General features: G+C 63.6%; 213 protein-coding genes, 1 tRNA gene and 13 pseudogenes (2 of these 227 running past the window's edge). 100 read left to right on the top strand and 127 right to left on the bottom strand.

All coding sequences use genetic code 11. The features are described from left to right. The 16 genes from ACIP1U_RS16115 to ACIP1U_RS16040 all read right to left on the bottom strand — a co-directional run. Positions 1-32, bottom strand: the 5' portion of a protein-coding gene (locus ACIP1U_RS16115) for a hypothetical protein (protein ID WP_400316575.1). Its footprint begins 691 nt before the window's first position; 32 of the gene's 723 nt are visible here — the first part of the coding sequence; its start codon is at positions 30-32; the stop codon falls past the left edge of the window. Positions 33-234: 202 nt separating this feature from the next. Beyond that, positions 235-1,038 carry a PRTRC system ThiF family protein gene (locus ACIP1U_RS16110; RefSeq protein WP_400316573.1) on the bottom strand — a complete coding sequence of 268 codons (804 nt, stop codon included), beginning with the start codon at positions 1,036-1,038 and terminating at the stop codon, positions 235-237. After that, positions 1,035-1,676 carry a PRTRC system protein A gene (locus ACIP1U_RS16105; RefSeq protein ID WP_400316571.1) on the bottom strand — a complete coding sequence of 214 codons (642 nt, stop codon included), beginning with the start codon at positions 1,674-1,676 and terminating at the stop codon, positions 1,035-1,037. Before ACIP1U_RS16105 ends, ACIP1U_RS16110 begins: the two co-directional genes overlap by 4 nt. Positions 1,677-1,678: 2 nt before the next feature. Continuing rightward, positions 1,679-2,401: a PRTRC system protein B gene (locus tag ACIP1U_RS16100; protein ID WP_400316569.1), complete on the bottom strand. Its 723-nt coding sequence runs from the start codon at positions 2,399-2,401 to the stop codon at positions 1,679-1,681. Between the two features lie 9 nt (positions 2,402-2,410). Continuing rightward, complete coding sequence (locus tag ACIP1U_RS16095) at positions 2,411-3,553, bottom strand: PRTRC system protein F (RefSeq protein WP_400316567.1); 1,143 nt, start codon at positions 3,551-3,553, stop codon at positions 2,411-2,413. 99 nt (positions 3,554-3,652) lie between these two features. Further along, positions 3,653-3,871: a PRTRC system protein C gene (locus ACIP1U_RS16090; RefSeq protein ID WP_018004047.1), complete on the bottom strand. Its 219-nt coding sequence runs from the start codon at positions 3,869-3,871 to the stop codon at positions 3,653-3,655. An 11-nt stretch (positions 3,872-3,882) separates the two neighbouring features. Continuing rightward, positions 3,883-4,329 carry a PRTRC system protein E gene (locus tag ACIP1U_RS16085; RefSeq protein ID WP_400316564.1) on the bottom strand — a complete coding sequence of 149 codons (447 nt, stop codon included), beginning with the start codon at positions 4,327-4,329 and terminating at the stop codon, positions 3,883-3,885. A 73-nt stretch (positions 4,330-4,402) separates the two neighbouring features. Continuing rightward, entirely contained in the window at positions 4,403-6,076 is a 1,674-nt protein-coding gene (locus ACIP1U_RS16080; RefSeq protein ID WP_400316562.1) for a PRTRC system ParB family protein, read from the bottom strand. Between the two features lie 368 nt (positions 6,077-6,444). Further along, on the bottom strand, positions 6,445-6,699 hold the full coding sequence (locus tag ACIP1U_RS16075) for a hypothetical protein (RefSeq protein ID WP_400316560.1): 255 nt from the start codon (positions 6,697-6,699) through the stop codon (positions 6,445-6,447). Continuing rightward, positions 6,696-9,797 (bottom strand): SNF2-related protein, encoded by a 3,102-nt coding sequence (locus ACIP1U_RS16070; protein ID WP_400316558.1) that lies wholly within the window; start codon positions 9,795-9,797, stop codon positions 6,696-6,698. Before ACIP1U_RS16070 ends, ACIP1U_RS16075 begins: the two co-directional genes overlap by 4 nt. 63 nt (positions 9,798-9,860) lie before the next feature. Further along, positions 9,861-10,616: a hypothetical protein gene (locus tag ACIP1U_RS16065; protein ID WP_400316556.1), complete on the bottom strand. Its 756-nt coding sequence runs from the start codon at positions 10,614-10,616 to the stop codon at positions 9,861-9,863. A 1-nt stretch (position 10,617) separates the two neighbouring features. After that, positions 10,618-11,409: a hypothetical protein gene (locus tag ACIP1U_RS16060; protein WP_400316553.1), complete on the bottom strand. Its 792-nt coding sequence runs from the start codon at positions 11,407-11,409 to the stop codon at positions 10,618-10,620. Positions 11,410-11,496: 87 nt separating this feature from the next. Then, positions 11,497-11,730 (bottom strand): hypothetical protein, encoded by a 234-nt coding sequence (locus ACIP1U_RS16055; protein ID WP_400316551.1) that lies wholly within the window; start codon positions 11,728-11,730, stop codon positions 11,497-11,499. A gap of 11 nt (positions 11,731-11,741) precedes the next feature. Beyond that, entirely contained in the window at positions 11,742-12,227 is a 486-nt protein-coding gene (locus tag ACIP1U_RS16050) for a hypothetical protein (protein ID WP_400316549.1), read from the bottom strand. 98 nt (positions 12,228-12,325) lie between these two features. Beyond that, positions 12,326-12,607, bottom strand: coding sequence for a hypothetical protein (locus ACIP1U_RS16045; protein ID WP_400316547.1), 282 nt, complete (start codon positions 12,605-12,607; stop codon positions 12,326-12,328). Between the two features lie 81 nt (positions 12,608-12,688). Continuing rightward, a complete protein-coding gene (locus ACIP1U_RS16040; RefSeq protein WP_400316545.1) occupies positions 12,689-13,378 on the bottom strand; it encodes a hypothetical protein in 690 nt (229 codons plus the stop codon). On the opposite strand from ACIP1U_RS16040, the gene ACIP1U_RS16035 reads away from it, so the two are divergent. The 11 genes from ACIP1U_RS16035 (at position 13,377) to ACIP1U_RS15985 (ending at position 21,576) form a co-directional block, all read left to right on the top strand. Further along, on the top strand, positions 13,377-13,826 hold the full coding sequence (locus tag ACIP1U_RS16035; RefSeq protein WP_400316543.1) for a hypothetical protein: 450 nt from the start codon (positions 13,377-13,379) through the stop codon (positions 13,824-13,826). The two genes, ACIP1U_RS16040 and ACIP1U_RS16035, sit on opposite strands and share 2 nt — an antisense overlap. Then, the gene (locus ACIP1U_RS16030) at positions 13,823-15,283 is read left to right on the top strand and encodes a 3'-5' exonuclease (protein WP_400316541.1); all 1,461 of its coding nucleotides are present in this window, start codon (positions 13,823-13,825) and stop codon (positions 15,281-15,283) included. The genes ACIP1U_RS16035 and ACIP1U_RS16030 overlap by 4 nt, the downstream gene beginning before the upstream one ends. A gap of 18 nt (positions 15,284-15,301) precedes the next feature. Beyond that, a complete protein-coding gene (locus ACIP1U_RS16025) occupies positions 15,302-16,516 on the top strand; it encodes a DUF1173 family protein (protein ID WP_400316539.1) in 1,215 nt (404 codons plus the stop codon). Between the two features lie 14 nt (positions 16,517-16,530). Next, positions 16,531-16,704, top strand: a complete 174-nt coding sequence (locus tag ACIP1U_RS16020; protein WP_400316538.1) for a hypothetical protein — start codon at positions 16,531-16,533, stop codon at positions 16,702-16,704. 2 nt (positions 16,705-16,706) lie between these two features. Further along, entirely contained in the window at positions 16,707-17,021 is a 315-nt protein-coding gene (locus ACIP1U_RS16015; protein ID WP_400316536.1) for a hypothetical protein, read from the top strand. A gap of 327 nt (positions 17,022-17,348) precedes the next feature. Then, entirely contained in the window at positions 17,349-18,287 is a 939-nt protein-coding gene (locus ACIP1U_RS16010) for a phage Gp37/Gp68 family protein (protein ID WP_400316534.1), read from the top strand. 7 nt (positions 18,288-18,294) lie between these two features. Beyond that, the gene (locus tag ACIP1U_RS16005; RefSeq protein ID WP_400316532.1) at positions 18,295-18,459 is read left to right on the top strand and encodes a hypothetical protein; all 165 of its coding nucleotides are present in this window, start codon (positions 18,295-18,297) and stop codon (positions 18,457-18,459) included. Beyond that, positions 18,456-19,700 carry a DNA-methyltransferase gene (locus ACIP1U_RS16000; protein ID WP_400316530.1) on the top strand — a complete coding sequence of 415 codons (1,245 nt, stop codon included), beginning with the start codon at positions 18,456-18,458 and terminating at the stop codon, positions 19,698-19,700. Before ACIP1U_RS16005 ends, ACIP1U_RS16000 begins: the two co-directional genes overlap by 4 nt. A 2-nt stretch (positions 19,701-19,702) precedes the next feature. Further along, positions 19,703-19,975, top strand: coding sequence for a hypothetical protein (locus tag ACIP1U_RS15995; RefSeq protein WP_400316528.1), 273 nt, complete (start codon positions 19,703-19,705; stop codon positions 19,973-19,975). Between the two features lie 57 nt (positions 19,976-20,032). After that, positions 20,033-20,623: a hypothetical protein gene (locus tag ACIP1U_RS15990; protein WP_400316526.1), complete on the top strand. Its 591-nt coding sequence runs from the start codon at positions 20,033-20,035 to the stop codon at positions 20,621-20,623. A 56-nt stretch (positions 20,624-20,679) separates the two neighbouring features. After that, entirely contained in the window at positions 20,680-21,576 is an 897-nt protein-coding gene (locus tag ACIP1U_RS15985; RefSeq protein WP_400316524.1) for a DNA/RNA non-specific endonuclease, read from the top strand. 103 nt (positions 21,577-21,679) lie between these two features. Here ACIP1U_RS15985 and ACIP1U_RS15980 read toward each other — a convergent pair. Together ACIP1U_RS15980 and ACIP1U_RS15975 are read right to left on the bottom strand one after the other, a co-directional pair. Further along, positions 21,680-21,957 (bottom strand): annotated as a pseudogene (locus ACIP1U_RS15980) (HU family DNA-binding protein). Positions 21,958-22,077: 120 nt separating this feature from the next. After that, positions 22,078-23,217: an integrase domain-containing protein gene (locus ACIP1U_RS15975; protein WP_400316522.1), complete on the bottom strand. Its 1,140-nt coding sequence runs from the start codon at positions 23,215-23,217 to the stop codon at positions 22,078-22,080. 1,032 nt (positions 23,218-24,249) lie between these two features. Between ACIP1U_RS15975 and ACIP1U_RS15970 the strand changes: the two genes are divergently transcribed. From ACIP1U_RS15970 to ACIP1U_RS15960, 3 genes are all read left to right on the top strand, one after another. Beyond that, entirely contained in the window at positions 24,250-25,251 is a 1,002-nt protein-coding gene (locus ACIP1U_RS15970) for a PRTRC system protein D (protein WP_400316520.1), read from the top strand. 6 nt (positions 25,252-25,257) lie between these two features. Then, positions 25,258-25,656, top strand: a complete 399-nt coding sequence (locus ACIP1U_RS15965) for a hypothetical protein (RefSeq protein WP_400316519.1) — start codon at positions 25,258-25,260, stop codon at positions 25,654-25,656. Between the two features lie 73 nt (positions 25,657-25,729). Then, the gene (locus ACIP1U_RS15960; protein ID WP_400316517.1) at positions 25,730-25,864 is read left to right on the top strand and encodes a hypothetical protein; all 135 of its coding nucleotides are present in this window, start codon (positions 25,730-25,732) and stop codon (positions 25,862-25,864) included. Between the two features lie 71 nt (positions 25,865-25,935). On the opposite strand, the gene ACIP1U_RS15955 is transcribed toward ACIP1U_RS15960, so the two are convergent. From ACIP1U_RS15955 to ACIP1U_RS15930, 6 genes are all read right to left on the bottom strand, one after another. Beyond that, positions 25,936-26,148 (bottom strand): hypothetical protein, encoded by a 213-nt coding sequence (locus ACIP1U_RS15955; RefSeq protein WP_400316515.1) that lies wholly within the window; start codon positions 26,146-26,148, stop codon positions 25,936-25,938. Positions 26,149-26,246: 98 nt separating this feature from the next. After that, the gene (locus tag ACIP1U_RS15950) at positions 26,247-27,329 is read right to left on the bottom strand and encodes a primase-helicase zinc-binding domain-containing protein (RefSeq protein ID WP_400316513.1); all 1,083 of its coding nucleotides are present in this window, start codon (positions 27,327-27,329) and stop codon (positions 26,247-26,249) included. 213 nt (positions 27,330-27,542) lie between these two features. Then, entirely contained in the window at positions 27,543-28,052 is a 510-nt protein-coding gene (locus ACIP1U_RS15945) for a single-stranded DNA-binding protein (protein ID WP_400316511.1), read from the bottom strand. Between the two features lie 12 nt (positions 28,053-28,064). Beyond that, complete coding sequence (locus tag ACIP1U_RS15940) at positions 28,065-28,859, bottom strand: hypothetical protein (RefSeq protein ID WP_400316509.1); 795 nt, start codon at positions 28,857-28,859, stop codon at positions 28,065-28,067. An 8-nt stretch (positions 28,860-28,867) separates the two neighbouring features. Further along, positions 28,868-29,296 carry a hypothetical protein gene (locus tag ACIP1U_RS15935; protein WP_400316508.1) on the bottom strand — a complete coding sequence of 143 codons (429 nt, stop codon included), beginning with the start codon at positions 29,294-29,296 and terminating at the stop codon, positions 28,868-28,870. 96 nt (positions 29,297-29,392) lie between these two features. Continuing rightward, positions 29,393-29,701 (bottom strand): hypothetical protein, encoded by a 309-nt coding sequence (locus ACIP1U_RS15930; protein WP_400316506.1) that lies wholly within the window; start codon positions 29,699-29,701, stop codon positions 29,393-29,395. Positions 29,702-30,382: 681 nt separating this feature from the next. On the opposite strand from ACIP1U_RS15930, the gene ACIP1U_RS15925 reads away from it, so the two are divergent. The 4 genes from ACIP1U_RS15925 (at position 30,383) to ACIP1U_RS15910 (ending at position 35,950) form a co-directional block, all read left to right on the top strand. Beyond that, on the top strand, positions 30,383-31,546 hold the full coding sequence (locus ACIP1U_RS15925) for a hypothetical protein (protein WP_400316504.1): 1,164 nt from the start codon (positions 30,383-30,385) through the stop codon (positions 31,544-31,546). Between the two features lies 1 nt (position 31,547). Then, positions 31,548-32,720, top strand: a complete 1,173-nt coding sequence (locus ACIP1U_RS15920; protein ID WP_400316502.1) for a hypothetical protein — start codon at positions 31,548-31,550, stop codon at positions 32,718-32,720. 452 nt (positions 32,721-33,172) lie between these two features. Next, entirely contained in the window at positions 33,173-34,225 is a 1,053-nt protein-coding gene (locus tag ACIP1U_RS15915) for a CAP domain-containing protein (RefSeq protein WP_400316500.1), read from the top strand. A gap of 696 nt (positions 34,226-34,921) precedes the next feature. Then, positions 34,922-35,950 (top strand): CAP domain-containing protein, encoded by a 1,029-nt coding sequence (locus ACIP1U_RS15910; protein ID WP_400316498.1) that lies wholly within the window; start codon positions 34,922-34,924, stop codon positions 35,948-35,950. 65 nt (positions 35,951-36,015) lie between these two features. On the opposite strand, the gene ACIP1U_RS15905 is transcribed toward ACIP1U_RS15910, so the two are convergent. From ACIP1U_RS15905 to ACIP1U_RS15825, 17 genes are all read right to left on the bottom strand, one after another. Further along, positions 36,016-36,384: a hypothetical protein gene (locus ACIP1U_RS15905; RefSeq protein ID WP_400316496.1), complete on the bottom strand. Its 369-nt coding sequence runs from the start codon at positions 36,382-36,384 to the stop codon at positions 36,016-36,018. Positions 36,385-36,648: 264 nt separating this feature from the next. Further along, positions 36,649-37,896: a shufflon system plasmid conjugative transfer pilus tip adhesin PilV gene (gene pilV / locus ACIP1U_RS15900; protein ID WP_400316494.1), complete on the bottom strand. Its 1,248-nt coding sequence runs from the start codon at positions 37,894-37,896 to the stop codon at positions 36,649-36,651. Between the two features lie 7 nt (positions 37,897-37,903). Next, positions 37,904-38,383, bottom strand: a complete 480-nt coding sequence (locus ACIP1U_RS15895; RefSeq protein WP_400316492.1) for a hypothetical protein — start codon at positions 38,381-38,383, stop codon at positions 37,904-37,906. A gap of 33 nt (positions 38,384-38,416) precedes the next feature. Beyond that, on the bottom strand, positions 38,417-38,917 hold the full coding sequence (locus ACIP1U_RS15890; RefSeq protein ID WP_400316490.1) for a prepilin type IV pili: 501 nt from the start codon (positions 38,915-38,917) through the stop codon (positions 38,417-38,419). Between the two features lie 91 nt (positions 38,918-39,008). Then, positions 39,009-39,509, bottom strand: coding sequence for a prepilin type IV pili (locus ACIP1U_RS15885; protein WP_400316488.1), 501 nt, complete (start codon positions 39,507-39,509; stop codon positions 39,009-39,011). Positions 39,510-39,542: 33 nt separating this feature from the next. Continuing rightward, a complete protein-coding gene (locus ACIP1U_RS15880) occupies positions 39,543-40,583 on the bottom strand; it encodes a type II secretion system F family protein (RefSeq protein WP_400316486.1) in 1,041 nt (346 codons plus the stop codon). Next, positions 40,580-42,382, bottom strand: coding sequence for a GspE/PulE family protein (locus ACIP1U_RS15875; RefSeq protein ID WP_400316484.1), 1,803 nt, complete (start codon positions 42,380-42,382; stop codon positions 40,580-40,582). The genes ACIP1U_RS15880 and ACIP1U_RS15875 overlap by 4 nt, the downstream gene beginning before the upstream one ends. Further along, positions 42,382-43,623 carry a type 4b pilus protein PilO2 gene (gene pilO2, locus ACIP1U_RS15870; protein ID WP_400316483.1) on the bottom strand — a complete coding sequence of 414 codons (1,242 nt, stop codon included), beginning with the start codon at positions 43,621-43,623 and terminating at the stop codon, positions 42,382-42,384. The genes ACIP1U_RS15875 and pilO2 overlap by 1 nt, the downstream gene beginning before the upstream one ends. A 3-nt stretch (positions 43,624-43,626) precedes the next feature. Beyond that, positions 43,627-44,064: a type IV pilus biogenesis protein PilP gene (gene pilP, locus ACIP1U_RS15865; protein ID WP_400316481.1), complete on the bottom strand. Its 438-nt coding sequence runs from the start codon at positions 44,062-44,064 to the stop codon at positions 43,627-43,629. Positions 44,065-44,317: 253 nt separating this feature from the next. Further along, entirely contained in the window at positions 44,318-45,988 is a 1,671-nt protein-coding gene (locus ACIP1U_RS15860) for a type II secretion system protein GspD (RefSeq protein ID WP_400316646.1), read from the bottom strand. Further along, on the bottom strand, positions 45,988-46,461 hold the full coding sequence (locus ACIP1U_RS15855) for a TcpQ domain-containing protein (protein ID WP_400316479.1): 474 nt from the start codon (positions 46,459-46,461) through the stop codon (positions 45,988-45,990). Before ACIP1U_RS15855 ends, ACIP1U_RS15860 begins: the two co-directional genes overlap by 1 nt. Before the next feature lie 79 nt (positions 46,462-46,540). Then, positions 46,541-46,963: a lytic transglycosylase domain-containing protein gene (locus ACIP1U_RS15850; RefSeq protein ID WP_400316644.1), complete on the bottom strand. Its 423-nt coding sequence runs from the start codon at positions 46,961-46,963 to the stop codon at positions 46,541-46,543. Positions 46,964-46,974: 11 nt separating this feature from the next. Next, complete coding sequence (locus ACIP1U_RS15845) at positions 46,975-48,252, bottom strand: TrbG/VirB9 family P-type conjugative transfer protein (RefSeq protein WP_400316477.1); 1,278 nt, start codon at positions 48,250-48,252, stop codon at positions 46,975-46,977. Next, positions 48,249-49,052, bottom strand: coding sequence for a lytic transglycosylase (locus ACIP1U_RS15840; RefSeq protein ID WP_400316475.1), 804 nt, complete (start codon positions 49,050-49,052; stop codon positions 48,249-48,251). Before ACIP1U_RS15840 ends, ACIP1U_RS15845 begins: the two co-directional genes overlap by 4 nt. Then, complete coding sequence (locus tag ACIP1U_RS15835) at positions 49,045-50,280, bottom strand: TrbI/VirB10 family protein (protein WP_400316473.1); 1,236 nt, start codon at positions 50,278-50,280, stop codon at positions 49,045-49,047. Before ACIP1U_RS15835 ends, ACIP1U_RS15840 begins: the two co-directional genes overlap by 8 nt. Further along, positions 50,280-51,188 carry a TrbG/VirB9 family P-type conjugative transfer protein gene (locus tag ACIP1U_RS15830; protein ID WP_400316471.1) on the bottom strand — a complete coding sequence of 303 codons (909 nt, stop codon included), beginning with the start codon at positions 51,186-51,188 and terminating at the stop codon, positions 50,280-50,282. Before ACIP1U_RS15830 ends, ACIP1U_RS15835 begins: the two co-directional genes overlap by 1 nt. A 15-nt stretch (positions 51,189-51,203) precedes the next feature. After that, complete coding sequence (locus ACIP1U_RS15825) at positions 51,204-51,911, bottom strand: VirB8/TrbF family protein (RefSeq protein WP_400316469.1); 708 nt, start codon at positions 51,909-51,911, stop codon at positions 51,204-51,206. Positions 51,912-52,265: 354 nt separating this feature from the next. Between ACIP1U_RS15825 and ACIP1U_RS15820 the strand changes: the two genes are divergently transcribed. From ACIP1U_RS15820 to ACIP1U_RS15755, 14 genes are all read left to right on the top strand, one after another. After that, on the top strand, positions 52,266-53,315 hold the full coding sequence (locus tag ACIP1U_RS15820) for a CpaF family protein (RefSeq protein ID WP_400316467.1): 1,050 nt from the start codon (positions 52,266-52,268) through the stop codon (positions 53,313-53,315). Between the two features lie 18 nt (positions 53,316-53,333). Further along, positions 53,334-53,681, top strand: a complete 348-nt coding sequence (locus ACIP1U_RS15815) for a TrbC/VirB2 family protein (protein ID WP_400316465.1) — start codon at positions 53,334-53,336, stop codon at positions 53,679-53,681. 1 nt (position 53,682) lies between these two features. Continuing rightward, the gene (locus ACIP1U_RS15810; RefSeq protein WP_400316463.1) at positions 53,683-54,012 is read left to right on the top strand and encodes a conjugal transfer protein; all 330 of its coding nucleotides are present in this window, start codon (positions 53,683-53,685) and stop codon (positions 54,010-54,012) included. After that, positions 54,006-56,462 carry a VirB4 family type IV secretion system protein gene (locus ACIP1U_RS15805; protein ID WP_400316461.1) on the top strand — a complete coding sequence of 819 codons (2,457 nt, stop codon included), beginning with the start codon at positions 54,006-54,008 and terminating at the stop codon, positions 56,460-56,462. Before ACIP1U_RS15810 ends, ACIP1U_RS15805 begins: the two co-directional genes overlap by 7 nt. Positions 56,463-56,479: 17 nt before the next feature. Then, positions 56,480-57,238, top strand: a complete 759-nt coding sequence (locus ACIP1U_RS15800) for a conjugal transfer protein TrbJ (RefSeq protein WP_400316459.1) — start codon at positions 56,480-56,482, stop codon at positions 57,236-57,238. 20 nt (positions 57,239-57,258) lie between these two features. Beyond that, the gene (locus tag ACIP1U_RS15795; RefSeq protein ID WP_400316457.1) at positions 57,259-58,305 is read left to right on the top strand and encodes a type IV secretion system protein; all 1,047 of its coding nucleotides are present in this window, start codon (positions 57,259-57,261) and stop codon (positions 58,303-58,305) included. Then, positions 58,302-59,540, top strand: coding sequence for a TraI domain-containing protein (locus ACIP1U_RS15790; RefSeq protein ID WP_400316455.1), 1,239 nt, complete (start codon positions 58,302-58,304; stop codon positions 59,538-59,540). Before ACIP1U_RS15795 ends, ACIP1U_RS15790 begins: the two co-directional genes overlap by 4 nt. Then, positions 59,537-61,402, top strand: coding sequence for a conjugative transfer system coupling protein TraD (gene traD / locus ACIP1U_RS15785; protein WP_400316454.1), 1,866 nt, complete (start codon positions 59,537-59,539; stop codon positions 61,400-61,402). Before ACIP1U_RS15790 ends, traD begins: the two co-directional genes overlap by 4 nt. 5 nt (positions 61,403-61,407) lie before the next feature. After that, positions 61,408-61,914, top strand: coding sequence for a hypothetical protein (locus ACIP1U_RS15780; RefSeq protein WP_400316452.1), 507 nt, complete (start codon positions 61,408-61,410; stop codon positions 61,912-61,914). Beyond that, entirely contained in the window at positions 61,889-62,185 is a 297-nt protein-coding gene (locus tag ACIP1U_RS15775; RefSeq protein WP_400316450.1) for a hypothetical protein, read from the top strand. Before ACIP1U_RS15780 ends, ACIP1U_RS15775 begins: the two co-directional genes overlap by 26 nt. Before the next feature lies 1 nt (position 62,186). Beyond that, entirely contained in the window at positions 62,187-62,804 is a 618-nt protein-coding gene (locus ACIP1U_RS15770) for a DUF4400 domain-containing protein (RefSeq protein WP_400316448.1), read from the top strand. Between the two features lie 57 nt (positions 62,805-62,861). Then, complete coding sequence (locus ACIP1U_RS15765) at positions 62,862-63,713, top strand: ATPase (protein WP_400316446.1); 852 nt, start codon at positions 62,862-62,864, stop codon at positions 63,711-63,713. 178 nt (positions 63,714-63,891) lie between these two features. Further along, the gene (locus ACIP1U_RS15760) at positions 63,892-65,631 is read left to right on the top strand and encodes an ATP-dependent helicase (protein WP_400316444.1); all 1,740 of its coding nucleotides are present in this window, start codon (positions 63,892-63,894) and stop codon (positions 65,629-65,631) included. 363 nt (positions 65,632-65,994) lie between these two features. Then, the gene (locus ACIP1U_RS15755; protein WP_400316443.1) at positions 65,995-67,188 is read left to right on the top strand and encodes a helix-turn-helix domain-containing protein; all 1,194 of its coding nucleotides are present in this window, start codon (positions 65,995-65,997) and stop codon (positions 67,186-67,188) included. A gap of 356 nt (positions 67,189-67,544) precedes the next feature. On the opposite strand, the gene ACIP1U_RS15750 is transcribed toward ACIP1U_RS15755, so the two are convergent. After that, complete coding sequence (locus ACIP1U_RS15750) at positions 67,545-68,942, bottom strand: replication initiation protein (protein ID WP_400316441.1); 1,398 nt, start codon at positions 68,940-68,942, stop codon at positions 67,545-67,547. Positions 68,943-70,150: 1,208 nt separating this feature from the next. Between ACIP1U_RS15750 and ACIP1U_RS15745 the strand changes: the two genes are divergently transcribed. After that, the gene (locus ACIP1U_RS15745; RefSeq protein ID WP_400316642.1) at positions 70,151-71,362 is read left to right on the top strand and encodes a ParA family protein; all 1,212 of its coding nucleotides are present in this window, start codon (positions 70,151-70,153) and stop codon (positions 71,360-71,362) included. After that, entirely contained in the window at positions 71,359-72,330 is a 972-nt protein-coding gene (locus ACIP1U_RS15740) for a ParB/RepB/Spo0J family partition protein (RefSeq protein WP_400316439.1), read from the top strand. Before ACIP1U_RS15745 ends, ACIP1U_RS15740 begins: the two co-directional genes overlap by 4 nt. Positions 72,331-74,984: 2,654 nt before the next feature. On the opposite strand, the gene ACIP1U_RS15735 is transcribed toward ACIP1U_RS15740, so the two are convergent. The 6 genes and pseudogenes from ACIP1U_RS15735 to ACIP1U_RS15710 all read right to left on the bottom strand — a co-directional run. Then, complete coding sequence (locus ACIP1U_RS15735) at positions 74,985-76,835, bottom strand: phage integrase family protein (RefSeq protein ID WP_400316437.1); 1,851 nt, start codon at positions 76,833-76,835, stop codon at positions 74,985-74,987. Positions 76,836-77,346: 511 nt separating this feature from the next. Then, positions 77,347-79,074: a hypothetical protein gene (locus tag ACIP1U_RS15730; protein WP_400316435.1), complete on the bottom strand. Its 1,728-nt coding sequence runs from the start codon at positions 79,072-79,074 to the stop codon at positions 77,347-77,349. A 131-nt stretch (positions 79,075-79,205) separates the two neighbouring features. After that, the gene (locus ACIP1U_RS15725) at positions 79,206-80,210 is read right to left on the bottom strand and encodes an ATP-binding protein (protein WP_400316433.1); all 1,005 of its coding nucleotides are present in this window, start codon (positions 80,208-80,210) and stop codon (positions 79,206-79,208) included. 29 nt (positions 80,211-80,239) lie between these two features. Beyond that, a complete protein-coding gene (locus ACIP1U_RS15720; RefSeq protein WP_400316431.1) occupies positions 80,240-82,189 on the bottom strand; it encodes a hypothetical protein in 1,950 nt (649 codons plus the stop codon). A 912-nt stretch (positions 82,190-83,101) separates the two neighbouring features. After that, on the bottom strand, positions 83,102-83,467 hold the full coding sequence (locus ACIP1U_RS15715; RefSeq protein ID WP_400316429.1) for a LysR substrate-binding domain-containing protein: 366 nt from the start codon (positions 83,465-83,467) through the stop codon (positions 83,102-83,104). Between the two features lie 3 nt (positions 83,468-83,470). After that, positions 83,471-83,555: pseudogene (locus ACIP1U_RS15710) on the bottom strand (integrase); the annotation flags it as partial. A 119-nt stretch (positions 83,556-83,674) separates the two neighbouring features. Here ACIP1U_RS15710 and ACIP1U_RS15705 point away from each other — a divergent pair. Both ACIP1U_RS15705 and ACIP1U_RS15700 read left to right on the top strand, forming a co-directional pair. Beyond that, on the top strand, positions 83,675-84,031 hold the full coding sequence (locus ACIP1U_RS15705) for a VOC family protein (RefSeq protein ID WP_209774653.1): 357 nt from the start codon (positions 83,675-83,677) through the stop codon (positions 84,029-84,031). A 104-nt stretch (positions 84,032-84,135) separates the two neighbouring features. Continuing rightward, positions 84,136-84,661 (top strand): annotated as a pseudogene (locus ACIP1U_RS15700) (integrase); the annotation flags it as partial. 69 nt (positions 84,662-84,730) lie between these two features. Here ACIP1U_RS15700 and ACIP1U_RS15695 read toward each other — a convergent pair. Continuing rightward, positions 84,731-84,919 carry a hypothetical protein gene (locus tag ACIP1U_RS15695; RefSeq protein WP_018315330.1) on the bottom strand — a complete coding sequence of 63 codons (189 nt, stop codon included), beginning with the start codon at positions 84,917-84,919 and terminating at the stop codon, positions 84,731-84,733. A gap of 1,001 nt (positions 84,920-85,920) precedes the next feature. Between ACIP1U_RS15695 and ACIP1U_RS15690 the strand changes: the two genes are divergently transcribed. Beyond that, positions 85,921-86,304 carry a hypothetical protein gene (locus ACIP1U_RS15690; RefSeq protein WP_400316427.1) on the top strand — a complete coding sequence of 128 codons (384 nt, stop codon included), beginning with the start codon at positions 85,921-85,923 and terminating at the stop codon, positions 86,302-86,304. Positions 86,305-86,316: 12 nt separating this feature from the next. Beyond that, positions 86,317-86,520 carry a transposase gene (locus ACIP1U_RS15685; protein WP_400316640.1) on the top strand — a complete coding sequence of 68 codons (204 nt, stop codon included), beginning with the start codon at positions 86,317-86,319 and terminating at the stop codon, positions 86,518-86,520. 353 nt (positions 86,521-86,873) lie between these two features. On the opposite strand, the pseudogene ACIP1U_RS15680 reads toward ACIP1U_RS15685, so the two are convergent. The 7 genes and pseudogenes from ACIP1U_RS15680 to tnpA form a co-directional block, all read right to left on the bottom strand. Then, positions 86,874-87,113: pseudogene (locus ACIP1U_RS15680) on the bottom strand (transposase domain-containing protein); the annotation flags it as partial. Positions 87,114-87,201: 88 nt separating this feature from the next. After that, entirely contained in the window at positions 87,202-88,197 is a 996-nt protein-coding gene (locus tag ACIP1U_RS15675; RefSeq protein ID WP_400316425.1) for a tyrosine-type recombinase/integrase, read from the bottom strand. Further along, complete coding sequence (locus ACIP1U_RS15670) at positions 88,194-89,141, bottom strand: tyrosine-type recombinase/integrase (protein WP_400316423.1); 948 nt, start codon at positions 89,139-89,141, stop codon at positions 88,194-88,196. Before ACIP1U_RS15670 ends, ACIP1U_RS15675 begins: the two co-directional genes overlap by 4 nt. Then, on the bottom strand, positions 89,138-90,370 hold the full coding sequence (locus ACIP1U_RS15665) for a tyrosine-type recombinase/integrase (RefSeq protein ID WP_400316421.1): 1,233 nt from the start codon (positions 90,368-90,370) through the stop codon (positions 89,138-89,140). Before ACIP1U_RS15665 ends, ACIP1U_RS15670 begins: the two co-directional genes overlap by 4 nt. 154 nt (positions 90,371-90,524) lie before the next feature. Continuing rightward, positions 90,525-91,829: pseudogene (tnpC, locus tag ACIP1U_RS15660) on the bottom strand (IS66 family transposase); the annotation flags it as partial. 67 nt (positions 91,830-91,896) lie between these two features. Next, positions 91,897-92,232: an IS66 family insertion sequence element accessory protein TnpB gene (gene tnpB, locus ACIP1U_RS15655; RefSeq protein WP_026200865.1), complete on the bottom strand. Its 336-nt coding sequence runs from the start codon at positions 92,230-92,232 to the stop codon at positions 91,897-91,899. Continuing rightward, positions 92,229-92,615 carry an IS66-like element accessory protein TnpA gene (tnpA, locus tag ACIP1U_RS15650; RefSeq protein WP_400316419.1) on the bottom strand — a complete coding sequence of 129 codons (387 nt, stop codon included), beginning with the start codon at positions 92,613-92,615 and terminating at the stop codon, positions 92,229-92,231. The genes tnpB and tnpA overlap by 4 nt, the downstream gene beginning before the upstream one ends. Before the next feature lie 1,046 nt (positions 92,616-93,661). On the opposite strand from tnpA, the gene ACIP1U_RS15645 reads away from it, so the two are divergent. Further along, positions 93,662-93,856 (top strand): hypothetical protein, encoded by a 195-nt coding sequence (locus ACIP1U_RS15645; RefSeq protein ID WP_400316417.1) that lies wholly within the window; start codon positions 93,662-93,664, stop codon positions 93,854-93,856. Between the two features lie 144 nt (positions 93,857-94,000). Here the strand turns inward: ACIP1U_RS15645 and ACIP1U_RS15640 are convergent. The 3 genes and pseudogenes from ACIP1U_RS15640 to ACIP1U_RS15630 form a co-directional block, all read right to left on the bottom strand. Next, a pseudogene (locus ACIP1U_RS15640) lies at positions 94,001-94,170 on the bottom strand (transposase); the annotation flags it as partial. Between the two features lie 266 nt (positions 94,171-94,436). Beyond that, positions 94,437-95,501, bottom strand: coding sequence for a bile acid:sodium symporter family protein (locus tag ACIP1U_RS15635; RefSeq protein WP_400316415.1), 1,065 nt, complete (start codon positions 95,499-95,501; stop codon positions 94,437-94,439). Positions 95,502-95,648: 147 nt separating this feature from the next. Beyond that, positions 95,649-96,167, bottom strand: coding sequence for a hypothetical protein (locus tag ACIP1U_RS15630; protein WP_400316413.1), 519 nt, complete (start codon positions 96,165-96,167; stop codon positions 95,649-95,651). Between the two features lie 193 nt (positions 96,168-96,360). Between ACIP1U_RS15630 and ACIP1U_RS15625 the strand changes: the two genes are divergently transcribed. Beyond that, positions 96,361-96,537 carry a DUF1840 family protein gene (locus ACIP1U_RS15625; protein ID WP_400316412.1) on the top strand — a complete coding sequence of 59 codons (177 nt, stop codon included), beginning with the start codon at positions 96,361-96,363 and terminating at the stop codon, positions 96,535-96,537. Between the two features lie 519 nt (positions 96,538-97,056). Here ACIP1U_RS15625 and ACIP1U_RS15620 read toward each other — a convergent pair. The 4 genes from ACIP1U_RS15620 to ACIP1U_RS15605 all read right to left on the bottom strand — a co-directional run bounded on the left by ACIP1U_RS15620 (position 97,057) and on the right by ACIP1U_RS15605 (position 100,302). Then, positions 97,057-97,782 carry a ferredoxin--NADP reductase gene (locus ACIP1U_RS15620; RefSeq protein WP_400316410.1) on the bottom strand — a complete coding sequence of 242 codons (726 nt, stop codon included), beginning with the start codon at positions 97,780-97,782 and terminating at the stop codon, positions 97,057-97,059. A gap of 36 nt (positions 97,783-97,818) precedes the next feature. Then, positions 97,819-98,634, bottom strand: a complete 816-nt coding sequence (gene folE2, locus ACIP1U_RS15615) for a GTP cyclohydrolase FolE2 (RefSeq protein ID WP_400316408.1) — start codon at positions 98,632-98,634, stop codon at positions 97,819-97,821. 89 nt (positions 98,635-98,723) lie between these two features. Next, positions 98,724-99,440 (bottom strand): RNA polymerase sigma factor, encoded by a 717-nt coding sequence (locus ACIP1U_RS15610; protein WP_400316406.1) that lies wholly within the window; start codon positions 99,438-99,440, stop codon positions 98,724-98,726. A 97-nt stretch (positions 99,441-99,537) separates the two neighbouring features. Next, positions 99,538-100,302, bottom strand: a complete 765-nt coding sequence (locus ACIP1U_RS15605; protein WP_400316404.1) for a metallophosphoesterase — start codon at positions 100,300-100,302, stop codon at positions 99,538-99,540. A gap of 241 nt (positions 100,303-100,543) precedes the next feature. On the opposite strand from ACIP1U_RS15605, the gene ACIP1U_RS15600 reads away from it, so the two are divergent. Continuing rightward, a complete protein-coding gene (locus ACIP1U_RS15600) occupies positions 100,544-101,830 on the top strand; it encodes a hypothetical protein (protein ID WP_400316402.1) in 1,287 nt (428 codons plus the stop codon). Positions 101,831-102,187: 357 nt separating this feature from the next. Here the strand turns inward: ACIP1U_RS15600 and ACIP1U_RS15595 are convergent, their stop codons facing one another. From ACIP1U_RS15595 to ACIP1U_RS15560, 8 genes are all read right to left on the bottom strand, one after another. Beyond that, positions 102,188-103,156 carry a Bug family tripartite tricarboxylate transporter substrate binding protein gene (locus ACIP1U_RS15595; RefSeq protein ID WP_400316400.1) on the bottom strand — a complete coding sequence of 323 codons (969 nt, stop codon included), beginning with the start codon at positions 103,154-103,156 and terminating at the stop codon, positions 102,188-102,190. Positions 103,157-103,237: 81 nt separating this feature from the next. After that, positions 103,238-104,446: an aminotransferase class I/II-fold pyridoxal phosphate-dependent enzyme gene (locus tag ACIP1U_RS15590; protein ID WP_400316398.1), complete on the bottom strand. Its 1,209-nt coding sequence runs from the start codon at positions 104,444-104,446 to the stop codon at positions 103,238-103,240. Between the two features lie 37 nt (positions 104,447-104,483). Beyond that, positions 104,484-105,128, bottom strand: a complete 645-nt coding sequence (locus tag ACIP1U_RS15585; RefSeq protein WP_400316396.1) for a 4-carboxy-4-hydroxy-2-oxoadipate aldolase/oxaloacetate decarboxylase — start codon at positions 105,126-105,128, stop codon at positions 104,484-104,486. 72 nt (positions 105,129-105,200) lie between these two features. After that, on the bottom strand, positions 105,201-106,457 hold the full coding sequence (locus tag ACIP1U_RS15580; RefSeq protein WP_400316394.1) for an NAD(P)/FAD-dependent oxidoreductase: 1,257 nt from the start codon (positions 106,455-106,457) through the stop codon (positions 105,201-105,203). A 14-nt stretch (positions 106,458-106,471) separates the two neighbouring features. Further along, positions 106,472-107,200: an amino acid ABC transporter ATP-binding protein gene (locus tag ACIP1U_RS15575; RefSeq protein WP_400316392.1), complete on the bottom strand. Its 729-nt coding sequence runs from the start codon at positions 107,198-107,200 to the stop codon at positions 106,472-106,474. Further along, positions 107,175-107,912: an amino acid ABC transporter permease gene (locus tag ACIP1U_RS15570; RefSeq protein WP_400316390.1), complete on the bottom strand. Its 738-nt coding sequence runs from the start codon at positions 107,910-107,912 to the stop codon at positions 107,175-107,177. Before ACIP1U_RS15570 ends, ACIP1U_RS15575 begins: the two co-directional genes overlap by 26 nt. A gap of 3 nt (positions 107,913-107,915) precedes the next feature. Next, positions 107,916-108,614 carry an amino acid ABC transporter permease gene (locus ACIP1U_RS15565; protein WP_400316389.1) on the bottom strand — a complete coding sequence of 233 codons (699 nt, stop codon included), beginning with the start codon at positions 108,612-108,614 and terminating at the stop codon, positions 107,916-107,918. 54 nt (positions 108,615-108,668) lie between these two features. Beyond that, positions 108,669-109,490, bottom strand: coding sequence for an ABC transporter substrate-binding protein (locus ACIP1U_RS15560; protein ID WP_400316387.1), 822 nt, complete (start codon positions 109,488-109,490; stop codon positions 108,669-108,671). Positions 109,491-109,682: 192 nt separating this feature from the next. On the opposite strand from ACIP1U_RS15560, the gene ACIP1U_RS15555 reads away from it, so the two are divergent. The 4 genes from ACIP1U_RS15555 to ACIP1U_RS15540 all read left to right on the top strand — a co-directional run bounded on the left by ACIP1U_RS15555 (position 109,683) and on the right by ACIP1U_RS15540 (position 114,114). Beyond that, positions 109,683-110,603 carry a LysR family transcriptional regulator gene (locus ACIP1U_RS15555; RefSeq protein WP_400316385.1) on the top strand — a complete coding sequence of 307 codons (921 nt, stop codon included), beginning with the start codon at positions 109,683-109,685 and terminating at the stop codon, positions 110,601-110,603. A gap of 13 nt (positions 110,604-110,616) precedes the next feature. After that, entirely contained in the window at positions 110,617-111,537 is a 921-nt protein-coding gene (locus tag ACIP1U_RS15550) for a LysR family transcriptional regulator (RefSeq protein WP_400316383.1), read from the top strand. Between the two features lie 329 nt (positions 111,538-111,866). Continuing rightward, complete coding sequence (locus ACIP1U_RS15545; protein ID WP_400316381.1) at positions 111,867-112,871, top strand: tripartite tricarboxylate transporter substrate-binding protein; 1,005 nt, start codon at positions 111,867-111,869, stop codon at positions 112,869-112,871. Positions 112,872-113,148: 277 nt separating this feature from the next. Further along, positions 113,149-114,114, top strand: coding sequence for a Bug family tripartite tricarboxylate transporter substrate binding protein (locus ACIP1U_RS15540; RefSeq protein WP_400316379.1), 966 nt, complete (start codon positions 113,149-113,151; stop codon positions 114,112-114,114). A 21-nt stretch (positions 114,115-114,135) separates the two neighbouring features. On the opposite strand, the gene ACIP1U_RS15535 is transcribed toward ACIP1U_RS15540, so the two are convergent. Continuing rightward, a complete protein-coding gene (locus tag ACIP1U_RS15535) occupies positions 114,136-115,065 on the bottom strand; it encodes a LysR family transcriptional regulator (protein WP_400316377.1) in 930 nt (309 codons plus the stop codon). Positions 115,066-115,201: 136 nt separating this feature from the next. On the opposite strand from ACIP1U_RS15535, the gene ACIP1U_RS15530 reads away from it, so the two are divergent. The 7 genes from ACIP1U_RS15530 to ACIP1U_RS15500 all read left to right on the top strand — a co-directional run bounded on the left by ACIP1U_RS15530 (position 115,202) and on the right by ACIP1U_RS15500 (position 121,035). Then, complete coding sequence (locus tag ACIP1U_RS15530) at positions 115,202-115,735, top strand: phosphonopyruvate decarboxylase (protein ID WP_400316375.1); 534 nt, start codon at positions 115,202-115,204, stop codon at positions 115,733-115,735. Positions 115,736-115,739: 4 nt separating this feature from the next. Then, positions 115,740-116,345 (top strand): thiamine pyrophosphate-dependent enzyme, encoded by a 606-nt coding sequence (locus ACIP1U_RS15525; protein WP_400316373.1) that lies wholly within the window; start codon positions 115,740-115,742, stop codon positions 116,343-116,345. 31 nt (positions 116,346-116,376) lie between these two features. Further along, positions 116,377-117,846 (top strand): aldehyde dehydrogenase, encoded by a 1,470-nt coding sequence (locus ACIP1U_RS15520; protein ID WP_400316371.1) that lies wholly within the window; start codon positions 116,377-116,379, stop codon positions 117,844-117,846. Positions 117,847-117,934: 88 nt separating this feature from the next. Further along, positions 117,935-118,753, top strand: coding sequence for an ABC transporter substrate-binding protein (locus ACIP1U_RS15515; RefSeq protein WP_400316369.1), 819 nt, complete (start codon positions 117,935-117,937; stop codon positions 118,751-118,753). A 56-nt stretch (positions 118,754-118,809) separates the two neighbouring features. Further along, positions 118,810-119,502 (top strand): amino acid ABC transporter permease, encoded by a 693-nt coding sequence (locus ACIP1U_RS15510; protein WP_400316368.1) that lies wholly within the window; start codon positions 118,810-118,812, stop codon positions 119,500-119,502. 2 nt (positions 119,503-119,504) lie between these two features. Then, the gene (locus tag ACIP1U_RS15505; RefSeq protein WP_400316366.1) at positions 119,505-120,254 is read left to right on the top strand and encodes an amino acid ABC transporter permease; all 750 of its coding nucleotides are present in this window, start codon (positions 119,505-119,507) and stop codon (positions 120,252-120,254) included. Positions 120,255-120,306: 52 nt separating this feature from the next. Then, positions 120,307-121,035: an amino acid ABC transporter ATP-binding protein gene (locus ACIP1U_RS15500; RefSeq protein WP_400316638.1), complete on the top strand. Its 729-nt coding sequence runs from the start codon at positions 120,307-120,309 to the stop codon at positions 121,033-121,035. A 351-nt stretch (positions 121,036-121,386) separates the two neighbouring features. Here the strand turns inward: ACIP1U_RS15500 and ACIP1U_RS15495 are convergent, their stop codons facing one another. Then, on the bottom strand, positions 121,387-122,310 hold the full coding sequence (locus ACIP1U_RS15495; protein ID WP_400316365.1) for a LysR family transcriptional regulator: 924 nt from the start codon (positions 122,308-122,310) through the stop codon (positions 121,387-121,389). 236 nt (positions 122,311-122,546) lie between these two features. Between ACIP1U_RS15495 and ACIP1U_RS15490 the strand changes: the two genes are divergently transcribed. From ACIP1U_RS15490 to ACIP1U_RS15480, 3 genes are all read left to right on the top strand, one after another. Further along, on the top strand, positions 122,547-123,725 hold the full coding sequence (locus ACIP1U_RS15490) for a CaiB/BaiF CoA transferase family protein (protein WP_400316363.1): 1,179 nt from the start codon (positions 122,547-122,549) through the stop codon (positions 123,723-123,725). Between the two features lie 94 nt (positions 123,726-123,819). Next, on the top strand, positions 123,820-124,638 hold the full coding sequence (locus ACIP1U_RS15485; RefSeq protein WP_400316361.1) for an HpcH/HpaI aldolase/citrate lyase family protein: 819 nt from the start codon (positions 123,820-123,822) through the stop codon (positions 124,636-124,638). Between the two features lie 44 nt (positions 124,639-124,682). Then, on the top strand, positions 124,683-128,129 hold the full coding sequence (locus tag ACIP1U_RS15480; RefSeq protein ID WP_400316359.1) for a pyruvate carboxylase: 3,447 nt from the start codon (positions 124,683-124,685) through the stop codon (positions 128,127-128,129). 12 nt (positions 128,130-128,141) lie between these two features. On the opposite strand, the gene ACIP1U_RS15475 is transcribed toward ACIP1U_RS15480, so the two are convergent. Further along, a complete protein-coding gene (locus ACIP1U_RS15475; RefSeq protein ID WP_400316357.1) occupies positions 128,142-128,747 on the bottom strand; it encodes a hypothetical protein in 606 nt (201 codons plus the stop codon). A gap of 206 nt (positions 128,748-128,953) precedes the next feature. Between ACIP1U_RS15475 and ACIP1U_RS15470 the strand changes: the two genes are divergently transcribed. Both ACIP1U_RS15470 and ACIP1U_RS15465 read left to right on the top strand, forming a co-directional pair. Then, positions 128,954-129,802 (top strand): MaoC family dehydratase N-terminal domain-containing protein, encoded by an 849-nt coding sequence (locus tag ACIP1U_RS15470; RefSeq protein ID WP_400316355.1) that lies wholly within the window; start codon positions 128,954-128,956, stop codon positions 129,800-129,802. A gap of 28 nt (positions 129,803-129,830) precedes the next feature. Next, complete coding sequence (locus ACIP1U_RS15465) at positions 129,831-130,991, top strand: acyl-CoA dehydrogenase family protein (RefSeq protein ID WP_022538853.1); 1,161 nt, start codon at positions 129,831-129,833, stop codon at positions 130,989-130,991. A 149-nt stretch (positions 130,992-131,140) separates the two neighbouring features. On the opposite strand, the gene ACIP1U_RS15460 is transcribed toward ACIP1U_RS15465, so the two are convergent. The 4 genes from ACIP1U_RS15460 to ACIP1U_RS15445 all read right to left on the bottom strand — a co-directional run bounded on the left by ACIP1U_RS15460 (position 131,141) and on the right by ACIP1U_RS15445 (position 135,281). Continuing rightward, positions 131,141-132,145, bottom strand: a complete 1,005-nt coding sequence (locus ACIP1U_RS15460; RefSeq protein WP_400316353.1) for a tripartite tricarboxylate transporter substrate binding protein — start codon at positions 132,143-132,145, stop codon at positions 131,141-131,143. A gap of 69 nt (positions 132,146-132,214) precedes the next feature. Beyond that, positions 132,215-133,294 carry an NAD(P)-dependent oxidoreductase gene (locus tag ACIP1U_RS15455; protein ID WP_400316351.1) on the bottom strand — a complete coding sequence of 360 codons (1,080 nt, stop codon included), beginning with the start codon at positions 133,292-133,294 and terminating at the stop codon, positions 132,215-132,217. After that, entirely contained in the window at positions 133,291-133,968 is a 678-nt protein-coding gene (locus tag ACIP1U_RS15450; RefSeq protein WP_400316349.1) for an RraA family protein, read from the bottom strand. Before ACIP1U_RS15450 ends, ACIP1U_RS15455 begins: the two co-directional genes overlap by 4 nt. Before the next feature lie 50 nt (positions 133,969-134,018). Further along, on the bottom strand, positions 134,019-135,281 hold the full coding sequence (locus ACIP1U_RS15445; RefSeq protein WP_400316347.1) for an alpha-hydroxy acid oxidase: 1,263 nt from the start codon (positions 135,279-135,281) through the stop codon (positions 134,019-134,021). A 130-nt stretch (positions 135,282-135,411) separates the two neighbouring features. On the opposite strand from ACIP1U_RS15445, the gene ACIP1U_RS15440 reads away from it, so the two are divergent. Next, positions 135,412-136,314, top strand: a complete 903-nt coding sequence (locus ACIP1U_RS15440) for a LysR family transcriptional regulator (protein ID WP_400316346.1) — start codon at positions 135,412-135,414, stop codon at positions 136,312-136,314. Positions 136,315-136,428: 114 nt separating this feature from the next. Here ACIP1U_RS15440 and ACIP1U_RS15435 read toward each other — a convergent pair whose 3' ends face one another. The 9 genes from ACIP1U_RS15435 to ACIP1U_RS15395 all read right to left on the bottom strand — a co-directional run bounded on the left by ACIP1U_RS15435 (position 136,429) and on the right by ACIP1U_RS15395 (position 144,729). After that, positions 136,429-136,854, bottom strand: coding sequence for a hypothetical protein (locus ACIP1U_RS15435; protein WP_400316344.1), 426 nt, complete (start codon positions 136,852-136,854; stop codon positions 136,429-136,431). A gap of 1 nt (position 136,855) precedes the next feature. Then, positions 136,856-138,214 (bottom strand): acetyl-CoA carboxylase biotin carboxylase subunit, encoded by a 1,359-nt coding sequence (gene accC / locus ACIP1U_RS15430; RefSeq protein WP_400316342.1) that lies wholly within the window; start codon positions 138,212-138,214, stop codon positions 136,856-136,858. Further along, positions 138,207-138,674: an acetyl-CoA carboxylase biotin carboxyl carrier protein gene (locus ACIP1U_RS15425; RefSeq protein ID WP_400316340.1), complete on the bottom strand. Its 468-nt coding sequence runs from the start codon at positions 138,672-138,674 to the stop codon at positions 138,207-138,209. Before ACIP1U_RS15425 ends, accC begins: the two co-directional genes overlap by 8 nt. A gap of 7 nt (positions 138,675-138,681) precedes the next feature. Further along, positions 138,682-139,461 carry a LamB/YcsF family protein gene (locus ACIP1U_RS15420; RefSeq protein ID WP_400316338.1) on the bottom strand — a complete coding sequence of 260 codons (780 nt, stop codon included), beginning with the start codon at positions 139,459-139,461 and terminating at the stop codon, positions 138,682-138,684. A 45-nt stretch (positions 139,462-139,506) separates the two neighbouring features. After that, complete coding sequence (locus ACIP1U_RS15415) at positions 139,507-140,484, bottom strand: biotin-dependent carboxyltransferase family protein (RefSeq protein ID WP_400316337.1); 978 nt, start codon at positions 140,482-140,484, stop codon at positions 139,507-139,509. Then, positions 140,481-141,188, bottom strand: coding sequence for a 5-oxoprolinase subunit PxpB (gene pxpB, locus ACIP1U_RS15410; RefSeq protein WP_400316335.1), 708 nt, complete (start codon positions 141,186-141,188; stop codon positions 140,481-140,483). Before pxpB (ACIP1U_RS15410) ends, ACIP1U_RS15415 begins: the two co-directional genes overlap by 4 nt. Before the next feature lie 44 nt (positions 141,189-141,232). Further along, entirely contained in the window at positions 141,233-142,204 is a 972-nt protein-coding gene (locus ACIP1U_RS15405; RefSeq protein WP_400316333.1) for a Bug family tripartite tricarboxylate transporter substrate binding protein, read from the bottom strand. A 612-nt stretch (positions 142,205-142,816) separates the two neighbouring features. After that, positions 142,817-144,064, bottom strand: coding sequence for a pyridoxal phosphate-dependent aminotransferase (locus ACIP1U_RS15400; protein ID WP_400316331.1), 1,248 nt, complete (start codon positions 144,062-144,064; stop codon positions 142,817-142,819). Next, complete coding sequence (locus tag ACIP1U_RS15395; protein ID WP_400316329.1) at positions 144,061-144,729, bottom strand: RraA family protein; 669 nt, start codon at positions 144,727-144,729, stop codon at positions 144,061-144,063. The genes ACIP1U_RS15400 and ACIP1U_RS15395 overlap by 4 nt, the downstream gene beginning before the upstream one ends. Before the next feature lie 103 nt (positions 144,730-144,832). On the opposite strand from ACIP1U_RS15395, the gene ACIP1U_RS15390 reads away from it, so the two are divergent. Further along, positions 144,833-145,774 (top strand): LysR substrate-binding domain-containing protein, encoded by a 942-nt coding sequence (locus tag ACIP1U_RS15390; RefSeq protein WP_400316327.1) that lies wholly within the window; start codon positions 144,833-144,835, stop codon positions 145,772-145,774. Positions 145,775-145,830: 56 nt separating this feature from the next. Here the strand turns inward: ACIP1U_RS15390 and ACIP1U_RS15385 are convergent, their stop codons facing one another. Continuing rightward, positions 145,831-146,724, bottom strand: coding sequence for a LysR family transcriptional regulator (locus tag ACIP1U_RS15385; protein ID WP_400316325.1), 894 nt, complete (start codon positions 146,722-146,724; stop codon positions 145,831-145,833). Between the two features lie 87 nt (positions 146,725-146,811). Here ACIP1U_RS15385 and ACIP1U_RS15380 point away from each other — a divergent pair, with 87 nt between their 5' ends. The 3 genes from ACIP1U_RS15380 to ACIP1U_RS15370 all read left to right on the top strand — a co-directional run bounded on the left by ACIP1U_RS15380 (position 146,812) and on the right by ACIP1U_RS15370 (position 149,272). Beyond that, positions 146,812-147,480 (top strand): RraA family protein, encoded by a 669-nt coding sequence (locus ACIP1U_RS15380; RefSeq protein ID WP_400316323.1) that lies wholly within the window; start codon positions 146,812-146,814, stop codon positions 147,478-147,480. A gap of 74 nt (positions 147,481-147,554) precedes the next feature. Beyond that, positions 147,555-148,571, top strand: a complete 1,017-nt coding sequence (locus ACIP1U_RS15375) for a Bug family tripartite tricarboxylate transporter substrate binding protein (RefSeq protein ID WP_400316321.1) — start codon at positions 147,555-147,557, stop codon at positions 148,569-148,571. A 53-nt stretch (positions 148,572-148,624) separates the two neighbouring features. Further along, complete coding sequence (locus tag ACIP1U_RS15370) at positions 148,625-149,272, top strand: 4-carboxy-4-hydroxy-2-oxoadipate aldolase/oxaloacetate decarboxylase (RefSeq protein ID WP_400316636.1); 648 nt, start codon at positions 148,625-148,627, stop codon at positions 149,270-149,272. Positions 149,273-149,385: 113 nt separating this feature from the next. On the opposite strand, the pseudogene ACIP1U_RS15365 reads toward ACIP1U_RS15370, so the two are convergent. Next, positions 149,386-149,673, bottom strand: a pseudogene (locus ACIP1U_RS15365) (integrase); the annotation flags it as partial. A 326-nt stretch (positions 149,674-149,999) separates the two neighbouring features. On the opposite strand from ACIP1U_RS15365, the gene ACIP1U_RS15360 reads away from it, so the two are divergent. The 4 genes from ACIP1U_RS15360 (at position 150,000) to ACIP1U_RS15345 (ending at position 153,497) form a co-directional block, all read left to right on the top strand. Then, entirely contained in the window at positions 150,000-150,833 is an 834-nt protein-coding gene (locus ACIP1U_RS15360; RefSeq protein ID WP_400316319.1) for an ABC transporter ATP-binding protein, read from the top strand. A 15-nt stretch (positions 150,834-150,848) separates the two neighbouring features. Beyond that, positions 150,849-151,574, top strand: coding sequence for an ABC transporter ATP-binding protein (locus tag ACIP1U_RS15355; RefSeq protein WP_400316317.1), 726 nt, complete (start codon positions 150,849-150,851; stop codon positions 151,572-151,574). Between the two features lie 10 nt (positions 151,575-151,584). After that, complete coding sequence (locus ACIP1U_RS15350) at positions 151,585-152,469, top strand: branched-chain amino acid ABC transporter permease (RefSeq protein WP_400316315.1); 885 nt, start codon at positions 151,585-151,587, stop codon at positions 152,467-152,469. Positions 152,470-152,576: 107 nt separating this feature from the next. Continuing rightward, a complete protein-coding gene (locus tag ACIP1U_RS15345; RefSeq protein WP_400316634.1) occupies positions 152,577-153,497 on the top strand; it encodes a branched-chain amino acid ABC transporter permease in 921 nt (306 codons plus the stop codon). Between the two features lie 13 nt (positions 153,498-153,510). Here ACIP1U_RS15345 and ACIP1U_RS15340 read toward each other — a convergent pair whose 3' ends face one another. Further along, positions 153,511-154,443, bottom strand: a complete 933-nt coding sequence (locus tag ACIP1U_RS15340; protein WP_400316313.1) for a LysR family transcriptional regulator — start codon at positions 154,441-154,443, stop codon at positions 153,511-153,513. A 166-nt stretch (positions 154,444-154,609) separates the two neighbouring features. Between ACIP1U_RS15340 and ACIP1U_RS15335 the strand changes: the two genes are divergently transcribed. From ACIP1U_RS15335 to ACIP1U_RS15315, 5 genes are all read left to right on the top strand, one after another. Continuing rightward, the gene (locus ACIP1U_RS15335) at positions 154,610-156,037 is read left to right on the top strand and encodes an aldehyde dehydrogenase family protein (RefSeq protein ID WP_400316311.1); all 1,428 of its coding nucleotides are present in this window, start codon (positions 154,610-154,612) and stop codon (positions 156,035-156,037) included. Positions 156,038-156,073: 36 nt separating this feature from the next. Further along, complete coding sequence (locus ACIP1U_RS15330) at positions 156,074-156,994, top strand: NAD(P)-dependent oxidoreductase (protein WP_400316309.1); 921 nt, start codon at positions 156,074-156,076, stop codon at positions 156,992-156,994. Positions 156,995-157,079: 85 nt separating this feature from the next. After that, positions 157,080-158,288 (top strand): ABC transporter substrate-binding protein, encoded by a 1,209-nt coding sequence (locus tag ACIP1U_RS15325; RefSeq protein WP_400316307.1) that lies wholly within the window; start codon positions 157,080-157,082, stop codon positions 158,286-158,288. 52 nt (positions 158,289-158,340) lie between these two features. Then, entirely contained in the window at positions 158,341-159,537 is a 1,197-nt protein-coding gene (locus ACIP1U_RS15320; protein WP_400316305.1) for a pyridoxal phosphate-dependent aminotransferase, read from the top strand. Positions 159,538-159,745: 208 nt separating this feature from the next. Continuing rightward, the gene (locus tag ACIP1U_RS15315) at positions 159,746-160,639 is read left to right on the top strand and encodes an HpcH/HpaI aldolase/citrate lyase family protein (RefSeq protein ID WP_400316303.1); all 894 of its coding nucleotides are present in this window, start codon (positions 159,746-159,748) and stop codon (positions 160,637-160,639) included. 31 nt (positions 160,640-160,670) lie between these two features. On the opposite strand, the gene ACIP1U_RS15310 is transcribed toward ACIP1U_RS15315, so the two are convergent. Further along, positions 160,671-161,414 carry a helix-turn-helix domain-containing protein gene (locus ACIP1U_RS15310; RefSeq protein WP_400316301.1) on the bottom strand — a complete coding sequence of 248 codons (744 nt, stop codon included), beginning with the start codon at positions 161,412-161,414 and terminating at the stop codon, positions 160,671-160,673. 292 nt (positions 161,415-161,706) lie between these two features. Between ACIP1U_RS15310 and pruA the strand changes: the two genes are divergently transcribed. From pruA to ACIP1U_RS15275, 7 genes are all read left to right on the top strand, one after another. Continuing rightward, positions 161,707-163,257 (top strand): L-glutamate gamma-semialdehyde dehydrogenase, encoded by a 1,551-nt coding sequence (gene pruA / locus ACIP1U_RS15305; protein ID WP_400316299.1) that lies wholly within the window; start codon positions 161,707-161,709, stop codon positions 163,255-163,257. Between the two features lie 406 nt (positions 163,258-163,663). Next, positions 163,664-164,767, top strand: coding sequence for a branched-chain amino acid ABC transporter substrate-binding protein (locus tag ACIP1U_RS15300; RefSeq protein WP_400316297.1), 1,104 nt, complete (start codon positions 163,664-163,666; stop codon positions 164,765-164,767). Between the two features lie 107 nt (positions 164,768-164,874). Next, positions 164,875-165,789 (top strand): branched-chain amino acid ABC transporter permease, encoded by a 915-nt coding sequence (locus ACIP1U_RS15295; protein ID WP_400316295.1) that lies wholly within the window; start codon positions 164,875-164,877, stop codon positions 165,787-165,789. A 32-nt stretch (positions 165,790-165,821) separates the two neighbouring features. Further along, a complete protein-coding gene (gene livM / locus ACIP1U_RS15290; RefSeq protein ID WP_400316293.1) occupies positions 165,822-167,132 on the top strand; it encodes a high-affinity branched-chain amino acid ABC transporter permease LivM in 1,311 nt (436 codons plus the stop codon). Next, positions 167,129-167,965 carry an ABC transporter ATP-binding protein gene (locus tag ACIP1U_RS15285; protein ID WP_400316291.1) on the top strand — a complete coding sequence of 279 codons (837 nt, stop codon included), beginning with the start codon at positions 167,129-167,131 and terminating at the stop codon, positions 167,963-167,965. Before livM ends, ACIP1U_RS15285 begins: the two co-directional genes overlap by 4 nt. Next, the gene (locus ACIP1U_RS15280) at positions 167,965-168,708 is read left to right on the top strand and encodes an ABC transporter ATP-binding protein (RefSeq protein WP_400316632.1); all 744 of its coding nucleotides are present in this window, start codon (positions 167,965-167,967) and stop codon (positions 168,706-168,708) included. Before ACIP1U_RS15285 ends, ACIP1U_RS15280 begins: the two co-directional genes overlap by 1 nt. A 30-nt stretch (positions 168,709-168,738) precedes the next feature. After that, positions 168,739-169,911 (top strand): NAD(P)/FAD-dependent oxidoreductase, encoded by a 1,173-nt coding sequence (locus tag ACIP1U_RS15275; protein WP_400316290.1) that lies wholly within the window; start codon positions 168,739-168,741, stop codon positions 169,909-169,911. A gap of 154 nt (positions 169,912-170,065) precedes the next feature. Here ACIP1U_RS15275 and ACIP1U_RS15270 read toward each other — a convergent pair whose 3' ends face one another. Together ACIP1U_RS15270 and ACIP1U_RS15265 are read right to left on the bottom strand one after the other, a co-directional pair. Next, a complete protein-coding gene (locus ACIP1U_RS15270; RefSeq protein WP_400316288.1) occupies positions 170,066-170,521 on the bottom strand; it encodes a VOC family protein in 456 nt (151 codons plus the stop codon). A 27-nt stretch (positions 170,522-170,548) separates the two neighbouring features. Then, complete coding sequence (locus ACIP1U_RS15265) at positions 170,549-171,346, bottom strand: NAD(P)H-dependent oxidoreductase (protein WP_400316286.1); 798 nt, start codon at positions 171,344-171,346, stop codon at positions 170,549-170,551. Positions 171,347-171,615: 269 nt separating this feature from the next. On the opposite strand from ACIP1U_RS15265, the gene ACIP1U_RS15260 reads away from it, so the two are divergent. From ACIP1U_RS15260 to ACIP1U_RS15235, 6 genes are all read left to right on the top strand, one after another. After that, positions 171,616-172,131: a thiamine pyrophosphate-binding protein gene (locus ACIP1U_RS15260; protein ID WP_400316284.1), complete on the top strand. Its 516-nt coding sequence runs from the start codon at positions 171,616-171,618 to the stop codon at positions 172,129-172,131. Positions 172,132-172,138: 7 nt separating this feature from the next. After that, on the top strand, positions 172,139-172,738 hold the full coding sequence (locus ACIP1U_RS15255) for a thiamine pyrophosphate-dependent enzyme (protein WP_400316282.1): 600 nt from the start codon (positions 172,139-172,141) through the stop codon (positions 172,736-172,738). Between the two features lie 46 nt (positions 172,739-172,784). Further along, positions 172,785-174,263, top strand: a complete 1,479-nt coding sequence (locus ACIP1U_RS15250; RefSeq protein WP_400316280.1) for an aldehyde dehydrogenase — start codon at positions 172,785-172,787, stop codon at positions 174,261-174,263. Positions 174,264-174,392: 129 nt separating this feature from the next. After that, positions 174,393-175,388: a Bug family tripartite tricarboxylate transporter substrate binding protein gene (locus tag ACIP1U_RS15245; RefSeq protein ID WP_400316278.1), complete on the top strand. Its 996-nt coding sequence runs from the start codon at positions 174,393-174,395 to the stop codon at positions 175,386-175,388. Positions 175,389-175,402: 14 nt separating this feature from the next. Continuing rightward, entirely contained in the window at positions 175,403-176,827 is a 1,425-nt protein-coding gene (locus tag ACIP1U_RS15240; RefSeq protein ID WP_400316276.1) for an FAD-binding oxidoreductase, read from the top strand. Beyond that, entirely contained in the window at positions 176,817-177,980 is a 1,164-nt protein-coding gene (locus ACIP1U_RS15235) for an acyl-CoA dehydrogenase family protein (RefSeq protein ID WP_400316275.1), read from the top strand. Before ACIP1U_RS15240 ends, ACIP1U_RS15235 begins: the two co-directional genes overlap by 11 nt. Positions 177,981-178,064: 84 nt before the next feature. Here the strand turns inward: ACIP1U_RS15235 and ACIP1U_RS15230 are convergent, their stop codons facing one another. The 5 genes from ACIP1U_RS15230 to ACIP1U_RS15210 form a co-directional block, all read right to left on the bottom strand. Further along, positions 178,065-179,432 carry an MmgE/PrpD family protein gene (locus ACIP1U_RS15230; protein ID WP_400316273.1) on the bottom strand — a complete coding sequence of 456 codons (1,368 nt, stop codon included), beginning with the start codon at positions 179,430-179,432 and terminating at the stop codon, positions 178,065-178,067. A gap of 44 nt (positions 179,433-179,476) precedes the next feature. Continuing rightward, positions 179,477-180,790, bottom strand: coding sequence for an aminotransferase class I/II-fold pyridoxal phosphate-dependent enzyme (locus tag ACIP1U_RS15225; protein ID WP_400316271.1), 1,314 nt, complete (start codon positions 180,788-180,790; stop codon positions 179,477-179,479). Positions 180,791-180,994: 204 nt separating this feature from the next. Next, complete coding sequence (locus ACIP1U_RS15220) at positions 180,995-181,900, bottom strand: LysR family transcriptional regulator (protein ID WP_400316270.1); 906 nt, start codon at positions 181,898-181,900, stop codon at positions 180,995-180,997. Continuing rightward, positions 181,894-182,832: a LysR family transcriptional regulator gene (locus ACIP1U_RS15215; RefSeq protein WP_400316268.1), complete on the bottom strand. Its 939-nt coding sequence runs from the start codon at positions 182,830-182,832 to the stop codon at positions 181,894-181,896. The genes ACIP1U_RS15220 and ACIP1U_RS15215 overlap by 7 nt, the downstream gene beginning before the upstream one ends. A 126-nt stretch (positions 182,833-182,958) precedes the next feature. Then, a complete protein-coding gene (locus ACIP1U_RS15210; protein ID WP_400316266.1) occupies positions 182,959-184,398 on the bottom strand; it encodes an ISKra4 family transposase in 1,440 nt (479 codons plus the stop codon). A gap of 537 nt (positions 184,399-184,935) precedes the next feature. On the opposite strand from ACIP1U_RS15210, the gene ACIP1U_RS15205 reads away from it, so the two are divergent. Both ACIP1U_RS15205 and ACIP1U_RS15200 read left to right on the top strand, forming a co-directional pair. Beyond that, positions 184,936-188,373, top strand: a complete 3,438-nt coding sequence (locus tag ACIP1U_RS15205) for an adenylate/guanylate cyclase domain-containing protein (protein WP_400316264.1) — start codon at positions 184,936-184,938, stop codon at positions 188,371-188,373. A 172-nt stretch (positions 188,374-188,545) separates the two neighbouring features. After that, entirely contained in the window at positions 188,546-189,328 is a 783-nt protein-coding gene (locus tag ACIP1U_RS15200; RefSeq protein ID WP_400316262.1) for an SAM-dependent methyltransferase, read from the top strand. A 562-nt stretch (positions 189,329-189,890) separates the two neighbouring features. Here the strand turns inward: ACIP1U_RS15200 and ACIP1U_RS15195 are convergent. The 8 genes from ACIP1U_RS15195 to ACIP1U_RS15160 form a co-directional block, all read right to left on the bottom strand. Then, the gene (locus ACIP1U_RS15195; RefSeq protein WP_400316260.1) at positions 189,891-190,523 is read right to left on the bottom strand and encodes a 2-dehydro-3-deoxy-6-phosphogalactonate aldolase; all 633 of its coding nucleotides are present in this window, start codon (positions 190,521-190,523) and stop codon (positions 189,891-189,893) included. A gap of 30 nt (positions 190,524-190,553) precedes the next feature. After that, a complete protein-coding gene (locus tag ACIP1U_RS15190; protein WP_400316258.1) occupies positions 190,554-191,486 on the bottom strand; it encodes a 2-dehydro-3-deoxygalactonokinase in 933 nt (310 codons plus the stop codon). Positions 191,487-191,555: 69 nt separating this feature from the next. Beyond that, complete coding sequence (locus ACIP1U_RS15185; protein ID WP_400316256.1) at positions 191,556-192,233, bottom strand: RraA family protein; 678 nt, start codon at positions 192,231-192,233, stop codon at positions 191,556-191,558. A gap of 84 nt (positions 192,234-192,317) precedes the next feature. Then, positions 192,318-193,295: a Bug family tripartite tricarboxylate transporter substrate binding protein gene (locus ACIP1U_RS15180; RefSeq protein ID WP_400316254.1), complete on the bottom strand. Its 978-nt coding sequence runs from the start codon at positions 193,293-193,295 to the stop codon at positions 192,318-192,320. A 537-nt stretch (positions 193,296-193,832) separates the two neighbouring features. Continuing rightward, entirely contained in the window at positions 193,833-194,687 is an 855-nt protein-coding gene (locus ACIP1U_RS15175) for an IclR family transcriptional regulator (RefSeq protein WP_400316253.1), read from the bottom strand. A gap of 93 nt (positions 194,688-194,780) precedes the next feature. Next, complete coding sequence (locus ACIP1U_RS15170) at positions 194,781-195,506, bottom strand: SDR family NAD(P)-dependent oxidoreductase (protein ID WP_400316251.1); 726 nt, start codon at positions 195,504-195,506, stop codon at positions 194,781-194,783. Between the two features lie 372 nt (positions 195,507-195,878). Continuing rightward, positions 195,879-196,628, bottom strand: a complete 750-nt coding sequence (locus ACIP1U_RS15165) for an SDR family oxidoreductase (protein ID WP_400316249.1) — start codon at positions 196,626-196,628, stop codon at positions 195,879-195,881. A 2-nt stretch (positions 196,629-196,630) separates the two neighbouring features. Continuing rightward, positions 196,631-197,173, bottom strand: coding sequence for a 2,4'-dihydroxyacetophenone dioxygenase family protein (locus ACIP1U_RS15160; RefSeq protein ID WP_400316247.1), 543 nt, complete (start codon positions 197,171-197,173; stop codon positions 196,631-196,633). A gap of 236 nt (positions 197,174-197,409) precedes the next feature. On the opposite strand from ACIP1U_RS15160, the pseudogene ACIP1U_RS15155 reads away from it, so the two are divergent. From ACIP1U_RS15155 to ACIP1U_RS15135, 5 genes and pseudogenes are all read left to right on the top strand, one after another. Further along, positions 197,410-197,594 (top strand): annotated as a pseudogene (locus ACIP1U_RS15155) (IS110 family transposase); the annotation flags it as partial. A gap of 33 nt (positions 197,595-197,627) precedes the next feature. Beyond that, positions 197,628-197,900: pseudogene (locus tag ACIP1U_RS15150) on the top strand (MFS transporter); the annotation flags it as partial. A 42-nt stretch (positions 197,901-197,942) separates the two neighbouring features. Further along, on the top strand, positions 197,943-198,239 hold the full coding sequence (locus ACIP1U_RS15145) for a hypothetical protein (protein ID WP_400316246.1): 297 nt from the start codon (positions 197,943-197,945) through the stop codon (positions 198,237-198,239). Beyond that, on the top strand, positions 198,236-198,460 hold the full coding sequence (locus ACIP1U_RS15140; protein ID WP_400316244.1) for a hypothetical protein: 225 nt from the start codon (positions 198,236-198,238) through the stop codon (positions 198,458-198,460). The genes ACIP1U_RS15145 and ACIP1U_RS15140 overlap by 4 nt, the downstream gene beginning before the upstream one ends. Further along, positions 198,445-199,011, top strand: a pseudogene (locus ACIP1U_RS15135) (peptidase dimerization domain-containing protein); the annotation flags it as partial. The gene ACIP1U_RS15140 and the pseudogene ACIP1U_RS15135, both read left to right, overlap by 16 nt. On the opposite strand, the gene ACIP1U_RS15130 reads toward ACIP1U_RS15135, so the two are convergent. The 15 genes from ACIP1U_RS15130 to ACIP1U_RS15060 all read right to left on the bottom strand — a co-directional run bounded on the left by ACIP1U_RS15130 (position 198,926) and on the right by ACIP1U_RS15060 (position 211,961). Further along, complete coding sequence (locus tag ACIP1U_RS15130) at positions 198,926-200,053, bottom strand: pyruvate kinase (RefSeq protein WP_400316630.1); 1,128 nt, start codon at positions 200,051-200,053, stop codon at positions 198,926-198,928. The pseudogene ACIP1U_RS15135 and the gene ACIP1U_RS15130 sit on opposite strands and share 86 nt — an antisense overlap. 101 nt (positions 200,054-200,154) lie before the next feature. After that, positions 200,155-200,970, bottom strand: a complete 816-nt coding sequence (locus ACIP1U_RS15125) for a shikimate dehydrogenase family protein (RefSeq protein ID WP_400316243.1) — start codon at positions 200,968-200,970, stop codon at positions 200,155-200,157. Positions 200,971-200,994: 24 nt separating this feature from the next. Continuing rightward, on the bottom strand, positions 200,995-201,984 hold the full coding sequence (locus tag ACIP1U_RS15120) for a 2-hydroxyacid dehydrogenase (RefSeq protein WP_400316241.1): 990 nt from the start codon (positions 201,982-201,984) through the stop codon (positions 200,995-200,997). A 20-nt stretch (positions 201,985-202,004) separates the two neighbouring features. Continuing rightward, positions 202,005-202,949 carry a sugar kinase gene (locus tag ACIP1U_RS15115; RefSeq protein WP_400316239.1) on the bottom strand — a complete coding sequence of 315 codons (945 nt, stop codon included), beginning with the start codon at positions 202,947-202,949 and terminating at the stop codon, positions 202,005-202,007. Continuing rightward, positions 202,946-203,743 (bottom strand): sugar phosphate isomerase/epimerase family protein, encoded by a 798-nt coding sequence (locus tag ACIP1U_RS15110; RefSeq protein WP_400316238.1) that lies wholly within the window; start codon positions 203,741-203,743, stop codon positions 202,946-202,948. Before ACIP1U_RS15110 ends, ACIP1U_RS15115 begins: the two co-directional genes overlap by 4 nt. Beyond that, positions 203,740-204,474 (bottom strand): amino acid ABC transporter ATP-binding protein, encoded by a 735-nt coding sequence (locus ACIP1U_RS15105; RefSeq protein ID WP_400316236.1) that lies wholly within the window; start codon positions 204,472-204,474, stop codon positions 203,740-203,742. The genes ACIP1U_RS15110 and ACIP1U_RS15105 overlap by 4 nt, the downstream gene beginning before the upstream one ends. After that, complete coding sequence (locus ACIP1U_RS15100; protein ID WP_400316234.1) at positions 204,461-205,111, bottom strand: amino acid ABC transporter permease; 651 nt, start codon at positions 205,109-205,111, stop codon at positions 204,461-204,463. The genes ACIP1U_RS15105 and ACIP1U_RS15100 overlap by 14 nt, the downstream gene beginning before the upstream one ends. Further along, the gene (locus tag ACIP1U_RS15095) at positions 205,108-205,866 is read right to left on the bottom strand and encodes an amino acid ABC transporter permease (RefSeq protein ID WP_400316232.1); all 759 of its coding nucleotides are present in this window, start codon (positions 205,864-205,866) and stop codon (positions 205,108-205,110) included. Before ACIP1U_RS15095 ends, ACIP1U_RS15100 begins: the two co-directional genes overlap by 4 nt. Positions 205,867-205,920: 54 nt before the next feature. Then, on the bottom strand, positions 205,921-206,724 hold the full coding sequence (locus ACIP1U_RS15090; RefSeq protein ID WP_400316230.1) for a transporter substrate-binding domain-containing protein: 804 nt from the start codon (positions 206,722-206,724) through the stop codon (positions 205,921-205,923). 225 nt (positions 206,725-206,949) lie between these two features. After that, positions 206,950-208,008 carry a LacI family DNA-binding transcriptional regulator gene (locus tag ACIP1U_RS15085; RefSeq protein WP_400316228.1) on the bottom strand — a complete coding sequence of 353 codons (1,059 nt, stop codon included), beginning with the start codon at positions 208,006-208,008 and terminating at the stop codon, positions 206,950-206,952. Between the two features lie 84 nt (positions 208,009-208,092). Then, positions 208,093-208,230 (bottom strand): hypothetical protein, encoded by a 138-nt coding sequence (locus ACIP1U_RS15080; RefSeq protein ID WP_400316226.1) that lies wholly within the window; start codon positions 208,228-208,230, stop codon positions 208,093-208,095. A 173-nt stretch (positions 208,231-208,403) separates the two neighbouring features. Further along, positions 208,404-209,378 carry a Bug family tripartite tricarboxylate transporter substrate binding protein gene (locus tag ACIP1U_RS15075; RefSeq protein ID WP_400316224.1) on the bottom strand — a complete coding sequence of 325 codons (975 nt, stop codon included), beginning with the start codon at positions 209,376-209,378 and terminating at the stop codon, positions 208,404-208,406. 98 nt (positions 209,379-209,476) lie between these two features. Continuing rightward, positions 209,477-210,235 (bottom strand): SDR family oxidoreductase, encoded by a 759-nt coding sequence (locus tag ACIP1U_RS15070; RefSeq protein WP_400316222.1) that lies wholly within the window; start codon positions 210,233-210,235, stop codon positions 209,477-209,479. 58 nt (positions 210,236-210,293) lie between these two features. Beyond that, on the bottom strand, positions 210,294-210,980 hold the full coding sequence (locus ACIP1U_RS15065; RefSeq protein WP_400316221.1) for a fumarylacetoacetate hydrolase family protein: 687 nt from the start codon (positions 210,978-210,980) through the stop codon (positions 210,294-210,296). Positions 210,981-211,007: 27 nt separating this feature from the next. After that, positions 211,008-211,961 (bottom strand): 2-hydroxyacid dehydrogenase, encoded by a 954-nt coding sequence (locus ACIP1U_RS15060; RefSeq protein WP_400316219.1) that lies wholly within the window; start codon positions 211,959-211,961, stop codon positions 211,008-211,010. A gap of 111 nt (positions 211,962-212,072) precedes the next feature. Between ACIP1U_RS15060 and ACIP1U_RS15055 the strand changes: the two genes are divergently transcribed. Further along, complete coding sequence (locus ACIP1U_RS15055) at positions 212,073-213,224, top strand: citrate/2-methylcitrate synthase (protein ID WP_400316217.1); 1,152 nt, start codon at positions 212,073-212,075, stop codon at positions 213,222-213,224. Between the two features lie 81 nt (positions 213,225-213,305). On the opposite strand, the gene ACIP1U_RS15050 is transcribed toward ACIP1U_RS15055, so the two are convergent. From ACIP1U_RS15050 to ACIP1U_RS15040, 3 genes are all read right to left on the bottom strand, one after another. After that, positions 213,306-214,037: an MBL fold metallo-hydrolase gene (locus ACIP1U_RS15050; RefSeq protein WP_400316215.1), complete on the bottom strand. Its 732-nt coding sequence runs from the start codon at positions 214,035-214,037 to the stop codon at positions 213,306-213,308. Positions 214,038-214,139: 102 nt separating this feature from the next. Beyond that, entirely contained in the window at positions 214,140-214,643 is a 504-nt protein-coding gene (locus ACIP1U_RS15045) for a hemerythrin domain-containing protein (protein WP_400316214.1), read from the bottom strand. A 271-nt stretch (positions 214,644-214,914) separates the two neighbouring features. Continuing rightward, complete coding sequence (locus ACIP1U_RS15040) at positions 214,915-215,934, bottom strand: IS30 family transposase (RefSeq protein WP_400316212.1); 1,020 nt, start codon at positions 215,932-215,934, stop codon at positions 214,915-214,917. Between the two features lie 54 nt (positions 215,935-215,988). Between ACIP1U_RS15040 and ACIP1U_RS15035 the strand changes: the two genes are divergently transcribed. Beyond that, positions 215,989-216,063: transfer RNA gene (locus ACIP1U_RS15035), tRNA-OTHER, on the top strand. Positions 216,064-216,407: 344 nt separating this feature from the next. Beyond that, a pseudogene (locus tag ACIP1U_RS15030) lies at positions 216,408-218,611 on the top strand (transglycosylase domain-containing protein). Between the two features lie 72 nt (positions 218,612-218,683). Here ACIP1U_RS15030 and ACIP1U_RS15025 read toward each other — a convergent pair. Next, positions 218,684-219,106 (bottom strand): annotated as a pseudogene (locus ACIP1U_RS15025) (ParA family protein); the annotation flags it as partial. Between the two features lie 53 nt (positions 219,107-219,159). Between ACIP1U_RS15025 and ACIP1U_RS15020 the strand changes: the two are divergent. From ACIP1U_RS15020 to ACIP1U_RS15010, 3 genes and pseudogenes are all read left to right on the top strand, one after another. After that, positions 219,160-219,790 (top strand): annotated as a pseudogene (locus tag ACIP1U_RS15020) (ISKra4 family transposase); the annotation flags it as partial. Between the two features lie 165 nt (positions 219,791-219,955). After that, complete coding sequence (locus tag ACIP1U_RS15015; protein ID WP_400316210.1) at positions 219,956-220,186, top strand: AbrB/MazE/SpoVT family DNA-binding domain-containing protein; 231 nt, start codon at positions 219,956-219,958, stop codon at positions 220,184-220,186. Next, positions 220,176-220,604 carry a PIN domain-containing protein gene (locus tag ACIP1U_RS15010; protein ID WP_400316208.1) on the top strand — a complete coding sequence of 143 codons (429 nt, stop codon included), beginning with the start codon at positions 220,176-220,178 and terminating at the stop codon, positions 220,602-220,604. Before ACIP1U_RS15015 ends, ACIP1U_RS15010 begins: the two co-directional genes overlap by 11 nt. A gap of 371 nt (positions 220,605-220,975) precedes the next feature. On the opposite strand, the gene ACIP1U_RS15005 is transcribed toward ACIP1U_RS15010, so the two are convergent. After that, the gene (locus ACIP1U_RS15005) at positions 220,976-221,239 is read right to left on the bottom strand and encodes a hypothetical protein (RefSeq protein WP_400316206.1); all 264 of its coding nucleotides are present in this window, start codon (positions 221,237-221,239) and stop codon (positions 220,976-220,978) included. 626 nt (positions 221,240-221,865) lie between these two features. Then, positions 221,866-222,543: a GntR family transcriptional regulator gene (locus ACIP1U_RS15000; protein ID WP_400316204.1), complete on the bottom strand. Its 678-nt coding sequence runs from the start codon at positions 222,541-222,543 to the stop codon at positions 221,866-221,868. A 171-nt stretch (positions 222,544-222,714) separates the two neighbouring features. Here ACIP1U_RS15000 and ACIP1U_RS14995 point away from each other — a divergent pair, with 171 nt between their 5' ends. The 3 genes in view from ACIP1U_RS14995 to ACIP1U_RS14985 are tightly spaced (each overlapping or abutting the next) and all read left to right on the top strand, a layout consistent with a single transcriptional unit that may run on beyond the window. Then, positions 222,715-223,896: a pyridoxal phosphate-dependent aminotransferase gene (locus ACIP1U_RS14995; protein ID WP_400316202.1), complete on the top strand. Its 1,182-nt coding sequence runs from the start codon at positions 222,715-222,717 to the stop codon at positions 223,894-223,896. Then, entirely contained in the window at positions 223,896-224,639 is a 744-nt protein-coding gene (pxpB, locus tag ACIP1U_RS14990) for a 5-oxoprolinase subunit PxpB (protein ID WP_400316200.1), read from the top strand. The genes ACIP1U_RS14995 and pxpB (ACIP1U_RS14990) overlap by 1 nt, the downstream gene beginning before the upstream one ends. Further along, positions 224,636-225,398: the 5' portion of a biotin-dependent carboxyltransferase family protein gene (locus tag ACIP1U_RS14985; protein WP_400316198.1), read on the top strand. 251 nt of this gene lie beyond the right edge of the window; the window shows 763 of its 1,014 coding nt (coding positions 1-763); it begins with the start codon at positions 224,636-224,638; its stop codon lies off the right edge, out of view. The genes pxpB (ACIP1U_RS14990) and ACIP1U_RS14985 overlap by 4 nt, the downstream gene beginning before the upstream one ends.

Raw genomic sequence — 225,398 nt, 5'->3', positions numbered from 1 at the left:
CGTGCGGTCTGGTTTTGGATTTTTTCATTCATAGGTGCTCCGAGAGAAATGATGGAGCACGCCGTCAGGGCAGCTGCCCCAACGGGTTGAATATGGATTGTGGCGGAGTGCCACGAGGTCGATGCGTCCTGGACGCGAAGTGTGACGCGATCTTAGCAGCGCACTGCGCAGCTCGACAACCAAGGCCGCCCAAAAATAAAAAAGCCACTCCCGACAATGTCGGGGGTGGCGGGCTTAATCGGTCTGGCGGGTCGCGCGAGTTGCACGTCCCTTCGGCTCAGGCAAGTGAAACCCGAATCGCGCCCAGGCCTGGGGATCCACTGGCAGCGGGTTCGTGCGACCCACGGCCAGATTCACGAACGCGCCGCAGTACTGCAAGGTGCCCGTGCGGAACAGCGTCCAGAGCAAATTGTACGCCTGCACCGCCATCGCCTGGTTAATCACCAGCGACTGCCGGCTCAGCGCATCAGCCATTGAGCACGACGGCGCCGTGTCCTTCTTGTCTCCTTTCGGGTCCAGAAGCTCGGGGAACAGGTCGCCCACATGGGGCAGCCGTTCTGCCGCCTTGCCGCGGACCTGCCCCAAGATCACCTGACCACTGTCCGACTCGTTGCCGCAGTCGAGATAGTAGCCGCCGGAGCCGCGCTGCATCGCACCCAGTATGGCCTTGCGAGCCTTTCGGGTGTCAACACAGCCGATCACCATGTCGCATTGAAAGCGGTCGCGGCTGCCAACGCGACAAACGCGCGCTTCCCAGCGTGTGCCCATCAAGTTGTTCAGCCGATTGACCAGCAAGGTAGCCTTCGGCAGGCCAACATCCACCGGGTAGAACCCCTGTCGGCCGACATTGGTCTCGCTGACGGTATCGTCGTCGTAGACCGTGCAGTCGATGCCGCCTGGGTGGCCCAATTCGAGCATGGCGTGGTGCAGCCGAGCCAGATTGGGCAGCAGCGCGCTGCCGGTGCCACCGGCACCGACCACGACCACTTTCCACGCCCGGGTCGCCATGCTCGCAGGGATGCGGTGCTCGAAGTTCATGCCAACACCTCCTCGCGCGCCGCCGAATACCAGTCACTTGGCACTCGCTCCACCGTCTCGAAAATACCCTTGGCGCAAAGGCGTAGCGCCATCGAAGGCGCGAGGGCGGCACAGTTCCCGATCACGAACGCAAACTTCACGTCATGGCGGTCATCCTGGTCATCCGTCACCGAGAAGAAGGCCGGATGGCCGCCGTGAGAATGGCAGTCCACCACGAGCACGTCGTCATCTGCCAGCACGGGGCGCTCATAATTCAAGTGCTCGCCGCTGTGCTCGAGGATACCGACCGGGATCAGCCGGAACGTCGCGCTTGCGGCATTCCAGACAATCCATGCGCCAGTTTCCTTCGGATACGCGGCCCGGGCCATCGCGGCGAACTCGCCGATCAGCTGGGCTGGCACCCGGCCGCAGTGCAGTTCGGTCGCCTCCGCCGCCTCGCCATACGGAATGGCGGTGCGGTGCTCAAAGGCGCCAAGCCGGCGCACCATGCGCAGCCACGGACGGGCGATCTCAAGAAACACACCGTTGGCCGCGATGAGCAACCGCTCACCGGGCCGCTCCATCGCGGCAAGCTGCCCGAAGCGCGGCACCATGACGGTCGGAAAGGACTGCTGCAGGGCAGTGTCTGCAGGATGCATGATTACTTCTCCAGTTTGCCGGCGATCAGATCGGCCAGCGTGCGTTTCATGGGGATGAGGACTTGCTTGGGGTAGTCCGGGAACTTCCCATCGAGCATCTCCTTCCAGAAGGCATAGGGTCCGCGCTGGTACTTCACGCGCTGCGCCCCGTGGTTCGGATGGGTGAACGCGGAATTGAAGAATCCCGCTTCCCAGCCTGCGATGGATGCCACGTCGATCTGCTTGGGCACGTGAGCGCTGCCAATGCAGATCTTCCCGTTGTCCCAGGTGTTGAAGTAGGGTGGCTCGTGGAGCACCGTCTCCGGTACCGGCCGATCGTCCCCATGCAGCGCAAAGACTCGGAAGCCGTGGTGCGACGCCTGGAAGACCAGGGCCGGATGCGGCACCACCGCGTTGCGTTCGCCGAACTCCTTGCAGTGAAAAAAGACTCGCCGTTCTTCGGCCGGGCACCACCACGTGACCGCGGTGGGACTAATCGACAGCACATTGGGCGTGAGGAACTCGCCCTTGGGCAGCGAGGTTTCGGCGACTTGCCGCACCGCCTGGATCAACGCAAGGCGATTAAGCGGCGTGCCGGCACCGATGGTCAGGCGAGCGCTTGTCGCGTCGGGTTCGACTCGGTGCGCGGTGGCATACGAAAAGTCCCCGACAGAGCGGCCGTAAAGCAAAATGGCCCCTTGCAGGGCCACGTCGTGCGACCGCGAAGCGGTCAGGATCTCGGCCATGGGGCCCTCCTATGAAGAAATGAGTGTGAGCACCCGGTCAAGCGCGCCGATGATTTTCAGCATGCCTGCGAGGTCTTGGAACTGCTGGCGGATCGCCGTGGCGTCCTCAGCAAGTGGGATGAAGCACTGGAACATCGTGGCGTCGCCAGCGTTGTTCAGGCATTCATAGTGGTCATCCAGGATTTCCGACACATAGTCGCTGGGCCGGTAGGCAATGGTCGCCGCTGAATACGCCGGCTCGGCCCATTGGGCGCCGTCGATGGCTGACCTCTCCCCTACCCTGGCCAACAACAGCCGGAGGTCGGCAAGCGCGGTACAAAGCTCGCTCAGCCAGCCATCGTGCAAACACGCCAGCTTGCGCAAGACGCGCGGGCGCAGCTCACTCAAACGGACCGAAGCCGGGTCGACATGTGCGTGCTTCGGCAGGGTGTCGTCCGGTGCCAGCTCGGCACGAACCACCGACGGCAGATAGCGCTCGATATCGGGGTCATCACCGCCGAAGTTCTCCTTGAGGAACTCGCGGGCGTTCTCGTCGTCGGCCAGGGTCGAGTCGTACTCCCAGTGCCAACGGGCGAACTGGTCCAGCAGCATGTCCGGCGTTCGGAGGAACAGCGACTTACCGCATGCGGCATTGATCAGACTCATGGCGGTAAAGAGAAGCGACGGATGAGCGGATCGCATCGCTTGCGCGCGAACCTCTCCGATCGCGTACACCTCTTCCCCGGGCAATTCGATGGCCAGGTAGAGCGGCGCTTCCAGGCCGTCCTCCCAGCCGAACTGCATGACCTGGTCCATGGCAGCACCACGATCTATCAATGTCAGGCCGAACTGCAAGCGCTGACACGCAGGGGTACGGCTTTCCAACCATGCGAACATGGCTTGGGTAAAGGCGTCACCGGCGCTGGTCGGATTGGACACATCGCTGGCTCGCAGTACGCCGGCGGCGAACTGCGCGGTCACCAGGTCTTTCACCTCCACCTCGTCGCCATAGGTCAGGCGCGCCGTGGCGGGGATGGAGGCGGGCAACTGCGGCAGCGTCAGAAAATCATGGGCAGGTCGACGTCCGGCAGCGGAATGCTGTCGGTGTGACGTCCATGCGGGTCGTTGTCCCGGATCGAGTCCAAGAACAAACGACCGAGGATCGAACAGCATTGTTGAGTCTCCTCGGAATGTAAAAAAGCCGCCCTTTCGGGCGGCTCCTTGGTGATGTCGGCGAACTGCCCACTGGACAGCGCTTTCATGAGGTCAGATTTACGCATCCGCGCCCTTCGCGCCGGCAGCGCGCACGAACGTGTAGCGAGCAACATCGCCCTTGTGCTCCGGGCCGTCCACCGCGGCGGTGGTCAGCTCGGGGTATTGGGCGGAATAGACATCGCGCACCTGCTGGGGCGTGAACTGTGGACCGGGGTCCATCAGCGTCATGCCGTTATAGGAGAACTCGCGCGTTAGCTTCTTGACTTCGAGTGCCATGGCAGTCCCCTTTACAGCAGCGATGCGAGATCGGTACCGGTCGGCACGGACGGACCGCCGACCGCTGGCGTCGTAGCCTGTGCGCCCGAATCGCCTTGCGGCTGGTCGTCGTCATCGCTCTCCCGGGTGGTTTCCGATGCTGTCGATGCCGCCGCCTTGGCCAGGGCCTTGGTGGCTTTGGTCGACTGCGAGGTCTTGGCCGCCTCCAGGATGGATTTGGTGGCCTCGACCTGCTCTGCAAGCGACTGACGAGCAGCGCTGACACCAGCAACCGCGGCGGCGAAACCCTCATCGAGTTCCGCCGGCGTTGCCGCCAGCGCCAACGGGGTGCTGAGGGCAGCATCCGCGGCGTCCTTGATGACGGGCACGACGACAACAGACATGGTGTCGCCCTGCATCGTGAGCGTGACGACGACTTTCTCGCTCGCGCGAACGAGCGCAGCCAGTTCAGTGAACATAGAGTGAATCCTTGAAAGAAAAGTGTGAGACGGGGCGGCGCCAAAGCGGCGCCACCCCACTTGAAGCGCAGAATTAGTAGCCGAGGACCTTGGGGACCTTGCTGGCGTAGTCGAAACCGTCGACGGCCAGCAGGCCGGCGACCACCTCGCCTTTCGATTTACCGAAAAGCCTGGCGAAACTGTCGCCCAGCACCTTGCGGATGCCGAGTTCGTCGGCCAGGACCTTCATCTCGGACTTGGTCAGCATCTCCAGGAATTCCTGCGATTTCTGCAGATTCCAGTGATTGCACAGGTCGAGCTTGTGGTACCGGCACAGTTCCCGGAGGTTGTTCACCTCCATACCGTCAATCGCCGCCACCGTCATGCCGATCGTCAGCTGCTGCCGACGGCCACCATCCATTCCGTGTACTGATGTGAGGCAACCTTGCAGGGTCGAAGACGACTTCTGCTCGGTGAGCTTTTCGAAGAATTTGCCCATCACGTCGCCGCCGATGTTGCGCGACAAACCGTTCAGGGCCATGGCCAGCAGATAAGCATTCGCTTGCTCGGCGTTCTGCGCGACTTCCTTGCGCAGCGCCTTGCGCCAGAGCTCGGTGCGATACTGCTTCACCTTCTCCGACTCGCTGATCGACGTGACTGGCTTGTCCGCAGCGGCGGAGGGCTTGTTGTTACCCTTCGTTGCCGCGGCCGGCTTGCCGGCGGTCTGCTTTGCAGCAGGCGCCTTGGCTGCATCACGCTCGGCCTTGATCCGATCGGCCACCTTCTTCTGGTTGCACGCCGTATCGAAGCACTGACCGTTGTAGACGTTGCCCATGGAATCCGGCAGCCCGCTGACCGCGGCACCGAAGTTCTGGCAGGCGTGGCAGGCCTTGGCCTGTTCCTCGCCGACGCCGGTCGGTCCGTCCACCTTCAGCTGGATGCGAGTATGGTTGTCGCCGGCGCGGATGATGCGCACGATCGGATACTCTTCCTTGAGTCCATAGGCAATGCCCTCGAGCTTGCTATCGGTCTTCTCGGTGTAGCAGGCCCGGTTGGTGCAGTTCCCCGTGGCAATCGCTTCGCCGAACAATTCCGTCTGCAACGAAGAATTGTGCGGGCAGGCGGCACAGTCGGTCTTGTCGAAGATCGCCGCTTCCAGGCTGCACGCGGCCGCCTCGATGGTTTTCTTCAACTCCGACACCGACTTCTTCTCGCCGATGATGACCGGCAGGAGCTTGTCCTGCTTGTCCTTGGCGAGCGTGGCCAGCAACTCGGCGTGACCGAGCTGGAGCTTGCGCTCATTAAGGGCGGTCTGGACAGGCTGGCTGCAATTCATCAGAGCAAGCCGTTTATCCAGCGTCGAGCGGGACCATCCAAGCAGCTTTGCGGCTTCCTCGCGATCTCCTTTGCAGTGACCAACGATCTTGGAGGCAGCAACGGCCTCCTCGGACGGCGACATGTTGGCGCGCTGGGCGTTCTCGATGAGCGCTGCTCGGTCAGCCTCCTCGTCGGACATTTTCTTGATGAGGACGGGAACTTCGCCGTCGGGGCCAAAGGCCTCCAAGGCTGCGCGAATGCGCCGTTCGCCCGCGACGAGCTCGAAATCGAACTCATCGTCTTCGATGGGTCGCAGCAGAAGCGACTGATAGATTCCGTTCTCACGGATGGACTTCGTCAACTCCGCATGCTCGACCGGATCGAAGTACGTGCGCGGGTTATAGCGGCCAGTACGGATCTGGCGGATGCGGACAGCAGATGGGAATTGCATTGTGGGTTCTCCGAAACGGAATGGGAACCCGTAGCCGCACCGGGAACGTGGTTCCCGATGGGATTGGAATGGATGGACTGGCCCGGCTAAGCGGGAAGCCACCGTACTGCAGAAGCTGGCACCAGAAGGTGCAGGGTCGATGCGTCAGGGACGCGGAAAGTTGGGAGAGGATATCCGAACTCGGTCCTATGGATCAAGAGGTTCGCGCCAGCGTGCCCATCCAGAAGCCCTTAGCGACGGGGTTGGGCAAAAAAAAAACCCTCCACGAAGGGAGGGTTGGGAGAACGGGTCCATCTGAGAGAGTTTCCGTAGCGGGGCGCTACGGAAACTATCTTATGGCGGTTGGGGCGTCACATTGCCCTGAAAGCTCAGCTATTTTGGGTGCCTTTCTCCGGCAATGGGCCGATCGGTCTGGCCAGCAGGGTGGTGACCGCCCCGCTGACCTGCCAACCGCCCATCTCGCTCTCAAAAATGCCATGGACGAGACGGTCGAGGCAGATGACTTCCACCCCATTGGCTTCCACCGTGCCGAGGACGTTGGCAACAGTCGTGCCGCGCGTTCCGCGCCGCTTGATCGTCGCCACGCCTTCACCCAGGGTGACAGTGCACTCGTTCGCTTTCATGCTGCCTCCTTGAGCAGTTCGCGCTGGTCGCGATTCTTGCGGCCGTGTAGCGCAGCCAGATCCTCGACAAATGCATCGAGAAGCGTATCCATATGCAGGAACGCTTCATCCTCCAGTTCCGGCGTCGCCCAGTCCAACCCGGCTTCCATGGCGTCGCGCTTGTGCGCCACCATCTGGTCCTGGTAGACATCGATGCTTCCCGGCAGATGGAAGTACATAACCTTCAACTGGCCCTTCCGGTTCCACCGCAGCGCACGTCGCATCGCCTGATACTCGATACGCCAGGTCCACGAACGGTCGTAGAAGAGCACGTAGTCAGCGTTGGGCAGGTTGTACCCTGCTCTGCCCGAACCCTTTGTGCACAGCAGTCCGGTGGCCGTGCCGTTCACAAACCGCTTGTCCTTGTCGGCCACGCGTTTCGTGATTGGGATGCCGCCGTGGAACGGCACCGCCTCGACGCCACGGTCCTTGAGCTGGCCGGCTATCAAGTCGATCACTCCGGGGTTCTCAGCAAACAGGATGGCTTGCTTTCCTTCCTCGGCAATCGCATTCAGCCGGTCGATCACGGCCCGTTGCTTGCTGGTGACCTGCCCCAGTGCCCCCACCCCGTCCACCCCATGCTGCGGGTAGTTGGCGGCGAAGTGCACTGCGCGGATGCGCGCCAGGATCGCGATCAGGTTGTTCGAGCGTCCGTCGGTGCGACGGATCTCCCGATACCAATCCGCGAACTCGTCGGCCGTGCGCAGATACAAGGACAGATGCGCCGGGTCCCAATCCGTCTCGACCACTTCGACTGCCGGTGGATCGATCTGGATGTACCTGGCCACGTCAGGCTCGCAAACCAGCCGGCGCTTGACGTGAGGCGCCAGCATCTGGCGGTACAACGGCAAGTTGCCAATCTTCGGCACCTCCCGCTTTGCGCCATCCTGCAGGCTCTCTGCAAACTGCCATGTCACCCATTCCAGCACGACGAAATCATCCCGGAACCGATCTACACCGCGCTGGGCATGCTGCACGGTGGCCAGCCAGTGGCTATCCAGATAGCCACGGCGGTAGCCGTAGGGCTGAGCGGCGGTACCATCACCCCCCGTGAAGGCGATGAGGCCAAACACGTCCCGCGGGTAGTTCGCGATAGGGCTACCAGTGAGGATGTAGCGGCGCCTCGCCGACAGCTGCCAGAGCGCGCGGCACTGGTCGCTGTTCGGGTTCGACAACCGTTCCCCTTCGTCGGCCACCAGCAGGCCAATCCGGCGTCGGAGCCGATGGGCGTACGTGACGCGCCGGGAAGATTCCCGGGACACCGGCATGCGCAGCCGCTCGTAGGCAATGAGATTGATCTGCCCGAGCTCGCCAAGGCTGTCCGGCGAGTCGATGATGTGTACCGCCGGCGGCGGCAGGATCTGCGCGAGCTCGGCACGCATTTCCGGTACAAGCCGTGCCTCGACGACGATCAGGCCATGCTTGACGCCCGCCAGCAGGATCAGCGCCGCGGCGAGCCGTGACTTGCCGCACCCCTGTTCCCAGGCAGCCACCGCACCAGACGGCTTCTGCAGCAGCTCCACCAGGTCATCCTGTTGAAAGCCCCAGTTCAGCCATCTCTCGATGCCGAGCGCATGCATGCGCCGGCGCAGCGCTAGTGCCTGTCCCGGGTACTTCACCGAGAGGCCTTCGTGCACGGTCTCCCATGTCTGGGCCGACCGGCTGACGGCAAAGCGGCTCATCAGCTCATCCAGCGTCAGCACAAACTGAGCACCGCCCGCCTGGTAAGCATAGCGGCCGTCCGGCTGCCGGGTGAACGCTACGGCCTCGCCGGCCTTAATCACCGGGCTGCCCCACTTCAGCGGATCCGCGACATGGCTTTTGAGCGCCACGCCGTTGATGGCTTCCGCCGCATTGACGCCGGTGGTCCAGACGGTGTGCCGCAGAGGCGTCGCCTGGCGCGCGCTTCGCCGCAGCCGCTTCCCGAAATGCTCCAAGAAGCCCGGTGCCAGGTCAGGCACCCCGCCGGCCTCTCGGATCAGCCGCAGAAGGCCATCCAGCGCTGCCATTGGGTCGTCCTGCACCAGGTAGGCTTCGAGATCGAGGCGCCCGCTGCCGGCATAGCGCATGCCGTGCGGCAGGCGCTGACCGTCCAACGGGAGGATGCGCCGATCGAACACCCGGTTGAGCACCATGGCCTCCACGAGTCCACACTCGAAGCCCAGGACGATTCGACGGCTATCATGGGCAATGCGTACCCGTTTCTGCGAGGTCACCGGCCGCGTGATGGTAGGACCGGAATCGTCCAGAACCTGATGGTTCAGGCGTGGCTCTTGGAAATGGCGGTCGTCCACGTTCAGGTCCAGGCCGGGCAGCGGGACGGTGAAATCGCCGTGCGCCTGGCGCACGACGCGCCCCATCCGGTAGCGGCCAAACACCGCAATGGAGGTGTGCACCGTGGCGCCTTCCTCGCGGAAGGCCGAGGCCGGCAAATCGAAGATACCGACCACGCGGCGCGCCGCGGTGCTGTGCGTATCCCGGTGGTCCAGGACGTTCACGAAGCGATCGACAAAGCTCGTCGGCAGCAACGCCACCACCACCTGTGCGGCTTCGAGCGCCTGGGCTAGCGCATACTCATGGCTGAGCGCGCTGCTGTTGGCCCCAAACCGGCCCCACGTGGTGCAGCCGAAGGGCTGCAGGTGCGGCGATTCGAGGTGGATCGAGAACGGCGGGTTGATGAGGGCCACGTCGAAGTGGCGCGGGTGGATCTCCTCCATCCCAGCCATGCGGAAGCTTCCCTCGAAGCCGGCCGCGTCTACACACTGCTGGACGGCGGCAATCGTCGGCTCATGCACGTCGACGCCATACAGCGTGTGCACCGCCGAATCCGCGAACTGCAACAGGCGGCCGGAACCGACCGAATTGTCCAGCACCGAGACCTTACGGCCAGGGCGCCAGCTATCCACAACGCCCCACATCAGCCGAGCGATGGCATCTGGGGTGAAGAACTGCGACAGATGCCTCTGGCGCGCGGCGTGCAGCTCGCCCATGTGGGATATCTTGTCTGCCTGCGAACCGAGGCTGACGATGGCCCGCAGGGGCTCGTACCAATGAGTCATAGGGATTCCTAAAAAGAAAATGCCCCGTCGACGACGGGGCAATGGATGAGGTGCCAGTCTGCTCTAGGCAGCAGCCGGCTCAATTAGATACTGGGCGACGAACGCCAGAAGGCGTTCGCCGAGAGGCGCGGCGAACCGCAATTCCCAGTACTCGTTGTATTGCAGGACGTCCAATCCCGGGAAAGTCCGCCGCTGCTGGGCAGCGAAGACCTCCCCATGGTCGAACTGGCGCAGGCAGCCTGCCAGCGCGGGCTCGCCTGCATCCTGCGCATAGGTGGCCAACGCCAACAATGCCGCGCGCAGATCAGCATGCGCGTCTGCTGCGACTCGCCGTGACGGGCGCGCGGCAGCCACAGGCAACGACGGCGCCTTGAGCCGCAGCCGTACGACTTTGGCGTGCCGGCGCACGGCATTGGGCTGATCGAGCTGCAGCGCCGCGGCCAGCGTCTCGGCGACTTGCCGGTACGCCAATGCGCGGCCGCTGGCCTGGTACCGTTCGGCCAGCACCCGCCAGTAGCGGTCGAGATGGGGCGTCTCCCCGGCGCGAATGGCCTCCCAGACGTTCGGGTGGCCGTTCACCGGAATGCGCGTCTCGTCGATGCACACGGGAGCCCCTTCGATGCCAAACTCGTTGCTTGCCCGATCGATGAGGCTGGCAACGAGGCGTCGAAGGAACCGGCGAAAGTCGCCAGCCTGGTCGACAGGCACGGGCACGATCGCAGCATCGGAGACCTGCGCGGCGAGCGCGCTGACCCGCTCATAGGCATCGAACGAAGCGACCTGCGCCGAGCGAAACGCCTCAACAAGCGCGTTGTACATCTCAGTGCCGCTCCTGCATGGCGTCCTGGCCGTACTCGCCCACGAACAGCATGAGCGGTTCAGCCAACTCGTTGGAGAACTTGAACTCCCATTTGTCGTTGAAGAGCGTGATGTCGAGGCCCGGCATGGACATCTTCTCGCGCGACGTGTATTCGAGCTGATGCAGGTTGATTCGTCCCAGCATGCTCGCCAGCACAGCGTTCCCCGCCTTTCCAGCGAAGGTCGCAAGGCCAGACAGGCAGTCGGCGGTGTGCTGCGTGCTGTGGTAGCCAACCCTGCGGCGGCTCGATCTCCACACTGCCTCGGAATAGACGCTCTTCTTGAGCACAACGCCGGACGCGGTACGCTTCACTTCCGCATTCCGGTGCAAGCCGAAGCTTCGGACAATACGTGCCGCAGCTTGCCGGTATGCGGTGGTGGCACCGCCGTCGCCGTTGTAGTATGCGCTGAGGGAGCCCCAGAGCTTGTCGAGATCGGGGGTTTCGCCTTTTTTCAGCGCCTTGCCGATATACAGGCCGGCTCGGTCGAACTCGGCGTTGTTGTCGATATCGAGTCGGGCACCTACCGGCGCGAACTCACGACGCGCGCGGCTGACAACGTTGCTGGCCAGCGCGAAGCAGAACTTCTCCAGTTCGTCCTCCTGACGGTACTCGGAACGGACGCCGACGGCAAAGAATGGCTCGGCGGTGCCTGTGCCGGCCAGCGCCTCGCGCTCGAAACGAGCGGCATCCAGGTACGCCTGGCGTGCCGTATGCTGGGCCTCGATGAATTTCTCAATAATTTGGTTGTACATGTCGGTCTCTCAAGGGAAATGGGAGACCGCCCCGTCGGGATGGTCTCCCGAGGGGATGAATCGATGAATGAGCGCGGACGGAACCGCTTAGGTGGCCAGTTCCATCCAGCGCTGGGCGGACTCGCGGCTCACATCGGCGGCGGCTTCCTGACGGACCGTGGCGCGGCTGCCGTCGGGCAGGGTTTTGATTTCGTCTTCGCCTGCACCTTCGAGGTCATAGTCGACAATGACCACGTTGACGTGGGCGTCACTCTCGACGTACTGCACCAGACCGCCGTCCAGATGCACAACGATGGTCGGCTTTGCAGGGGTGTTGGTCATGGCGTGGCCCCTCAGTGAATCGAGATGGCGCGGCCAATCGGCATGGGCATGAAGCCCAGCGCCCACCACATCGCAGCCGGATGATTCGGAAAGTCCGGAATCTCCGTACGCTGGAAGATGTCCGGTACAAGCCCGATCGCTGAGGGGCGCGCCCGTACAGTTTCGCGCCATTTCTGCTGCAGGCGCAGCCAGGTCAGTTCCGCCCGAGCGATGTGGTCCCATTCGGTGGGTACCAACGACTCGTCGAACAGATCGGCCCCTTCCGCGGTCATGACGGCGACCACCTCGTGGTAGCGGCCGAGCTCATGCGGGAAGCCGCGGCGGACAAACCGCAGAATTGCGGGATCCGGATTGCCGAAGACGCGCTGCAGTTGCCGGATGTACACCGCGCACTCGCGCCGCGAGCGCTCGCTGTAGTCGTCGTGACCAACCTGCGCGCACGACTCCTCTGCCGGCACCGGCCCGACTTCGATATCGATGGTTCTGGGGTAGAACATGGGCATTTCCTCAATGGATACGGGAAACGCCCCATCGGGACGTATCCCGAATGGGTGGGTGGCGCCGCGCGAGCCCAAAGGGCAGCGCGCGGCGATGGTCAGGCCAGCCGGCCCGACAGATGAGAGAACTTCGCGAGCATCCACAGGGCAGCGATTGCCAGGGTGGCAATCACCAGAGCGGAGAGCTGAAAAGACAGCAGCGCGAGGTTCGACATGGTGACGATGAAGAACAGCGCTGCGAACAGGATCACGACCAGCGCAACGATTGCGGCGGCCGTTTCACAGGTTTCAATGACAGGCATGATGGCACCAACGGAGACGGAGCCATTGCCCATCAGGGACAAAGCCCCAATGGGTGAAGGAAAGAAGTTGGCCGGCAAGCGGCGGTGTCGATGCGCGGTAGCGCGGAGAATCGGGCGAATCTTACCCTGCCTACCAGCGCGGGACAAGAATCAGGATGCTTAGCGAGGCCTCGCTGCCGCCTGGCGGGCACGGCGGTTGGCTTCACGGATACGGTTGACCACGGCCCAGCGCCGCTGTTCGACCTCTTCCGGGTTCTCAAGCTTCGAATAGTCCTCTACCGGCCCCTCACCTACGAAGGGCCTGTAGTCCTGGGGCAGCTTGCCTTCAGCCTTGGCCTTCTCGCGTTGCAGGCGGCCCAGCCCGTCGCTTGTCTCCGTGATGGCTACATAGTCCCACCGCGCGGGGACTGCCGCGTCGGCGAACCAGATATCACCCTCGCCCTGCCCCACGATCGCAACGACGTCGTACACGCTCCCAATCGGAGAGGGATTAGCCCGCACCTCGAAGCGCAGAACCTCCGGGCGGGGATGCCAGAACACGCGGTCCAAGTATCGCTTGAACGTGAGTGCGTCCAGTCGGGCGATCTCGCCATACTGCGGCTCGCCCGGCGCGATGAACTCCGGCTCGTGCTTCGGGCGGTTGCCAAGGGAGACTTCCCGGGACGTCGGTTTGGGGGATGACATTGGGCATTTCGGTAGAAAGACGCCCGAAATTCTATCGCTTTCGGCGCCTACGCCTGAATTCCAACCGGGAAAATGGTTGGCGGCGAACTTCGCCCCGCCGGCCGCCTTGACTTCGGCGCGGGGCCGGTATCTTGGTCTTAGACCATTCAGTTTCTTGCCGCCCATGCGATTCACCCGACTCGGACGCCATGACCCTATCGACTTCAACGCCCGCCGCGTGGCTGCCTTCGCGCGCAAGCAGCAGCGCGAGCGCGACCGATATCCGCTCTTCGCGGAACACGTGGCCGCCGAACAGCACTGCGCCGACGTGGAACTGGCCCGCCGCCAGCGACGCTCCGACAGGCTGGAGACGACGATGCGCGCACTGCACGCCCGCGTCTGGCGCGAAAAGCGCGCCGTCTACTTTTCGCTGACGGCCGAGCAGCGGGCTGAAGTTCGCGCCAAGTGGGTGGCCTGGACCGGTCCCACCACTGCCCCTTACTTCGCCTATATCGTGGATAACGTCAGCGGCGAGGCCGCACAGCGCGCCGAGGCCTCCCGCGCGCACGCGCTGGCCATCCGGCGACGTGTCCTCGCGACGCTTCCCGAACAGACCGCCCTGGAGATCGCATGACACCCACTGCCGAGCAGGAACAGGTCGTCGAGGCGGTACGTGCCGGCAGCGCAGTCAAGGTCAAGGCCTACGCCGGCGCTGGCAAGACCTCCACGCTGCGCATGGCCGCCGAGGCGCGTGGCCGCGCGCGCGGCTTGTACCTTGCGTTCAACCGGGAAATTGCCAACGAGGCCGCCCGCAAGTTCCCCCAGAACACCCGTTGCCGCACCGTCCATTCCCTCGCCTACAGCGCCACGCGCCCGGAGATCACGCGCAAGCTCAAAAACCCAGTCGAGCCGCCCCATCAGCTCGCGCTGCGCTACGGCTTCGGGAAACTGCGCCTGCCCACCACCATCGGCAAGGATCTGGAACTCAGCCCCAGCAAGGTCGCCCGGATGGTGATGGACGGCGCCGCGCGCTTCTGCCGCTCCGCGCAGGCCGAGCCGCTCGCCTGGCACATCCCGGTTGACGCGATCGTCAAGGAAGAGGAAGCCGAGCACCTGCGAGAATCGCTGCTGCCCTATGTGAGGCGGCTCTGGGAAGAGTATCTTGATCCGGCCGCGCCATCGGCTATCGCACACGACGTGTACGTCAAGCTGTTTGAACGCAGCCGGCCGCGCATCGGCGCCGACTTTATCCTTTTCGACGAAGCGCAAGATGCCGACGGCCTGATGCTGTCTGTGCTGCGCGCCCAGCAGGCGCAGATCATCTATGTGGGCGACCCGTACCAGCAGATCTACGAATGGCGCGGCGCGGTCAACGCCATGGACCATATCCGTGCCCCGGAATGCGTGCTGACCGAGTCGTTCAGGTTCGGCCCGGCCATTGCACAGTTGGCCAGCCGCGTGCTGCAACTGATGGACGAGGATACGCCTGTACGCGGCCAGGACCACGTCGCGTCACGCATTTTGCATGATTCGACCCCAGGCCACGACCGCTTCGACGCCATCCTGTGCCGCAAGAACGCCACGGTGCTGACCCACCTCGCCGAAGGGATTGGGCGGGGAGACCGCGTGGCCGTACGGGCGAACGTCGACGAACTCCGGGCGTTCGCCGACGGCGCCGAGCAGCTGATGCGTGGCCAGCGCATCGGCTACCCCGCCACCCTCGCCTTGTTCGAGACATGGGAGGAGGTCCAGGAGTACGCCGAGTCCTTCGCCGGCCGCGACCTGAAGCCGCTGGTGCAGCTGATCGATAGCGAGGGCGTGGACTACCTGCGCCTGATCCTCACGCGCGTGTCGCCCGAGGACGAGGCCGACTACATCGTTTCGACGGTCCACCGCGCCAAGGGGCTCGAGTGGGACCGTGTGCAGCTCGCCGGCGACTTCAAGTTCAAGAGCGGCGACGACGGCAAGTTGACCATGGCGCCGGAAGAAATGCGGCTGCTCTACGTCGCCATGACGCGCGCCAAGCGTCTGCTCGACGTGAGCGAGATCCGCCGCGATCTGTACACCATGTTCCGGGAAGCCGGCGTCTAACGAGAGAGAGAAGAATCCATGATCACCGTGCGCATTGGCGGCAACGAGTTCCCGCTGGACGATGTACTGGAAGATCCCGGCCGGTACGCGCGTCACCTCGAGCGCGCGAAGACGGTTCAGGGATTTGCGGAATGCGGCTGCAGCACTCGGCGCCCACGGCCCAAGCTGGTCATTCGCCGACATCGGGACATCTTCCTACTCGTGCGCTGGCCTGAACAGGCACACCACCATGCCGCAAGCTGCCCGTTCAATCGGCAGGCGCTGGCCAAGTCAGGCGCAGGCGACAACCTGGATCCCTTCAGGATGAAGGACGGCCACCACGACATCCGGCTCGACGCCTCGCTATCGGTCAGCGCGCACACCCCAGCCAAGATCGTCCAGCGAGCGCCCAAGGGCCAGAGCACGAAGCCGCAACGGCGTTCGGCGGGGCTACTTGCGTTTCTGGAGTACGCCTGGGAGCAGGCGGGGCTGAACGTATGGCCGGGCACGGGCTCGCGCGGCTGGAACGCCTGCTGGTCGCAGCTGACGACGGAATTGGCCGACTGCCGCATCAACGGGAAGGCGGCCGATGGGCTGCTGCATGTCATGCAACGGTGGGACCCTGCCCGTAAAACGGAAATCCTGGCCGAGTTTGAGGCATGGCAGGGCCGGCTCACGTCCACTGCGGCCGGCAACTCGCGCGGCATCGTGATCGGCGAAATCGAATCCCACGCCCCGACCCAGTTCGGCGGCAAGATCGTGCTGCGCCAAAGCACCCAGCGCTTCTTCCTGGCCGCGGACCTCTACGCCCGTCTGCAGGTGTCGTTCGGCGGCGCCCTATCCGGCATCGGCAAGGCGGAACAGCGTTGCGTCGCCGTCCTGCTGGTCGAGCGGTCGAAATCAGGCTACCTGACGGTGGTCGATGCCGCGGCCATGCTAGCCAACCGCCAGTTCCTGCCGTGTGATTCCTCGTTCGAGATCGCAATGGCTGACCATCTGGTGGGGTTGCAGCGGGCTTTCCGCAAGCCGCTGCGCCACATCGGCCGAGCCGCCGTGCATCCCGACTTTGTGTTGACCGACGTGGCCCCGGAGGCCGTCATCGAAGTTCTTGGCATGACGGGCAATGCGGACTATGACGCCAGGCTCGCGCAGAAGCAGGCGCTCTATCGCGCCAACGGCGTGCCGGTGATCAAATGGCGCCCTCAGGACCAGCAGATCACGTGTGTCCGGCTGCCCCGGCCGAGCGCTGCATGAGCGGGCGGGTACCTATGCCGGCAAAGCTGATCCGGTTCATCGAGCTCCATGACGGCAATACAGCCGTCGACAACGGCGATGGCACGCTGACCGTCACCTATGTCGCCCTCATGGCCGGTATCGCCTACGACAAGCGCGAGACGATCCCGGCGACGGCTACCGCCGTCCGGGACGTTCTAGGCTACTAGGCATGGACGGAATCTATCTGAAGGCCATCCGTTTGGTGCATCAGTACCGCGCCGTGTCTGTCCCGCTTGTCCAGCGGCATCTAGGCGTCGGCCCCGAGCACGCCGAGTCCCTGCTGGCGCGCATGGCGACAGAGACCACCATCGTCCGCCGAATGCCCAATGGGCTCTATTTCTATGTCGGAGAAATCGTCGCTGACGAACTCACTGCACTGTATCGATTCGCCGAGGAGGTCCTTGCTGGCCTTGCGTCCGGCGATATCGACGTAGACGGCCTCAGAGCCGCCGCGGCGAAGATCGGCCTTTCGGCTCCGACCTGACACGCCCTGTACCCGCTTGACTTCATCTGCGATTGGATAGGCTGGAAGCATCCCTCACCTTCCACCGCGATGGGCTACATCAATCCCCTCCTGCGCCTGCCCGCTGCACAGCAGCTCCTGCGCCTACCACCAGAACAACGCCGAGCAATCGCCGCTGTGGCACTTCGCACACGCGCTCACGCAGCACTGCGAACCTCAGCACGAATCATCCTCGTTTGCTGATGCCCCTTCCGCCATAGACATCGGCGCAGCCCAGAATCTTCAGGGTGGGGATCCTGCATCCCATACCCGGGACGCCCGAACCATGGACATGTTCGAGAAAACGAAATGAGCGATAACACCAAGATCGAATGGACCGACCACAGCTGGAATCCCTGGGAAGGCTGCCAGCGGGTGGGGCCCGGCTGCGACCACTGCTACGCTGAGACCCGCAACGCCCGCTTCGGCGGTGGCCAATCCCAAAACTGGGGCCCCGGTGCGCCCCGCCGGCGTACCTCCGCCACCAACTGGCGCAAGCCATTGCGCTGGAACGCCGCGCACGATGCCTTCGCCGCGGTACACGGGCGCCGGCAACGCGTCTTCTGCGCGAGTCTTGCCGATGTATTCGACAACGAGGTGCCGATCGAATGGTTCATCGATATGCTCGATGTCTGGCGCCGGACGCCAAACCTCGACAAGCTCGTGCTGACCAAGCGCATTGGCAACGCCACCAAACGATTGGGCGACGCGTTCAACACGCTGATGCTGCGCGACGACTGTGCGGACAATCCCCTCGTTCCGTGGCTGGCTACCTGGATTGCCGGCAATGCCCCCGCCGATATCTGGCTGGGCGCAACGGTGGTGAACCAGGTAGAAGCCGACCGCGACATCCCGAAGCTTTTGCGCACGCCGGCAAAGACGCGGTTCCTCTCGATGGAACCGCTGCTCGGACCCGTCAACGTGTTCTCCACCCTCACCGGAGAGCTGCTGCATACATCGGGCAACGACTATGCGCCGGGCTCCCTGGACTGGATCATCGTGGGCGGCGAGAGCGGAGGGGGCGCCCGACCGATGCACCCGGCATGGCCACGCTCGTTGCGCGACCAATCCGCGGCAGCCGACGTGCCCTTCCTGTTCAAACAATGGGGCCACTGGCACACGACAGTCCTCGACGGCGCCGGTCTTCCGCGAGTTCGCCAGCTTTCAGCACTGGGTGAACAAGGCGCAGACGTGGATCGCCGGCGGAATCTGCCTCGACAGCCATGGCGCGCAGCTCGAGCGCGGTGAAGATTTCATGCGCGCCCGCGACGAAGGTCGTTTCCCGGTGACGGTGATGCACGGCGTGGGGAAGAAGGCGGCTGGCCGGTTGCTCGATGGCGCTGTCTACGACGCGTTTCCGGTGACTTCGCTTGATGTCGCGGCAGCATGCGAGCGGGCGCTTGCACGGGGCGCTGCATGATGGAGCAGCTCAACCTGTTCGGACACGTGGCGGCAGCGTTCGCCGACGCGCCAGCCGAAGGCATCGCCACCGCCCAGCTCTACGATGCCGTGGCCGCCGCGGCCGGGATCGACCTCGCCACGGCTCAGGCCAAGGTCCCGATCGGCGCGGCTGGCACCCTGCTCAGCCCGTTCAAGCGCGCCGTGCGCTGGCATCAACAGTCGCTCAGAGCCCGGGGCGTCATCGAACGCGTCGCCGACCGCGCCGGCTTCTGGCGGCTGACGCAGCCTGTTACGGAAGAGCTCGACCGCGCCGCCGACGGCGTTCGGCTTGTCGCCTTCAGCACCACCCTGGGTATGGCCGTGTGGGCGCGCCACGAGGATGTCTTCCGCGGCCTTGGCGAGCCGATTGCGCTGTGCGTCACCTCGCCGCCCTACCCGCTGCGCCGTGCCCGGGCCTACGGCAATCCCACGGAAGCGCAGTATGTCGACTTCCTGTGCGAGGCCCTCGAGCCGATCGTTGCAGGGCTTGTGCCGGGCGGCAGCATTGTCCTCAATGTGTCGAACGACATCTTCGAGCCGCGCAGCCCAGCCCGCTCGCTCTATATTGAGCGCCTCACGCTGGCCTTGCATGACCGGCTTGGCCTTTCCCTGATGGGCCGCGTTCCCTGGGTCAACTACAGCAAGCCGCCCGGCCCGACGCGATGGGCCTGTGTCGACCGTGTCCAGCTCGCCTCCGCCTACGAACCGGTGCTGTGGTTCACCAACGATCCGTCGTGCGTACGCGCGGACAACCGCCAGATCCTCGAGGCCCACACCGCCCGTCACCGACAACTGATGGCCGCCGGCGGCGAGACTCGCAATGCGGTGTATGGCGACGGCGCCTACCGCATCCGGGCGAGCGCCTTCGGCAACCAGACTGCCGGGCGCCTGCCCCGCAATGTCATCGAGCGGGGTCACAGCTGCGCGGACACACTGGCTTACCGCCGCGCCGCCCAGTCTCTCGGCCTGCCGACCCACGGCGCCATGCAGCCGACCGACATTCCGGATTTCTTTACGCGATTCCTGTCCCGGCCAGGCGACCTGGTGGTCGATCCTTTCGGCGGGACGATCCGCACCGGCCTGGCCGCCGAGCGGCTGGGAAGGCGATGGATCGCCACGGAATGGATTCTGCAGTACGTTCGAGGCGCCGCCGAACTGTTCCGGCAAGCCGACGGCTTCCAGATGCACCCAGCCCTACAATGGGCCACCCAACCGAGATAGACATGCCGCAGTACGACGACAACGAACGCGAATACCCGGAACCGGAAACCGTCCTCGCCATCCGAGGCGCCATCACCACCGGCCAGCTTGGAGGCCCCATGGGCCCGCCCGGCCATTGGCTCAACGAGTTCTGGCAGATCGGCGCCGCGCTGCGCGATCATGCCGAGATCCTGCAGGGCTTCCAAGGCACCGCCAGACGAGAGCTTCTGAGCACCACAACGGACTATCTGGCCGCCAGCGAACCGATCGCTGGGCAGGGCGACGCCCAAAACTGACGGGACCATGCCGCGGGCAGGCATAATTCGGGCATTTTCAAGCAACGGATTCTCGCCATGCCTAGCGGCCTTCTCCAATGCGCCCACTGCGACGGGGCGCCCGTCTACATCGCCGGCCGGCTTCAGGCAGTCATCGTCTGCGAGGAGTGCGGGATGTCGACCCCGCCAGTCGAGAATGATCCCAAACGTCCGAACGCCGCGTTCGCGCAACTGAGCGCCATCTGGAACAGCCGGGTCGACCACCGTCAGGCTGACAACCAGGCGATTTCCATGGTGGCACGCCGTGCGCTGACGTCCTCGGACATCCCGTATTTCCTCAACCTGCTGGCCTCGACAACGACCGACTGGGAAACCAACGGACCGACGTTTGCCGCGATGGCGGCTGCCCTGGCGCAACCAAGCTATGAATTCAAACACGTCGGACCGCCTGATACGGTGCTCTCACAAGCCGCCCGGTACCAGACGTTGCTGCGCAGCGCGAAGATCATCCATATCGATGGCGCTCCCATGGTGCGCTTTGAGCATGTACCGGCACTGGCCGCAGAGGTCGCTGAAGAAGCGTTGGCGGACAAGGAATGGCCGCTCTTCGACAAGGAGGAGTTCATCGGCAAAGCCATCGATAGCCTGCCGGATCACTGGCAGCCTTGACTTTGCCTTGGGGCGGACAAACTGGAGAGGTTCCGTTACCACCAGGTTCCCAACTAATGACTCGCTCCCTCATTGCCGCAGCCGTTCTCGCCCTCGCCTCGTTCACGGCAAGCGCGCGTGACACCGGCCAGCCCTGTCCTCACGTCCTGCCATCTGGCCAACCCACTGTCAGCAAATCGACAGGTCGCACGCAACTGCTGTGCTATCGAGCGTATGCTGTTCTCTACTCGAGCGAGACGCGCACAGCATTGTGGTCGGCCGAACGCCTCACCGGCGAGGCGGTAGACGCGGCGCGTAAGCTACCACGCGATAGCGATTTCTACGAAGAGGAGCGGCTGCCCGCTACCGACCGGGCCAGGCTGGCCGACTACCGACACGGATCGGGTCTTGATCGAGGGCACCTCGCCCCAAGCGGCGATTTTCCCGACAAGCCGTCTCAAGCCGAGAGCTTCAGCCTCGCCAACGTCATCCCGCAGCACAGGGTGTCGAACCGCCGCACCTGGAGCCATATCGAGACGACCACGCGCAGGCTGGCGCGCCAGTACGGTGTCATCCAGGTGGTGACCGGCCCCGCCTTCGTGGGCACGCCGAAAACGCTGGGTGGTCGGATTCGCATACCCGATTTCGTCTGGAAGGCAGTCTTCGTGCCAGGCGTGGGCGCCGCGGCCTACATCGCCCGCAATGACGCGACGCCGGCATACAGCCTCATCAGCGTCGATCAGCTGCGCCGCTTCACCGGGATCGACCCGTTTCCTGAACTGGCCTCGCCCATGCGAGTCCCCGCGATAGACCTGCCGCCGCCCACACCGCACCCTGGCGAGAAGCCAGCGCGCCGCGTTGCGTTCGAATGGCTGACATCGGCCGATGCCGTCGGGGATGTGCCGAGCCCGGGAGACTCGCTTCCCCACATCGCCCGGGACGCCCTGTGGCGGGCCGTCGCCTCCGCACGCTAGCCTGATCTCAGCCCCACAGAGGGAACATGTTCCTTCCAAAAACACGAAAGGCACCCCAAGTGACGTGCCTTTCGATGGCAAACACCCTTTCGAATGCTAGCGGCTATTGATTGACCGCCTCTCGGAACCGTTGGCCGGCCTTGAACTTCACCGTCTTGGCAGCGTCCACCTTGATCTCTTCGCCGGTGCGGGGATTCCGCGCGACGCGTTCGCCGCGCTCGCCCTTGCTGAAGGAACCAAAGCCGACCAGGTTCAGGCCTTCGCCTTTAGCGACGGCCCCCATGATCGCGGTCAGCGTCACATTGAGCACTTCCTCGGCCCGTGCCTTGGTCAGCCCATCCACACCTGCCGCGATGCCGGGATCAGTTCAGCTTTCGTCATTTCTGTTCTCCTGCGTAATAGACATTAAGATTGGATCACGATGGCCAGGTCAGCCATCCCCGGAAGGCGGTACAGGACGGTGATCAACCATGAAGAGTACGACATGGCGAGAACACCGATCTAGACCTGCGCGCCGCTGAGCCGCCGGTAGAGGCTCTGGCGAGTAATGCCCAATTCCTCCGCCGCCTTGCTCTTGTTTCCATTGTGCCGCCGCAGCGCCGCTTCGGCCTCCTCCCGAGTCACGCCCGGCCTGTCCTTTGCGGCCATCGCCGTCAACGTCGAAAGGTACGCTCCGCTCTTGGTTACCTTACTGTGCCCTGCGGCGAGCACGACCGCCTGAATCGCCTGGCGGTGAGCTTCCTGCTCCGGTGCCGAGCCTCCCTTGACCGGTGCTGGCGAGCATGCGATCTCTTCGTACAGCTGATGCGCCCATCCGTGACGCAAGCCGTGGCTGGTTACTCCCAGCCCCTTCTTGTAGACGCCATGCTTGCGGAGCACCGCGTTGTAGTGGCTACGCCAGCGCTTGATCGAGTAAGCCGCAGGCGTCGTTGACCCGCTGATCGGATCGATCAAGCGGGCTGCCTCCTCCAGCACCTCCAATTGCAACCGAACGGGGACTTCCCGCTTACGTCCTCCCTTTGTCCCGTCAACCACCCGAAGCGTGTCCAGGTTCTTTAGCGCCGTAGCGATCTTGAGCGACCAGCTCTCCTCGATCCTCAGTCCGAATGCCGCCTGCAGTTTTAACTGCACCGCCACGTGTTTATCCGTCTTAGCAATTTCCGCGATCAACATTCCCGGATCAACGCCATTGCCCTCCCATGACTTGTCGGTCGTGGTGACGTAGGACCGCGCAAGTCCGTGCGCCTCTCTATCTACATACTCGCCGAGCGAACGGATTAGGTCGCGCTTGCCAAGCCATTGGCAGAACGCCTTCAGATGGCTCAGCTTGTTCTCGATCGTGCCGCCGACCTGGCCCTGCGCAACCCACCTGTCGACCAGCGCCTGGATATGCTTGTGGCGAAGGGAATGGGGACTCTCGATCATCAACCCCTGCTCGCGCAGTTCCACGAATGCGCGACATACCGTGTACATCCGTCGCTCCTGCGTCTTGATCGACGCGCGCTTGAGACTTACCCGTGTTTGGCTAAGGATCCTCTTCAGATTGTCAACCAACACCGCGTCCAGCTCCGCCTTCATGCGCGTTGGGAGCTCGTACTTGGCCAACAGCCCGCGTATGTCAAAGACCGCGTCTTGCCGCATCTGCTACCTCGTTTGTCTATCCAGTCCCGACGACCCAGGCGCCCTAGTGCTCCCCGTAGCACCCTATGCCCCTGTCCCGTCCATCATGCCGTTTAGCCATCGGCCATGGTCCAGCTCTTCCATATCCGTTAGCGATTCCATTGGCTGGTCAGCCCTCACGTGGAAGAACGTGCATGACTGTCCCGACAGAGTGGTTGCGCTCACGCGCAAACCGGCCCGCCGGGCTACCCGGTTGCTGGAGGAACCGCTCTCCAGCATGAACGCAGCTCGGTGCAAGCACCCCGCTACGCCGCCCGCGTAACTCTTGTTGCGCTGTTTGGTGACGGCCGCGCACGCCGTTCGTTAGGAGGTGGATCGTCCGGTTGAGTGGTCTCAACCTACGTCCTGCCCGTCAGGTAGCGACATCTGAACCGCGGTGTATCGGGTCCAGCGTTCGCCTACCCCGCATTTCGCAGCTGGGCAAGTGGAATGGATGGAGGCTGCGCAGGTGTCCGGTGTCCGGTCTGCACATGTCCTCATTTTGACCAATTTCCCAAAACCGCCCGCAAAGCCAATTGGTATCGCGGTGTCCGGGGTCCTCAGTGTGGGCCAGTATCTACTTGAGCCGATTGAAAAAAATGCCGCAACATTGTGCGGCTTGGACAGATAGGCGCCCGAAGGGTCAATCTTAGGAAAGACTCGGGCGCTGATGCCACTCAATGGTGGCGAGGTCGATGCGTCGGGGACGCTGAAGGTACTCAAAGGATAAACCGAAATTCAGTGGCGTCGCAACGAATTCGCCGTCAAATTCGCCAGCATTCGACAACTTGACTTCGCATCGCACCGGGTAGATTCGAAAAGGATCGGATCGCAGTGTCGGATACGTGTTAGCAAGTGTCAGATCTGTGTGAGCACGTGTGAGATAAGCGCGCCCTGCTGACAGCAGCTAGCTCTTGCTAACACCAGCTAACACATTCCTGTCAGATGACTATCAGATATGTGTGACCACCACTGCGCTCCGGCAACCTTCATCAAGCCAAGGAGAGTCTTCATATGAGCACCACCAAAACCATTGCGGTCGATGTCGGCTTCGGCAATACCAAGTTTGCCTTCCCCCTCGGGGCGGACATTGCGACCCGCATGTTTCCTTCGCTGGCCCCGACTCGATCGGCTTCGAGCCTCGCCAACCACGGTGACGGCTACTTCCAGTCGCGCGATGTCGTTCACGTGACTGTGGACGGCGCTGAATACGAGGTGGGCCCGGACGTTTCGATCACCTCTGCCTACGGCAATACCGGGCGAACCCTCTCGGAAGACTTCGTCACAACGCCGGAATATGCTGCGTTACTGTTCGGTGCACTTCACTATTCACAGGCCAGGGACGTTGGGCAGCTCATCCTCGGCCTTCCCGTTCATACCCTACAGAAGTACGCCGGCGTCCTGCAGGAGCGCTTTGCTGGCACGCATGACTTCGGCGCGGGCAGCGTCAGCATCAAGCGCGTCGTCGCTCTTCCCCAGCCACTCGGCTCGCTGGTCACGTTCATGCGTCAGTCCGGCAAGGACCTGGACCCGGATGACAACTGCCTGATCGTGGACGTGGGGTACTTCACGACCGACTGGGTAGTAGCGCGTGGCTACATGATGGATGACACCCGCAGCGGCGGCGTGCCCGGCGGATCGTCGCGAATTTACCAACAGGTCGCCCAACTCCTCTCGGCGGATGAAGGCGGTGAGCCATCTGGCAGCATCGAGCGCATTGACAAGTCCCTGCGCGACGGAAAGCTCATGCGCTACTACAACAAAATGGTCGACCTGCGCCCGTATTTCGAAGTCGCCAAGGCCCAATGCCAAACGGCGGTCAAGGAAATGCAGACGCGGGTGGGCCGAACGGAGGACATCGCGGCCATCGTTCTCACGGGCGGCGGAAGCGCGCTGTACTCTGGCGCCATCCGTGCCGCGTTCCCGCGCTCCCATATCGTGGCGATGGAATCGCCCTGCTACGCCAATGTCCGCGGATTCTTCGACATCGGTAGCGCACGGCAAGCGCGCGGGTAACCGGCTATGGAAAAGCTCGCCATCAAAGTCACCCTCAACCCGATGACGACGCCCCAGCTCTACGCCCAGCTTGCGCAGGTCAGCGACCCGCGCCTGCGAGCCGAGGTCTTCCGCCGTCTGGCCGAGGTCGGCGCGCAGGTCATGGGGTCGAAAGAAGGCGTTGCGGCAACGCCGACGCCTGCAGGTAGACTCCTTGCCGCCCTGATGTACCGCTCCGAGGCAGCGTTCGTACCGCCGCAGGATGCCGCAGCGGTCGGGCAGTCCGCTACTTCCGCCCCGCTAACCCAGCTCGCCAGGGCGGATATCTCCCCAGGTCCGGAGAAAATCGAACTGCCAGCCGTGGCGGCCACCAGCTCTCTGGACCTGAGTGCAATGAACTCTGCGATGTCGCGATTCTTCGATTGACTTGCTCCGGCTTGACTCGCCGTCACTTCGTGGCAATCTACAACCATCACACGGACGAAAGGAAACCACCACCATGAAATTCTTCGAATACCTTTCCACCACCCAAGACCAGAACCAATTCATCTTCTACGCGCTGATCACCTGGTGCATTCTGGAAGCCATTATGGTGGTCTATCGCGGGAGGCGCGCCCCCAAGGACGCCGGCTGACGCCTTCCCACGCCAGAAAGCAAAAAAGCCCAGCATTTCTGCTGGGCTTTTTGTTCAAGGGGACTTTGCGTTCAGTGAAGCGTGGCTGGCGCGAGGCAATAGTCGAGCGCCGAATCAAACGACAGATTCCGCTCGAGCAACGTCAAATTGCCAGAGGTTTCCCGTCGGTAGACGTGGAAGAACTGGGCATCGGACTGACCAGCCTGGACTTCGCAGGTGGCGGTGCTACGCATTGCGTGAATGTGCAGCTTGTTCACGATGGCGGTAAAACCCTTCTGTGGCATGGTATTTCTCCTGAGGTTCTGCCACACGGGATTCCGCCCGGTGGGGCGAACCCACAGGGCAGAGTTGAAGGAATGCCACCCGTCAGGTGGCGAAAACATCAGGCGGCGATCGCCTGTCGGGACATCAGCCGCAACCGGTGTACGGTTCGCCATTCGTCGCAGTAATCCGTGCCTCGGACCTTGGGCCGATGCAGAACCACGGTGAAGCCATTGGCGCGCAAGCGCTTTTGGAGCGCGAGCGCGTCGGCCATACCCGGGGACTTGCCAGTCTTCGGATCTACCTTGTCAAAATCGGCGAAGATGTGCACGGTGTGGATGCCCATACCATCGGGCACCACGAACTTGCTCAGCAGCACACGGTTCAGGCACGACCAGGTCGGAATCCGGAACAGCATGTACGCCGCGTAGGCATTCTCGATACCCTCCGCAACGCCAATCGCTCCATCGCGAGGCGACATCAGCCGAACAGCCCCGCCGTCAAGCGGCAAGGCGCCCGGATAATTCCGCTTGCTCGGGAGGATCTCGCCATCCTCCGACACGACTATCGCCTTCTCCGGCTTGGTCGGGTGCAACGATGTTCGGTGAACCGTTGCAGTTCGACCGTCAGGCAGCTGGTACTCAGCGATCATCGTCGGATACCGCCCGACAATGCTCCCTTCGTGCCAGTATTCCTGCACGGCCAGCCGCAGGCCATGTGGCAGCGGAGCGCGCAGCCCTGGAACGCGGGCGGCGAGATAGCGCATGGCATGGTCACCTGCCGCGACCGCAGTCGAGGTGGCAACCTGCTTCATGACGCGGCTCATCAAAGCAATTGCGCTCCCATTGCTGCGCTGCCGGCATGCCGGCCTGATGGGAGACACCTTCGCAGGCAGCGGCTCGCCGCTCTCGCCATTGAGCCGGCGCTGCAGTTCAAGATACGACATGCCGGTATAGCGACAAACCAGCTCGATACCGTCGCCCGCCTTGGGACCACCGGCATCGCACTTGCGGCACACCCAGTCACCGCGGCCCCGCTTGTTGTCGTAGGTAAATCTGTCTGTGCCGTCTCCGCAGATCGGGCACGGACCAGGGCGACCTCGCCAGAAGGCGTCCGTGAGGACGTCTGCGGGCAGGTACTGCGCGACCAGAGCGTCCCATTGAGCGGGCGTCCAGTTCTTCACGATATCACTCAGCTTCTTCATAGGATGGCTCCGTGTGGAGAGTGGTCGATGCCTGAGACAGGCGAAGGAACGCTTGCTCAAAGGACATCCCGGCCGCACGAGGGGCCAGAATGTCTTTTCAACACAGCGATTGAATCGGGGGAAGTTGGGTGTGGCGCGAAGCCGAAGATGAGAAGCATGCCCCCGCGAAATCGCGGGAGACATGCTTAAAAGTGCCGCTTACACGGCGCTAAATTAGAAGGGGATCTGGTCGTCCATATCATCGAAGCCATGCGACGGCGCCGGCTGCTGCGGGCGACGAGTTTGGCTGCGTTGCCCGCCACCATAGCTGCCCTCATTTCCGCCGGCTTGCCCGCTTCCTTGCGGCTGCCGGCTATAGCCACCACCGTCATCATCATTCGACGAACCACCGCGGCCGCCAAGCATTTGCATCTGATCGGCAACGATCTCGGTGCTGTACTTGTCCTGGCCGGACTGATCCTGCCACTTGCGGGTGCGAATGCGCCCCTCGATGTAAACGGAGGAGCCTTTCTTCAGATACTGTCCTGCGATCTCCGCCAGCTTGCCGAAAAACGAAATGCGGTGCCATTCAGTGGCTTCCTTCATATCACCGGTCTGCTTATCCTTAAAGCGATCGGTGGTAGCGATGCGAATATTGGCCACAGCGTCCCCGCTGGGCATGTAGCGAACCTCAGGATCTGCTCCGAGATTGCCGACGAGAATGACTTTGTTCACGGATGCCATGTTGCTTCCTTATTAATGAATGCGATTGACTTGCCAGACCCAACGGTCCCAGAGTTTCTGTTCACCGGTAGCGGGGTCAAGAACAGGGCGCCCGGTCGCATGGTTGAAGGCGGGCACCTTCTCCTTGTGCAAGCGCTTGATGCCTACGCGGTCGCCGATTTTGCAGGCGGCGTCGGCCAAGGCGTCTTTCAGGCCTTCACCCTGCAATGTCTTCTCGCCGGCGTGGGTATCCAGCTTCACCGCGAAGGAAGTGTATGTCGCCTTGCCGCCAGGTTTGCGGTTCGGGAATTCCATTTCGCCCCACTCAACCAGCTTGCCCACGGTATAGTTCGATCGCGACGCGTTACCGTCAGAGCTAGGTTCCGCTTTGGAAGGTCGGCGGTGTGGGCTCTGATGCTGAGCAGTCCGCGGTTCCCGCGATTCCCTTGACTCATCGGAACCCGGCGACTGTGGAAGCGAAGCGGCTTTGGCCCCCTCTTTCGCCTGGCGCATGACGGCTTCGGCAACGGACTGCGGCGTCACGCCTTCGCCGTCGTGCCTGCCGAGCTTGTGCCAGCGAGGAATGACCTCGGGAAGAACCTTGTGGCCGAACGCCGTGTGCTGAATGCTGCTATCAAACACGGCAACGAAGTGAACGACATGGTCGCCTTCGTCCCGAAAGAGATTGGGGACGCCACTGATGATGATTTGGAACTCGTTGCCCGCGCCAGTGCCCACGGGAACCTCATCGGCGGCCCGAGGCGCCACTACCGACGGTTGCCCCAGGATAGTGGCAGCTGCGCGCTTGAGTACTCCGAACAGAGTCATGGTCTTGGTCACAGAAGAGACCCGCAGCACAACCGCTTCACTCCTTCGAGGTCAGCTTTCAGGCGGGCGTTGTTGAGAATCACATCCTGCAAGACTTCCGGGCTTACCCCGCAAACCGCGCAGACGTAGGTGTAGGGAAGCGCTCCATCCCAGTATCCGAAGATCCAGCCGAGCGTCATGGAGTATTCCTCCAGATCGAGCGACTTGTTCCGCATACGGGCTCGCAAGAGCTCAGCACAGTCGACCAGGGACTCGGGCATGTTGTCGCCGCGGCGACTGTCACAGGCCAGACTGATGAGGGCGTCGACCATCTCCTCGCGCACCGCTTCGCTCCAGAGCGAAGGGTCCGGCAAGGGGTCGATCTTGGGTGGGGGCACAACAATGGCGGCCGCTTCACCGAAGAAGTCCAGCTGCCACCCTGCTGTCATTGTTTCCATGATGGTCTCCGGACAGGCACCCGGAGACCCACCTGCCGGCGGGTAACGGGTACCCGCGACAGGTGGAAGCCGCCCGGGAACCGGGCGGCGAGGGACTTAGGAACGATCGTGCGTTCCAGTGCGACGGATTGGCGTCACCACAGCCGAACGCTCGTACTTCTGCTCGGGCGGTTCGGCGGCTTGGTCATTCGACGGTTTCGGCTTGGAGTCGTGCTCCGGCATCGATACCTTCGGCGCAGCTGGTACGGCCTTGCTCCACTGCAACACCTTCTCCTTCAGGTAGAAGAAGCCGACGGCGGCAAGAAACACACCAACAATGAACGACTGCGAAGCCAGATACAGCGCCATGCAAAAAGCGAAGAGCTTGAGCGGGCGCGTGATCATGTTTTGGGCAAAGGATTCCATGGTTTCTCACGAGAAACGATTTAAAGGGATTTCCTGGCGGATGCCAGGCGATTATTCGATGCTCGGAAGAGCAAGGAATCCAATGAGGCGCGACCGTTCGGCAACGCGCTTGCGACATGTCATGCATGTCGTAAGGACGCTGCTCGCGTGCGAAGAAAGGAGGTGAGGCGGGCCGCGGAAAGGAAGGGCCAGTGCAGGCCCACGCGGAATGTCAGTTCGGTCTGACCGCCATGTCGATGCGTCATAGACGCTAGAGGTATCCGCACTCTACACGCCTTGCGAAAGCATGACAAGCGCCGCCCCGGCGCATTCGATTCGCCTTCAAATCACAAGCCCGCATCCTGAGCTTTCGCCCTATTTGGAAGGAACATGTTCCTTCCAACGCCCCTTGCACAGGATCAGGTTGTATATACAAGCGCCCCCATCTGAAGGAGGTGCTACCTCAAATCCCGCTAATACCTGTCGATAAAAAGTGAGGCAAAGCGCTGCTGATTTGAGCTTGACTTTCGAAAGACGCCTGATTTTCCTGAGCTTTCGTGAAATTCCGATGCTCAATCTCGGCATAAGCTTCCGTCCGAAGATCGCTGCATCTGTTTCATCAGCTTGACACTTGCTCCTAGCGTGTACGTTGAAGTGGCTGCCGCGATCACCGGGGCCGTAACACCTTCCGTAGGGGCAACAATGAAGAAGAAAGAAGAAGAGAAACGCGAGTTCAATCTCGTCGATCCGAAGCCGCCCGCATTGCGCGAGCTTGCAATCCAGCAGCTGGGTCACTATGTCGATGCCGGAGCTATCGGCCGGATCGTGCAAGCCGCGCAAGAGATCGAGCTCTCGCGCAAGCGCATCCTCAGCGAGCATACCGCCATCGGCTCTCGGCTATTCCAGATCTACCACGTCATCCTCACGTGTGTGCAGAAGCGCTTGGGCGACACCCCCCGCGCTCGCCAGGAAGCCGATGACAATTTGTACAACTTCGCAGTGCGCGCCCTGCGCATTTCCCGCGCCTCCGCCGTCAAGTATCTGCAGGCGTTTCACCACTTCTCCGAGAACAATGATGCCCTGACGTTCCTGAATCTTGGGGAACTGACGATCCTCAAGCGATCGGATATCACTCCAGAGGAAGTGCAACGATTCATCGATGCTCGCAAGGACGATGAGCCCTATTCGCGCAAGGAAATCGTCCCGTACATCGAATGGTCTCGACGCACGCACCAGGAACTCAATCACGTCATGGCGACGCTGGAGGCTGCAGAAGAACAGTTAAACGAGAGCCTGGAGCGCCAGCGCGATCTCGAAGCCCAGATGCGCCACATGCGCGAACAGGTGAACTCCTCCGACGCGCAATATGCCGCGCAGAAGGAGCAGCTGGATCGAACCTCCGCAGCGCTCTCGTCGCAGACCGGGGCGGTGGACAGCCTCCAGCATTCGATTCAACGCTTGACGGACGAACGACAAGCCTTGCAGAAGGCGTTGGCCGAGTCAAAGATCCGGGAGGTCGTGAAGGAGGTCAAGGTCGAGGTCATTCCTCCCGAGTACAAGACCATCGCCGACGCTGTCATAGACGGGAGCAGCAAACTTGAAGCGCTCAACGCACAGATCAAGGATGCCGAGCTTCGCCTATCGGCTTTCACCAATGAAGTTGAACACCACCAGGCAAAGTCGGTCGACGCGCGGAATCTGTCACTACGCATTGATGGCCTGAAAGCGGATCTCGATGACGCGCTCGCGAAGTTCCGAGGCGCAGTCAAAGCGATCAAGGTCAAGGAGCATGCCCCCGCGCTGGTGTCCTTGCGCCGCACCGTGGAGGCCTTCCACAACGAACTGATCGCAATCACTGGAGCCTGACATGCAAACCACCCCGACCCGTTCCATCTATGAGCAGTTCATCTTGCCAGCGTGGGTGCGAGATCGTGTGCTTGCCGCCAATCTGCGGATCAACAACTACGTCCTGAATGCCGTTGCGGTGCATCCAACGCTGGAGAGCATCTTCAGGGTATCCAGCGAAAACCTTCGCTCGCTGCGTGACGACCTCTCCCAGTCGGCGAAGATTCTGGGAACGCCGTTTCTCGCTTACGTACCAACGCTCACAACCATCGATGACTGGCGATCCTTCATCGAAGGACGGATGCCGACCGCCACAATGGAGCGGCTCAAAACTGGCCTGCCCCGCAATCTGTCAGTGGTGGACCGCCTGGCACTCGAGCACACAAACCGCGCGTACATCAATGCCATGTACGACCTTCTCAACATGTCGGTGCTGGCGGCCCCTCTGATCGGCATCTCCAACGAGTTGGCCGCGTACCTGCGGTCGGTTCCTCAGCACGAACTCGACGTAGCTATCACAGAGCGTCTAGTGCCGCTTTTTCATTGGCGCTTCGCAGATGAGATGTTCTGGTTGGAGATTCACACCGGCCGGCTATCGCGGGAGATGGTCGCCCACTACTTGATGGAAACCTCGCCGCTTCGGACCGACCGCCTCGCGCACTCCGGCGTCTGGGGCAAATTCCGGCTGGAGACGTTCGTGCGCGACGCCCTGTTCGAGGCGTTCCTGGCCCTCAGTTGTCGCGCCATGAGCGTGGCATCACTGTTCAACACCAGCATCGAGCACACCCGGAAGACCTACCAAAGGTTGCATGGCAAGTCATCGCCATCCGGCCAACCGCCGGCATCGCTAATGTGGTATCTGGACTCCGCGCAGCGCCGCGTCCAGTCGACTTTCCAGATCTGGCTGTTTCGATCGGCAATCGCCTGTGACGTGTCGACACCGGAGAGCTTCGTCGCGACCCTGGACATCCATCGGGCCTTCTTCTCGGACGACTGCAAGGTACCACCCGAGCGGTCGCTGCATCTGGCCCGCTCCATGTCCATGCACGAAGAGCTCGCGGTCTGGCCCTGCCGGAAGTGCGGGACGCCATACCTGGCATCGAACTCCTCCGCGAAAATCGAGCTTTCGCAGTCGTTTCTTTGCCCATGCTGCAACGGGTCTTTGACGGCTTCACGGGGCGGGCGTCGGAACTGACGCCAATGGCGGCACAGCGACAAGGGGCCGGAGAAACCCACCACCCTTCAATAGACGGGTTGTCGAATTGGTGATCATAGCCACTGCGGCTTCCTCTTGGGGCCGCCGTTATTTTTTTTCGATCCCTCTGCGCCCCAACTAACTGGGCTCAAGTTGTGCGAGACCGTGCCGACTAACCATCCTTGGCCACCAATGTCGGGACCTCTCCGTTCCGCGCGTCTTGACTTCGGCACGGTGTCGCTAATCTGGAATCAAGCGGCTGAGAGCTAGCCGCGATCCCATTGCCCCTTCGAGATAGGCGCGAGGTGGAGTTCGCGCAAGCGTTGGCGCCGAACCTGGCAGACGTTGCGACGCCACTTTGCCTCCGGACAGAGTCTGCTGTCTGTGCTTTGTTGGCAGTAGCAACAACAACTAAGGCGGCGTGACAGACCTGACATATATCGGAAGAAGAAGTGAAGACGAACAAAGACATTGCGATGCTGTTGGTGGGGCTCGTTGGCAATGCAGCAGCTTGGGCAAGCGGAAGTATCCCGCCGGCGGCTCCTGGCCCGATAGAAGTTCCCTTCCTTGCTCCTCGGACAAGCGTACCGGAGCCGTCCTACGCAAAGAGATCTGGACAGTTCGCGCTCTTCAACGGGGTCAACGCCTTGCGCCAGAAGCTTGGCGTCGGTCTTCTCGCTCAGGACGCCGCGCTCGACACCGCCGCCCAGGCCCATGCTGTCTATCTCAGCGCCCACAGCGTGGCACAGCATGACCAATCGGCGGACTCTCTGCATTTCTACGAAACCACTCCGCTGCTGCGGGCCCGGAAGGCCGGTGTAGGGGACACCCAGTGGGTGGCAGAAGTTGTGGGCGCAGCCAGAGGTCCCGATGACAGCGAGATTGGCATAGGCTGCATTGACCAGTGGTATCACACCGTCTATCACTTGCAGTCTCTCGTGACAAACCAGGAATCAATGGGTATTGGATTTAGTCACACTGGTGCGTTGGGCCTGAATCATTGCGTGGTGGACTTCGGTACGAGCACTGCCACACAACCAGGCCCCACATCCAACGGGGTGCCCTATGGGGGAGGCCAGCAGATTGAGGCTGAAATGGTCGTCACTGTGCCGGCAGACGGCGACACCGATGTGCAGCCCGGTTTCAATTTCGCGGGCGAGTCGCCGAATCCCGCGCCGGACCTGCTTACGCCCGGGCGACCCCTCATGATCTACGCGAATGGCGCGCTCGCCGAGGTGCTGTCCGTAACAGCCTTCAAACTCGCTGACAGCAACGGCGCGGAGGTGGCTGCGCGCGTCTTGGTGTCCCCAGCTGCGAAGGTGGATGGCTCAGATGGTGTGGCCGACGAATACCTACGGAACAATGCGGCTTTCCTTGTCCCGCTCGCGCCCCTGGCAGACCGTGAGACCTACACGGCTTCGTTCTCTGGCACTCGGGCCGGCAAGCCGGTGAGCATTTCATGGAGCTTCAGGACTGCTACGCCGGCCACCTCGGCTTTCCGATAGCCGGAGCCCGCGGCCTCGATGCGAGGGCTGCGGGAAGCAATTCATCGCCGGCAACGAATGAGGACTGGAATTGCATGGACTAGTCCGGTCTTCCCGCCAACTTGACGGCTTCGCGGGGCAGGCCTTACAACAGGAGATTCAGAAATGGAATGGATAACAATCGCGATCTTTCTTGCTTTGCCCGCTTACTTGGCGTTCAAGTGGGCAAGACAGGAGCAGCGCTGGGCGTGGCCATGGGCGATTGCGTGCATGGTGTTCTCGTACCTTGGCTTGATCGCTTTTGTCCTAACGCGCAAAGGCTTGCCGACGGTGAGCGAGTATGCTCGAAAGTATCCAGCTTGCGTGACCGAGCGCGGCATGTCGTGCTACCGGTGCGGATCTAGAAGCATCCGCCTCTGGCGCGAGCAGCCTTTCATTGCCGTCCACCAATGGCATATCTGCAACAGCTGCGGAACGTCCCTCTACCGATCGCGGTGACCCGCACTTGACGCGGTCTACGCGCCGACAGCCGTAACGAATGCCTGGGCACCCCTCTTTCCGGGGGGTCAAGTTCGGCCCCTATTCGCCGTCTTGATGTTGGTCCCTTCGGGTATTCTCACGTCCGGCCGGGGATTGCAGGCACTTGACTTCGCGCGCCGATAGGTAAGCTAAAGTAACGGTCGATCCCCGGCCGGTCAAAGTCAGAGGAAGAAAAACATGCAAAACTCAAAATTCGCTCTCTCGGTACTGGTCACTGCCATGACGCTCGCTCTTGCCGCATGCGGTGGTGGTGGTGGCGGAGACGACGGTGGCTCCAAGAACCCCACCACTCCTCCCACTACACCAACGACCCCGCAGGAGCCGACTTCGGTACCGCCGGCTACCACTGCTCCGACAGCGACGTATCCAAGCGGAGATCAGCGGCTTGCGGCCTATGATGCCTTGAACTCACTCCGCCTAAAGATGGGCGTCGGTGCGCTAAAGCAAGACGTCAAGCTCGACATCGCCGCCGATAACCATCTGGCTTACATGAAGGCAAACGGCGCAACAGGCCACTTGGAAGTGGCTGGGAATGCTGGTTTCACTGGTGCGAATCCGTATGACCAAGTGGTTGCTGCGGGCGGGTCAAAGGATCAATGGATTGGCCAAGCTGTGTCTAGCGGGTCGCCCGACCCTGAGACCTGCGTCGCGGGATTTAAGCGGTCCGTCTATCATTTGCAAGCTATCACCAGCAATCAAGAAACGGTCGGTCTCTCGGTGCGCGACAGCCGCTGCGTCATCAACTTTGGCATAGTCACGGGCGCCAAGGGTGGCGGGTATGGTCTCGCGCAATGGGGTGGTCAACAGATGGCCGTGAATGCCGTGGCATACTATCCCGCTGACAACGACTCCGTGTTCGGAACTTTCTACCCAGCTACGGAAAATCCCAATCCGGCGTCCGATCTTGCATCCGCTGGGCATCCGATCATGTTTCGGGTGGCGGCACCGTCAGCCTCCGACGTCTTGACCGTATCCAGCTTCACGCTGACTGGCCCTGGCGGAGCGGCGGTTCCGGTACGCGTGCTGGTTCCATCTAATGCAAAGGCCAGTTCCGTCGCCAGTGCGATCGAGGACACGAGCCTCTATGCTGGCGTGGTATTCATGCTGCCGACACAACCCCTCACTGCTGGAACCTATACAGCCACCTTTAGCGGTGCGCGCAACGGGGTGGCAATCACCAAGTCCTGGAGCTTCGCTGCAATCTAAAGCGACCGCTCTCGGAATGCAGAAGTGGCCCCGCGTAGGGCCACTTTTTTTAATGGCGCGCAGAACTACAGCACATCGCCGGAGCAAATCGCCCAATTCCAGTAGCTGTGTACAGAGCTGCCGAATGTTTTGCCTTGAACCGCTGTCAATGAGGTACCACTCCCGCTTCCGTAGGGCGCAATCACTGCGCTGATATCCGGGCTGTCGCTAAGAATTCGACAGCCGCGATCCAGAAAATACTGCATAGGGGGGCGCAGTGCGTTTGCGTCAAAAATAGCGATGTCATAAGCCATGTGCGGTACTAGGTCGCCGTACCACGGCAGCCCTCCTGGTTGTCCATACCATGGATTGACACCCACACTGTAGATTGTCTGCCAAGCGCTCCCATTCATCGAATTCCGCAGGATGCGAACACTCATACTGGTGTTGTTCATACCCTCCCGAATGTTTGCGTCAATGGCATAGATGCGCGACCATGCAGGTGGCGGCGGCGGAGGTGGAGGCGGCGGCGGGGGGGGATCATCGACCTTGCAGTATGGCAATCTACCTGGCTCCCGATACCAGTGGTGCCCTGGCCTACAGTCAGCCACGGTCATCGGCGGTGCAGGAAACGAGTACAACTGAGCGTTGGCTGCCGAGAAGTCCGCTGCCAGAAAGCATGCCCAAAGAATTTTTTTCTTCATCGATCGATCCTGGTCCTAGAAGGTGCATCCAGTTGTAACGGTGCCCACCAGCTGCCCGCCCAGCGCTCCAGTGTCATTGCCGCTATACCATGCCGCGGGAGACATAGCGCTCGCCTGCGCGTACCAGTAGGTGCCGTAATCATTCATCGAGAAGAACGTTCCTTGAATGGGCGGCATTACATTGCCGGTGATATTCACCATCTCTTGCTTCGGGGTGTACGTCGCCCACGCAGTGCCACCAGGGCAGTTGTCCTTGCCGAAAGTCATACCGTCGGTAACGTTCTCGTACTTTCGCGTAATCGACAAATTGCCCAGCGCATTGTTTAGAGAGACATAGCGGTTGCCCTTGCAGATGTAGCCCACGTTTGTGCCGCTCGTTGCAAACTGGCCATTGTTTCCACACCACAGGCCCTCGTACACATTTGCCACCGCGGTACCGACTGGCTGCCATATGCCACCGGAGCAGATCACGAATCCAGTGCCGGTGGTGCTTCTGCGGGCCGACATGTCAACGTTGCAGGCGGAGCCTGGTGCACCAGTGTTAGTCAGATACGTCTCACCGTTGCTTGTGAGTGCACTCGTGGCCGTCACACGCCGCGCGTTGTTCAGGTCGTTCCCACCCATGTCGATGGTTGTCTGCATCCGGTTCAGTTCCGGATGACCAGGAACCTGGACGCGGTACAGATAGCCGTTGTTGGCTTGAGCGCCGGTGAACGCCAGTAACGATGCTAGCCGGCCGCTGCCCGGATTGGTGTAATTCGCCAGCGGCACCTGCCACGTGCCATAAGCCCCATAGGCTCGGGTTGCGACCATCGTCGGATCACCGTTTTGTCCCGCGTAGGGCACGAAGCCGCCTTGAGCGGCGGCCTGCGCCGCGATCTGCACGAGCTGTCGGGTGTCGGTGATCGGTCGCCCACCTTGCGATGTGACGAGTGCCTGGAGGTTGTTCGGCGTCGGCTGCAGGACCTGGAGCAGCCAGGTCTGACCAAACACGTTGGTCCCCGAGAATCCCGCTGGCAGATAGCCGCCGTTTATCAGCATGGCCGTCGTAACGTTGACGGGCACGCTTGCCGTCGCCTGTGCGACCAGCGTTGCGGATTCATCCTGCACGAACTGCAGGGCGGCCTTGTCAAAAACAAGCATCTGGCTCGCCGCGGCGGCGGTCTGCACGTTCGTAACGCCGGCTTTCGCCCACGTCGCAAAGCCGGCAAGGCTCAGCATCGATAGCATCAGCGCAACGAGATATCCGAGGATGGCTTCCATGCGTTTCTCAGGTGTTCAGCTGGACCCAATGAACCAGCGCCCCAACGGGGATGATCGCCGGCACGCTATAAGCAATGCCGGTGGCAAGATTGACGGCCGTGCCCTGACTGCGGACTCGGAACCACGCGAGACTGCCTTGCGTACTGCTGAGCAGCGCGCCGCTTGCGCCCGATGACACACGCACGTATCCGTACACGTCACGCCCGCCGCCCGTGTTGGCCACGGCCATGCAGCCCGCACCAGCCGGCGCCACCATTCCTGACGGCAGGACTGGCATCACACTCGCGCCGACCAGCCCCGGCGTCGCACCGGCGGTCGACACGCACGCCGAGCCGTACGCTTGTGCCTGCTGCGCCGTCACAGTTGCGATCGATTCCATGCGGCCGACTACGCCAGCCCCAGGCGCCGCTTCTGCTAATTGCCTGCTTTGAGCCACAATTCCGAGACAGAACAGGACCGTCACAATCGGCAGGATGAGATAGCCCATGCCCTTCTCCTCACACTTTGGTCGCTGGGACGCTCACTGGAAAGTAAGGGTGAAGCTGGCGGTCGCGCTGCAGGCGGCGCCGGCGGTAACCTGGTCAGGCAGGCTGGTCTGGTTGAACGTCGTCGTGCCGACTGTCAGCGTCACGTAATCCTTGAGACCCAGCGCGGCACTCACGCACTGCTTAGCCGTCTGGGCACCACCGCCGCCAAAGCGGATGACACCCTGCGATCCGCTGTTGGCGGCCGACAGCGTGACCGCATTGCCCCAGGGGTCAACAAGCGCCGTGCCGCGCACCATGTCCGAAGGAAACGTCCCGCCCGTGACCATCGCGGGGATGTTGGCGGTGGTGAAGTTGGTATAGCCGTTGTTCCCCTGCGAGAACCCGGCACGCGCATTCGTAATCAGCTGCGCCATATTGGTGGCCACCACGCCGGCCTTGTGGTTCTGGAAGCCGTTGTAGCTGGCGTAGGCAACGCCCACAAGTGCCAGTAAGCCCAGAACGATGGCGACGATCCGCCCGAGAATCCCATCCATGTCGTTTCCTCAAATCCACGCCCGCTCGCCATGCCCTGCCACCAAGGACGTGAAGCCGGTGGAAGGGCCGATTCCGTTGCCCGAGGTAGCCTTACTGGAAGGTCAGGGCAAAGGTTGCCGTCGCGCTGCAGGCAGAACCGGCGGTGACCTGGTCAGGCAGGTTGGCCTGATTAAAGGTCGTGGAGCCAACCACCAATGTCACGTAGTCCTTGAGCCCGAGCGCCGCACTCACGCACTGCTTTGCCGTTTGGGCATTGCCACCGCCGAACGTGATCACGCCCTGCGACCCGTTGTTGGCAGCGGCCAGCGTCACCGCATTGCCCCAGGGGTCCACCAGTGCCGTCCCGCGCACCATGTCCGAAGGAAACATGCCGCCCGTGATCATTGCCGGGACGTTGGCCGTGGTGAAGTTGGTGTAGCCGTTGTTCCCCTGCGAGAACCCTGCCCGCGCATTCGTGATCAGCTGCGTGATATTGGTGGCGACCACACCAGCCTTGTGGTTCTGGAAGCCGTTGTACCCGGCATAGGCAACGCCAACGAGAGCGAGCAGCCCCAGCACGATGGCGACGATGCGCCCAAGAATTCCGTCCATTTGATACCCCTTTTAAGATTTCGAAAGCGATTGTCAGAACTTGCCCATCGAAGATGTAAGGATCTCCGAGAGTGAGTTGGAGCCGAGTTGCAGAACAACGAAGGCAAGGAACATCAATCCGGTGAAGGTCGCCGACATCACCATCCCCTTCGCAAGCAGTTGCCGCTCGATGACTTCAGCGTTCTGCCGCACGGCCACCGTGATCTTCTCGGTGAAGTCATCGAAGCCGGCATAAGCACCGATTTCATCGATCAGGTCCAGCGACGGGAACCCGTTCCCGGTCTGCCGCATGGCTTCCGCGAGGTCCAGACCGTCAGCCAGGCCAAGGCGAATCGGCCGCAGGCGTGAGGCCAGCCATGGCGATGCCGGGCCGATCTGTCCCTCCAGCGCGGCGATATCCGGCACCTTCGCCCGCAGCAGCGCGACGAAAGACATCAGCCAGGTGAACCCGGTGATTTCGCGGTACACCGTGAAGGGGAAGACGTGTTGGTCGAAGAATCGCCTGCCCGGCCCGGTCCACCTTGGCAGCGCCCACCAGCTCCAAAGCGCGTAGGCACCCAGGCTGCCGAAGATCACTGGCGCCGGCCATCCCACAGCCAACTGACCCATCCCGTACATGGCATACGCCCAGCCCGTCCACTTCTCGATCGGCAGCACATCGACAAACTGCGGCACGATGTAGCCGCCAATCAGCAGCAGGACCACATACAGCGTGACCAGGTACACAGTGGGCGCAAAGAAGCTCGCCTGAAGCTTCTGGCGCAGCCGCGTCGTCAGTTCGCGCACGTCCAGCACCAGCCGCATGGCGTCCGACAGCTGCCCCGCCTTCTCGCCGGCGTCCAGCACGCTGCGTTCCAGATCGCTGAGGCTTGCGCCCATGGCCGCCATCAGCGTCTTGCCATCGCGCACCTGACGACCAACTTCATGCGCCGCCTCGGCGGCGCGCTTGCGGCCTCGCCGGGCTTGGCGTTCCCGGAAATCCTCAATGACTTGCGCGAGCGTCAGCCCGTTCTCCAGCTGGCTCGATGCCTGTTGATACAGGCGCCGGCGCATTGCCCAGGACAATCCGCTCATAGGTCCTCCCGCGTCGGAATGGCGTCCACGCTACGCTCGGCATCCACCGGGCTCAGACGGCCTGCCAGCACCAGATCCATCGCGTGCGCGATCATGGGCTTGTCCGAACTCTTCCGGCCTCGATGGTTGCGCCGCGCCGCCAGCACACCTTCGTTGATGCAGTCCTGCATCAGCATCTCACTGGTGACCACCACCTCGGCGACCGCCTGTTGACCAACAATGGCTTCGCCGTGGCAGTGTTCGCATCCCGCGCCGCGCACGCGGACGTTGGAGAGATCGCCCCAGGTGCGCATCGCACTGAGCATGTAGTCCGGCAGCGGCTCCGGGGCGCTATCGAGGTTCACCGAGCAATGCGGACAAAGGAGCGGCACAATCCGCTGCGCAATCAGGCCGATGATCTGGTTGTGATTGGCGATCACCTCCATCGCCAGGCGAACATGGTCCAGCATCACCAGTCGGGAGAAGGTCTCGAACGGGTCGGTCACGTGCAGCGTGGTCAGCACCTGGTGGCCGGTAGCCGCCGCCTGCAGCGTGGCGATCGCTTCCTCGACACCGCGGATTTCGCCCAGCAGCACGGCATCCGGGTCCATCCGCAGCGTCATGCGCAGCATTTCCGGGAACCGCTCGCTTTCCGTGGTGAGCTGGATCGCCCAATCCATCGGGTACTCGGTGGGATTCTCGATCGTGATGAGCCGCTTCTCGGGGAAGAGGCGCGCCTGATGGCGCGTGCATTCAAAGAGCGTCGTGGTCTTGCCGCTCCCGGTCGGGCCGGTCACAACGATGACGCCCATCGGCCGGCGCAGCAGCTGCGAGATGAGCTCCACCTGCAACGGCGTGTACCCCATCTGGCCAAGCTTGAATTCGCCGCCAGGCGCTTTCGGCGAGCGCAAATCGAGCCGTTTGGCAGCTTCGATGGCATCCGCCTTGAGTGCGCCCTCGTGGTGCTCCCGGTATTGCAGCCGCGCAACGAGGAAGCCCCCGCCGCTCTCCACCGGATAAGCGGGCCCACGCACGATCCGCACGCTGGAAAGCCCGGTGCCCGGCAATGCGTCCCCGGCGATTTGCGCGTCTTGCACGTCCAGCGGGTTGTAGGTGGCGGCCTTCACCGTGGCGAGGCCCGTGTACATCGCGCGGATCAGGCGTTCGCCCTCCTCGCGGCGCATCGACAAGGCGGAGACCGTACGCAGATCTCCCTTGATTCGTACCTGAATCTCGGTGTGGTGCTCGCGCACCAGGATGTGAATGTCCGAGGCGATCAGGGCGGCGCAATCCGCGATCAGCCGGCGCGCGAGGGTCAAGGTCTGCAGGTCGGTATCCTGCAGCTGACCGGAACCGCGCTGCTGGCGCAACACGGCTAGTTCCTGCGCGGACACCTTGCGCAATTGGGGCGCGGCGCCGCTGCGTCGCAGCTTGGCTTCCCAAGTCAGAAGGCGCGGTGTGCCAAAATGCCGGGCATCCACATAGATGTCGCAGCCGTGCACGGCCAGCACTTGCTGCACGTTGTCATCGGTCAGATTAAGGTCCTTGGCGACGTCTTCCACATACAGACCGGTTTCCGCGGCACGCTGACGAAGGGCCGCGGCTTGCTCGGCCGTCAGATGGTTCAGGTTGAAGGCAACACGATCAAACGAGGCCGGCAGATTGCGCGGATAGAAGATATGCGGCTCAAGTACTTCGGGGGGCGGCGGCAACGCCAGCACATCGGATTTCACAGACGGCTCGGCGCGCGTCGCAAATGCGGTGCCTCCTGCCGACGCTTTGCGTGGACTGCGCCACAGGCGCGAGATCGTCGCAATCATTATTGGCTCCCAGCAGGCAGCGATGCGCCGTCCCGCATTGCGTACAGCTTTCCAGTCCCCTTCCAGGACTGGGCGGCCGCCTCGTAGCTGATTTCGGTCAGGCGCAGGCCGGCCACGCCGTCCAATCCCTCGCCCGGGCCCAGCCATGGCGGCGCGCCGAAGCCGAGGTCCGCGGTCATAGCGAGCCACGGGTCGGCCGGGGTGTTGCCATCTGATGGAAGCAGCGGAGGCGGCGAGGTCAACTGCAAGCCCACGCCGTTACCCTGTGCATACGTCCACATCGACCGCTGCGCCTCGACTGGCACACTGACCGCGCGCGAGGAAGGCCGGAATGCCACCGGCGCACTCGCCGTCGCCGCCGCTTGATTGCCGTCAGTGGAAAGCGCGCCCGGAGCGTTGGCAGCCACGCCGCCCTCGCGCTTCCAGGTGGTTTCGATCGTCAGGGCCGTCGACGTGGCCGGCTTGCAGCGCCAGCTGGAAAGCGTCCAGCCAGCCTCGGCGATGGCCTGCCGGTCCCAGGCGCGCCGGCAGGCCTGCAGGAAGGTGCTCGGTGTCGCTTCCTCGACCCAAGGTACTGCGCGTTGGCGTGCCGCCTCATTCGCGCGCTGCGCGGCGGCAACCGCGCGCTGGCGCATCAACTGCGCCTCACGCTCAGCCGCTTGCTGCTGGTCGTACCAATACCAGCCGCCCAAGAGAAGCACAGTTGCCCCGGTAGCCGCCGCCAACGAGTAGGAGGTCGCCTGCCAAGGGCCGGTCAGAACGTCTCGCATCGGCGCCACGCCCTTTGCAGCACGCGCCATGCTCGCGAGATCCGGTAGCGTCCCTTCGACTTCCGTCCATTCCCCAAGGGCACGATGCCGCTCGCGGATCGGTGCCAGTTCCTCCAGGGTGCCCACCCGGTCGCCACCGGCAATGACGGCGTGCCCCTGCCGAACGGCGATGTACCAGTAGAGGCTGTCCTGCAGCTGAAACAGGCCCATCCATGGCTGGCGGTGCTGGCCGGCCACGATCGCGGCGAGCGGCTTCAGCCCGCCAGGCTTCGCGCCGGCGATCGCTTCGCAGAATCCAGTCTGGATGGCGCCTTCCGCGCTCTCATGCACCACGCCCCAGCGGACGTTCCGGCCGAGTTCCAGCGCACGCGCGCGTAGGACACCCTTGCTCGGCTGGGCCTCCTCGTGTTGCCAGGTCAGCCCGATGGCGAAGCCACCCTTCAAGCCGGGGAATGACAGAATCTCAGCCATCGCTCACGGCCTCAGCGTGCGCACGCGCTTGCCGTTGGCAAGCTTCACCCCAGCGTCGTCAATGCTCACGACCTTCCAGCCGCCGTCCAGCGTGTCGCCAGCCTGGACCGGTACCGTGCGCCCGCTGACATCCACGACGGCGTTGTAGTGACCATCGAACGCGCGCAACGACACCAGCCGGGGCGCCTCCGGCGCGAGCCGCGGCGCGCGCTCTGCGACGCCGCCAGCCGGCATGGGGCCAGCCAGCGAGATCGACGCCACGCCAGCGCCCGGCGCCGCCCCAGGAGGAGCGGCGACCAAGGCATCATCTGCGCGCTTGACTTCTGCCTTGTACTTGGCGATCTCGGCGCGCGCCTTCCACAAAGCCAGTTGGGACTGCAAAGCAGCGAGTTCCGGCGCGTCAGTGGGGCGCGACGGCTGGGCTGCCTCGACCGCAGGCATGCTCGCCGCTGTGGGCGCCACACTTCCGGTTGCTGAGGTAGCAGCCGTCGACTGCACCGACTGGGCAGTGCCGGGTTGCGAAGTCGCTGGGTTGCCCCCTGCCGAAGCGATCGCCGCTGCAACAGGGTTCGACATCGCCGACGCCCCATTGGCAGGGACGGCAGCCAAGAGGCCAGCGGTAGCGGCAATCGCAAGCGCGGCACGGCTCCAGCGAAGATTGAATGGACGATTCTGCATGGAAGTGTCCTCTGTGTTACAGCAAGCGGGCCGAGATCATGATGGCGATGACCGTATCGCCTCTGGTGGCACCAACCCCACCGCCCAGCGCCGCCATCCATGGCTCGCCGATCCCGTTGTTCGTGGTCGCCGCCTTCTGGTTGCGCAGGCCTGTCAGCACGAGCGATTCGCCTGGCTTCAGGGTGATCGACTGGGTGAAGCGGTTGGTCGGCATGGTGCGCAACTGCACAGTGGTCTGGTTGGAAGACCCACCCGAGTTGAACGGCTGCAGGGGCAGCAGATCCGACAGCGTCATGTCGAAGTTCATCAGGATGCGGCCATCGACAACCTTGGGCAAAAAGTTGCTGGTAAACCCATAGGTCACCGTACCGGTCTGGATGGAACTGGTGGAACCCACATTTGCGGCGAGCGTCGTCTGCGCCTGTGCAACGTAGTCCTGCAGCGTCGCCGTCTGTAACGCCAGGACCTTGCCGTTCTGCGTGACGCCCGAGCGCGATACCACCTGCGACACATTGCCGAGCGTCGAGAGCGCCTGCACCACGGCCTTGCTACCGGCAAACGGGCCACTCATGATTGTTGCGCCCAGGTTCATGGGGGTGGCACTGCCTGAAATGGTCGGCGTGCTGGGAGAACTGAACGACACGCCGGGCTGGCCGCTGGAGCTTTGATAGGCGAGCGAGAGATTCAGGCCATAGTTGTCCTCACGGGTCACGCGGACCTCGTAGACCTGCACATCGATGGCGACCTGCTTGCCGTACATGGCGGCCAAGCTCTTGACAAACTGTTCGATGCGATCGCATTGCACAGGGTCGCCAGTAACGGTCAGGGTGCCAAGGTTCTTGTCGACCACGACTTCGGCGCTCGCGCCAGCGACAGCCTTCGCGGTGGCCTGGAGCGTTTCCCACGGCTTCATCTCGACGGACATGGTCATGGTCTGGCCGCTTCGGCCGCCGCTCCCGCCTGCACTGCCGCCGTTCCCGCCGGCGCCTGCCATGCCCCCGGAGCTGCTGTCCGACGTGGTGATCGAACCGTTCATGGACGAGGCATCCGCGAGGCTCGGCAGCATGAAGGTCCGGGTTTCCGTCCGGAAGAACGCCACCGTGCCGTCGTTGTAACGCGACCAGACACCAAAATGCGCCTCGACGGCATCCAGGAAGCCCTTGAAGTTGCCTTCGTACCGGAGCGTCAAGGGCAATGTGACCGCCATGCCAGCGCCCTGGCCCGAGGCAGCAGCGCCGGCCAACGGGGCTGCCAGGTCTACGCGTGACGTGCCACCCATCGGGATTGGCCCGCTAGGCCGTGCCCCGGCGTTTGGCTGCGACGGCGCTGTACCACCCGTGGCTGACGCAACCGCAGAAGCGTCCACGGTCGCGCGCACGCCGACACTCTGTGCGATCCAGTTCACAGCCTCCGTCAACGACCCAAGCGTGCCCTTGAACACCACATGCTTGTTGTAAATGTCCGGCTGCGGCTTGCTTGCGCGGATCTTCTCGCCCATCAGCCACGCGCCTTCATGCACCCGGAATACCGGGCGGCTGCGGGGCGCATCGGCATAGGCCGCCTTTGCATCGCTGCCGATGGCATTCTGTACGTCGCGTGTTTCCATCACCCCGCAGCCCGACAGCAGCGTGGCGGCCGCCACGGCAGTCGCGGTGTAGCGCGCCGCGTTGCTCTTCATTTGCATCATCATTGGACCATCCCGTTTTGGCTGATAATCACCGTGCGATTGCCGCGCCAGCTATCCCCCACCACGTCGGCGCCGTTATTGGCCAGCTCCTCGACCACGCGCTTGACGGCGAGCTCGAAGTCGCTGCCGTAATCCTTGTCGCCGGGCACGATCCAGCCGTCCGGAACATTCCATGCGACTGCCCAACCGGCCCGGGCGGCCCAGTTCTGAAGCTGCTGTTGAAGCGCTTCCCCTTTGACAAGCCGGAACACGGCGCCGGGCGCCGGCGCGCTGGTCGGCACGGCCGGCGTGCTGGCCATGCTCGCCGCCGTGCTCGGGGCCATGCTCGGCGCTGCGCCTGCGGTTGGCGTATTGGCGGCCAGCAACGTCGGGCTGACGGCGGCTTTGGCGGCACGCGGCGGCTGCAGTTGCTGCCAGCCGTCGCTGGACAGTTGCGAGGCGTGCACCGCCGGCACAACGATCAGGCCGCTCACCAGGGATGCAGTGGCGACGGCAATGCGAACGGTTCGGTTGGATTGGCACATAACTATGCGTTCGGTTGAGGTGAAGGAACTACCGCAAGGCGGCGCGCTGCAGGGCCTGCCACCGCGCATGAATCTGGTTGGCGTAGCGCAACTGCTTGTCGGGTGAGGCAGCGTTGTAGGCCCCGACCGCCTTCCACGTTGGTCCGAAGCGCTGGATGTTCTCGCGCAGGATCCACGCGCCGACGTAGGCATTGATGCACCCATCAAACAGGTGGGCGCGCGTGATTCCATACCTGCCCAGGCGCGGCAGGTGGATCGAGTTGATCTGCATGAGGCCGATATCCTCCGAACCGTTGCCATTGCGATTCGTGACCCATGGCCGCATGCCCGACTCCTGCATCGCGATGCTCCGGAGCAACGAAGGGCTGACCCCATGAAACAACGCGGCATCATCAAGGCAGTCGGCGCGAGCTGCGCCGGCCAGCAAGAAGGATGCCGTCAGCGCCATCATCCAGCGGATCTTCACAGCGCCACCTTGCCGGGCTGTTCTTTGAACCGCACCTGCGGCGCGCGGTCCACATAGACCACGTTGCCGTCCGCGATCACCGTCAGGCGTGCGGCAATGCCGTTGAACTTGTAGTAGCGGTCCCTGTGCTCCCCGTTGCGCTGATGGTCGTCACCAAACACTGAAACGCTGACCAACGACTTGGCAAAGCTCAGATAGGTGGCGCCGTCCTTTTCGAAGACCATTTCCAGGCCAGCGCTGTTCTCGCGCGGAAACTCGTAGTCGATCTCGGGCGAGCGCTTCACCTCGACGGACTTGCCGTCCGCAGTCGCCGTGAACCGGTCAACGGTCGAGAAGGACAACACGCGCTGGGCATCGTCCCACCTCGTCCAGATCTTGCTGTCGGTTTCGCCACGCAGGACCAGGTCCTTGGGCTCTTGTTCGAACCGGATTTCGATCCTGCCCTGCTTGTTGTCCCGGATGGCCATGGCACCGAAAGCCGACGCCAGCGTCGGGCCCTCTGGCAGCGGCGTGCCCGCCACCGGCGACGTCGGCGCCGCGGATTCTTTCTGCGCTGCAGCCTCGGTGTCCGATGTCGTCAGGCCAGCCTGCAACACTCCAATAGGTGTCGCGGCGCTCGAGCCGCCCTCAACCACAGAAAAGCTTTTCGGCGGTCCGGCCCGCAGCGCGATGTTCCGGCGCGTGAAGTCCACTTCCGCGTAGAGATTGCGCTGCTCAAGCACCCGGGCGAGCGCCTGCAGCCAGTTCTCTCCGCCGCGCGTATCGAACGACACGTCGTCGGTCAGGGAGATATCCTTCTGCGCGGTGCCGCTCCACCCGGCCGGAGCAATCGACTTGATCATCTGCGCGAGAGGCAGGTTCGAGCGGCCGGCGCGCACCAACGGCTGACTGGCATAGTTGCCGATCATCGCCAGTCGTCCGGAGATCGCGGCGAGACTCCTTGGCATGTCTCCCACCGGATTTGCCGGCTCCGACGTGAATCCATTGGCACGCTTCCAGCGCGCGACAACAGGTTGCCCGCTGACGGAGTAGCGGACCACCTCCGGCACGCCGTCGATCACCCAATACGGGCCATTCTGAATGGCGCCGTCGGCTTGGACGACCTGGCCGTGCCGCGGCTGGATGTACGTCGACAGCCCATCGTTGAACACCATCGCGGGGCGCTCTGCGGCGCGCGCGATGACCTGGTAGTCGAAATCGAGCGGGTCGGTGTCGGCCGCCATGGCCTGCGCCGCCACCAGCGCAAGTGCAGAGAGAATGAACGGCCTGATCATTTGAATTGCGCCACGTGTTTCAGGAATCGGGAGAAGTACGGTCCACCCCGCTCAGGGTTCGCGCTGTGGTACCACGCCACCGCCTTCATCGGAGAGCCGCTTCGTTGCAGGTTCTCTGCCAGAATGTCTTCCGCCACGCGGATGTTTGTGGCCGGCGCAAGTGCCTCCCACGGCGAGGCGAATCGCTTGCCGTGATAGCACCAGTTCACCTGCATCAGCCCGACATCGAAATCGCAGCGCTGGCTGGCCAGAAGCCGGTTGATGGCCGCGTAGGCCTCGTCGCGCGTCGAGAAGAACATGCCGCGTCCGGCCACGTTAAGCGTCCACGGCCAGGGCCGGCCGCGGTAAGACGACTCGTTCATGGCGATGCCCGCCGTGATCTTGGGATCCACGCGGCTGCCCATCTGCGCGAACGGCTCAGTCTTCGGCGCGCACGCCCAGCCACCGCGCCGCTCCGCGATCGCTTCCTGAGCGGCATCGGTCAGCTCGAACGGACGCAGCCAGCCTTCACGCACCAGCAATGCGGCGATCGGCACGGGCTTGCCTGCCAGTGTCACGACCGGGCCGGCTTCCGCCCCGGCATCGACCTGCGCGCCCAAGAGACGTGCCGACCACGCAAGGAACGCATCGAGTCCGCAATACAGGACCGACTTTCCTTCTATGGTGTGCAACCGGGCCTGCCCATCGACCTTCACCACGATGGCATTCGGGCTAATGACCGCGTCGATCGTTGCCGCGTGTGCACCGGCAGTGATGAGCCCGGTAGCCATCCAGAGCAGGCACGCAAGCCGCTTAATCACGATAGGGCTCCAGCACGATGTCATGCTTGACCTGAACCAGCATCTTCTGCCCGGGCTCGGTCGTGATGGTCGGACGGATATTCTGGTTACGGTTCAGGATGGTCTGAGCCGTCTGCGTGGCGATCTGCCCTGCAGCGTTCCCATAGGCGACCAGTCCCGCCGGCCCGACGGTGGTGGTGGTCGGGTTGTCGTTGAATCGAAGCGACAGCGCGCCGATCACCAGCGCACCGGTGAAGATCTTCAAGAAGTGGTTGTTGACGTCGCCGCTATTGCCGGCGGTACCATCCGGATCGGCGCCCTGCATGCCCATCAGCGGCACGGTCTTGCCGTTTGGCAACTGCATGCGCACGAACGCCGTGAGAATGCGTTCCTGGCCGACCGCAATGTCGGCGCTATAGATGCCAACCAGCGTGCTGCCTGCAGGAATGACCTTGCAGTTACCTTGCACGGTGTCGTAGACGTCCTGTGACACGGTGGCGCGGAATTCGCCCGGCTTGTCCGAATTGAGTCCGCCGGCAAAGTTTGCGGGAATGACGAAGCCTCGACTGACCGTGCATTTTGGCAACTTGCCATCGAAGCCGGTTCGCAACGTCGTCGTGCCGCCCGCGTCCCGCAGGAACTGCCGGTCACCGGACAGCTGTGGCGCGGTCGCGCCTTCCTGTGCCAGAGCAGCCGCGTTCGCAGCGCCCTGGCGTGCCGCCACCGCTTGCTGCAGCGCACGCATCTGAGCCGGGTCCGTGACATCGGTCATGCCGGGCGGCCGGCTTTGATTCAGTTGCGATTTGCGCGCGCCCGACTTGAACACCGGTGCCGTGAAGAGATCATCCTGCTCGTTCTTCTTCGGATCCACGGTGGGATTGGCCTTCGCCCCGCCGCCCAGGTCCGCTGCGGTCATGACCGGCGCTTTCGTGTCAGGGGCAATAGCGGCTTTGCGCTGCCGCTCCGCCTCCTCACGGGCCTTGTCCGCCTGGGCGCGAATCGCCGCCTCGAGGCTTTGGCCGGTGTCAGCGTTGCCCGCGCGCTGCTTGATCTGATCGGCGCGCGCCTGTTCCGCCTTCGCTTCGAGCTGCTCGTCAGTGATGGTTTGGAAGTAGTAGCCCAACCCACCGACCAGTACTGCCGAGATGCCACCCAGTGCGAACAGCACATTGCGCGGGAGTTTCCCCTTGACAGTGCGCTCCTGCGCGTCGGTCACGGACGTGACATGATCCACCTTCGTGCCGCGCATCAGAACAGCCCCAAGACGCGACGACGGCCACGCTCGATCTTGACTTCATCGTCGCCGGAGCGCAGCACAACGGTATCGGCCAGGCGCTGTACCACCAGATAGCCGCCGCGGCGGATCTGGTTCACCACCACGAAGTCGCTGCCGTCCTTCACCAGGGCGACCGGCCAGCTCTGAAGCGCGGCGGCAGGCAGGCGCAGCCATAGCGCTTTGCCATCGTCGAAAGCAGTCTCCGGCTTGAAACTGGCGCTTCCAGAAATGGCGTATTCGAAGTTCAATTGGTCCGGCGGCACCGCCACGGCATCGGCGTTACGCGATTCGCCCTCGCCCGTCTTCGCATTGTCCCCTTGCTCGCCACGTAAGTCGTTACGGGCCTTGACCTTGGCCGAGATCGACGTCGGGATGCGGAATCGCACTTTCTGGTAGAAGATGCCGCCCAGAGGTGAAGACACCAGCGTGAACTCGTAGCTGCGCTTGTTCGTGTTCACCGAGAGCGTATTGACGAGACCCGCCGCTTGCGGCTTCACGTAGAGATGGTTGGCGCCATCGGTGTCGTAGTCCCAACGTACGTTCTCGCCCCAGGCCGGATCGCCAACGATCTGCTCGTCGTACGGAAACTCGATGGTCGTGACCTTCAATGGCGCGCTCAGCACGCGGAAGATCTGGTCCCGGCTGTACGTGAACACCACGAGGCGAGAGTCGCCCGGCAGCGCGATGGGATCGACACCGCCATTGAACGGATTGGCCGGGTTCATGGCGTCGCTCAGATCGCCGATACCCAGCCCGGCAATGCCGGCGCCAAGACGGCGCGCGCTCTTGTCCGCTGCGTTGCCATCCGGAATGGACAGCAGCAATGCCAGGCCAAGGGCGATGACCAGCGGGAGAACTCGGGAGGAGGTACGGGCGTCCATGGGCATAGTTGCGGCTCAGGCCGCGGATTTCTGGATCGAGAAGAAAATGGGGAACACGCCAAACGGATTCGTGCCGAGCATGGCTTCCTTGTCGGCCGGCTTGACCTGGTAGCGGAAGGTGATCGCGTACCGCTGCTTGCGCGGCTTGTATCCGTCTTCGGTTGTCGTGGTGACGAACTCGACCACGACTGTGCTGTCGGGCAGGCTTGCGATATTGGTGAACCTGGGCTCGCGTGTGAGCGTTGGCGATGCCATCACCTGCCGGAACGGCTCATCCTCGTCCACCCATGCCTTGAACTGCTCCTTCGCCGATCCCAGCATCTGCTCTCGCACCGAACGCAGGCTCGCAGCCATGCGCGAAGATTCGACCTGCGGCGTCAGGATGGGCTCGATGGTGAACCACCGCTGCACAAGATCCTTCAGCGCGGCTTGCACTTGTCGTTCATCCGGGTGGAATGCGTCCAGCTCGCGCGTGATGGGCTTGCCCGTCGCATCCGCAGACACGCCCACGACCTTCACCACCGACGGCGGCGGCTCCCGGGTCAGAATCGCGACGAGCGCGAGGCATGCGGCGCCGGCTGTAGCGAGCTTCCAGTGGTTGCGGTCCACGGTGATGCGCGTGGTCCGATCGAAGATGACTTGCTCCGGACGCTCTTCGCCATACATGCCCGGCGCAACGGTCAGGGGCTTGGCTTTGTCGGTGTGTTTGCGAGAGAAGCGCATGTGGCGGCAGGACTTTGGGATGCCGCTAATTGAATCAGCGAATTGCCCTCCACCTGGCCTCGAAAGCTATGCCATTTTGCAGAGCTTTCCATATTTTTGGCATCGACCTTCAATGCTAACGAGCGAACGAGGTTTCCGATGCTGTTCTGGCGATTCCTCATGCTGAGCGATGGCGTCGGCGCATCACACTTCGAATGCTCAGGTTTCGACCGCGTCTTTCGCTGATTTTGGAAGGAACATGTTCCTTTTCGCGAGGACGGGACGGCCACACGCTGCAGACTCCGTCGAATGCTCCTGAAAATGGCCTAGTTTTCGGTCCGCCGCGTCAGACTTTGCCCGCCAACAATAGCGGGCATGGAATCAGCGTCCACCAACCACCCTCTTCTGCAACTTTCGCAGCTGGCCGATAGCGCCGTTTCGATGTTTTTCGAATCGCTGGCGCCGCTGCACGACGCCATCCACGCCGATGATGTCGCAGAAGTCATGATCAACCGCCACAACAGCATCTGGGTGGAGCGACGCGGCGTCATGACCCGCCTCGATGTCGAGCTCGATCCCTTCAAGGTCGAAGGGGCAATCCGGTCTCTGGCCTCCTCAGTCGAGAAATCCGCGGTCCGTGGCACGGCACAGGGCATCATCAACGCAGGTCACAAGGGCCTACGGATTGCCGCTGTGATGCAGCCAACTTCGATCGAAGGCCATGCGCTCAGCATCCGGCGGCATCGCGAGAAGAACATGCGCCTGTCGGACTACGTGAAGGCCGGCGCTTTCTCCTCTCGAAACGCACGCACGGAATCCGAAACGCCCATCTTCAGCGGCTCGGTCGAGGACGAAGCACTCGCCCAAGCGCTCGGCGAGCTTGTCCGACAACGCAAGAACATCCTGGTCGCAGGCGGTACGTCCTCTGGCAAGACCACGCTCCTCAACGCCATGGTTGGGGAGATCCCGCCGGACGAGCGCGTCATCACCATCGAGGATACGACCGAACTCAAGCCCAGCGTGCCGAACGTCGTGCGGCTGCTTTCCAACGCCGACAAGGGGGTCACCACCCAGCATCTGGTTGCGCTCTCCCTGCGCTTCCGGCCCGACCGGATCCTGGTTGGTGAAGTCCGCGGCGGTGAAGCGTACGACATGCTCCAGGCCTTCAACACCGGTCACGACGGCGGCATGGGGTCTCTTCACGCACCTAGCCCACGCATGGCCTTGTCCCGTCTCGAAAGCATGGCCCTCCTCGGCATCCCACCCGGCTCCGGTTGGAGGGTCGAGGATATGCGCCGGCTCATCGCAGACTGCATTCACTACGTGGTGCACATGAAGCGATCGGGGGACATGCGCGTGCTCTCCGAGATCATTGAGATCAAGGGCTTTCGCAACAACGACTACGAATTCCAACGTGTTTTCTAACCTCAGGAGTCCTTCCGCATGACCTCCCCGTTCACCCTGCGCACACGTGCCACCGCACGCAAGTATGCGCCATCCATCCTGTTGCTCATCGGCATGATGGCGGTGGCCACCTCCGCCGCCGCCGCGGACGATTCGTTCCTCGGCAATCTCGGCAACTTCATCTGTGGCATCGCCACCTTCATCAACACCAAGTATCTCTTCGTCATTGGCCTGATCGTCATCGTGCTCGGCGCGTACGCCTATGCCAATGCGGAGTCCAGCCTGTCCAAGTTCATTTCGGGGGCGTGCGTGGGCGTAGGCCTTGCCGCGGCGGCGCCGTCGATCCTCAAGACACTGAACATCGTCGCCGCCTGTACCGGGTTCTGACATGCGCAAACACCATGTGAGCATCGGCTTGTCGATGCCTCGCCTGATCGCAGGCGCGGTACGCGGGCTTGCCATCGCCAACGGCACCATCGTCGCGCTGCTGATCTATGTCACTTACCGCAGTGGCTGGGAGATTCCGGTTGCGATCTTTGTCAGCGGCCTTTGCAACCATGCGTTGCTTGCCTGGCTGACCAGCCGTGACCCATGGTGGAACCAGATTCTCAACGTCTACAACATGTACGGCGACTTGTATGAATCCGTGCCCTGGCACGGCAAGTCTCACTCGGTGTTTCGCCGGCCCTACGGCTTTGACAGCGACCTGCCATGCTGAAACTGAAACGCCGGCCGCTGGCCGAGATCGCGCCGTGGCTAACATCCATTACGCCGGAGCTGATCCTGAACAAGGATGGATCACTTCTGGCGACGTATGAGTTTCGGGGTGTCGACGCCGATAGCGCTGATGCGAGCGACATTACCTCGGCGCGCGACCAGCTCGACCAGGCTTGCCGGTCCTTTGACAATCGGATCACCGCTTGGTGGCGCCTGTCCCACCGCCGTACTACCGGCTTCATCGACGGCGATTTCAGCAACGGCGCGGACGCGCGGCTCAACGCGCTGAACCGTGCGCATATGACCACCGGGCGGTACTTCCGGAACACGCACGCCCTCAGTATTGCCTACACCCCCGAGTCGGGCATCGCAAAGTTCTTCGAGAAAATTGGGTATCACATGACGGTCGGGGGGCGGTCGGTCTATGGCGCCATCGTTGAGGCGGCGAAAGACACGGTCCTGTCTCGCAGCGCCTTTGCCTTCGATATGGAAAGGATGCACGCGGATACCCGGCGCTTTGAGGCCATGCTCGATGCCTTTACCGGCGGCATACCGCGCATCAAGCCGACCCGCCTCACCATGCAGGACAGCTATGCGGCGCTTCACCAGGTCGCCAATCCCAGCGTGCCGCCGCGCCGCATCCGGTATCCGGTCACTTTGCTTGACACGCACCTGACAGAATCCGAGGTCACGGTGGGCGCCGAGCGACTGCTATTCGAATCCGCCCACGGCAAGCGCTATGCCGCGGTTGTCGCGGTGAAGGAATGGATGAGCTTCCAGGAAGCGGCGCTTGACAGCCTGATGCAGGTGGATGCGGAGCTGGACGTCTGCATCATGTACCGCTTTCTGGACACCGCGCGCGCCACGGCCTACATCGAGAAGGTCCGCCGATTCTACAAGATGGCCGCGGTGAACCTGCGGTCCATGATGAAGCAGTACGTCTCCAAGGAGGAAAGCGAGAACGACGAAGGCCGCGAGGAACTTGCCAAGGAGGCAGGACACGCGCTCAAGCGGCTCACCGCCGAGGGAATCCAGCACGGCTTTGCCAATATCTCGGTGATTGTCTACGCGGATTCGGAAGGTGAATGCGAGGACGCCGTCAGCGAGGTGGTCGGTGCGTTGACCAACGCCGGCTTTGGGACGATCCGCGAGAAGGCGAACCTGATGCCCGCCTGGAACAGTACCCTGCCTGGTCGCTGGGACAAGCAACGCCGCCTCCAGTTCGTCGAAACGCCGGCCATATCCGACATCGCGCCGGTTCGCTCGGTCTTAGAAGGCCCTTCCTACAACGCGTGGCTGAGCGAGAAGACCGGGGCGGAAGTTCCCCCCCTGACCTGCCTGCCAACACGCCACCGCACAATCCAGCGCGTCGACATGCATCAGCGCGGCGGCAATGGTCATCTGTTCGTCATCGGCCCGATCGGTGCCGGCAAATCCGTGTTCCTGAATTTCCTGGTGTCGCAAGGCGACCGGCACAAGGCGCGGCGAATTCGCTTCGACAAGGACCGTTCCACACGCATTCCCACGCTGCTGAGCGGCGGTACGTTCATTGACGTCACCGGGAAGTTTCAGACCAGCACGCCGGTCAATCCGTTGTCGCTGCTGGCCAATCCGGAAAACTTCACCTACATCACCGAGTGGCTGAAGCTCGCTCTCGAGGATGACGACTTCACGCTGTCGCCTCAGCAGGTTCAGGACCTCTTTGAGGCCGTCAAGCTGTTGGCTGGCTACCCTCGCGAGCGCTGGACCCTCAGCTCGCTCTCGACGATGCTGCATGCCGACCTGCGCGAGCGGCTTCAGATCTGGCTCAAGGGTGGTCAGTACGGGCACTTCTTCGATCACGCCGAAGACGCCTTCGCCGTGAGTGACAACCTATGTATCGAGATGGGTGAACTGTTCCAGAAGTACGAACGCGCGGCGGTGCTGTTCGCCGACTATGCGTTCTACCGGATCAGTCAGTCGATGGATGGCATCCGCTACACGATCATCGAGGTCGAGGAATGCGGCTTCTTCTTCCAGAACGAGCGATTCTATCGGCGCTATGAGGATTGGATCACCACCATCCGCAAGCTCAACGGCGCCATCTGGTCCGCGACCCAGTCCCTGCGTCAGATTGCGCGCGTGGCGAACTTCGAGATCCTCAAGGAGAACATCGCCAACTGGATCTATCTGCCGAACAGCCAGGCCAAGACCAGTCCCGAACTCTACAAGGAGAAGTTCGGCCTAACCGACGACCAGGTGCAGCTGATTTCAGACGCGGTGCCTAACCGCGACTACCTCCTGATCACCAATACCCAGACCCGGATGCTGCAGACGGCATTCTCCGACGAGATGGTGGCCATGCTGCGCTCGGACGGTGTCGCGCAGTCCATCTGCGACAAGCACTACGCGTCGGGGGAATCCGATTGGCAGGACCGCTATGTGCGCGAAATGCTCGCGCGCGCGGCATAACTTTGGAGAATCTCAACGTGAAGAAGTGGATCGCCAACATCGCCATCGCAACCTCGGCTCTCGGGGCTTCGTCTGCCCACGCCGCCCTGCCCGTCACCGACTGGGTGGGCCTGGTTCAGACTACGATGACCGCCATGCAGTCCCTAAAGACCGAGGTCTACGAGAATACCAACATCATGTACCAGTACAAGATGATGGCCAACCAGCTTCTTCAGGCCACCGGCTTGGACGCCGGGGCCATCATGGAGCAACTGGATTCGATCACGGAAGAAATCGGCAAGTACGAGATCTACGGCACCACGCTCAAGGACCTGTACGGCACCGTTTCGGACAATGCCGACTATCTGAAGAAGATTCATAGCATGGTCGTGGCCTCTGGCAAGACGAAGGATCAATGGTTCGAGGACCAACGCGCGCTGCTGAGCAATGGCGACAAGACCGCCAAGGCACTGTTTAGTTTGGGCGAGCAAATCTTCAAGAACACACAGTCCGTGGCGAAGCGCCGACAAAAGATCCAATCGAACATTAAGCTCTCGCCCACCGCGCAGGCCGCGGCGCAGACGACCAACCAGATGCTCGACGTTCTCGCCAGCCAGAACTCGGATCTGCTGCAGCTCATGAGCGTTCGTGCTCAAGCCGACGCGGACAAGGACCAACAGAGCGTCGCAAAAGAGACGCAAAGCGCTGAGGCCATGCGCGCGATTACGATCGCGCAGGATGAAGAACTCAAGCAGCTGCGCGCGCGCGTGTTCTCCCGCAAGCTGCAAGCTGACTGATCCGGGTGCAACGAAACGCCATGCTGTTGCGCCTACTGATTCTGCTTGTCACCGCGGTGCTCTTGCACACCGCCCCGGCTTTTGCTCAGGCAGCAAGTTCCGATACCGGAGCCCCTTCGCAGTCAGGAGAGGCTTCCCAGACCCCGCCTTCGTTCTCGGGTCAGACGGGCACTGTTGCCGAATCCCTCAAGAGTTGGATTGGGCAGTTCGACTCTTTCCGCACCGGCCTGATCGGGGGCGCCACCTCACTCAGTCAGACCATCCGATCGGAGACGGACAAGGTGGCCTACGGTTTGGCGCTCATTACGCTGACGCTTGCCGCCATCCGTTTCGCAGGCACAAACAACCCGACGAGTGCGTGGACGGACATCCTGGAAACCATCATGGTGCTCGGCATCCTCGCCTCCGTCTATGTGGGATACAGCCAATTTACGCCAGGCATCTATGATTGGTTCACGACGCTGGCCAACAAGATCGCCGGTACACGATCCAGCAATCCGGCGATGACTCTCATCTCGGTGGGCGCGGGATTCCTGGACTCGTACAACCAGGCGATGGACGCGGCAAACGGCCTCAGCATGATCGGCGTGGCAGTTTCGGGATTGATTCTGCTCTTTACGTTCGTAGTCTGCGCAGTGGCAGCGCTGATGTACAGCTTCTATATTGCCTTGGGAGAGGTGCAGGCCGCCGTGGGAATCGTCATCGGCCCCTTGGCAGTCGCCCTGGCATTCTCCGACTACACACGGCGCTATTTCATGTCCTGGCTCGATTTCATGATCGGCGCTTCGATGTATATCGTCATTTCAACCATCATGGCGCGACTCGTTTCAAGCGCTTTCACTTCCACGATCGTCGATCAGGCTGGCATTGGTACCAAATCTTTGGCTGGCGCCGCCTATGCCCTTGGTGTTGCCTTGTTCATGCTGCTGGTCGCACTCGAGATTCCCAAGATGGCCGGTGCGGTCTTTGGATCGGGGGGCGGCTTGAGCGGTGGCGCCGCCGCACGCCTGGGCATGAAGGCAGCTGGCGGCATCGGCGGGTTCCTCGCCAAGAAAGGCAAGAAATGACGGTCCATCAGCCCTTGCCTGCAACGGACTTGCTGGCGGCCCACGATAGTCGCATCGCGCTGGTTCGGCAATACGCCAACGAAACGAACGAGTCGGATTTCAGGAGCAAGTGGCTGAGCGTACTGGAGCGCTGTGCCGCATGGTTCTCCAGCATGCCGCTTCGGGCGGCTGAGCACGCCGAGCCCGGCGGGGCGTTTCGTGCCACGGTCGAAGCTGCCTACTTCGCCATGCGCCTTTCCGGCGCCCAGAAGTTTGCCGCGGACCAGACGTCGGAGCGCAGACGCCAGCTTGGGCCTCAGTACCTGTATGCGCTCTTCCTGGCTGCCTGCTGTTCGCGGCTGGACGAGCCTTGTCGCCACTTCCAGTTCTTCCGGCATCGCGATGGGGCGGAATGGGTTCCTGCCGCACACGGGGCGTTCGGCAGCTGGCTCGGCGCTGACACCTACCAGGTGACGCGTCGTGAGGCACCGTTGCCGATCGAACGGATGCGCACGGCGCTGCTTGCGCGAGAGATTCTGGGGGCCGACCGGTTGGGCGCTTTTGACAGCCAGGTGCTCACCGAACTGTTCGGCGCCATCAACCCCGATCCACGGCCGTCCGGGCTGGAGACGCTCCTGCACAAGGTTGTGCGGCAAGCGATCGACACCACAACCCAGTTCGAGGTGAAGGCCCGTCGTGCCGCCTTTGCCCCGGACGGAACACCTGCGCCGTCGGCCCACATCCTTGCCGCCGATGCAGCCGACGCTACGACGGTATCAGTGAAACAGCCGCTGGCGAACGAGGATGCCACGAAGACGGAAGCAGAGTCGCCACCGCAAGCGACAGGTAGCGAGCCGAATTCGCCTGATGCGGCAGATGGCCCCCCAGCGGCCGGCGTAACGCACGCGCAAGTTGAGCCATCTCGCAACGTGGTGCAACTCGACGGAGCCCGTTCGTTGCGCAAGGAGCCGACACCAGAGGATCCCTTCAAGGCGCTCGCTGGCACCTCGAATCTCATGCGCGAGTTCTTCAAGGCGCTCTCGCAGGACGCGGCCGCCGGCAAGACCAAGGTGACACGCGTTGAGGGAAAGGTTGCCATCAGCAAGCGCTCGCTCGGCAACTATGGCATCGCCTCCGACACGCTGATTGAGCATCTGCGCAAGTTCAAGCATCTCTACAAGATCGTGGGGCAAGACATACTCCTGGTCGACGAAGTTGGAAACCTGTTCATGCCTGCCCTGCAAACTGACGCATGAATCATTACATCAACCACTTCCGCCCAATCTACGAGTTCCGGGCCGCGGTCGGCTGGGCGCTGGCGTCGTTGCTGCTGCTCGTGAGCGGCATGCCCAACGGGCCCTACTTCTCTTTGGTTTGCCTGGCATTCCTGCTCGTTCGCTCCACACAGGTGTGGCGGGCGCTGCGGTTCCGGCTTGCCATCTCCACGAAATGGCTGACCCTGACCAAGATCGATGACCTTCTTGTGCAGAGCCGACGACTGCGGTCCGCGGACAAGGACGAGGATGCCATGTATCTGGGTACCGGCTACGAATGGACTCAGAAGCACTGTCAGATCGCCCATGACATCCTGCGCATGCCGTCGAGCGATATCCCGGGCCTGCCCAAATGGCTTCCCAAGGACACCGTCAAGGCCATAGAGAAGGCGTTCGCCCCCGAGCACAGCATCGCCGACTGCTCGCCACAGGGCAAGTCGTGGATCGGCGGCATGGAATCGCTGCGCTTTCCCATCCCATTTCACTACAAGGCGATGGGCGGACACACGTCGATCAGCGGCACCACAGGGTCAGGAAAGACACGGACATTCGAACTGATCTCGACGCAGGTGATCCACAACCCCAATGACGTTTTGATCGCGATCGACCCCAAGAACGACCCCGACTGGGCGGCACGGTGCAAGCGTGAATGCGAGCGCACCGGACGAAAGTTTTTGTACTGGAAACAGGCGGCGCCCTCGCAATCCATCCGGCTGAACCCACTTGAGAACTGGTCCCAGCCGTCGGAGATTCCGACTCGCATCGCCCAGCTGATGGAGGAAGGACCGTTTCGCCAGTTCGCGTTCCTGTTCATTGACCGTTCCGTCAAGGGCGAGCTGTACGTGGGCGACAAGCCGAACCTGCGGTCGATCCTGCAGTACGCGCAAAACGGCATCAATAGTTTGCTCGAGCGAGCGCTGGAGCGATTCTTCCCAGAAGCCGGCAAGTCCGATTGGGAAGAAGAGGTCACTGCGTACATGCAAAAGGTCGCACAGAAGCCGGGCGGTGCGCGCCTGGATGCCATGGTCAGTATGTATATCGATCGATTCGCCAAGCTCGGCAATGGGCACGAGACGATCGATGGCCTGATCTCGACCTTTCAGCACGACCGCGACCACTATGGCCGGATCATTGCTTCTGCCCTGCCCCTTCTGCAGATGCTCGCCACCGGTGAGACCGGACTGATGCTCGCGCCCAAAGCTGACGATTTTGAGGATAACCGCGAGATTTGGGATATCGACAAGGTCATCAAGCAGAAGGCAGTGCTCTATGTCGGCGCCGATTCGCTATCCAATTCGATGGTGGCGCAGGCAGTCATGTCGATGCTGCTGGCCGACATCGCGTCGGTCGCCGGCGCGATCTACAACTTCTACGCCAAGCCGCCCGAGATCGTCCTGGTTGTCGACGAAGCGGCCGAGGCCATCAACGAGCAGTTGCTCCAGTTGCTGAACAAGGGCCGCGGGGCCGGCTTCAGGGCGTTCGTGGCTTACCAGACCCGCTCGGACTTTACGGCCAAACTCGGAAACGTGGCGAAAATGCAGCAGGTCTTGGGGAACTTGAACAACCAGATCGTTTTACGCTTGGAAGACATCGACACGGCCAAGTGGTTCTCCGAGAAAGCCGGCACCACAGCCATCCGCAACCTGGTCGTCTCAAGCAGCACCAGCACCGGTACGGAGGCCCATGTCGGCGAGTTCAGCGGCTCGGTATCTCGATCGGCTCAGCTTGAGAAGGCGCCGCTCATTCCGCACGACCTGGTCATGCAACTGCCGAACCTGCAGTACTTCCTGCGAATCTCTGGTGGCGCCGTCTACCAGGGTCGAATTCCCATTATCACGGACTAATACCAATGCGCAGCAGCCTGTTCCGACAAATCGTCAAGGAATACAAGCTTTCGGCGAAGCTCTCGCCGGTGCTCTCGCTATCGCCGGACCTCGATGACATTTGCACGCGGGTAGTCGACTACATCGGCGTGAATTTCCGCGTCAGCGATGAGCCGCTGGTCAAGGAAATGCTCGCCGATGGCATCACAGCGTGGCGCAACGCGCGCAAGCACGGCGATCCCAATGTCGCTTTCATGATGGGGCTGTTCTCCCGCGCTCACGAGCTCTATGGCAAGCGCTATGCCGCGTTCAAGGGCGAAAAGTACAACGTCTGGTATCCGTTTCACGAATCCATTCCGGCGTTCGAGCAGCGCCAGCCGGAGGGCTATGTCTGCCGCGTCGTCGACGAGCCAGCGCCTGGCGAGATCACCCAACGCTGCGCAGCGTTTCAGCTCGCCGCCCGCGTCCTGACGGGTTACACCTTCACTCGCTATTTCGAGAACTACGATGTCGCTGGCAACTTTGCACACTGACGCGCGCCGGGCGGCGATCCGACTCAAACAGGCTCCCGCTCGCCTTGCCGCCAGGCTCTGTGGTGTCGACCCCGCGCTCGCGCTGCACATGCACGAATGGTTGACGGCGCCGGCGCAAGTTGCCAAGGATATGCCCCAGTCCTTCTCCAGCGGAGCGGCTGCGGCATGCTTTGCGCTCATCAAGATTTCGGTAGACAAGCCGGCTATCTTCTGGGGCGCTCTGTTTGCTTTCTTGAGCCTGCCGCTATGGCTGGCGCTGCGCTGGATCTGACATGGCCAACAGCCGTTTCGCTTCGCACGTACGCTTGTGGTTGATCGTCTCGCCATTGATGATCTGCACACTCGCTCCATTCATTCCGAACGAAAGCGCCTTCGAGATCAGTGAGGCCGAGCAAGCGTCGGTTGAGCGCGTGCTCGGCCAGGACATGGCCGATATCGCCGTGTCAATGGCCAATGCCCGCTTTCACAAATGGTTTATCGAGAGCGGTGTCGTCAAGGCGTCGTTCTCCGGCTCCGACGCCCAGACCGCCTTCTCCGATGGGGGCGCTGCCGCCTTCGGTCGAAATTGGATGCAGCACCTCTGGCTGACGATCTACCGCGCGGTGTATCGGGCGTCGGTGGCTCATCACTGGGTATTCGGCGCGATCATCCTCTTCGTTGCGCTGTTCAACGATGGGACCGTATCGCGAAAGATTCGCGCCGCCGGGGCTGGATTCGCCAACCCGGTGACATTTCACGTTGCGGCTCACGGGTTGATGCTCTGCTTTGGCTTCGGAGCGTCGGCCCTGCTGTTACCCCTTCCCATGCTGGCGACCTGGTGGACCTTCGGTGTCTGCCTGATCGGCCTGCTCTGCTGGCGCCTTGCGGCGTCTTTCCATGTCGGCAAGTAGCCGGTCCCGTAACGACGACCAAGGCCGGTTGCCCGGCCTCTAAATGGAGAAATCATAATGACCACGATCGATTTGACCCCCGCCGAAGAGACCCTGCAGCAATCCGGGCCGACCGACCTTGCTGTGGCGCCGCTCGTCGCGACGTCTCCAACGCTTGGCGCAATAGACAGTTCTGGCGACGTAGAGACCGAGCTCGCAGAGATGGAGCAATCGGCCGACGCACTGCGCCAGGAAGGTCTGATCTCGACAGCGGACCATGAGGAGCGCAAGGCGCAGGTGGAGCGCACGCGTAAGCTCTTCCGGGACTTGGCGCCCGAGGACCGCCAGGCGATCGTTCGTCGCCGCCGCGAACTCGGCCTCCTGATCCTCAATCGCGAACTTGCCGGTGCGGCGGTTGTGCCAGTAGCCCTCAAGCTCAATCACACCCGCCTGCGGCCGCTGTTCGAGCAATGGTGGCCGTACATGAACCGCATGTCGCTGAACCTGCAGCGTTTCGGTGCCGCCACGTTCTCGCGCTCTGAATTGTCGACGCTCGAAAACTACCTTGAACGCGAACTCTCCAAGATCGAGGACTATGTCGACGAGCAGCTGCGCGTGGCGAAAGCCTACCGCGAACAACGAGAACAGGAAATGCGCGCACAAGACGAGATTGTGTTTGTGCCGACAATCCAGCGCCCCTCCCTTTCGCTCGAGGTTCAAGCCTATTCGCGCTTCTCCGTGCGGGCACTGCAGATCTTGATCAAGTTCGATCAAACCATGGACCAGTTCGACTTCATGGTCTGGAACGGCATCCGTGACCAGAGCGACGTCAACGACGAAGTCACGCGCTTCCTGCGCAAGTTCCAGCCGCTGGGGCTGCGCAGCTACACCACGCACCTGAAGCTGATGACGACTGTGCGCGGGATGTAAGCCCAAGTGTCACCTGGTGTGAGCACGTCACCCCAGAGGCAACAAGTTACCCCGTGGGGTCACTTGCTATCACCTTGTGACCTACATCAGCGCCCCAACTGCCTCGAATCTGCCTAGTAGTCGTATTTCGGGGCACTTGCTCACACGTGCTATCACCAGCCACCACAACGGGATTCCAATGTCGCTCGAAAAGGTACTAGCAGTCCTCAATCCCGCACAACGCGAAGTCGTGGACCTGCGTCAGCACTGCCTCGCCGTGGCGGTACCTGGGGCTGGAAAGACGGCGACGATCGCTGCCAAGACGGCGGTCCTGCTCGCGGATCCGCATGTGACTGTGGGCGCAGTGACGTTCAGTAAGGACGCCGCGGTCGAGCTTCGCGAGCGGATCCTCGCACTTGCCGGAGCAGCGACGAAAAGACGACTGCTTGCTGGTACGTTCCATTCTCTTGCCTATAAGCAGCTTGGACGGCGCGACGGTGGCAGCGCGCCAGACATCGCCACCGATGGCGATCGTACCGGGCTTCTGATCCAGGTTCTCTCTGACCTCGGGTTGGACTGGAAGGTGGAGGACGCCATCGCGGCGGTCGAAACGATTAAGACCAACTTCGGCCAGGTACAAAGCGGCAGCGTCGAAGAAGTGCTTTACCGTGGCTACCAGGACTCACTGGAGCGAAACGGCAAGATTGATTTCCAGGACATGCTTCGGCTAGCCGTGGAAGGCATGCAGAACGGCACCATCGAGCCGTATCCGTTCAGGTACCTCCTGGTCGACGAATTTCAGGACACTGACCCTCTCCAATATCAGTGGATCGCCTCGCATGCTCAGGCCGGATCGATTGTGACCGTTGTTGGCGATGATGACCAGAGCATCTATGGCTTCCGATCAGCGTTGGGCTTCCGCGGAATGGAATCTTTTATTCGTCAGTTTGACGCGCAGTCAGTGGTGTTAGGCAACAACTATCGCTGCCACGCAGAGATTCTTGGGACGGCGGACCGAATCATCCGGAATAACCGCGACAGGATCCCAAAGGAACTGGTTGCGCACAAGGGTCCCGGCGGGAAGGTTCAGTTCCAGCGGTTCGCTGACGAGTATGCCGAGGCTGTCGCAGCGATGGAGCATCTGACGGCGGCGGTAAGGAACGGGCAATCGGCGGCAGTCCTTGCCCGTACCAACCGCATTCTCGACCCCGTCGAGGCGATATGCCGATCGCATGGCGTCAAGTATTTTCGGGCGTCCGGCAAGTCGATTCTGAACCGGCCTGAGGCCGCCCTCATGTGCAATCTTCTGGAACTGGTCCAGAAGACGAAGAGTACCGGTGTGGACGCGCTGCTGTCCTTTGTCGGGATTGATACCCAAGAACTACGGCTCCTGCACAGCAAGGGCCGCGCGAATACAGAACAGCGCCAAAGAAAAGAGCTCCTGGAACTGGGCCTTTCGGAAGCATCGGCGGATCGCTATCGGGAACTTATGAAACGGCTTGTCGAGTGGCGATCGCTCTGCGACCGGCAGTTTTATTCGCTGGTGCTGGAAGGAGTGTACGAATGGATGATGCACCAGACCGACTCTGATCCTGCCCGTCGGGCCACGACCACGACGTTCGACGTACTGTCCCGACTCAATGGTCCATTTTCGGACCGGCTGGAGTTCCTGCGCCGCAACAACAATGAGCCGGCGCAGGACGCGCTGATCCTAACAACCATGCACAGCTCCAAGGGGCTAGAGTGGGATCGGGTATGGATCATCCGAGCCGAGGAAACCGTGGTGCCGGATGAGAAAAGCACCGAATCGGAAGAGCGGCGCCTGTTTTACGTGGCCGTGACGAGAGCACGTGAAGACCTGCGCCTATCGATGGCGAAGAAGAATCCGACCTCTCGCTTTGTGTTGGAGGCAGGTCTTGATGCGTCGACCGCTACATGACGATGCAAGCGCTGTGGCGCTGTGATCCGGTGCTTGCTGCCAGCAAGCGCGAGCAAGTCCAAGAGGGATGACGTCGGGCTTGCTCGCAACGAATCCCTGGATTGAACTGCACGCCAATCCTCTACCTGTCCGCCGCGGCGCAAGTACGGCGTGGCCACACGGATTTCTACCGGAGAAGTGGATGAACCACTAGGTATTTCAACAAGCGAAAAAAAACCTGGAGTTGCAGCTCCAGGCTTTTCATCGGTATAGGCAAAAGAGGTCAAAAGCTTCGAAATTGACTCGACCCACATGACGGATCGAGTGTACGAAGCCCGCGCCTTCGCTGTCAATGCTCTCTTCCCAAGTTTGCGCTGATCGAAGATGAAATTTGGCTTCGACGGGCTTCCTGTTGCCCGAAGAACAACAAGCTGCGGCGCTACGTCGCACGTTCCTGACTCTGTGGCCGCCGACGGCCAGCAACCCATGGCGGCGCGGCTCGATGCCAACCGGCTACCGGAGCGGATTCTTAGAGCAATCGCGCTAGTCTACGAGTCCGATGGGCTTCGGACTTTGCACATCACGAGCCGTCAGGTACTGGCGACGCTCGTCCGCTTCGCTTTGAACCAGAAGGACCCCTCCGCGCTCGCCTTCATAAAGAAGGCAACGATTGGCCAACATCTCGGGATCAGTGAAGCCACTGTCTATCGAGCGCTTGGCACGCTTGAACATGCCGGTCTTATCGAGCGTGAGCGCCAGCGTCGCACAATGGCGCAACTCGAGGTCGTTGGGCGGATCCGGTTCTCTGCAAAGCTACTCCGCTGCATTGGAATCGCATGCCGCGACCTTCGGTCAACTGTTCCGGCCCGCTCTGATGAGTCCAGAGCGTCTACCGGTCTCGCACCGGTGAGTGGCGTAAACAAGAACAAACAGTCTTCTACGAAGAAACATCCCGGGCCGGGATCCTTTTTGCGGATTGACGGCCGCGCCGTGCCTATGGACCTGGCGCCCCTCGTACGCGACCAAGCGCTGAAGACATCGGCGTTGTTCCTATTAATGCGGCTTGCGCGAACGGCTGGACATCGATTGTCCGATGTCGTCGCGGCGGCTGGCAATGCGCTCAGGCCGCTTCAGGGGCGCGAACTGTTCGCATACCTTAAGTCGCTCCTCGACAAGCCGACTGACTATGGACATGTGGTTCGAACGTGCAAGGCTCGTGAAGACGAAGAGCGTGCAGCCGAGGCTCGAGCCACACAAGAGCGGCAGCAGATTGCCGAACTCGTGGCCAAGTACCAGGGCAAGCGGGTTTCGGCACCGGATGGCTCAACCTGTGAGGTCGATTCAGCGTCCATTGTGATCACTGACGCCAACGGTCGTCGAAGTTCATTGCGGCATGAGCAGGCCCGCGCCTGGCTCATCGAGATGGACAGAGTGGCCGGGCTGGGCTCTGGCGTCGTTCAGACGACCCAAGCAAGGCAACCATCGTCGGCAGTGGCCCACGCGGCCATTGAAGATATCCGCAGCCTAATGCGCAACAGGCAGTCATCTCTGCATGTCGGGCGGAGGCGCGCGGGCTAACTGTGGCACAACCTTTCGTTCCGTCGCGGTAGATGGCGCTGCGGAAACCGCTACTTGCGCGACTCCACGACATGGGAGGCTCGCCAGTTTGACTGGTGCAACGATTTCAGCCGAATGGCCGGCCGGTGGTGGTCTCCTCGAACCGAGTTTCTTTGCGTGGCTATTGTCAATGGCGAGAACCAAGGCATGAACAACCCACCGCGGCAAGGGAACACCCAAGATCGACGTGCTTGAGCCGTGAGATTCACAATGACTTGGGTACCACCCTGCGGGCTACAGCATGCACAAGAACTGGGCTAAGAAATCGGAAAGCTGCACGGCGGCGGTGTCGGCCCACACTCAGAGTATCCGCTATCTCACGCGCGGGCGGATGCCATGCGACCGAACACGAACTGTCCAAGGTACCAGGACAGATCTGGTGTCGTCAGGATGACGTCTTCGGAGACGGAGGCAGGCTCCAGCTTCATCCGCCTCAGTACAAGCTTGCCTTCGCGCGACGCCAGCCAAGTCCGAATAAACTCTCGGCGAGTTTTAGCGTCGGCGGACGTAAAATGCGCGCGACCTTGGGCCGATTCTTCGTTCATGCGTGCTCGCGTCTCTTCGTCCCGCGAGGCAACGCTGCGCTCAACAGAGGTCTTAACTGCAGCCTTGGCCGCTTCTGTCTCCGTTTCCTCTGTGAGCAGCTTTGTCTGGACCTGAACCATGGTTCGCTCGGCTTCCGACATGCGCCAGTTGTCGCGCAACGCCTTCATCAGGTAGCCGGACGGACTCTTCTTCACCTGGCCACGGTTGAGCTTGAACCGCGTGTATTCGATTGCTTGCAGAATCCGGTCGTCATTCCACGTCTCCCGATTCTCGGATATCTCGGTGAACTGGCGTGTGGACAGGTTGAACTCGTCCTTCAGGATCTTGTAGATCTGGCTCGCGTCAGACAGGCTGGCCATCACCGCGTCCGCCGTGTCCTTGCGCTGTAGCTGGAAGCGGATCCGGTCCACCTTCTTCGATGACGTCGATTCCGTCCGGGTTTCGTAGGACAGTTCGATGTCCGAGATCTCATTGATTTCCCGGACTGCCGGCTCGAGCCAGTCGCGTTTGAAGTATTTGAAGATGCTGGCATTCGCGCCCATCTTGCCGGGCCAGGTTCGCATCTCGTCAAGCTTGATCCAGTCGGTACGCCCAGCAGGCACGCTGGGTAATACCTTGTCGTAGATGGCGCGCGCCAGGCTGCGAGTAAAGGCTGTTGAAATCCGCAGGCTTAGCCAGTGCGACTTGCGCGGGTCTCGAATGTGTGGGATCAGGCTGTGGTGCACGTCGAAGCGGATGCGGCCACGGTGCATCGCCACCATGCCGATTAGCTGAACTTGTACCCAGATGTCATCCTCGGCCGGCTCACGGTCCGAAGGCGTATTGGTAACGCGGATTTTCGCGTTCTGAGCTTCATCGGCGATGGTGCGCAGATGCTTCAGGTTGCGGCTGTCATACCGCATCAGCCATTTAAAGTAGTTTAGCTCAACGTCATACTGATCAGGGACGTCCGGCTCTTGGGCTACGATGAAGTAGGCGGCATCGAGGAACCGTCGCGCCGCCAGCCCCATGTTCACGATTTCCGTGAAGAAGTTATTGCGCTGATAGCCGATTTCGCGGTTCGCCTCGTTGATGGACGTGCCGAGGTCAAACATGTCTTCGAACAATGCGAGCGCCATTTGCCGAGGCGTGGTCCTCGCTTTGATCTCCACAGGATTCTCGGCCGCCATACTTGTGCTTCCCTTCTTTTTGGGCTGGGGTGACTCTAGCACGTGATGGTGAGGTTCTCAACACAATGAACCTCACCATAGAACACGGTATCGGTGGTCTTGGCCTTGTCCCTGCAGAGTCCGCACAATCAACCTCACCCTACGCACAATGGACCTCACCGTCGCGCAAGACGGGCAGCGGCTACCTGCGCGTCCAGCCTGCCGGCAGCGGGGATATCCACAGATCCCGCACAACGTTCCTCACCTTCGTGGGCTCGGCACAAGAACTCGCACCTTGCGGAACAATAAGTCTCACTCTGTTATCACAACAAACCACACGATTGCGGCACAACATACCTCACCTTCGGCACATCACACCTCACCTTGATAGCATCAAGTGTTTGATTAGAAACAGTTTTGATTTTTCCTGTTTGTTTGTCGGTGGGTTTACTTTCAAAAAAAAGCAAACAAACAGGGCACGGGCCACGCCCGTTCGCTCGCATACTGTGCTGTGCCTCGGCAAATGGATACGAACAGCTCACCGTCTAACCCTGGCGTCCTTGTTCGCTCAGCCGTTGACACCGACGTCGAGCTAGACGTGTCGCATCGTTCTTCGCAAGAACTGCAACTGGCCCGCTGCTCCCCTTCCCCCCGTGCTAATAGGCGTCTGATGGTGAGGTTCTTTGAGCTGCTCCAAAGGTGAGGTCGGTTGTGCAAGACGCCTCCGAGGTTTCATTTAGGGTGAGGTTCATTGTGCGGGCCAAATGAAGCTCGTGCCGAACACGCACAATTGACCTCACCTTTGCCATTGCCACGGATATCCATCGGTCGAGGCACCGTGGACAAAGCGTGTGTGACAGGACAGGGCGCGCCGCCCAGCGAACAGCGGTGGGGCCAATTACCCAAGGCTCAACTGGCAAGGTGAGGTCAATTGTGCAGAATCCCAGTATTAAGACTCCGCCCAGCTGGAAATCCGCATCACGACCGCTGGATCGACCAGGCATGGTGAGGTCATTTGTGCTGGGTGGCTGTGCCCGTGCACCCAAAGGCAGCTTGTGCACAGACCGTTTGTATAGGGCTGTGCAGGCCTAGACGCCCTTCGTTGCCTAAAATCTGTGCAAAATTGTTGTTTGTAGAAAAAGTTGGATTCCAAAACAACAGTTTATGAAGCATTGCTCAAGCGTTTCCTGTATTCTGAGCTTTCCAGAATTTTGCGGAAAAACCTCAGAATGGTGAAAACGAGCCAACTTCCTGCAGTCGATCGGACTGTGCCGCTTGAGCAGATATCCCAGTTCGCGGAAAAGGTCACCATTTTCACGGATGAACTGCGTGAGACGATCCTTGCGCCGCGCCCCAGAAAAACCGCCCCGGTATTCAAGACCGGGGAGATCGCGGAGATGTGCAACATCTCACATTCCCAGGTGCAATACCTTGCCACCAAGGGCGATGGGGATTTGCCGCCAGGCACTGCGGCGGGAACTGGACGCACCCGGACCTTCACCTTGGAGGAGGCGCGCACGTGGGTGCAGAAAGTTTCGGACATTTACCAGACACCACTAGTCACCGGTACTCGGGAGCCCGAAGGAAAAATCATCATCACGGCCCAACTGAAGGGTGGTTCGGCCAAGACTACGACCACGATGTGCCTTGCCCAAGGACTGACGCTGCGCGGCCGAAAAGTGCTGGTGGTGGACCTGGATCCGCAGGCGTCGCTCTCGGAACTGTGTGGGTTGTACGCCGAGAAAGACGTCTCGCCGGAAGACTCTGTTTTGCCGTATATCTACGATCAGCAGATTGAGGGGGGCTTGCTGTCCCAAGTGCAAGAGACGTACTGGGACGGCCTGGATCTCATTCCCGCGCACACCGAATTGATCGGAGCAGAGTTTCATTTGCCTGCCATGCAAAAGGTCAAGCCGGGCTTCCGCTTCTGGACTGTCCTCAGGGAGGGACTGGAGCCGTTACGGAAGCACTACGACTACATCCTCATGGACACGTCGCCCTCGCTTTCCTATATGAACTTGAATGCCCTGCTGGCGGCGGACGCCATGGTCATGCCGATGGTGCCGGAGAACCTGGATTTTATTAGCTCGCTGTCATTCTGGCGCCTGTTCTCGGATGTCTCCAAGAGCTTCATCAAATACGAAGCGGACAAGAAATACGATTTCGTGTCGTTGCTGCTGTCAAGGGTCGATTATGGACGTACGTCCTCTGCACCTATTGTCCGCGCGTGGGCGCAAAGCGCCTATGAGAGCTGGCTGCATTCAATCGAGGTGCCCGCGAGCTCTGTGATGAGCACGGGGGCCCTGGCTTTCTCAACGGTATTCGACGTGAGTAGTACCCATAGCGCTGCAAAATCACTGCAGCGGGTACGCCAGCCCATTGTGGACTATTGCCGATGGTTGGATGAAATCTACGCAGAAAAATGGAGGAGCGCGCAATGAGTAATATGCGAGAACAGCTATTGGCGAAGACGGCTGGTATCCGGAAGACGTCGGCAATCCAGAAGGACGAGATCAAGCGCAACGATCGCACGCAGACGGCCCCGGGATTGGCTGGCGCACTGGCCGTGGCACAGATGCGCGTGCAGGAGCTCGAGGCCGCAGGCGTCGCGTCGCTACTCGCGGTTGCTGACATCGTGCCGAACCCCTGGCAGCCTCGGCGCGTCTTCAACGATTCAAAGCTCTCGGACCTTGCTGAGTCCATCCGAGAGGTTGGGTTGATGCAGCCCATCGTGGTGCGCCGTGCCGAATCGGGCTATCAGATCGTGGCAGGTGAGCGCCGGTGGCGGGCCCACAAGATGCTGGGCGCCGATACCATCAAAGCGGTGGTCGCTGAGCCGTCTGACGCCGATATGGCAGTTTTGGCGCTCGTGGAGAACGTTAGCCGGGATGATCTCTCGGACTATGAAATTGCGCTGTCCATCCGTCAGACCGAGAAGGAATTCCCGTCCCGCTCACGTCTGGCTGAGGCCCTCGGGTTGTCCAGAAGCGGCCTTTACCGATTCCTAAGCTTTACGCAACTTCCCGACTTTGTAATCCGGGATTTGGATCTTCAGCCTACCCTGCTCGGCGGGACGGCGGCCGACGCGATCGTCACGACTATCCGAAAGTATGGTGAAGCCGGCAATGCAGCGGCGAAGGAAATTTGGGCTCTGGTGGCATCCGGCAAGATGGACCAGAGCAGAGCGGCAAGTGCGATTAAAGCACTGGCAACCCGTCGAGTTGAAGCCGCCAACTCAGCGAGCGAGCGAAGCATCGACAAGTTCTTTGCCGGTAAGGAGCATGCCGGCTCGATTACCAAGGATGCTAACGGCTTCACCGTCAAGATCAAGTCCGGTGCACTGAGCGAGGCGCTGGAGACTCAGATTCGCCAATTGATCAGCGAGACGTTCCACCACCTGCCGAAGTGAGCTGACACGACGTGACAAGGAGGCCCGCCGCATGGCGGGCTTTTTATTTGGCCGCGATCGGCAAATCGGCTGGCACGCTGCTACCGTGTCGGGCAGGGTACGCTTGCACGGTCCTAGAAATCGGATAGCTGTCCCGAGTTGGGACACTAGCGGCTACCGGGAGCTTTTGCTCGCTCCAGCGCTATGCAGGCGGGACGCCACGCGGGAAGTTCCTCTGCCCTCTAGGGGACAGAGAGCAGGACCGAAAGGCGGGAGTGCTGCAGTGACCGGTGCATTGCAACAACTGTCCCAAGTGGGACACTTGGATCTGGCCGATGTGCGGTCACACCGAGAGCCCCGGCGAGTGTTCGCAACTTGTTGGCCTCGATAATAGTGAGTGGTCCCGAAGGCCGGACGGGGGAGACTGTCCCGAGTTGGGACACCCGCCCATGGTAACGCTCAGGCGCTCCACCGAGCGTTGCTACACCGAGGTTGGCTAAAGTGGCGAGACGCAGGCGATCCGGGGAAGTCGGTCCCGTGGGCAGCGCGACGCACGGCGGCAAAGTGTCACGCGACGGAACGCGGGAGAACTGTCCCGACTTGGGACACCGGGGTGGCTAGATCTGGCGGCGCGACCACCAGCGGTTCACGCGAGTCTGAGCGCAGGGTTGGGGCAAGGCCAGCGATCCTAACGCACCTTCAGTGTGGACCGACGCTGGGGTACCTTACTCCATACAGCAACCAGGACTGTCACGGCTCCGGACGCTTATTCAGGCGGGATTGCTCAATCTGGCTGTTCCGCTTCGCAGGGACTGTCCCAACTCGGGACACCAGGGCGCCGTGCACACTGTCAGTGGGACAACTAAGGCGCAAGCACCGCTGGGACATATTGCCGGTGACAATCCCAAGCCTCCATGGTAGCGCTTGGAAGTCCAATGCTCAGACGCCGCGCCTGTGGGCGGGGCTGCGTTGGACAAATGGGAGGCCGCCAACGAGCCGACGAACGGAGTCCACCGCGCCAGTAGTGTTCTGTCAGGCAGCAAGGTGACACGCGATGGAACCTGTAAAAGCTGTTCCGACTTGGGAAACTGAGCTGGCTATAGCCTGGCGTCGACCAACTATCACGGAAGGCCTTGACGCGGCCTTTTGGAGGGAGGCCGATGCCCTCGCGACCAACAGGCCGGCCACGCGTGTTGCCACGACGCTGGCGGCAGACCTGAGTCGGGGCCGTGGCTAAGAGTGTCCCGACTCGGGACACTTGATCAGTGGCAAGGCGCAAGCACCGCCGGGACATGTTGTCGGTGACTATCCCAAGTCGGGACAAATGCCTCCATCGTTGCGCACAAATGGCCAATGCTTAGGCGTCGCGCCTTGGGGCGCGGGCTGCGTTGGGTTAAGGGAGGGCCGCCAACGAGCCGATCAACGGAGTCCACCACGCGGGTAGTGGTCTGTCAGGCGGCAAGGTGACATGCCATGGAACGTGCAAGAAACTGTCCCGACTTGGGACACTTGGCGGGCTTTATAGCCTGGCTTCGATCAACTATCGCGGACGAGCCTTGGTGCAGCCTTTTGGAGGGATGCCGACGCCCTCGTGACCAACAGGCCGGCCACGCGCGTTGCCACGACGCTGGCATTGATCAGCGTCGGGCCGCAGCTAAAAGCGTCGTGACTCGGGACACGTGATCAATGAAAACTACCGAAATAGGCTGTTCCCGACCCGTGGCTTCGCAGGGAGTGTCCCAACTCTGGCCAATACGTCCTAGGATCTCTGTCAGCGACATCTACCCAGCGGGAAATGCGTACAGGACAGCCACGTGCCTGCGTTGAGCTACTGCAGGCGATTGCCTCAGGTTGGGACAGTCGTCCGCACGGCGATAGCCGGGGATCTGGAACAAGGCCAAGGGCCGTGGCGGCTTGCAGATAGGTAAAGCACATTGCAGTGATATTGCCGGCTGCCCCCAAATCAGCACAGTTGTCGCCATGGAGGCGAACGGAGAGCACGAGGGGCAGGCGCACCTTGCGCCGAAGCCGGGCACGGTGCGGCAACGTGCGATCGGTCAACGGATCGGGTGGGCAATGATCTGACCGGCGGCAAGCTGATACGCGATGGACCCGCACGAAAAGCTCCCAACTTGGGACACTGAGACGGCTATCCCCGTGGCCGTTAGCAGGGCTGTCCTCCGGCGAGCGCCGTTGCTGCCCCAGGGATGCGAGCCAACGAGCCTGCCAGCCAGTTGTTGGTCGAACTAGTACATCACACCGACGCTGGCGGCAGACCCAAGTCGTCCGGTAGCCAGGACTGTCCCGACTCGGGACACTTATTCAGGGAGATTTGCCGAAACGAGGTGCTTTTTCCCCTGCCCGGGCAGAGGCTGTCCCAAAAGCGGGGCACAACGACGCAGGACCTCAGTCCAGCGGACGATTCCCGACGGCCGGAGCAGAGTTCTGAGGGTGTGAACTGACGCGCGACAACTCCCCGTGGCGGGCAGTTGGCCGGATCTCCGATGAAGAATGGTGCGTCGACGCCACCGTCCGAGAAGAAGCCCCGGACAGTTGTGACCACGCAGAGGCCGCTTCGCAGCCGCCAGCGGCGCGCGTCCGCAAGGCTGTAGACACGCACAAGCCGCAGCGTCAGCGCCAAGTCAGGCGGCTGATCTCCTTCCGAGCCAACTCACTTAACTGGGGAAGAGCTTCGACACCGCAGCGAGGCCGCGCGCACGTTCGGCGCGGACATACAGCGAGGTCGTTTGCAGTGAAGCGTGCCCCAGCAGCCGTTGCAGCACATCTGCGGGCATCTCGTTGGCCACTGCATGCGTGGCGAACGTATGCCGCAGCGCATGGGGCGTGACGTGGCGCAGCAAATTTCGCTCTACCTCGGACAGTGACAGCGTGGCATCGTTAGCGATGCGAACCAGCGTCGTCGTCAACAGCTGGTACAGCCCATCCGGTGAAAAGCCCTTGCCGCTCAGCACGGGTGTACCGTCCTCCTCGCTGAGGTGCTTCGCCCGGGCCGTGCGCGTGGACGGGACCACCACCGGTGAGAGCAGCGCGAGTTCCTGGTCCGGATTCTCGAAATCGTGGCCGCGGTCCGCCCAGTGCGTACGCAAGGCGTCGATGGCTCGCGCCGGGAGGAATACCGTGCGCCACTGTTGGCGCTTGCCGAGCAGCGCCAGCTCCCACAGCCCAGCGGGAATGCCGGCCTGCTCCGGAACCGGCTGGAGCTGGGAACGCTGCGCGCCAGCCGCCTCCTCGCGGCGCGCGCCACTGCATCCCAGCAGCAGCACGGCCGCTCGCGCCAAACGGTACTGGGCGCCGGGTGCGTCGGCATCCTTCGCGGTCAGCGGCGCCGCCACCGGCACCGCGGGCCATTGCGCGCAGAGCTGGTCAAGGATGCCATCGGGCTGCACCAGTGCCTTCCACAGTGGGGCCGGCATGGCTTTCTCGACCGTGATCGGCACTTCCCGGCGCACTGTCAGCGGATCCTGGACCAGCAGCCAGGGATTGCCGCCCAGGTAGCGCACGCCCACCAGCCAGGTAAAGAAGCCCCGCAGCACCAGCACCGCGTAGCGCTGGGATTCCGGCTTGAGGGCGCCGGCAAAGGGGCGCCAGCGGGCCGAACTGCGGGGCGCCTTGGGGCCGATCCAGGACGGATCCGGCTGCGCCAAGAAATCCTTGTAACGCTCGCAATCGTCGGCGCCTACGCCGGACAGCGCGATGCGACGCACGCCCACGCACCAGAGCAGGAAGCGCTCCAGTTCCTTCTGGTAGGCGCGTGCGGTCTTGTCCCGGTCACGGAAGCGGGACAGGTAGGCCTGGATGGCCTCCAGGTCATGGCGGGCCGCGATCAGGCAGTAGCCCGGCGCCCGGTTGCGGCCCGCGCTGCCGTCGAGTGCGGGCACGATCCGTCCGACCTGCTCCAGTGGCACCAGCTTGCGCGCGAGCGCAGGGCCCAGCTCGACCAGCGCCGTCTGGGGCGTGTCGTCGACGACCACGAGCGGGCCGAGCGTCGCCGCCTGGGACTGCAGCCAGCGCTCGATGGCGCGCGCCTTGCCGGCCCCCAGCCGGGGCACCGGCAAATACCAGCGCCGGCCGCGCAGCGCGATGTAGCCTTGCAGCTGCCTGAGCGTCTGGATGTGTTCGTGCCGCAGCGCCCGGAACACGATCGGACGCAGCCACGCGGACACCGGGTCGTCGGGCTGCGGCGCGGAGAAATCCTGGTCGGCGGCGCGCACCAGGTAGTCGATCGCGCTCTTCGGCCAGCGATTGAAGCGGCGCGCGTCCGCCAGGCTCGCCGACAGGTACGGGTTGCTCAGGCAGACGCGCTCGACCAGGTGGTCGCGCATGGCGTCGAGCCGCGCTTCCAGCTGCGCCGTGGTGTCGATGCCGGCGGCATGCAGCGCGTCCTCGTCATAGACGCGCGCCAGGATCTGGTCGGTCGGGATGCGGTTGAGCCGGAAACGCAGCGCTGTGAAGTCGGCGCGGGTATAACGCGGGGTGTCGGCGGCGACGAGGTTGTGTTGGGCCATGGCAGCGAAGGTGGGTCGGCAGCGCCCATATCTTACCTGATAATATTGCCTTGGCAGGGGCGCTCAGCGCGACGCCCGCGCGGCGGATCACCAACGGGCTCGGGCGTGCAGGTGGCGTCGCGAGCAGGGCCGCACCGCCATTTTCGGCTACACTGTGGGAAACGCGCCGCGCCCGTGGTGGGTTTCAAGCGGTGCTAGCGCCGCGTCCGCCGGCCTTCTGGCGCCGGTTCCGCCACCTCCGCTGTGGCCGTTTTCCCCAAGTGCAGCTTGAAAAACCCGGCAAATCCCCTAAAAAATCAAGCCTGATAATGGGGATTATCAGGTAACCATATCGAGCACATCTTAAGTCACTTTCCGCCCACCGCTCGCTCACACAACTAATGTTGTGTCTATGTCGTCAACTAAAGTTGTAACCACTCGCGTGGGTGGGCTGAGCCGTCACATCGACTGCAATCCGGCGCTGAGCCTGTCTATATGATGGGTCGCGCGGGCCAGAAAGAGAAGGGGCAGATCAGCGCCCGGCAAGATCGGGCAGGGCTCGCGCCCGCTGGTAGCAGCGGGCCACCTCGGTCAGCTCATGAGCCTCCTGCCAGAATCCCTTCCTGCGGCGGACGATCGCCACAAAGACGTGGTAGCCCCCCGCCGGCCACGGCGGAATCGGTGCGGGCGTTACCGCGTGCGCCGAGCTGGGAAACGGTAGCGCGACCCTTGCGATCCGCTGATAGTCCATCGCACAGCGCCGCAGGCTCGCGATCGCCCCGGCCGGCGTCGGCGCCCATGCCTGCAGCGGTGCGTGATCCCAGCGTGCGACATAGCGGGCATCGGCCGCGCGATAGAGCCAGCACCACGGATGCCCGTCCTGCAGGCCCAGCAAGCGACGACGTCGCACATCGCAATCGGCGGGTGCGATCGCGTCGATCACCTCCCAACCGGTCTCTTCCGACCAGGTCAGGCACGCGCCACGACTGGCCGCCCACATCGTGTCCCGGCGCGCCTGTCGGCAGGCGGCCGCTGCCACCTGCCGCATTGCTCTATCAGCATGCGGGACCGCCGTCCACTCTGCCGGGATCGCCGCCGCGAAGCCGAGTCCGCTGGGCGTGAGGCGCGCCAACCAGGCGCTGTCACACCACGATGTGCTGGGCGCCGCGTCTGCCCAGGTGGCGACGCCTGAGCATACGGCCGCGGTGGCGCGCGCTTGCGCATCGCGCCAGACCGCGCCCAGACTCACGCGCGCCGCATGGCAGGCAAGCCAGTGTCGCGTCGCGGCATCGGCATGGTTCGCACCGCGCACCTGACAATCGGCTTGCACGGGTTCAGCAAGCTGACCCACGGTCCCTGCCGGCGGCGGGCGATCGGGCCAACGCCGTTGTTCAATACCAGGTTCGGCCGCACGTCCCCACAGCAGGTCGATGAATGCCTGTCGCGCGCGGGGACTGCTGCCGATCCACGCGCTGATCGCCAACGGATCGCACGAGTCGATGAACCGGGCCACCCATCTCGCGCCGTCGGGAGCCAGGTGTCGGCGCACGTGGCGGGCGAGCGCCCGATACACCGTCGTGGCCGGCAGCGACGGCCAATACGAAGGCTTCCCGTGCTCGCGTTTGTCAGGTGGTGGTGGCGCATGATCTCGAGATGGCGTTTGCCGTGGGCGGGGCGTGTACCACGCCGTGCTGATTGGGGGCGGTACCAAACGGATCGGCCGCAAGCACGCCGGATAGGCGAGGCCCAGCGCTTGCGCGGCGGTGATTACCCACTCCAGGCCGTCCGGCGCGTGTTGGCACAAGGCTTCGTCCAGCCGCGCCGACCGGATCAGCCTCGCCATTGCGTCCAGCCAGGCGGCGACCGGATCGAGCGCATGGGTGGTCTCCGGCGCCAGCGTTGGCCGACGGCAGGTTTCGTGCGTAAAAAAGTGCAACCGGCCACAGCGGCAGCTGCCGGCCGCTGCGTAGTCTTCCAGGGAGTGCAACGTCGCGTGAAACGGCGCGCCGCAGTGACAGCGGTTAACCAGCGGCGTTCCGTGGATCGGGCAGGCGTCGAGCAACGCGACGGAGAAAAGCCCTGTATGGTAGCCGGCGGCGAGACAGGCGAAGCAGAGGCGCGGCTGCGGCACAACCAGCGACGCGCTTAGCCAGGACGGCAGCGCGTCGAGCGTCGACCACCGAAATACCTCCGGCGTCTCGCCGAGCAAGCGTGCGAACGCTGCGACATCGACGCCACCGGCGCGCTCGAGCAACGCCACCGTCGCGGCAGGACGCGCCCCGGGGGCCGGCAAGTCATGTGGATGGAGCACATTGAGCGCGCACGCGCAGTACCGTGTGCCAGAGCGATGCATAGGGCAGCACGCTGCCAACATGCCAGGTCAGACGCCTGTCAGGCATGCGGGGTCTGCCCGCGACCTGCGTGCCGCAGGGCTGCGGTCGCCGACACCAGGGCGATCAGCATGCTGTGCCCGCAGTTTTCAACGGCGGTCCGCCAGGCTTCGGCCGAGGTCGCGATCTCGATGTCGGTGCCGCCGGCGATGCGTAGCAAGACATGGCGGCATGCTTGTGCCACGGTCTTCATCGGGAAGTCGATCGGTCCCGCGTAACGTGGCGGCAAGGTTTCGTGCATGGCCTGCATCAGCGCGTCCGCCTGCTGCGCCATGCGAAATCCTCCGGCCCACGGACGCGGTGCCAGGGCTGCCGTGAACGAACAACCTGAACCAGGGGGCCATTCGCTGCCCTCGTCGTAGCCGCGCATTACGTAAGCGAGTTCGTCGACGCTGCGCACGCCGTGAAAGGGCGCAGCCGCCAACATGAAGCGCGCCGCGACATGGGCGCCGCCGGCCAGTGCCATGCCGAACGGCTCGTCGAAGAACTGCAGCGACGCGATCGAGAACACGCACAGGCGGATGCGTTGTTTCTCCAGCACGCTATGCAACTCGACCAGCCACATCCATTCCCGCTGCGTCATGCCTTGTGCTTCATCAATCACTAAAACGAGGAAGCGACCGCCGCCCTGCGCCGCGAGTTCGATCCAGCGCTCGATGAGCATGGTCTGGCGTTCGAGCGGGGTGTGCCGCGCTTGAGCCAGCCTGTGACCACTTGCCTCGAGTAAGTGTGCGTAAAAGCGGCCGACGGCCGGTGCGCCACCCGAGTCGGTGTGGCTCCAGATGACGAGCGGTACGTAGCCGCCATAGCGCTCCCCCAGCAGGCGCTGCAGCCAGTGGTCGACGGCATTCGATTTGCCAAAGCGCGACGGTCCGAAGATTGTCGCGCCATCGACCTGGTCATCCAGCCAGGCGGCAATGCGCTCGACCATGTCGTGAATCGCGAGCGTGTACAGCGAGTAGTCGCGCGTGACGACCGGATGGTCACGCGGCACGTGGGCCGCCACGAGCGGCTCGGGGTGGGGACCGGGTGACGTTACCATTGCTGGGCGCGGCGCATCGGCGGCAAGCTAGTGGGAGGGCACGCCGCCGATGTATCTGGTGTTGCGGCGTCGGGGGTGGACGGGCCCGCATGGGTGGCGAGGCTGACCATCGATTGGCCGGTCAGCCGCTCCGCATGCTGCTGCAGGATGCGCCGAGCCTCGAGGTAAGCGGGGTGAACCGGCAACTTGCCGCCTGGCGCCGCTTCGGCATACCGAATCAGCGCCTCGACGGCGTCGCCGTGACTTGCCAGGTGGAGCAGCCGGCGTTTTTCCAGCGCGCGAATCGCCTTGTGCATGTACAGCGAGTGGGGCGTGCGGTGCCAGGGGGGCGCGGCGCGGACCACGCCGAGAAACAAGCCTTGCTGCGTCGAGACGGCGGCGTAGCGCGCATCGTCTTCGTTGTCGAGGTGCAACCAGAACGCATGACCCAGCAAATCGGTGCGCAAGCACAGCCACTCGGCCGAGTAACGGGCATTGGCAAAGTTGAAGTGTGGCCGGCGGCCGCTCTTGACGCCGCCAAGTAGCGTGCAGAGCTTGCGCACGCCGACCATGCGGCACACGGCGGCGGGGTCGGCGGTGCGCGGCGGGGCCATACCGTTGGCCATCAGCCGCTCAAGCTGCTCGAGTGGCGTGCGGTAGCCCAGCCCGGAGTGCGGCGTGGCGTTGTAATTGGCGATCAGTGTGTCGAGCAGTTCCTCGGCATATTCGAACTGGAACTGCGTGGCGAAGGCCGCCGCGTCGGGGTCGGCGCCGCGCTTGTCGGCGGGCGAACTGCCGGTCGTGGTTGCCAGCCGATGAAAACCTCCGGCAGCCAGGTGTCCAAAGAACGATTCGATAAATGGCCGGTCATCCTTGCCGCGTCGACAGGTGTAGCTCGTCGGATCCTGCGGCTTGACGATCTTCGCGCCCACCACGTCGCGCAACACGCCTTCGACGCGCGCGCAGGTATTGGCGAGGGCACCGTCAACGCTGAATTCATTCCAGCACGCGCCAGTCAGCTGCGGCAGGCGGTGCGAGGGCAAGCCGGCGCCCGGCACGTAGGCGTCGCCACTGAACTGCAATTCACGCGGCGCCCACGGCAGGAGTGCACAACGCACCGCGCGCAGCACATCCTCGGCCGCGCACTCGCGTCGCAGGCTCAAGTGGTAACCGAGCACCGCACGTGAGGCGACATCGATGAGCACCACGACCCAGAGGCGGTGGATCATGCGCGGCTCGGTGCCGCCGTGCGGCGAGGGCACCAACACCATCATGCGAGCATCGAGCTTGTGCGCATCGCATTCGACGCGCTCGAACGGCGCCATCATCGGCCGCCGCGTGCCGTCGCCGGAGCGGGCCTTGCGCACCGCTTCCTGCCCGCCGACGAGTTGACGCGCCCGTGTGGGAGACTCGGCGAGCACGCGATCGATGTAGCGGGCAAGCGTCACATAGCCGCGCTTCTCGACGTTGAAGGGCCATTCGCCGCGGCGCTCGACCCCGCGTTCGCGCAACTCGGCCAGAAACCAGCGGAACACGGCCATGCGGGGCCGGCGGGACGCCTCGAGTTCGCCCCGTTTGCCGAGAATCCATTCGCGCAGCCGGTTTTCGAGCCCTCGCCCTGCCGGAGATTCGAATAGCCATTGTAGGGCACCGACGGCTCCGCCACTCCAGGCATTGAGCTCGAGTGGCGCTGTCCGTTGGTAGGACTTCACCCGCGCATGCGGTAACAGGCCGCGCCAGCCGTAGACACGCCCGTCGGGGTGCTGCTTCAGGCAGCGCTCGGTCAGCAATCGGTAGGTCTGGCCGCGACCGATGCCACAGGCTGCTTTGATCTGGCTGTCGGTCGCGCCTTCGAGGTAAAGGCGGATCGCGCGCTCGCGTCGCCGATAGAGAGCTCGACGGTCGAGGGGGAGGGCGCACTCGTCGATCGCAGGCCAGGCGCCGAGATCGACAACGCGAGACATCCCCGCGTCGCCATTCGGGTGGCTGTCTACGCGTAGTCGCGAGCGTCGTGTCATCGCAGCCTCCGCCGAAGCGTCGACCATTACGACACAAGATTAGTTGAATTCGCGCATTGCGTTACAACTTTAGTTGACGTCCCGGCCGCGATAGACACAACTTTGGTTGAAATGAAATTCGGCTTCCGGGGCTTGTGCGACAAGGGTTCGCAGGGAATTCCGCCACGCACGACGATAGCTACAACTTTACTTGTGCAGGCGAAACCTGAAGGTAACCGCTGGCCCCGCATGTGGTCGCGGCCCGCGGCGCCGTCGTTCGCGCAGTCGTCAGACCGGGCGCTCGCGGGCAAGCGCGGACTGTCCTCCCATGATAGCGGCTCGGGGCGCTTTGTTAACTGCCAGAATTTGCCCATCGCCCAGGCGCGCGACCCGCGCCGCCGCCTTTGGGTCAATCCGGAACCGCGCGCCGCGCGCTGGCCTGCCGCGCCGGCGCCGCTCGCGGAAACCCGGGTTGGCGGTCCGAGCGCATCTTCACTGCCAGCAAGGGATCGCCCTGAAAGCGTAAAGTGCACCGCGTCAGGCGGGGGAGGGCAGACCCGGCCGGACATCCCCACCAGGTCGCTGCCCGTAGAGCGTAGCAGCGCTCCGAAGCTCGGTTCCTTACCCTTGAGCGCCGGCGGCCTGGAGCGCGCAGCGATGCCTAGCGCGATGGATCCGTTTCCGGATACCGGTCGAAGGTCAGCTTCACCAGCTGCCGCAGCCACACGCTGGCGGGATCATGGTGAAAGCGCGGATGCCGATACTGATTCAGCGCATACGGCGGTCAGGACACCGGCGGCTGGACGACCCGAACGATGCCATATTGGCGAAGGACGTTGGCCAACTCCTCTGGCACGGTCGCGATCAGGAGCGGGATGCTCAGGAAGTGTATGCAGATAGACGTTTTCGCTTCACGCCGTGACGTTCGAACGCTGCGTCGTAGGCTTGACTGGATCGCCCCGCCAGGCTCACTGAAATTTGCGGCATGGATTCGAACTGCTCGATCGTCGGGGTATCGCGCACGCGTTGGTTCTTCTTGCCGACGATCGTGACGAACCGATGCATGAACAACTGCTGCAAGGACTCCGGTGCGGTCGGCACGGAGCCAAGCAGCAGGTCGGCGTCGCCGGATGCCAGCAGTGCCTCGATTTGTGGCATCGGCACCTGCAACGTGTGCAGAGTGCAGTGCGGCGCCTCCTTTCGCAGTCGCCTGATCAACGGTGGCAGGAAAACCAGCTCGCCCATGTCGGTTCGGAGCCAGCCCATGGGCGCGGCGGTAGCGCGCCAGTTCGGCGATCAGTTCATCGGTGGCCGGCACCAGCCGGGTCTTTGATCAGGCGACTGCGAAAGCCAAGGCATTCCGGCTCCGTACCCGGGCCGCTACTGGCATTTCGCGGACGATGGCCGCATGCTAGTCTGATCTAGTCCGGTTAAACACGCCCCCCAATGCCGATGATTTCCTCGATCAACGCCGTGACACTCGCCACCCACGACATGTCACGAGCCGTTGCCTTCTACCAGGCGCTCGGATTCCAGATCCGCTATGGAGCCGCTGATGCGGAATTCACCAGCTTTCACGCGGGCACGGGCTATCTCAACCTGATTGCGCAGCCTGCCAGCCGGCAATGGTCGTGGTGGGGACGCATCATTTTCCATGTCGACGATGTCGACGCCATCCACCAACGGGCGCTCGAACACGGGCTGCGTCCCGAGGCCGCCCCGCGCGATGCCGAGTGGGGCGAGCGGTACTTCCATATCAGCGATCCCGACGGCCATGAGCTGAGTTTTGCGAGACTGCTGGTGGGATGAGCAAACGTCTTCGCTGGTTCATGCGCCGGCACCGACGTGGTGACTAAGATCTGGCCAATACGCGATTCTCTGCAGCGCGGAGGAGCACCGTCGTGGCGGCAGATACGCCCGAGGACCTGCTCGGCTACGAACGCTTCCTGGCCGGACCCGCAACCGGCCGCCGCTGGATCTTGGGGTCTTGGCCGGCACCAGGTTAAAGCGCGCGCGCGGCCACCCGGACTGGCGTCCCAATTTGACGGAATCACCGGGGCCGCTGTCGCCGGCCAGCGTGCGCCAGGCGCTGGTGATCCTGAGCGCGCTGTTCGCCAGGTTGACCGAAGCCGGCTACCTCGCCGGCAATCCGCTGGCGCTGGCCCGTCGCCGCCGCGCACAGACCAAGGCGCGCATCCCGCGCTACCTCAGTCACGTGCTGTGGGACGTGGTCAAGGAGACCATCGAGGCGCCACCGACACCGCCACCGAGCGCGAGCGCCTGCATGCAGCGCGCTGCCGCTGGCTGCTGACCATGCTCTACCTGGGGAGCTTGCGCGCGGCCGAAGTCACCGGCACGGCCACGGGGGCGTTCTTCTGCCGGCGCGATGCCCCGGGCATGGAGTGCTGGTCGCTGGAAGTGACCGGCAAGGGAAACAGGGGTCTGCTTCATGGCTCTGTCCCGCACAGGAACCTGGCCGGCACCGCTGCCGCCCCACACGCTTAACGCTTAATCCTTATGGGCCTTGTGGACGGCCGTTACCGACAATACATCCAGGTCGAAGAAGGGGCTGTCCGGTGGCGGCGGTGGCACTCCCGCGCCCCAGTTGGCGATGGCGAGCTTGATGTACTCAGCCATCTGTTCGTCGGAGACATCCCTGGGTTGGTCGATCATGACGACATAGCGGCGATTGCTCATGGCAGGTCCTTGTCTCGCTTCCGTGAAGGCATTCATCCCCGGCACCGCGTGCGGATGCGGCAGTGCCCCCCGTCGGTCGCTGCGGGGTGAGTGTCGGCTGAGTTCAGTATAGGCCCCCTGCATGTGCCAATGGCGCGCCGGTCAGCGCTGCGCGTCCTCGCCAAGCTGCGCCAGAAGCCCCGAAATAATCGTACTGATTTTGCGGATGTGAGCTTGGTTCTGGCGCGAGGAGAGGACGTGCGTCTCTCAAGCGATTTTGCCTACGGCTGCGACTCCGGGATTTCCAGGCAAAGGATAAATGGACCTCCGGGTCGTAACCTGTAGCATCGCTGCGATCAGGAGAGCGTGCAAATGTTGGGGAGGGCCCTAACGGGCTGCTGAAATTCTGTTTTTTGAACCTCGGCGCAAGACTGACGACCTCATAGAACGGCCCACAATCGATTTTTCCGACAAGGTCGAGGGGCAAGGCACCCCTCGAAAGGCCGCAATCAGGGGTGCTAGGAAGATATTTCAGCAACCTGCTAAGCGAGGGCCGCTCGGGGTGCCTGTGGACTACGCTGATGGTATCGATCGCAAGGGTGGGAGCGAACCATGCGCTTGATCATCGAAGCCAGGTTGGCCGACGAGGGCAGCGACACCGGTCAAGATGTTGACGGAGTCGTGGCCGTGATTGAGCGCCCCGACTGTAGCCTTGCCGCCATGGGCCTGACCCTCGCGGAGGGTCGGTCGCTGTTGGCTAAGGTGCGGGCCGATCTGGTTTCGATGCAAGTGGCGGGGTGGCTCTCCGGCCAGACCCCTTGTCAGCGCTGCGGCGAGGCGTTAAGCCACAAGGACCATCGTTCGACGGTTGTCCGCACTGTGTATGGCAAGGTGACCGTGAATAGCCCGCGGCTGTGGTCGTGTGCTTGCCAACGGACTGTCCGGAAGCCGCGGTGTGTGGTTCATCCCTTGTCTAAAGCGCCGACTAGTCGCACCACGCCGGAGCACGAGGTCCGACGCTTTTGGATACCCATCTCAGCTATATCGAGGAACGAATCGCACAGGGCTGTCGCTTTCCTGAACTGATCTGGCAAGAACTCAAGCAGCGAGGCTACACCGGCAGTCGCGCCACGGTGAAGAATTGTGTGATCCGCCTCCTCTTTCCGGTGGGCAAGGCACCGCTTTTTTTGCCACCCGTGCGCACAATGCCGTGCCCGTCGGCCCGGCGCGTGTTCGGATGGCTTGTCGGATGGAGGAAGCTCGCCGTCGAGGAGCCCAGGAGCGCGGACCACGAGCGCTTCGTACAGGCGCTTTGCAAGATCGAACCCGTGGTGGGTGAAGTTCGCAGCCTCGCGCGGGAGTTTCTGGGGCTCATGCACCGGCGAAGTCCGCGGCAGTTCGATTGATGGCTAAAGCGTCTGTCACGCTGCGACGCTGTGGAATTGCGCAGATTTGCGCAAAGCCTGCGCGCCGATTTACCGGCTGTGCGGGCGGCATTCAAACTGCCATGGAGCAATGGCCAGACCGAGGGTCCCGTCAACCGGCTCAAGTTCCTCAAGCGTCAGATGTATGGCCGCGCGAGCATCGAGCTTCTGCGGCTGAGGGTAATGAAGCCAAACTAAAGGAGCGGCCTGCCTTGTCCTGCGGGACACGCTGGTCCGGTCGCCATCGCAGGCGCGTGAGCTCGTGCCGCCAGGACGACGCTGGCGGGCTCGCCCACGTTAGTCAATAAGAGGAATGGTGGTAGTGGGGCGGGAAAGACGACGGCAAGGTCCTACACGCGAATTCGCCGTTCGTCACACAAATTGCGGAAGACCCATCATTACTACACTCCACGGCAGCTGGAGGAGCGGTTGATCGACAGGCACCCACACTTTCGATCGTCAGCCAGGCCCGTAGCCACGACGCTCAATCGGCTCCAGGGGGAGTTGATGTGTAAGCGCGCGGTGATCTCGTCTTGACGACAGCGCCGCGGTCAGGACGGTGGGAGTTGCCAGTGATGAGGCAGAAGCTCTTCAAGGCGACTGGCGGGCTGCGCTGGCAGCCGGGCGAGGACGTCCTTGAGATAGGCGTAGGGATCGTGACCATTCAGCCGGGCCGATTGAAGCAGGCTCATAGCTGCAGCAGCGCGACGGCCTGCCCGTAGCGAGCCCGCGAACAGCCAGTTGGCCCGGCCAAGGGCAATCGGACGTATCTGGTTTTCGCACCAGTTATGCCGACTCCCAGATTATGCCGCGTGCCGAAGCGGACGACACAACAGTTAGGCGGATCCTTGTTTCGAATTGCTTGGATTGTTGGCATTATCAGAGACCCTCCAGGAACGCGAGCAAAGGATCGGGTGGTTTGTAACGCGTAGGCGCGACGCCGCTCGCATTGGCGTGTGCGAGTGCGCGTTCCTTGAGCCGCATGTCGGCGTGCAAGTAGATCTGGGTCGTCTCCGATGATTCGTGCCCGAGCCAGAGCGCGATCACGGTCAGGTCTACGCCGTGATGCAACAGGCTCATCGCAGCCGCGTGCCGAAGCGTGTGGGGCGTTACTGATTTTTTCTTCAACGAGGGGCACGAGCGGCACGCGATTGCGACGTTGCGCGACACAAGCCGCTGAAGGGCATCGGCGCTAAGATGGCCACCGCGCGAACTGGGGAAGACCGGATCATCGGGTTCGCCAGGTTGATACTGTAGCCATTCTTTCAGCACCGCTATGACGTCCGATCGCAGCGGAGTGCATCGCATCTTTCTGCCTTTGCCGAGGCAACGTACGTGGGCGCCTGTGCCGAGCACTACATCCTGACGCCTGAGAGAGGTCAGTTCGCTGTTGCGCAGACCCGTTTGAACTGCTACCAGAAGCAGCGTTCGGTCGCGGTTGCCGATCCAGGTTCGTATATCGGGTGCCGCTACCAGAGCTGCGGCCTCGCTCTCGGTGAGAAACTCGACAGGACCGTGTTCGCAGCGTTTGGATGGAATTGCAAGAATGCGCTGACACTGCAGGAACAGCGCGGGCTCGCTGACCGCAACGAATCGGAAGAAGGCATGCACAGCGGCGAGGCGCGTGTTGCGTGTCCGCACTGAATTGCCCCTGCCTTGTTCGAGATGCTGAAGGAATTTCTCGATCAACGACGCGTCGAAGTCTTCGATCCGCAGCTTTGACGGCACGCGCCCGATATGCTTCGAGGCGAACGCCAGCAGCAAACGGAACGTGTCACGGTAACTCGCCACCGTATGTGAACTCAGACCTTGCTGCTCGAGCAGGCGCTGGGTAAAGAAGCGCTGGACGAGGGATGGAAGGCTGGCGGCGTTCACGACCGCTCTCCCGGGCGGTTCTTGCCGAGATAGCCTGCCGCTAGTTCAAGCAACTCCGGAACTGCTTCGATGTACCAGTACGTAAGTCCAACGTTGACATGCCCGAGATAGGCGGCAAGTTTCGGCAATTCTCGGCTCACATCCAGTCCGGCGCGATACCACTCGACCAGCCTTCCAGTCGCAAAGCTATGTCGGAAGTCCTGGAGGCGCGGGCCGCAACCATCGCGTCCATCCTCTGTCGCTGATCGCAGACCGATCGCGCGCGACATTCTGACGAACATGCTTCGCGCGGTGCCGGCCTTCAGCCGCATACCGCGCTCACCAACCAGGAACGCCTCGCTCAATCGTAACGGACAGAGTAGGTCTCGGCTGCGCGCATAGCGTTCGAGCGCCGCGCGGGTCGACTCCTCTATGGGAACGAAGCGCGATTTTCCGAACTTAGACTCCCGGATGGAGAGTATCCCGTTCACGAGGTCAACGTCCGACCGGTCGAGTCGAAAGGCTTCACCCGGCCTGATGCCTGTCGCCACAAGGAGCCCGATAAGCGCCGAATAGGTCAGTGCTCGCATGCCTGTGCGGGAGCGTAGCCGCGCGGCCTGAATCATGAGGAGGTTAATTTCCTGTTCGGTGTAAATATGCGGAGCATTCCGCCGTCGACGAGCACTAAGAAGTCCTGCTGGAGGAATCTGGTTTCGGCTGTCAATGACGTTCATCCACCTGGCGAATCCCCTCACTTGGGAGAGGCGCCGCCCCCAGGTGGCGCGTTGGACGAGTACGGGCGTCGTCGCCCAGCGCATAGCCAGATCATTGGTAATGAACTCGGCGCCTTCGTGTTCCAGAAGATCAACGAAATGACCGAGTGCCAACGCAGGTTCATAGAATGACGCCCCGAGAGCACGGCGGACTGCCACGTACCGTGCGAGAGAGTCGCGGATCGCAGTCATATTGCACCTCCCGCTGTGGGCCATGAGCGCGCTACCCCGCGCAGGTCCTCAAACGCGACCTTTGCATAGATCGCAGTACTGTCCTGTGAGCGGTGTCGCAAGACCTCGGCGATTTCGGCGATTGAGGCACCATGGCGAATCATCGTCGTCGCCAGACCGTGACGAAATAGATGTGCTGCGCCTCGGCACGCGGGGCGGAACCCGGCACGCGTGAAAGCCAGACGAACAATATGGCCAATTGCCGCCGGTCCCGCCAGACCAACTCGTGGCGCCCATATGCGCAGAAAGACCCGCCGCGATGCACTCACTCCGCGACCGTCGCGGAGGTACATTGCGATCGCCTCTCCAACCTCGGATGGCAGCGGGACATGTTCCACCATTTTCCCCTTGCCATGCACAACGAGTTCCCCCGTACGCCACCGGACGTCGCCGAGCTCGAGTGCGACGACCTCTCCGGCGCGCAAACCGAGCCGCGCCAACAACAGCAGGACGGCATAGTCGCGGAGCCCGCGGGGCGTGGACCGGTCCGTAGTGGCAATGAGAGCTTCTTCCTGCTCAGGCGTGAGGAACGTTGGAACAGTTGACTGTCGCCACTTGCGAACCGGAGGCACCGACTCATACAGGTCTCGTGACGTATCGCCACGCAGAAAGAGGAAGTGGCAAAACGAGCGAAGGGCCACCGTCATCAGCCGCGTGTACTCCGCCGATCGACCTTTGCTGTGGACAAGGAGATGATCCCGGATCGTTACGGCGTCAAATGCATTGGCCAATACACTTCCGTCGCCGGCATCGTGGCTGCTGAGGAAGTCGCGGATGAAGGGCCCGTAGACGAGCACCGAGTTCTCCGCCAGTCCACGATCCTGCCTCAGATAGGCCAGGTACCGGCTATAAATTTGTGCGATCGCGGATTGGCCGCCCAACGTCGGCGAGCGCACGATGGCTTCAGCACGCAGATAGGCAAGGAACGAGCGTAATGCAGCACGCTCGCAATGGACGCGGTCTACTGGCGCGTCGGTCAGGCGCTTCATAAAACGAGCCATAGCAGACTCATCGAGGTCAACCAGGTCGATGTTCCTGTTCTTCATCCATCGAGAGAACGCACACAGGACCCTTCGTTTCTTGCGAAGCGTTACCTCGGAATAGTGTGCCGCCCGTAGACGATCGAGAAATGCATCAATGTGACGGGCCGGCGGTCCGCCGGATTCGCTGACTATGCGTGTCGCCTTCATTTGATCTCTCCTGGCCAGCGCGATAGCCAGCCTGAGAAATCATATGGTTATGCCGCCACAGCAATCACGAAAGGCCATACCCACCGCCATGCACATGCATGACGCGGCATAATCGGGGAGTCGGCATAACTGGTGTCATGCCGCTAGCGGCATGAACCCAGTTGTTATCAATGGGGACCTGCGGATCGTCGAGGTACCGCGTCAGGGCAGCCCATCGCCGTAGACTGTAGTCCAGTGCCTTGGCGGTAGCAGATCCGTCGCTCACACGAGTGCGTTGTCCGGTCATCCACGCATGGAGTGCATTGGCAATCGGCCGCGCACGTTGTTGCCGGATTTCCAGCCGCAATTGTGCAGCAACCTGCTGCACTTCTCGCTCGATCTCGTAGAGCTTACCTATGTACTGCAGGGCATCCTGTGCAATGTGGCTTTTGTTCGCCGCGTGGAGGTCGTAAAACTTACGCCTCGAGTGAGCCATACAACCCAACTCGGTAATGCCTTGGGCAAACAGCGCCTTATAGCCGGTGAAGTCGTCGCAGACGAGCTGACCTTTCCAGTTGCCAAGGAAGTTCCTCGCATGCTCGCCCGCGCGACTGTCGGCGAAGTCGTACACCACTGCGCGCAGATCCTCGAATGCCCCAGGGCAATACGTCCACAGATAGGCGCGCTGTGTCTTGCCCTTGCCGGGACTGAGCATGGCCACTGGCGTCTCGTCGGCATGTAGCACGCGATGTTGCAGAATCTGCTTCTTGAGCGCGTCCACCAGTGGCTGCAGTTCCACGCCACACATGCCGACCCATTGCGCGAGCGTGGACCGAGGAATGGCTATGCCTGCGCGCTCGAAGATGCGTTCCTGCCGATACAGCGGCAAGTGATCGTTGTATTTGGCCACCAGGACCTGCGCAAGCAATCCGGCGGTAGGGATTCCCTTGTCGATCACCTGTGCCGGCACCGGGGCCTGAGTCAGCGTTTCGCATTGCGCGCACACCCATTTGCCGCGCACATGACGTTCGACGGTGAACACGCCGGGCGTATAGTCCAGCTTCTCGCTCACATCCTCGCCAATGCGCTTGAGCTGACAGCCGCAACCACACGTGGTCGACGTCGGCTCATGGCGAATTTCGACACGCGGCAGATTCGGCGGCAGCGGCGCACGGCGCGGTTTGTTCGGCGGGGACTCGTCTTTCGGTTTGCTGGCGAGCTGTTCGAGCTCGTGTTCGATGGCGATCAGGTCTGCATCGATGGCTTCGTCCAGCAAGCTCTGTTGCTCGGCTGGAAGCTTCTCGCTATGGGCAGCAAACTTCCACCGTTTCAGCACAGCCATCTCATGCGTGAGCTGGGCAATGCGGGTATCTTTGAGGCGCAACTCGCTGTCCCGCGCCCGCACTTCCGACATCAACTCCATGGCCAGCGCCCGCAGTTGGTCTGCGTTCATGCCCTGGAGTTGTACGGTGTCGAACATGCCGGCCATTGTGCCCCACCCGGCATTCCACGGACATCGGCACGCGCACCGATTGCAATTGCGGACGTTACACGACTCGGATCACTCCGTCCTGACCGATGCGCTGCCATGGCAATCCAAGCACCAGGCCGGCCAACTGTTCGTGCGTCAGTGGGTATTGCTTTGGTTCGCTGGAACGCGGCCATGCGAACTGCCCTTGATTTAACCGGCGTGCTGCCAACCAGATGCCGATGCCGTCGTGAACCAGGACCTTCATGCGGTTGGCCCGGCGATTAGCAAACAGGTAGGCATGGTGCGGATGGGCGGCGCCGAACACGGTGACCACCCGGGCCAGCGCCGTGTCGAAGCCGGCCCGCATGTCCAGCGGATCGACGGCCAGCCAAACCTCGTCAATGCGGATCACGCCAGCCACTCGCGCAGCCACGCAACGCATTGCGCTGCTTCGGATGTCGGCCAACTTACTGTGATCGACTGGTCTGAGCGACGGACTTCAATGCGGATCTCGGTTGGGCGCAAGTTCCTCGTCTCAAGCGGCACCGGCACGAATGCCGGCATCGCTGCCGGCTGGACCGCCACGGCGCCACCGACGATCGGGGCCAGCACATTCCCTTCGGCCTGATCAACCCAGCGCCTGAGCAGGTTCGCGTTGAGCTTGTGATGCAACGCAATTGCTGCAATCGAAACTCCTGGTCCCTGGCACGCGGCTACAACCTGCGCCTTAAACTCGCGGCTGTAGCGGCGGCGGCGACGTCGTCCGACCGGCGCTTCTTCTTCGATAGTGTCCACGTGTCCACCTATTCGTTAAGTGGACACGATACTCCCAAGGCCCTCACCGCAATTCAAGACGGGTTGCCCGGACGCTTACGTTGATGTTGGAGCCGCCCGACGAGAATGCTGATTCAACCGCCACGGAGCAAGCAGCGCAGGCGTGCTTCCAGAAGGCAATCCTCTCGCCCGTCAGCAAGGCGCCAAATCCATTGAATGGCAGGGCGCGCTAAGCCTCGCCAAGCTTGGGCACCGCCAAGGAAAGAGCGACGTTGCGAGGCAAGTGCTGAGCGAGACTCCGCCTCTTCAGAAGGGACGGATACCGTGGATATACTTCAGGCAAGAGAGCTGTTGAGGAATCTTTCGTAGGCGTGAAGTGTAGATGGAATGGTCACGGCTCGCCAATCGCCTAGCGTGCTGGTGCCGACGGGGGACGCGTGTCGCGCTCGGACCGCGGTGCCGGATACTGGTCATCGCTGCTCGCGATTGGCTGACGAGGCGGAGGCGGTGTCGCCGCGGTATCTCGCGGGACGCCCTCGCAGCCTCCGAGGGCGAGCGCCACCCCGACGAGAATCGTGGGCCCAACCATCGCGGCGCCCAGGGCGTGGTAAGCGCGTAGCACTTGGCGGCAGGACATAACAAGGCTCCTGGAACGTTCTGTCAAAAGTTTAGGCGAGCCGTCTTGGCTTCGCCTCACTCTGGCCGCTGTCGTTGCTGGTCCGAGACTGCCACCGAGCAGGTCCCAGCCCCTGGCGTAGAAGAGAGCGTGCAAAGCCTGGAGAGCCCCCAGGGACGGCCTATTCCGAATCTGCCTGGCGCAGGCTTCGGATGGACTACGCTGATTAGTATCTCAACGGTGGGAGCAACCCATGCGGCTGATCATCGAAGGTAAGCCTCCAGTCAGTACCGTCTAGACCTTGAAGCATCGATAAGAACAATAGGTCCCCACCTATCAATTAGTGGGGACGCGCTGCGAAATCGGCAAGTCGACGCCGTGCTGGATGGGCTTGATCGGCCTTGGCTCCGAATCCCGGCAAGCTCGTTATCTCGTGCTACGATCCGCGCAAATGAAAAAGCCCATCTACTACACCTGCCAGAACCAATCCTGCGGAACCCGCTGGGATTCCACCGAAGTGGTCGTCGCCAACGAGGGTCAGGGCCCACTGTTCCGCTGCCCGATCTGCGGCGCGCGCAATGCGCTGGCCGCGCGCGAAGAGAATGGCGTGACCGTCTATCGTCAACGTCGGACGACCGGCTCCTGACGCAACTCCTGAACCGAAGCAATTCTGGGTCTTCCGCACTTTGTGTGACGAGGGCGCACTGGCGTGGAGGATGCTGTAGCGTGGAACGGCCGTCGTCTCCACCGCCCACCATCACCATTCTACTTCTTGTTGACGTCATTACTACACTTCACGGGCATGCTCCGCCAACTGCTGCTTCCACTCCGTGATCTGGCTCGGGTGTGCACGTCATACCGCTGGGCCAGCTCCGCCAGCGTCTTGTCGCCTTTGAGCGCGGCCATGGCCACCCTGGCCTTAAAGGTCGCCGAGTGGGTCCGTCTGCTTCGTTTCGTCATCTTCTGGACTGTCCGAATTTCCGCGGCCACCTCTGACTGACGTCCTGGCTCGTAGCCGATACCAGCGCGGGGTAGCTTCATGATCGTGAAGGCTTGGAAACAGCGTCGTAGAACCGCGAAGACCGGGGATTTTTGCAGAGTTTCCCTATCAGTTCTTCAGGTTTAGCGAGCGTCGGTCCGACCTGTCTTGAAAATCATCTAGCGGTCCTCCACCGTCGCCCTGGCGAGGACGAGAGGGCTGCTGTGCCAACCGTTGCGCGTAAATGTCAGGCGCCATAGCTCCTCGATTTATGCAACATGCCGGTGGCATAGCGCGACGCAATCACTGAGCACACGATCAGTTGCAGTTGGTGGTACACCATCAGTGGCAGCACCAGCAGCCCCAGCGCGGGATGTCCGGCAAACAGGATCTTTGCCATCGGGATGCCGTTGGCCAGGCTCTTCTTCGAGCCGCAGAACACCGCGGTGACCTCGTCCTCGACAGAAAAGCCCAGGCGGCGCGCGGTCAGCGTGGTGATGCCCAGCACCACGAACAGCAGCACCGCGGCGATCAGCATCACCGCGCCGATGGTCTGCCACTGGTACTGGTGCCACAGGCCTTCGGCAGTCGCATCGCAGAACGACGAATAGACGATCAGCACGATTACGCCACGGTCGATCTTGTTGGTGATCTGCTTCTTCTTCGCCAGCCAGTTGCCGATCAGCGGGCGCAGCAACTGGCCCAGCGCGAATGGCAGCAGCAACTGCAGCGCCACGCCGGTGAGGGCCTTGCCCAGCGGCATCGAGGCGCCGCTGCTGATGGCGCTGATCACCAGCCCCATCAGCAGCGGCGTGACCAGCATGCCGATCAGGCCCGAGATGGTGGCATTGAAGATCGCGCCCGACACGTTGCCGCGCGCCATCGAGGTCATGGCGACGGAGGACGATACCGCCGATGGCAGCGCGCACAGGAAAAACACGCCCAGCAGCAGATCCGGCGGCAGCGTGTTGCGAAGCAACAGCATCAGCAGCGCGCCCACCACCGGAAACACCACATAGGTGAAGGCCTGCACGAACACATGCAGGCGCCAGTGCTTGGCGCCCGCCACCAGCTTGTCGCGCGACAACGCCGCGCCATGCAGGAAGAACACCAGCGCCACGCCCAGGCTGGTGACCATGCCCAGTTGCAGCGGGCCGTCGCCGGTGCCGATTTGCGGGGCCGCCAGCGCAATGGCGATGGCGCTCAGCATGATGAGGACGAAGCCGTCGATCAGGTCATAAAATTTCCTGAGCTTGGCAAAAAGAACGAGACATGACTGTTTGGAAATACAAAACGGTTTTGCTTCATCCATGCGAGTCCTCCCCTTGCGGGTTGCCCAGAGCATAAAGCCGGACGATGACGCCCCTTCAGTCCGACCCCAATACAGAGCCTACAATCCATCAGGCAAGCGGTGCCCTGCCATGGGGAAAAGCCTATGCCAAGGCCCTGCCAGGCTACATTACCGTGCAGTGGTTGCCGAGATGCCAACTTTCCCTTTGAGTCGCCAGTACGTAACGGCGGCGACCAGACCGAACATAAGATGGGTTACGAGGCTCGCGGCGCCACGTGCGTTCGTGAACCACGGAAAGACGCGCGTCATGCCGTAGAAGTCAATCCAATACACAATCAGTCCGAAGATGACACCGGCCAGCGTGGCCATGCCAAAGCTCGAGTCGAAGCTGAACGAAGCCATGACTGCCGCCAGGACCAGGGCGAGAATCACTGACAGCGCGCAGTGAACCGCCAGTGCCACCAGCATGACCCCCGGTTCAAAGCCAGCCGCACGTGTCAGGACGTCGTGGTCCATCAAGATGGCAGCGGTCATGCGCAGGGGTACCCACAGGGTGCCGCCGAGAATCACCGTGGCCGCCACCTCCATCACCAAGAAATTCCCCCCCGCTGCAAGCCCCGCAAAGACGGCGGCGCGCCAGTCTGGTCTTCGGCGTGCGAAGTGGTGCGAATGCATGTGTAGTTCCATGGTGTGCTCCCACGGTCAATGCGGCCGCGCTGCACCATAACCAAAAAACCAGGCGGCCCAGGCGAAACCCAGCCTGAGCAGACAAATTCAGTGCGGCGCATGTCGACCTAGAAAGGGCGCTATCCAGTCCTGATCGGGCATTCCCTCTCCATTTATTTTTATATCATATCGTGATGTATTCAAAGATGCTAATGTGGGCACGGCTGCAATCTCGCATGACAAGGCGATTCATGCCGCGAGAGACGGCGCCACGGGCAATGTTGTCGATAGGAACTCCAGGCCCGCCTCGTTGGCGCAACGCGTCTACCCGTTGCTCGACATGATGCGTGTCGCACAACGGGAGCACGCTGACATTCTCTGGGGCGTGTGATGAGCACCGGAAGCGCTGGCGACGCCTCCTAGACATGGCGCGCTAGTGCCTGCCCGCGCGCGAGACGAGCGCGGACGTTTGGCGCGCCGCGTTCGCGGCCGCATCGACGGCGTTCGGCCAACTGCTCAAGGCAACGTCGATCGCCTGCGCGGCGCACTGCGGTATCGACTCGCACAAAGTTGGCGGCGCTCATTGCCGACTGCCAGGCGGCCCCGCCTGCCTCAGGAGCTGCGACGCCGTGCCGTAATGTGGAATCGGCGGCGTTGCGCATGAGCTAGCGCAGCCACAACCCGTACAGAAAGCCGGGTAGGAGCATGCACGCACCAATCAACAGGTAGTAACGCCCACCATGATAGGGCTGTTCAGGGTGGTCGTAGTGGTGGTTGCTCCGCTACACTGTCGACGTCTGTGCCAGAGCCGCAGTGATCCTGGTTCCCCTTGCTTTACATCGCTTCGTTTCCATGCTTGCATGCCTTCGCGACAAGCTCGTTTCTGCAGCGAAATGATGACGCATGGCCTCTAGTAGCCGAAGAACTCTTCACTGCGAATGTCTTCATCTTCGACGCCGGCCTCATTCAACAACTGCCGCATCGCCTCGACCATGCCTGGCGGGCCGGCGAGGTAAAAAACCGGCGCGCTGAGGTTGCTGCAAGCCATTCTCACGCGGTCTTCGTCAATCGGGCCGGTTGCACCGTCCCACGGCCGTTCGGATTTGGCTACCTGCGTCATGGTCGCGATCAGCCGGAAATTCTGGTTCTTCCGCTCAAGCTGATTCAGTTCGGCGAGGAATGCGGCATCCTCAGGCCGTCGGTTCGAGTAGAGCAGGAAGAATTGCTGGGGCAACTGCTCCCTGGTTGCGTGCCGCAGCATGCTGATAAACGGCGTGATGCCGATGCCGCCCCCCATCAGGACCGCCGGCCGCCCGCGATCACTGTGCAGGGTTAACGACCCTGACGGCCCTTCCAGCCCGGCGGTGGCACCAATCGGCAAGGACTGGAGCGCATGCTTGAACGTACTGTCGCGCATGCGCGTCGCGATGACGATTTCGTCCTGGAATGGTGCGCTGACGATGGAGAACGTGTGGCGCGCGACGGGCGAACCTGGGCCGGCCTCGGCGGCGGCAAGGATCAGGTCGATGGCCTGGCCGGGCTTGAAATTGAATCCGGGCGGCTTCTCGAAATGGAACGCCATGGTACGGTCCGCGATGACTTCGCGTGACCGGAGTCTTGTCTGGTAAGTCTTCATCTTGCAGCTCCGAGGATTGCCTGCCGACGCGCCAGCCTACCCGCACTTCACTGTGCTGCCTGCGTGGACGATGCGTGCATAAGCGGAGTGGTTATGGATGGATTCGAAGTTCTCTGCTTCTACCCGATAGGCGCTCACGCGTGGCTCGCGACCCAGCGCAAGCGCGACGTCACGGACCAGGTCTTCGACAAATTTCGGGTTCTCGTAGGCCTGCTCGGTGACGAATTTTTCGTCCGGGCGCTTGAGCAAGCCATAGACCTCTGCGGATGCGTTGCCCTCTGCCACCGTGATCAGTTCTTCGACGGCCATCTCTGTCGTAAGCCTGGCCCCGATACTGATGTGCGAGCGCTGGTTATGCGCGCCATATGCGGAAATCTCCTTGGAGCACGGACACAGGCTGGTTGCGGGGACCGTGACGTGCATCCAGAAGGCATACTGGCCATCTTCCGCGACAGTGCCTTGCCAGCAGACTTCATAGTCGAGTTGGCTCTGAACGCCGGAAACCGGGGCGGATTTCCTGACGAAATAGGGGAATCGCATCTCGATTTCCCCGGCCTGGGCCTCAAGCCGCTGCAGCATGGCGAACAGGAGCCGCTTGAAGCCGGCGTGGTCCAGCGCCTCGGTCTGCGCCTCGAGCGTCTCAATGAAGCGGGACATGTGCGTGCCCTTGGCAGCGGCCGGCAATCCCACGGTCATCGACAAGGTCGCGATGGTCGGTAGCAGCCGTGCCCCCGCCCGCAGCGTGATCGGATACCGTACCCCTTTGACACCTGCCGCGTTGATGGGCAGGTCCCGTTGGTCCTCCCTGGCCTGGACGTCCGGCAGGCAAGCAAATCTCTCTGGTGCATTCATACTCTTCCTAGTTGGGGGAGGCCGAATCCCGGCGCGCTGCCATGAGCCGGCATGGGATGGCCGGCTCGCTTTTCATCCATGCGGCCGGATCAGCCGCGCAGGTGGAGTGTGGTGAGCACGTGGTCGACCACCGCGTCGCAGCGCGCGCCGGCGAAACTGAAGGTGCTGTGAAGATAGGGGTCCACCTGCTCCGCCAGTGATTCGCGCAGCATCGTGCGGGCCCGCAGGAAGCGCGTCTTGACCACGTCACTGCTCACGCCAAGGCAGTACGCCGTTTCTTCTACGCTCATGTCCTCGACGGCCCGCAGCATGAAGACGCTGCGGTAGATGACCGGCAGGTTCTCGACAGCGGCCTGCAGAAGCTCGCGCACCTGGCCTCGTTCGGCCATGGCGTCAGGCGATTCGCCATCGGGAGCGCGGAAAGACATCACATTCTCCTGTGAGGGTTCGGCAGAGCTTTCCTTTTCATCCAATCGGACCTCCAGCCGGACGATCCGGCCTTTCTTGCGCTGTGCAGTCAGGGCGACATTGATGGCTATGCGCGCCAGCCAGGTGCCCAGCGCTGCCTCGCCGCGAAACGAATCCAGGCTGGTGAAGGCGCGCAGGTAGGTTTCCTGCACCACGTCCTGGGCTTCGTCATCATCCGCGACCACGCCGCGCGCCGTGCGGAACAACAGGCGATTGTGGCGCCGCATGATGGCCTCAAAGGCAGCTGCTTCGCCGGCGCGGGCGCCGGCTACCAGGTCAGCTTCCGGGCGGGCATCGCCCGCGGCTGGTGGGGGCTTGGCAATCCGGTTGGCATCCATTGGGGGTGTTATTCCTTTTCCGCTTCCTGGTCATTAGACGCGGGCGAGTGCAAAAAGGTGACATCGAAAAGGGTGACAGGAAAAGTGGACATGGACACTAGCTGACTTCAATCACCAGTCCAGGGTCGAACGACGGGTTCTCGGCCACGCCGTTGCGCGCATAGCCCCTCGGGTTGGCGACGACGCGCGTGGCGCCTATCCGATAGTCGAAGCTGTCATGGGTATGGCCGTGCAGCCAGAGCGCAGGCTGCCATCTCAGAATGCTCGCCTCGAGGTCCGAGACGAAGCACGCATTGAGCAAGGATGCCGAGAACCTGGGATGAATGCTGCGGCGCGACGGGGCGAAGTGTGTGACCACCACGGTAGGGCCGTCGCACGGCTCGCGGAATTTCTCCTCCAGCCACGCAACTGAGTTGTCGAACAGCAACTGTGACACAGCCGGCGTGAATTTCTGCTCAAAGTCGGGGGCGATGCCGATGCGCGAGAAATCGCGTACCAGTTCCGTGGCCTGGCGCAGGCCAGGCTCCCGCTCTTCGGCGCTTGTATAGAGCCGGTAGTCGGACCAGAGTGTGCACCCCAGAAAGCGCACGCCGCCGTGGCGCCATTCGTTTCGTTCCAGCACGCGCACCGGGCTGCCATCGGCATGGCTGCGCAGCAGCGCCATGGCCGTCACCAGGTCCGTCCCATAGAACTCATGGTTGCCGGCGACGTACAGCGTTGGCTGTCCGAGGCGCTTCGCCCACTGGATTGCCGCCTCGGGGCGCCAGATGTCTCCCGCCAGCACGGTGACATCGCCCCCGGTTCGGGGTGGGTCCATAGGATGGACGGACAGGTGCAAGTCCGACAGCAGCGTGATTTTCATAGCGACACCCGTGCCGTGGCCCGGCTCAAGGATGGGTCACGTATTTGAATTTTCAATCATAGGCGATGGGGTCAGCCTTATCTGGCTGTGATACCCGGCCTCGGAATCCAGCCCGCTTGTCACCTTCCGGTGAGCGCGAATGTCTAACGACATAAACGGGGATGCGAAGCCGTTGCAATCGGTGGCAGACCGGTCGCCCCTTGTCCGTTGCCATAGTGACCTCTCAGCAAGGATCTGGATCATGAAGAAGATATCGCAGGCACTGGCACTGAAGCCGCAGGGGCTGCCCGCGCTGCCGCCGCATCCGGCAACACCGTGGCGAGGGCTGCTGAACGCGATGGCGACCGCGGCCGCGGTGGTGGCAGCCGCAGCATGCGGCGGCTCTGCGGGAGACGGGGAGGCGGCCAGCGCGGCGGCGAGCCAGGCAGCCCTGATAGCGCAAGGCAAGCAGATATTCCGCTTCGAGACCTTCGGCGACGAGGCGCAGTGGACCGATAGCCTGAAGATGCATGAGGTCATTGCCAGCGCGGTGGATCCCATGACTGCATTGTCAGTCGGGCTGAAGGTGGACGCCGAGGCCTTGCCCGAAGCGGTAGCGGCTGGAATCCGCAATGGCACGGTCGACCTCACGAGCCCGGCGACCACGGTGACGCTCCTGAAACTGAACGCGGTCGTCGGCATCAAGGGCACTGTCGAGACGGTCAACGGGGTTGACAAGCTCACCCGGGTCGGCATCACTTGCGCGTTATGCCATTCGACCGTGGACAATTCGTTCGCGCCGGGCATTGGCAAGCGCCTGGACGGATGGGCCAACCGCGATCTCAATCCCGGCGCAATCATCGCCCTGTCGCCCGCCATCGACGCGGCCATGAAGAAGGTCTTCAACGCCTGGGGCGCGGGCAAGTTTGATCCCCGGCACAACATCGACGGCATCAGCAAGCCGGTCGTGATCCCTCCCGCCTACGGCCTGGCCGGCATTCATCGCATTACCTTTACCGGCGATGGCGAAGACATCGCTTACTGGAACCGATACGTCGCCGTAGCCGAAATGGGTGGCCTTGGCTCCGTATCCGAGCCACGCCTGAATCTGTCTATCACGCATGGCACGGAAGATCTCGTCACCAGCAAGCTCCCTGCCCTGCAAGCCTATCAACTATCCCTGAGCGCTCCCCCCGCGCCGGCTGGCAGTTTCGACGGCACAGCGGCACTGCGGGGAAAGCTCGTCTTCGAAGGGGCGGGGAAATGCGTCAATTGCCATAGCGGCGGGGCCTTTACCGACGCCAATTCGCGCTTGCATCCTCCATCCGACTCGATGGCCGAGCCGGAAACACCGAGCTACGCCTCTCGTTCAGCGACCAAGCAATACCGGACCACGCCCCTCAAGGGGGTATGGCAGCACGCGCCATATTTTCACGACGGATCGGCGGCGACTTTGACGAATGTCGTGGAGACCTACAACACCAGGATGGCGCTGGGCCTGAACAGTCAAGAGATCACCGACCTGGCCGAGTACCTTAAATCGTTGTGACCGTTTCCGGCGCCGTGGCCGTAGAGCGTAATGAAAGTGTCACCGCCTTAGCCGCGTTGTGACACGGGATGGCTCCATTGGATTGACACATTTGCGCCCACTCGCTACGTTACGAAAGTGTCAATTCGCATAAGTCCGTATTAAATCTGGGTCTTCCGCACTTTGTGTGACGAGGGCGCACTGGCGGTAGAGGCTGTTATAGCGCCCAGCGGGTTCCGCAGGATTGGTTCTGGCAGGTGTAGTAGATGGGCTTTTGCTCGCGAATTGTCCTTTGTGCTGTTCAGGGACTGGATGCTGGGTCTTGCCCGCGATGCGCCATGAATGGCGCCAGCCGCGGCGCAAGACCACGGGTGCAGCTCAGTCCAGCGTGGCGCCGGTCTGTTTGACCAGCGTCTCGTAGCGCTTCAGTTCGGCGTCCCAGAATCTGGAGAACTCCGCCGGCGTACCGGTCCGGACTTCGGCGCCGATATTGGCCAGTTGCTTCGGCAGTTCCCCGGACGCGAGCGCGCTGTTGATGGCGGCGTTGATGCGGGCCACAACCGGCGCCGGGGTGCCTGCAGGCGCGGCGATGCCGTACCAGGCGTTCATCTGCATCCCCTTGATGCCGAGCTCGGCAAAGGTTGGAACCTCCGGGAACAGAGGCAGCCGCTTATCCGCCGCGACGGCCAGCGCACGGACCTTGCCGCCGCGGATGTAGGGCACGGCACCGGTGTCGAACATGTAGGAGAGCTGCCCGGCCATCACGTCCGAGATGGCGGGGCCGCTGCCCTTGTACGGCACGTGGATTACGTCGATGCCTGCAATGGATTTGAACAGCTCCCCGGCTAGATGGGCGGATGCGCCGATACCGCCGGAACCGTAGGAGAGTTTGCCGGGTTTGGCCTTGGCGGCCACGATGATGTCCTCGGGCGTCTTGAAGGGGGAGGCCGCCGGCACCACCAGGATGCTGGGAATCGCCGCCACGGCTGCCACAGGTGTGAAATCCTTGACCGGCTCGAAGCCCGTGCGCTTGTAGAGGTGAGGGCTCGCGGCGTTGGTCGAACTGGTCGCCAGGTATAGCGTGTAGCCATCGGGCTTGCTGCGCACGAACTGCGCGGTGCCGATATTTCCGCCCGCGCCGGCGACGTTCTCCACATAGACGGTCTGGCCCAGTTGCGTGGTCAGCGCCTGCGCGACCAGGCGTCCGACCGCGTCGGCGGCACCGCCTGCGGGCCATGGCACGACGAAGCGGATGGCCTTGTCGGGGTAGGCCTGGGCGTGGGCAAGCGGCAAGCTGACGGCACACAGCGCGCCCATGGCGAGGCGAAGGAAGTCCTTGCGATTCAATTGTGTCTCCATTGTTGTTGTGCTTCGGTGTTGCAGGTGCCGCCGTGCGTTGGCAGGTCCCGGCGCACGGCGGGAGTCGCGCTATCGCAGCGTCGCCACGGCTCGCTTAAGGCGCTCGCAGCCTTCTTCGATCACCTCCAGCGAGGTGGCGAAGGAAAAGCGCAGATAGGGCGAGAGGCCATATGCCGTGCCGTCGAGCACCGCCACGCCGGCCTTGTTCAGGAAGAACATCACCACGTCGAGATCGGTTTCCAGGAATTTGCCGGTATCCGTCTGCTTGCCGAGCAGGCCCTTGACCGACGCGTAGAGATAGAAGGCGCCCGCTGACGGCGTGCAGGAAATTCCGGGGATCTCGTTCAACAGCGCCGCCATGCAATTGCGGCGCTGCTCGAAAATGCCGACCATCTCGCCGACGCACGCCTGGTCGCCCTCCAGCGCCACCACGGCGGCGGCCTGGGACACGGAGCTGGTGCAGGTCGAGCTTTGCGACAGGATGGTGCTGATGGCCTGGACCAGTTCTCGCGGGCCGGCGCCATAGCCGACGCGCCAGCCGGTCATAGCATAGGCCTTGGACATGCCGTTGATCAGCAATGAACGCTGCTTCAGCGCCGGCATTAGCGCCAGCGGGGAAACAGCGGTGCCCCCGTCATACACATAGGGCTCGTAGATCTCGTCGCTCATCATCCAGACGTGCGGATGGCGCTCCAGCACTGCGCACAGGTCGCGCAGTTCCGCGGCCGTGTAGACCGCGCCGGTCGGGTTGTTGGGGCTGTTCAGGATCAGCCAGCGGGTGCGCGGCGTGATGGCGGCTTCCAGCGCGGCCGCGGTCAGCTTGAAGCCGACGTTGGCATCGCACCTGACAATGACGTGTGTGCCGCCGTTCATCGTGACCATGTCGGGATAGGAGACCCAGTACGGCGCGCTGATAATGACTTCGTCGCCGTCTTCCAGCGATGCGGTCAGCGCGCTGAAGATCACCTGCTTGGCGCCGCAGCCCACCACGATCTCATCCGCGCCGTAGTCCAGACCGAGGGTGCGGCCGAGTTTGGCGGCGATGGCGCGCCGTAGCGCGGGGGTGCCCAGCGTGCTGGTGTACTTGGTCTCGCCGCGGGCGATGGCGGCGTTGGCCGCAGCGCCGATATGCGCGGGCGTCGGCAGGTCGGGCTCGCCGATGGTGAAGTCGAGCACGTTCTGGCCCTGGGCGCGCAGATCGTCGACCAGTGCCTTGGCGGCAATGCTGGGCGATGGCTTGATCAGGTCCATGCGGCGGCTGATGATGGATTGATGCATTGGTGAAAGTCCTTGCGTTGGCGGTTGATCGGGGGTTTCAGGCAAGGCCATGGCGCCTGAGGGTGTCCTGCAGACCCAGCAGTTCGACCATGGTCGCGCCGTTCTCCAGGCGCTCGCGGATAGCGGCTTCCTTGCGCTCGCGCTCTTCGCTGGCCGCGATCACTTGCTCGACCTCTTCCTGTGCCACGGCAACGACGCCGTCACGGTCGCCCGCGATGATGTCGCCGGGACGCACGACCACGCCGCCGACGGTGACCGGCACATTGACCTTGCCCGGCTGGAATTTGTTGGTGCCCTTGATGCAAAGGCCGCGGCAGAACACGGGGAAGCCCATGTCGACAATCGCGCTGGCATCGCGTACCGCGCCGTCGATCACCAGCCCGGCGATGCCGATCTTCTGCGCCGCCAGCGTCAGCAGGTCTCCCCACGGGCCGGCATCGACAAAGCCCTTGGCGTCGATGACCAGCACGTCGCCACGCTTAGCCTTGGTCAGGGCATAGTGGATCATCAGGTTGTCGCTGGGCCGGATATCGATGGTCAGGGCAGGGCCGACCACGCGCATCGACGGATCCAGCGGAGCGATGCGGGGATCGACGGCGCCGCGCTGGCCCTGCGCCTCGTGGATGGTGGCGGCGCCCAGGCGATTCAGTGTGTCCAGTTGTGATTGGGTGATTTCGTGCATGGTTGTCTCCGGATAGTCGTGAGCGACCCTCCCTGCGGAGGGGCGTGGCGGGTTAAATCGTTCAGTGAGCGTTCAGTGAAAGCGTTCGAGGCGAAACGCCGAGAGTTCCAGCGGCGGCGGCACGTCGCGGACCAGGCTCGACACGCACTGTGCGGTGATCGCCGAGGTAGTGAGGCCGCTATGGGCATGGCCGAAGGCATAGAACACGGACGGGGCGTGCCCGACGCTGCCGATCGCGGGCATGCCGTCCGGCAAGGACGGACGCACGCCCATCCACGGCCTGGCGGCGACGCCGCGGATGCCGGGCAGGTATGCGCGGGCAAGCCGGAGCAGCATGTTGGCGCGACCCATGTCCGGCTTTGCGTTGGCATGAGCAAACTCGGCGGTGCCGGCCAGCCTCAGTCCTTCGTCCATCGGCGTTGCAGCGAAGAAGGGTTCGCCGAATACGACCGGGCGGCGCAGCGAGATGCCGGCGTCCGGCAGCATCAGGTGATAGCCGCGCTCCGCCGCCAGCGGTACCCGGTAGCCGAGCGCCGCCAGCAATGGTCCCGACCGGTAGCCCGCTGCCACCACGACGCTCGCGGCGGAATGGGTTCCGGTTGCGGTGGCCACTTCCGCACGACCTGGTGCCGCCTGGCGGACAGCGCGCACTTCGTCGCGCAGGATCGCGCCGCCCAGCTCAACTAGCCGCCGGGCGTAGTGCTCGCCCAGGCCGCGCGGGTTGCTGCAGCGCCCGGCGTTCGGATAGAAGATGCCGCCGGCGATGTCCTGGCACAGCGCCGGCTCGAGTTCCCGCACGCTGGCGGCCGACACGAGCTCCGCGGCGAGGCCATAGCTGTTCCATACGGGCAGGGCGCGGCATTTCGCATCAAGGGCAGCTTCGCTTCGGAACGCGACCAGTCCGCCCTCACGGCTGACAAGGTGCTGCGCCGATGCCTGCCGCGTCAGTTCGTCGAAAGCCGCGATGGCCTGGCCCGTGAGCGCTGCCATGTTCGACAGCACGACTTGGTACGGTTGTGGCCGCAGCGCTGCCACGGCGCGCCACGCCCACGGCAACAGCCGCGGCGCATAACGCGGCTGCACGACCAGCGGACCGTCCTTGTCGAGCAGCAGCCGTGGCAGCTTGCGCAGCAGATCCGGTGTCGCCGGCGGAAAGATGTTCGCCTCCGACAGATAGCCGGCGTTGCCGGACGAAACTCCGGACATCGGCGCGTTGTTGTCGATGACGGTGACCGGATGCCCATCCATGCGCAGCCGTAAGGCGATGGAGAGTCCGACGATCCCGGCGCCGACCACGATGGCAGAGCCCGGCGCGTTGTTGTGTTCCATGATCCGGTGCATCCTCAATGCGAGCGCAGGTCAGACAGGAAGGCGCGCGCTCGCGGATGCTGGGGCGAGGCAAAGAAGTCGACCGGCGACGCTTCCTCCAGGATCGCGCCTTTGTCCATGAACCAGACGCGATCGGCGACTTCCCGTGCGAAGTTCATCTCGTGCGTGACGCAGACCATGGTCATGCCGTCCTTGGCCAGCCCCTTCATCACGTTCAGCACTTCGCCGACCATTTCAGGGTCGAGCGCGCTGGTCGGCTCGTCGAACAGCATCACCGGCGGGTCCATCGCCAGCGCCCGCGCAATCGCAACGCGCTGTTGCTGGCCCCCGGAGAGCTGCTGCGGGTAGGCCTCCGCCTTGTGTGCCAGCCCGACGCGCTCAAGCAGCGACATGGCCTTGCTCTTGGCTTCGCTCTTGCTCTTCGCCGCGACCTTGACCGGCGCCAGGCAGACGTTGTCGAGCACCGACAGGTGTGGAAACAGGTTGAACTGCTGGAACACAAAGCCCACGTGGCTGCGGAACTTGTTCAGGTTCAACGCCGGCGAGTGAATGTCCTGGTTGTCGAGCCGGATGGTGCCGTTCTGGATTTCTTCCAGGCGGTTCACAGTGCGGATCAGCGTCGACTTGCCCGACCCCGATGGGCCGCACACCACCACGACCTGGCCGCGACTGACTTCAGCAGTCACGTCCACAAGGGCGTGATAGTCGCCATACCATTTATTGACTTTGGAGAACTGAATCATTTGCATAGCTCCGTGAGGGCGCGGTCTTGCCGCTTCTCCTGCGTGTGACGCGACGCTCCAGGGCGTGCGCCAGCTGGGTCAGGCAGAAGCAGACAGCGAAATAGGTCAGGGCCAGGATCAGGAAGACTTCGAACGGCCGCGTCAGCAGGTTGGTGTTCACCTGGTTGGCGGAGAAGGTCAGTTCCTGCACGCTGATGACATAGCCGAGCGAGGTCTCCTTGATGGTCGACACAAACTGGCTGACGATGCTCGGGATCATGTTGTAGAGCGCCTGCGGCAGGATCACCTTGGTCATGGTCTGCGCATGACTCAGGCCGAGCGCGCGGGCCGCTTCGGTCTGGCCGCGCGGCAGCGCCTCGATGCCGGCGCGGATCACTTCGGAGATGTAGGCCGCCTCGTAGATCACCAGTGTGCACAGCAGCGTGGTGGAGCCCGTCACGCTGTGGCCGAGCAGCAGCGGCACCAGGAAGTAGCTCCAGAAGATCAGCATCACAAGCGGCACGCCGCGGACGATGTAGACCAGTACCGTGGCGGGCACCCGGAACACCTTCCAGGGCGAGACCCGCGCCACCGCCAGCAGGATGCTGATCGGGAACGAGAGCGCCAGCCCCAGCACCGACAGCAGCAGCGTCAGCGCCAGGCCGCCGAGCGGTCCGTTGGGGTACTGGCCGAGCAGCAGCAGGTGCCAGTTGTCGCGAAGAATATCGATCATGGTTTATCTCGCCGGAATGCGCATGCGTTGTGCCATCGCCGCGCCGATCGCCATCAGGCCGAGGGACACCGCCAGGTAGAACGCAGTGGCCAGCATGTAGGCCTCGAACGTGCGGAAGGTGTGGTTCTCGACTTCGCGCACGGCATAGGTCATCTCCGCCGCGCCCACGGCCATCGCCAGGCTGGTGTTCTTGAACAGCAGCACGGTGTGGTTGATAAAGGGCGGCAGCGCGATGCGGAACGCCTGCGGCAGGATCACGTAGCGCATCGAGCCCAGGTAGCTCAGGCCGAGCGAACGCGAGGCCTCGTGCTGCCCGAACGGGATCGATCGCAGCCCGCTGCGGATATCCTCGGAGAAGTAGGCGGCCATGCACAGGCCGATGGCGATGCTGGCGAAAATCATCTCGCCGCCGTTGGCGTTGGCCCAGTTCTGGGCCACTTCGGGCAGCAGTGTCGGGATGCCGAAGTACCACAGCAGGATATGGACCAGCATCGGCACGTTCTGGTGGTAGGCGACGTAGCCGGCCACGAAGCGTTCGGCGATGGGGTTGCCGGAGACGCGGACGGTGGCGAGCACGGTGCCGAGCACGAAGGCAAGGGTCCAGCTCGAGACCGTGAGCCAGGCGGTCAGCTGCAGGCCCTTGAGGAGCTGCTCGCCGTATGGCGCGGCCAGGATGGCGGTGAAGTTGAAGTGGGAAAGCATGGCTTGCTCCTGGAGCGGGGCCCATATCAACCGATGTGCCCCGCCTTTGTGTTCTCAGCCCTTGATCGGCTGGATGTGGAACTCCCGCTTCATCTGGAACAAGGTCTTGGGCCCCAGCCACTTGTCGAAGATCTGCTGCGCTTCGCCGGACTTCTCCATGTCGGCCAGTGCGGTGTTGACGGCCTTTTCCAGGGCCGGCTCGCCCTTCTTGATGCCCAGGCCCCAGGCTTCCTGACCCAGGGCGGGGGTGATCACCTGGACGTTGCCCGACGGGCCGAGCTTGGCGATGAAGCGGCGCAGCATCGACTCCGACAGTCCGAAGCCGTCGACCTTGCCTTGCACCAGCGCCATGAACGCAGACGGCGCGTCGTCGTAGCTGACGAGCTGGGCCGACGGCAGTACCTTTTGTACGAAGTTCTGCGTGCTCGAGCCCTTGATCGTGCTGATCCGCTTGCCAGCGAGGTCATCGCGCTGCTTGAACGCGCCACTGGCCTTGACCGCCAGCTTCTGCTCGCTGACGAAGTAGCTGTCGGAGAAGGCAATCTGCTCGGCGCGCGCGGGCGTATAGCCGAGTACCGCGGCCAGCAGGTCCACGCGACCCTGGCTCAGCTCGGGGATGCGCGCTTCGAGCGATACCACTTTCAGCTCGGGCTTCACGCCCAGCGACTTGGCGATGGCCTTGCAGAAGTCGACGTCGTAGCCGGCCAGTTCGCGGGTGGACGGGTCCTGGAAGCCGAACGGCTCCAGGTTGCTGAGCACGCCGCAGACCAGCGTGCCCCGGGACTTGATATCGGCAAGCTGGTCGGCGTGGGCGGGGGCGGCCATTGCCGCGGCACAGGCCAGTACGGCAAAGCTCGCTTTGATGATGGACTTCATGGTTTCTCCAGGGGGCAGTGTCTGTGCCGCCGGCGCGGCATGGTCTTTCGTGGGTCTTCGTCGTCAGTGGCGCAGGTCCGGTTGCGCAACGTGAAAACGATTCTTGCAGATGGATATAATTAGTTAAAGCGACATTTTCAGGCGCTATCGCATTCAAAATTGTGACGTAACGATGGGGTTACCCCTAAGGCCATGACGACGCTCAAGCAACTGGAGGCCCTGGCTGCGATTGCGGAAACAGGTTCGGTGGAGGCGGCAGCACGGCGCCTCGGTGTGGTCCATTCGGCGGTGTCCCGGCACATCCGCGACTTCGAAGACGACTTCGGCTATCCGCTGCTGGACCGCGCCGGACGCACGGTGCGGCTCACGGTGGAAGGCGTGGAGGTGCTCAACCGTGCCAGGGCCGTGCTGATGCAGCGGGACCTGCTGCTGGAGCGGGTCGCCAGCAAGGAGGTGCTGACCCGCAAGCTGCGCCTCGGTGTGACCGAGCTGACGGCGCTGACCTGGCTGCCAAGGTTGCTGGAGGCCATCCAGGCGGCGTATCCGCGCGTCACGATCGAGCCGGAAGTCGACTACAGCGTGCATTTGCGGGAGCGGCTGCAAGCCGGGCAGCTTGATCTTGCCATCTTGCCCGACGCCTTTGCGGCCACCGCCTACGTGAAGGAGAAGCTGGCCGAGGTACAGAACGAGTGGTTCTGCACACCTGGCTTGCGACCCGGTACGGGCCGCATGCCGCTGTCCCGGATGAGCGAATACACCTTGCTCACGCAGGGCAACCTGTCGGGCTCCGGCATCCTGATCGGCGAATGGCTGCGACGACACGGCGTGGTGCCGCGCAATACCATCTCAAGCAACAGCCTGGTCGCGCTGGTCGGCATTGCCGCATCCGGACTCGGCGTGGCATACCTGCCACGCTCGGTGATTCGGAACTTGCTCGAGTCAGGCCAGTTGGTGGAACTGAACGTCACGCCAAAGCTGCCACGAGTTCGCTACGTGACGATGATTCGTTCCGATGTGGCGATGCCGTTCCTGCGCAGTGTGGTCGAACTCGCGCGCAGCGCTTGCGACTTCGAGCATTCCTATCACGCACCCGTCAGGGATATCGAAAGGTGAGAGAGGCTGCCGCATGATCACCATCAAGCAAGTCGAAGCGTTTTACTGGGTCGCGAAGCTGGGAACCGTGCAACGGGCGGCGTCCAAGCTGCACGTGACGCAATCGGCGGCAACCAAGCGCCTTCAGGAACTTGAGCGGATTTCGGCGGCGCCGCTGTTCGACAGTTCAGGCAGGAAAGCCGCGCTGACACCGAAAGGGCAGGAACTGCTCGAGCTGTGCGAGAACTTCCTTGCGGCAACCGCGCGCCTGGAGGAGGTCAAGGCGTCCGCGAAGCACGTCGCTCGCGTCCTGCACATCGGCATTACGGAACTCGTCGCGCTGACGTGGTTCCCGGGCCTGGTGCGAAGGCTCAATGGCGTGTATCCGCAAGTCACGCTGCAGCCGGACGTCGACCTGTCCGCCTCGCTGCGCGACAAGGTGCTCGACGGGCGACTGGATCTGGCGGTGCTGCCCGAAGCCTATATCGTGCCGGCCATGGCATCGGTCAGGCTGCAATCGGTCCAGTTCGGCTGGATCTGTCCTGCCGGCGCTTTCGATGGCGGCGATGTGGTGTCGCTGCAGGAGCTGGGGGCACTGCCGCTGATCGAGCAGGACGCCGGCTCCGGCCTCACCGCGCTGTGCGAGACCCTGTTTGCGCAGGCTGGTATCCAGCCGCATCGGGTGTCAGGCAGCAACAGCCTGGTTGCCCTGGCCGGGCTGGTGGAAGCCGGCATGGGGGTGAGCTGTGTACCTTTGCACTTGTTCGAACCGGAGATAAGGCAAAAGCGCCTCCAGTTCGTGCGCACCGACCCGCCTGCCCCGAGCATTACCTACTTCGCGGCGTTCCTGAAACAGCATCAGGCGGCGCTCGGTTATGCCGTCGCGGACATTGCGCGGCAATGCTGCGATTTTGGGACCCGGCTCAGGCAGACCAGGCGGGGGGGCGGTCCGTAAGGCCGCGGGCAGGCATCGCCACCGAGCGCATTCCTCTCACTCGACGCGCGCACCGGAGAGCTTGACCAGCTTGGCCCCAGCGTGTCTGCGATTTCCGGCGTGGTCCACACGATCTCGCGGCTGCCGCAAGCTAAGCCGTGCCGGCGCTCCGTGGGCTGGACACGGCCGGGCCTGGGCCTCGCGGCGCCTGCCTCCGTTCGGCCGGGCCGTATGACCCATTCGATAAATCCGGATTCCCTCCGGTGCAGTTATCCCACACTCTAGTCCCTGTTTGATAAACCGACCGGCGCAACACAGCAAGCAAGCGCCGGCGACATGGAGACGGTGATATGCGCGTTCAATCGGGTAAGGCCATGCTGGCCGGTATGAAGTGGATCACAGGCGGGGCGCTCGGCCTGGCGTTTTCCGCGGGGGCGCTGGCGGCGGACGCCTATCCGTCGAAGCCGATTACGCTGGTGGTGCCGTTCTCGGCCGGCGGCCCGACCGATGTGGTGTCCCGGGCGCTTGGACAGGCCATGTCGAAGGAGCTCGGGCAGAGCGTCGTCGTGGAAAACAAGCTCGGCGCCGGCGGCACGGTGGCAGCCGGATTCGTGGCGCGGGCGCAGCCGGACGGCTACACCATACTGATCCACCACAATGGCATGGCGACGGCGCCGGCGCTGTACAAGAAGCTCTCTTACAGCCCGCTGAAGGATTTCGAGTACATCGGGCAGGTGGCGGATGTGCCGATGACGCTGCTGGGCCGCAAGGACTTGCCGCCGGCAAACGCGGCGGAGCTGATCAAGTACGTGTCGCAGAACAAGGAGAAGGTCTCGCTGGCCAATGCCGGCCTCGGCGCGGTTTCGCAGCTATGCGGCCTGCTGTTCGAGGAGGCAGTCAAAGTCAAGATGACCTCCGTTCCCTACCAGGGCACCGGCCCCGCGCTGACGGCCTTGCTGGGCGGGCAGGTGGACCTGCTGTGCGACCAGACCACCTCGACGCTGCCGCATATCAACGCCAACCGGGTCAAGCTGTATGGCGTGACGACACCTAGCCGCATCAAGGCGCTGCCCAATGCGCCGACGCTGCAGGAAGGCGGCCTGAAGGGTTTCTCGATGAAGGTCTGGCATGGGATCTATGCGCCCAAGGGCACGCCGCCCGAGGTCACTGCCCGGCTGACCAAGGCGCTGCAGCAGGCACTGAAGGATCCTGCCGTCGCCAAGCGGCTTGACGACCTGGGTGCGGAGGTGGTGCCGGTCGACAAGCAGACGCCGGAGGGGCTGCGGACCTGGCTCAAGGCGGAAAGCGACAAGTGGCAGCCGCTGCTGAAGACCATGAAGGTGGAGGCCGACTGACGTCCTGCAGCCGGTAGCGCGCCAGCGCTTCCGATCCGTTGGACCCTGAAGGTACGCCGCGCGGCGATGGCTGCGCGGCGTACTTGCGTTTACGCGGCGATTTCTTCGGCGCGTAGCTTCGGGTTAACACCGCAGTAGTAGCCCCAGGCATGCCACCCCTTGATAGCAGCAGCGGAATTTTCTATTTCACCGTCGCCACGGCTGCTCGCTACCATCGTTTCAAAGGGTGTCGACGCGCAATGCGCCACCCAACCAAAACTATCTACCTGGAAGAGACATGAAACGCTTGCTGGCTCAAGTGGGGATCGGTGCGCTCATTTCGTTCAGCGCGCACGCCCAGGCTGCTTATCCTGACCATCCCGTCCGAATGGTCGTTGGCTTCGCCGCCGGCGGCAGCACCGACGTGGTGGCGCGCATCGTGGCAAACAAGCTCGGCGCCTTGCTCGGGCAGTCGGTCGTGGTGGAAAACAAGGCAGGGGCCGGCGGCACGATCGCGACTGACGTGGTCGCGAAAAGCCCGGCGGATGGGTACACGCTGTTGTTCGGCACCAGCTCGCACGCCATCAACGCCACGCTTTACAAGAAGCTGCCGTATGACCCGGTCAATGCGCTGGTGCCCGTTTCCGTGGTCGCGGCGGTGCCGATGGTGCTGGCGGTCAATCCTTCGGTCAAGGCGAACACCGCGAAGGAGTTGGTCGAAGATATCAAGAAGAATCCGGGCAAGTACAGCTACGGCTCGGCCGGCAAGGGGAGTGCCGTCCATATGGCGGTCGAGCTGCTGCAGTACCAGGAGCACCTGAGCCTCACCCATGTACCGTTCCGCGGCGCCAGCCAGGCGATCCAGTCAGTGATTTCGGGCGATATCCAACTCATTTCCGATGCCGTGTCGACAGCTGCGCCCATGATCCAGTCTGGTCGCCTGAAGGCGCTCGCGGTGACGACCGCAACGCGCTCCAGCGTGCTGCCCGACGTGCCGACGATGAAGGAAGCGGGCTACGCCAACTACGAAACGTCGCTGTGGAACATGGTGATGGTGCCAAAGGGCACGCCAGCCCCGGTCATTGAAAAGCTGAGCGCTGCCTTGCAGACGGCTGTCAAGGACCCTGAGGTGCGTCAGCGCATGGAAAAGATCGGCGTGCAGCCCATCGTCGATTCCACCCCGGACAAGGCGGCCAAATTTGTCCAGGCCGAGACGCGCCGGTGGGCCGAGGTCACCAAGGCCGCCAACATCGAGCTTGACTGACTCACCGACGCCGTCGCCGCGTCAGGCGCTGACCCATGTTGCCCCCGGCCATGCCCCATCGACCACCAGCCGCTTCATCAGCGCGACCAGCTCCGCGGAAACGAAGCCGGCCGCCGGAGTCAGCCGCCGCGTGGCAGCGTGCGCCAGCACGATGCGGCGCGAGAGGTTGGGCGAGACGATCGGCGCGCCGGCAAGGATGCCGTCCTCCATCTCCTCGGACACCGCGGAACTGGGCAGCACCGTGTGGCCGAAGCCCTTTGCCACCAGGTTCTTCTGCACGGCCAGGGAGTTGGTCTCGACGGCGATCGTGGGGCTGAAGCCGGCGACCGCGCAGGCATGCTCGACCACGCTGCGCAGCCCGTGCGGGGCGTTGGGCAAGATCAGCGGCAGGTCGCGGAAGCGCTCGACGGTTTGTTCCTCGCCGGGTGCAAGGGTGCCGGCCGGTCCCACCAGGTAGAGCTGTTCATCGAGCAGTGCTTCGACCTGCAGGCGGGGAGAGCTCTTGGTGTCGTAGAGCAGGGCGACTTCCACGTCGCCGGCCTCGAGCCAATCCAGCAGGTTTCCCGCGTAACCGACATTGATGCGTACCACCAATTGCGGATGCCTGGCCTTCACCGTGGCAACCAGCTCCGCCGCCAATAACTCACAAGTGCTGGGGAGAAGCCCAATGACGGCCATGCCAGTAATCGCGCCCCGCGCCGGAGTGATCTCCGCCTTGGCGCGGTCGAGTTCCTGCAGCGCCCTGCGACCGTATTCGACCAGCGTGCGGCCGGCCTCGGTCAGGACCATGCCATGGCGCTCGCGCTCGAATAGTTCCACGCCGAGCTCCTCCTCGAGCAGGCGCACGTGCCTGGAAACCGCCGGCTGCACGATGCGCAGGAGTTCGGCTGCCTTGGTGGCGCTCCCGGTCTCGGCGATCGCTAACAGGGCGCGAAGCTGCTTGATGTCCATATTCGTAGAGGCCCCTGGCCGGCATTCCACTTCGTGATTGCAGGCATCAATTAATTGTATTTCATCATTCCAGCTAGTCAACTCTATGATACCAAACGTTGTTCCCCTCAGTTGTCCCCTTTCCAAACTTGCGACTATGACGACAAACAACTCTGAGCCTCTTGCCTGGCAAGAGGACATCTTCCAGGTCTTCAAACAGAACGGCGTGCGCCAGGTGGCCTACGTGCCCGACGCCGGCCACTCGCATGTCATCCGACGCGCCAAGGCAGACCCCGAAATCCGCGACGTGGTGCTGACCACCGAAGAAGAAGGCGTGGGCGTCGTCGGCGGCGCCTGGCTGGGCGGGGACCGCGCCGTGCTGCTGATGCAGAGCAGCGGTGTCGGCAACTGCGTGAACATGTTCTCGCTGCTGGAGAGCTGCCAGTTCCCGTTCTTCACCCTTGTGACCATGCGCGGCGAGTACGCCGAGTTCAACCCATGGCAGAACCCGATGGGCCAGGCCACCCAGCGCGCGCTGGAGCTGATGGGCATCACGGTCTATCGCGTGAACTCGCCGGATGAAGCCGCCGAGCTGATCGACGCCGGCCTGGTTTCCGCCTTCGACGCTGGCAACCGCGTTGCCGTTCTCCTGTCCCAGAGCCTTATCGGCCGCAAAAAGTGGATGCGCTGATCCTATGACTACCTCTACCTCCAAAGCCGCCAAGCACGGCATCGACCGCCGCAAGTTCGTTGCCGAACTGCTGACGCAGTTTCCTGACGCGCTCGTGGTATCGGGCCTCGGTTCGCCTTCGTACGACGTGTTTGCTGCCGGCGACCGTCCCGGCAACTTCTACCTGTGGGGCGCGATGGGCGGCTCGACTTCGCTGGCACTCGGCCTTGCCATCGCGCAACCGGAGAAGACCGTCATTGCCATCACCGGCGACGGCGAGCAGTTGATGGGCATCGGCAGCCTGGCGACGGCCGCGGCGCAACAGCAGAAGAACCTGAACATCGTGATTCTCGATAACGGCCACTTCGGTGAGACCGGCATGCAGCAGAGCCACACCAGCCTGGGTACCAACCTGGCTCAGGTGGCGAAGGCTGTCGGCGTGCCGACGACGCTCGAGATTTCCGATATCGATGAGCTGTGCAAGCTCGCGCAAGCCATCAGGAAGACCGACGGCATGACCGTGGCACAGGTCTACATCTCGACCGATGAGCCGCAGCGGGCGCTGCCGCCGCGCGATGGCACCTTCGTCAAGAACCGCTTCCGCGAGCATCTCGGCTTTGCGCCGTTCTAGCCTGCCAACACGAACCCGGACAGCATTCGCCATGAAGCAGTATCAAATGTTCATCGACGGCACCTTCGTCAATGCGAGCGACGGTCGCTGGTTTGAAACCCAGAACCCGTACACAGGCAAGACCTGGGCCGAAGTGGCCCGCGGCACCGAAGCGGATGTCGAGCGCGCGGTCCGGGCGGCCGACCAGGCGTTTCGCTCCGGCCCGTGGTCAGAGATGACGGCGACGCAGCGTGGCGCGCTGCTGCGCAAGCTCGGCGACCTGATTGCCAGGGATGCCGAGCGGCTGGCCGAGTTCGAAGTGCAGGACAACGGCAAGCTGCTGGCAGAGATGGGCGCGCAGCTCAAGTACCTGCCGCAGTGGTTCTATTACTTCGGGGGGCTGGCAGACAAGATTGAAGGGACTGTCATTCCCCTGGACAAGAAGGGCTACTTCAACTACACCCGGCGCGAGCCGCTGGGCGTGGTGGCGGCCATTACGCCGTGGAACTCGCCACTGATGCTGCTGGCGTGGAAGATTGCGCCTGCGCTGGCCGCGGGATGTACCGTGGTGGTGAAGCCATCGGAGTTCACCTCCGTGTCGGCGCTTGAGCTCGCACTGCTGTTCGAGGAAGCAGGCTTTCCCGCGGGTGTCTTTAACGTCGTGACCGGGTTTGGCGCGGAGGCGGGCTTGCCTCTGGTGACCCATCCGCTGGTCAAGAAGGTGACCTTTACGGGTTCGGATGCCACCGGGCGCGTTATCAACCAGCAGTGTGCGGCGCAGTTCAAGCATGTGAGCCTGGAGCTCGGCGGCAAGTCGCCGAACATCGTCTTCAACGATGCAAACCTGGATGACGCTGTCAACGGCGCCGTCTCCGGCATCTTCGCGGCGAGCGGCCAGACCTGTATCGCCGGTTCACGGCTGCTGCTGCAGGAGGATATCCACGATGTCTTTGTCGAGAAGCTGCTGGCACTCGCCGGCACGGCAAAGCTGGGCAACCCGATGAATGCCTCCACGCAGGTGGGGCCCATCACGACGCCGGCGCAGTACGAAAAGGTGCTGTCGTATATCAAGATCGCACAGGACGAAGGCGCGGAACTGCTGCTCGGTGGCAAGCCGGCGTCCTGCGGCGAGGGATGGTTTGTAGAGCCGACCATCTTCGCCAAGGTCGCGCCCGGGATGCGCATCGCGCAGGAGGAAGTGTTCGGGCCGGTGCTGTCTATCCTGAAGTTCCGGGACGAAGCCGAAGCCATCGCAATTGCCAACGACAGTTGCTACGGGCTCGGCGCCGGGGTCTGGACCTCCGATATCGGCCGCGCCTTCCGCATGTCGGAGAAGATCCAGGCGGGCACGGTATGGGTGAACACCTATCGCGCCGTCAGCTTCATGTCGCCGTTCGGCGGGTACAAGGACTCGGGCCTCGGCAGGGAAAACGGCATTGCCGCCATCGAGTCGTACCTGCAGACCAAGAGTGTGTGGATCAACACGGAGGCCGCCACCGGCAATCCGTTCACGATCCGCTGATTCCTGCATTACCCAAGCTTCATCGCCTGCAGCAAGTGCTGTAGGCGAAGGGGATCGTTTTGCCCATAAATACAGGAAGGAGACCCAAATGCGCAAGATCACAGCAGTCGCGATGGCTGCACTCACGCTGTCCCTGACCGCAACCAGTGCTTTCGCGGACCAGCTCGCCGACATCAAGCAGCGTGGCTCGCTGGTTTGCGGCGTGCTCGGCACCGTCGAGCCTTTCAGCTTCAGCAATCCGCAGACGCGCGAGGTGCAGGGCTACGACGTCGACTTTTGCACTGCCATCGCGAAGAGCCTGGGCGTCAAGGTCGAACTCAAGCAGATTGCCGTGTCCGCTCGCATTCCCGAGCTGCAGCAGGGGCGCGTCGACATCCTCGCGGCCGCGCTGGGCTGGACGCCAGAGCGGGCCCAGCAGATCGCCTACAGCGACCAGTATTACGTCAGCCTGACCAAGGTTGCAGTGAAGCGCTCCGAAGGCTTCAAATCCGTCGCCGACCTCGCCGGCAAGCGAGTCAGTGCCAACAAGGGATCCACCTCAGAGACTGCTGTGAAGAAGGCAGTGCCGACGGCGAGCACGGTGACATTCCAAGACGCCCCGACTGCCTTCCTGGCGCTGCAGCAGGGCCGCGTCGAGGGCCTCGCGCTGGGCGAGATGATGCTGGTCAAGTTCAGGATGCAGGCGGACCCCTCCACGCCGATCGAGATTCTCGAGCCCCCCGTCATGCACGAGCAATGGGGGCTGGGCATGCGCAAGGGCGAGAGTGCTTTCATCACCCACGTCAATGGCGTGCTCCAGTCGATGGAAACGTCCGGCGAAGCCTCGAAGATCTTCGACAAGTGGCTGGGCAGCAGCACTGCGTACAAGTTGCGGCGTGACTTCAAGGTAGAGCAGATCAAGGGTTGATCCCTGGCGGGCCGGCTCGCTGCCGGCCCTTTTTTGTCGACCTACTTCGCACGTGCATGAACCTGGATTCCTCAATTCTGTTGCAAAGCGAGTACCCCCGCCTGATCGCCGGCGGGCTGGTGACCATGCTCGAACTTGCCGTACTCGCGTGGATGCTCGCGCTGGCGCTCGGGACGGTGCTGGCGGTTATCCGCCTGAGCAATGTCCGCTGGGCCCAGGCGGCCGTGGCCGCCTACGTCGAATACCACCAAAGCGTGCCGATCCTGGTCCAGATCTTCCTCTGGTACTTCGGCATTCCCACGCTGCTCCCGGACGGCGTCCAGCAGTGGTTCAACAAGAACCATAGCGAGTTCATCTTCGCGTTTATCGCGATCGGGCTGTGCATGGCGGCCTACATGTCCGAGGACCTCCGCGGCGGTATCCGGTCGATCCCCAAGGCGCAGCTTGAGGCATCACGCGCGCTGGGCATGACCTACCTGCAGGCTTGCCGGAAGGTGATCCTGCCGCAGGCGATTCGCATTGCGCTGCCGCCGCTGATCAGCCACACGGTGCTGCTGTTCAAGAACACCAGCCTGGCCATGACCATTGGCGTGCTGGAACTCACCTACGTCACGCGGCAGATCGAGAGCGAAACGTTCCGCACGGTCGAGGTCTATCTGTTCGCGACCCTCGCTTACCTGGGGATATCCGTGCTGATCATGATCTGTGGCACGGCGCTGGAGCGCCGCTACCAGATCAAGGCGAGGTGAGCATGGAATCCATCATTTCGATTCTTCGCAATAACGGGGAGATGCTTCTCCTCGGCCAGTATCCGCACGGACCGCTTGGCGGCCTGGCCATCACGCTGCTGTTGTCCGCGCTGGGGCTGGTGCTGGCCTTTCCGCTGGGCGTGGCCGTCGCGCTGGCGCGCCTCTCGCCGTTCCGCTGGCTACGCTCGCCTGCCATTGCGTTTATCTACCTGGTGCGCGGTGTCCCCCTGATCATGTTTATCTTCTGGGTCTACTTCTTCGTGCCTGTGCTGATAGGAAGGCCGGTCAGCGGTTTCACCACCATGCTGGTGACGTTGGTGCTCTATGAGGCCGCGTATCTGGCGGAAATCGTGCGGGCCGGCATTGAGGGGTTGCCAAAGGGGCAGACCGAGGCAGCTCGTGCAGTAGGCCTGACTTACATGCAGACCATGGTCAAGGTGGTGCTGCCGCAGGCGCTCTACAACATGATTCCGTCGATGATCAGTCAGTTTGTCTCGATTATCAAGGACACCTCGCTGGCCTACGTCATCAGCGTCAACGAACTGACGTTCGCGGCCAACCAGGTCAACACCATGCTGCTGACCAAGCCATTCCAGGTGTTCCTGATCCTTGCGGTGGTCTACTTCGTGCTCGGCTTCGCCCTGACCAGCCTGGCGCGCTATGTGGAGCGCCGTATCGCAAGCAAACGTGCGGGGACTGCCCTGGCAAGAACTAAGCGGCCGGCAGTGCCGCAGACGGTGGCCCGCGGGTAACCGTCGCTACATGGAGACATTCGCAATGCAAGCAGCAGCATCGAAGCAGCCAATGATCAGCTTTAGGGGCATCAACAAGTGGTATGGCGGCTATCACGCCCTGGCCGATATTTCGGCGGAGGTGTCGCGGGGCGAGGTCATCGTAGTCTGTGGTCCGTCCGGTTCAGGCAAATCCACGCTGATCCGCACGGTGAACCGCCTGGAGGACATCCAAGCCGGAACCATCGAGTTCGATGGCCAGGACATCAATTCAGCGACAGTGGATATCAACAAGTTCCGCAGCCGGGTGGGTTTTGTCTTCCAGAGCTTCAACCTGTTCCCGCATATCTCGGTGGCGGAGAACATCATGCTGGCGCCGGTCACTGTCCTCGGCAAGAAGAAAGCGGTGGCGAGGGAACGGGCCGGACAGTTGCTGGAGCGGGTGGGATTGGCCAGCAAGGCCGATGCCTATCCGGGCCAGCTCTCCGGCGGGCAGCAGCAGCGGGTCGCCATTGCCAGAGCCCTGGCCATGGACCCGCCCGCCATGCTATTCGATGAACCCACCAGCGCATTGGATCCGGAAATGGTCGGTGAAGTGCTCCAGGTGATGAAGAGCCTGGCGCGCGAAGGCATGACCATGATGTGCGTCACGCATGAGATGAATTTTGCGCGCGAGGTGGCGGACCGCGTGTGGTTCATGGACCACGGAAGCCTGGTGGAAAGCGGCACACCTGACAGCTTCTTCTCGAAGCCACAGAGCGATCGGGCCAGGAAGTTCCTGTCGGACCTGCGGAATCACTGAACCCGGTTCTCCGGGCCGACTGCCCGGGTCGGCCTTGCCAACGCTTATCTCTGCGACGTAATCATGGTATGGAAGCGCGTGGATTGACTTTCATCTCTCCTTTCGACGACTACGACATCATGGCGGGGCAGTGCAGGGTTAGAGATCTGCGAGCAGCTGATGGCGCGGGGGACGCCTGACTCGAGCCTGGTGAATTGCAGCGCGGTGGCCCCCTCGGGGGTGAACACCGCGGTGAAGCCGAGATGGCCGCAGATCGAGGCCTACATCGATCTTCTCGGGTGGCAATGTCGATCCGGGGGTCTACGCGCGTGCGCTTGCCGGCCAGTAGCGTGTGGGGACGCGGGAGACGCCCTATCCCACAATGTTCGCCGGGCTCCCGCCCGCCTCCTGCGCCACTTCGATCAGTTCATCGATCAATGCCTTCGCGCAACTGGGCAGGCCCTCCAGTTCCCGCACGATCACCGCACGCTCCCGGATCGCCCACGGTTCGTGCAGTTCGATGATTTCGATCTTCATCGTCTGCTGGTGACGCAATGCCGCCGACAGCGGCACCACGCCAATGCCGACGCCGGCCTCGATCATCCGGCACATGGCTTCAAAGCTCCGGATCTGGATGCGGATCTGGAGCTTGCGTCTTTGGTCACGTACCAGTTCGGTCAGAAAAGCGTGCAGGGTGCTGCCTTCATGCAGGCTGACATGCTCGTAGTCGAGCGTGTCGTCGAAGGAGAGGTCTTGCTTCTGCGTCAGAGGATGGCCGACCGGTGTCGCCAGTACCAGCTTGTCCGTACTGAAATGGATGACCTCCAGCCCTTCCGAATTCAGCGGCCCGGAGATGATGCCGAGATCCGCGCTGCCGTCCAGTACGCCGCGGATGATGTCCCGCGTCAGACGTTCCTGTAGGTCGACGGTGACGGCAGGCCGCTCTGCCATGAAGCGTGCCAGCACCTCAGGCATGAACTCCGTGACGGCGGTGGTGTTCGCAAAGATGCGGATATGGCCGACCGAATCCTTGGAATACTCCTCGAATTCGCTTTTGACATGCTCGAACTGGCGCTCGATCACGCGGGTATGCCGCAGCAGGCGCTCGCCGGCGGGGGTCAGGGCGAGGCCCTTGCTCTCCCGATAGAACAGGCGAGTCCCTAGCTGGTCCTCCAGGGCTTTGAGTCGTGCGCTGGCCGCGGCAGGCGACAAAAATGCCTTCTTCGCTCCGCGCGACAGGTTTTCTTCCTCGGCGATGCGTGCAAACAGCCTGAGGTCGGCAAAGTCAAAATGCATATGTGCTCCTTGCCCCAACTGTATCAAGGCGTCACATATGTCGCAAACCGGGTCATGCCAGTCCCGGACGCCCGTGTTTTCGCCGCAGACGAACGGCCGCTTCGAGAAAACGAGATTTACCGACTCTCCAAGCGCTGGGAGACTTGCTGGCAGGCGAACTCGCGTCGCGCACCGAATCCCAGTCGTTTGTTCCTGCAAAGGCATTTCGAACGCTACCTCTCTCGAAAAAGGCTGTTATGCGTCCCCTCGATGGCATTACCGTGGTTTCCCTGGAGCATGCAATCGCTGCGCCGTTCTGTACCCGCCAGCTCGCCGACCTGGGCGCGCGCGTGATCAAGATCGAACGGCCCAAGGTCGGCGACTTTGCCCGCGGCTATGACGAGAGAGTGGACGGCATGTCGTCGCACTTCGCCTGGACCAACCGCTCCAAGGAGAGCCTGGCGCTGGACCTGAAACACCAGGATGCGCCCGCCATCCTGCAGAAGATCCTGGACAAGGCAGACGTGCTGGTCCAGAACCTGGCACCGGGCGCCGCCGACCGCCTCGGCCTGTCCTACGAAGCGCTGTCGCAGCGCTATCCCGGCATCGTCGTCTGCGATATCTCCGGCTATGGCAACGACGGTCCCTACCGGGACAAGAAGGCCTATGACCTGCTGATCCAGGCCGAGTCCGGCTTCGTCTCCATCACCGGCACACCCGAGAGCCCGTCCAAGGCAGGCTGCTCGATCGCGGATATCGCCGCCGGCATGTATGCGTACACCAATATCCTGGCGGCGCTGCTGCAGCGCGGCAAGACAGGCAAGGGCGCACATATCGACGTATCGATGCTGGAAAGCATGGTCGAGTGGATGAGCTACCCCCTCTACTACGCCTTCGATGGCGCTACGCCGCCGCCGCGCGCCGGCGCCGCGCATGCGACCATCTTCCCCTATGGCCCGTTCACGGCCGGCGACGGCAAGACCATCATCCTCGGCCTGCAGAACGAGCGCGAGTGGGAGGCCTTCTGCCGGGTCGTGCTGGAACGGCCGGAGCTCGCCACCGACGCGCGCTTCGTTACCAACTCCCTGCGTGCCAAGAGCCGCGAGGAGCTGACGCAGATCATCACCGACGTCTTCTCCGCGCTGACCATCGACCAGGTGATCGAGCGCCTGGAGCGCGCCCAGATCGCCAACGCCCGCATGAACGATATGCGCGATGTCTGGAACCACCCGCAGCTCAAGGCACGCGAGCGGTGGACGTCGGTTTCATCGCCGGTGGGCGTGATTCCGGCACTGTTGCCGCCCGGCATGCCGAATGCCTTCGATCCGCGCATGGACGCCATCCCGGCCCTGGGCGAACACAGCGAAGACATCCTGCGCGAACTCGGCTACACCACCGACGACGTGTCGCGCCTGCGCACCGAAGGCGCCATCTGATCCTCCGGCCGGACCGCGGCCGTTTCCTGTTCCGCCTCTTCGCGGCCACTTGCAGGCCGGGGGAGGCGCTCGCCCATCTGCCAGACAGCCCCCCATGACCACCACCGCTATCGCCCGTTCCTACCTCTTCGTTCCCGCCAACCGGCCGGAGCGCTTTGCCAAGGCCCACGCATCGGGCGCCGATCGCGTCATCCTGGACCTGGAGGATGCCGTCTCCGAGGGCGACAAGGACCGCGCCAGGCAATTGCTGGCGGACTACCTGGACGCAGGCGGCACCGGACTGGTTCGCATCAACGCCACGCAGACGCGCTGGTTCGAGGATGACGTGCGCGCCTGCCTGAAGCCGGGCGTCCTGGGCGTCGTCCTGCCTAAGGCAGAGAGCGCGGCACAAATCGCTGAGGTGGTGCGACACGTGCCGCCGGAGGTCAAAGTGCTGCCGCTAATCGAGACCGCCGCCGGCATGACCAACGTGGCGGAAATTGCCGCAGCGCCTGGCGTCGAGCGCCTGATCTTCGGCACCGTGGATTTCCGCACGGAGTTGGGTATCGAAGGGGACGGCCAGGAGCTGCTGTTCTTCCGCTCCATGCTGGTCCTGGCCTCCCGGGCCGCGGGCATTGCCTCGCCGGTGGACGGGGTGACGGTCTCCATCTCCGATGTCGATGAACTGCGCGCTGCCAGCACCCGTGGCCGCCGGCTGGGATTCGGCGCAAAGCTCTGCATCCATCCGGCGCAGGTAGCGGAGGTCAACACGGCATACCGGCCAACCGAAGCGCAACTGGCGTGGGCGCAGCGCGTTATCGATGGCGCAAAGTCGAGCCCCGGTGCGTTCCAGCTGGATGGCGAAATGGTAGACGCGCCCGTGATCGCACGTGCTGCGGATCTGCTGAGGCAGGCGGGCCGCCTCACCTCCTGACAGGGGCGAGTGCATTCCAGAATTTCTGAGTTCCCACAAGCAAGATGAAGAAAATCCGCAGTCTCCTGATCGCCAACCGGGGCGAGATCGCCATTCGCGTAATGCGCGCCGCCAGCGAGCTTGGCATCCGCACCGTCGCCATCTATTCCTACCAGGACCGCTTCGCCCAGCATCGCTTCAAGGCCGACGAAAGCTACCTGGTCGGCCAGGGCAAGAAGCCCGTCGACGCCTATCTCGATATCGAAGATATCCTGCGCGTGGCCAAGGGGGCTGGCGTGGATGCCATCCATCCGGGCTACGGCTTCCTCTCTGAGAACCCGGAGTTCGCCGAGCGCTGCGCGCAGGAGGGCATCGCGTTTATCGGACCGAAATCTGAGGTGATGCGGGAGCTGGGCAACAAGGTTGCTGCACGCGAACTGGCGCAGCGGGTCGGTGTGCCGGTGGTGCCCGCCACCGGTGCGCTTCCCGATGACCTGGCGCAGGCCGGCAAGCTGGCAGCGGAGATCGGCTATCCGCTGATGCTGAAGGCAAGTTGGGGCGGCGGCGGTCGCGGCATGCGCGCCATCCACAAGGAAGCCGACCTGGCGGACGCCATTGCCGCGGCGCGGCGCGAAGCCAGGGCCGCCTTCGGCAACGACGAGGTCTATCTCGAGAAGTTCATTGCGCGGGCCAAGCATGTTGAGGTGCAGATCCTTGGCGACACCCACGGCAATATCGTCCATCTGTTCGAGCGCGATTGCTCAGTGCAGCGGCGCAACCAGAAGGTCGTCGAACGGGCACCGGCCCCGTACCTGGACGATGCCAGGCGCCAGGCGCTGTGCGGGGAAGCGCTCAAGCTAGCAAGAGCCGTCTCGTACACGCATGCGGGTACGGTCGAGTTCCTGATGGACGCCGACACGGAGGACTTCTACTTCATCGAAGTCAATCCCCGCGTCCAGGTCGAGCACACGGTGACCGAGGAAGTCACCGGGGTCGATATCGTTAAGGCGCAGATCCGCATCACGGAAGGCGCGCAGATCGGGGACGCTTCGTCGTCGGTCCCGCGCCAGCAGGACATCAAGCTGCGCGGGCACGCCGTCCAGTGCCGCGTGACCACCGAGGACCCCGAGAACGGCTTCGCACCGGACCACGGCAAGGTGACCGCATATCGCAGCGCCGCCGGTTTCGGCATCCGGCTCGACGCCGGCACCGCCTATACCGGGGCCGTGGTGACGCCTTACTACGACTCGTTGCTGGTCAAGGTGACCTGCAAGGGGCGCGATGCCGACGAGGCCAACGAGCGCATGTGCCGTGCGTTGCGCGAGTTCCGCGTTCGCGGCGTGGCCACCAACCTGGCCTTCCTCGAGAACGTCATCGAGCACGAGGAATTCCGCTCGGGGCGCTGTACCACGCGCTTTATCGACAATACGCCTGAGCTGTTCAACTTCCGCCAGCGCCGGGACCGGGCGACCAAGCTGCTGAATTTTATCGCCGACGTCAATGTCAACGGCAACCCGGACGTCAAGGGGCGCGCCGCGCCCTCCCGGATCGTGCTGTCGCATCCGCTGCCGGCTACCGACCTCGCCGCCGTGGTTCCGGAAGGGACGCGTACGCGGCTGTCGAACATCGGACCGCGGGCGTTTGCGGAATGGATGAAGGCGAGCAAGGCAGTCCTGCTGACCGACACCACCATGCGCGACGCCCACCAGTCGCTGCTGGCGACCCGGATGCGGACCGGCGACATGACCGCCATTGCCCCGTACTACGCGCGGCAGTTGCCGGGCCTCTTCTCGATGGAGTGCTGGGGCGGGGCCACTTTCGACGTGGCGATGCGGTTCCTGAAGGAAGATCCGTGGCAAAGGCTGGAAGCGCTGCGCGAGGCCGTCCCCAATATCCTGTTCCAGATGCTGCTGCGGGGCTCCAACGCGGTCGGCTATACGAACTACGCGGACAACGTGGTCCAGTACTTCGTCAAGCGAGCTGCAGCCAGCGGGGTTGACCTGTTCCGCGTGTTCGACTCCTTCAACTGGGTCGAGAACATGCGCGTGGCGATCGATGCGGTGCTCGACACCGGGGCACTGTGCGAGGGCACCATCTGCTATACGGGGGATCTCTTCGATCCGTCACGCGCCAAGTACGACCTCCGCTACTACGTCGAACTGGCCAAGGCGCTCGAAAAGGCTGGCGTCCACATCCTGGGCCTCAAGGACATGGCCGGCGTGTGCCGCCCGCAGGCAGTCCACGCACTGGTGAAGGCGTTGAAGGATGAGGTCGGCCTGCCGGTCCACTTCCATACGCACGATACCAGCGGTGCCTCGGTGGCATCGGTGCTGGCGGCGGTCGATGCAGGCGTCGACGCCGTGGATGGTGCCATGGACTCGATGAGCGGGCTCACTTCGCAGCCAAGCCTCGGCGCCATCTGCGCGGCGCTCGAGCACAGCGCACGCAAGCCCGCGGTCGGCTACCGTGACCTGCAGCCGTTCTGCACCTACTGGGAGTCCGTGCGCAGGAACTACGAGCCCTTCGAGGCGGATATGCGCGCCGGTACGTCGGACGTCTACCGGCATGAAATGCCGGGCGGCCAGTACACCAACCTGCGCGAGCAAGCGCGCTCGCTGGGGCTGGCGTCGCAATGGCCGGAGGTTGCGCAGGCCTATGCCGACGTCAATGTGATGTTCGGCGACATCGTCAAGGTGACGCCATCATCCAAGGTCGTGGGCGACATGGCCCTGCACCTGGTCGCCAACAAGCTGTCGACGGCCGACATTCTAGATCCAGCGAAGGAGGTTTCGGTACCGGACTCCGTCATCTCGATGTGCCGCGGCGAGATGGGGTATCCGGCGGATGGCTTTCCCGAAGCGCTGCAGAAGAAACTGCTGCGCGGCGCCGCGCCGATCGAAGGCCGGGCCGGTGCGCATATTGCGCCGGTCGACGTGGAAGCTGCCCGCAAGCAGGCGGAAGGTGAGGTTGGCCGGTCCCTGTCCGACAACGACCTCGCCTCCTGGCTGATGTATCCGAAGGTCTTCAAGGACTTCTGCGCGCACCGGGAGCAGTACGACGATGTCTCCATCCTGCCGACGCCCGTGTTCTTCTATGGCCTGGAAGCCGGCCAGGAGGTCGCGGTCGACCTCGAGAAGGGCAAAACGCTGTATGTGGGCCTGAACGCCCAGGCCGAGGCGGATGCGCAGGGGGGCGTGCGCCTGTACTTCGACGTCAACGGCCAGCCGCGACCGATCCGCGCATTGAAGCGCCAGGAAGGCAAGGCTGCCCAGGCCGAGCGGATGGCGAACCCGAATGACCCGATGCAGGTGGCGTCGCCGATGCAGGGCAGCGTGATTTCGGTGGGGGTCATGCCAGGACAGACTGTCGCCAAGGGCGACACGCTGGCTGCGATCGAGGCGATGAAGATGGAGACCAGCGTCGTCGCCGAAGCCGGTGGCACCGTGAAGAGCATCCTGGTCCAGCCCGGCACGCTGGTTCGGGCCGGCCAGTTGCTGATCGAACTGCAATAGGCCGGTAGCGGCCTACAGGCCGTCCTCCCGCAGGCGCGAAACCGTCTGCAGGGAGACGCCGAACCAGTCGTAGAAGGACGCCTCCAGGTCGCGGCTGTCCGTCCAGCCCACGCGCGCTTTCAGGTCGGCCACCGACAGGTTGCACCGGATCGACTCGAACAGCGCCCGCATCAGCCGCTGCGTCCGGCAGATCTGGGTAAAGGCAGCGCCCTGCCGGAATAGCGCCGTGCGGATCCTGTCCGGTGTCGTCTGGAGCGCACTGGCCATCACCCGCGCATTCCACTCCTGCTGCGGGTGGTGGAACACGGTCCCGGAAATCAGTTCGCGCAGGTACTCGACCCTGGGGGCCGCCGACCCGACCCTCATGACGGTGCGCAGATCCACCGCGGCGTCGTCCAGCACGAGGTTGCACGCGCTGGGGCTGAAAAGGCTGCCCCCCAGGTGCAGGTCGATGGACGCAAAGGCGGGGATGCTGACTGTCTGGCCTTCGCGCAGGGTGCGGGAGAAGCCGCGCGCGGCGAGCATGTGGTGTCCGCAGGACGCGGTAATCCGCAAGGGGAAGGCCGGGATGAGCCGATGCAGGGACACACGGCTGCGGCAACGAATCTGGACTTGCATGGAAGCAGTTCAACGCTCTTTCATGCCCAGATGCTCGCTGCACTTTGGTCCCCCGTAAAGCCGCTTCTTCCGAACGCTGCATTCGGATATGCGGCAGGGCCCGTGCTTTCTGTCGAAGCGAATGGCTCGTTCCGAACTTTCGAATTGGAAGCGGCGGCGGCACCGTGCATAGTGGAACCCACGCAATCAGACCACAGAGAGACGTGATGGACGTTGTGAAGTTGAAAGAATGGGTCGGGAAGACAACCGAAAGCCAGGACGAGGTCACGGCGTTTCCCGTCAAGGCGCTCGCGGCGATGCTTGACTATGATGACCCGGCGCCCGTGCGCGGCGACGCCATCGCGCCGCTCTGGCACTGGCTCTATTTCCTGCCGCTGCACCGGCAGTCCGAGCTGGGTTCGGACGGCCATGCAAGCCGCGGCGGTTTCCTGCCGCCGGTGCCGCTGCCGCGCCGCATGTGGGCCGGCGGCCGTCTCTGGTTCCACCAGCCGCTGCGCATCGGCGATGCCGCCTCCAAGGTGTCGCGCATCCTCGATGTCAGCGCCAAGACCGGACGCAGCGGCTCGCTGGCCTTTGTGACGGTGGAACACAAGTACTACGGCGGCAACGGACTAGCGGTCACCGAAGAACATGACATCGTCTACCGCGAGAACGCAACCCCGAATGCGCCCGCCCCGGAGCCGGTGCCGGCGCCGACTGGCGAAGAATGGGTGCACGAGGTGGCGACCGACCCGGTGCTGCTGTTCCGTTTCTCAGCGCTGACGTTCAACGGCCATCGCATCCATTACGACAAGCAATATGTAACCGCGGTCGAGCACTACCCGGACCTGATCGTCCACGGCCCGCTGCAGGCGATGCTGCTGCTCGAACTGGTGCGCAAGAACCTGCCGGACGCAGTGGTCAAGAGCTTCTCGTTCCGGGGCGTGCGACCGACCTTCGTACCGCAGCGCATTTTCGTCTGCGGCAAGCGCAGCGAGGACGGCAAATCGCTCGAGCTGTGGATCCGCCATGAAGACGGCGCCCTCGCGATGAGCGCGACCGCTGAACTGAACTAATCCCGCAAAGATTTTTGGAGACAAGGCCGTGCAGAACAGAATCGATGAATACCAGGAAATCCGTGAAGCCGTGCGCGACCTGTGCGGGCAGTTCTCGTCGGAGTACTTCCGCAAGATTGACGAGGTCCGCGGCTACCCTGAAGAATTCGTGAATGCGCTGACCGCCGCCGGCTGGCTGGCAGCGCTGATCCCGGAGGAGTATGGCGGCTCGGGCCTGGGCCTGACCCAGGCGTCCGTCATCATGGAAGAAATCAACCGTGCCGGCGGTAATTCGGGCGCCTGCCACGGCCAGATGTACAACATGGGCACGCTGCTGCGCCATGGCTCGGCAGAACAGAAGAAGCTGTACCTGCCCAAGATCGCCAGCGGCGAACTGCGCCTGCAATCGATGGCCGTGACCGAGCCGACCACCGGTACCGACACGACCAAGATCAAGACCACCGCCGTGCGCAAGGGCGACAAGTATGTCGTCAACGGCCAGAAGGTGTGGATCTCGCGCGTCCAGCATTCGGACCTGATGATCCTGCTGGCCCGCACCACGCCGCTGGCCGAGTGCAAGAAGAAGTCGGAAGGTATGTCGATCTTCCTGGTCGACCTGCGCGAGGCCATCGGCAAGGGACTGACGGTCCAGCCCATCATCAACATGGTCAACCACGAGACCAATGAGCTGTTCTTCGACAACCTGGAAATCCCGGCTGAGAACCTGATCGGCGAGGAAGGCAAGGGCTTCAAGTACATCCTCGACGGCCTCAACGCCGAGCGCACGCTGATTGCCGCCGAGTGCATCGGCGACGGCTACTGGTTTATCGACAAGGTGACCAAGTACGTGAACGAGCGCATCGTCTTCGGCCGGCCAATCGGCCAGAACCAGGGCGTGCAGTTCCCCATCGCCAAGGCCTTCGTCAACGTGGAAGCGGCCAACCTGATGCGGTTCAAGGCGGCGAAGCTGTTCGATGCGCACCAGCCGTGCGGCGCCGAAGCCAACATGGCGAAGCTGCTGGCCGCAGATGCGTCGTGGGAAGCGGCCAATGCCTGCCTGCAGTATCACGGCGGCTTTGGCTTCGCGGCAGAGTACGACGTCGAGCGCAAGTTCCGTGAGACTCGCCTTTACCAGGTGGCGCCGATCTCGACGAACCTGATTCTTTCCTACGTTGGCGAGCACATCCTGGGGATGCCGCGCTCGTTCTGAGGTTTTGCCTCAGTGGTCTCGTGGACCTTGCGACCCGTCTTCGCGGGTCGCTTTTTCGCGGGCGGCTTGCTCCGGAAATGCACACCTGCTCGTGCAGCAGGTCGGCATCTGCTTCTCGACGATGTTTCAGAACTCTACCGCCAGCAAGCTTAGTTCTCCTGCCATGGCATTTCCTTCCACAGTTGACGAAAACCTGCCTCGGCGCGTTCCAGTTCGGCGTTGTAGGCTGCCGGCGCGAGGTAGCGCAGCGGGGCATACATCGCCTCTGCCTGCTGGCGGAACTGCGGATCGGCGACCACGCGCGCCAGCGCATCCACCAGTTTCTTCCTGACCGGCTCAGGCAGGCCCTTGGGTGCCGCGAGGCCGCGCAGCGAGGCCAGCTCGATGTCGAACCCCTGCTCGCGGAAGGTCGGCACGTTCGGGGCGAGCGCTGCCCGTGTTGCGCCCATCTGGCCGATGAACTTGATCGGCGAGCCGCCCTTCTGGTACTGCAGCGCTTCGCCCACGTTGATGGCACCGATGGTGAGCTGTTGCCCCACCAGCGCCGCGCGTACGTCGCCGGCGCCCTTGTAGCCGACATGGGTCAGCTTGACGCCCGCGGCCTTTTCGAACAGCAGCATGGCGAGGTGGTCGTCCGAGCCGACGCCGGTGGTGCCGACCGACACCTCTCCCGGATGCGCCTTGGCATGGCGTACCAGTGCCGCCAGCGAGTCGATGCGGTTGCCGTTATGCACCGTGAAGCCGCCCGGATCGTCGACCAGGTTGCCGATCAGGTCGTAGCTGCGCCAGGTGAAGGTGGTCTTGCGCTCGATGGGAATGGTCAGCAGGTTCGGTGTATTGATAAAGCCGATGGTGTAGCCGTCCGGCACGGCCCGCGCCAGTTCGGCGAAACCGATGGCACCGCCAGCGCCGGGCCTGTTCTGTATCACCACCGTGGCACCGCCAAGTTGCTTTTCGAGGTGACGGGCCAGCAGGCGTGCCACCAGGTCGGTGCCGCCCCCGGGACCGTAGGCCACGATCATCTGGATAGGGCGGTTGGGGTAGGGCGCCTCTGCCCTGGCGCCGGTCGCCGCGGCGAGGCCGCAGGCCAGCGCGAATGCGCCGGCCAGGCGAAGGGAGATGCGCCGACGTCTTTGGTCGGAGGTGGGGTGCATGGTAAGTGTCTCCTCGCCGGTCTCGTGCGCCGGCCTGTTATGGATTAAGAATAGTTCGCGACCCGCGCGCTACGGCGTGACCGATGACACCGCCGCCTGCATCGCAGCCGCAATGCGCAGGCGTGCACGTGGCCAGACTTCGGGGTTGACCAGCCGCTCGGGCTGCTCGCCGCTGGCGAGCAGCGTGACGATCTGCGTCGCAGCCAGCTCGGCATTCCTGCGCCGGGCTTCGTGCGTGACGCCGGCGGTGTGGAAGGTGGCGACGACGTTGCCCAGCGCGAGCAGCGGGTGCGCGCGCGGCGGCGGTTCCTGATCCCACACGTCCAGGCCGGCCCCGGCCAGATGGCCGCTGGCCAGCGCCGCATGCAGCGCGCCCTCGTCGTGGATGCCGCCGCGCGCGGTGCTGATGAAGACGCTGCCCGGCCGCATCGCGGCAAAGGCCGCGGCATTCATCATGCGCAGCGTAGTGGCGTCGCGCGGGCAATGCAGCGACACCACGTCGGCGCTGCCCAGCAGTTCCTCGAAGGACACCGCCTGCGCGCCGCGCGCGGCCAGCTCCGCGGCGTCCAGCGCCGGGTCGCAGCCGATCACGCGCATACCGAAGGCGCGGCCGAGCGCGGCGACGCGGCGGCCCGCGTGGCCAACGCCGATCAGGCCGAGTGTGCGGCCGCGCAGTTCGTGGCCCATCAGGTCCTCACGGCTCTCGCAGTCGCGCGCGCGCAAGTGGCGGTCTGACTCGGCGATGCGGCGCAACACCGCGAGCATCAGGCCCAGCGTCATCTCCGCCACCGAGTCGGCGTTGCCGCCGGCCTGGTTGAGCACGGCGACGCCCGCTTCGGTGCACGCATCGATGTCGATGGTGTCGCAGCCGGAGCCGCTGGACGACACCGCCAGCAGATTGGGGCAGTGCGCCAGCAGCGAGGCGTCGGCGAACCAGCGGCGTGGAATCTCGTCCTTGGCGGCAGAGATCTGGTAGACGTGGGCGGTGGAAAGCCGGGCCCAGGCAGCCGCGTCGCCGCCTTCCCGGGCACAGGTGTGCAAGTTCAGGCCAGCTGTGGCCGTGATGATGCGGTCGAAGGCCGGGTCCAGCCAGTGGTCGAAGCGGACCACCGTGCCGGCGGCGGGCATCGGCAGGACGGGCGCGTTCATACCACCCCCTTCTCGCGCAGCGTGCGCTCGACCCAGCTCCGATCAGCGCGGCCTTGCGCGATCGACTCGAGCACCGCCGCTTCGGTCCGCTGCACGGCCTCCACGCGCGCGGCGATTTCCTCGGCGTCTTCGGCGGCCACCACCAGCAGGCCGTCGCCGTCGCCCAGCACCAGGTCGCCCGGGCGTACCACCATGCCGTCGATGCAGACTGGCACATGCAATTCGCCGGGACCATCCTTGTAAGGACCACGGTGCGAGACTCCGCGCGCGTACACAGGCAGCGTTTCCTTGCCGATGGTGTCGCTGTCGCGAATCAGGCCGTCGATCACAAGGCCGGCCGCGCCGCGCGCGATCGCCAGCGCCAGCATGATCTCGCCGATGATGGCGTTGGGGCCGGTGCCGCCGGCGTCGACCACGATCACGTCACCGGGGCCGCAGCGGTCGAGGGCCTGATGCACCATCAGGTTGTCACCGGGCCGCGTGCGCACGGTGAGGGCGCGGCCGGCCATGACGCCATCGCGCCGGTGATAGGGCCGCAGTTGCGTGGTGCCGACGGTGCGGCTCATTGCGTCGCTGACATTGGCCACCGGGAAGCCGCGGTAGCGCTGCAGCAGCGCATTGCTGACCGTGGGCGCCGGCTGCGGGTGGATACGGAAGCCGTGAAGCGTGCTCATCGATTTGTCTCCGGATAAAGGCAAGGGGATGGGTGTCGGTTGTGCCGCGGCTATTCGTACGCCGCGACGGGGCGGATGCAGGCAGGGCCGATGTCTGCCAGCCGGGTCAGGCCGAGCATCGCCATATCGCGCGAGATCTCGGACTGCAACAAGTCGATGGCGTGCGCCACGCCGCGGGTGGACCCCACCGTCGCCGCGTAGGCGAACGGCCGGCCGACGAAGACGCAACGCGCGCCGAGCGCGAGGGCCTTGATCACGTCCGTGCCGCGGCGTACGCCGCTGTCAAGCATCACTGGCAGATCGGGCACGGCGTGAACGATCTCAGGCAGGACCCGCAGCGGTGCGATGGCGCCGTCCAGTTGCCGGCCACCGTGGTTCGAGACAATGATCCCGTCCACGCCGTGCCGGCGCGCCAGCAGCGCGTCTTCTGCTGTCAGGATGCCCTTGACCACCAGCATGCCTTTCCAGCGCCGGCGGATGGCTTCAAGGTGCGTCCAGGTGAAATGGGCGCGGTCGGAGAAGTCGCGCAGCACGCGCGACGACAGGATGGGTGCGCCGCGGTGCGCATAGGCGTTCTCGAAATGCGGCATGCCGTGCTGCAGCAGCGTGCGCGCAAAGGTGCCGAGCAGCCAGCGCGGATGCGTGATGCCTTGCCATGCCAGGCTCAGGCTTGGCCGCAGCGGTGTCGAGAAGCCCGCGCGCACGTTGTTCTCGCGATTGCCGGCGACCGGTGTATCGACGGTGATCACCAGGGTTTCCACGCCAGCCCCCGCCACGCGCGACAACAGGCCTTTGATCTGCGCCATGTCGCCGGGCAGGTAGGCCTGGAACCAGGTCCCGGGCGCGGCCGCCATGACGTCTTCCAGCCGGATCAGCGACGAACCGCTCATGATCGCCGGCACCGCGGCCTGTTGCGCGGCCTGCGCCAGCACGATATCGCCGCGGTAGGCGAACAATGCCGCGATGCCCATCGGCGCTACGCCGAAGGGTGCTGCATAGCGCCGGCCGAACAGCTCGAAGCCCAGCTCGCGCGTGGCCACGCCGGCAAGCACGCGCGGCCGCAGCGCGATCTCGGCGAAGGCACGCCGGTTCTCTGCTAGCGAAATGCTGTCCTCCACCGCACCGCTGACGTAGGCGTACAGCGGCCGGGGCAGGCGGCGTCGGGCGAGCCGTTCAAGGTCGTTCAGCGAAAGCACCTGCCGGCGCAGCGTGGCCGCGCTTCGGGCTGGCGCGGTGGGCGCAGCAGCGGCACTTGCGGCACTTTCCGCACCGTTAGCGGCAGTCACTGCGGCAGGAGCTTGGATGGCTGGCATCGATATGAGGTGGCAGGGCGACGACTAGGCATCAATCTAGCAACTGCCAAGTGACGATAAAAGCGAAAAATAGCGAAGCTATAATTTCGCTTTCAGGAAACAAACAATCGCCACCCGCGGCCCTGATCTCATGACCCTCAAGCAACTGGAAGCCTTCTACTGGGCCGCGACCTGCATCAACTTCTCGGTCGCCGCCGAGCGCTGCCACCTGTCCGTGTCTTCGTTGTCCAAGCGGGTGGCCGAGCTTGAAGCCTCCCTCGGCGCGCAGCTCTTCGATCGCAGCGGCCGCAGCGCCGAACTGACGGCGCAGGGCGAGCAGATGCTGCCGCGCATCCGTGAACTGCTGCGGGTCGCGGCCGAGTTGGAGCAATCGGCAGGACAGAACCGCGGCCTGCAGGGCCGTTGCCGTGTTGGGCTGGGAGAGCTGAGCGGCCTGACATGGCTGCCCCGGCTGGTGCGCGAGGTGGCGGTCCGGCATCCCGATCTCCAGCTCGAGCCTTATGTGGCTATCGGGCAGGTGCTGGAACAGCGCCTGGAGGACGGAGAACTCGACCTCGCTGTGATCGCGGGGCCGTCATCGCGCAGCAGCCTCGCGTCAGAACGGATCGCGCAGGTGGACTTTGTCTGGGTGGCAACCCAGTCCTTTATCGACGAGGCCGGCACCGAGGATCCGCAGCGGCTGATGGCCGGGCAACTGCTGCTGTCCCTCCCCGTCGGCGCGGGCGGCACCCGTGTCCTCGACCAATGGCTGGCCAGCCGCGGCATGGACGTGAACCGCCGGCTGGTGTGCAATAGCTGGGGCGCGGTGGTCGGCATGGTGGCGGAAGGGCTGGGATTCGCCTTCATGCCGAAACAGTGGGCCGAAGCGCTGGAGGCGCGCGAGGTGTTGCGGGTCCTGAAAAGGGGCGGCGCGCTGGAACCCCTGCACTATGTGGTGCAGTGGCGCCGTGATGACTCGCGCGTGCTGATCACGGAGATGCGCCAAATCGTCAGGGATGTGATCGATTTCCAGGCGCCGCGTTGCCTGGTCTAGCGAACCTGACGATGCAAAATGCAGTCATCCCTGTTCGGAAGGCCCTTGATGCCTGCGTTCACCGACGCCTTGCCGAAGACTGGCGAGACGGAACGCGCCGCACGGTGTTGGCGCCTACGATCCCTTCGCGAACGCGATAAGTGCCTGACCAAAGCCAACCAGCGTACCACTTTCGACAAGCTGCTCGCCTGGCACGCCGCGCTCCCCGGCGTTTACCGCACTGAGCACTGAACCGACACGCAGGTAACCCACTGCCTCGCCGGCCTCAACCGTGCGATCGACCCGGGCGAAGGTCTCTTCCGCCAGCGGGTGACTGGCGTGGAACACGCCTGCCGCGGGCGCTCGTATGAAATCGAGCGCTGCGCCCGGTGCTTCTGCACGAGGCATGCCCTGGCTGGCGCTTTCAGGCCTTACCCCCACCCCGTCGCCGTGCGCCGGACCGTGCAATACCAGGCGCTTCCCTTCCAGTTCGAGTTCCAGCTTCCCAACCGGGCTGCACGCAAGGCGCTGAACCAGCCGCTCGATATCGTTTGGGTTCATGTCAGTTCGCCTCCCCAAGGCCCTGTGCCAGGCATCGTTCCAGATGATGGATGTCATAGCCGCCCTGGGTGAAGCCAGGCTCGTCCATCAGTACCCGGTGCAGCGCCACGTTCGAGTTGATGCCGCCCAGCACGATTTCATCCAGGGCCACACGCATGCGCGCGAGCGCTTCCGCGCGCGTGGCGCCATGCGCCAGAAGCTTTGCGACCAGGGAGTCGTAGTTCGGTGGCACCGTATAGCCAGCATAGAGATGGGATTCCACGCGTATCCCGGGACCACCAGGGGGAATCCAATCCGTGATGCGCCCGGGAGCCGGCGTGAACCGCCACGGATGCTCCGCGTTGATGCGACATTCCACGGCATGTCCGCGAAACACCACATCCTCCTGCCGGAAGGAAAGCGGCTCGCCGCGGGCGATGCGCAACTGCTCGGCGACGATGTCGATCCCCGTGACAAGTTCGGTGACCGGATGCTCGACCTGCACCCGGGTGTTCATCTCGATAAAGAAGAAGGCGCCATCCTCATAGAGGAACTCGAAGGTACCGGCCCCACGGTAGCCGATATGCCGGCACGCCTTGGCACATTGCTCACCGATCCTGGCGATCTCCTCGCGTGAAACGCCGGGTGCCGGGGATTCCTCGATGACCTTCTGGTGGCGCCTCTGCATCGAGCAGTCCCGTTCGCCGAGCCACACTGCGTTGCCGTGCGCGTCCGCAAGGACCTGGATTTCGATGTGCCGGGGATGTTCCAGGAACTTCTCGAGATAGACGTCGGGGTTGTTAAAAGCACGGTCGGCTTCCTCCCGGGTCATTGCGACTGCCTGTGCCAGTTCGTCGGGGGCTCGGACGATGCGCATGCCGCGACCGCCTCCGCCACCGGCCGCCTTGACAATCAGCGGGTAGCCGACCTTGTCCGCGAGTGCGGAGGTCGCCGGAAAGTCATCCGTCAGTGCGCCCTCGGAACCGGGAACGCAGGGGACACCGGCTTCGATCATGGCGCGTTTGGCGCTGACCTTGTCGCCCATGCGCCGGATCGAGGCAGCGCTGGGCCCGATGAATATCAGCCCGGCCTGTTCCACGGCTTCGGCAAAGTTCGCGCTTTCGGATAAGAACCCATACCCGGGATGGATGGCGTCGGCCCCGGACAGCCTGGCGGCCAGCAGCAATTCGTTCTGGTCCAGGTAGCTGCGGCCAGCGGGGGCGGGGCCGATGCACAACGCCTGGTCGGCGAGGGCGACGTGCCGCAGGTTCGCGTCGACTTCCGAGTGGACGGCAACCGTCCGGATGCCCAGCTTGCGGCAGGCCCTCAGCACCCGCAGCGCGATCTCGCCACGATTGGCGATCAGGACCGTTTCAAACATCGCTGTCTCCCGCAGGCTCGATTGCAAAGAGCGGGGCGCCTGCTTCTACCGCTGCACCATCCGCGGCAGCAACGCGGACCACCCGCCCCTTGAGATCGGCTTCCACGGCATTCAGCATCTTCATGGCCTCGATGATGGCAAGCTGTTGTCCCGCTTCAACCAGGTCACCGACCGCCACGAACGGAGGCTGGCCTGGCGCAGGGGCGCAATAGAACATGCCCGCAAGCGGCGCCGACACGGTTCGTTCCTTCGGCTCGCCCTGGACGGCGGAAGTGGTACGGGGCTGGACGGGCGCTTCGTGAACTGCCGCCGCAAACGCGGGCGACGTTCCGGCTGTTCCCTGGTTGCCTGAGCGCACCAGCCGGACGCGCCCGCCATCCTCGGCGTACTCGAGTTCCGACAGCGCCGAACGCTCCAGGATGCCGATAAGCTGCTCCACGAAATCGATGTCCATCGACATGGCCACCTCAGCTAAAGGACCGTACGGTGACGCCAGCGTCCTCCAGGGTGCGCCGTACCTCCGCGGCCATGGAAATCGCACCCGGCGTATCGCTGTGCACGCAGATCGACTCGAGCGGCGCGGGTACCAGCTTGCCGGAGACGGTTTCGATGGCGCCGGCGCGGACCATCCGCAACATTCTTGCCGCGGCCTCGTGCGCGTCGTGCAGCACGGCGCCAGGCACCTTGCGGTGCACGAGTTGGCCCTCGTCGGTGTAGGCGCGGTCGGCAAACACTTCGGCGCACACGCGCAGGCCCATCTCCTTGCCGATGCGTTCAAGATGGCCATTCGCAAAGGTCAGGCAGACCAGTCTGGGATCAACCGCCTTGATGGCCCGCGCGATGGCGGCGGAGACGTCGGCGTCGGTCTGGGTCAGGTTGCCCAAGGCGCCATGCGCTTTCACATAGGTGATGGGGTGGCCCGCGTATGCAGAAAGCGCTTGTGCAGCACCGATCTGGTAGGCGACCAGCCGTTCGATTTCGCCGGTGCTGAACGGAATGACGCGTCGCCCGAAGCCCCACAGGTCCGGGAAGCCGGGGTGGGCCCCCACCGCGACCCCGCGCTCCCTGGCCAGCGCGAAGGTCTTCGCCATGATCTCCGGGTCGCCGGCGTGCAAGCCGCAGGCGATATTGGCGGAGCTGACGATATTCAGGATGGCTTCGTCGTCGCCCATGCGATAGGCGCCGAAGCCCTCGCCCATGTCGGAGTTGAGGTCGACGCACAAGGATGCTGCATTCTGCCAGGTCATGGTTGGGCCTGTATGTGGATGTGGTTGGAAGGCGGGAAGGGTGGCTTAGCTGCGTCGAGTCATCAGCGCGATGTTGCTGCGCAGGGACGCACGTTCTTCGGCTTGCGCTTGCGAGGCGGCGATTGCATGGTCCTGGTCGACGGTCGTGAATCGCACGCTGCAGCCCACAGGCGCCTGGGCAAGCCGCCAGAGGTCTGCCTCGATCACGGTAGCGATCTTCGGATAGCCGCCGCAGGTATTCGCCTCCGCGAGCTGGATGATCGGTTGTCCGGAGGGCGGGACCTGTATCGTTCCCGGCACGATGCCGTGCGAGAGCAGTTCCAGCGGCCGGTTCAGCGTCAACGCTTCGCCGACCAGGCGATAACCCTGCCGGTTGGCGTCGGGCGTTACCTTGTACTCAGTGGTGGCGAAGGCAGTTCTTGCCTTGTCGCTGAAGTCCTCGTACTCGGCAGCGGGCACGGCCCGCACCGTGATGCACCCTTGGGACAGTTCCTGCCAGAAAGGGGGGATATCGTTGGGGATGAGACCCAGGCCCGACGCCTGCAGTACTGGATTTGCCACCTTTCTGACCGGCAGCACGTCCCCGCGCCGCAGTCCACGCCCCTCCCACCCTCCGAAGCCGCCCTTGAGGTCAGTGGAGCGAGAGCCCAGCACGGCTGCAACGTCAATGCCGCCCGAGAAGGCCAGGTACGCGCGTGCGCCCCGGCGAGGACGTTCGACGATCAGGACCTGGCCGGCCCTGGCGCGTCGGCCCCACCATGGGGCCAACACGTGGTCGTCCAGGAGCAGGCGGCTGTCCGAGCCGGTACAAGCGAAGACGGTGTCGGACTGAAAGCGCAGGCGGAACGGGAAGAGGCTGATCTCGATCCCGGCTTCGCCATCGTCATTGCCAACCAGTGCATTGGCGAGGGACAGCGCCATGGCATCCATGGCGCCACTACGGCCAACCCCGATGCCGAGATGGCCCGGCCTGCCCAGGTCCTCGACGATGTTCGGTGCGCCGGTGGAGAGTACTTCAATCATGACTCGATTCCCTTTACCCGGAAATGCACCCGATCCCCCGGGGAGAGCAGGCAAGGCACGCTGCGGCTCGGGTCGAACATGCTCAGCGCCGTCATGCCGATGAGATGCCACCCGGACGGTGCAGTACAGGGCATCACCCCGGCCTGGCTGCCACCGATCGCCACGGAACCCTTCGCCACCTTCATCCGGGGTACCTGCCGGCGGGGCGTGGCGAGCCTGGCAGGCAGCCCTGTCAGGAAGGCAAAGCCAGGATAGGCGCCAATGCAGGCCACCGAGTAGACAGCGGTACTGTGCAGGCCGACAAAGGCTTCGATGTCGAGGCCGGCGCCTGCGGCCAGGGCCGGCAAGTCTTCGCCGGCTTCCCCGCCATAGACCACGGGGATCTCGATATCCCGGCCCGCGCGCGCACGGACTTCCAGCGTTTCCCAGAGTGCAGGCAAGCATTCACGGGCCTTGGCCGGATGCAGCAGCATGGGGTCAAAGACGACAAGCAGGTTGTTGACGCCGGGAACGGTTTCCCGAATGCCATCAAGCACCTTGCCCGCCGAAAGCAGGGCCGAAAGAGCCCAGACACGTTCCTGTGTCGCGGGGTCGAACTCACCGGCACAGGCATCGAGAAGCAATGCGCACGTACCCGCCGCGTGAACCCTCAGCGTCTGCTGGGTGCCGCCTGCGATCGGCGGCGCTTGTTCCTCGACGGCCATCGTTGTGATATCCACTCGTACACTCCGTTACGCTGCTGCCAGTATCAATCGAGCTTGATGCCGGCGTCGTCGACGACCTTCTTCCACTTGACGGTCTCGCTCTTCATCAGCGCACCCAGTTGCTCCGGAGTCCCTCCGGCGGGTTCCAGGCCCATCTCAACCAGCTTGGCCCGGGTTTCCTTGTCGCGGAGGATTTCATCGATGGCCTGGTTAAGCTTGGCCACAACGTCCTTGGGCGTACCTGCCGGCGCGACAAAGGCCTGCCAGAAGATCATTTCGAAGCCCTGCATGCCGGATTCGGATACGGTGGGCAAGTCGGGATACTCGGCGGACCGTTCCATGGTGGTGATGGCCAGGGCCTTCAGCTTGCCGGCCTTGACCAGCGGCATCGCCTCGGGCAGGAGTGCCATCATGACCTGCACCTGGCCGGCCATCAGATCCTGGAGCGCGGGCGCGCCGCCTTTGTAGGGCACATGAACGACATTGGCGCCGGTGACCCGCTTGTACAGCTCCATGCCCAGGTGGCTTGGCGTGCCGTTGCCAGCCGATGCATAGCCCTCGCTGCCGGGCTTGCCCTTCAGATACTTGAGGAGGTCCGCCATGGACTTCGCCGGTACGTTCGGGTTGACCACGACAACGCTGGGGATGGTGGTGGTCTGGATGATGGGCGCGAAGTCTTTACGCGGGTCATACGAGAGCTTGCTGTACAGGCTCGGGTTGACCGAGAGGCCGGTCATCGTGGCCAACAGGATGTTGTAGCCGTCCGGTGCCGATTTCGCCACGAAGCTCGCTGCAATGGCTTCGCTGGCGCCGGGCCTGTTTTCGACCACCACAGGCTGGCCGAACTTCGCCGTCAGCTTGTTCCCGACCATGCGCGCAACGGCGTCCGTGGAGCCCCCCGCCGGATACGGGACGACCAGCCGGATCGGCTTGGTCGGGTAATCGGTGGCGCTTGCGCTGGGGATGTTCGAGGCAAGCGTCAGGCAGGCGACCAGGCAGGTAATAGCGAACTTCATGACAGTCTTCCTTCTACGGGGGCAAGAACAGATCGTGGGAACGGAACGCGCAACAACGCTTGGGAGCTGGCGTGGTGCCGATACAAGTCTTGGCGTTGGCAATGGATATGTAAATTCCGAAATTCGTAGCGTTTTCATACGCTGAGGCTATCGAACCCGCCTGGAGCCTGCCGGTGACTGGGACTCGGCAGATGAAGCTATGTTGACCACTGGCCCGGCGCGTGGAAAACGGGTTATCCGGACACTGTCTGTTCGGCGGATGGCACGCCCCGTGCCAGGTTGAGCTTCAGCTGTCTGTCGCGCAGTGCGCGGTATTCAAGCCGGCAGGCTTCAAGGCCAGGCACGCCGTTCGCCGCTTTCAACTATTCATCAATCATGTGTGGCCAGTTCGCTGGGATCGTCTTCTCGCTCCGGGCAGCAGCGCTCTCGCGCGGCCAGGTTCATCGTCGGCCATTGGCCGCTCCGAACCCATCATGGGTGATCGAATGGCTTCGCGAAAGCGATTTATTTGGATGGTTTTCCATTCCCGTGTGAGATGGTTTTCTTGCGCAGAGAGGCCACCTGCCAAGGCGAACGGAATGGCCGACCTGACTGGTCGGCCATCGCGGTGGTTCAATCCCGCAGTGACAGGCAGAACTGCCGGATTGCCTGGCACGCCTGCCGCAGCGACTCCGTGTCGAGCGCGTAGGCGATCCGGATATAGGGGCCCAGCCCGAAGGCACTGCCATGCACGACCGCCACACTGGCTTCATCCAACAGCGCGCCCGCGACGTCCTCGTCGGTGGTGAGCAGCGTCCCGGCGGCGGTGCGCCGCCCCAGCAGCCCCTCGCACGAGGCGAACGCGTAGAACGCGCCGCCAGGCACCAGGCATGACAGCCCCGGCGTGTCATTGAGCATCCGGACCATCAGGTCCCGCCGTTCCTCGAAGACGGCACGCGATTCGCGGATAAAGTCCTGGGGGCCGGTCAGCGCGGCCAGCGCGGCATGCTGGGAGATGGAGCAGGTGCCGGAGGTCTGCTGTCCCTGGACCTTCTCCATGGCTTCCAGCAGCCAGCGAGGGCCGGTGCCGAAGCCGATGCGCCAGCCGGTCATGGCGTAGGCCTTGGAAACGCCGTTCATAGTCAGGGTTCGCGGCGCGAGGCGCGGCTCCACCGCGGCGAGCGTATGGAAGCGGGCGCCGTCGAAGATCAGATGCTCATAGATATCGTCCGACAGCACGAGGACATGCGGGTGTGCCAGCAGCACCTCGGCGAGCGCGGCAAGTTCCTCCCGCGTATAGACGGCACCGGTGGGATTGGACGGCGAGTTCAGGATGAGCCAGCGCGTCCTGGGGCTGATGGCGCGCGCGAGGGCGGCCGGGGTCAGCTTGAAGCCGACGTCGGTCCCGCACGACACAAGCACCGGCGTCGCACCGGAAAGCTGGACCATCTCCGGGTAGCTGACCCAGTAAGGCGCGGGCACGATGACCTCGTCGCCAGTGTTCAAGGTGGCCGACAAGGCGTTATAGATCACCTGCTTGCCCCCGGTGCAGACGATGGTGTCCTGCCAGCCGACGTTAAGGCCGTTGTCGCGCTGGAACTTGGCGGCAACGGCTTCCCGCAGCGCCCGCATGCCTGCCACTTGCGTGTACCGGGTATGGCCGGCGCGAATCGCCGCGATTGCCGCGTCGCACACATGCACCGGGGTGTTGAAGTCCGGCTCGCCGGCGCTCAGCGAAATGACGTCGGCACCGGAAGCCCGCTTCGCCGCCACCCGGTCCATCATCCGGTAGGTCGCCGAAGCCTGGGCGCTTGCCAGGCCGACGTTCAGGCGCTGGATGTCGCGCGCCGATTCAACCATCGCTTGATCTGCCGCGCTCATTTTGCTTCCTTGCTTCTGATTGCTTCGAATTCCTTGTCGTGCATGACTTCCTCCACGGAGCGGCCCGCGCGTACGGCCTGGACCATGCCGTCCTGGCGGCAGGCGATGCGCTCGCCCAGGTCCAGCACTTCGTCAATGCGCGCGGCCGGGACGAAGACCGTGCCACAGCGGTCCGCGATGACATAGTCGTCCTGGTTCACGACCACGCCTGCGAAGACCACGGGCTCCGTGGCGCCGAGCTGCACCACCCGGTTGCGCGCGCTGATCATGGTCACGCCGCGGCCAAAGACCGGATAGCCGATGGATTCGCTGCCTTCGATATCGCGGCTCAGGCCGTCGATGACGGAGCCGCGCACCTGCTTGGCGGTCGCGGCATTGGCAAGGATGTCGCCCCAGCAGGAGATGCCTTCGAGCCCCCCGGCGATCACCAGGATGCGGTCGTCGCTGCGGATCCCCGCGATCACGGGGGTGATCAGATGTGCCGTCGGCGCGGCCTCGGTCTTGGCGCCAAGCTGGACGGTGCTCGCCCTGCCAACGATCTTGGGGCAGTCCCACAGGGGGCGAATCCCATACGTTGCGCCGGGCAAGTTCAGGAAATCCAGCGCATCCGATACCGTGTTGGTATCGAGGGCGGCAAGGCGGTCGAGCAGGGTTTGGGGGTGCATTCCGGCGTCCTCATTGGTTGCTTGGCTTGCACTATCGGCGCTAGAGTTCGATATGTAAATTCCGAAGAATGTAACCTTCTCATACGCCAAAGCTATCAAAGCCATGATCAACTTCAGACTGGTTCGGCATCTATGGTTGTTTCTGGCCGTTGCGGAAGAGGAGCACTTCGGTCGCGCCGCCAAGCGGCTGGGAATGTCCCAGCCGCCGCTGACCGAGCAGATCCAAGTCCTCGAGCACGCGCTGAAGGTAAAGCTCTTCGAGCGGTCCAGGAGAGGCGCGAAGCTCACGCCCGCGGGCGCGGCGATACTGCCGGCGGTACGCAGGTTCGCCGAGCAGCTGGAGCGGCTCGAGCTGGCGGTGCGCGAGGCAGTCCAGGGGCAGAGCGGCCTCCTGACCATTGGCGCGATCTCGTCGGCGATGGTCGACACGCTGCCCTCGCTGATCGACCACCTGAAGGCGGAATACCCGCAGCTGACCGTGTCGGTCAAGGAGATAGACAGCGTGGATGCGGTGCCCGCGCTGGAGCGAGGAGATGTAGACCTGGCGTTTGCCCGTCTTGAAGGCGACCTGGGGCCGTCCATCAAGTCCATCGCGCTGAAGCAGGACAGGCTGGCTGTTGCGCTACCCAAGTCTCACCCCCTGGCAGGGATGCCGCGTATTCGCCTGGCGTTGCTTGCGGATGAGGAATTCGTGATGTTCTCCAGGCACGTGAGTCCCGTCTACTTCGACAGCTTGATTTCGACCTGCAGAGCGGCCGGCTTCTCGCCTCGCGTCCTTCACGAAGTACGAACCGTGTCGTCGCAGATTGCCTTCGTCGGCTGCGGACAAGGGATTGCACTCGTGCCGGCTTCGCTGAAAAAGGCGGCCTCCGACAACGTGGTGGTTCGGCCGCTGAAGGAAGCGGTCAATGTTGTCACGACGGCCATGGCATGGTCGACCAGCCGCGAAAACCCGATGATCGAGGCGGCAATCGAAGCGCTGGCAGCGGGAAAGGTCGTTGAGCGAAGGCCGAGGCGTCGCGGTGCGGCAGCTTCAGCCGGCTGAGTCATGGCGGGGGCATGCCGGGGCCGTCGCCTCGGAGCCTTTCCTTCCGAAGTCCTTCAGTCACGCGCATTGGCTTGCAGCGCGGCAAGGAATGACGATACCAGCGCGCTGTCGTCGTCCCTGCGCGTGACCGCGACAATGGTCGCCGTGCCCTTGATCCCCGTGATCGGGACAAAGGCAATATCGGAGCGGTTACCATCGGCCACCGAACGCCCGACCAGCGTAAAGCCCAGGCCAGCGGCCACCAGGCCAAGCGCGGTGTGGATCTCGATCGCCTCGTGTCCCGCCACGCATTCCACGCCGGCATCGCGCAGCAGCCCCATCATGCGCGCCGCGAAGCCGCTCTGCGGGTCCTTCGGATACCGGATCAGCGACATCCCATTCAGTTCGGCCGCGCGTACCGTCTTGCGCTTGCCCAGGCTACTGCTCGCGGGCACGGCGGCGACGAAGGGATCATGGAACAGCGGCGTGTACGACAGGTCCGGCGCTTGTTCGAAGACGCCGACGTAGCGCGAGATACCCATATCGATGCGCCCGCGCCGCAACTGCTCCGGCTGGTGTTCCGACAGCAGTTCCAGCAGGTCCACCTGGACGTTGGGCCGCGCCGCGCGAAAGCGCCGCACCGCCGCCGGCAGGATGCTGAAGATCGCCGAGCGGGTAAAGCCGATGCCGAGCCAGCCGCCGCTGCCCCCCGCAACTGCGCGCGTTTCCTCCTCCAGCCTGCCCAGCATGGTTAGCACATCTTTAGCCCGCGGATAAAGAAAACGGCCCACTGCCGTCAGCGTCATGGGGCGGTGCGTGCGGTCGAACAGGGGCGCACCGACGCTTTCCTCCAGTTGCGCAAGCTGCATGCTGATCGCCGTCGGGGCGACGAAAAGCCGCTTTGCGGCCTCGGTCGCGCTGCCGGCGTCGACCACCTCGCAGAAGTAGCGGAGCTGCCTTTGGTTCATTTTTAGTGAAGTTATATCCAAAAAACGATGTTTGATCTCGTTGTTACTTTACTCGAAACTCCATTGCATCAACACAAGGAGTGAGCGATGACGCAGGAGACGCAAACCGACTGGATCGAAGCAGCCAAGGCACTGACCACCGCGGAGGTTTCCGACGCGCTGGACTTTTTCCGGCTGCCCGGCAGCGCGCACGGCATCGGGCGCATTGCGGGGGCACGCAAGCTGTTCGGCCAGGCCTATACCGTGCGCTACGCGCCGGTGGATACGGCAGCACCTGGCAACGTCGGCGACTACCTCGATGAAGTGCCCGCCGGCGCCGTCGTGGTGCTCGACAACGGCGGCCGCACCGATTGCACCGTCTGGGGCGGCATCCTCAGCACACTGTCCGCGCACCGTGGCATTGCAGGTACGGTCATCAACGGTGTGTGCCGCGACACCGAGGAGGCCGAGCAGGCCAACTACCGTCTTTATGCCCGCGGCCGTTTCATGCGCACCGGCAAGGACCGGGTCCAGGTCGAAGCACTGTGCGTACCAGTGAGTCTTGGCGAGGTACGGGTTTGCGCCGGTGATTTTGTCGTAGGCGATGCCGACGGCATCGTCGTGGTGCCGCAGGACAGAGCGCAGGAGGTGTTCCGCAAGGCGCTGGCCACGCGCGCGGCCGAAGAGAAGATTCTGGCCGCAGCACTGGCCGGCGCAACGTTGTCGGAAGCCCGCCGCCAGCACGGCTACCACACGCTGCAACGCGCCGCCGGCTAAAGGCGCTGAAGCGCGGCCACAGGCTCAAGCCGGCAGTCCGACCGGCGTATCGGCCCAAATCACGGAGATAAACGATGTCCAATACCTTCAACACCCGTGCGATGCGCCGGAACCGCCGCGCATGGAATCGGTTGTGCGGCGCCATGCTGTGCCTCACCTTTGCCGGCGTTGCGTCGCATGCACAGGCGCAAGCGGCTTACCCGTGCCCGACCGTCCGCCTGGTCTCTCCTTATCCGCCGGGCGGCACCACCGACATCCTGGCGCGCATCGTGGCGCCGGGATTGTCCAAAGGTCTTGGCACCACGGTGATCGTTGACAACAAAGGCGGAGCCAGCAGCAATATCGGCACCGAGTTCGTCGCCCGCGCCAGGCCAGACGGTTGCACGGTACTGCTGGGCAATAACACCGGCATCGTGATCAACCGCAATCTCTATAAGCTGAAGATCGACCCGGTGAAGGACCTGGCGCCCGTGGGCATGGTCGCCTCCGTGCCGCTGGTACTGTATGTGAACCAGTCACTCCCCGCCAGGACCGGGCCGCAACTGGTGGAGCTGGTCAAGTCGTCGCCGGGCAAGTACAGCTATGCATCCGGCGGCAGCGGCAGCCCACAGCATCTTGCTGGCGAGCTGATGAAGCTCGACAAGCACCTCGACATGTTGCACGTCCCGTACCGTGGCCAGGGCCCTGCGCTCAGTGATGTGCTGGCGGGCCAGGTGCTGATCGCGTTCGATACCACCACGGCACTCGCGCCGCAGCTCAAATCCGGGCGCATCCGCCCGCTGGCTACCACCGGCGCCCAGCGTGCCAGGACGCTGCCTGACCTGCCGACCATGCAGGAGATCGGCTTCCCCAACTTCGTGATCGAGAACTGGTACGGGCTGTTCGTCCCTGCCGAGACCCCGAAGGCATTGGTCGACCGGCTCAACGCCGAACTCAACCGCGTGCTGCACGACGCAAGCGTGGCAGCGAAGCTCGGCGAGCTGGGCTCCCGCGATGTCAGCGGCCCGGTGGCGCAGTTCCGGTCTTTCATCGGCAAGGAGCTGCCGCTGTGGGAGTCGATCGTCAAGCGCTCAGGCGCCACCGTCGACTAAGCGCGCTTCGTACCGCTCTTCCATCGCTTCGCTATTCCATCACCTACATGGCCATGATCCATTTCGCGACGCCGCAACAACTCGAACGCCTGAAGGCCTTCGGCACCGCAACCCTTCACGAAGCGCAAGGCCAGAAGGGCGCGCTGGACGGCGGCCTGAAGCCGCTGGACCCGACGCTCAGGATGGCCGGGCCCGCGCTCACCGTGGACCTGCGTCCCGGCGACAACCTGATGGTCCACTACGCGCTGACCAAAGCGCGCCCCGGCGACGTGCTGGTGCTCGACGCCAAGGGCTTTACTGAAGCTGGTCCGTGGGGCGACGTGCTGACGCTCGCTGCACAGCAGGTCGGCCTGGCGGGCCTGGTCGTCAACGGCGCCGTGCGCGACGGCAGTGCCATTATCGACATGGGCTTCCCCGTGTTCTGCCGCGGCTTGTCGATCAAGGGCACCAACAAGAATCAGCCTGGCAAGGTGAACGTGCCGGTGTGCGTGGGCGGGGTATCGATCGCTCCCGGCGATATCGTTGTCGGGGACCGTGACGGACTGGTGGTGGTCGCCGCCGGGGAGGTGGAGTCTGTGCTCGCAAAGAGCGCGGAGCGGGAAGAGAAGGAAGACTGGATGCGCCAGCAGTTGGTGGAAGGCAAAACCATGGTTGACCTGCTGGGGCTTGCGGGAACGCTGGAGCGCTTCGGGCTTAGCTGAGAAGTGGTTGGAAAGCAAGCTGGCAAGGCCGGCAAGGCGCTGCGCTACGGCTGGCCCTTTAGCTTCCCGTTAACTGAGCAGTTCAATTTCCCTTACCTGGTAATGGCAGCCAGCGAGCCGGCGCTGTAGCGCAGCCAGTGGGCGGAGGCGCTGGCGATCACCGAGGTCTGCGCCTTCCACTCGGGCCCGCGCGCACGCAGGCGCGCGGCCTCCATGCCGAACACTTCCTTCAGAATCAGGTGCAGTGCGCCGCGTGACAGGGTCTTCTCGTCGTTCTGACGGCCGATGACGGGCAGCACCAGCGGGCGCGTTTCCCCGGGCCGCGGGGTAGGTGCCAGCCCATGGGCGCGGCGGTAGCGTGCCAGCTCGCCGATCAACTCGTCGGTGGCCGGCACCAGCGCGCGTGCGAGAGCATGCAGCCCTGCCGCAAGCCAGGGCGGCCTGACGAAATCGGCCTCCCCAACTTTTATGAACGCTCTCAAATGAGAGTGACAACCCTCCTTTGGTCTACGCCACTCCCGGTGCCGTCTCAATCCTCCATCGGGAATCGTTATAGTCCCATGCCGAAATTCTATTTAACTCCTGAATGAATCGACTTATATGATGGCTGAACCTTGACCATCCCCTGCGATGGACAAGTGGAAAATAGGAGACAAAATGAATCCAGGCAGGAATATTCCGTGTGGCAGGGAAGCTCTTGGCGGAACTTACGCGAAAGAGGGGGTCCATGCGGCAACGTCAGTTTGAGGGTGGCATTAATGCCGGCAGGATCTATGCGGCGCAAACGGTAAATCAGGACCTCATTCTTGAAACCAGCCGGCTGACGAAGGATTTCAAAGGATTTACCGCCGTCAGCGAAGTCGATCTGCAAGTCTGCCGCGGCTCGATCCACGCCTTAATCGGTCCCAACGGCGCAGGCAAGACGACTTGCTTCAACCTGCTCACCAAATTCCTGGAGCCGACCACCGGCACCATCCTTTTCAACGGCATCGACATCACCCGCGAAAAGCCCGCGCAGATCGCGCGGCGCGGCGTGATCCGCTCGTTCCAGATCTCGGCGGTATTCCCGCACCTGACGGTGATGGAGAACGTGCGCATCGGGCTGCAGCGGCAATTGGGCACGGCGTACCAGTTCTGGCGCAGCGAGCGCTCACTCGATGTGCTCAACGACCGCGCCATGGAGCTGCTCGAACAGGTCGGCCTGACCGAGTTCGCGCAAACGCTGACGGTGAACCTGCCGTACGGGCGCAAGCGCGCGCTGGAGATCGCCACCACGCTGGCGATGGAGCCCGAGCTGATGCTGCTCGATGAACCCACCCAGGGCATGGGCCACGAGGACGTGGACCGCGTCACGCAGCTGATCAAGAAGGTCTCGGCGGGCCGCACCATCCTGATGGTGGAGCACAACATGAGCGTGGTCTCTTCGATCGCGGACAAGATCACGGTGCTGCAGCGCGGCGCGATCCTGGCCGAAGGCCCGTATGCGGAAGTGTCCAGGGATCCGCGCGTGATGGAGGCCTACATGGGCACCGCCGACGCGGAACTGCAGGGCGCGCACTGAGCCGGGGACGACACGATGAGCACATCCAATACTCCCGCACTGGAAATCAAGGACCTGCACGCCTGGTACGGCGAATCGCACATCCTGCACGGCGTGAACCTGACCGTGAACCGCGGCGAAGTGGTCACGCTGCTGGGCCGCAACGGCGCCGGGCGCACCACCACGCTGCGCGCCATCATGGGCCTGACCGGGGCGCGCAAGGGCTCGATCAAGGTCGACGGCCACGAGACCATCGGCCTGCCGACGCACAAGATCGCGCACTACGGCATCGGCTATTGCCCCGAAGAGCGCGCCATCTTCTCCAGCCTCTCATGCGAAGAGAACCTGATGCTGCCGCCGGTGCTCAAGGGCGCCGACACCAGCAAGGGCATGAGCGAGGCCGAAATCTACGAGATGTTCCCGAACCTGAAGGAGCGCCGCCAGAGCCAGGGCACGCGTCTTTCCGGCGGCGAGCAGCAGATGCTGGCGGTCGGGCGCATCCTGCGCACGGGCGCGAACCTGCTGCTGCTCGATGAAATCTCGGAAGGGCTGGCACCGGTGATCGTGCAGGCGCTCGCGCGCATGATCCTGATGCTCAAGCAGAAGGGGTACACGGTGGTGATGGTGGAGCAGAACTTCCGCTTTGCCGCGCCGCTGGCGGACCGCTTCTACGTGATGGAGCACGGCAGCATCGTCGAACGCTTCGCGGCCAGCGAGCTGCAGGCCAAGATGCCGGTGCTGCATGAATTGTTGGGCGTATAAGGAGCGACTTATGAATCTGTTTGAAATCCCGCTTCCGGCGCTGCTGTCGCAGTTGTTGCTCGGGCTGGTCAATGGCGCCTTCTACGCCATGCTGAGCCTCGGGCTGGCGGTTATCTTCGGGCTGCTGAACGTCATCAACTTCGCGCACGGCGCGTTCTTCATGCTGGGTGCGGTGCTGGCCTGGATCGGCTTGGAATATGCCGGGCTTGGCTACTGGAGCATGCTGCTGCTGGCGCCGCTGGTCGTTGCCGGGCTCGCCGTGGTGATCGAGAAGTCCATGCTGCGCTGGATCTACAAGCTCGACCACATCTACGGCCTGTTGCTGACGCTGGGCATCACGCTGGTAATCGAAGGTCTGTTGCGTTCGTTCTACGGTGTATCGGGGCTGCCTTACTCCACGCCCGACGTGCTGCAGGGCGCGACCGACTTCGGCTTCATGCAGCTACCCAACTACCGCATGTGGGTGGTGGCGGCTTCGCTCGGCACCTGCCTGGCAACGTGGTACGTGATCGAAAAGACCAGGCTGGGCGCCTACCTGCGCGCCGGCACCGAGAACCCCAAGGTGGTCGAAGCCTTCGGCGTCAACGTGCCGACGATGGTGACCCTGACGTATGGCTTCGGCGTAGCGCTGGCAGCGTTCGCCGGCGTGCTGGCCGCGCCGGTGATGCAGGTGTCGCCGCTGATGGGGCAGAACCTGATCATCATCGTGTTTGCGGTGGTGGTGATCGGCGGCATGGGGTCAATCAAGGGCGCGATCCTGACCGGTCTCGGGCTGGGCGTGGTCGAAGGGCTGACCAAGGTGTTTTATCCGGAAGCATCGTCGACCGTGGTGTTCGCCATCATGGTGATCGTGCTGCTGTTGCGCCCGGCAGGGCTGTTCGGGAAGGAGCAATGATGCAAGTCCAATCTATGCTGGCGGCGGATCTGTACCTCGGCTTGAAGCGGCCTGCCGCGCAACGCAGGGCATTCCAGGTCTCCGGCCTGTTGTTGCTGGTGGCCTTGATGCTCGCGCCGTCGCTGGGCGCCTATCCGGTATTCGTGCTGAAGGTGCTCTGTTTCGCGCTGTTTGCCAGCGCCTTCAACCTGCTGATCGGCTATGTCGGCCTGCTGTCGTTCGGCCATGCGGCATTCTTCGGTTGCGCCGGCTATGTCTCCGGGTTGGCCTGGAAAAGCTTGGGGCTGACGCCGGAGCTCGGCCTGCTGGCCGGCATCGGCACCGGCGCGCTGCTCGGGCTGGTGATGGGGGCGATCGCCATCCGCCGCAGCGGCATCTACTTCTCAATGATCACGCTGGCGCTGGCGCAGATGCTCTACTTCCTGTGCCTGCAGTCGCCCTTTACCGGCGGCGAGGACGGGCTGCAGGGTGTGCCGCGCGGCAAGCTGTTCGGGTTGCTGCCGCTGGGCGACGACACCACGCTTTACTACGTTAGCGTGGCGATCCTGGTGGCGGTCTTCGCGATGATCGCGCGTGCGATCCATTCGCCGTTCGGCCAGATCCTGAAGGCGATCAAGGAGAATGAGCCGCGCGCGGTTTCGCTCGGGTACAACGTCGACCGCTTCAAGCTGGTGGCCTTCATCCTGTCCGCGGCCCTGGCTGGCCTGGCCGGGTCGCTGAAGGTGCTGGTGCTGGGCTTCGAAACGCTGACTGACGTGCACTGGTCGATGTCGGGGCTCGTGGTGCTGATGACGCTGGTGGGCGGCCTGGGAACGCTGTTCGGGCCGCTGGTCGGAGCGTTCGTCGTGATCGCGCTGGAGAACAAGCTGGGCGAGATCGGCGCGTGGCTTGCCTCGGTCACCGGCATGCCCTGGTTCAATACGCTGGGGGAATCGGTTTCGATGGTCACTGGTTTTATCTTCGTGGCCTGCGTGCTTTGCTTCCGCAGCGGCATCGTCGGGACCCTGCAGTCCCGCTTCAGAGGCTAGCCGCGGCGAAAGGCTAGTCCGGGATCCACCGTGCGCCTAGCCAGTCGCCGCTGGACGCGATCTCCATCATGCACGCGCGCAGCGTACTGGTCGCGCAGCGCAACGCTGGCGACATGCGGCGCGATGCCGGTGTCGCCAGCGCGATGCGCCGCGTGAAGTCGGAGCCGTCGATGGGTGCGGCGCTGAGCTGGCCGCGCTGGATCTCGTCGCGTACCGCGATGCGTGGCAGAACCGTCAGGCCGTAGCCGCTGACCACCAGCTGCTTCTGGACACTGAGCGCGTTGGTCTCCGCCGCGACCGTGATCTCCACGCCGGCGACCGCGCACGCGTGTTCGACGAGGCTGCGCAAGCCGTGCGGTGCACTTGGCAGCACCAGCGGGGTTTGCCCCAAGGCCGAAATGGGCACCGGCACCATGTCTTCCAGCCGCAGTGCGGCAGGCCCGGCCAGGCTCAGTGTCTCTTCCACCAGCGGGGCGATATCGAGCGCCGGCGTCGGCGCCGGGTTGTAGAGTAGCGCCGCCTCCACCTCACCGTTTTCCAGCCATCGCAGCAGGTGGTCGGTGTAGCCCACCGAAATCGATACCCGTACCTGTGGGTAGTTCTGCTGCAAGGCCCTGACCAATGCATCGGCAATCAGGTCGCAGCTGCTCGGCAGCAGGCCGATCTGTACCACGCCGGAGATGCTCTGCGCTTCTGGATGGATCTCCATGCGCGCCATATCGAGTTCGCGCAACGCCCGGCGCGCCCGTTCGCTCAGGACCTGGCCGGCGTCGGTCAATTGCATGCCGTGCCGCGTGCGGACAAAGAGCGGCGCGGCGATCTCATCTTCCAACAGCTTGATCTGCCGTGACACGGCGGGCTGCACCACGTGCAGCAGTTCGGCCGCGCGCGTCACCGTGCCGGTGTCGGCGATGGCAAGGAAGGCCCGGATCTGTCGAATGTCCATGAACTCAGTAGTTACCCGATGTTATGCCCAGCGTTGATAGGAGAATCAGTTTTTGTTATTCGACACTTTGTTAAATGTAATTCTATGATGAGTTACGGTTAAAACGATACGGCGGGTAAGCACTGAGAGCAGTCTTCCCACCGTTCAACATGGAGACGCCGCGCAGATGTCGGTAAAGCCAAGCTTCATCAACGGGGAATGGGTCGGCAGCACCGAGACCATTCAGAGCCTCAACCCTTCCGATACGCGCGATTGCTTGGGCGAGTTCGCGCTGGCTGACAAGGAGCAGGCCCGCCAGGCCGTCGCGGCCGCGCGCCGCGCCTTGCCGGCGTGGGCCGCCACCACCACACAGATGCGCAGCGATGTGTTGCTAAAGACCGCGATCGAGCTGGCCGCGCGCAAGGAGGAACTGGGCGAGCTGGTCTCGCGCGAAGCCGGCAAGACGCGCGCGGAAGGCATCGGGGAAGTCATGCGCGCCAGCCAGATCTTCCAGTTCTTTGCCGGCGAGGCGGTGCGGTATGGCGGCGACAACCTGCCCTCGGTCCGTCCGAACATCGGCGTGCTGACCAGCCGCGAGCCGGTCGGCGTGGTGGCGGCCATCACGCCCTGGAACTTCCCGATCGCGATCGCGGCCTGGAAACTGGCGCCGGCACTGGCCTTTGGCAACACGGTGGTGCTCAAGCCCTCGGAAGAGACGCCCGGCGTCGCCTGGGAATTGTTCCGCGTGCTGGAGCGCAGCGGGGTGCCGGGCGGCGTCGCCAACCTGGTGAACGGCCGCGGCGACGTGGCGGGCGAAGCCTTGCTCGAGAACATCGATGCCGTCACCTTCACCGGCAGCGTCAGGACCGGGCGCAAGCTCGCACAGACCGCCGTGCGCGGCATGATCCGCGTGCAACTGGAGATGGGCGGCAAGAACCCGCTGGTGGTACTGGATGACGCCGACCTGGCGCTGGCGGTCGAGTGCGCGGCCAATGGCGCGTTCTTCTCCGCTGGGCAGCGCTGCACGGCCTCCAGCCGCCTGATCGTCACTGCGGGCATCCACGACCGCTTTGTCGAAGCGCTGCGCCAGCGCATGCGCGGCCTGAAGGTCGGTCCCGCACTGGCCAACGGCACCGATATCGGACCGGTGATCAACCAGCGGCAGCTTGACATGATCCAGGGCTATATCGACATCGGCAAGGAGGAGGGCGCGGAACTGCTCGAAGGCGGCCAACTGCTGGAACGCGAAAGCCCAGGCTTCTTCATGCAGCCGGCTCTGATGGCGGGCGGCAACAACCTGCGCATCAACCAGGAGGAAGTGTTCGGCCCGTTTGCGTCAGTGATCCGGGTAGGCGATTACGACGAAGCCCTGGCGGTGGCGAACGATACCGAGTATGGCCTGTCCGCCGGGATCTGCACCAGCTCACACAAGCATGCGACCCACTTCAGGATGAACGTCAAAAGCGGCCTGGCCATGGTCAACCTGCCGACCGCCGGCCTGGACTACCACGTGCCCTTCGGCGGCACCAAGGGATCGAGCTATGGCCCGCGCGAGCAGGGCAGCTACGCCGTCGATTTCTATACGGTCAGCAAGACGGCCTACATCGGCTACTGAACCCACGCACCGCATCACAACGATACTGGAGGAAACATGGAAAAGATCGGATTTATCGGCCTAGGCCGCATGGGCAAGCCGATGGCTGCCAACCTGGCACGGAAGGGCTTTGCGCTGGTCGTGCTGGATCTCAATCCCGTGGCGGTCGGTGAACTGGTGGAGCTGGGTGCCAGCGCGGGCAGCAGCGTTGCGCAGATCGCGCGTGACTGCAGCATCGTAGTGACGATGCTGCCGAGTTCGGTGGAGGTGGAAGCGCTGGCGCTAGGTGCCGACGGCATCTTCGTCAACGCGAAGCCGGGCAGCGTCCTGTTGGACATGAGCACGATCGACCCGCTCGCGACCGACCGGCTGCAGGCCGAGGCGGTCAAGCACGGGCTGTCGGTAGTGGACGCACCGGTGGGCCGCCTGGCCGAGCATGCCGACCGTGGCGAGTCGCTGTTCATGGTCGGCGCCAGCAATGCGGACTTTGCGCGCGTCAGGCCGCTGCTCGATGCCATGGGTACCACGGTGTACCACTGCGGCGGAGTAGGCAGTGGCGGACGGACCAAGCTGGTCAACAACTATGTGGCGGTCACGCTGTGCCAGGTGAATGCAGAGGCGCTGGCGCTGTCGCAGCGCTTCGGGCTCGATATCACCAAGACGCTGCAGGTGCTCTACGGGACGTCTGCCAACAACGGGCAGCTGCGCATGAACTTTCCAAATAAGGTGCTGGCCGGCGATACCAGCCCGGGCTTCACCATCGATCTCGCGCACAAGGATATGTCGCTGATCGTGACCGCCGCCCACGCGGCCCGGGTGCCGATGCCGGTGGCCGCCGCCGTCCATGAGTCCTTCAGCCTGGCCCGCGCCAGCGACTATGGTGGTATCGATTTTTCCGGCATCGCAGACGTTATCTGCGATCTGGCGCGGATTGACAAGCCCCGTACGCCGGCAGGCTGGATGGTCGGGCAGGCGTAGGTGCCCGGGGCGGCCCCGGCGCGCGGCGTGTCGCGTCGGGGCCGCCAGGTACGGAAGGCAGAAAAAAATTAGATAGGAGACAAAGATGAACAGCACCACGAAACGATTCGTTGCCCTGGCGGGCCTCCTGACGGGGCTGGCCACCACCACGGCAGCGACGGCCGCTGAGCCGCCGCTGCGGATCGGCTTTATCACCGACATGTCGGGCGTCTATGCGGATTTCGACGGCCCCGGCGGTGCGGAAGCCATCCGCCTGGCCATCGCCGATGCGGGCGGCAGCGTGCTCGGCCGCAAGATCGAACTGCTGGTGGCCGACCACCAGAACAAGGCGGACATCGCCGCGGCGAAGGCCCGCGAGTGGTTTGACCAGCAAGGTGTCGAGCTGCTGATCGGCGGCTCGAACTCCTCGGCCAGCCTTGCCATGGCACGCATTGCCGCAGAAAAGAAGAAGGTATTCATCTCGGCGGGGTCTGGCACGACGCGCCTGACCAACGAGGAGTGCAACGCCTATACTGTCCAGTACGCCTATGACACGACGGCAATGGCGCGCGGTACCGGCGGCGCGCTGACCCGCGGCGGCGGCAAGTCCTGGTACTTCATGACCGTCGACTATGCCTTCGGCCATTCGCTGGAAAAGGACACTTCCGATGTCGTCGTCGCCAACGGCGGCAAGGTACTCGGATCAGTGCGGCATCCGCTCTCGGCGCCAGATTTGTCGTCATTCCTGATGCAGGCCAAGGCATCGAAGGCGCAGGTGCTAGGCCTTGCCAATGGCGGGGGAGACCTGGTGAACTCGATCAAGGGCAGCCAGGAGTTCGGCATCGGCAAGTCCATGAAGATCGCTGCCATGATGGTGTTCATCAACGACATCCACTCACTCGGACTCAAGGCGACGCAGGGGATGTATCTAACCGATGGCTGGTACTGGGACCAAAGCGCGGAATCCCGGACGTGGGCTAAGCGGTACTTCGACAAGATGAAAAAGATGCCGTCGATGTTCCAGGCCGCGGACGCCTCCGCAACAATGACCTACCTGAAAGCGGTGAAGGCTGTAGGGACGACGAACGCGGATAAGGTAATGGCAGAGTTGCGCAGTACGCCGATTAACGACTTCTTCACCAGGCATGGCGTGATCCGGCCGGACGGACGCATGGTGCACGACATGTACCTGATGCAAGTGAAAAGTCCGGCTGAGTCGAAGGGGCCATGGGACTACTACAAGCTGGTTCAGACCATCCCTGGTGACCAGGCCTATCTGGCCAAAGCTGAATCGAAGTGCGCACTGTGGAAATGAAAACAAGGCTCCTCGGGGGCCTTTCGCTCTATACAGTTTGCGGATAAGTAAAATGAATACTGGCGAAAAATCTATCGGCGACTTCCCGGCAGTCAGTGCTCGTGATGTCGTACGTGCATTGAGGCCATCGCGGATTCGCGAGGTCGCGAATGCGGGAATGGGATTGCACGATGTCTTGCCTTTCTGGTTTGGCGAGTCGGACCAGCCAACGCCGAAGTTCATCATCGACGCCGCTGACAAGGCATTGCGCGACGGCGCAACCTTCTATACGCATAACCTTGGCATTGCACCGCTTCGGGAAGAGATCGCCGCATACGTCAGTCGGTTGCATGGCGCAACCCGCGCCGACAACGTAGCGATAACAAGCGGCGGTGTCAGTGCCCTGATGCTGGCGACACAGCTGTTGGCCGGACATGGAGACAGGGTGGTAGCGGTCACGCCGCTGTGGCCCAATCTTGTTGAAATCCCAAAGATCCTGGGCGCCGACGTCGAGACCGTCTCCCTCGAGTATGGGGTGGAGGGATGGACGCTTGACATCGACAAGCTGTTGGCCGCGCTTACGCCTGACACGAAGCTGCTGCTGATCAATTCCCCGAATAATCCGACCGGCTGGACCTTGAGTACCGGGGAGCAAAGGCTGCTGCTCGATCACTGTCGCCGGCACGATATCTGGATCGTTGCCGATGAGGTGTACGAGCGCCTCTGCTACGCGGGGGATGGTCTCGCCATTGCGCCCTCGTTCCTGGACGCGGCGGATCGCGAGGAAAAGGTTATCTGCGTCAATTCATTCTCAAAGTCGTGGGTGATGACGGGCTGGCGGCTGGGCTGGCTTGTCGCGCCTGCCTCGTTGATGGACGACATATCCAAGCTGATCGAGTACAACACCTCGTGTGCTCCGTCGTTTGTGCAGCAAGCCGGCATCACTGCGATCAAGGAGGGAGAGGCCTTTGTACGGGACTTCGTCGCTGGCCTGAAGGATTCGCGCGACCACCTTGTGCGCGGGCTCGCTGCACTTCCCGGAATCGATCTCAAGGCGCCGCCGGGTGCGATGTATCTCTTCTTTTCGATGCCAGGGGCGGAAGACAGCCTTTCGCTGTGTAAGGCCCTTGTCCGGGAGGCGGGGCTCGGGCTTGCCCCCGGCGTTGCATTCGGGCCGGAAGGCGAAGGCTTCGTACGTTGGTGCTATGCCTGCGATACCGGCCGACTCGACGAAGGGTTGAGGCGGCTTCAAGGATATCTGGCGCGGTAGGCCGCGTGTTGCCTGGCTGCGCCCGCTGAGCCAGTCGCCGGCTCAGAGTGCAACGAAGCCGACTTCGACCCATTCGTGATTGGCGAAACGTGCTTTCGGAAAACCCGGTTTGCCTGGCTGCGCGATCGCTGGCATTGTAGGCAGCATGCCAGGCCCGTGAAAAGCCTGGCCGCCACTACCAAGAGCGGATCTCCGGAGACCAGCGACCATGCATGACAACCTGCCACAGCGCCTGCGCTCCCTTCTCTTCGTTCCCGCGGACAGCGACCGCAAGCTGGCTGCGTCGCTGAAGTCGGGGGCGGACGGGCTGGTGTTCGACCTCGAAGACGCCGTACCGGAGCATGGCAAGGAAGATGCGCGGCGCAAGCTGGTGTCCTTCCTCGAGCAGAACCGCGCGTCGATGGAGCCGGCCTTGCTGGTGCGCGTCAACGGGCTGGCGTCAGGCCATATCCTGCGCGACCTGGCCGCCGTGGTCCCGCACCGGCCAAATGCGATCGTGCTGCCGAAATGCCGGAGCGTCGACGATGTGCACCGGCTCTGTGACTTCCTCGCAGCCCTTGAGTGCGCGCTGTTGCCCGACAACTGGGAGATCGCCATCATCGCCATGGCGACGGAGTCCTCCGAAGGCGTGTTCGGCCTGTCGTCCTATCGCAATGCGCCAATGCGGCTGCGGGCGCTGATGTGGGGTGTGGACGATCTAGCCGCCGAGCTGGGCGCATTCTCGTCGCATATCGGCAAGGAGCTCACTGCGCCGTTTTCCGTGGCGCGCACGATGTGCCTGCTGGCCGCCGCGCAGGCCGGCATCGATGCCATCGACGCGGTCAGCACAAGCCCGACGGATCCCGCGCAGATCGGGCAGGAAGCCGCACAGGCGAAGCGCGATGGCTTTACCGCAAAGGCCGCCGCGCATCCTTCACATATCGACGCCATCAATCGGGCCTTTATGCCGCAGGAGGAAGAGGTGCGCTGGGCCCGGCATGTCGTCGACGCCTTCTCCAAGGTCGGCGCCTCGGGCGTGGCAAGGCTCGGCAACGCCATGATCGACCGGCCCCATTTGCGCCTGGCGCACCGGATCTTGTGCCACGTGGACGGGGAAGACTGATCCGGCGCTCGCGCGGGGGCGTGCGCCGCAGCTAAGACGTACGATGCGCCGCACGGTATTGCTGGGGCGTACACAGGGTTGCTGCCTTGAACTGCCGCGAGAACGCGCTGTGATCCGCATAGCCGCATTCGGCGGCAATGTCGGTGATGCTGGCATCCGTGGTTTCCAGCAGGCGGCAGGCGCGGTCCAGCCGCATGCGCATCATGATCTGCTTCGGAGTAAGCCCGAACACCTCGCGGCAAAGCCGCTCCAGGGTATCCAGTGACAACTGCACTTCGCGGGCAATCTCGCTGATGCGCAGGTTCGGTTGCGCCGGCTCTTCCAGGCGCTTGAGGAACTGCAGCAGGCGCTTGTAGCTGGCGTGCTTCTCGTCCGGGCGGGGCAGGATGCGCGAGATGCCCAGCAGGCCGGCGACCTGGCCCTCCGCATCCCTGACCGGAAACTTCGAGCTCAGGCACCATTGCCGGTGCCCGTCGGCCGAGAAAAACAGGCGCAGCACATCGATGATCGGTTCGCCGCTGCGGATGACGCTCAGGTCCTGCATCATCGTGCTTGAGCCGGTGACCTCGAACAGCTCGTCTGCCGTCTTGCCGATGACGTCTCCCTTGCTGACCAGGGCGCTGCGCTCGACCAGGGTGGCATTCACCATCAGGTAGCGCGCCTCCTTGTCCTTCACGTAGAAAAGGACGTTGGGAAGCCGGTCGAATACCTGCTCCATCAGCGCCAGATCCAGTACCAGGTCAATCCCGTGCAATAGGTTCTTGGTGTCGAGCATATGGTCGTAGGGGGCACCTGCGGCGTGGGTAGCGCGATGTTATCACGCGGTTTCGGCCATTCGTTACCCGCTCGGGCCAGCGGGCCAGGGCGCGGCCAGCCAGTCCCGTTGTGCAGTAATCCGCGGCTTTGGGCAGGGCGCCATGCAAGACGGGCGGCGCTACGCGCCACAAAATCCTTGGCAACGCATCCGGCGTCGCAGCATCGCTGCTGCGCGAGATGTGCACGATTCCGATGCACGGACGGCAACGCCCTCCGGCTCGGGCCAACTGGTTGAACGCGGAGAGCCCAACGTGAACGTCATCCCCTTTCAGAGCGAACCTTTCGATACCTACACCACCGAAGCATCGCTCGGTGCCATGCGCAGCGCGCTGGACAAAGTCCGTGCGCAACTCGGCAAGACTTACCCCCTGATCATCGATGGTAAGAAGATCGAGACGGCGGCGAAGCTCACCTCGACCAATCCTTCGCGGCCCGGCGAAGTTGTCGGCCACACCAGCAAGGCGGGCGTCGACCACGCCGAGCAGGCAATCCAGGCCGCCTGGACCGCGTTTGAGGGGTGGAAGCGCTGGCCTCAGGAAGACCGCTCGCGGCTGTGCCTGAAGGCCGCGCAGATCATGCGTGGGCGCAAACAAGAGCTGGAAGCGTGGCTGGTCCACGAGATCGGCAAGAACTATGTCGAGGCCAGCGCTGAAGTTGCCGAGATGATCGATTTCACCGAGTACTATGCCCGGCAGGCCCTGCGCTTTGTCGACGGTGTCGGTCACCTCAACGCCTGCCCCGGGGAAGAGAACAAGAGCTTCTACATCCCGCTGGGCGTCGGCGTCACCATCGCGCCGTGGAACTTCCCCATGGCGCTGATGACCGGGATGCTGATGGGCGCCATCGTGGTCGGCAATACCGTGGTCTGCAAGCCGGCCGAAGACACCATCGTGTCGCTGTCCAAGGTCTTCGAGATCTTCGAGGAAGCCGGCTTCCCGCCGGGCGTCATCAACTATCTGCCCGGCATCGGCAGCGAGATCGGTGCCTACCTGGTCGACCATCCCAAGACCCGCTTCATCAACTTCACCGGCAGCCTGAAGACTGGCATCGCGATCCACGAGTCGGCGGCCAGGGTGCGCGACGGGCAGAAGTGGATCAAGCGCGTGTTCCTCGAACTGGGTGGCAAGGATGCCATCTTGGTGGACGAGACCGCGGACCTCGATGCGGCCGCCCTGGGCGTGATCCAGAGCGCGTTCGGCTACTCCGGCCAGAAGTGTTCCGCATGCTCGCGCCTGATCGTGGTCGATTCGGTTTACGACGCGCTGGTGGAGAAGGTCGTCGCCCGTGCCAGGGAACTGCGTGTGGGCGCTGCCGACACCAACCCGGACCTGGGGCCGGTGTGCAATGCGGCACAAGCCGACAAGGTTGCCGAGTACATCGAGATCGGCAAGGGCGAAGGCAAGCTGCTGACCGGCGGCGAGCGGCTGGAGGGGGACGGCTACTTCTTCGCGCCCACGATCTTCGGCGATGTCGCGCAGGATGCCCGCATCTTCCAGGAAGAAGTCTTCGGGCCGTTCGTGGCGGCGACCCGCGTGGCGAACTTTGAAGAGGGCCTGAAGGCGGTCAACAACACCGTCTATGGCCTGACCGGCGCGCTCTATTCGCGCGACCGGAGCCGGATCGAACAGGCGCGCCGCGAGTTCCACGTCGGAAACCTGTACTTCAACCGCAAGTGCACCGGCGCGCTGGCGGGTGTGCAGCCGTTCGGCGGCTTCAATCTGAGCGGTACGGACACGAAGACGGGTGGTCCTGACTACCTGCTGCAGTTTCTGCAGATGAAAGCGGTGGCAGAGCGGTTCTGATCTCCCGCGACACGGCAGCGAAAGGTGCGTCCATGGGCGCACCTTTCTTGTTTGTGGCGGCACGATGGTCCGGGGTTGCACCGATACGGCGGCATCGGCGCCCAGTGATTGGGCCGTCCGATCCATGATTGTGCGTAATAGGTGAATACCCCTAAGTTGAACCCCCTTATTTACGCGGCTCCACTACAGATCATTGTGCAAAAAGCCGCAAATCTTGCTCTGCCTGGATGCAAGCGGCGGCGCGCGATAGCCAGCAGAATTTCGCTCAACCAAAGTCGTTGTCGCACCACGGCATTGGCACATCGGGACTGGCGATCTGCAGCGAAGCAGGCGCCTGGGCAGGATCCACGCAATGCGCACACCGTTGCCTGCGATGCGCAAGTGAACATACCAAGTGAGGGACGAAATGAGCAAGAAGCTGCTGTCGGTTAGCGTTTGCGCGGCCGGACTGATGTTGGGGGTGAGCCATTCGGCCTGGGCCGATCTGCTGATTGGTGTTGCCGGGCCGATGACAGGCCCGTATGCGTCGGGTGGGGAGCAGATGCGCACCGGCGCCGAGCAGGCAATTGCAGATATCAACGCCAGGGGGGGCGTGCTGGGACAGAAGCTGAAGCTGGTGATTGGCGACGACGTGTGCGACCCGAAGCAGGCGGTGTCCGTGGCCAACACGCTGGTCAACAAGGGCGTGGTGTTCGTGGACGGCCACTATTGTTCGAGCTCGACCATTCCCGCATCGGAGGTCTACCACGATGCCGGCATCCCGATGGCGACCATCTCGACCAGCCCGAAGGTCACCGACCGAGGCCTCGCAAACATCGTGCGCGTGACCGGCCGGGATGACCAGCAGGGCAATGTGGCCGCTTCCTATCTCGCCAGGAACTTCAGCGGCAGGAAGATCGCAGTGGTCGATGACAAGAGCGCCTATGGCAAGGGCCTGGCGGACGAGGTGGCGAAGTCCCTCGCCGACCACAAGGCCAAGGTATCGCTGCGCGAATCGATCACCGCTGGCGAGAAGGACTACAACGTGCTGGTGAGCAAGCTGAAGGCTGCCGGCATCGAAGTGCTGGCCTATGGCGGGTACTACACCGAACTTGGCCTGATCCTGCGCCAGGCGGCGCAAGCCGGGCTCAAGCTCGCCGTCATGGGCGGGGACACGCTGACCAACACGGAACTGCTGTCTGCCGCGGGTCCCGCGGCGAATGGCGTGATGTTCACCTTCGGCCCGGATCCGCGCAAGAATGCCGAAGCCAGGGACGTGGTGGAGCGCTTCCGCCAGGCGAAGATCGAGCCCGATGGTTACACGCTGTATTCGTACGCGACGATCCAGGTATTCGCGCAGGCGGCCGAGCGGGCTCGCAGCGTGAAGCCAGAAGCCGTCCAGAAGGCGCTGCGCAACGGCAACTACTCGACGGTGGTCGGGCCCATCAGCTTCGACAGCAAGGGTGATCTCACCAAGCCCGGCTACGTGGTCTATCGTTGGAGCGGGAACCAATACGGCTACGCAAACTGACGCAGTGGTGGCAGTGCCTCGCGCGGCGTGGCACTGCCCCCTTGATGGGTATTGCAGCGCGCTGCTGTGCGCTGCACGGGTTGCGATAGCGCTTGTTGGAGCCTTTCATGTATCTCGCATTACAGCAGTTCATCAACGGTGCGACCCTGGGTGCCGTCTATGGTCTCATCGCCATCGGCTATACCATGGTGTACGGCATCATCGGCATGATCAACTTTGCGCACGGCGAAGTGTTCATGATCAGCGCCTTCATCGCCATTTCAGGATTCACTCTCATGACCGCGCTTGGCGTGACTTCGGTACCGCTCACGCTGGTCGTGGTGCTGTTCCTTACCATCCTGTTCACGTCCGCCTATGGCTGGGCGGTGGAGCGGGTGGCGTACCGTCCGCTGCGTGGCGCGTCGCGCCTGGCGCCGCTGATCTCGGCGATCGGCGTTTCGATCTTCCTGCAGAACTTCGTCCAGCTAAGCCAGGGCGCACGCGTCAAGGCGCTGGCGCCGGTGATTTCCGGTGGCGTCGAAGTGGCAGGCAACGGCGAATCCGCGGTCTACCTGTCCTACGTGCAGATCCTGATCGTGGCGACGACGTTCCTGCTGATGGGCGGTTTCACATGGCTGATCACGCGCACCGCCTTTGGCCGGCAACAGCGGGCCTGTGAGCAGGACCGGACCATGACCAGCTTCCTCGGCATCAACGTCGCCCGCACGATTTCGCTGACTTTCATGCTGGGCGCAGGGTTGGCGGCCATCTCAGGGACCATGGTGACGCTGTACTACGGCGTTGTCGATTTCAGCATTGGCTTCCTGGTCGGCGTGAAGGCGTTTACCGCGGCCGTCCTCGGTGGCATCGGATCGCTCCCTGGGGCAATGCTGGGCGGGCTCCTGATCGGCCTGATCGAGTCGTTCTGGGGCAGCTACTTTTCGGCGGAGTACAAGGACGTCGCCACCTTTGCCATCCTGATCCTGGTGCTGGTGGTGCGGCCTTGCGGGCTGCTCGGCCGGCCGGAGGTGGAGAAAGTCTGATGAGCACACTTCATGTTTTCGGATTCCGCGGCATGCGCGCGCGGCTGGCGGATGCGGTACGCGTGGCCCTGATCGGCATCGTGCTCGGTATCCCGCTGATCGGCATCACCACGGTGGACGCGGGGGGCAAGTTGCAACTCCAGACCCGCTGGGAAGTGCTGGCCATTGCCGTGGCCGTCGTGTTCGCCGCACGCGTGCTGCAAATGCTGGCCGTTGGCCGCCTGCGCTTGCGCAAGGCCGGGAAGACGCCTGCATTGCCGCGCCTTCGCGAACCACCGGCGTTCACCAGGGCGCTTGGCTGGATCTCGCTCGGGATCGCCGTGGCGTTGCCGATCGTCTTCTCGGGCAACCGGTATCTGGTCGACATTGCGACCACGGTACTGATTTATGTGATGCTGGGCTGGGGGCTCAATGTCGTGGTTGGCCTCGCCGGCCTGCTCGATCTTGGCTATGTGGCGTTCTACGCCATTGGCGCCTACAGCTATGCGCTGCTGTCGATCGGCTTCGGGCTCTCGTTCTGGGCGTGCCTGCCGCTGGCCGGGCTGTTCGCCGCCGTCTTCGGCGTCCTGCTGGGCTACCCCACGCTACGGCTGCGCGGCGACTACCTGGCGATCGTGACGCTTGGCTTCGGCGAGATCATCCGGCTGGTGATGCTCAACTGGACCGATCTCACCGGCGGCCCCAACGGCATTTCTTCCATTCCGAGGCCGACCTTCTTCGGCTTGCCGTTCAGCAGGTCGGCAGAAGCGCCGACTTTCTCCAGCGTGTTCGGGCTTGAGTATTCCAACGATCATCGTGTGATCTTCCTGTACTACCTGATCTTTTCGCTGGCCCTGCTGACCAACGTGCTGGTCCTTCGCCTGCGCCGTCTGCCGGTGGGCCGGGCCTGGGAGGCGATGCGGGAAGACGAAATTGCCTGCAAGGCGCTGGGCATCAACGTCACCAACGTCAAGTTGTCGGCGTTCGCGTTGGGGGCGATGCTGGGCGGGTTCGCCGGCGTCTTCTTCGCCGCGCGCCAGGGCTTCATTTCGCCGGAAAGCTTCACCTTCAGCGAAAGCGCAACCGTGCTCGCCATCGTCGTCCTGGGCGGCATGGGCAGCCAGCTGGGCGTTGTGCTGGCCGCGCTGGTTCTGGTGCTCCTGCCGGAGCTCGGCCGCGATTTTGCCGAATATCGGATGCTGCTGTTTGGGGCGGCCATGGTCCTGATCATGGTCTGGCGGCCCGGCGGCCTGATGTCGGTCAGGGAGCCGACGCTGACGCTCAGGCAATACCTGCGCAAGCGGGCGGGCACGCACCGTGCCATTCCGGTAAGCGGTGCAGCTGTAGTGGAGAACGGTCGATGACAAGAACACTAGTCACTGTAGACGGACTGGAGATGCGCTTTGGTGGCATCAAGGCCATCGAAGGCTTGTCGCTGACGGTCGCGGAGGGCCAGATCACCTCGGTGATCGGCCCGAATGGCGCCGGCAAGACGACACTGTTCAATTGCCTGACCGGTTTCTACAAGCCCACTGCCGGTTCCATCCGGATGATGCATCCCCGGCACGGACACCTGCACCTGGAATCTTTGCCGAGCCACGACGTGACGCGCAAGGCAGGCGTGGTGCGCACCTTCCAGAACATCCGCCTGTTTCCGAAGATGACGGTGATGGAGAACCTGGTGGTGGCCCAGCACAACGCACTGCAGAAGGCGTCCCACTTCAGCCTGGCGGGGCTGTTCGGCCTGCCGGGTTACCGACGCGCGCAGGAAGAGGCGATGGAGAAGGCCTACCGCAGCCTTCAGGCGCTGAAGCTGGAGGACTGCGCGGATACGGCCGCTGGCGGACTGCCCTATGGCCTGCAGCGCAAGGTGGAGATTGCGCGCGCCATGTGCGTGGACCCGGTGCTGCTTTGTCTCGACGAACCGGCGGCGGGCCTGAACCCGCGCGAGTCGGCGGAGCTCAATGCGCTGCTGACGCGCCTGGCGCGTGAGACTGGCCTGAGCATCCTGCTGATCGAGCACGATATGAGCGTGGTCATGAACGTGTCCGACCATATCCACGTGCTGTCCTTTGGCAAGAAGATTGCTGAAGGCTCGCCGGAGCAGGTTCAGAACGACCCCAATGTGGTGACCGCGTATCTGGGTGAACCGGAAAGCGACGCGGAGATGCTGACCGAGACGGAGGCCGCGGCATGATTCTGCAGATTGAAGATATACATGCCCACTACGGGCACGTCCACGCGCTGAGGGGCGTATCGCTCTCTGTCCGCGAGGGCGAGACGGTAACGCTGATCGGTGCCAACGGCGCGGGAAAATCCACGCTGATGACCAGTATCCTGGGCGCACCGCGGATTTCCAGTGGCTGCGTACTGTTCCGGGGCACTTCGCTCCAGGGCCTCGGTGTGCATGAGATTTCCCGGCGCGGCATTGCGATCTCCCCCGAGGGGAGACGCATCTTCCCTCGCATGACCGTGACCGAGAACCTGCTGATGGGCGCGACGTTCGCCAATCCCGCGACTCGCGGTACCGACATGCAGCGCATGTTCGACATGTTCCCGATCCTGTCAGAGCGCAGCCAGCAGCTTGCCGGTACCTTGTCGGGCGGCGAGCAACAGATGCTGGCGATCGCGCGCGCACTGATGGGCCATCCCCGGCTGCTGCTGATGGACGAGCCCTCACTGGGTCTTGCGCCGATCTATATCCGGAAGGTTTTCGAGATCATCGAAATGCTCAACCGGGACCATGGCATGACGATCCTGTTGGTCGAACAGAACGCCAACCAGGCACTGCGCGTGGCACACCGCGCCTATGTGCTTCAGCAGGGCAGCATCGTCATGAGCGGTACCGGGCGCGAACTGCTGCAGAGCCCGGAAGTCCGCGCGGCATACCTCGACGGCGGAAAGTCCCACAACGATCCCGCTGTGGCGGCCGTTGCCTGATCCACCAAATCAACTCTCCTTTTTTCCACCATGAACCAGCGAACTGCCACGGTCGTCATCATCGGCGGCGCCATCATCGGAAGCTTTACCGCCTTCTTCCTGCGCAAGGAGGGCTTTGCGGGAACCATCAAGGTGATCGAGCGCGATCCCACTTATCAGTATTGTTCGACCGCACTGTCCGCTTCGTCCATCCGCACGCAGTTTGGTTGTCCCTTCAACATCGGCATGAGCCTCTTCGGCGCCGGCATGTTCCGTGACATCAGGCAGTGGTTTGGCGATGATGCGGACATTGGCTTCGACGAGCGCGGCTACCTGCTGCTCGGCTCAAAGGAGGGCGCCGATGCCATGCAGGCGACGGCGCTATCGCAGATCGAAGCCGGCGCAACCATCGATATCATGACGCCCGCACAGGCAAAGGCTCGCTATCCGTGGCTCAATGTTGACGATATCGGCATCGCGACATATGGCGCCGCCAGCGAAGGTTGGTTCGATGCCTGGGCGCTGCTCCAGCTTGTGCGGCGCGAAGCAAAGAAGCTTGGCGTTGAGTATGTCACGGCGGAAGCCAACGGCATCGAATCGCGCAATGGCAGAGTCACAGGCGTCAGGCTTGCCGATGACAGTGTCATCCCTTGCGACTGGTGTGTGAATGCTGCCGGCCCTGCAGGCGGGAAAGTGGCGAGCTGGCTGGATATCGCCCTGCCGGTCGAGCCGCGCAAGCGTACCGTTTTCCATATCAAGGCACCGGTTCCAACCGAGGGGTTCCCCATGCTGTTCGACAACTCCGGCATATGGATCCGTCCTGAGGGAGATGGTTTCATTGCCGGCATTGCTCCCGAAGCGCACAGGGATCCTCATGCAGAGGGCGACTTCGAACCGGATCACTACCTGTTCGAGGACTTCGTGTGGCCGTACCTCGCGCACCGCGTCCCGGCGATGGAGAGCACGCGGTTACTGCGCGCCTGGGCAGGCCATTACGAGATCAATCTGCTGGACCACAATGGGGTGGTCGGCGCGCATGACGAGATCGGGAACTTCCTGCTGGCGACGGGCTTCTCCGGTCATGGGGTCATGCATGCGCCGGCCACGGGCCGGGCGGTGGCGGAGTGGATCGTCCACGGGCAGTATCGGACCATCGATGTGTCGCCGCTGGGATACCAACGCATTCGCAAGCAGGAGCCGCTGCTGGAGTCGGTGGTGTACTGAGTCGTGACTTGCTGAATCGGCCCTTGAGGTGGATGCCATCAAGGGCCACTTTCTTTTGCGTCGTGGCTGGTGCGGTTTGCGATCGTGAAAACATCGGGCCCGGCAACGCTGGAGCGTTTGCCGGGCCCGATGGGGCAGGTAAGGCTGGACGGCGCTAGGCCTTGCTTGCCCGGATCTCCAGCGTCACGCCGGCGCCTTTGTCCGCCGTGTCGAAGTAGGTGAAACCACTGCGGTTTGGCAAGCGCCCACGCATCCTGATCGCCAGCCCCAGCGCCGCTGCCTCGGCTTCCGCCTTGTCGCAGTCCGGTACGGCGAAGCCGAGATGGAACACGCCTTCGCCACGCGTGTCCAGGAATTCCCGCTGTGGCGTACTTCCGGCCGGTGGCGCGCACAACTGAAGCTGGACGTTGCCGAGGTTCGCGTAGCGGTAGTGCAGCCTGACGAAGGCATCGGCATCGGGCACGTCTAGCTCGCCACGGAATGCCTCGAGCGAGGGAAACGGGTGCCAGGGGCCCACGCCGATGGACTCGTAGCAGGCGACGGACTTCTCCATGTCGCGTACCACGACGCAGACATGATGCAGGGTCTGGAACAGATCGGTCTTCATCATGACGGTATTCAAGTCTCCGCTGGTCGTTCAGTTGCTCTCTTGCTGGGCGTACGCCTGCGCCGAGTCCTCGAAGCTCTGGCCGGCGCGCGGATTCCATTGCACGCCGGAGCGCGCCACCACGCCGGGCTTCAGGCGCTGGGTTTCGTCGTAGTCGCTCCAGGGATGGAAGAACAGCGGCTCGGTGTCGTCGAGAGACTTCAGCCGGGCGGCGTAGGCTTCCAGGTAGGCGTCACGGTCTTCATCCGTGACCCGTGCCGGCATCCAGGCCGCGAAGGGCGGCAACACCGTGAAGCCGGTGTAGCCGAGGATGCCGTTGTGGATGGGCCAAAGCACGTGATGCAGGTCGCCATCGATGCCATTCGGCTCGTACAACGTCGAGGCCGTTCCCGTGGTGAGGCAGATCATGGCGCGTTTGCCCTTGAAGTGTCCCGACTCGTACTTGCGGCCGGTCGAGTATGCGAAACCGCGGCTGAACACACGGTCGACCCAGCCCTTCAGCATGGCCGGCATCGAGAACCACCAGACCGGGAAATGAAGCAGCACCAGGTCTGCCGCCTTGACCTTCTCCTGCTCGGCGTGCACGTCGGCGCTGTGGGTGCGGTGGGCATACGCATGTTCCTGTTCGCGCGACAGGTCCAGGTAGTCCGCGTCGGCGCGCGCTTGCGGGAAATCCACTTCGCCAAGCGTGGGCGACCAGCCCATCTGGTACAGGTCACTGACGGTGACTTGGTGGCCCAGTTCCGTCAGCGTCCGCACGGCGGTGTTCTTCAGCGCTGCGCTGAACGAGTTCGGTTCAGGGTGTGCGAAAACAATCAGAACGTTCATATCGGTGTCGTCCAAGGAATGCTCGATGCTGGCGGATTCTCCGCGCAAAGGCCATCCCCGTCTTGCACGCATCAGGGCCGGAACATGCGGATTTTGGCATAGGCATCGAAGCCTGCATGGCGACAGATAGATCATGTAAATGAATAATCAATCATTCAATTAAATCACTTTCGCGACGTTCGTCCTTGTTCCATGATTCGCTCAGAGCGGCCGATGGCCGACGATGAACCTGGCGGTGCGAGGGCGCTGCCAACTGGAGCGAGAAGACGATGTCGGCGAACTGGCCACGCGAGATTTACCAAGAGTTGAAGGCGGCGAACGTCCGCCAGGTCTGCTATGTCCCGGACGCCGGGCACAGCGAACTGATCCGGCTGTGCGAAGCCGATCCCGAGATCAGCACGGTGTCGCTGACTACGGAGGAGGAAGGCGTGGCCATGGTCGGCGGTGCCTGGCTGGGCGGCGAGCGCGCCGTGCTGCTGATGCAGTCCAGTGGCGTGGGCAACTGCATCAACATGCTGTCGCTGCAGCACGAATGCCGCATGCCGTTCTTCGCCATCGTGACGATGCGGGGCGAGTGGAGCGAGTTCAATCCCTGGCAGGTGGCGATGGGCAAGTCCACGCAGGAGGCGCTGGAGTCGGCCGGCACGTACGTGTACCGCGCCGACGAAGCTGAGGAGGTGGCGAAGACGGTGGGCGCGACGGCGCGCTTTGCCTACCAGACAGGCCGGCTGGCGGCGGTGCTGATCGCCCAGCGTGTGATCGGTGCCAAGAACTTCAATAAGTGAGACTGAGATGAGTGAAGCGCAAAAGGCTGTACTGAATCGCCGCACGGCGATTGCCCGGATCCTGAAGCACCGGGGCGATGCCCTGGTGGTGACGAGCCTGGGCAATCCGACCTACGACGTGGCCTCGACCGGCGACTGCGCCGGCAACTTTTACCTGTGGGGCGCGATGGGCGGCTCAGTGATGGTGGGCCTGGGCATCGCGCGGGCGCAACCGGAGCGTCGCGTGGTGGTGGTTACCGGCGATGGCGAGATGATGATGGGGATCGGCTCGCTGGCCACGGCCGCGGTGGACAAGCCGCAGAACCTGGCGGTGATCGTGATCGACAACGAGCACTATGCGGAGACCGGGATGCAGCCGGCGCACGCCGGGCGCGGTGTGGACATCGCGGGTGTGGCCAAGGCGGTAGGCTTTGACAACGCGCGCACGGTGCGCACGGAGCGGGAACTGGCGGTGCTGGCCGAGGAACTGTTCAGCACGGAAGGCCTGCTGCTGGCCACGGTGAAAGTGACCACCGAGCCGGTGCCCACTGTGCTGCCCCCGCGCGACGGCCCCTTCCTGCGCAGCCGCTTCCGCGAAGCGCTGCTCGGCAGCGACGCCCACAAGTAAGCCCACTCGATCCCCCTTTCTGTAAGGGGAAAGCGACAGGACCGACATGCAAGCTTACAACCATTACATCGGTGGCGAGTGGGTGAAGCCCACTGGCAACGGCTATACCGACAGCAAGAACCCATTCGACGGCCAGCCTTGGGTGCAGATCGCGCGGGGCACGGCGGAGGATGCGGATGCGGCCGTCGATGCCGCCCACGCTGCGTTCCGCAATCCCGCATGGGCGGGCCTGACGCCGACGCAGAGAGGCAAGCTGCTGGCCCGGGTGGCCGACCTGATCGAGCGCGACGCGCAGCACCTGGCCGAACTCGAGACCCGCGACAACGGCAAGCTGTTCGCGGAGATGCACGCCCAGACCCGCTACATCCCGGAGTGGTTCCGCTACTTCGGCGGGCTCGCCGACAAGATCCAGGGCGCGGTGATCCCGCTGGACAAGAAGGGCTACTTCAACTTCACCCGGCGCGAGCCGCTGGGCGTTATTGTCGCCATCACGCCGTGGAACTCGCCGCTGCTGTTGCTGACGTGGAAGCTCGCACCGCTGCTCGCGGCCGGCAATACGGTGGTGATCAAGCCTTCGGAGCACACCTCGGTGTCGACGCTGGAGTTGGCGCGGCTGTTCGACGAAGCGGGCTTTCCGCCGGGCGTGGTCAACGTGGTCACCGGTTTCGGGGCGGAAGTCGGCGAGCGCCTGGTGACCCATCCCAAGGTCAGCAAGATCGCCTTCACCGGTTCGGACGCCAACGGCAAGCTCATCTACCAGACCGCCGCGGCCAGCCTGAAGAAGGTATCGCTGGAACTTGGCGGTAAAAGCCCGAACATCGTGTTCGAGGACGCCGACTTCGACCAGGCCATCAACGGCGTGCTGTCCGGGATCTTCGCCGCCAGCGGCCAGACCTGCATCGCCGGCTCGCGCCTGCTGGTGCAGCGCTCGATCTACAAGCGCTTCCTCGAGCGCCTGGCGGAGCGCGCGGCCACCGCCCGGCTCGGCAATCCGATGCAGCCGGATACCCAGGTCGGCCCGGTAACGACGGAAGTGCAACTGGCCAAGGTGCTCGACTACATCGAGATCGGCAAGGCCGAAGGCGCGGTGCCGCTGTGCGGCGGCAAGCGCGCAAGCGGCAGCGGCATCGACGACGGCTGGTTTGTCGAGCCGACCATCTTTGCCGATGTCGACAACAGCATGCGAATCGCACAGGAAGAAATCTTCGGCCCGGTGCTGTCAGCGATTCCGTTCGACACGCAGGATGACGCCATCCGCATCGCGAACGACAGCATCTACGGCCTCGGTGCCGGCGTCTGGACCCAGAATATCCAGCGTGCGTTCGAGCTGTCGGAAGCGATCGAGTCCGGCATGGTCTGGGTCAATACCTATCGCGCGGTCAGCTTCATGTCTCCCTTCGGCGGCTACAAGCAGAGCGGCATCGGCCGGGAAAGCGGCATCGAGGCCATCGACGAATACCTGCAGACCAAAAGCGTATGGATTGCCGCCGGCGCGACGGTGGACAACCCGTTCATCATCCGCTGACGCAGGAAATGGCCGGGTGCGATGCGTGGTGCACCGCCCCGCAGTCCTGACACCGGGCCCCGCACCGGAATCGTCATGCACCTGGCTGCCGTCACGGGCAGCCGCCCCTAAAAACAGAAAGGAGACAGGATGAGCATCAATATGCTGCTTCAAAAGCGCCTTTGTGCCTCGATGATGCTCGCCATCATCGGGACGATCGGTGCGATCGTGCCGGCGCTGGCGCAGGGCGATGCCTGGCCGGCCAAGCCGGTGCGCCTGATCGTGCCGTTCCCGCCGGGCGGCGGCGGCGACAAGCTTGCCAGGACGCTGGCGCCCAAGCTGGAAGCACTGCTGAAGACGAGCCTGGTGATCGAGAACAAGGGCGGCGGTAACGGCAATATCGCGCTGCAGTCGGTGGCGACTGCACCGGCGGATGGCTACACGATAGGCCTGACCATCATGGACCAGATCGCGCTGAGCCCGTCGCTGTATGACAAGCTGCCGTTCGACTCAGTCCGCGACTTCGCGCCGGTTGGCCTGGTGGTCTCGACGCCCTATGTCTTCACGGTCGAAGCGAAGAACGGTGCTGCCGACCTTGCCGCTGCGGTTGCCAGGGCGAAGAAGGAGCCCGGCAGCGTCAGCATCGGCTATCCGACGGTCAGTGTCCGGCTCGCGACTGAAATGCTGCAACGCCAGTCCGGCGCCAGGTTCAACATGGTTCCGTACCGGGGCATCTCGCAGAGCATGCCCGACCTGCTGGGCGGGCGCGTGGACTTCTGGGCGGGCACCACGGTAACGATGCGCAGCTTTATCGAAGCGGGCAAGGTGCGTGGGGTCGCAATCACCTCGGCCAAGCGCTCGCCCGCGCTGCCGAATATCCCAACGGTGGCGGAAAGCGGCTACCCCGGCTTTGAACTGGTCACTTGGTACGGGATCATGGCCCCCGCGGGCACGCCCAGGCCGGTCATCGACAAGCTCAATGCGCAACTCAATGCCGCGCTCAACGCACCGGAGATCCGCGCAAAGCTGGAGGCGGATGGCGCCCTCGTACTGGGAGGCCCGCCCGAGCGGCTTGCCCAGGTGCTGAAGGAGGACATGGGCAGACTGGGGCCCATGATCAAGCAGGCCGGCATCAAGCCCGACTAAGCGAGGTGACAACCTTGACCATCCTGGACACGCTGCGTGCGATCGTCGGCACTGACCATGTGCTGACGCATGAGCTCGATGGCTATGAGACAGACTGGCGCGGCCTCTACCGTGGCCGGGCCCTGGCGGTGGCATTGCCGGGGAGCACTGACCAGGTCTGCGCCGTGGTCGCCGCATGTGCTGCCGCCCGTGTCGCGATCGTTCCGCAAGGCGGCAACACGGGGCTGGTGGGCGGCGCGGTGCCGGACCAGTCCGGACGCCAGGTCTTGCTCAACCTCAGGCGCATGAATCGCGTGCGCAATCTCGACGAGAAGAACCTGACCCTGACCGTGGAAGCCGGCTGCGTGCTGGAAACCGTGCAGCAGCGGGCCGCGGCGGCCGGCTTGCTGTTTCCGCTGAGCCTGGCCGCCGAGGGCAGCTGCACCATCGGCGGAAACCTCGCCAGCAATGCCGGTGGCACCCAGGTGCTGCGCTATGGCAACGCCAGGGAGCTATGCCTCGGCCTTGAAGTGGTAGCCGCCGACGGTCGCGTGTGGAGCGGCTTGTCCGGGCTGCGCAAGGACAACAGCGGCTATGACCTGCGGCAGCTCTATATCGGCAGCGAGGGAACGCTTGGCGTGATCACCGCCGCAACGCTGCGGCTGTTCCCGCCGCCGGCCTCGACGATGACGGCATGGATCTCCGTGCCCTGCGCCGGTGCGGCCATTGAACTGCTGTCGCTGGCGCAGAGGCAACTCGGCCCGACGCTTTCCGGATTCGAAATCATGGGGCGCGAAGCCGTGGCGCTGGCGGACAAGCATTTCCCCCAGTTGCGCGTGCCGGATGCCCAGGCGTATCCCTGGTATGTGCTGCTGGAACAGTCATCGCACCTGCCGGAAGCGACTGAGCGCCCGCAGTTCGAAAACATGCTGGAGGCGGGCTTCGAGCAGGCGCTGATCGCAGACGCCATCGTCGCGGAGAGCGTGGAACAGGCGAAGCGCCTGTGGCATGTCCGCGAGGCGATCCCGCTGGCGCAGGCGAAGGAGGGCGCGAATTTGAAGCACGATGTCTCGGTCCCGATTTCCCGCATTCCTGAATTCCTGGAGGCGGTTGAGGGCACATTGCGCGCGACCCTTCCCGATGTCCGGCTGGTCCTGCTCGGCCATGTCGGGGACGGCAATCTCCACTACAACGTGCAGGCCCCAGAAGGGGATACCGGCGGGGCTTACTTTGCCCGGCACGGCGACTGGATCACGAAGCAGGTCTACGACGCGGTGGATGCCTGTGGCGGCTCGTTCTCCGCCGAGCATGGCGTCGGGGCGTTCAAGACCGACGAGCTTGCCAAGCGCAAGGACGCAGTCGCGCTGGACCTGATGCAACGCATCAAAGCGGCGCTGGATCCGTTGCACCTGATGAACCCCGGTCGGGTGCTGAAGGCGGTGCCGGTCGATGTCGGCTAACGTCACACCCGCCGGCCCTGAGCGGTCTGATTTCTCACCCACCATTGACCCGCCGGTGGCAGGCGATGACGCGCACCCGGCGGTGCGCGGCCGTATGCGGCGGCTCTGCGCTGCCTTCCCCACTGACTACTTCCGCTCCGAAGATCGCCACCAGGGACAGGCCGAGGCATTTGCCGAGGCGCTGCGCACGGCGGGCTGGTGCAATGCACTGGTTTCGCGGGCCCATGGTGGCCTGGGTTTGTCCCTGGCTGAAGCATGCGCCGCCGTCGAAGCGATCGCCATCCAGGGCGCGCCCGCAGCCGGACTGGTGCAGGAGATGTGCAATCACCTGCTGCTCGTCCGCCATGGCGACATGCTGAAGGATACCTACGTCAGGCACGTGATCGGCGGTACGCTGCGCGTGCCGTCGATGGCGATCTGGAGTCCGGGTGCGAATGCCGATGTTCGCGAGATCGCGCAATGCACGCAAGGCGTCGTCGTCAGCGGCAGGAAGACTCGCGTGTCGCGTGTGCAGAACAGCGACCTGTTGTTGCTGCTGGTGGACGGCGGTACGAAACATCCCGGCGCATCGCTGTACCTGGTAGATCTGCGCGATGCCATCGGGCGCGGGTTGTGGATCGAGCCTTGCGCCAGCCTGGATACGCACGATGCCAGCGACCTGTTGATCGACAAGTTGCTGATCCCGGCAAACCACCTTGTCGGCGAAGCAGGGCAGGGCGCAGCGTGGATCGCGCAGCGGCGGCTGCCGGAGATGATCCTCAGCGCGGCAGCCGCCACGGGCGATGCGCGATGGCTGCTGGCACGCGTAAGCGATCTCAGGCCTGGAAGCCAGAACGATAGCGGGGAAGGCTGGAGCCCGGTACTCGTCAAGGCATGGTCTGCCATCGAGGCAGCAAACGTGATGTACGCGAGGGCGGCGCAACGCTACGATCTTCTCGCCAGTTGCGAGGGCGAAGCGCGAATGGCGCTGACGCTCGCGCTCGAAGCGGTCTCGTGCGCAGCGCAGTTGGCGTACCGCCACCCCGAGGCACTGGACCAGGACGTGGACAGGAAGCTGCGGGAGTCGCGCAAGCACCAGGTGATGCCGTTCGCGACGGACCTCGCGCTGGCTTACATCAGCGAACACGTACTCCGCATCCCGCGCCATCAGTAAGCTGCCGGGTTCTTCATAGCGAAAAAAATCCCTCGACACCGGTCGAGGGAACCCAAAGTCGCCAGGAGACGGCAGGCGAATGTCCTAGCTGGCAGCGTCCGGAAGGATCGCGCCGATGCGCGGCGCTGCTTCCAGTTGCCAGATTTCCCTGAAGAAGGCATGGATCTCTTCGACGCTGGCGGAGGCAGAGAAGTCGGCCAGGCGCGCAAATTTGTCCTGGATCTCCTCCCTCGACAGCGTGTTGCCCGGATCGCCCTTGGGCTCGTCGACACGCCCGGAGAAAGACTTGCCGTCTTCCGTGGTCACGCTGACCTTGCCGATCCAGCGGCGGGGGTAGGCACTATCCACTTCCTCATCGAGTTGCATGGAGACCTTGTCGCGGAACGCGACCACCGCGGCGTCCTGGAAGTGCGACTCGAAGTCACGGACGCTGGCACTGCCGCGTTCGGCAACCAGCCCGAGTACCGTGCCCATCGAGAACTTCGCCTGGTGCGCGGTGACCGGGTTCACCACGGGTCCCAGCACATCGATCGCGCCCTGGTGGACGTGGGTCACCACCTCGCGGATATTGGCCGGCTGAATCTGGTTGTCTGCCAGCACCCGCGCCAGCGCATCCGCGGCGGGGTGCGTGTGGCGGCACGAGGCGTGGTATTTGAAGGACGTCTCGACCACGGTCCAGCGTGAGCCAAGGCCGTCGACCAGCTTCGCGGCATCGGCATCCGTGGACATACCGGCAGCCATGCCGCGCGGCCCTTCCAGGATACGCTTTGCGCCCTGGAAACCGTCCTTGGCAAGGAAGGCGGACATCATGCCGTCGGCGGCTGCCTTGGCGGTATGGAGTTGCTTGGAATCGGCGGCGTCGGCGAGGAATTCCCACAGGCCCGCTGCCTGCGTACCGGCCGAGCCGAAGGCGTCCAGCATCTGTGCCGGCGTCAGTCCCAGCAGGCGCCCGGCCGCCGCGGCGGCTGCAAGCGTGCCGGCGGTGCCGGTGGTATGGAATACGCGGTAGTGCGAGCGCCCGAGGAACTCGCCGACGCGGATTCCGACTTCGTAGCCCACGATAGCGGCCGTAATGAAGTCCTTGCCGCTGGCGCCTGCTTCCTGTGCGACCGCAAGCACCGCGGGAAAGACCACGGCCGCCGGATGGAAGACCGAGCCATTGTGCACGTCATCCTGCTCGGCATAGTGGGAGCTGGCGCCATTGATGAAGGCGGCAAAGTAGGGCGTGGTGCGCTCGCGCGAGATCAGGACCTCGCAGGAGCCCGATGCCGGCGCCATCCGTCGCGCAAAGGCGGCCAGCGCTTCGACCGGCCTGCCGCCTTTGCCTGCCAGCGTGGAGCCGACCCAGTCGGCGTACAGGTTCTTGGCGCGCTCGACGACTTCAGCCGGGATGTCCGCGTACTGCAACGTCGCTGCAAAACGCGCCAGCACAGCGCTTTGTGCTTCACTCATCTGTCTTCCTCTTTGCTTGATGTGGGGCGGATATGCCACCGGCTTCAGACCAGTACCACCTCGCCGTGGACGGTCTCTGCCGCGGCCAGTCTGGTGCAGATCGCAATCGCCTCGGCCGCTGCGGCGACCTGCTCCAGGCTGGGCGATGACGGGGCAATGCGCAGCGTGCGGTCATCCGGGTCGATCCCGCCAGGAAAGGGCGCGCCGGCATCGGTAAGGATCACGCCGGCGTTGCGGCAAAGGTCGACAACCCGGCGAGCGGTGCCGGGTACAACATCCAGCGTGATGAAGTAGCCGCCGGCGGGCTCGGTCCACGACACCTGCGTGAGCCCGCCCAGGTATTGCCTGAAGATCTCGATCACGCGCGCGAAGCGCGGCGCGAGGATCGCGCGATGCTGGCGCATCAAGGCCTTCAGCCCTGCCTCGTCCCGGAGAAACCGCACATGGCGGAGCTGGTTGAGCTTGTCCGGCCCGACGCTGCGGAACGCCGCATGCTTGAGATACCACGCGATGTTCTGGCTCGAGCTGCCCAGCAGGGCGAGGCCGGCGCCGGCAAAAGTGATCTTGGAGGTCGAGGCAAAGACCAGCGCACGGTTGGCATGGCCATGCGCCACGCAGAGCTCCGCGAGGCTGGCAATCTCCGTTTCCTGGTCGCTAAGGTGGTGCAACGCGTAGGCGTTGTCCCAGAAGATTCGGAAATCCGGCGCGGCCGTCGGCATCGCAGCCAGCTCCCGGACGACCTCGTCGGCGTACACCGTGCCGGTCGGATTGCTGTACTTCGGCACACACCAGATGCCGCGGATCGACCGGTCCTGCGTCACCAGCGTACGTACGGCTTCCATATCGGGACCGTCGTCGCGCAGCGGCACCGGGATCATCCGGATGCCAAAGGCCTCGCACAGCTTGAAATGCCGGTCATAGCCCGGCACGGGGCACAGGAAAGCGATGCCTCCCGCCACGTCCTGCCACGGGCCGTCACCATCGGGCACGCCATTGCGGCACGCATACGCCAGGCAGTCATGCATCAGCGCCAGGCTGGAGTTGCCTTCCACCACGGTGTTCTCCGGCGGCACGCCCAGTACGCAGGCAAACAGCCTGCGCGCTTCCAGGATGCCCTGCTGGCCCATGTAGTTGCGGCAATCCGTACCTTCCTCGGCGCGGTAGTCGTCGGGGCCGGGCAGTGCCAATAGTGCTTCTGACAGCGCAAGCTGTTCGGCGGATGGCACGCCCCGTGCCAGGTTGAGTTTCAGCTTTCTGTCGCGCAGTGCGCGGTACTCAAGCAGGCAGGCTTCAAGGCCAGGCACGCCGTTCGCCGCCTTCAACTCTTCATCAATCATGCGTGGCCAGTTCGCTGGCATCGTCTTCTCGCTCCGGGCGGCTGCGCTCGCGCGCGGCCAGGTTCATCGTCGGCCATTGGCCGCTCCGAACCCATCATGGGCGATCGAATGGCTTCGCGAAAGCGATTTATTTGGATGGTTTTCCATTCCCATGTGAGATGGTTTTCGTGCGCAGAGAGGCCACCCGCCAGGGCCGGCGGCATGAGGCTGTCCGGGCCCCGGGAACTAGCCTAGCGATGCAGGCGCGCGCATCCGGGTGAAGTTGCAGCACTCGCGCGCCAGCTCCGCCACCGCAAGGCCAAGGGCGGTCTGTTCGGGATAGATGGCGCAATAGCGAACGGCGGGGGCGGGCGGGTCGGTCTCGACGATCTGCAGGCGGCCCTGCGCGACTTCGTTGGTGAAGAACTCGCGTGGCAGACAACTGACGCCGATGCCGGCTTCGATCAACCCCGCCAGCGTAATGATGCTGCGGCTGCCGCCGAGCCGGGTCGGCTCGACGCCGACCTGCTCGAACAGCCGCGCGCATAGCGCGGTGATGATCGAGGTCCGGTCCTGTTCGATGACCGGCAAGGTCGCGAGCTGCTGCAGCGGAACCACTTCTCCGCGATTGAACGTTCCGGGCGGGCTGAACCAGGCGAATTCGACCAGCTCAAGATTGACCCTGGCTGCCGAGCGCGTGACAAAGGCTTCGGGCAGGATGGCCACGTCGAGCTGCCCGTCGATGATCTTGTCGCGCAGCACCGCGGAGTGGTCGATATGCGGTTGCAGGGTCAGTTGTGGATAGAGCGCCCTGACCTTGCGCACTAGCGCAGGAAACCACGACATGGCGACCAGCTCCGTGACCCCGACGTGCACCACGCGCGGGATATTGCGTGTCGATGCTTGGATCTCCTCGAGGTGCGCCACGCTTTCCAGCAGGTCGGCGCAGAGCAGCATCATCTCGTGGCCCCTGGCAGTGAGCGAGGCCTTGCGCCCAGCCTGTTCAAACAGCGGCGAGGCGGATAGCCGCTCCACTTCCTGCAAGCGCTTGGTGGCGGCGGACTGGGTCACGTGCAGCTTGTCGGCGGCGCGTTGCACCGTGCCGAGCTTTGCTACCCAGTAAAACGCCTCAATCTGCTTAATCGTCAGCATCGGGCAAGGCTCCCTGCGTGGCGGCTTTCCGTGCTTTGCTCGTAAGGCCGCTCGAAGTCACAGGTCTGTTGAGCCAGCGCGGCGATGGTGCGATAGAAGGGCGTGGCCGAGTCGGCACGCAGTAACGCCACATAGCGGATGGGCGGCAGGCCGGGGGTAGCGTGGACTTCCCGCAGCAAGCCCTGGTTCACCAGCCCGCGCGAAACGACCACCGGCAGGTAGACTACGCCGAGCCCGGACACGGCAATACCGCCCAGCGCAGCAATGCTGTTGCTCAGCAAAGTGTTCTTCGGTGTCAGGCTGTTCCTGGCAAACCAGTTTCGCATCAGCACGCCGGCGCCGGATTGAGGCCCCTGCATCAGCAGCGGATACTTGCTGAGCTCTGCCACTTTCATGCGGGTATGGGGCAGGTCGAGGGTCGGGCTGCAGAACCAGGCGTTCCTGACTTCCCCCAGCCGGGTGCGCAACAGTCCGGTCAGGTCGAATGCGTTCGGCACGACGATCAGGTCAAGCTGGCCGGTACGCAGGCGGTCATGCAGCGGGACACTGTGCTCGACTTCCAGTTCGACCACGACCTGGGGGAACTGCGAGCGGATCGCATCCACGAACGAGGGCAGCCAGGTGAGTGCGGTCAGCTCGGTAACGCCGAGCCGCAACTTGCGTACCAGTGCGTCCTTGCGCACGAACTGGTCGAGCAGGACGCTGCGTTTCTTCAGCACGTCGCGCGCACGGGCAAGGACCTCGGCCCCCTCCAGCGTCAGCCTGGCCGTGCGGCCCGAACGGTCGAACAGCGGGTAGCCGAAACTGTTCTCAAACTCCTTGATATGCCGGGACACCGCCGACTGCGCGATGTCCAGCTTCTCGGCGGCGGCGTCGAACGACCCCATCTCGCTGATGGCGACGAATGCCTCCAACTGCTTGAATGTGGTCACCTGGCCGCTCCGCGTCATCTGATCGTCTGATCAGTTTATGGAATGTGATTGGAGCTGATTCTATCTCACTCAAATTGTCGGCGCCTTGGGTCCCCTCGCTTGATCAACAACTGTTGAGGGAAGCCGTTAAAAAGGCCGGGACGGTTTCTGCCAGGGCCAAGACACACGGCGCTGGCCAATCCAAGGAAAATCTCGTTGAGCGAGCTCGTGAAGCTCTTGGTTCAAGAGAGCGACGCGCACTTGCACGAGACTGTTTGCCCCCGTACGACTCCAACGCATATGTTGGCTTTTACACATGCGGCGGCCAATGATTCGATTGATAGATGATTCGACAAAGCCGGTTGCGATTCGTAGGCCAACACGCTGTCGGGTTCGGTAGTCGATCAATGAATCGAGGTTGCTGTTAAGGTAGCAAACTAGATTAAGAAGCTTATCGCAGGCTTGTTCTGCTGCGCGGCTCCATTTCGGGTCAAGTTCCTTACGCAACTCAAGCAGACGAAATAACGTTTGAGCGAGGTTCTGCCAACGCACCGTCTGACCAGTCCAGACGTCACTGCGGAAACGAACAAAGGTCTCCCAAAGCTCGAACACTGATCCATCGGCCGTAAGGCGCCCATAGGCCAGAGGCGCGATAGCTTGATCGACGTGCCGCATCATTCGACCAATGTGGGCCCAGTCGAGTACCCATTCGGTATCGAACGGAAGGTTGTCAGCAACCCCGGCAAGATCCCGGGCGCCGTCAGTCACGACACAGACTTCGTTGGGATCGTTGTATCCGCTGTCCTCCAAAAAATTCATCATTTCTTCGTGCAGTCGCTTGGTGCGCGGCATGGCGGATGCCCAGACCCGTGGTTGTTTGCCACTCTGGCCTAATGCCGCGACGACGACGGCTATCGACGATGAGCTTTGGTACGCTTCTGCGCGATTGTCCTTGCCGGCGCCCTTGTGATTGCTTCGTGCTCGCTTAACGTAGCCAACATCGATGCCAAGCTCGGCGATGGGTTTTCTTTCCTCGCACCATCGCCGCACGGGCCGTGCGTGCAGGAGGTATTTGCCTACGGCCATGGTGTGATTGCGGATGGTGACGTGGCTATCTCGTCCGGAGGTCGGTAACAAAAGGTCCATAACCTGCTTTGCCTGCCGATAGGGCATTGTGGCGCCCAGTTCAGCATGCAGCCATCGCAGCTCCCCTGTGCTTGCTTCCTTAATGTAATTCTTGAGCGGCGACACATACCTCGATCGATCAGCACCACACTTGCAAGCTTTCCAGCGATCGCGACAGTAAAAGACCTTTCCCAGCGTAGTCTTCAGCTCGGAGGAGTGTCCGTCATGTACTCGACGGAGAGCGCCGCAGGCCTTACAAGCTTGCTGCGATGCGCAGTAGCGACTGACCTGCTCTTCGACGAATTCCTGTTGGACGCAGTTGACTAATGACTTGCCTTCAGTAAGGGACAAGCCGACGTCGCCGGAAGACGCGCAGTCGGCGCGGTGAAACCGCATCAACTCAACCCGTCTGACCGCAGTGGCATTGCCATCGTCGAACTCGAGAACGATCGTGCATCGCATGTCGGCTCTCCGTCTCTTTGATACCGAGACGATACGCCGACGGCGGGCGGTATCCCAGGGTTTTTAACGGCTTCCTTCAACACACAGTCCTTGCGCTGGGTTGTGATGGGATAAAACGCAATTAATCGCCCGGTTCGAACTGCAACCATGAACGTGCTCATAGGCAGCCGCCGACTGTCCGCTACGCTCAACGGGTCGCGACATCAGCGGCGTTGACGACCAGAATCTGTCAGGATGATCGTTCCGTCACCGTCAGTATAATTTCACGACCATGAAATAACCGAGCGAGCAGCCTCCACGCTGACGGTCCTGCTCAAGCCACGGATGGTCGTCTTACCTCGACCAGTGGGGGGATCGTCGGCGTAGTGGGGGAGGCGGGTATCGTCCATCGCGACGGTGCGCCACTGCGCGCGCCCCGATTTGGCCGGCCCCGGCTGACCGATCGCAGCGCGCGATGCCTGACCGCCGCTGCCTTGCCAAGCGCAAGGATTGCGCCTGTAATGGGGGCGTGGCGGCCACAGGCAGGCAGGGGACGAGATGCGCTGCACCAATTGCCAGTTTGAGAACCCCGCGGGCGCCAGGTTCTGCGAGGCGTGTGGGCAAAGGCTTGCGCAGATCTGCCTGCAATGCGGCCACGAGTCCAGCGCCACCGCCAAATTCTGCGGGGCATGCGGTGCCTTGTTGACCGATACGGTGGCCGCGCCCCGGCAGATTCCGCCGCCGGCGCCGCCCATCCCGGCCCCGGTCCTCTACACGCCGCCCCATTTGGCCGAGCGGATTCGCGCCGAGCAGGCCGCCATGGAAGCCAAGGGCGTGGACGCCGGTGGCGAGCGCAAGACCATCACCGCACTGTTCGCGGACATGGCCGGCTCGACGGCGTTGATCCAGGACCTGGACCCGGAGGAAGCCCGCAGCCTGATCGACCCGGTCGTGACGCTGATGATGGAAGCCGTCCATCACTATGAGGGGTACGTGGCCAAATCGCTGGGCGATGGCATCCTGGCCCTGTTCGGCGCACCGATCGCCCACGAGGATCATGCGCTGCGGGCGCTGTTTGCAGCACTTCGCATGCAGCAGGCCATGCGCCGCCATAGCGACCGCGTGCGGCTGGAGCGGGCCATCCCGCTGCAGATCCGGGTCGGCGTGCATACCGGGGAAGTGGTGGTGCGCTCGATCCGCAAGGACGACCTGCGCACCGACTACGATCCGGTGGGCCACACGATCCACATCGCCGCGCGGATGGAAGGGGTCGCGACACCGTCATCGATCCTCGTCAGCGAACCGACCCACCGGCTGACCGACGGATATTTTGAGTTCAAGGCACTGGGGCGTACCCAGATCAAGGGGCTGCGTGAGCCGCTGGCGGTGTACGAGGTGCTCGGCCTGGGGGCATTGCGCACGCGGCTGCAGGTGGGGGCGCACCGTGGCCTGGCGCGATTCGTCGGGCGCGAGGCCGAGCTGCAGCGCCTCGGTGAGGCGCTGGAACTGGCCAGGGCGGGGCAAGGGCAGATCGTCGGCGTGGTGGGGGAGGCGGGCGTCGGCAAATCGCGCCTGTTCCATGAGTTCAAGGCGCGCGCGCAGCAAGGCTGCATCGTGCTCGAGACCTTCTCGGTGTCGCATGGCAAGGCGTTTCCTTACCTGCCGCTGATCGACCTGCTGCGCAACTACTTCCAGATCACGGCACAGGACGACGAACGCCGCTATCGCGAGAAGGCCACCGGCAGGCTGCTGATCCTGGATCGCTCGCTGGAGGAGCATCTGCCCTACCTGTTGTACCTGCTGGGCATCATCGAACCCGGTTCGGCGCTGCCGACGATGGATCCCGCGATCCGGCGCCGGCGCACCTTCGACGCGATCGCAAGGCTGCTGGTGCGCGAGAGCCAGAACCAGACGCTGATGGTGCTGTTCGAAGACCTGCAATGGCTCGATAGTGAGACCGAAGCGTTCCTCGATGTTCTCATCGCGCAGGTGCCGGGCGCGCGGATCCTGCTGCTGGTCAACTATCGCCCCGAATACCGACATGACTGGGGCCGCCATCCCTGTTACACCCAGCTGCAGCTGGAACCGCTGGGCCAGGCGGAGGCGCAGGGGCTGCTCACGGCGCTGCTGGGCGATGATCCCTCGCTGGTGCCGCTCAAGCCGCTGATCCTGGCCAAGACCGAGGGCAACCCGTTCTTCATGGAGGAAGTCGTCCAGACCCTGGCCGAGGAAAACGCCTTGCTCGGCCAGCCCGGCCACTACCGGATCGACAAGGCCCCGGTGGCGATGCATATCCCGACGACGGTACAGGGGGTGCTGGCGGCCCGTATCGACCGGCTGCCGGTCCCGCAGAAGGAACTGCTGCAGTCGCTGGCGATCATCGGCACGGAGTTCCCGTCCAGTCTGGTCCGGCATGTCACGGGGCAGCCCGAAGCATCCCTGCACCCGCTGCTGGTTGACCTCCAGGCGGGGGACTTCATCTATGAGCGTCCCGCTTACCCCGAGGTGGAGTACGCGTTCAAGCATGCACTGACCCAGGAGGTGGCGGGCAACTCCCTGCTCTCGGGCCAGCGCAGCAGCCTGCATGAACGCACGGCCCAGGCCATCGAGGCGCTGTTTCCGGACCGGCTGAAGGACTACTGCAGCGAGCTGGCACACCACTACAGCCAGAGCGGCAATGTGTCGAAGGCGGTCGAGTACCTGCAGCTGGCCGGCAAGCAGGCGCTGCAGCGCTCCGCCCAGCTCGAGGCGATCGAGCATCTTAGCGCGGCGCTCGACTTGCTGAAGAGCCTGCCCGACACCCCGGAACGCCTGCGCGAGGAACTGACGCTGCTGCTGACGCTCGGCCCGGCCTGGATGGCAGCACGAGGCTACGGCGCGCCGGAGGTGGAGGCGACCTACACGCGGGCCCTCGCCCTAAGCGAACAGGGCGGGGAAACGCCGCAGTGCTTCTCGGCACAGCTCGGCTTGTGGTCCTTCTACCTGTTGCGGTCGCAACTCAAGACGGCGCAAGCGCTGGGGGAGCGGCTGCTCAGCCTCGCGCAGGACGCGCAGGACCCTGAACAGCTGGCCGAGGCGCACCGCGTGCTCGGCTCGACCGTATTCCGCCTGGGCCAGATCAGCCTGGCCCGTACCCACATGGAGCAGGCGCTGGCACTGCACCGCCCCGACCGGCAGTCATACGATCATCTGATGCACTATGCACGCAACCCCGCGGTTCACATGCGCAGCACGCTGAGCTGGATCCTGTGGTATCTGGGCTTGCCGGACCAGTCCCAGGCGCGCTCGGAAGAGGCACTGGTGCTGGCCAGGCAGGCCGCCGACCCGTTCGACCTTGCCCTCGCCCTGATCTTCGCGGCCGAACTGCATCAGCGTCGGGGCGAACTCGAACCGGCGCTGGAGTACACCAATGCCGCGCTCGCCCTGTCGAGCGAACAGGGGTTCCCACTCTATTTGGCGCGGGCGACGATCCTGCGCGGCTGGGCGCTCGCCAGGCAAGGCAGCCATGAGGCGGGCATCGCACTGATGCAGCAGGGTCTTGGCGCCCACGAAGCCACTGGGGCCACACTGGGACGCCCATCCCTGCTGGGACTGCTCGCCGATGCTTATGGCAGGGCAGGGCAGTCTGAATCGGCGCTGCGCGTGCTGGGCGACGCGCTGGCACTGGTGAGCAACACCGGCGAGTGCTTCGATGCAGCGACGTTGAATCGCCTCCAGGGAGAGTCGATGCTGCAGTTGCCAGACGCGCATGCCACGTCGTCAGCCAACGCCGAAGCCGCGCAGGCATGCTTCCAGAAGGCCATTGCGCTCGCCCGTCACCAGGGGGCCAAGTCCATCGAGCTGCAGGGTGTGCTGAGCCTGGCCCGGCTTTGGTCCCGCCAAGGCAAGAGCGACGCTGCGCGGCAAATTCTGACCGAGACCCATGCTTCCTTCACGGAGGGATTCGATACCGTGGATGCGCGTCAGGCAAGAGAGCTACTGGAGCATCTGTCGTAAGCTGCGTACTCCGGCCGAATCGTGACCAGTCATTCCGGATTGTCGTGACCGCGGATTCCGGCATCGTGACCGGCATTTCCGGCATATCGTATCAAGTGTGTCGATAAAGTTATTATCTGTGTACCGTTAGTGACGCACCGAATCCATTCGCACCCGTAAGGAGTTTTCTAAAGTGGACATTCCACGAATCTTCAACATCACCGAAAGTGCTCACCGCATTCACAACCCGTTCACACCCGAAAAGCTCGCCACTCTCGGCGAGGCGTTGCGCCTGGAACCGGGGACCAGTGTGCTCGACCTCGGCAGCGGTTCGGGCGAGATGCTGTGCACCTGGGCACGCGATTTCGGAATCATTGGCACCGGTATCGACATGAGCCAGTTGTTCTCCGAGCAAGCGAAACTCCGCGCTGAAGAACTCGGCGTCGCCGATCGAGTCGAGTTCATCCACGGCGACGCTGCCGGCTACGTCGCCGACGGAAAGGTCGGTGTGGCAGCCTGTGTCGGTGCCACGTGGATTGGTGGGGGAGTTGCCGGCACCATCGAGCTCCTGACAAAGAGTCTCAGCACTAACGGAATCATCCTCATCGGCGAGCCCTACTGGCGGCAGTTACCACCGACGGAAGACGTTGCCAAAGAATGCGTTGCCGGTTCGATCTCCGACTATCTCATGCTTCCTAAACTTCTCGCGTCTTTCGGCGACCTCGGCTACGACGTCGTAGAAATGGTTTTGGCAGACCAGGAAGGCTGGGACAGGTATGAGGCGGCTAAGTGGCTCACCATGCGTCGATGGCTCGAAGCGAATCCCGACGATGACTTCGCGAAAGATGTTCGAGCCCAACTAACCTCGGAACCCGAACGCTACGCCTCGTACACGCGTGAATACATGGGCTGGGGCGTGTTCGCTCTGATGGCGCGGAGCGTTAAGAACCTTGGGGTATCGGGGGAAGGTGCCTAGCATTGAGCCAGAGAGCGTGCAAAAAGGGAGACCACCAAGGGAGGGCCGCTCGAGCATCTGGGAGCCGCGCCGGCTCCGTGTGGACTACGCTGATCGGTATCGCCACGGTGGGAGCAAACCATGCGGTGGATCATCGAAGCCAGGTTGGCCGACGAGGGCAGCGACACCAGCCATGCGTTGACGGAGTTTTGGCCGTGATTGAGCGCTGTGACTGTAGCCTTGCGGACTTGGGCCTGACCCTCGCGGAGGGGCGGTCGCTGTCGGCCAAGGTGCAGGCCGAGCTGGTTTCGAAGCAAGTGGAGGGGTGGCTCTCGGGCCAGACCCATTGTCGGTGCTACGGCGCTTGAGAATTTCCTCCTCAGGGAAGGACAGCCGCTCGACGGTGCTGCGCACTGTGTACGGGAAAGTAACGGTAAAGAGTCCGCGGCTATGGGCGTGTGCTTGCCAACGGATTGTGCGGAAGCCGCGGTGTGTGAACCACCCAGTTCGTGCCTGGAAGCGGCTGCTCAGCGCTTGCTGACAAAGCAAAGGTGGTTGGCGTCGAGCTCGTCTACAGTTCTGCTCAAACTGCCTTCGTCTGCATCCGGCGCCATGCCGCGGCAAAGACCGCGGCATTCTGACCCACGACGTGGGCATCCACCCCCGGCTTGTATAGCGCCGACCCCAGCCCAAAGCCCGATGCTCCGGCGCGCACGTAGGGTTCCATCGCAGACGGCGTGATACCGCCGACGGGCAGCAGGCGGGTTCCCGCGGGAAAGACACTGGCCCACGCCTTGAGCACGGCAGGCGTGATGGCCTCGGCGGGAAACAACTTCAGCGCGTCGGCCCCATTCTTCAGTGCCGAGAACCCCTCGGTAGGCGTCGAAACGCCCGGCGCACATAGCATTCCGGCGGCCTTGGCGGCGCGCACGATTTCGGGGTCGCTGTGTGGCATCACCACCAGGCGCCCGCCGGCCCGTGCGATCTGTTCTACCTGCCCGGTACCGGTCACCGTGCCAGCGCCGACGAGGATGTCTGGACCCAGCGCCTCGGCGAGACGGCGGATGCTCTCGATTGGATCGGGCGAGTTCAACGGCACCTCGATGATCGAGAATCCGTTTGCGACCAGGGCGTGGCCAATGGCAACGACCTCGTCGGGAGAGGCACCCCGCAGGATCGCAACAAGCGGCAAGCGGTCGAGATAACGTTGCATCATGAAAAGTCGCTCACTGAAGTCAAACTAGCCTCAGTCGACGAGGCCGGCCTGTCGTGCGATATGCCAGAGTCCGGCTTCGGCCGCCCCAGCGATCGCGGGGGCGTCGTCGATGCCGAAGCAGGCGAGGGCGCGGCGATAGCGGGCCACCAGTCCCGCTTCGCCGATCAGGACGACGCGCCTTGTCGGCACGCTCAGCGCGCAGCGCAACTCGTCGCCGATCAGCAGGCCCGACAGAAAGCTGAGGCTGCCGGAGGCCGGCATGGCGCCGAGCACCACGCATGCCCGGGCGGAGAAGAGGAGGGCGGCAATGCCTTCCTTGCTCGCCTGCGCCGCGGCGAGCCCCTGTTCGAACGCAGCGTCGTCTGGTTGCGTGTCGGCGCTGCTTTCACGCGCAAAGCGGCCCAGGATCGAATGGTGCTGCAATACCGCGAATAACTCGCCCGTCATGAAGGTCTGGAAGCCGCTGATGCGCCCGGCGGACAGGTCGACCCACTTGCTATGGGTGCCAGGCAGCAGCAGCCGGGCGCCCGCGCAAAGCGCGGGTTGCAATGCCATGGCGCCAAATATCTGGGTCTCTTCCCCCCGCATGACTTCCGGACGCGGCTGGCGCAGCGAAACGCCCGGCACGATGTGCAGCGTCCCGCCGTCTCCAGCCGGCACTTGCCGCAAGCCGCTGGCCATCTCGGCCAGTCCGGCAGTGCCATCGCAATAGGGCACTTCCTGCCATCCCTGCGCGCTGCCGACCATCCCCGACGCGATGGTCGGCAGGTGCGGCGCACTGCGGCGCCAGTCGCCCGCGATCTGCGCGAACACATCGGGAAAGGCGCCCGGCGGCACGCGCATGATGCCCGAGGGCGCCGAGCGCTGCGCAAGCACGGCGCCGGCGTCGCCAAGCAACAGCGCGCGCAGCGATGACGTGCCCCAGTCCAGCGCGATCAGGCGCGCCGCATCGACTGTATTCATGGTTGCACCTGTGGCGATGGTCCGGCAGTGGGGAAATCGCTGCGCGGAAGCAGGCAGCGCTGCTTCATGCTAGATCCGTCCAAACTTGTCCAGCAGATCCTGGAACGTCTTGCCTTCAAGGATCAGCGCGCGCATGGCTTCCTCATTGCGGGCGATTGTCGTGGCGCGTTCGTACACGTCTGCCATGCTGGCTTGCGGTACCACCGCGACGCCAATCTCGTCTGCCACGACCAGGTCGTCGGGATTGACAATCACGCCTCCACACGAGATCGGAACATTGATCGCGAGCGGCTCGCGGCGCCCGCTCAGCGCCGTGTGGGCTTGGCGGGGGCCGGAGGCCTTGGCCGAGATCGGGAAGCCGAGGAACTTGGCTTCGTCGGTATCGCGGCAGCTGCCATCGATGATGGCGCCCACGACGCCTGCGTTCCGGGCCAGCCCCGTCATGAGGCCGCCCCAGATCGAGGTCTCGGTTTCGCCAAAGGCATCGATGACGATGACATCGCCGGGCCTGGCGACGTTAAAGACTTCAAGGCAATCGACGATGTCGCCGGCAGTCAGCTGCACCGTTAGCGCCGGGCCGATGATCTTCTTGTCGGCGGCCTTGGGCTTGATGTCATGCCGCATCGTGCCGGCGCGCTCGAGCGCGTCGGAGACGACGCACGACAGCGACATGACATTGGTCATAGCCACGAATCTGGCGACAAGATCGCGATCGATCGATGGGGGTGGATTGACGACGATGCTCATCATTCTCCTGAGTGGAATTGCTGGTCTCGTTATGCGTGGCGCGCGCTACTGACGCACTGCCGCGCCAAGGTTGTTCATCAGCCCTTACTGCTTCAGGCCGACCTTCGCGATCAGCGACTTGAAATAGGCGTTGTCTTTCGCCACGGCGGCCTTGAACTCGTCCTGGTCCGCGTAGGAGAGTCCCAGGTTCTGCTTGTCCATCATTTCCTTCAGCGCGGGCTCGCGAACGGTCTGGGCGATTGCCGTGCGCAGCACGTTGACCACCTCCGGCGGCGTGTTCAGCGGGACGGCGATGCCGCGCCATGTGCCGATCGACAGGTCCACCTTGCTTTCCTTCAGCGTCGGCACGGTCTCGAAGCCTTTGACCCGCTTGTCCGACATCACGGCCAGCGTCTTCAGCTTGCCCGCCGCGACATACGGATAGACTTCGGCCGGGCTCACGGTCACGGCGTCGATATGCCCGCCGAGCAAGGCGAGCACAGCGGGGTTTCCGCCCTGGAACGGGATGTGGTTGAATTTGGTGCCAGTCTTGTCTTCCAGCGCTGCGGCGGCCAGATGCCAGATCGATCCGTTGCCCGCGTTGCCGATACGGAGCGTGCCCGGGTTCTTCCGTGCCGCGTCGAGGAGGGCTTCCACGGTCTTGTAGGGCGAGTCGGCGCGCACGGTAATGGCCGAAGGATCGGCATTCAGGCGGGCTACCGGCATCAGGTTCTCGTACGTCAGTTTGGTCAGCCCGAGATGCGGAACAATGGCGATGTCGGCCGTCAGCAGGGACAGCTTGTAGCCGTCCGCCTTCGCGTTGGCTACCTCAGCCCAGCCGATCGCGCCGCTTGCGCCGGGCTTGTTAATCACAATGATGTTCTGGGGTAGGTGCTTGCGCGCCGATTCCGCGAACGCGCGCGCCAGCGCATCGGTGCCGCCGCCGGCCTGGAACGGTACGACCAGTTCGATATTGTGGTTGGGGTACGCCGCACCCTGCGCATAGGCGCCGGTGCTCGCGCTTGCCAGTAGTGCCGCGCCGCACAGCAGGCCGCAATAGAAGCGGGAGGTGATGGGTTTCATGGGGGCTTGTCTCCGTTTCGCAGATTGGACTGGATGGGGTTTAGCGAGACCGCCTGACCGCCGGTCCTGCTAAAACATGTCCATATAATGGACTATATGACTACAATATGGATAGAGTTTAAGAGAACGGCTGCCGCTACGGAAAGCAGGGTTTTCCCTTTGGCAATGGACTAATCAGGCCGTCGCTGAAGGAAAGGCAACGCAAAGGACAAAAGTGCCGGGCGGCATGCACGCGGCCGGCACTGACGCAACGGTCTGGGGGAGCGCACTGGCGATCGGGATGAGATGCAGCGCTGGCGACGCCGCGCCGCGATGCTGGGTGCAGGCTGGAGAGCAACGCGCTGGAGGCCGCCGGCAAGCGCCCTCGGTCGGCTGACAACGTCAAACCGCGCGTGTTGTCTCCACTCTCACAATGATGTGAGAGAGGCGGGGAACAGGGCTGGAGTGTCCATGAAATAAGGGCCGTCGCTCTTGCAAGCGCCGGCCCTCTCATCCAATCCCTCTCCCGCGAGCGAGAGAGAAGCGCAAAACTCAGCGCTACAGCAATTCGCCTGGCACAGGCCCGATCGCAGCGCTCACCGCCTGGCATGCCTCGCGCAGTGGCTTCACATAGGTGTCGAGCGGCGTATCGCTGCGCCGGAACAGCGGGATGCTGACCGAGATCGCCGCCACTGGGGTGCCGTCGTGCCCGAGGATAGGCGCGCCATAGCAGAAGATTTGCGGCTCGTTCTCTTCGCGATCCTCGGCATAGCCGCGTGCGGCAGTCTCTTCCAGTTCCAGGCGCAATTGCTTGCGGTCGGTCACGGTGTTGGGCGTGAAGCGCTCGATCTTGACCTGCGCCAGCAAGGCGTCGCGCTGTGCTTCCGGCAAGGCCGACAGGTAAGCCTTGCCCACGGAACTCGAGTACAGCGTCACGCGTGTGCCGATGCGCGAAGCCATGCGTACCGCCTGCGGGCTTTCCAGCTTCTCGATATAGACCATGCCCAGTTCGCTCGGCACGGCCAGGTGAACGGTCTCGCGCGTGGTATCGCGCAACACCTTGAGCGCCTCGGCAGCCGCGATGCGCAGGTCCGACCGGCCCCAGCTGCGGCTGGCAAGGCTGATCAGGCGCGGACCGAGCGTCAGCGCGCCGGTGCGCGGATTTTCGATGACGAGGCCCTCGCTGATCAGCGCGCCAACGATGCGGTAGACCGTGGGACGGGGATAGCCGCTCGCGCGGCTGAGCTGGGCGATGGTCTGCGGTTCGGTGGCATCGGCCACCAGTTGCAGCACTGCCATGAACTTGGAGAACGCCGCTGTCCCGGTGGCCTTGGCCGATTCCTGGGGTTCGGTGGGCTCGGCCGGCGCCGCGGAGGTGCCGGCTGAGCGTTTCAGTGAAGCAGGCTTGGGCATGAGAAGAAGAGCGCGAAACTATCACGGCGATTATAGCGGAGGCAGCATGCGCGCCCTTGCCATCCGCATTGGGCCGGCAAGCGTCCTCGGGCATCAGGCGGTCAGGTATCCGCCATCGACAGGTACTACCGCACCGGTCATGAACGCCGCAGCCGGCGTTGCCAGGAACACCGCCACGTCGGCAACCTCAGCGGGCGTGCCCCAGCGCTTCATCGGCGTGCGTTCCAGGATCGTGGCCGAGCGGCCGTCGTCGTCCTGCAGGGCCTGGGTCAGCGGCGTGGCGATCCAGCCCGGAGCGATCGCATTGACTCGGATGCCGTCGGCCGCATAGGCGATCGCCAGCGACTTGGTCAGTTGCGCGACGCCCCCCTTGCTGGCGCTGTAGCCCGGCACCAGCCCGCCGCCAAAGAAGCTGAGCATCGACGCGGTGTTAATGATGCAGCCGTGTGCGGCACGCAGGCGCTCGCGGGCGGCGGCACAGACGCGCATGGTGCCGGTTAGGTTGATATCGACCACCTGGGCGAATACGTCCGGATCGAGCTCGGCCTCGCGGCGGATCACGCCGGCACAGTTGACGACGATATCCAAGCGCTCGAATGCGCCAACCACCGCTTTTACGCTGTCGTCGCTGCTGACGTCGAGGCTCACCGTGCGCACGCCCGGCGGCGGCTCGGGCGTGCCGGCCGGCGCCGGCAGGCCGGCGGCGGTGACGCTGGCGCCAAGCGAGGCGAGGCGGGCCGCGATGGCAGCGCCGATGCCGGTGGTGCCGCCTGTGACGAGCGCAGTCTTGTGTTGCAGCAGGTTGGATTGATAGGTCATGGATCAGGCTCCAGAAGCAGAGGGCTGGCCGAGCGATGCCGCGGCATCGTGCTCGCCGATCGGCTCACGCACGACCAGCAGGTAGATAAATGCGGCCACCATGGCCATGGCGGCGCTGATCAGCAGCGAGCGTCAGGAACACGATGGCGATCCATTGCACGCGCTGGATACGGCTGGTCTTTCGCGACGGTTTCTGCAAAGGTTCCTGCGAAGAGGGGGGGTCATAGTTCAAATCGGCATGGGGTGCGCCTGCGCGCAGCGCATGCCTTGTCTCCTGCGATTTCTGAATCTGCGGAATCCACCGGCCGCGCGCGCGGGGCGTGTGGCCGGTGGATTTGCTGCTTGTGCCGCGCGGATCGCGGCTGCCGGAGATCAGTATGTGGCCCGGCCGCCAGACAGGTCGAACACGGCGCCGGTGCTGAACGTGCACGCACCGCTGCACAGCCATAGCGCGAGCCCGGCCACTTCATCGGCCGTGCCCAGGCGCGACATCGGGCTCTTGTCGATCATGGTCTGCACATGCGCGGGCGACATCTGCGCCAGCAGCGGCGTTTCGATCGCGGCCGGGGCGATGGCATTGACGCGGATCTCGGTCTTCGCCAGTTCCTTGCCCAGCGACTTGGTCAACGCGATCACGCCAGCCTTGGCGGCGCTGTAGGCCGAGGCATTGGGCGTGCCTTCCTTGCCAGCCAGCGAGGCGATGTTGACGATGCGCCCGTAGCCGGCCGCGCTCATCAACGGGACCACATGCCGGCAGACGCGATACACGCCGGTCAGATTCACGTCGATCACGCGCTGCCAGACCTGCGGGTCGAATTCTGCAAGCGGCATGGTCGGTCCGGCAAAACCGGCGTTGTTGACCAGGACGCCGATGCCGCCGAATCGATCGCGTGTGACCGCAGCGGCGGCCGCGACGGCAGCATCGTCGGTCACGTCCACACGGATGCCGGCGATGCCGTCTGCGTCCGGTGCGGCCTGCAGGTCCCAGTTGACGACCCGCGCGCCGGCCCGGGCCAGATCGCGCGCGACCGCCAGCCCGATGCCGCCGGTGGCGCCGGTAACCACGGCCACCGTGCCGGTGAAGTTGTAGCGGGCGGTGCCGCCTTGCGTGCTGGCCGCCATGGTCACCTCACGAACTGGTCGACATAGCCGGCGCCCAGGCCAACGGCCTCATAGTGCTTGCGGCACATGTCCAGCTTGGTGAATACGTCCTCATAGCCCATCGGCTTGCCCCAGGGATCAACGTAGTACATCACGCCGTTGACCTGGAACATCGTGATCATTTCCTCGACGTCCTCCGGCACATAGAGCGTGTGCGTCTCGCCCGGCGGCTCGAACACGTAGCTGCCTTCGGTGGCGATCCAGTCGTGCTCCAGGTAGCGCCATTTGCCCTTCAGCACCATGCCGTGCACGGCTTGAGGATGTCGGTGGCGCGACAGCACGCCGGACTTGCGCACGCGCAGCAGGTTCATCCAGTAGCCCTGCGACACGTTCAGGCACAGCGGCCGGAACCACACGTTCTCGGCCTGCGGCACCCAGACGCGCTCGTCCTCTGGAATCGCGGTGGGAACAACGATTTCTTGGAGCGCTTCGGGCGGGTTGGGGTACTGGTAGGGCATCCGGGCCGGGTTGCCGCTGGCGTCCAGCCGCGCTTCATTGCTTTGCATGGGGCTTCTCCTGTCTATAATATGGACATATAGTCCTCAATATGGACAAATTGTCGGAGCAATCGGAAGGCGTGTCAAGCAATTGCCGGAATGAGGTGGAAGTGGGGATTGCGTCATCTGAGAATGTGCTGGCGGCATCCGAAGCTCCCTGTGTACTTCGCGGCCAACCTGCCCGATGCGGTCAACATGTTCGCCGGCTTCCCACTGGGATTTGCCATATCGGGCATGATCGGCGGCTTCGGCGCGCTAACTCGGCGCTCGGCGCGTTCTACCGGCGGCTGTGCGCCCGCATGGACAAGCCGCGCGCCAACACGGCGGTCGCCCACAAGCTGGCGCGTATGGTCTACTTCATGCTGACCCGCGGCGGACCTTCGTCGATCAGGGCCAGCAGCGCTATGAAGAACCGCAGCGCCAGCGCAGCGATGAGCAACGCTGCCATGGTCGCGCTTTACGCGCGCGTGTCTCAGTCGCGGCTGCCGGGTGCATGGTGTGCTCACCGCTGTTCTGGAGCCTGCCGACCGCCTTCCTGGAGGGCCGCAGCGCTGCCGCCGGCATTGCCGCGATCAACTCCTTTGCCGGACTGGCGGCCTTTGCCAGCCCCTATGCCATCGGCTGGATCAAGGACCTGACCGGCTCGACCGACTGGGGCATGTACTTCCTCGCCTCGTTCACCGTGCTCGGCGCTTTGCTGGTGTACAGGGTGCCGGCCACGCTGGTCAACCGCTGAGCCGGGCCACTGCCCTAGATACTGTTCAACGGAGATTCCAGCATGACCAGCGACGTGATCGCACTGACCCAAGAGATGGTCCGCATCCCCAGCTTGTCCGGCAAGGAGGGCGAGCTTGCAGGACTGCTTGCCACTCGCATGCGTGAGTTTGGATTCATCTCTGTCAGCACCGACCGCAACGGTTCGGTGCTGGGGCTGATCGGCCCCGAAGACGCCGAGGTGGCGCTGCTGTTCGACGGCCATATGGATGTGGTGCCGGTGGCCGGCAGCTGGCGCTTCGATCCGTTCGGGCCGCCATTCATGACGGCAGGCTGTATGGCCGCGGCAGCACTGACATGAAGGGCGGCATTGCCGCCGCCATCTGCGGAGTGGCCGCCGCCGCGCGCGAAGGAACGCTGCGGCGTCGGGTTGCGGTCTCGGCCAGTGTGTTGGAAGAAGTGATCGAAGGGCATGCGCTGTCGACCGTGCTGGATACCTGCAGGCCCGCCGCCGTGGTGATCTGCGAGCCGTCCAAGCTGCAGGTCAAATCCGCGCAAAGGGCCGGTTGGAGTTGTTGCTGACGTTCCACGGCAAGCCCGCGCATGCGGCTTCGCCCCACTTGGGCGTCAATCCGTTGCTTGCCGCGGCACGGGCGCTGATTGCGCTGGAATCGCTAGTGCTGCCCACGGACCCGGTGATGGGGCCGGCCTTGCTGGTGCCAACGGATATCGTTTCGTCGCCGTATCCATCGATCTCGATGATCCCGCTGTCTGCCACCATCCGCTTCGACCGGCGCACGCTCAGCGGCGAAACGCAGGAGGACGTGCTGGGTGAGGTGCGTGCGTGCCTGGATGCGCACGGGCTTCGTGACTACACACTGGCAGTCTCCGACGATGCGGTGCAGACTTTCACCGGGGAGCACTCCAGGCCGGTTCGGTGGCTGCCTGCCTGGCAGCAGGCGGACGATACGCCCCTGGTGCGCGCGGCAGTCCAAGCAGTGACCCAGGCCGGCATGGAGCAACGCGTCGGCGCCTGGCCGTTCTGCACTAACGGGTCGGAATCCGCGGGCCGCCGCGGCATTCCGACCATCGGCCTTGGCCCTGGCTGCGAGGAAGACGCGCATACGATCGATGAGTCGATCGCACTGGACCAGCTTGAAGGCGCGCGTGAAATCTACAGGAACCTCGTGCTGAGCCTTGCCGGACAGGCATGAAGGGCAGGGCGCAGCGGCATGTCACGCTGTCGCCGGCATGGCCTGTCGCACCAACCAACTCCTCATCGCCCGCGCCGCCGCCAGCTTCATCCGGTCGCGCGGCCACACCACGAAGTAGCCGCCGCCAAGGCTGGCGCCGCAGGCGCGCCAGCGGCTTGCCGGCCTCGCGGCAGAGGCGGGTGAGGCGTTTCTGGATCGCCGGCACTTCCTCGGGCGGCATTTCCACGCCCAGGTCGCCGCGGGCCACCATGATGCCGTCGGCCGCGCCGACGATGGCCTCGATGTCGGCCAGCGCCGCGGGCTTCTCGATCTTGGCCATGATCGCCATGTCCTTGCCGACGATCGCGCGTACCTCTTCAATATCGCGTGCCGACTGGACGAAAGACAGGGCCACCCAATCCACCCCGAGCGTCATGCCGAAGCGCAGGTCACGCTGATCCTTCTCGGTCAGCGCCGACAGGTTCAGCGCGCAGTCCGGTACGTTGACGCCTTTGCGGTCGGACACGGTGCCACCGGTCTCCACGATGGTTTCCGCGAAGTCGGGGCCGCCTTCGCGCACCCGCAGCCGCACGCGCCCGTCGTCGATCAGCAGCGCGTGGCCGGGCCGCAGCGCTTCGAAGATCTCGCGGTGCGGCAGGTGGGCGACGTGCTGGCTGCCCGGTACGGCGTCCAGCTGCAGGCGGAACGGCTGCCCGGCGGTGAGCCGGACCGGGCCGCCGGGGAAGGTGCCCAGCCGCAGCTTGGGGCCCTGCAGATCCAGCAGCACGCCGGCGGGCCGGCCGGTCAGCGCTTCCGCCTCGCGGATCAGCGCCAGCCGGGCCTGGTGGTCCTCATGGGTGCCATGGCTGAAGTTCAGGCGGAAGGTATCGGCACCGGCCTTGAAGAGCTGGAGGATGACTTCGGCAGTGGAAGAGGCGGGGCCAAGCGTGGCCACGATCTTGGTGTGTCGCTCGCGTCGCAGGGTCATCGGGAGACTCCGTGGAATGCGGGGCAGGGGATCAAAAGCGGGTGGGTTTGGGTCATCGGAGTGTGAGCGTCAGGAGGCAAGGGGCGGCAGAAGGCTTAAGACAGGCGGGCAATTTCCTCTAGCAGCGCGGTCTCCATCGCCTCGATCGGCGCGCGTGCGCAGCCGGTGTAGAACTCGACCTGGGCACATGCCTGGTGGAGCATCATGCGCGTGCCGTCGATCGTGCGGCAGCCAAGCGCGGCAGCATCCCGGATCAGCTTGCTCCTGACCGGGATGAAGGCAGCGTCCATGACGATCAGGTGCGCGGCGAGCTGTCCGGCGACCGGGTTGACATCGGGGGCGCGAAAGCCCGCGGCGGTCGCGTTGGCAAGCATGTCGAAGTCCGCCGCGCGGAAGTCCGTCAACCCGCCGCCAAAGCGCAGGCCAAGCGAGCCGGCCAGTTCTTCGCCGCGCGCCGCCGTGCGGTTGAATACGGTCACGCTGGCGCCGGCCTCGCGCAAGCCATAGGCCATCGCCCGCGCCGCGCCGCCCGCGCCCAGCAGCGCAATGCGCTGGCCGGCCACATTCGTCACCTCCTGGAAGGCCCGCACGGCGCCGATGCAGTCGGTATTGTAGCCGGTCAGCATGCCATCGAGATTGTTGATGGTGTTGACCGCGCCGATGGCGCGGGCGGTCTCGTCGAGCCGGTCGAGGTGCGGGATCACGGCCTGCTTGTGCGGCATCGAGACATTCATGCCGCGCACGCCGAGCGCGCGGATCGACTGCACGGCGCCGGCCACGTCCTGCACTCCGAAGCACACAAAGGTGTAGTCGATCCCGAGCGCCCGATAGGCGGCATTGTGGATGCGCACATTGAAGGTGAAGGGCTCGCCCATGATCGAGCCGCACAGCGTGGGAATGGAGCCGGGCATTGCGGGGTGTCCTTGCGAGGAAAATCAGGCGGCTGCCTGGGCGGCAAAGGCCGCCAGGTCGAAACGCGCGGCGGGTTGCCGCCCGGCGAGCGCATCCAGCAGGTTGCACGTGGCCAGTTCGGCCATGGCGCGCCGCGTCTCATGCGTGGCCGAGCCGATATGGGGCAGGGCGGTCACCGTGGGATGGCGGCGCAGCGGCGAATCATGCGGCAAGGGCTCGGTGGCGAAGACATCCAGCCCGGCCGCGCGCAGGTGGCCGCTTTCCAGCGCAGCGAGCAGCGCGTCTTCCTGCACGATCTGGCCGCGGGCGCCGTTGACGAAGATGGCGCCTCGCTTCATCAGTGCGAACTCGCGCAGGCCCATCAGGCCACGCGTGCTGTCTGTCAGGGGCAGCGTGACGGCGACGATATCGGCGCGCCGCAAGGCATCGTCGAGATCCGTCCGGGTCGCGCGCCCCACCAGATCGGGCGGCTCCACCGCCGTCTCGTTGACATAGAGCACCTCCATGCCGAAGCCGAGCGCCGCGCGTCGCGCCAGGGCCTGGCCGATGCGGCCGAAGCCCAGGATCGCCAGGGTCTTGCCGTGCACGTCCCAGCCGAACAGGCTTTCGCCGATATTGGCGGTCCAGCGGCCTTCGCTGACATGGGCCGCCAGCTCGACCAGGCGGCGGCTGGTGGCCATGATGAGCGCGAAGACGGTGTCGGCGGTGGTTTCGGTGAGGACGCCTGGCGTGTGGCACAGGGTGATGCCGCGCCGGTGCAGGCAGGGGAGGTCGTAGTTGTCGACGCCCACCGAAATGCTCGAGATCACCTCCAGCTGGCCGGCTCCGGCCAGTTCTGCCTCGCCCAGCTTCACGCTGGAGCCGATCAGGCCGTGGGCGTTTGCCAGCGCGGCGCGAAAGGCCGGCCGCTGTGCCGGCTGGCGCGGGTCGGCCACGATCACGTCGTGCTCCGACTCGATCCTGGCGAGCAGGTCCTCAGGGATCGGGCGGAACACCAGTACATTCTTGCGCATGGGTAATCCTCGCTGTGGCGTCACAAACTGGCCGCCGCCAATTGGGCATGAGTGGGGAGGCCTTCGCTGTCGCCCCGCACCTGCACCGCTCGCGCGCCGATCCAGGCGCCGCGCCGGACGGCTTCGCCCACAGGACGGCCTTCCAGCAGCGCGCTGATCACGCCCACGGCAAAGCCGTCACCGGCCCCGACGGTGTCGACAACGCGCTCGACGTTGAAGGCCTCGACATGGCCGCTGCCCGCCTCGCCATCGAAGTAGGCGCCATCGGCGCCCAGCTTCACCACCACCAGCTTCGCGCCGCGGGCGCGGTAGAAGGCGGCGATGCGCTCCGGCTCGGTGTGCCCGGTGAGGAAGCGGCCTTCCTCGATGCCGGGCAGCACCCAGTCGCACTGTTGCGCCAGGTCGTTCAGCGTCTCGCGCATCAGCTCGGGCGTGGCCCACAGCGTGGGCCGCAGGTTGGGATCGAACGAGATCGTGCGGCCGGCGGCGCGCATGGTGGCGATGGCCTGGCGCGTGGCGGCCTGCGTGCCCACAGCCAGCGCGGGGAACACGCCGGTGACGTGCAGGTGCCGCGAGCGCCGCAGCCAGCTGTCGTCGAGGTGCTCCGGGTTCATGCGGCTCGCGGCCGAGCCGCGGCGGTGGTACTCGACGGGCGGGTCGCTGCCGTCGTCGACCCGGCCCTTGAACTGGAAGCCGGTGCGCTCGCCGGGTTCGCACACCACCTGGCTGCAATCCACGCCTTCGCGCTGCATTTCGCCGAGCAGGTAGCGCGCCATCGAGTCATCGCCCAGCCGGCTGGCCCAGCCGACCTTCAGGCCCAGGCGCGACAGGCCGATGGCCACGTTGGTCTCGGCGCCGGCGGTGCGCTTGTGGAAGGTCTGCGCGCCTTCGAGCGGCCCGGCTTCGCCGGCCACCAGCATCAGCATGGCCTCGCCCAGCGTGACCACGTCAAGATCGGGACTCATGCGGGAACCTCCACCGAACGCAGCAGTTCGACATGACGGCGCGTGACCTGCACCAGGTCATCGCCTTGCAGCGGGAATTCGATCGCACGCGCAACGTGCGTGGGGAGGCGGCGCAAGACGCTGCGCCAGGGTGCCGCCGACTGGTCAAGCGGCACCGCGATCCATTTGGCGGGCGTGCGCTGCACGCCCTTGCAGTGCACGTAGCCGACGTTGGCGCCGAGAACCTGCGCGGCGTCGAACGGGTCTTCGCCGGTCCAGTGCCAGTTGCCCATGTCGAAGGTCATCGGCACGCTCTTGCCGAGCGTCGCGAGATGCGTGAAGAAGTCGCGCAGTGGCGGTACGGTGCCGGCCCGGGCGGTCTGGTCGTTCTCCACGACGAGTTCGATGCCCTCGTGCCGCAGCCAGGGAAGCAGCGCTTCCAGCGCCGTGCCTGCCCGATAGCCGCCAAGCGACATCTTGACCCGGGTCGCACCAAGCGCCAGCGCGGTCGTGAAGGCGCGGTCGAGCGCGGCGGCATCGAGGCTGCCAGCGTCATTCCACAGGCCCTCCGGGCTGGACCAGACCACGCTCAGTCCATGCTCCCCGGCGACCTCGCGCTGTTCAGTGACTTCCTCCTTGTGTCCGCGCTGGAGTTCGCCGCGGAATTCCACGCCGTCCGCGCCCGCTGCCGCGGCAATCCGCGCCAGCGCAGCCTGGCCGTCGCGCAGGGCGAGGTCGGCACCATAGGCCGTCAGTGAGATCAGGACCGGCGGGCGTGAAGTGCCATCTGCACCCTCTGCATGCCACTGGCTCATTTCAGTGCTCCCGCGCTCAGGAATTGCTGCAGCTCCGGTGTCCGCGGCTGCGCGAACAGCGCCTTCGACTGCCCTGCCTCGTGCACCTTGCCCTGGTGCATGAAGATGGTGGTATGCGCCATGCGGCGCGCGAATTCCATTTCATGCGTGACCAGCACCATGGTCATGCCGGAGGCGGCCAGGTTCTCCATGACCCGAAGCACTTCCGCCGTCAGCTCGGGATCGAGCGCGGAGGTGACTTCGTCGAACAGCATCACCTTGGGTTCCATCGCCAGCGAACGGGCGATGGCCACGCGCTGCTGCTGGCCGCCCGACAGTTGCTCGGGGTAGCAGTCCTTCTTGTCGAGCAGGCCGACCTGGGTCAGCACCTGGGCAACGATGCCGTCGATCCTGCCTGCCGCCATTTTCTTCACGATAGCCGGCGCCAGCGCAATGTTCTGGCCGACTGTCAGGTGCGGAAACAGGTTGTAGCTCTGGAACACCATGCCCACGTCGCGGCGCAGGTCGAGCAAGCGCTTGCGGTCGTGATCCAGCTTGTGCCCGGCGACGGTAATGTTGCCGGCATTGATCGTCTCCAGCCCATTCAGGCAGCGCAGCATGGTGCTCTTGCCGGAGCCGCTGCGGCCGATGATGGCGACCACCTGGCCCGGCTCGATCGCAAACGAAACGCCCTTGAGGACTTCGACGTGGCCATAGGACTTGTGCACGTCCTGTGCTTCAACGATTGACATGGAGCCTCCTTTCCATGCGCCGGGCTGCCGCGGACAGCGGGAAGCAGAGCGCGAAGTAGATTAGTGCGACGACGACGAAGACCGCGAAGGGCTGGAAGGTCGCGTTGTTGATCAGCTGGCCGGCGCGCGTCAGTTCGATGACGCCGATGATGGAAGTGATCGAGGTGTTCTTGACCAGCTGGACCGAGAACCCCACTGTGGGCGGCAAGGCCAGCCGCACGGCCTGCGGCAGCACCACGTAGCGCAGCTGCTGCCAGCGGGTGAGGGCGAGCGCTTCGCTGGCTTCCCACTGTCCTTGCGGCACGGCCTCGATGCAGCCGCGCCAGATCTCGCCAAGATAGGCGCTGGCGTAGATCGACATCGCGAGCATGGCCGCGACCATCGGCGACAGCTTGAGCCCGAGCACGGAGAGTCCGTAGTAGCTCAGGAACAGCACGATCAGCACGGGCGTCCCTTGCACGACCTGGATATAGATCGTGCTGGCCAGGCGCAGGAGCGGGCTTCTGGAGGTACGCGCCAGCGCCACCAGGAAACCGGCCAGCGTGCCGCCAACGAAGGCGAGCAAGGTCACCCACAGCGTCCAGCGCGCGGCCAGCAGCAGGATTTCAAGATGATTCCAGGAGAACTCGGTGATCATTTCGCGCTCCCTGCAACGGCTGCCGTCAGTTCCGCCCGCGCCAGCGGCACGACCGGGGCCGTGCGGGCCAGCTTTCGGGCGCGCGCCACCGCGCGGCGCCGCTTGAACACCAGCTTGCCGATCAGGCCGAAGATGGCGCGCAGCAGCAGTGCCAGCCCGATATAGACGAACATGACCAGGATGTAGCTCTCGAAGGTGCGGAAGGTCTGTGAATCGACCTGGCTGGCAACAGCCGTCAGTTCTTCCACCGAGATCGTCGACACCACGCTCGATGTCAGCATCATCAGCGTGAACTGGCTGGTCAGCGCCGGATAGACCTTCTCGAAGGCCGGCACCAGCGCGACGTGGCGGATCAGTTGCCAGCGCGTCATGCCCAGCGCGGCGGCGGCTTCAAGCTGCGAGCGGTGGACCGCCTGCAGGCCGGCGCGGATGATCTCGGTCGAATAGGCGCCGAGGTTGACCGTCATCGCAATCAGCGCGGCGGTGACGGCATCGATCTGCAGCCCCACGGTCGGCAAGCCGAAGAAGATGATGAAGAGCTGGATCAGGAAGGGCGTGTTGCGGATGGCTTCGACATATGCCCTGGTGGCGCGCTGCAGCCACGGGCCGCCAAAGGCGGCAGCAATGGCGCCGGCGGTGCCCACCAGGGTGCCGAGGAGGATCGAGCCGAAGCTGAGCGCCAGCGTCATCGCCGCGCCGTCCGCGAAGCGATCCAGCTGCGACAGCACCGGGGCCCATTCGAATTGATAGTGCATGCAAGTCTCCTGGCACACCGGCTGACGCCGGCGCGCGACATCAGACGGCGTGGTTCAGAACGTTTGCAGCGTGGGCAGCGCCTTGCCGGTCCACTTCTGCGCAATGGCATCGAGCTCGCCATTGAGCTTGACGTAGGAGATCGTGGTGTTCAGCCACTGGCGCAGTTCGAAGGCATCCTTGCGCACGGCCATCGAATTCGGCTGTACCGAAAACGCGAACTTGGCGTCGAACTTGCCGGCGCCGCGCGCCTTCATGATCTCGTTGCCGGTGCTATTCGGCAGGGCGATGGCGTCGACCTGGTTGCTGATCAGCGCCTGCGCGCAGGTGGCATCGTCCTCGAAGCGGACGATATTCATGCCGGGGACGGCCAGCCGCGTCAGCGCGGTGTCCTGCGTGGTGCCGCGCGTCACGCCAACCTTCTTCTTGCCGAGTTCGGTCAGCTTGGCGTACTTCGCAGCGGTGGGCGCAAAGATGGTCAGCTCGAACGCGCTGTAGGGCGCGCTGAACATGATGGCCCGCGCCCGTTCGGGCGTCGGCGCCAGCGTCGCGACCAGAAAGTCGACCTTGCCGGCCTCCAGCGCCGGAATTCGGCTGGGCGAGGTGAGCGGGACGATATCGACCGGCACGCCGAGGTACTTGCCGAGCAGGTTGGCCACGTCGACGTCATAGCCGGCGGGTTTGCCGGTGGCGTCCGTGGTGCCGAAGGGCGGGGCGCCGCTCACGACGCCGATGGTGACCTTGCCCTTCTTGACGATCTCGGCGACCGTCTGCGCCTGGGCGGTGAAAGCGGCGCTGGCAAGGACCAGCAGAGTCAGCACGGGCGCGGCTACGCGGCGCAACAAGCGTTGAACGTTCATCTATGTCTCCTGCACGTATAGGGGTGTCGCTGGCGTCGCAGCGTTGGCAAGTACCGTCTTGAAACCGGTTTCAGAATTATAGGAAACCGGTTTCAGAGATCCAGCAGTGGAAACCCTTACGATCAGGCCGGAGCGGGAAATGGACGCGTTACCGCACCCGCTACGCTGCTGCGGCGGGTCTGTGCGTAGCTTGCGCGCGCACCCCGGACGGCGGCGGGGGAGGGATCAGCCGCGGCGGGTAGAGCCGCGCGTGACCAGCGTGCCGGGCAGCAGGACCCGGCGCGGCGGCAGTTGGGCGCCTTGCAGGCGCTCGATCAGGCAATTGGTGGCGACGCGCCCGATATCGTCGGTGGGCTGGGAAATCGCGCTGAGGCCAGGGCCGACCAGCGCAGCCCATTCCGGGTCATCGAAGCCAATCAGTCCGAGGTCGGTGCCGAGCTGCCACCCCAGCCTGGCGGCCGATGCGGCCACGCGCAGCGAGATCACCGCGTTGGCCGCCAGCACGGCAGCGGGCGCCTCGCCAGCACGGCGGCGCAGATCGCGCAGCGCTTCATCCAGGACATCGTCGCCACCCCTGTGGGCTTCGAAGGCGGTCCCGCTGACCGTGTCCGCGTGCTCGGCGACAAAGGCCTGGAAGGCGCGGGCCCGTTCGTTGCGCGAACTGATGGCCTTGATCGGCTCGCTGACAAAGAGCACGTGCCGATAGCCGGCTTCGACCAGGTGGCCGGCGGCTTCATGGACGGCGCTCAGGTTGTCGAGCGCCACCAGGTCCACCTCCGCATCGCCGACCTTGCGGTCGACCAGCACGACTGGCTTGCCCAACTGCGCCGCATCGGCCAGCGCGCCGGCATCGTGACCCAGCGTGTGCAGGATAAAGCCCTCAACCCGGTAGGCCGACAGCGAGCGGATCGCCTCGCGCTCCAGTTCCTCGTCATTGCCGAGATTGAACAGCATCACCATGTAGCCGGCGTCGCGGCAAGCCTTCTCCACGCCGCGCAGCACGGCCACCGAGAACGAATTGGAAACATCCGCCACCACCAGCCCGATCAGGCGTGACTTGCCGCGCTTGAGCCCCTGCGCCATGGGACTGGGGCTATAGCCAAGCGCGCGGATGGCCGCGGCCACGCGCGCTTCCACGTCCGCGGACAACTGCTCGCCGCCCCGGTTCAGGTAGCGCGAAACGGTGGCCTTCGAGACGCCCGCATAGTCGGCAACGTCCTGGATGGTGAGCTTCTCTGCGGGTTTCAGGTCGAGAATTGGTCGGGGCACAGGGCGCGGGGGCATTGGATTCGGGTCTAGGTGAAACCAGTTTCACAATTATGCCTCGGCATGCCGGGATTTGGCAGCACCCGGCATCCCTGATGCACTTCACACGATGTGAAGACCCGACCAGACCAGATAGACAAGCCCTGCCGCCACCACGAAAACCGACAGCAACGCATAGTAGCGAGCCCCGTGACATGGCTGTTCCGGATGCCCTGGCTCGTGAAAGATCACGTTTCGCATGCTGCTCTCCCGTTCAAAAGGAGTCTGATGCAGTTTACGCGCTACCGGACCCAGTCGGCGTATCGGCCCCGAGAGGCACGTTGCCGGCCACGCGTTGGCGACGTTGAATGGCGCAACGCGTGGCAAGCAGGTCGACTTACACGCTCCTGGCTCTCCTGTTTCCAGAACGACCGCTATTCCGGCTGGATTCCCGCTTCTTTGACGACTTTCCCCCACTTTGCCAGGTCAGACTTGATCAACGCCGCGTATTCCTGTGACGTGCCGCCCTTGACCTCGATCCCTGCCGCTTCCAGCTTGGCGCGCACCTCGGGCAATTTCAGCGCGGCATTGATCTCGGCATTCAGCCTGGCAATGATCTCTTTCGGCGTTCCCGCGGGGGCCAGGAAGCCGCCATTGGTATTGGCGTCATAGCCCTTGAGGCCTTGCTCTTCAGCAGTCGGCACATTGGGCAACGCCTTGGAGCGGTTGTGGGTGGAGACTGCGACGGCGCGGACGTTGCCCGATCTGACCTGCTCCTGGATGGCGCTGATGGTGTCGATGTAGAGCGAGGTCCGTCCGGCGATCAGGTCGGGATGGGCGGCGGACGACCCCTTGTAGGGCACCAGCAGTACGGGTGCCCCGCTTACCATACGGAACATTTCGGCGGCCATTTCCTGCGCGCTGCCACGGCCGGAGGTGGCAACCTTGGCCTCGCCGGGATTGGCCTTCATCCAGGTGACGAGCTCAGGCACCGTCTTGACCGGGAGTTTCGGGTAGACCGCAAACACCAGCGGGATTTCATGGGTGTAGACGATGGGCTCGAAGCTCTTTTGCGGATCCCATCCCAGGTTTTTGAAGAGGAATTTGTTGATGTTGTGGCTGCCGCCCACGATGCCGATTGTGTATCCGTCGGGCTTGGCGTTGGCCAGCACCGCAGTGCCCAGGTTATTGGACGCGCCCGGACGGTTCTCGACGATGAACGGTTGGCCAAGCTTGACTGAAAGCTTTTCGCCGACGACCCGGGCGATCAGGTCGATGCCACCCCCCGCTGGCGCGGGGACGATGATGGTGACAGGTCGTGCCGGGTAATTCTGTGCCGATGCCAGGCCGGGCGCGATGAGCAGCGCGGCGGGCACGACCAATGTCTTGATCAGGGTAGTGAACTGCATCGTTGTCTCCGTTTGTTTCTGGTTAACTCGTGTCAACTCTGGTGACGCACCCCTTCGCCATGAGGGCTGGGGTGCGGGTCCCTGGGGCGCAGGCCCATTCAGCCGCGCCCGACGAATGGCATGGCACTGGCCATGACGGTCATGGTCAGCACGTTGGCCTCCAGTGGCAGCGAGGCCATATGACGCACGGCATTGGCGACGTGGCTGGCGTCCATCATGGGCTCGGGTGCGGTCGTTCCGTTGGCCTGCAAGACGCCGCGCGTCATGCGCTCGGACAGGTCGGTCAAGGCGTTGCCGATGTCGATCTGGCTCGCAACGATGTTGAAGGCGCGCCCGTCCAGCGCCAGTGCCTTGGTGAGGCCAGTAACGGCGTGCTTGCTGGCGGTGTACGGCGCCGTGCAGGGACGCGGCGTATGCGCCGAGATGGAGCCGTTGTTGATGATGCGCCCGCCCTGCGGCGATTGACTGCGCATGAGTCCGAAGGCCGCCCGCGCACAGAGATAGACGCCGGTGACGTTGGTGTTGATGACGTTGAACCAGTTGTCCAGCGGCAGCTCGTCCATCGGCACGGCCGGTGCATTGACACCCGCGTTATTGAAAAGCAGGTCCAGTCGCCCGAACTCGCGTTCGATCGCGTCAAACAAGGCCTGCACGCGTTCAGGGTCAGTCACGTCGGCAGGCATGGCCACCGCGGTCTGCCCGCGCGCGGCAGCTTCGGCGGCCAGCGCTTGCAAGGGAGCGGGGCGACGGCCGGCCAGCACGACCGTCCAGCCGTCGTTGAGCAAGCTAATCGCGGTAAGGCGGCCAACACCGCTACCAGCACCCGTAACAAGGGCAATCTTTCGGGAAGCGTTCAAGGACGGTCTCCTGCAATGAGGTTGGAACGAAGATCAGGTATGAGGGGGCCTTGCGCCATCAGCGGGTGACAGTCACTGAGAATTCGCCAATGCCGGCCACGCTGGCGCTGACGACGTCACCGGGATGCAAAGGCCCCACGCCTGCTGGCGTGCCGGTAAAGATGAGATCGCCAGCCATCAGCATCACGGAGCGCGACAGCATGGCAACGAGTTCGTGAACCGGCCACAGCAGCCCGGACAGGTCGGCATGCTGCCGTTCGACGCCGTTGACCTTCAGCGCTATCGCCCCTTCCCGGAGATGCCCGCAGTTGGCCGCGGGCACGATCGGGCTACAGGGCGCCGAGTGGTCAAAGGCCTTGGCTGGTTCCCAGGGTCCGCCCACGCGTTTGGCCTGCTGCTGCAGGTCGCGGCGCGTCAGGTCGAGCCCGACGGCATAGCCCCAGATATGGCGGTCCTCGGCCTGCGCCGGCTCGATGTCGCGGCCGCCACGCCCGATGGCGACCACCAGTTCGACTTCGTGGCAAAAGTCTCCCGTTCCCGGCGGATAGGGCAGCCGGTCCTGGGCGGGCACCACGGCGGTGGCGGGCTTCATGAACCATGCGGGCATTTCCCGTGGCGCGGGTTCGTCAGGAGACCACCGGTAGTTGCGCCCGATGCAGAAGACCCTCGCGACGGGAAACCGCGCCGCGCGGCCGCAGACGGGCAGGGCGGGCGTGGCCACGGGTGGGAAAACGAAATCGGTCATGTTGGGTGTCCGTGACTGAACCCGCGCTCAGGTGGTCAGGCTCATGGCGGGACGGCTGCCGGCCAGCGCCTGGGCGACGCTGTCGAGCACCATCTGCGCCATGGCGGTACGGGTTTCCCAGGTGGCGCTGGCGCGGTGGGCCTGCAGCGTCGTGCGGTCGGACTGGCGTAGCGCCAGGGGAACGCGAGGCTCGTCCACGAATACGTCCAGCGCGGCGCCCGCGATGCGGCCCGCGGCGATGGCTTCGGCGAGATCGACCTCGTTGACCAGTCGGCCACGTGCCACGTTGACGAGAAAACCGCGGGGGCCGAGCGCATCCAGCACGGCGGCGTCGACGATGCCTTCGGCCTTGTCGGCAGCCGCGCACAGCACCAGCGCATCGCTGTCGTGCGCAAGCTGGCGCAGATCTGCCACAAACTCATGCGGCATGTCGTCCATGCGGTGCAGGTCGGTATAGCGGATGGGACAGCCAAAGGCGGTGGCCCGCGTCGCGACCGCGCGGCCGACTCGCCCCATGCCCACGATGCCGACGCGCATGCCGCTGAATCGCCGGGCAAGCGGGATGGCGCTGGGCTGGGGGTGCAGCTCCCATTGGCCGTCGCGCACAAAGCGGTCGCCGGCGCAGATGTTGCGGCAGGCTGCGATCAGCAAGCCGATGGCCAGGTCTGCCACGTCTTCGGTCAGCGCGCCCAGGGTGGCGGTGACGGGCAGGCCGCGTTCACGGCAGTAGGCCAGATCCACCGCATCCGTCCCGACGCCATTGACGGCGACCACTTTCAGGGCGGGCAACTGTTCCAGCATCGCCCGGGAGATCCCGGTGTGCCCACCGGTAATGACGGCCTCGATGGCGGCGCCATGCTCCCGCAGCCAGGCGTCCTGGTCCGCGATCTCGAAGAGTTTGTGAACCTGATAGCGGGTGGCGAGTTCGTCATTGGCCGCCGGGATCAGGATGGGATTGAGTTGCAGGATCTGTGGCTTCATGTCCGGATGCAGTCAGGTGGTTAAAGGTTGACTGCATGGTGGAATAAGTTGATTTGATAGGCAATCTTGATATATAAAATCAATATAAAATTGTCTCAACCACAAATTATCATGGGATCCTGGATATCGATGGGGGAGGCGTGCAAGCGCCTTGGCGTTCGGCCGCAGACGATCTATGCCTATGTCAGCCGCGGCAAGCTGGAAGTCACTTCAGACCCCACGGACACACGCCGCAGCCTGTACCGCGCCGAAGATGTGGCAAACCTGGCCAGGCGCAAGCAGGCCGGACGCAAGTTTGAGACGCTCGCAACCAATACGTTGTTTGGCGCGGAGCCCAGCATCCCCACTGCGCTCTCCACGTTTGTGCGGGAGCGGCTGTACTACCGCGGCCAGGACGCGGTGATGCTGGCTGGCTCGGCGAGCCTGGAAGACGTGGCGCGTTTGCTCTGGAATGCCGACCAGCCCGTCGACTTCTCATCGACCGCCCGCTGCGGCAAGCCGGGGCGTGTTGCGGCGTTCAGGGCCTTGGCCGAGTTGGCCGCCACGGGCCACTCCACCCATGGGCGCATGACCCGAGTCTTGCATTACGAATGCCAGAGCCTGGTGGGTCTGTTGGCCAACAGCTTTGGCGCGCATGCGGGACAACAGCCTTTGCACTTGCGTTTTGCGCAAGGGTGGAAGCAATCCCCGCACGTGGCGGATCTCCTGCGGACCGCAATGGTGCTTCTGGTCGACCACGAGCTGACAAGCTCGGCCTTTGCCGCGCGCATTGCCGCGTCCACTGGAGCATCCCTGCCGGCCTGCCTCCTGTCCGGCCTGACCACACTGTCCGGTCCGCTGCATGGCGACGCCTCGGGCCGCGTGAAGGCGCTATTCAATGAACTGGACCGACAGGGCGAGGATCAGGTGATCGCCCACCACCTGTCCGCTGGCTTACCGTTGGCTGGCTTCGGGCATCATCTCTATCCCGAAGGCGATCCGCGCGCGGCTGCGCTGCTGGCCCTGTTCGATCCGCCCGAAGTCATCGCCCGTTTTATCGAGAAGGCGACTCGCCTGACCGGCTTGCAACCCAATATCGATGTCGCCCTGGCGGCCTTGGTTACCCACTGCGGGCTGCCTGACGACGCAGCGTTTGGCATGTTCGCCACGGCACGGAGCATCGGACTGTTGGCGCATAGCCTGGAGCAACTAGGTGTTGGGCAAGTGATACGTCCGAGAGGGCGTTATGTCGGGAAAGCGCCCGAAAAAGCGGCCGAGGGCTGACTCGTGGCAGGGCCTCGCTACGCGCCACCGGCGCATGCGCGGCATGTTGTGCAGTACAACAACTCAACTTGCGCGTAGCACCTAGCCGTGTTCGATGCTGTCGGCAAGCGCGAGCAACAAGGCCGCGCCATCGCCGCGCCAGGCGCTGCCGTGCATGCAGGCCAGCGTTGTCGGCTGCAATGCAGCGAGGCGTTCCAGCATTGCGCGGGCGTTCTTGGTGTGCGAGAAGTAGTCCATCTTGCGACGAAACGCCTCGCTCGGATCGAGGATGTCACCCTCGGTCAGCGGCGGGGGATGCGAGCCGCCTTGGGTAAACAGGTCCCCACAGAGCAGCGTTGCCGACGTGGTCTCCATGAGGAACCCGCACTCCCATGCATGCGGTAGATGCGGTGTATCCAGCCAGCGCACGCTGTGCTGTCCGAGCGAGATCGTCTCGCCATCATCCAGCGCGCGCGGCGGCCGGTCGGCATAGTCACTAACCGAGACCATGGCCGCGATCTGGCCGCACAGTGGCTCCGCACGCGGCGCGGCCGCGAGAAACTCATTGAGCGCTCCGCACTCGTCAGCCTCGAAATGCGAGAAACCAACATAGCGCAATCGATCGACTGGCATGATCCGCTCGACTGCTTCCCTGACAACCGGAAACAACCTGCGCAGACCACTATGAAATAGCAGCGGCTCGTCGTCGTCGATCAGGTACTGGTTGAAAGAGAATCCGCCCCCGCCAGGGATCTCGAGCGGAGTGGAGATGCGATAGATGCGGTCGGCAATCTCGTCGATTCTTGTACCGTTCGGAAGGGATATGGTCGCCATGGCGCGCTCCTTCTTGGGCAACTGACGTGGTCCGAGCTCGGCCAACTCGTCGGTGTACGTTCGACGATTGTCTACCATCCAGGTGCAGCGTCAAGGGAAGGGTCAATGTACGTTTTCTCCAAACAGGGGATCCGGGCCATCCGGAACGGTGCCCGCGACTTCCGCCCAATCCGCTTCGGTCAGCCGTTGCGCGGCACGCGGCATGACCTGTTTTTCCTCAGTGGAAAGATGATTGCGATAGTAGGCAAGGTACATGGCGGCGGCGGCTTCGAGGCCCGTCCGCGACGTGATGACGTCGCTTTCTGCTTCACGAAGCCGGCTGAGCAGTTCCTCGCCCACCGCGGCAATGACGCGATGCTCTTGCAGAAGCCGACTGACCACAATCTGCATATCCGGGGATCGCTCAACAAGCAGGGCGTATGCAACATCCTCGCGAGGGTGGTGAACGCAATCGCCATAGTTGCGCATGTAATCGATGATCGTACCCATCAAGCCGTAGTCTGGCGGCTCTTCCCGGTAAAAGGCGTTGACCTGCTCTTCCAGCAGGTCAAGCAGGCCGGCGAAATTGATATGGTCGGAATGCCAGACGGCAAGCTGGTTGGCCATGGCGCCCTCGGGGGAAAACTGGTCACGGAAACCGTTGCGTCCAAATTCATCGGAACTGCAACATTTAAGTAACAATAGTCTTCCCTCACAGCGTGGGGCTGATCCAGGTCAAAAAGACGTCTGTTCTGGCCCGCGTGCTACCAGACGAGCACTGGAGCCGAGGATCGCCATCGCTTAGTTTCTTCTTTCGGCCGGTGCGCAAGCGCAAAGTGGCCGTATGTCGAAAGTCGCACAATTGCGGTTTCAAGTGCGAAGTGCAACACCCCGCAAGTTATTGAACAGGAAGCCGGTCCGAGGGATTAGCCAGGACCTGAGCGAGGACTTGCAATGGGTTGTGCCAGTTCAGGGTTTTGCGAGGCCGGGCGTTGAGACTGTCGGCGATGGCATCAAGGTCTTTTTGAGAGTGGACGGATAGGTCGGTGCCCTTGGGTAAGTACTGGCGCAGCAGACCGTTGGTGTTCTCGCAGGAGCCGCGCTGCCAGGGGCTGTGCGGGTCGCAGAAGTACACGCGCACGCCGGTGGCAGCGCTGAGTTCGGCGTGCCGAGCCATCTCGCGGCCCTGGTCGTAGGTCAGCGTCTGGCGCAGCGGCGCGACCAGGGATTGCAGCTTGGCGGTGAAGCCCGCCAAGGCCGAAGCAGCAGTAGCGTTTGGCATCTTGACCAGCAGTACGGCGCGGCTCATGCGCTCGACCAGCACGCCCACGGCCGATTGGTTGCCCGCGCCCTTGATGAGGTCGCCCTCCCAGTGCCCGGGCATGAGCCGGTCGTTGACCTCGGGCGGGCGCACATGGATGCTGACCATGTCGGGAATCTGGCCGCGCCGGTCAGTGCCACGCGAGCGCGGTAGGCGCTTGGCGCGGCCCTGGCGCAGGCAGGCGATAAGCTGGCGGCGCAGTTCACCTCGCGGATAGGCGTAAATGACGTTGTAGATGGTTTCGTGGGACACGTGGCGGTCGCCGTCGTCAGGGAAGGCGCGTTTGAGCGTAGCGGAGATTTCCTCTGGCGACCACTTCTGGTCGAGGAAGTGGCGCACCACGCCCCACAGCACACTGTCGGGAGCAAGCTTGGGGGCTGGACGACTGGCTTGGCGGCGTTGCGCACGGCAGGCTTGCGCGGTCATCGCGCCATAGCCGCCATGCGCGGCGGCGTTACGGCGAAGCTCACGCATCAAGGTCGAAGGCGCGCGGCCAAGCCTGCGGGCCATGGCCCGCAGACTGACGTTCTCGGCCTTCCAAATCTCGATGCGCATGCGTTCTTCGGGTTGTAGTTGTTGGTACTTCGTTCTTGTCATTCACTGCACCTTACCGGATGGCAAGGTGTTGCACTTCAGATTTGAGGCCGCCCTCGGCGGCATAGCGCAGTGGAAGCGCGCGGGTCTTATTCTCCCCCGAGGCCGGTGGTTCGATTCCACCTGCCGCAACCCCATTACTTGCTTCGCCGGCTTTTATGACCAGGGAAGAGGAGGGCAGCGAGCAATAGACCTCCGACGGTCAGAATAAGAATGTCCTGCATGCTTTTCGCCTCCCAAAGATGCAAATCGAGCGGGTCAATCTAGTCGCTCCCTCGTCGTGGTGCTATCGGTCTTTGTCCGACAAGCTTTCGTGGGAAGGCCCAAGACCCATGTTCACACTGCCACGAATGACTCTGTCCAAATGAAACAGATGTAATCGATTGTTAGCGCTGCGCCGCGCATCCACGTTTGGCACCAGACGCATCCCAGCGCTTTGGTACGATCCCGCTCTTTCCGCCAAACGTCCCGCCACCGTGAATCGCCGCCCTGTATTGTTGTTTCGAGCGTATTGCGCGCGGTGGCTCATCCGTATCCGACCGTTGGTCGTTGCCGGCGTCACGGCGGCAGGACGCGTCTTCAAGGGCGCGCTGGGACGCATGCGGCGGCCGACGCGGCGCGGCGTCATGCTGACCCTCGCCGCGGTGCCCCTGCTGTTCCTGCTGTACGTGCTAGCGCTCGTGCCGTTTACACCTGGTATCGACGATATTCGGAAGGCTCGCATCGACCGCCCGGCGATCATCGTGTCGGTGGACGGCAGAGTGCTCGACGAATTCAAACCGGTCAATCGCGAGTGGGTATCGCTCAGGCAGATCTCGCCGTACATGCTGGATGCATTGATCGCAACCGAGGACCACCGCTTCTACGAGCATCACGGCATTGACTGGCTGCGCATGGCGGCGGCTGCGCTGCATACGTTCTCCGGCGAACGGCAGGGCGGCTCGACGATCACGCAGCAACTCGCGCGCAACCTGTATCCCGACAAAGTCGGCCGCGCCCCGACCTTGGCACGCAAGATCAGGGAAGCGATCACGGCGCTCAAGATCGAAGCCGTGTACAGCAAGGACCAGATCCTTGAGACGTACCTGAACAATGTGCCGTTCCTGTACAACGCCTACGGCGTGGAAATGGCGGCGCGCACCTACTTCGGCAAATCGGCCCATCAGCTCGATATTCTCGAAAGCGCGACGCTGGTCGGCATGCTGAAGGCCAACAGCACTTACAACCCTGTTCTCAATCCGGCGCGCGCCATGCAGCGGCGGAACACGGTGCTAGGGCAGATGAACAAGCACGGGAAGCTCAGGCCCAATGCTTACATCTGGTTGAGCCGACAGCCCCTCAGGGTCAATTTCGAGGTGCAAGCCGCGCCGCGAAGCGCCGCGCCGCATTTTTCAGTGCAACTGCGCAAGTGGCTGATCGCATGGGCCGGGCGCAACGGCTACAACATCTACGCCGACGGGCTTGTCGTGCGCACGACCATAGATTTTCGCCTGCAGGCAATGGCGTTGCAGGCGGTGAACTGGCAGGCGAGCCAGCTGCAATGGATCGCGAACGGGGCATGGAACGAACGCCGGGGCTGTCAGCCAGGCAACGACCTGTTCCGGACATTTATGCGGCAAACGCCCGAATATCGCGCCGCACGCGATGCTGGCCAATCGGATCAGACGGCGCTCAGGAACCTCGGCCGGAACCTGACGTTCGTCCGTGACCTCTGCCGAAGCAAGACGCAGGTCCAGGCGGGTTTTATCGCGATCGATCCGCGCAACGGCGATATCAGGGCATGGGTCGGTAGTCGCGATTTCACAGACGCACCGTTCGATCACGTGCAGCAGGCCCGGCGTCAGCCGGGTTCGACGTTCAAGCCGTTCGTCTACGGGGCGGCGTTCGCAGACGGCGCTCGGCCGGGCGACACGATCGTAGACCGCAGCGTTGCCATTCCACTGAAAGGGCAGGCCATCTGGCGGCCCACCGACGCGGAGCCGTCTACCGGCCGGCGATGACGCTGCGCGACGCGCTGGTGTATTCGCGCAACCGCGTTACCGCTCAGCTCATGCAAAAGACACGCCCCGAAAAAGTCGCACGCCTTGCGCGCGCGATGGGCGTGCGCGAGAGTGCGCTTGAACCGGTGCCGTCGCTAGCGCTCGGCACGAGCCCGGTCACACTCAAGGAAATGGTCTCGGCTTACAGCACGATTGCAAACCGCGGCGCCTATGTCGAGCCGCGCATGGTCACCCGCATCGAGGATCACGAGGGCAAGGTCCTCGCCGAATTCGGGAGCGCATCGCCGAAACAGGCACTGCCCTCAGCTGCGGCGCAAACGCTCGTCGATGTGATGCGCGACGTCGTGGTCCGAGGCACCGGGGCGGACATCCGGACGCGCTTCGGAATTCGCGCCGACGTGGCGGGCAAGACGGGCACGACGCAGGCCAATGCCGATGGCTGGTTCATCCTGATGCATCCCCAACTGGTCGCGGGCGCGTGGGCGGGATTTGATGATGGACGTGTGACGCTCGGCGACTACTGGGGGCAGGGCGCGCGTAGCGCCCTGCCGATGGTAGGCGCGTTCTACGATATGGCGCTGCGGGCACGGGTTGTCGACCCGGAGGCGCGGTTCAGCCCTGAGGCCCGGACGCCTCGTGAAGCCCAGGCGCGGCAGCATCGGCACTTCCTGTTCTGGTAGTACTGACCACCGCCAGCGCCTGGTGCGCGTCCGCGAAGCAGGGTGACCCTGACCGCGGCGCACGTGTAGTTTTCAGCCAGCCAACTCCCGGTGCAACGCCACGTATTCCTGCGCGAGCTTATGGCGCGGATCCAGGTGAATCATGGGAGTAGCGTGCTGGTGCGATTCCCGAATCTTTACCGAGGAAGACAGCCGCGACGCAAGGACCGGCAGCCCCTCGCTGATCAGTTCTTCGACCAGCTTTATCGGCAAGCTGGCGCGCGGCTGGAACTGGTTGATGACGATGCCCTCGACCTGCAGCGCGTCGTTGTGGTCTTGCTGGATTTCCTTCACGTTATCGAGCAGCGTGTACAGGGCACGGCGCGAGAAGTCATCGCAGTCGAACGGGATCAGGCAGCGCTCCACGGCAATCAGCGCAGAGCGCGTATAGAAATTCAGGGCTGGCGGTGTGTCGATGTAAATGGCGTCGTAGACCGACTCCAGTTCCAGCAGGGAGACCGCGCCAAAACAGGGGCAGACGACCGGACCGCCACGGGAGGAGGGCGGCCATGCGTATCAGCATGCAACTCGTAGTGCACGATGAGGGAGACGAACCAGCGAACCAGCCACCATCACCGAAATAGCGCAGTTCGAGAGAGACGGCCTTGATGTGGGCTCGCTGGGCCTGCATCTGGAGGAGGCGAAATCATTGCTGGGTCGGCTGCAGCGCACGATGGTCGCGGCACAGGTTGCCGAGGCAGTTGCCCGGACCAGCGTTTGTCCCACGTGCGGTGCGCAGTTGGCTTGCAAGGGCCACGGCGCCAGGTCACCACGCTCGGTCGCCGGCTGGAAGCCGAACAGGCCACCGACGCCCGGCAGCAGGCGGACGTGGCCGCGAGCGTCCGCTCGCCCGAGATCCCCGAGCCCAGTCCGATCCGCGCGGTCGGCATTGACGGCGGCTACCTTCGCCTGGCCAGCCACCGGCGCCGCCAGGACGGCTGGTTTGAGGTGATCGTCGGGAAGTCCACTACGGGATCAGGATGCCGGTCATAGTTTTGCCTACGTACGCAGCTCGGAGCCCCGGCCGGCCGATCGTATGTGGAATTCCTTCTACGTGAAGGTCTGCAACCCAGTCAAACGGTGACCTTCCTGTCGGACGGCGGGGAGACCGTACGGTCGAGATGGCTTGATGGTAGCTGCGCGTCTGGGAACGACGCCGTGGATTTAACCGATTGACCCCTATGAAGTGCCGAATTAAGCGCTTGATGCCCAGAGGCCATCTCGCCAAGTGCCAGCGAAGGGCGTTACTTGTCTTTTTTCTATTTGGATATACAATATTAACCGTGTATATCCAAGGAGTGGATCATGCAAGTTGCGAAATGGGGCAATAGCCTTGCCGTCCGGCTGCCCGCTAGCGTCGTCGAGGCGCTCGGTCTAAAGGAGGGCGATGACATCGAAATTTACGCCGACCAGTCCGGAGCGTTCTCTGTAAGCAGGAAGCCAACTGTGGGCGAGCGTATCGCCCGCCTGCGCAGCTATCGGGGGCGTCTACCCGCCGATTTCAAATTCGACCGGGAATCGTTGAATGAGCGTTGAGGTTCCCAGCCGGGTTGCAGTCGATAGCAACGTCATCGCGTACCTGTTCTCAGGTGACGCAGCGAAGGCGAATAGGGCAGAGGCGATTCTGTTGTGTGAGCCGAAGCCAGTGATCAGCACACAAGTCATGAACGAAGTCACGCTGGTGCTGTGGCGGAAGATGAACCTTGAGTGGCGTGAGATCAATGCCTTGATGGGCGATGTGGAGGCGTTCTGCGAAGTCGTGCCAGTTAGGCTGGACATCCACAAGGAAGCCCGGCGCATAGCTGAGCAGTACGGTTTTCGGTTCTATGACGCGTGCATCGTGGCGTTCGCGCTGAGCGAGCAATGCGAGGTGCTCTTCAGCGAGGACATGCAGCATGGCCAGGTTATATTCGGCCGGCTGACGGTGATCAATCCCTTTCTGTCGCCGAGCTAGTTGAACGCTGAGCGGTTAGGCTTATAGCAGCTTATAGCGTGCGGCTGTTTTTTTGGTGATCGGGCGGACAACGATGCGGAGGTCCTGGCTGCACTGAATTGTGGTAGTGGGTGTCGACGAAGAGAGTTCGGCGAGCGGATAGGCACAATGGCCGCTTCTGTTAAGGGTTTTTCACAACCGACCCGGTCCGATGACTGAGCCGGTTCGAAGTTCAGGCCCCGGGGCCGACCGCGATTGTTGAGTATGCGCCCGACACGTCTTACAAATGCCTCTTTGACATAACGTCCGTAGAGCGAAATTTTGCTGATTGCCGGGGCGTTATGTTTGATTGGGGGAGAAGGGCAGGGGTGTCTGCCAGCGCCGCCGGCACCTCAGCCGGCGGTCGGTGCGCAGGCGTTGGGCAGGGCAGAAAAATCGAAATGCGCAGCGGCATACAGGGCATTGCACGCCCAGACTTCCTCGCCGTTCTTGTAGAAAGTGACCCACTTGCCGTCGCTGATGCAATGGGCACCGGGAAACACCTCATCGTGGCCGTTGCTACCGTCCAGCGGGAAGGGGGCGTGAGGCACGGCCCAGTAGTGGCCGCTCGGTAAGGCTTCAATCAATTTCCGGGACATACTTTTCAGCACCGCCATGCGGTGTCACGTAACGCATCAGTCCACCGCCGCAGCAAAATGGATCGTGTCAATCCCGCCAAGGCGTGACATCGTCGCGAAACAGCCTCGTGTAGGCTCGCTGCCCATCGCCTCTTGCTTATACAGCTTAATTTTGGCCATGGCGCCATACCTCCGCATCGCTGTCCGAGCACTCGGCGTCGGTGCCATCACTGTGATCATCGCCGTTGTCTCACGGCAAGTCTATCTGCGAGTCGCCGCGGAAGCTGACTTAGCCGGCGCGGATGAGGAAAACCCGCGGCAAATGATGTTGATCAGCTGCGAGAGCGCTGCACCACCGTCTTCAGAATCGGCACGGTTCCGACACTTCAAATGCTGACGCGCCCCCGCGCGCTCGTTGTCGGGAGTCCTGAGCGCGAAGAGCGCGTGATCCGGCAGCAGTTCACGCTGTTCGCGTGTCCACTACCGGAAGCTCAGAGGATTTTGGGCGCGCTTCGTTTCCTGCTTTGACGACCCGAACTGTGGCCCAAAACTCCGCATTGCGGCCCAATCTGTTGCATTTTGAAGCGCTGCCTCAGCAAAGATTGCAACACTCGAAGTCGGGTCACAAAGGTGCGCATATACCAATGCTGGCACTGTACGCGAGCCTACCACCGCGCAAGCTTCTCAATAATGGACGCGCGGATATTATCGATGTGCTCGGCGGTGCGGGCCGCCGCTTCCTCGGCATCGCCGCGTTCAAGCGCGCCAATCATGGCCAGGTGCTCATGACAGACGGGCCCCAGGCGCCTGTCGAGCCGTTTCAGCGAGAACATGCGCGTCTTGCGTCGAACTTCCGCAATGATGCTGGCCAGCATCTCGTTGTCACAGTACTTGCAGATGACACCGTGCAAGTCGGCGTCGAGCACCTGGTGCTCCGGATTGCCTGGCTCGTTGTGCTCGAGCAGTTCCTCCACTCGCTGGCGCAGCCTCGCCAGTTCCGCCTTGGGAACCTGACCCGCCGCGCGTGCCGCGGCATCGGGTTCCAGCAGGCGGCGCACATGCAGGGCTTCGAGAATTTCCTGCACGGTCACCTGCCGCACGAACAGGCGGCCGTTTGCCCCACGCTCGAGCAGGCGTTCGCCTTCGAGCCGATGCAAGGCCTCGCGCAGTGGCGTGCGCGAGAAACCGAGCTTGCTGGCGAGGGCGCGCTCCTGGATAGGGTCTCCAGGATGCAGTTCACCGGAAACCAGCAAGTCGAGCACAGCCTCGTAGGCAAGGTTGCCGAGCGCACGTTCCTTCGGCACCTCGTCGGCCAGCGGATCGGCGTCGGGCAGGGTCTCCATGGCGGGCGCTGAATAGGCGAGGGCAGTTTTTTTCGTCATACAGCGAAGTATGGCACGGGGTTTGCTTGAATGCCAGTGGTATACCAATGGCATTCATTCGGAATGCCGGTATGACAACACGCGATTTTCATGCCGACTCCTTCTGCTTCCCGTCTCTCCCAGCGCCTCGCTATGGCGCGTCCTTCCGCCACCGGCGCCATGTCCGAAGCCGCCAGGCGGCTTGCCGACGCGGGCAAGCCGGTCATCAGCCTGTCGGAGGGCGAACTCGATTTCGACACGCCCGCCCATATCCAGTTGGCCGCGATCGAGGCAATGATTGCCGGCCAGACGCGCTATACCAGCGTGGCCGGTACGCCCCAACTCAAGGCGGCGATTGCACGAAAACTGGCACGCGACAACGGTCTGCACTATGACGATGCAGAAATCATCGCCGGCACGGGTGCCAAGCAGATGTTGTTCAACGCATTGCTGGCGACCGTCGATGCAGGGGATGAGGTCGCGGTCACGGCACCCTACTGGGTGTCGTACAGCGATATGGTGCACATCGCGGGCGGCACGCCGGTGCTGGTCACCGCCGCGCCCGCGGACGATTTCAAGCTCACGCCCGCGGCGCTGCGTGAGGCGCTTACGCCGCGTACCCGCTGGGTGATGCTTAACTCGCCCTGCAATCCTTCGGGGGCCCTGTACTCGGTAGACGAGTTGCGCGCTCTGGCCCGTGTGCTGCGCGACTATCCCGATGTGCTCGTGATGTCGGACGAGATCTACGAAGAGATCGTGTTCGATGGCGTGTTCGTGTCGTTTGCGCAGGCGGCGCCCGATTTGCGCGACCGCACGCTCACTATCAACGGCGTATCGAAGGCCTATGCGATGACGGGCTGGCGCCTGGGCTACGCGGCAGGTCCCGCCTGGCTGGTGAAAGCCATGGCGCTGTTGCAATCGCAAAGCACCAGCAATCCAAGCGCGATCAGCCAGGCCGGCGCGGTGGCCGCGCTCGACGGTCCACAGGAATTTCTCGATGGCTGGCGTGGCCGGTTGCGCGCGCGCCGTGACCTGGCGCTGTCGATCCTTGCCGATGCCGCGCCGGTGCTGACCATGGGCCGTCCGTCCGCGGCGTTCTATCTCTATGTGGACTGCAGCGCGGCGATCGGCATGCGCACACCCGATGGCGCGTGCATCGAAGCCGATACCGACTTCGCGATGTACCTGCTCCATGCCGTCAACGTGGCCGTCGTGCCCGGTTCGGCCTTTGGCCTGGCGCCCTTCGTTCGACTCGCGTATGCCTTGTCCGACGACCGCCTGCGCACCGCGTGCGAGCGCATCGTAGGCGCTTGCGCCGCGCTGGAGCGCCCGTGATGGCCATTGCGCAACCAGACGGCGCAACGATGGGGCTGACGGACTGGCGCATCGAGCCGGTCGGCGACCGTTGCCTGCAGATCCGCTTGGGCGATCAGGTCAGCGTGGCGGTCAGCCAGACCGTGCATGCGGTGACCGAATGGCTGCTGCGGCAGCGATGGAATGGCGTGCGCGATGTCGTGCCCGCGTTCACCACGATCGCCGTGCATTACCGGCCGGAGATGTTCCCGCGCGACAAGGGTTCCGCATTCGCGCAGCTGTCGGCGCGTATCCGGGACGTGCTGGTCGACGGCGTGCCGGCCGTTGTCCATGCCGGCCGCTTGGTCGAAGTGCCGGCCTGCTATGGCGGCGAATATGGGCCTGACCTCGACGACGTGGCGCGTGCCTGCGAGATCGACACCGATGAAGTGATCCGATTGCACAGCGCAACGCCGCTGGTGCTCTATACATTCTTCTTCTCGCCTGGCAATCCGTTTGCCGGGCCCTTGCATCCGCGCCTGAACGTGCCGCGCCGCAGTACGCCGCGCACGCTGGTCCCGGCCGGCTCGGTGGCGATTGCCAATGGCATTTCATCGATCTATCAGGACGCGTCACCCGGTGGCTGGAATGTGATCGCCCGCACACCGTGGAACCTGTTCCACGTCGACCGCCAGCCGCCAACGCGCTTGCAACTCGGCGACCAGCTGCGCTTCGTGCCGATCTCGCCGGCCGAGTTCGACGCCATGCTGGAGCCACGGCCATGAATACGATGCGCGTGGAACGGCCGGGCATGTTGTCGTTGCTCCAGGATGGGGGGCGTTATGGGTACCAGCGCTTCGGCGTACCGGTCAATGGGGCGATGGACGAGTGGTCGCACCGGCTGGGCAATGTGCTGGTCGGCAACGAACCGGAAAGTGCCGCGCTTGAAATTACCCTCAAAGGTCCGACCGTTCGCTTTTCTCAGGACACGCTGATCGCCGTGACGGGCGCCGACATCGCCGTGACGGTGGGGGGTGTTCCGCTGCCAATGTATCGCCCCGTGATGGTGCGGCATGATGTCCCGGTCGCGTTTGGTCATTGCCGTTGTGGCGCGCGGGCCTATCTCGCCGTGCGCGGCGGCTTTGCACCGGAAGCGGTGCTGGGCAGCCGCAGCACCAATATGCGCGCGAAGTTCGGCGGCGTGGAGGGCCGCACGTTACGCGCCGGCGACCGCGTCGCCGTGGCGTCTCCATACCGCGAAATGCTGCCCCTCGCCCGCATGATGGTCCAGAGCGCCATGTCGTGGGTGGCGGCACCTCAGCCCGCTGGCGCACTTGGCTGCGCCACGGGAGATGGCGGCGAGACGGTGCGCTTCCTGCCCGGTCCGCAGTGGGAACGCTTCACGCCGGCGGCACGCAAGGCCTTTGAGCAGGCGGCGTTCACGGTTTCGAGCCAGTCCGACCGCATGGGCTATCGCCTCGAGGGGCCAGCGCTTGCGCTGACGTCACCGCTCGAGATGGTGTCGGAGGCGGTCAGCTTCGGCA

Origin of the sequence: Cupriavidus sp. NPDC089707, assembly GCF_044748965.1 — a bacterium.
Classification (GTDB): Bacteria; Pseudomonadota; Gammaproteobacteria; order Burkholderiales; family Burkholderiaceae; genus Cupriavidus.
Note: the sequence above shows the minus strand (reverse complement) of the source record. Positions and strands in the feature narration are given on the sequence as shown.

Coding starts and splice junctions, on each gene's coding strand:
- ACIP1U_RS15695 (WP_018315330.1), bottom strand. CDS start 84,919: ATGAGCAATCGCCGCTATGTCGTCATGATCGACCAACCCAGGGATGTC.
- ACIP1U_RS15110 (WP_400316238.1), bottom strand. CDS start 203,743: ATGAGCCAGTGGCATGCAGAGGGTGCAGATGGCACTTCACGCCCGCCG.
- ACIP1U_RS15095 (WP_400316232.1), bottom strand. CDS start 205,866: ATGCACTATCAATTCGAATGGGCCCCGGTGCTGTCGCAGCTGGATCGC.
- ACIP1U_RS15490 (WP_400316363.1), top strand. CDS start 122,547: ATGCGTCCCCTCGATGGCATTACCGTGGTTTCCCTGGAGCATGCAATC.
- ACIP1U_RS15770 (WP_400316448.1), top strand. CDS start 62,187: ATGGCCAACAGCCGTTTCGCTTCGCACGTACGCTTGTGGTTGATCGTC.
- ACIP1U_RS15315 (WP_400316303.1), top strand. CDS start 159,746: ATGCATGACAACCTGCCACAGCGCCTGCGCTCCCTTCTCTTCGTTCCC.
- ACIP1U_RS15970 (WP_400316520.1), top strand. CDS start 24,250: ATGAGCACCACCAAAACCATTGCGGTCGATGTCGGCTTCGGCAATACC.
- ACIP1U_RS15170 (WP_400316251.1), bottom strand. CDS start 195,506: ATGACCTATCAATCCAACCTGCTGCAACACAAGACTGCGCTCGTCACA.
- ACIP1U_RS15485 (WP_400316361.1), top strand. CDS start 123,820: ATGACCACCACCGCTATCGCCCGTTCCTACCTCTTCGTTCCCGCCAAC.
- ACIP1U_RS15875 (WP_400316484.1), bottom strand. CDS start 42,382: ATGATTGCGACGATCTCGCGCCTGTGGCGCAGTCCACGCAAAGCGTCG.
- ACIP1U_RS15995 (WP_400316528.1), top strand. CDS start 19,703: ATGCCGCAGTACGACGACAACGAACGCGAATACCCGGAACCGGAAACC.
- ACIP1U_RS15075 (WP_400316224.1), bottom strand. CDS start 209,378: ATGCAGTTCACTACCCTGATCAAGACATTGGTCGTGCCCGCCGCGCTG.
- ACIP1U_RS15605 (WP_400316404.1), bottom strand. CDS start 100,302: ATGAAAATCACGCTGCTGTCGGACTTGCACCTGTCCGTCCATCCTATG.
- ACIP1U_RS15415 (WP_400316337.1), bottom strand. CDS start 140,484: ATGATTGAAGTACTCTCCACCGGCGCACCGAACATCGTCGAGGACCTG.
- ACIP1U_RS15275 (WP_400316290.1), top strand. CDS start 168,739: ATGAACCAGCGAACTGCCACGGTCGTCATCATCGGCGGCGCCATCATC.
- ACIP1U_RS15000 (WP_400316204.1), bottom strand. CDS start 222,543: ATGGAGACCCTGCCCGACGCCGATCCGCTGGCCGACGAGGTGCCGAAG.
- ACIP1U_RS15390 (WP_400316327.1), top strand. CDS start 144,833: ATGATCAACTTCAGACTGGTTCGGCATCTATGGTTGTTTCTGGCCGTT.
- ACIP1U_RS15080 (WP_400316226.1), bottom strand. CDS start 208,230: ATGCGAAACGTGATCTTTCACGAGCCAGGGCATCCGGAACAGCCATGT.
- ACIP1U_RS15115 (WP_400316239.1), bottom strand. CDS start 202,949: ATGAGTCCCGATCTTGACGTGGTCACGCTGGGCGAGGCCATGCTGATG.
- ACIP1U_RS16035 (WP_400316543.1), top strand. CDS start 13,377: ATGCGATTCACCCGACTCGGACGCCATGACCCTATCGACTTCAACGCC.
- ACIP1U_RS15555 (WP_400316385.1), top strand. CDS start 109,683: ATGACGACGCTCAAGCAACTGGAGGCCCTGGCTGCGATTGCGGAAACA.
- ACIP1U_RS15205 (WP_400316264.1), top strand. CDS start 184,936: ATGCGCTGCACCAATTGCCAGTTTGAGAACCCCGCGGGCGCCAGGTTC.
- ACIP1U_RS15990 (WP_400316526.1), top strand. CDS start 20,033: ATGCCTAGCGGCCTTCTCCAATGCGCCCACTGCGACGGGGCGCCCGTC.
- ACIP1U_RS15630 (WP_400316413.1), bottom strand. CDS start 96,167: ATGGAACTACACATGCATTCGCACCACTTCGCACGCCGAAGACCAGAC.
- ACIP1U_RS16085 (WP_400316564.1), bottom strand. CDS start 4,329: ATGTTCACTGAACTGGCTGCGCTCGTTCGCGCGAGCGAGAAAGTCGTC.
- ACIP1U_RS15830 (WP_400316471.1), bottom strand. CDS start 51,188: ATGGACGCCCGTACCTCCTCCCGAGTTCTCCCGCTGGTCATCGCCCTT.
- ACIP1U_RS15525 (WP_400316373.1), top strand. CDS start 115,740: ATGACTACCTCTACCTCCAAAGCCGCCAAGCACGGCATCGACCGCCGC.
- ACIP1U_RS15735 (WP_400316437.1), bottom strand. CDS start 76,835: ATGGCCCAACACAACCTCGTCGCCGCCGACACCCCGCGTTATACCCGC.
- ACIP1U_RS15405 (WP_400316333.1), bottom strand. CDS start 142,204: ATGAAGTTCGCTATTACCTGCCTGGTCGCCTGCCTGACGCTTGCCTCG.
- ACIP1U_RS15470 (WP_400316355.1), top strand. CDS start 128,954: ATGGACGTTGTGAAGTTGAAAGAATGGGTCGGGAAGACAACCGAAAGC.
- ACIP1U_RS15610 (WP_400316406.1), bottom strand. CDS start 99,440: ATGGATGCCAACCGGATTGCCAAGCCCCCACCAGCCGCGGGCGATGCC.
- ACIP1U_RS15225 (WP_400316271.1), bottom strand. CDS start 180,790: ATGCCAGCGAACTGGCCACGCATGATTGATGAAGAGTTGAAGGCGGCG.
- ACIP1U_RS16080 (WP_400316562.1), bottom strand. CDS start 6,076: ATGCAATTCCCATCTGCTGTCCGCATCCGCCAGATCCGTACTGGCCGC.
- ACIP1U_RS15940 (WP_400316509.1), bottom strand. CDS start 28,859: ATGACTCTGTTCGGAGTACTCAAGCGCGCAGCTGCCACTATCCTGGGG.
- ACIP1U_RS15165 (WP_400316249.1), bottom strand. CDS start 196,628: ATGGCGGCCAGCACGCAAGGCGGCACCGCCCGCTACAACTTCACCGGC.
- ACIP1U_RS15105 (WP_400316236.1), bottom strand. CDS start 204,474: ATGTCAATCGTTGAAGCACAGGACGTGCACAAGTCCTATGGCCACGTC.
- ACIP1U_RS15250 (WP_400316280.1), top strand. CDS start 172,785: ATGCAAGCTTACAACCATTACATCGGTGGCGAGTGGGTGAAGCCCACT.
- ACIP1U_RS15500 (WP_400316638.1), top strand. CDS start 120,307: ATGATCAGCTTTAGGGGCATCAACAAGTGGTATGGCGGCTATCACGCC.
- ACIP1U_RS15100 (WP_400316234.1), bottom strand. CDS start 205,111: ATGATCACCGAGTTCTCCTGGAATCATCTTGAAATCCTGCTGCTGGCC.
- ACIP1U_RS15860 (WP_400316646.1), bottom strand. CDS start 45,988: ATGATGCAAATGAAGAGCAACGCGGCGCGCTACACCGCGACTGCCGTG.
- ACIP1U_RS15515 (WP_400316369.1), top strand. CDS start 117,935: ATGCGCAAGATCACAGCAGTCGCGATGGCTGCACTCACGCTGTCCCTG.
- ACIP1U_RS15850 (WP_400316644.1), bottom strand. CDS start 46,963: ATGATGGCGCTGACGGCATCCTTCTTGCTGGCCGGCGCAGCTCGCGCC.
- ACIP1U_RS15580 (WP_400316394.1), bottom strand. CDS start 106,457: ATGGAACACAACAACGCGCCGGGCTCTGCCATCGTGGTCGGCGCCGGG.
- ACIP1U_RS15295 (WP_400316295.1), top strand. CDS start 164,875: ATGTATCTCGCATTACAGCAGTTCATCAACGGTGCGACCCTGGGTGCC.
- ACIP1U_RS15885 (WP_400316488.1), bottom strand. CDS start 39,509: ATGGACGGAATTCTTGGGCGCATCGTCGCCATCGTGCTGGGGCTGCTC.
- ACIP1U_RS15795 (WP_400316457.1), top strand. CDS start 57,259: ATGCTGTTGCGCCTACTGATTCTGCTTGTCACCGCGGTGCTCTTGCAC.
- ACIP1U_RS15905 (WP_400316496.1), bottom strand. CDS start 36,384: ATGAACAACACCAGTATGAGTGTTCGCATCCTGCGGAATTCGATGAAT.
- ACIP1U_RS15260 (WP_400316284.1), top strand. CDS start 171,616: ATGTCGGCGAACTGGCCACGCGAGATTTACCAAGAGTTGAAGGCGGCG.
- ACIP1U_RS15540 (WP_400316379.1), top strand. CDS start 113,149: ATGAAACGCTTGCTGGCTCAAGTGGGGATCGGTGCGCTCATTTCGTTC.
- ACIP1U_RS15570 (WP_400316390.1), bottom strand. CDS start 107,912: ATGATCGATATTCTTCGCGACAACTGGCACCTGCTGCTGCTCGGCCAG.
- ACIP1U_RS15520 (WP_400316371.1), top strand. CDS start 116,377: ATGAAGCAGTATCAAATGTTCATCGACGGCACCTTCGTCAATGCGAGC.
- ACIP1U_RS15945 (WP_400316511.1), bottom strand. CDS start 28,052: ATGGCATCCGTGAACAAAGTCATTCTCGTCGGCAATCTCGGAGCAGAT.
- ACIP1U_RS15140 (WP_400316244.1), top strand. CDS start 198,236: ATGAAGGGCGGCATTGCCGCCGCCATCTGCGGAGTGGCCGCCGCCGCG.
- ACIP1U_RS16030 (WP_400316541.1), top strand. CDS start 13,823: ATGACACCCACTGCCGAGCAGGAACAGGTCGTCGAGGCGGTACGTGCC.
- ACIP1U_RS15445 (WP_400316347.1), bottom strand. CDS start 135,281: ATGCCAGCCATCCAAGCTCCTGCCGCAGTGACTGCCGCTAACGGTGCG.
- ACIP1U_RS15620 (WP_400316410.1), bottom strand. CDS start 97,782: ATGAAGACTTACCAGACAAGACTCCGGTCACGCGAAGTCATCGCGGAC.
- traD (WP_400316454.1), top strand. CDS start 59,537: ATGAATCATTACATCAACCACTTCCGCCCAATCTACGAGTTCCGGGCC.
- ACIP1U_RS15010 (WP_400316208.1), top strand. CDS start 220,176: ATGAGCGTTGAGGTTCCCAGCCGGGTTGCAGTCGATAGCAACGTCATC.
- ACIP1U_RS15820 (WP_400316467.1), top strand. CDS start 52,266: ATGGAATCAGCGTCCACCAACCACCCTCTTCTGCAACTTTCGCAGCTG.
- ACIP1U_RS15960 (WP_400316517.1), top strand. CDS start 25,730: ATGAAATTCTTCGAATACCTTTCCACCACCCAAGACCAGAACCAATTC.
- ACIP1U_RS15185 (WP_400316256.1), bottom strand. CDS start 192,233: ATGAGCATCGTCGTCAATCCACCCCCATCGATCGATCGCGATCTTGTC.
- ACIP1U_RS15705 (WP_209774653.1), top strand. CDS start 83,675: ATGATTTCCTCGATCAACGCCGTGACACTCGCCACCCACGACATGTCA.
- ACIP1U_RS15335 (WP_400316311.1), top strand. CDS start 154,610: ATGTCGGTAAAGCCAAGCTTCATCAACGGGGAATGGGTCGGCAGCACC.
- ACIP1U_RS15745 (WP_400316642.1), top strand. CDS start 70,151: ATGGTGAAAACGAGCCAACTTCCTGCAGTCGATCGGACTGTGCCGCTT.
- ACIP1U_RS16005 (WP_400316532.1), top strand. CDS start 18,295: ATGCGCGCCCGCGACGAAGGTCGTTTCCCGGTGACGGTGATGCACGGC.
- ACIP1U_RS15585 (WP_400316396.1), bottom strand. CDS start 105,128: ATGCACGAAATCACCCAATCACAACTGGACACACTGAATCGCCTGGGC.
- ACIP1U_RS15450 (WP_400316349.1), bottom strand. CDS start 133,968: ATGAGCACGCTTCACGGCTTCCGTATCCACCCGCAGCCGGCGCCCACG.
- ACIP1U_RS15790 (WP_400316455.1), top strand. CDS start 58,302: ATGACGGTCCATCAGCCCTTGCCTGCAACGGACTTGCTGGCGGCCCAC.
- ACIP1U_RS15230 (WP_400316273.1), bottom strand. CDS start 179,432: ATGAGTGAAGCACAAAGCGCTGTGCTGGCGCGTTTTGCAGCGACGTTG.
- ACIP1U_RS15050 (WP_400316215.1), bottom strand. CDS start 214,037: ATGGCGACCATATCCCTTCCGAACGGTACAAGAATCGACGAGATTGCC.
- ACIP1U_RS15910 (WP_400316498.1), top strand. CDS start 34,922: ATGCAAAACTCAAAATTCGCTCTCTCGGTACTGGTCACTGCCATGACG.
- ACIP1U_RS16100 (WP_400316569.1), bottom strand. CDS start 2,401: ATGGCCGAGATCCTGACCGCTTCGCGGTCGCACGACGTGGCCCTGCAA.
- ACIP1U_RS16010 (WP_400316534.1), top strand. CDS start 17,349: ATGAGCGATAACACCAAGATCGAATGGACCGACCACAGCTGGAATCCC.
- ACIP1U_RS15400 (WP_400316331.1), bottom strand. CDS start 144,064: ATGAGCGCGGCAGATCAAGCGATGGTTGAATCGGCGCGCGACATCCAG.
- ACIP1U_RS16000 (WP_400316530.1), top strand. CDS start 18,456: ATGATGGAGCAGCTCAACCTGTTCGGACACGTGGCGGCAGCGTTCGCC.
- pxpB (WP_400316200.1), top strand. CDS start 223,896: ATGGCCATTGCGCAACCAGACGGCGCAACGATGGGGCTGACGGACTGG.
- pxpB (WP_400316335.1), bottom strand. CDS start 141,188: ATGGCCGTCGAGGAACAAGCGCCGCCGATCGCAGGCGGCACCCAGCAG.
- ACIP1U_RS15345 (WP_400316634.1), top strand. CDS start 152,577: ATGCTCGCGCCGTCGCTGGGCGCCTATCCGGTATTCGTGCTGAAGGTG.
- ACIP1U_RS15245 (WP_400316278.1), top strand. CDS start 174,393: ATGAGCATCAATATGCTGCTTCAAAAGCGCCTTTGTGCCTCGATGATG.
- ACIP1U_RS15825 (WP_400316469.1), bottom strand. CDS start 51,911: ATGCGCTTCTCTCGCAAACACACCGACAAAGCCAAGCCCCTGACCGTT.
- ACIP1U_RS15545 (WP_400316381.1), top strand. CDS start 111,867: ATGCGCGTTCAATCGGGTAAGGCCATGCTGGCCGGTATGAAGTGGATC.
- ACIP1U_RS15510 (WP_400316368.1), top strand. CDS start 118,810: ATGAACCTGGATTCCTCAATTCTGTTGCAAAGCGAGTACCCCCGCCTG.
- ACIP1U_RS15425 (WP_400316340.1), bottom strand. CDS start 138,674: ATGTCGATGGACATCGATTTCGTGGAGCAGCTTATCGGCATCCTGGAG.
- ACIP1U_RS15045 (WP_400316214.1), bottom strand. CDS start 214,643: ATGGCCAACCAGCTTGCCGTCTGGCATTCCGACCATATCAATTTCGCC.
- ACIP1U_RS15755 (WP_400316443.1), top strand. CDS start 65,995: ATGAAATTTGGCTTCGACGGGCTTCCTGTTGCCCGAAGAACAACAAGC.
- ACIP1U_RS14995 (WP_400316202.1), top strand. CDS start 222,715: ATGGCGCGTCCTTCCGCCACCGGCGCCATGTCCGAAGCCGCCAGGCGG.
- accC (WP_400316342.1), bottom strand. CDS start 138,214: ATGTTTGAAACGGTCCTGATCGCCAATCGTGGCGAGATCGCGCTGCGG.
- ACIP1U_RS15210 (WP_400316266.1), bottom strand. CDS start 184,398: ATGCGATGCACGATCGTTCTCGAGTTCGACGATGGCAATGCCACTGCG.
- ACIP1U_RS15950 (WP_400316513.1), bottom strand. CDS start 27,329: ATGAAGAAGCTGAGTGATATCGTGAAGAACTGGACGCCCGCTCAATGG.
- ACIP1U_RS16090 (WP_018004047.1), bottom strand. CDS start 3,871: ATGGCACTCGAAGTCAAGAAGCTAACGCGCGAGTTCTCCTATAACGGC.
- ACIP1U_RS15310 (WP_400316301.1), bottom strand. CDS start 161,414: ATGCTCGACACCAAGAACCTATTGCACGGGATTGACCTGGTACTGGAT.
- ACIP1U_RS15475 (WP_400316357.1), bottom strand. CDS start 128,747: ATGCAAGTCCAGATTCGTTGCCGCAGCCGTGTGTCCCTGCATCGGCTC.
- ACIP1U_RS15460 (WP_400316353.1), bottom strand. CDS start 132,145: ATGCACCCCACCTCCGACCAAAGACGTCGGCGCATCTCCCTTCGCCTG.
- ACIP1U_RS15330 (WP_400316309.1), top strand. CDS start 156,074: ATGGAAAAGATCGGATTTATCGGCCTAGGCCGCATGGGCAAGCCGATG.
- ACIP1U_RS15090 (WP_400316230.1), bottom strand. CDS start 206,724: ATGAACGTTCAACGCTTGTTGCGCCGCGTAGCCGCGCCCGTGCTGACT.
- ACIP1U_RS16055 (WP_400316551.1), bottom strand. CDS start 11,730: ATGACCAACACCCCTGCAAAGCCGACCATCGTTGTGCATCTGGACGGC.
- ACIP1U_RS16110 (WP_400316573.1), bottom strand. CDS start 1,038: ATGAACTTCGAGCACCGCATCCCTGCGAGCATGGCGACCCGGGCGTGG.
- ACIP1U_RS16105 (WP_400316571.1), bottom strand. CDS start 1,676: ATGCATCCTGCAGACACTGCCCTGCAGCAGTCCTTTCCGACCGTCATG.
- ACIP1U_RS15160 (WP_400316247.1), bottom strand. CDS start 197,173: ATGCAAAGCAATGAAGCGCGGCTGGACGCCAGCGGCAACCCGGCCCGG.
- pilV (WP_400316494.1), bottom strand. CDS start 37,896: ATGGAAGCCATCCTCGGATATCTCGTTGCGCTGATGCTATCGATGCTG.
- pilP (WP_400316481.1), bottom strand. CDS start 44,064: ATGCCTGCGGTCGAGGCAGCCCAGCCGTCGCGCCCCACTGACGCGCCG.
- ACIP1U_RS15285 (WP_400316291.1), top strand. CDS start 167,129: ATGACAAGAACACTAGTCACTGTAGACGGACTGGAGATGCGCTTTGGT.
- ACIP1U_RS15835 (WP_400316473.1), bottom strand. CDS start 50,280: ATGCGCGGCACGAAGGTGGATCATGTCACGTCCGTGACCGACGCGCAG.
- ACIP1U_RS15455 (WP_400316351.1), bottom strand. CDS start 133,294: ATGAACGCGCCCGTCCTGCCGATGCCCGCCGCCGGCACGGTGGTCCGC.
- ACIP1U_RS15665 (WP_400316421.1), bottom strand. CDS start 90,370: ATGAAGGCGACACGCATAGTCAGCGAATCCGGCGGACCGCCGGCCCGT.
- ACIP1U_RS15845 (WP_400316477.1), bottom strand. CDS start 48,252: ATGATCAGGCCGTTCATTCTCTCTGCACTTGCGCTGGTGGCGGCGCAG.
- ACIP1U_RS15930 (WP_400316506.1), bottom strand. CDS start 29,701: ATGGAATCCTTTGCCCAAAACATGATCACGCGCCCGCTCAAGCTCTTC.
- ACIP1U_RS16070 (WP_400316558.1), bottom strand. CDS start 9,797: ATGACTCATTGGTACGAGCCCCTGCGGGCCATCGTCAGCCTCGGTTCG.
- ACIP1U_RS15810 (WP_400316463.1), top strand. CDS start 53,683: ATGCGCAAACACCATGTGAGCATCGGCTTGTCGATGCCTCGCCTGATC.
- ACIP1U_RS15965 (WP_400316519.1), top strand. CDS start 25,258: ATGGAAAAGCTCGCCATCAAAGTCACCCTCAACCCGATGACGACGCCC.
- ACIP1U_RS15880 (WP_400316486.1), bottom strand. CDS start 40,583: ATGAGCGGATTGTCCTGGGCAATGCGCCGGCGCCTGTATCAACAGGCA.
- ACIP1U_RS15535 (WP_400316377.1), bottom strand. CDS start 115,065: ATGGACATCAAGCAGCTTCGCGCCCTGTTAGCGATCGCCGAGACCGGG.
- ACIP1U_RS15325 (WP_400316307.1), top strand. CDS start 157,080: ATGAACAGCACCACGAAACGATTCGTTGCCCTGGCGGGCCTCCTGACG.
- ACIP1U_RS15235 (WP_400316275.1), top strand. CDS start 176,817: ATGTCGGCTAACGTCACACCCGCCGGCCCTGAGCGGTCTGATTTCTCA.
- ACIP1U_RS16065 (WP_400316556.1), bottom strand. CDS start 10,616: ATGTACAACGCGCTTGTTGAGGCGTTTCGCTCGGCGCAGGTCGCTTCG.
- ACIP1U_RS15420 (WP_400316338.1), bottom strand. CDS start 139,461: ATGACCTGGCAGAATGCAGCATCCTTGTGCGTCGACCTCAACTCCGAC.
- ACIP1U_RS15395 (WP_400316329.1), bottom strand. CDS start 144,729: ATGCACCCCCAAACCCTGCTCGACCGCCTTGCCGCCCTCGATACCAAC.
- ACIP1U_RS15040 (WP_400316212.1), bottom strand. CDS start 215,934: ATGACAAGAACGAAGTACCAACAACTACAACCCGAAGAACGCATGCGC.
- ACIP1U_RS15505 (WP_400316366.1), top strand. CDS start 119,505: ATGGAATCCATCATTTCGATTCTTCGCAATAACGGGGAGATGCTTCTC.
- ACIP1U_RS15270 (WP_400316288.1), bottom strand. CDS start 170,521: ATGATGAAGACCGATCTGTTCCAGACCCTGCATCATGTCTGCGTCGTG.
- ACIP1U_RS15720 (WP_400316431.1), bottom strand. CDS start 82,189: ATGTCTCGCGTTGTCGATCTCGGCGCCTGGCCTGCGATCGACGAGTGC.
- ACIP1U_RS15125 (WP_400316243.1), bottom strand. CDS start 200,970: ATGCCCGGCTCCATTCCCACGCTGTGCGGCTCGATCATGGGCGAGCCC.
- ACIP1U_RS15590 (WP_400316398.1), bottom strand. CDS start 104,446: ATGCATCAATCCATCATCAGCCGCCGCATGGACCTGATCAAGCCATCG.
- ACIP1U_RS15060 (WP_400316219.1), bottom strand. CDS start 211,961: ATGAAGCCACAGATCCTGCAACTCAATCCCATCCTGATCCCGGCGGCC.
- ACIP1U_RS15670 (WP_400316423.1), bottom strand. CDS start 89,141: ATGACTGCGATCCGCGACTCTCTCGCACGGTACGTGGCAGTCCGCCGT.
- ACIP1U_RS15145 (WP_400316246.1), top strand. CDS start 197,943: ATGACCAGCGACGTGATCGCACTGACCCAAGAGATGGTCCGCATCCCC.
- ACIP1U_RS16095 (WP_400316567.1), bottom strand. CDS start 3,553: ATGCTGTTCGATCCTCGGTCGTTTGTTCTTGGACTCGATCCGGGACAA.
- pilO2 (WP_400316483.1), bottom strand. CDS start 43,623: ATGGCTGAGATTCTGTCATTCCCCGGCTTGAAGGGTGGCTTCGCCATC.
- ACIP1U_RS15975 (WP_400316522.1), bottom strand. CDS start 23,217: ATGCGGCAAGACGCGGTCTTTGACATACGCGGGCTGTTGGCCAAGTAC.
- ACIP1U_RS15775 (WP_400316450.1), top strand. CDS start 61,889: ATGTCGCTGGCAACTTTGCACACTGACGCGCGCCGGGCGGCGATCCGA.
- ACIP1U_RS15955 (WP_400316515.1), bottom strand. CDS start 26,148: ATGCCACAGAAGGGTTTTACCGCCATCGTGAACAAGCTGCACATTCAC.
- ACIP1U_RS16060 (WP_400316553.1), bottom strand. CDS start 11,409: ATGTACAACCAAATTATTGAGAAATTCATCGAGGCCCAGCATACGGCA.
- ACIP1U_RS15495 (WP_400316365.1), bottom strand. CDS start 122,310: ATGCATTTTGACTTTGCCGACCTCAGGCTGTTTGCACGCATCGCCGAG.
- ACIP1U_RS15055 (WP_400316217.1), top strand. CDS start 212,073: ATGGGATCCTGGATATCGATGGGGGAGGCGTGCAAGCGCCTTGGCGTT.
- ACIP1U_RS15370 (WP_400316636.1), top strand. CDS start 148,625: ATGATCCATTTCGCGACGCCGCAACAACTCGAACGCCTGAAGGCCTTC.
- ACIP1U_RS15385 (WP_400316325.1), bottom strand. CDS start 146,724: ATGAACCAAAGGCAGCTCCGCTACTTCTGCGAGGTGGTCGACGCCGGC.
- ACIP1U_RS15560 (WP_400316387.1), bottom strand. CDS start 109,490: ATGAAGTCCATCATCAAAGCGAGCTTTGCCGTACTGGCCTGTGCCGCG.
- ACIP1U_RS15715 (WP_400316429.1), bottom strand. CDS start 83,467: ATGGGCGAGCTGGTTTTCCTGCCACCGTTGATCAGGCGACTGCGAAAG.
- ACIP1U_RS15195 (WP_400316260.1), bottom strand. CDS start 190,523: ATGATGCAACGTTATCTCGACCGCTTGCCGCTTGTTGCGATCCTGCGG.
- ACIP1U_RS16020 (WP_400316538.1), top strand. CDS start 16,531: ATGCCGGCAAAGCTGATCCGGTTCATCGAGCTCCATGACGGCAATACA.
- ACIP1U_RS15380 (WP_400316323.1), top strand. CDS start 146,812: ATGACGCAGGAGACGCAAACCGACTGGATCGAAGCAGCCAAGGCACTG.
- ACIP1U_RS15355 (WP_400316317.1), top strand. CDS start 150,849: ATGAGCACATCCAATACTCCCGCACTGGAAATCAAGGACCTGCACGCC.
- ACIP1U_RS15085 (WP_400316228.1), bottom strand. CDS start 208,008: ATGCCCCCGCGCCCTGTGCCCCGACCAATTCTCGACCTGAAACCCGCA.
- ACIP1U_RS15575 (WP_400316392.1), bottom strand. CDS start 107,200: ATGATTCAGTTCTCCAAAGTCAATAAATGGTATGGCGACTATCACGCC.
- ACIP1U_RS16015 (WP_400316536.1), top strand. CDS start 16,707: ATGGACGGAATCTATCTGAAGGCCATCCGTTTGGTGCATCAGTACCGC.
- ACIP1U_RS15530 (WP_400316375.1), top strand. CDS start 115,202: ATGACGACAAACAACTCTGAGCCTCTTGCCTGGCAAGAGGACATCTTC.
- ACIP1U_RS15120 (WP_400316241.1), bottom strand. CDS start 201,984: ATGCGCAAGAATGTACTGGTGTTCCGCCCGATCCCTGAGGACCTGCTC.
- ACIP1U_RS16025 (WP_400316539.1), top strand. CDS start 15,302: ATGATCACCGTGCGCATTGGCGGCAACGAGTTCCCGCTGGACGATGTA.
- ACIP1U_RS16040 (WP_400316545.1), bottom strand. CDS start 13,378: ATGGGCGGCAAGAAACTGAATGGTCTAAGACCAAGATACCGGCCCCGC.
- ACIP1U_RS15190 (WP_400316258.1), bottom strand. CDS start 191,486: ATGAATACAGTCGATGCGGCGCGCCTGATCGCGCTGGACTGGGGCACG.
- ACIP1U_RS15005 (WP_400316206.1), bottom strand. CDS start 221,239: ATGGCGGTGCTGAAAAGTATGTCCCGGAAATTGATTGAAGCCTTACCG.
- ACIP1U_RS15015 (WP_400316210.1), top strand. CDS start 219,956: ATGCAAGTTGCGAAATGGGGCAATAGCCTTGCCGTCCGGCTGCCCGCT.
- ACIP1U_RS15180 (WP_400316254.1), bottom strand. CDS start 193,295: ATGAAACCCATCACCTCCCGCTTCTATTGCGGCCTGCTGTGCGGCGCG.
- folE2 (WP_400316408.1), bottom strand. CDS start 98,634: ATGAATGCACCAGAGAGATTTGCTTGCCTGCCGGACGTCCAGGCCAGG.
- ACIP1U_RS15220 (WP_400316270.1), bottom strand. CDS start 181,900: ATGCTGACGATTAAGCAGATTGAGGCGTTTTACTGGGTAGCAAAGCTC.
- ACIP1U_RS15760 (WP_400316444.1), top strand. CDS start 63,892: ATGTCGCTCGAAAAGGTACTAGCAGTCCTCAATCCCGCACAACGCGAA.
- ACIP1U_RS15175 (WP_400316253.1), bottom strand. CDS start 194,687: ATGCCCAAGCCTGCTTCACTGAAACGCTCAGCCGGCACCTCCGCGGCG.
- ACIP1U_RS15985 (WP_400316524.1), top strand. CDS start 20,680: ATGACTCGCTCCCTCATTGCCGCAGCCGTTCTCGCCCTCGCCTCGTTC.
- ACIP1U_RS15300 (WP_400316297.1), top strand. CDS start 163,664: ATGAGCAAGAAGCTGCTGTCGGTTAGCGTTTGCGCGGCCGGACTGATG.
- ACIP1U_RS15925 (WP_400316504.1), top strand. CDS start 30,383: ATGAAGAAGAAAGAAGAAGAGAAACGCGAGTTCAATCTCGTCGATCCG.
- ACIP1U_RS15815 (WP_400316465.1), top strand. CDS start 53,334: ATGACCTCCCCGTTCACCCTGCGCACACGTGCCACCGCACGCAAGTAT.
- ACIP1U_RS15895 (WP_400316492.1), bottom strand. CDS start 38,383: ATGGGCTATCTCATCCTGCCGATTGTGACGGTCCTGTTCTGTCTCGGA.
- ACIP1U_RS15065 (WP_400316221.1), bottom strand. CDS start 210,980: ATGACCGATTTCGTTTTCCCACCCGTGGCCACGCCCGCCCTGCCCGTC.
- ACIP1U_RS16050 (WP_400316549.1), bottom strand. CDS start 12,227: ATGTTCTACCCCAGAACCATCGATATCGAAGTCGGGCCGGTGCCGGCA.
- ACIP1U_RS15360 (WP_400316319.1), top strand. CDS start 150,000: ATGCGGCAACGTCAGTTTGAGGGTGGCATTAATGCCGGCAGGATCTAT.
- ACIP1U_RS15435 (WP_400316344.1), bottom strand. CDS start 136,854: ATGAACCCAAACGATATCGAGCGGCTGGTTCAGCGCCTTGCGTGCAGC.
- ACIP1U_RS15265 (WP_400316286.1), bottom strand. CDS start 171,346: ATGAACGTTCTGATTGTTTTCGCACACCCTGAACCGAACTCGTTCAGC.
- ACIP1U_RS15255 (WP_400316282.1), top strand. CDS start 172,139: ATGAGTGAAGCGCAAAAGGCTGTACTGAATCGCCGCACGGCGATTGCC.
- ACIP1U_RS15890 (WP_400316490.1), bottom strand. CDS start 38,917: ATGGATGGGATTCTCGGGCGGATCGTCGCCATCGTTCTGGGCTTACTG.
- ACIP1U_RS15805 (WP_400316461.1), top strand. CDS start 54,006: ATGCTGAAACTGAAACGCCGGCCGCTGGCCGAGATCGCGCCGTGGCTA.
- ACIP1U_RS15565 (WP_400316389.1), bottom strand. CDS start 108,614: ATGCTTTCCCACTTCAACTTCACCGCCATCCTGGCCGCGCCATACGGC.
- ACIP1U_RS15340 (WP_400316313.1), bottom strand. CDS start 154,443: ATGGACATTCGACAGATCCGGGCCTTCCTTGCCATCGCCGACACCGGC.
- ACIP1U_RS16075 (WP_400316560.1), bottom strand. CDS start 6,699: ATGAAAGCGAACGAGTGCACTGTCACCCTGGGTGAAGGCGTGGCGACG.
- ACIP1U_RS15320 (WP_400316305.1), top strand. CDS start 158,341: ATGAATACTGGCGAAAAATCTATCGGCGACTTCCCGGCAGTCAGTGCT.
- ACIP1U_RS15750 (WP_400316441.1), bottom strand. CDS start 68,942: ATGGCGGCCGAGAATCCTGTGGAGATCAAAGCGAGGACCACGCCTCGG.
- ACIP1U_RS15480 (WP_400316359.1), top strand. CDS start 124,683: ATGAAGAAAATCCGCAGTCTCCTGATCGCCAACCGGGGCGAGATCGCC.
- ACIP1U_RS15350 (WP_400316315.1), top strand. CDS start 151,585: ATGAATCTGTTTGAAATCCCGCTTCCGGCGCTGCTGTCGCAGTTGTTG.
- ACIP1U_RS15780 (WP_400316452.1), top strand. CDS start 61,408: ATGCGCAGCAGCCTGTTCCGACAAATCGTCAAGGAATACAAGCTTTCG.
- ACIP1U_RS15375 (WP_400316321.1), top strand. CDS start 147,555: ATGTCCAATACCTTCAACACCCGTGCGATGCGCCGGAACCGCCGCGCA.
- ACIP1U_RS15550 (WP_400316383.1), top strand. CDS start 110,617: ATGATCACCATCAAGCAAGTCGAAGCGTTTTACTGGGTCGCGAAGCTG.
- livM (WP_400316293.1), top strand. CDS start 165,822: ATGCGCGCGCGGCTGGCGGATGCGGTACGCGTGGCCCTGATCGGCATC.
- ACIP1U_RS15920 (WP_400316502.1), top strand. CDS start 31,548: ATGCAAACCACCCCGACCCGTTCCATCTATGAGCAGTTCATCTTGCCA.
- ACIP1U_RS15645 (WP_400316417.1), top strand. CDS start 93,662: ATGAAAAAGCCCATCTACTACACCTGCCAGAACCAATCCTGCGGAACC.
- ACIP1U_RS15765 (WP_400316446.1), top strand. CDS start 62,862: ATGACCACGATCGATTTGACCCCCGCCGAAGAGACCCTGCAGCAATCC.
- ACIP1U_RS15440 (WP_400316346.1), top strand. CDS start 135,412: ATGACCCTCAAGCAACTGGAAGCCTTCTACTGGGCCGCGACCTGCATC.
- ACIP1U_RS15740 (WP_400316439.1), top strand. CDS start 71,359: ATGAGTAATATGCGAGAACAGCTATTGGCGAAGACGGCTGGTATCCGG.
- ACIP1U_RS15935 (WP_400316508.1), bottom strand. CDS start 29,296: ATGGAAACAATGACAGCAGGGTGGCAGCTGGACTTCTTCGGTGAAGCG.
- ACIP1U_RS15635 (WP_400316415.1), bottom strand. CDS start 95,501: ATGGATGAAGCAAAACCGTTTTGTATTTCCAAACAGTCATGTCTCGTT.
- ACIP1U_RS15600 (WP_400316402.1), top strand. CDS start 100,544: ATGAAGAAGATATCGCAGGCACTGGCACTGAAGCCGCAGGGGCTGCCC.